This window comes from Streptomyces prunicolor, assembly GCF_045162825.1.
Classification (GTDB): domain Bacteria; phylum Actinomycetota; class Actinomycetes; order Streptomycetales; family Streptomycetaceae; genus Streptomyces; species Streptomyces prunicolor.
Genome location: NZ_CP108676.1, coordinates 5580589 through 5802897 on the forward strand (window position 1 = coordinate 5580589; position 222309 = coordinate 5802897).

Genomic DNA, 222309 nt, shown 5'->3' on the forward strand with positions numbered 1-222309 from the left:
ACCTGATGATGGGCGCGCCGACGGAGCTGGACGAGACGCGGCTGCGCGAGCTGCATCTTTCGGTGCGGAAGCCGCAGCCGAAGTAGTACGCGGCCGGCGGGAGTTGAAGCGTTGGGCTCGGAACCGGCATCGGTTTCGAGCCCTTTCGCTTGTGCACAGGATTCACAGCGCATTCTCATGTTCATGTCATGTCGAGCGCCCCTAGCGTCCAGGGCATGACGGATTCCCCAGTACCCCCCACGGATGCGCAAGGCCCCACGGCTTCTGAAGTCCCGGAAGCCGGAGGGCAGTTGGCCCGCCGAACGGTCCTGGTGGCCGGTGGTGCGGCGGTGACGGCGGTCGGCGTAGGCGGAGTGCTGTCGGCGAACGCCTCCGCGCAGGAGGCCACCCCGGCGACCGCGGCGGCGACCTCGACCGAGGACACCTGCTACACGCTCACCTCGGAACTGGTCGAGGGCCCGTACTACATCGACGCCGACAAGATCCGCCGCGATGTGACCGAGGACCAGCCCGGCATCCCGCTCACCCTCGACCTCAAGGTGATCGACGCGGACACCTGCAGACCGTTGCGCAACGCGGCCGTGGACATCTGGCACTGCAACGCGACGGGCGTCTACTCGGGCTACGAGTCGACCGGCGGCGGCCCCGCCCCTACGGGCCCGCCCCCTTCCGGCACCCCGACCGGAACCCCCACGGGCGGCCCGCCCGGTGGCGGCGGCGGACACCAGGAACCGACCGACGACGACCGCTTCCTGCGCGGCACCTGGCACACGGACCGCCACGGCCAGGTCACCTTCAAGACGGTGTTCCCGGGTTGGTACCAGGGCCGTTGCGTCCACATCCACGTCAAGGTCCACGTCGCCGGCGAGTGGACGGACGCGGGCTACGAGGGCGGCCACACCTGCTTCACGGGCCAGCTGTTCTTCGACGAGAAGTCGGTCATCGCGACGTCGGTCCTGGAGCCGTACGTCTCGAACACCGCGACCCGCACGACGCTCACCGAGGACGGCATCTACCCCCAGAACGGCCACGAGGGTGGCCTGCTCTACCTCAAGTACGACCGGCGGCACATCGGGCGGGGCGTGCGGGCGCGCCTGACGCTGGGTGTGGCACCGGACGAGACGAACGACGGGGAGGGCGGGGGCGGTCCGGGCGGCCCGGGTCCGTCGGCTTCGGCTTCGCCGTCGGCCACGGTGTCGTAGCTCCCGCCGTCGATCGTAGGGCTGTAGCTCCCGCTGTCGCCATGGAGTCGTAGCTCCTGCCGTCGTGGCTCCGGCAGTACACGTCGTCGCTACGGCCGCCAGGCCGCGATCACGTCCTTCGCCCCCCACACCAGGTCGACGGCGTCGTCCGACACCGCGCGGGTGATGCCGGAGAGGGAGACGATCGCGAGGCCGGTGCCGCCGGGGTCGAATCCGGGAACCTCGGCGGCGCCGGTCCGCAGGGCGTTCAGGTCCTGCTGGTCGAAGGGCGAGGCGAGCCACTTGACCGAGCCGGCGAAGTACACGGACCCGGCCACGGGGGCGCGGTCCGCGCCGATCAGGTCGATCTCCGGAGCGAACCGTCGGTTCCACCAGGCGCCGACGACCTCGGTGCCGGGCCAGGGGAAGTCCTCGGAAGCGGCCGCGGCCAGTTCCAGCGCCTCACGGATCAGGGGCTCGACGGCCCGTCCCCGCCAGGCCGTCCACCGCCGCTCCACGATCCGGTACGCGGCTTCGGGGCGTCCGCGTCTGGAGAGTTCCTGCGCGGACCGGGTCGCGGCCAGGTAGAGCCGCAGGTTGCTGTCGGCCACGCGATAGAGGGCGGGTTTGCCGGGGCTGGTGGACAGCGGCGGGTCCACGGCCAGCACGCGCTTCTCGACGGTGAGGCGTCTGAGCAGCGGGGAGAGTACTCCGGAGGGCAGTGCCCCGCTCTGGCTGCCCGCGGTCGCGGCGATGTTCGCATGCGTACGGTCCCCGCTCCCCACGGCCTCCAGGACCCGGCGCGTCTGGTCGGGTGCCGGGAACTCGGCCAGGAGCGCCGCCTCCGGCACCCCGAAGAGCGGCGAGGCGGGGTCCGCGCACTCGTCCTTGACGAAGTCGAGCGCCGGTGTCGCGTGCGGCCAGGCACGCAGGATGCCCGGCAGGCCGCCGGACACGAGATGGGCGTCGATGGCGTCGGCGGCGTCCAGCCCCAGCACGTCTCCGGTCTCGGCGGGATCGAGCGGTCCGAGGACGAGACTGTCGGCGCGTCCGTAGAACGGGCGGTCGTACGCCGTGAACCGCTCCATCATGTGCAGATCGCTGCCGAGCAGCAGCAGAAGCACCGGGCGTCCGGCCAGCAGCCGGTCCCACGCGGTCTGCAGCGCTCCGTCGAACACGGGGTCCTGCTCGGCGAGCCAGGGCAGTTCGTCGAGGACCACGATGCTGGGTGCGGCGGGCAGGACGGCCGCGAGTGTCCGGAAGGCGTCCGGCCAGTTCCTGGGGGCGGTGGCCGGTACCAGTTCGCGGGCGGTGGGCAGGGAGGACTCCCTCAGCTCCGCGGTGAAGTCGGCGATCCCTTCGACGGGGGAGGCGCCCTTGGTGGCGGTGAAGAAGACGTACGGCACCGCCGCGCCGTCGCAGAACTCCTGCACGAGACGCGACTTCCCCACCTGCCGTCGCCCCCGTATGGCCACGGCGACGCCGGTGGCGTCCGCGGAGACGCGGGCGAGGCGCTTGCGGAGGAGGGTCAGCTCGGTGTGACGGCCGACGAAAGGGGTGGGCATGGGGACTCCGAGGACTCGGCGAGGTTGTGGCGAGTGTATGTAGTCAGATTCTACGTAGATTGAGTCTACGTCGGTTCCCGTATGGATTCCGGGGCGATTTTGTATGTATTGCGGTGGTTCATGGATGGCTCATGGCAAGCGCACAGACGGATCGACGGTCTCCCACAGTGGCGGGGAGTGTCATGGGGCATAGGGGTCGGATCGGCTCGTCCCGTGAACCACGTGAGGTCTGGAGGAAACGATGGGATTCGTTGTGCTGGCATTGCTGTTGATCGCGGGGGCGGTGTTCGCGGTCGTCGTGCTGAGGCGCTCGCAGGGTGACCGGGACGGGTCGGACCTGTCCGATCTCGACGCCGAGGTCGAGGCGAGCGGTTCGGTGCTGCGGCTCGGCGCGAGCCTGACCGTCCCCGAGGCGAGGGTGTGGGCGGGCGCCGACGAGGCGGTAACGCGGGCGCTGACGAACGCGGTCGAGTGCCACCGGGCCGCCGCGGCCCAGCTGACCACGGCACGCACGGTGACGGAGTACACCCAGGCGGCCCGCACGGCGCAGGAGGGGCTCGCGTATGTCGCCACGGCGCGGGCGGCGCTGGGGAGTGTGCCGGCGTTGGCGGACTCGGCGGCGTAGGAGCGGCGGCCTTGTCCACGGAGGGCATGTCCCGCCAAAGGGCGAGGGCCTTCAAGTCCGCGCCGGGCGTGCCGAGTTGTCAGACCTGGTCGGTGTTGTTCTGGGTCTGAGGCTGGAGTGCCTCAGGGGTCTCGACGAACAGATCCTCCGCCGTGGACGCGGTCAGGGAACGGTCGAACCAGAGGGTGAGGGTGTCGAGGTCGGCGCAGGAGGTGATGCGTTCACGGATGTCGTGGGGGACTTCGATGCCGTGCTTCTCCAGTACGCGCAGGGTGAACGCGGCGCGGCTCTCTGCTCTGCCCTCGGCGTGGCCTTCGAGGTAGGCCTTCTCCATGCTTCCACTCCGGATTTCTGGCTGATTCGGGGACGTTCGTCGGTTGAAGAAGCGTCCCTTGACCCCATCAGGTCGCGGGACTTCATCCACCGTCTGTCGAAGGAGCTGTAGACGTGATCCAGTGGCAGAAGTCCACATATTCCGGTGGTGCGGCGGGCAACGAGTGTGTGGAACTTGCCCAAAGTGGAGGTGAGTTGCTTCTCAGGGAGAGTGACGACCCCGCCCGAATACTCCCCGTGACCTCGACCGGGCTCGCTGAACTCCTGCGCCATCTCGGAGCCGACCCGCGATAACGGAAGAAGCTGCGAGCCATGGTCCAGTGGCAGAAGTCGACCTACTCCGGTGGCTCGGACGGGTCCTCCTGTGTCGAACTCGCCCGCGCCGAAGCCTCGTTGCTCCATCGCATCGACCCGTCCGCAGGTGCCCGGGACCAATGAGGACGGTGCCGGCGAATCCGGCACCGCCGGGCCACCCATCCGAAAAGTGTGACACTTCTCGCGGAAGTGTCACACTTTCTCAGCTGCATACGGCTGCCCAGGCCGCTGACGGGGACTGTCCTACGACAGTGACTTGTACCCGCCCCACCCGGTCGCGATCTTCACCCGCGCCCCGAACGACCCCTTGCCGTCACCGCTGTTGCGGTACAGGTTGCCGCTGGTGTCGCGGGACACGAGGTCGGCCTTGCCGTCGGCGGTGACGGTCGCGTCGTACTGCTCGGGGACGTACACCGTCGACAGAGTCCGTACGGCCGACCAGGTGCCGGTGTCCGCTTCGCGGGTGGTGGTGCGGGTGCCGAAGCTGATCGTGTTGTAGTCCACCCAGACGAGGGTGATGTCGCCGTCGGGCGCGATCAGCGGCTCCGGGGTCTCGGAGCCGCCGCCCGCGTCGGGCACGGACTGCGGCACGGACCAGGCACCGGCGGCGGAGCGGGTGGTGGTGAGGAGGCCCGCGGATGTGCCGCCGTAGGCGACGGTCACCGATCCGTCGTCGGCCGCCGCGGCCTCGGGGTCGCTGATGGACCGGTACGAGCCGCTCGCCGCCGTCGGCGTGGTCCACGCGGTTGCGCCGGGTGCCCTGGACACCGTACGCACCGAGGCGGACTCGCCGGCGGTCTCCCTGTACACGACGACGGCGGTGCCGTCGGAGGTGACGGCGACACTCGGCGCGTAGGCCCCGTCGGCGCCGTCCGTGGCCGCGGCACTGAGCTGCGCGGGCCTCGACCAGGTGCCGTCCGTGCCGCGGGTGGCGGCGTGGACCTCGGCCTTCGACGCGCTGTCGGACTTGGTGGCCCAGACCGCGGTGAGCGTGCCGTCGGGGCCCTCGGCGAGGTCGATGCCGCCGTCGGCCCAGGCGGCGTCGGTGCCGACGAGTTCGGCGGGCGCGGACCAGCCGGAGCGGTCGGCCGCCAGCACGGAACTGACCAGGCGGATGCCCAACTCACTGGAGCCGGGGGCGGTTTCGTCCGGGAACTCCACCCACAGCGCGGTGACCGTGCCGTCGGCGGAGGCGTGCAGCCTGACGCTGCCGGCCTCGGTCGGGGTCGTGGCGAGCAGCGCAGGCGTATTCCACGTGTCACCAGCGGCCGGACGTACGGCGGCGTACAACTGCCGTCCGTTGCCGCTCGCGAACTGGTTCCACACGGCCACGGCGGAGCCGTCGGACGCGGTGACGACATCCACGACGGAGGCCTTGCCGTCGGCGACCGGAGCGGCGGCCGCGGATCCGGCGGTCAGGACCGGCAGCAGGGTGCCGCCCGTCAGAGCGAGCGTCACCGAGGTGATCGCGAACGCCGTCCGGCGCCGCGAAAGGGCGTATCTGCCCACGTGTTCATCCCTCCCCGCGGAGAGACACCATCTCCGCACAAGTGTGCGGACTTTACCGGCGCTTTTGCTTCTGGAGGCAGGAGGGCCTATCTCTCGTCGACTTCAGAATTCATGGCAACCCACAGCCCACACCCATGCTTCTTACAGACCTCTTACCTACCGTCCGGGCATGACGGGAAACGAAACAACCAACGAGTCGCGGGAACAACCGCGTAACCAATCCCCCGCTCACAAACGGGACTTGACCCGACGCAAGGTCGTCGTCGCGGGCGGAGCCGCCGTCGCCGCGGTGGGTGTGGGGGGAGGGCTCGCCGCGAGTGCGTTCGCGGACGGGGCGACCCCCAGCGCGCCCGGCAAGAGCAAGGCGAGTGCCGGCGAGGCGTGTTACACGCTCACCTCGGAGACCACCGAGGGGCCGTACTACATCGACGCCGACAAGATCCGGCAGGACATCACCGAGGACGAGGAGGGCATTCCGCTGACCCTCACCCTCAAGGTGATCGACGCGGAGAGCTGCAAGCCGGTCAGGGACGCGGCTGTCGACATCTGGCACTGCAGCGCGCTCGGCATCTACTCCGGCTATGAGGCGATGAGCAGCGGCGGGGGCGGCGGCGCTCCCACGGACGCGCCCTCGGGCACCCCGACCGACACGCCGTCCGGCACCCCCACCGGCGAACCCCCGTCCGGCGCCCCCTCCGGCGGAACCGGTGGTGGTCACTCCGAACCGACCGACGACGAGCGGTACTTGCGCGGGACCTGGAAGACCGACAAGCGCGGCTACGTCACCTTCAAGACGGTGTTCCCGGGCTGGTATCAGGGCCGTTGCGTGCACATCCACGTCAAGGTGCATGTCGACGGCGAGTGGACGGACGCCGGGTACGAGGGCGGACACACCTGCCACACGGGCCAGTTGTTCTTCGACGAGAAGTCCGTGCTGGCGTCGGCGACGGTCGAGCCGTACTCCACCAACACCACCACCCGCACCACCCTCACCGAGGACACGATCTACCCGCAGAACGGCCAGGAAGGCGGCCTGCTCTTCCTGGACTACGACAAGAAGCGCATCGCCAAGGGGGTTCGCGCCCACCTGACGATGGGCGTCGCCCCGGACGAGACCCACGACAGCACGGACACCCAGCCGAGCGCGTCGGCGTCGGCATCCGCTTCCTCATAGCTCGTCAACTGTGCTCAGGATCAAGAAAGTTGGCGGGCCGCGGCAACCTTCTTGATCCTGACGGCCACTGAGGAGTCGTAACCCCTGACCCCGCACCGAAGGACTCCCCGTGGCCACCCCCGCTCCCTCCCCCTCCCACCGCCGCTCCCTCCGCAAGCGCCGCACGATCGTCGTCACCGCCGCCGCTGCCGCCGCAGGCATCGGCGCCGGCATCCTCGTGCTCAACGCGAACGCGGCCAGCACCACCGCGACCGCTGACCTGTACCACCAGACGCTCGCGGCGAAGGACGGGTGGGCGGCGTCCGGTACCGGTACCACCGGGGGTGCGAAGGCCGATGCCGCGCACACCTTCACCGTGAGTACCCGCGCCCAGCTCGTGAAGGCGCTCGGGTCCGCCAGTGACACCACGCCGCGGATCGTGAAGGTCAAGGGCACGATCGACGCCAACACCGATGACTCGGGGAAGGGGTTGAGCTGCGCCGATTACGCCTCCGGGACCGGGTATTCGTTGGCCGCGTATCTCAAGGCCTTCGACCCCTCCACCTACGGCACCTCCAAGCTGCCCTCCGGTACGCAGGAGAAGGCGCGGGCGGCGGCGCAGACCAAGCAGGGGAAGAACGTCATCTTCCGGGTGCCCGCCAACACCACGGTCGTGGGCGTGCCCGGTACCAACGCCGGGATCACCGGCGGGATGCTGCAGATCCAGAGCGTGGACAACGTCATCGTGCGGAACCTGACCTTCGCCGCCACCCAGGACTGCTTCCCGCAGTGGGACCCGACGGACGGGGACAGCGGCAACTGGAACTCGCAGTACGACGCCGTGACCCTGCGCGGTGCCACGCATGTCTGGGCGGACCACAACACGTTCACCGACGCGCCGGGGCTCGACACCTCCGACCCGACGTACTACGGGCGCCAGTACCAGATCCACGACGGCGACCTCGACATCACCAAGGGCTCGGACCTGGTGACCGTCGAGCGCAACCAGTTCACCAACCACGACAAGACGATGCTCATCGGCAGCAGCGACACCGACAGCGTCGGCAAGCTGCGCGTCTCCATCCACCACAACGTGTGGAAGGGGATCGTGCAGCGGGCGCCGCTGGCCCGGATCGGGCAGATTCACCTCTACAACAACTTCTACGACACCACGAACCTCAACGGGTACGTGCTGCAGTACAGCGTCAACTCCCGTGCCAAGGCGCAGGTCGTCGCCGAGGACAACTACTGGAAGATTCCCGCCAGTCAGAAGACGAGCAAGCTGTTCAGCGGTGACGGGACCGGGTCCATCGCCGGTGGCGGCAACCTCGTCAACGGGACGGTCACCGATCTCGTCGCCGCCTACAACGCCGCCAACTCCAAGAAGCTGAAGACCACCGTGAACTGGACGCCGACCCTCACGGCCGGGCTGGAGACGTCGGCGAAGAATCTGCCGACGGAGCTCGCGACCACGACCGGGGCCGGCGTCCTCAAGTAGCCGATGGAGAAAGGCCGTTGCCTCAGATCAGCCAGAGGAGCCCGTACCCACCCAGGGCAGTGTCGCTCTTCTGGGTGAGGCCGACCGCAGGTCCGGTGAACAGCTTGGTGCCTGTGGCCGTCGGACGGGAGGTGCCGCCGGGGAAGACCCAGACGGCGCCGGTGGCGTTGTTCTCGTAGGCCGCGCTCACGAACAGCTCGGGCTTTCCGTCCTTGTTGACGTCCCCGACCGAGACCGTCGTACCGAAGAAGTCGTCGGTCTCGGAGGCGCCGGGGACGCCTGCGGTGTCCTGGGAGAAGGAGTACGAGCCGCTGCCGAGGGCGCCCGTGCGCCGGCCCGGGATCACCGTCACGTTTCCGGCCCGGCTCTTGCCGGCGAGGCTTTCGGAGGGGGCGCCCACGACGATGTCGGCGAGCCCGTCCCGGTTGAGGTCGGCCACGGCCAGGGCGCCGCCGAACTCGTCCTCCTTCTCGCTCGCGCCGGGCACCCCGGCGGTGTCCTGGGTGAGCTGCACGGGCTCGGTGGTCGCCGCGATGCCTTTCGCGGTGCCGTAGTAGACCAGGACGCGTCCGCCCAACGCGCCGTCCACACCTGCGACATCGGGCTCCCAGGGGTCGCCGACGACGAGGTCGGCGTACCCGTCGCCGTTGACGTCGCCCGAGGCGGCGATGAGACCGTTGCCCCGCTTCGGCTGCATGACGGTGGTGGCCGGGTCGACGTAGACCTCGCCACCGCTCAGGTCGCTGAGGCCCTGGGTGGCGACGGCCAGGTCGAGCACGGTGTCGCCGTCGAAGTCGCCGAGCGCGACGCTCGCCGGAGAGGCGGTGTTCTGGTCGGGTACGGCCGAACCGTAGGTGCCGGTGCGGCTGAACGGTCCCTTGAAGACCAGGGAGTCCGATCCGGCGACCGCGACCTGCGTCCTGCTGCCCGCGCCGATGCTCAGAGCGGCCAGGTCGGTGCCGTACCGCTCCAGGTAGTCCGACGGCGCCGGCAGGTCGGTGCCCGTCGTCAGCCCGCTCTTGCCGCCCCACAACACGCTGACCAGGCCCGCGTCCTTGCCGCGGGCCGTGTCCTCGTACGGCGCGGAGACCACGAGGTCCGCGTAGCCGTCCCGGTTGAGGTCGGCCGTCGCGGTGGCGGAGCCGAACCCGTCGCCTGCCTCGGCGGTGCCCGGTACTCCGGCGGTGTTCTGGGTGATCGTCTTGCGGTGGGCGGCCGAGATCCCCGACTTCGAGCCGTACAGGATGACGACGGCGCCCGCCCCTTCCCTGCCGGCCACGTTCGCGCCGGGCGCGGGCAGGACGGCGTCGCGGTACCCGTCGCCGTTGAAGTCGCCGGGGACCGCTCCGTGGACCGCGAACGCGGGTGCGGCGGGCAGCAGCGAGCCGCCTGCCAGCACCGCGGCCACCGTCGCCACGGCTCTCCATCTGCGCCTGGCCGTCCGTGACTTGACCATGCGAGTCCCCTCCCACCCCGGGCGCATCCCCTGTGCGCCGACAACTGACGCGCAGTGTAAAGGCCCTGGCTGTGCGGGAGTTGGACGCTCAGAGGCAGATGCGTAGGAGCAGGTAACTCAGGAGCAGGTGCTCAGCCGTCGTACGTGCCGTCCCACGGCGGTCCGAAAGCGTGCCGGTCCGGGTACAGCTCTGCCCAGCTCCCGTCCTCGTCCTCCTCGACCAGCAGGCCGAACAGGACGCCGTCGACGGTGCGTTGGAAGGGGCGGATCGCGATGTCGGTGTAGCTGCGGCGGGGGAGGGCGCGGAGCAGTTTCGCCAGGTGGATGCGGGCCTGCGAGAGGACCGAACCGTCGCCGTGCGGGGCGCGTTGCTGCTCGGCCCAGGTGCCGGCGCACCAGATCTCCGAGTCGCGGTAGCGGCCCGCGGCGTCGAAGGTGTGCAGCACCGTGTAGAGACGTTTCTGCTCTTCCCAGCCGTCGTCGGGACGGAAGCCTTGGGGGAACGCGTAGGTGACCGACGCCAGGAACTGGCCGTCCGCGTAGCGGCCGACGGCGCCGCTGCGTTGATTCGGCTCGTAGGCGATCGGAATGACCTCGGGGACTGCCATGGCGGAACCTTACGGGTTGGCGCGAACACGTCTACGACGGGGTCGGTCAGCGAGACCGTGTGACCTCGCCGAGTTGCCCCTGGGTCAAGGGTGGCACCTCGATCGGGTGGGCGGCGCCGGTCCGCAGTCCGTCGAGGAAGAATCCCAGGCAGCGGCGCCAGGCGTCGGGCGCGGTCTCCATCGACTCCCGGATCACCTGGGACATCGCCCAGCTCAGGGTGACGAGGTCCGCCGGCTCGAAGTCGGGGCGCAACTGCCCGCTGTCCCGGGCCCGTTGGATGAGCAGCTCCGCGTGCCGGAACCCGCGGTTGCAGGCCTGTTCGACCTCCCCCGCCGCCCGGAACCGTTGCGCCACCGCGTCGTTGAGACCCTGGTCCTCGGCCTGGAGCGCGAACAGCCCCTCCAGGTACGCGACGAAACCGTCCCAGGCGTCCGGGGCCGCCAGCGCCTTCTCGGTGATCTGCTCCAACGCCGCCAGCCGCGCCGGGAAGATCGCCTCCCAGAACGCCTCCCGGCTCGGGAAGTGGTTGTACAGCGTGCCGATGCTGACCCCGGCCCGCCGGGCGATCTCCTCCAGCGGCGCGTCCAGACCGCGCGAGCCGAACAACTCCGTTGCGGCGGCCAGGAGTTTCGCCCGGTTGCGCGCGGCGTCGGCCCGCAGGGGTTTGGGGGCGGGCGGGGGATCGGGCTGGTGCATGACGCCATCATACGGAACTTGAGATGGGCCTCAGGTTCCGTGCTACGGTCGGAGAGGTAAGTTGAGGTGTGCCTCACTTTAGCGGCCTGAATGGAACGCCTCAGGTCAGCCGTGTCCGTGAACCCGCCCCGGAAGGCTCCGTCATGCCCGCAGCACAGCAGCCCAAGATCGCCGTCGTCCTCGGGGTCGGCCCCGGCCTCGGCATGTCCGTCGCCCACCGCTTCGGCCGCGAGGGGTACACGGTGGCCGTGGTGTCCCGCAGCGACACCCGGCACGCCGACTACGTCGCGTCACTCGCCGCGGCGGGCGTCGAGGCCGTGTCCTACGTCGCCGACGTACGCGACACCAAGCAGCTCGGCTCGGTACTCGACAGCGTCACCGAGCGGTACGGCCGTATCGACCTCGTCTACTACGGGCCGGGCGCCCTCGACCTCGACGAGAGCCGCCCCCAGTCGATCACCGAGACCGACTCCGCCGGCGTCCAGGAGGCGATGAGCTGGATGTATCCCGCCGTCGAGGTGGTGGGCAGGGTGCTGCCCGGCATGGTCGAGCGCGGTGGCGGCGCGTTCGTGTTCGCGGGCGGGCTCAGTGCCGTGGTGCCGATGCCTACGCTCGGCGCGCTCGCCGTCTCGGCCGCCGCCCTGCGCAACTACGCCCTGACTCTCAACGCCGGGCTGGCAGACACCGGGGTCTACGCCGGCAACCTGGTCATCGGCGGACTCATCGAGCGGGGTGACATCCACCAGCTGATCACGTCGAACCCCGAGCAGTTCGGGAACGTCGGCGACCGGACCCTCGACCCGGACGAAATTGCCGACGGCGCCTGGGAGTTGGTGGCGCGGCGGGACCGGGCGGAGGACACGTTCAGCGTCCTCGGCTAGGAGTCCGTACGGTCGGCTAGGAGTCCGTACGGTCGTCGAGGCGCGGGAAGAGCACCGCGCCCTTCGTCACCGGGGAGCCGGGCGGGAGTCGGCCCCAGTCGGAGGCCTGCCGGATGTGCTGGTCCCGTAGTGGGCCCAGGGACGTCGAGGCGCCGAGGGAGTCCCAGAGGCGTTCCGACGTCTCCGGCATGACCGGTGCGAGGAGGATCGCGATCGCGCGCAGCGAGTCCGCGGCCGTGTAGAGGATCGTCGCCAGTCGGGTGCGGGCCTCGGGGGAGTCGGACTTGGCGACCTTCCAGGGTTCCTGGTCGGTCAGATAGCCGTTGACCTGCCGGACGAAGTCGAAGACGGCCAGGATGCCGCCCTGGAAGTCGAGTTGGTCGCCGATACGCTGGTCCGCCTCCGAAGTCGCCCTGAGAAGGGCTGACTTGAGTGAGCGCTCGGCCTCGGTCTCCTCCCCCGGCGCGGGCAGGCCGCCCCCGAAGTACCTGGCCGTCATCGCGGTCACCCGGGAGGCCAAGTTGCCGTAGCCGTTGGCGAGTTCGCTGGTGTAGCGGGCGGTGAAGTCCTCCCAGGAGAAGGAACCGTCCTGGCCGAAGGCGATCGCACGCAGGAAGTACCAGCGGTAGGCGTCCACGCCGAAGTGCGCGGTGAGGGTCTCGGGGCTGATGCCGGTCAGGTTCGACTTGGACATCTTCTCGCCGCCGACCAACAACCAGCCGTTGGCGGCGATCCGGCCCGGCAGCGGCAGGCCGTTGGCCATGAGCATCGCCGGCCAGATGACGGCATGGAAGCGGAGAATGTCCTTGCCGACCAGGTGGACGTCGGCCGGGAAGGTCGCCTCGAACTTCTCGGGGTTCTCGTTGTAACCCACGGCGGTCGCGTAGTTGAGAAGCGCGTCGACCCAGACGTAGATGACATGCGACTCGTCCCAGGGGACCTTGACGCCCCAGTCGAAGGTCGAGCGGGAGATCGACAGGTCCTGGAGGCCCTGGCGGACGAAGTTCACGACCTCGTTGCGGGCCGAGGCGGGCTGGACGAAGTCCGGGTGGGCGTCGTAGTGGGCGAGGAGACGGTCGCCGTACTCGCTCAGCTTGAAGAAGTAGTTCTCCTCCTTGAGGAGTTCGACCGGGCGTCGGTGGATGGCGCACAGCTTGGTGCCGTCCTCGGCCTCGACCAGCTCGCCCGGGAGTTTGTACTCCTCGCAGTACACGCAGTACGGGCCCTCGTAACCGCCCTTGTAGATCTCGCCCTTGTCGTACAGGTCCTGCACGAACTCCTGGACGCGGTCGGTGTGGCGGCGCTCGGTGGTGCGGAGGAAGTCGTCGTTGGAGATGGCGAGATGGGCCCAGAGGGGTTTCCAGGACTCCTCGACCAGGCGGTCCGCCCACTCCTGCGGGGGCACGCCGTTCGCCTCCGCCGTGCGCAGGATCTTCTGGCCGTGCTCGTCCGTGCCGGTGAGGAACCAGACGTCCTCACCGCGCCGGCGGTGCCAGCGGGCGAGGACGTCTGCGGCGACGGTGGTGTAGGCGTGGCCGAGGTGGGGGGCGTCGTTGACGTAGTAGATGGGGGTGGTGACGTAGTAGTACGTCATCGGGTCATCCCTGGGTCGTACGTCATCGGGTCATCTCCGGTCTGCGCGGCGGCGCCCCTTTTGCCTTCGGGTCAGGCCTGGTCTCCGCCGAAGCGCTCCTTGTACGTCTCCAGGTCCTCGTCCGTGAGCTTCGCGAAGAGGACCGGGGGGACGGTGAAGGGGGTGCCTGCGGGGACGGTGGTGAGGGACTTCGCCTCGTCGGGCGAGACCCACGTCGCCGTGTCGTCCTTGAGGGCGAACGCCGCGCGCATCGCCGCCGAGGAGGACGGGATGAAGGGTTCCGAGACCACCGCGTAGAGGTGGATCAGGTTCATCGCGGTGCGCAGGGTGAGGGCCGCGGCCTCCGGGTCGGTCTTGATCTCCAGCCAGGGGGCCTTCTCCTCCAGGTAGGAGTTGCCGGCCGACCACAGGGCGCGGAGCGCCGCCGCGGCCTTGCGGAACTGGAGGGACTCCATCTGGGTCTCGTACTCGGCGAGGAGACCCGCGATCTCCTCGCCCAGCTTCGTCTCCGGGGCGCCCGCCGTGTTGCCTGCGGGGACCTCGTCGCCGAAGCGCTTCTTCGAGAAGGAGAGGACGCGGTTGACGAAGTTGCCCAGGGTGTCGGCCAGGTCCTTGTTCACCGTGGCCGTGAAGTGCTCCCAGGTGAAGGACGAGTCGTCCGACTCGGGGGCGTTGGCGATCAGGAAGTAGCGCCAGTAGTCCGCCGGGAGGATGTCCAGGGCCTGGTCGGTGAAGACGCCGCGCTTCTGGGACGTGGAGAACTTACCGCCGTAGTACGTCAGCCAGTTGAAGGCCTTGACGTAGTCGACCTTCTTCCAGGGCTCGCGGATGCCGAGCTGCGTGGCCGGGAACATCACCGTGTGGAACGGGACGTTGTCCTTCGCCATGAACTCTGTGTAGCGGACCGGGTTGTCGCCCTGGTCCGACTCGTACCACCAGGATTTCCAGTCGCGCGTCTCACCGGCGGGGGCCGCGTCCGACCATTCCTTCGTCGCGCCGATGTACTCGATCGGGGCGTCGAACCAGACATAGAAGACCTTGCCCTCCGCGGCCAGCTCCGGCCAGGTGTCGGCGGGGACCGGGATGCCCCAGTCCAGGTCGCGGGTGATCGCGCGGTCGTGCAGGCCCTCGGTGAGCCACTTGCGGGCGATGGAGGACGCGAGCTGCGGCCACTCCTCCTCGTGGGCGGCGACCCACTCCTCCACCTCGTGCTGGAGCTTCGACTGGAGGAGGAAGAGGTGCTTGGTCTCCCTTACCTCCAGGTCCGTGGAGCCCGAGATCGCGGACCTGGGGTTGATGAGGTCTGTGGGGTCCAGGACTCGGGTGCAGTTCTCGCACTGGTCGCCGCGGGCCTTGTCGTAGCCGCAGTGGGGGCAGGTGCCCTCCACGTAGCGGTCCGGGAGGAAACGGCCGTCGGTGGGCGAGTACACCTGGCGGATGGCGCGCTCTTCGATGAAGCCGTTCTCGTTCAGGCGGCGGGCGAAGTGCTGGGTGATCTCCCTGTTCTGGGGGGAGGAGCTGCGGCCGAAGTAGTCGAAGGCGAGCGCGAAGCCGTCGTAGACCGCCTTCTGCGCGTCGTGCGCCTGCGCGCAGAACTCCGCTACGGGGAGGCCCCGCTCCTTCGCGGCCAGCTCGGCCGGGGTGCCGTGTTCGTCCGTCGCGCAGATGTAGAGGACGTCGTGGCCGCGCTGGCGGAGGTAGCGGGAGTACACGTCGGCCGGGAGCATGGACCCCACCATGTTGCCCAGGTGCTTGATTCCGTTGATGTACGGAAGGGCGCTGGTGATGAGGTGTCGAGCCATTGGGGGGCTGCTCCCAGGTCGGTGTGTTGCTGTTGCTGCGAACCTTGAAATCGTAGCCGACATGGGTGTGCCGCCCGCCTCCCGTTTTACGGGGTGGAAGCGGGCGGCACGTGGTCCTGCGGGTACTGCTCTGTGGTTACGGGCGCCAGTCGATCAGTACGCCGTCGTAGAGCTCCGCGTCCGTGAGCTCCAGGGGGGTCGGGCCCGCGTGGAAGAAGGCCGTGTTGTCGGTCTTCAGCTTGCGGAGGTAGTCGAAGGCCTTGTTCTCGTGGTCGCCGAACGCGACGAACGAGAAGAACACGGAGGCGTGGGACTTCGCGGCGTCCGTGAGGGACTGGGTGGCCGGGGTCTTCGCGTCCGGGGCGCCGTCCGTCTGGAAGACGACGAGGGCGGGGGTGCCGGGGGTGGCGTTCTTGTCGTAGTGCGTGAGTACGGCTTCTACGGCGGCGTGGTAGCTGGTGCGGCCCATGCGGCCGAGGCCGGCGTGGGCCTCGTCGACCGCGTTCTCGGGGGAGGCGCTGGTGAGGTCGGTGGTGCCGTCGACCTCCGTGGAGAAGAAGACGACGTGGACGGTGGGGGTGGGGTCGGGGTCCAGGTGGGTCGCCAGGGCGAGGGTCTGGTCGGCGAGGGCTTGGGCGGAACCGTCCTTGTAGTACGGGCGCATGCTCGCGGAGCGGTCGAGGACGAGGTAGAGCTTCGCTTGGGTACCGGTGAGGTTGGCCTTGGCGAGGGCGAGGGCGGCGGAGCTGCTGCTCACGGCCTCGGCTACGCCCTCGGCCCCGATCGTTTCCCCACCCGCACCGCCCGTGATGCTTTCGTCGTCGGGTGCGGGTGGCCCCTGTGGGGCGTCCTCGCCGTCGGCGGCCACGGTTGTGGCTGTGCCTGCGGCTGAGCCTGCGGTGGCTGCCGCTGCGGCTGCGAGTACAGGTTCGGGAGTGGGCTCGGGGGCGGTGGCTTCTTCGGCCACCGGCTCAGCTGCCTCGGGAGCCGACGGCTCCGCCGCCTCGGCAGCCACCGGCTGCGACTCGGGCTCGGTTGCGGGCTCGGGCGTGACCTCGGCGACCGGCTCCACCTCGGGCTCGGTCTCCGCGACCGGCTCGGCCTCGGCGACGGGCTCCGCCTCCGGCGTCACCTCGGCCTCAGGCTCAGCTTCCGCGACGGGCTCGGCGACCGGCTCGACGACCGCTTCCGGCTCGGTCTCCGGCGTTGCCTCGGCGACCGGCTCCTCCGCCGGGGCCGCTTCCGTGACCGGCTCCACCTCAGGCTCGGTCTGCGCGACGGGCTCAGCTTCCGCTTCCGGCGCCACCTCAGCGGCAGGCTCGGCTTCTGCCTCAGGCTCGGTGACCGGCTTGGCGTCGGCCTCCGGCGTTACGTCAGCCGCAGGCGCGACTTCCGCCTCCGCCTCGGCGACAGGCTCGGCTTCCGCGACCGGCTCCGCCTCGGTCTCCGGCGTCACCTCGGCCGCAGGCTCAGGCTCTGCCTCCGTCTTCGCCTCGACAACCGGCTCAGCCTCGACGACCGGCTCAGCAACAGCCTCAGTCGTCGGCTCAACGGCGGCCTCGGTCACCGGCTCAGCAGTCACCTCGGCAGTCGGCTCGGCAACTACCTCGGCGGTCGGCTCGGCAGTCACCTCGGCAACTACCTCGGTGGTCACCTCGGCGGCAGCCTCCGTCGTCGCCACCGGCTCCCGCTCGGCCGCAGCCTCCGTACCCTCCGCCCCTTCCACCGACGTCGCCGGCTTCGGGACCGACACGTTGTCGAAGGCCAGGGCCACGAGCTCGTGCTCGTCGTCCTCCAGGGTGGAGGACGGGCGGGGCTCCGGGACCGTGGTCGTTGCCGAGGGTGACGGCTTCGGGGTCGAGGTGAGGTCGGGTTCTGTGGAGGGGGACGGGACCTTCGCGTCCGGTTCCACCGTCACTGCCGTGGTCGGCTGCTCTTGCGAAGGAGTGCGTTCCGCACTCTCTGTCTCGGCGGCACGCTCCTTGCGTGACCTGCCGAACGCATTCCGCAGGAGAGTGAGAATGCCCATGTGCGCAACCCTTCGCGTGAGTTGAAGCCGTCAATCCCTGGCCAGGACGGACACGTAAGGTTAGCGGCCTCGGACGGCGATCTTAGGCATGGGCAAGGCGCATGAGACGCGTCTCGTCAACACCCCCTGTTTCAGCCACCACTTCGCTCACCCGTTCACCTGCCCGTTCGTGGCGGACGCCACGATGTGATCTCAGTGCGGCGACGCGATCGCCCGGGCCGCCGCCACCTCCTGCCGCAGCGGCTCCAGCACACTCTCCGCCGGGCCCGTGAGATCCGTACGGACCTCGACCAGCACCTCCGACTCGCGTACGCCCTTCGACAACTCCCGCAGTTGGAGTGCCACTTGGGTCACCTCGGCCGGTGACGGTGCCGGCGCCCCGTGTTTCACCCGTACCCTTGCCGCCGTCGTCGCGTCGACGATGCGTTCCACGGCCACGACGAGCGGCAGCCAGCCCGCGGCGAGGCGGCCGGTGGGCGGGGGTTCGGTGAGGGCGCGCTGGAACTCCGTACGGATGACGGACAGGTCGCGGTAGAGGCGGCGGCGCATCCGGGCACGGGCCGCCGGGTCCACCTCCGCACCAGCACCAGCACCGACAGCGTCAGTGCCGGCGTCCGACGTGCCGAACGCCGACTCCACATACGTCGCCGTGTCCGCCACCGCCTCCGCCAACCGGTCCCCCACCCTCGTGTGCCAGCTCTCCGGCCAGAGGAGATAACCGGCCACCAGCGCGATCCCGCAGCCGATCAGCGAGTCCACCAGGCGGGGGAGCAGCAGTGCCGTGCCCTGGTGGTTCAGGACGTCGGAGAGGAGCAGGATCACCGGGGTGATCGCCATGGTCTGGTAGCCGTAGCCGCGTGGGGTGAGGGCCGGGATCAGGGGGGCCAGGAGGAGCAGGACCAGGACGTCCCACCAGCCCCGCGGGACCGCCGACAGCACCGCCGCCGCGATCACCAGCCCCGCCACCGTGCCCAGCGCGCGCAGCAGCGCCCGGGAGAAGACCGAGCCGAAGTCGGGCTTCAGGACGAAGGTGATCGTCAGCGCGACCCAGTACGAGCGCGCTACGGGGACCGTCGAGACCAGGATCTGCGCCAGGCCGATGCAGACCGCCAGGCGTAGGCCGTAGCGCCAGGAGCCGGAGGAGAGGAGGACGTTGCGCGCTGCCCTCGCGGTGCGGATGCGGAGCGCGGCCGGGCGGCCCAGGCGGTCGTCGATGCCTCTCGGGTCCACGTCCGGGGCCGTGACCACCTCCGCCGCGTGGCGCAGGGCGTGGTCGATCGCGCGGGTCGTCTCGCCGGTGGGGGCGGGGAGGGCGAGGCCTATCGGGCCTGTGTAGCCGGTTTCCACGGCTTGGGCGAGGTGGCGGACCGTCTCGCGGATCTGGGGCGGTAGCGGTTGGCCGGACTGGTGGACGGCGGGGGCGGCCTCCACCACCGGGGTGATCGCGTTCAACTGGGCCAGCAGGCGGGTGAGTTCGGGGCTGCGGCCGTGGTGGCGGGCTCGGCGGGCCAGGACCAGGTCGTACGACTGGTTGAGGGACTGGGTGACTGCCTGGCGGGCCGCGTCGTAGGCCGACGTCGGGTCGTCGCCGCAGGTCGCGAGGAGGTCGGCGACGGTGCGGTAGGTGTTCGCGACCGCCGATCGTTCCGGGACGCCGGAGCGCAACGGCCAGGCGAGGAGGGCGAGGAGGAGGACCAGGAGGCCGCCGCCCGACATCAGCACGGGGGCCAGCCACCACGCGCCGGGGAGCGGGAGTCCCGCGCCGATCACCGAGTTGAGGAGCAGCAGCAGGCCCGATACGGAGGCCACCGCGCCGATCGTCGAGATCATCCCGGAGACCAGCGCGATGCCGGTGAGCGTGGCGACGGCGTACCAGCCGTGGCCGTAGACCGCCGCGCCGAGCGTGACACCGACGGCGCCGAAGAACTGGGGGATCGCGATGTTCAGGATCCGCATGCGGTAGGCGTCGGCGGTGTCGCCGATGACGCCGGAGAGGGCGCCCATGGAGGCGAGGGCGCCGTAGGCCGTGTGCCCGGTGGCCAGGCCGATGGACAGGGGGAGGGCCATCGCCACGGCGGCGCGGGCGATGGCCGGGCGGTTGAGGGGGGCCTGCTGGGGTTGGAGGTTCCTCACCAGCCAGTCGGGGGGTGTGAGGCCGATGGGGAACTCGCGGGACATGCGCCCATTATGGGCAGCCCCCCGCTTATTCGTGCTGGTGGAGCGTGACGTCGACCAGTAGCGCGCGGTGGTCGGTGTCGGCCAGGTCGAGGAAGCGGGCGCTGTTCGCGGTGAAGTCCGGGGACAGGAGGACGTGGTCGATCTGGGTGCCGAAGGTGGGGGCGAGTCGCTCGGGCCAGCTGGGGGTGCGGGGGTGCCCGGCCATGCGGGCCGCGTCGCGCACGCCGGTGTCCAGGATGCGGCGGAAGGCCGCGTGGTCCTGGGAGGAGTTGAAGTCTCCGGCCAGGATGGTGGGGGTGGTCGCATCAGCGGCGGCGAAGGTTCGGAGCCTGCCCAGTTCGCGGCGCCAGAGACCGACCTGGTTCGGCAACGGGGGCATGGGGTGCGCCAGTTGGAGCCGTACGGGATGACCGTCCACGTCGGCCACCGCGCCCGGCATGCCCATCGTGCCCGTGACGCCCCTCGTGCCCTTGAGCGGGAAGCGGCTCAGGATGATCGACCCGTGCGAACCGGCCGCCGCCACCGCCTGCCGGTACGGGAACTCGGTGCCGAAGTCCCGCCGCAGCGTGGCCTGGCAGGTGTACTCGCACTCCTCCACGAACACCACGTCCGGCCGCTCCCGCCGGATCACCGGCACCAGGGATCCTGTCCCCTGCCCGAACTCCACGTTCGAGGTCAGGACGCGGAACTCGGCGATCGCGGGACCGCTCGGGTCGGCGCTCTTCCCGTACGGCTCGATGAACCACGCCAGCAGGCCCAGCAGCGCGACGCCCCACACCAGGCCCAGCCGCCAGCGGGTGGCGAGGGAGAGGAGCAGGCCGACGCCGGTCGGGGCGAGCAACCAGGGGAGGAACGCGAGGAGTTGGGGGACGGGAGTGATGGCGTCCGTATCGGCCGCGCGGCAGCCGACGACCACGCTCACGCCCGTGAACAGCAGCCCGGCGCACCAGCGCCAGAAGCGGCGGGTGCGATGACGCTCGGGTACGAAGTCGGCGGCGGTCCACTCGGTGGTCGCGGTGCCCAAGGGGTTACCTTCCGCCGGTGGACGCAGATGCCCGAATCATCCCACGTGTGCCAGGAACTCCCCCAGGATCTCGTTGAACTCCTCGGGGCGTTCGAGGTTCGGCAGATGAGCCGCGCCCTCGATCACCCGGAGTGTGGAATCGGGGAGCGCCGCGTGCATCGCCTCCGCGTCGGAGACCGGGGTGTAGGTGTCCTCGGCGCCCACGACGACCAGGGCCGGGACCGTCACCCGGGTCAACAGATCGCGGAAGTCGGGGCGTTGGGCCCGGGCGCGCAGGGCCGCCGCCGCGCCCTCGGGGTGCGTGTCCGTCATCATGCGGTGGACGTGCGCCTTGACCCGAGGGTCCGCGTACGGCGCCACCATCCGCTCCAGGACCTCGTCGGCGTAACCGCGCATGCCCTCCCGCAGCAGCCGGTCGGCCGTCGTGTTCCGGGTCCGGGCGGCCTCCGGGGTGTCCGCCGCCGGGAAGGTGTCGGCGAGGACCAGACCCCGGACGCGGTCGGGGAACCGGGCGTAGCAGTCCATCGCGATCTGGCCGCCCATCGACAGGCCGACCAGCACGAACGTCGCCACCTCCGCCTTGTCCAACAGTGCCTCGATGTCGGTGGCGAAGTCCGAGAAGTCGGTGACACCGGGGGCCCAGGGGGAGCTGCCGTAGCCGCGCAGGTCGGGGGCGAGGACCCGGCGGGCGGCGGAGAACGCCTCGATCTGCGGGGTCCACATCGTGTGGTCGAAAGGGTGGCCGTGGATCAGGACAAGGGGGATATGAGAGGGCGTATGGGGTGGCATGTCTTCGACCCTAGATCCGTCCAACTCCTCGGTGCAATAAGATCTTTGCCCTCGGTGCAATGTGGGAGGGGAGGGTGAATGGGCGACTACCGGCGCATCGCCGACCGCGTCGCGGGCGATATCGCCTCCGGGCGTCTGCGGCCTGGTCAACAACTGCCCCCGCAGCGGGTGTTCGCCCGGCAGCGCGGGATCGCCGGGTCGACCGCCGGGCGGGTCTACGCCGAACTCGTGCGCCGGGGGCTGGTGGTGGGGGAGGTCGGGCGCGGGACCTTCGTGCGGGCCGCGGCGGCGGGGCCGTACGGGCAGGCGATCGTCGAGGCGGCGACCTCGGCGCCGGTGAACCTGGAGCTCAACTACCCTTCCGCGCCAGGTCAGTCGGAGCTGCTCGCTCCCGCCCTTGCGCCGCTGCTCCGTCCCGACGTGCTGACCGAGGCGCTGCGTCCGGCCCCGGCGACGGGTACGCAAGCCGCTCGGGAAGCGGTGGCCGAGCTGCTGGCCACGCCCGCCTGGCGACCCGACCCCGAGCGCATCCTCTTCAGCGGCAACGCCCGGCAGGCCATCGCCGCGACCCTCGCCTCCCTCGTCCGGCCGGGCGGGCGGGTCGGGGTCGAGCCGTTGACGTATCCGCTGGTCAGGGAGATCGCGGGGCGGCTCGGGGTGACGCTGGTCGCGTTGGAGGCGGACGGGGACGGACTGCGTCCGGAGTCGGTACGGGCCGCGCATCGCACCGCTCCCCTCTCCGCGCTCTATCTCCAGCCGACGCTCCACAATCCGACCTCCGTGACGACGAGTGCGGCGCGGAAGCGGGAAATCGCCGATGTGGTCCGGGAGTTGGGGCTGCCTGTCGTCGAGGACCGGATCTGGTCGTTCCTTCATCCGGACTCCCCCGCGCCGCTCGCCGCCTATGCGCCCGGTCTCGTGCATGTCGTCGACGGGCTGTCGAAGCGGGTCGCGCCGGGGCTCACCGTCGGGTTTCTCGTCGTGCCGGAGGGGCGGGTCGAGGCCGTGGGGGCTGCGATCCGGTCGGGCGGGTGGAGTGCGGGGCGGTTCGCGTTGGAGGCGGGGGTGCGGTGGACGGTGGACGGGACCGTGGGGCGGCTGGTCGGTGCCAAGCGGGCGGACGCGGCGGTCCGACAGCGGCTGGTGGGCGAGGAGTTGGGCGGGTTCTCCGTACGTGCGGATCCGCTCACCTACTACGCCTGGTGGGAGTTGCCCGCGCCGTGGCGGGCCGACACCTTCACGGCCGCCGCTGCGGCGCACGGGATCGCCGTCACGCCCGGGACCGCCTTCAGTGTCGATCCGAAGGTGACCCCGGACGCGGTCAGACTTGGGCTTGCGTCGGCTGCTGTGCCCGATCTGCGGCGGGCGTTGCGGACGCTCGCCTCTCTCGCAGGAGGCGCAGGAGCAGGAACTCCCGTACGGGGCGGGCGTATCGGGTGAGCCAGGCCAGCGCGGCCACCGTGAGGCCCACGCCCAGCAGCAGCCAGGCGACCTTGCGTAGGGTCGCGGTCAGGGCGTCGTAGATCGCGCCGCCCGCCGCGCCGGAGAGCTCGGCCGGCAGGTCGGCGACGGTGAAGTGGCGGCCGATCGCTAGCGCGAGGCCGAGCAGCGCGCCGCCGAGGGCCGTGCCGAGCGCGGTCGCGGTGATCGCGCGGCGGCGGCGCACGGCGACGGCGATACCGGTGACGGCGAAGACGGCGGCGGCCACGGGAAGCCAGAAACCGGCGACCTCGAGCACGTGGAACTCCCTCCGGAGCGGGCCCAGTTCACCGGCCGGGAGAAGCTCGACCCGGGTGTGCTGGACGGGGATGTTGTTCGCCAACGAGACGTTCTCGTGGGCGAGTTGGTGTTTGACGCTGGCGGTGACGGGGGCGAGGTCGACGGTGACCGTGCCGGGCTGTCCCTCGTCCTGCAGGGCGTGCAGGACGGCTTCGTGGGTGACCCGGTTGCCCTCGTCCCAGGCCACGCGGAAGGCCTCGGTCTTGGTGAACGAGCGCACCGCGTCGTGCACGAACGGCGCCATCACGCCCTGGGTCGCGCTCATCCGGACCCCGCCGACCCTGGCCCCGCCGATCTGGACCCCGCCCACCTGGATCTCGCGCAGGATGCCCGCGCCGACGGTGTCCGCGATCACGTTCCGTACGTCCGGGTTCGCGGCGAGGGGCGCCATCGTCGTGACGTAGCGGCCGGAGTCGGTCAGGCCGTACGCCGCCCAGGCCGCCAGCGCGCCGAAGGGCGTGACGAAGCAGGAGAGGGCGACGAGTACGGCCGATAGGGCGCTCCGGAGACGTGGGGGCACCTCCTCAGGACACGGCCGGGGGGCGTCGTAGGCGAGCGGGTCGAGGTTTTTTGACTGCATATGGGTTAAATGTCAAACCGGATGGGTGGGGGTGGTCCCGGAACCCTTGGCGGAGCTGGGGAGTCCGCTCTCCGGTGGAGGCTTCACCCGAACGGGTGTTTCCTGGAGCTGGGGAGAAGGAGGCCGAACATGCGCACCACTCCGGCCCTGCGGACTCTGGCCGCGGCCCTGTTCACCGGTGGCACCCTCGCCGTCGCGGCGGCGGGCACCACGGCGGCGGCAGCACCGTCAGCACCGGCCGCACCGTCTACGTACGCCGAAGGACATGGCGGTGGCGGCGGTGGCGGCAGTCCGATCTGGGGCACCATCGTGTCCCGCACGGATCTGAACGTGCGGGAGTCGCCCACCACCCGTTCCCCTGTCGTCGACTCGCTCTCACCGGGCAGTCAGGACCGCGTCCAATGCGTGGTCAGGGGACAGAGCGTCAACGGAAATCCCGACTGGTACTGGCTCGTCGGCGCGCAGGCCTGGGCCAGCGCCGCGTTCGTCGACACCGGCGGCCAGGGCGTGCCGTCCTGCTCGGACCCGTGTCCGGGCTGGCGCGACGGCGGCAACGGCGACTCGGGCAACTCCAACTGGAACAACGACCCGAACTGGAACGACAACAACTCCTCGTGGAGCACCTCGGCCTCCGGGTCGTGGAGCGCCTCGGGCTCGTGGAGCTGGAGCTCCTCCGGTTCGTCGAGCGGCGGCGGCATCTGGAACTGGGCGCCGTAGAAGAACAGGCAGCAACAGGTGGGCCCCGGCACCAACTCGGTGCCGGGGCCCACCTGTTGCTGCCTGTGTCGTGTTGCTGTCGGTGTCGGGTCAGCGGATGCGGTTGCCCTCTCCGTCCTCGCGTGTGTAGTAGCGGTAGAAGAAGACGAGGAAGACGGCCGCCGTGGTCGCGAGACCGAGGGCCGCGGAGCGCAGCACGCTCTCGCCGGTCTGGCTGTAGAGGAAGCCGAGTGCCGCGCCCGCGAAGCCGGACTTGACCAGCGAGTGCAGTTCGCGCTTCAGCAGCGGGGCGAACCGCGCCACCGCCAGGCACAGCACGATGAACGCGAGCGCCGTGACGAAGCCGAACAGCAGGTTCCAGCCGGTGATGGGGCCGCCGCTGCGACGGTTGGCCGCCGCCCAGTAGCCGTAGACGAGTCCCAGGACGACCGGGATGCCGACCTTCGCCACGCGGTGGACGCGGGCGTCGAAGACGTCGGGCAGATTGCTGGTGAATCCGCCCCGGCCGGTGGTGTTGCCCGGGCCGGTCATTCCGCCGGGCGTGGGTGCCGCATGAGCCATGAGAGCACTCCTCTCTCTCCCCGTACTACCAATGCACACCCCGGCGGAGGCGGTGGCAAGTCGGCGTGCGACCTCCGTTGCGGCGTGTTTCGCTGGGGCGCATGAAGCTCGTACTCTTCGGCGCCACCGGCATGGTCGGCAGCCGGATCGCGACGGAGGCGTCGGCCCGCGGCCACCAGGTCCTGGCGGTCAGCCGCTCCGGCCAGTCCCCGGTTCCCGGGGTCACCGCCACGGCGGCCGACGCCTCGGACCCGGAGAAGGTGGCCCGGCTGGCGCGCGGCGCCGACGCGGTGGCCTCGGCCTGCGTACCGCCCCGCGACGGCAGCGACCCGCGCGGACCCTTCCTCGCCCTGAACGAGGCGCTCGTGGCGGGCGTCCGCGCGGCCGGTGTCGGGCGGCTGCTGGTCGTGGGCGGCGCCGGCGGTCTGGAGGTCGCCCCCGGGCAGGCCCTCAGCGACCAGCCCGGCTTCCCCGAGGCCTACCTCCCGGAAGCCCGCGCCCACCGCGACGTCCTCGCCTACTACCGCACCCTCGACCTCCTCGACTGGACCTACGTCTCCCCCGCCGCCGAGATCGCCCCCGGCACCCGTACCGGCCGCTTCCGCGTGGGCGGGGACCAGTTCATGACCGATGACCAGGGCCGCAGCTTCATCAGCGCCGAGGACTACGCGGTCGCCTTCGTCGACGAACTGGAGCAGCACGCCCACCCGCGCGGCCGGATGTCGGTCGCGTACTGATGTCCGGCGCATACTGACGTTCGTGAGCGGCCGCGGACACAGACCGGTGCGCCACGGCGATCTCGGGCGCTCCCCGCTCGGCGACGGGCTGCCCCGCGCCGGGGACCCCGACGCGATCCGCCGTCAGCACCTGCTGCGGGTGCGCGGGCGCAGCGTCGCCTGGATACCGCCGCTGCTGGTGCTCGTCACGATCCTGCTCGTCGACTGGTACACCGGCGGTGAGTTCCGGACCGTCTCGTGGATCGTGCTCGTGCCCGGTATCGCCGCGGCGATCTGCGGGGTGCGCGGTACGGCCGTGTTCGCGGTGCTGGGCCTGGCCACCTACGTCCTCGCCGACCACGCCTGGCCGCGCCAGTACCAGACCGGGCTGCCCGACTTCATCCTCGTCGGCGTCGGCGGTGCGCTCGCCGTGCTGGCCTGCGCGGTCCGGGTGCGCGGCGAGCGCCGCATGCTGCACATGCGGGACGTCGCCGAGACCACCCGGCGCACGCTGCTGCGTCCGCTGCCGCCGGGCTGGGGCGGCCTCGATCACGCGGCCGTCTATCTCGCCGCGGACGCCGTGGCCCGGGTCGGCGGCGACTTCTACGACATCCAGCCCGGCCCGCACGGCACCCGCGCCCTCGTCGGTGACGTCCAGGGCAAGGGGCTCGGCGCGGTGGAGGCGGCGGCCGCGCTGCTCGGTACGTTCCGGGAGGCGGGGTATCACGAGCGGGAGCTCGCGACGGTCGCCGCGCGACTGGAGACCCGGATCCACCGGCACGGGCTGCATCTCGCCGCCCTCGACCCCGAGGACGACGACCGCATCGACCGGTTCGCGACCGCCGTCCTGCTGAGCTTCCCCACCGCCGAGCCGGACACCGTCGAGGTCGTCAACTTCGGTCATGAACCCCCGCTGGTGGTCGGCCCGTTCGGTGTACGGTCGCTGCCGCCCGGGCGCGGACTCCCGCTGGGGCTGGGCGAGTTGGCGCACATGGACGGGCCGCCGCCGACGCTCCGGATCCGCCTCGCGCCCGGTGAGACCCTCCTCGTCGTCACGGACGGGGTGACGGAGGCGCGGGACGGGGCGGGCGTCTTCTACCCGCTCAAGTCCCGTGTGACGGAAGGCGTTTCGGCCGATCCGCGCCTCGCGGAACCGTCCCGCCTCGTCGCCTACGTCCGCGACGGCACGCTGCGGCACAGCGGCGGACATCTCGCCGACGACACCACGATCTTCGCGGTACGGCGGTTGTGACATCACCCTTTGCAGCAGCAGAGGTTGAGCAGAGGTTACGGTGCTGAGGTACGAAGTGAATGACGTGGTTGTTGTGTTCGACGGTTCGGGGGAGGGCGTATGCCTGGAACGGTGCTGCTGCTCGCGGCCTCGCCGGTGGGCAGGGGGCGCCTGGTGGACGCGGCGTCCGTGCTTCCCGTCCTCGCGGCCGTCGCCCCCGGTGTCCTGTCCGGCACCGAGACAGCCAACGTTGTCGAACTCGCCGACCCGTTGGAGCCGCAGGCTGTGTTGACCCGGTTGCGGGCCGCCGCGACAGCGCCGGGTCCGTTGACCGTGTTCGTCACCGGGCAACTCCAACTCGACCGGAAACAGCACCTTCCGCACCTGGCGCTGGCTCGTACGACTCCGGCGACCGTCCGGTACACCGGGTTTCCGTGGGCCTGGGTCCGGGAGGAGTTGCGGTTGCGGGCGCCGGGGACGACGACGTTGCTGCTCGATCTGCACGCCGACGCGGAGACCTGGCAGTGGCTGCGCGTCCATCCACTCGACTCGGGCCGCACGAACGCGGTTTACGGTCGCATCGCACCGCCGCCTGCTCGGCGGGGGGTGGCTGTGCCGTCGTACATGAAGGCGGTCGCGACGATTCTGCGCAGCGGGTGGCGTCCGCCGGTGGAGGAGTTGCATCAGCAGGCGTTGGGGAGGCTTGGGGCGGAGGGGTACGCGGATGTGCTGTTGTCGGCACCGGGGGTTGCCGTGCCCGGTGTTGCCGTGCCCGGTGTTGCCGTGCCGGGTGTTGCCGTGCCGGGTGTTGCCGTGCAGGGTGTTGGTGCGTCGGGTCTTGCCGTACCGGTTGTTGCCGTACCGGCTGGTGGTGCGGGCGTCCCTGGGGGCTCCGCCCCCAGACCCCCATCGGCCCTGAAGGGGCCTCGTCCTCAAACGCCGGACGGGCTGGATTTTGCCGGCCTGAGTGGGAAGAGTGCCGCTCAGGACGAGGTCAGTGAGTTGCGGAGCCAGGGCAGCGCGCCGCGAGGCTCGGAGGGCGCGCTGCCAGGCCAGGAAGGTGCGCGGCAAGACCGGAACGGTGCGCTGCCAGGCCAGGAAGTTGCCTGGCGAAGCCAGGATGACGCCGGCCTGAGTCGAAAGAGTGCGGCTCAGGGCCAGGTCAGCACGTTGCGGGGCCAGGAGGACGCGCCGCCAAGTCACGGAACCGCATGGCGAGGTCAGGAGAGTGCGGGGCGGAGCACTGACGATGCGACGCGGAGCCAGGAGGATGCACGGCCAAGCGAGGAAGGTGCACGGCAAAGCCAGGAAGTTGCATGGCCAAGCCAGGACAGTGCGGCACCAAGCCAGGAAGGTGCGCGCCGAAGCCAATATGGTGCCCCGCCGAGCGCCGACAACGCCCCGACCAGCCAATACGGCGCCCCGTCAAACCCCCACAACGCCCCGCCAAGCCACGACAGTGCCGCACCACACCCCGACAACGACCCGCACATCGCCGTCGCCTCCGCCGCGCAGGCCGGGCGTCATCTCGACGCCGATGCCCTTGCCGCCGAGCACGAGCAGGCCGCCGTACGGGCGCACGGGCGGGGTTCCGAAGAAGCGCTGCACTGGATCGAAGTGCGGGCCGATCTCGCGATGTTGGCCGGGGATCCGGTGCGCAGTTGTCGGGCCTGGCTCGCGGTGGCGGTCGCGCGGCTGGCGGTGGGGCAGGCGCCGGGTACGGCGGCCGTCGAGGCGGCTGTGGACCGGGCACATCATCAGTGGGGGCAGATCCACGACCCCGCACCCGCCCGTGAACTCGGTCTCACGCTAGCCGAGTTGAGGAGTCGGGTGCCGGGGCGTCGTGCGGGTGCGCTGGATCACGTGCGGAAGCAGCTGCTTGAACTCCAGTCGTAGGGCCAGGCCTTTCTATCGCCTGGCCAATGCTCACCGGGGCTCGTTCGGGCCGGCACCCGCCCGTGAACTCGGTCTCACGCTCGCCGAGTTGAGGAGTCGGGTGCCGGGGCGTCGTGCGGGTGCGCTGGATCACGTGCGGAAGCAGCTGCTTGAACTCCAGTCGTAGGGCCAGGCCCATCTACCGCCTGCCGACGCTCACTCGGTGTCCGTTCGGGCCAACTCCACCCGCAGGGCCGTCATTTGCATGTCCAGTGCGAACTCGAAGCGTTCGTCGAAGGTGCCGGCGATGACGTAGGCGGAGGCCTTGCGCAGGGCCGGGAACGCGTCGTCGTCGAAGGCCAGTACGGGGTCGGGTGCGTCGGCGGACTGGGCCTGCTGTTCCTGGGTGATGCCCAGGATCAGGTAGAACACGGTCCAGTTCGCCCAGGCCGCTGTCCGGGGTGGGAAACCCGCGTCCAGCAGGGTCTGGATCATCGTGTCGCCCAAGCGGTACGTGTTGATCTCCGTGGTCGCGATTCCTGAGAGCAGGCGTGCTCCGTCGCGATGGGCCAGGAGGGCTCGCCGGCTCCAGTGGGCTAGGGCGCGGAAGCGGTCGTCCCACTGTGCGGGGAGGGTGGTGACGTCCAGCCCCGCGAGGATGGCGTCCGACATGAGGACGAGCAGTCGCTGCTTGTTCTCCACATGCCATCGGACGCTGTTGTGCTGCACGCCCAGCCTGTCCGCGACGGCCCGCATGGTCACCTTGTCCAGGCCCTGCTCGTCGAGCACGTCGATTGCCGCATCGACGACCTCCGCACGGCTGATGCCCATGGTGCCTTCCTCCATCCTCCGTGACTGCTCTTGTCCGGTGGCCAACAATATCGGCGAACGCTCTTGTCCACTGGACAAGCGGGCGATACCGTTCAGTGCCCGAGAGGTGAGGAGTGGGCTGTGTTCCTGGATCCTGAGTTTCTTCCGATTTATGAGTTGCTGCCGGAGATAGACGTTTTCGCCGATGTGCCGGACGCCCGCGTGGCGCTGCTCGCGGCCAGCGGTGATGGCAAGTCGGACGGCGAGGTGAACGTCGAGGACCGTGAGGTCGCCGTGGAGGGCGGGGAAGGTGGGGAGGGGTACACGCTGGGGCTGCGGGTCTACACCCCCGTCTCCAGGAGCGACGCCCCGCTGCCCGTCGCGGTCTGGATCCACGGGGGCGGATTCGTCCTCGGCGGGCCCAACGCGGAGGACGCCACCTGTCGGCGGCTGACCGCGGAGCTGGGTATCGCCATCGTCGCCCCGGACTACCGGCTCGCCCCGGAGCATCCCTACCCCGCCGCGTTCGACGACTGCTACGCCGCGCTGCGCTGGGTCGTCGACGAAGCGGACGCCCTGGGAGTCGACGTAGCGAGGCTGGCACTGGGTGGGCACTCCGCCGGTGCCGCCCTGGTGGCCGCCGTGGCGCTTGCCGCTCGTGACCGGCAGGGGCCGCGCATCAGGTACCTCCACCTCGGATATCCGGTTCTCGACGACCGTCTGGAGACCGAGTCGGCCCGGGCCGTCACCGATCCGAAGCTCTTCAACCGGCAAGGGGCGGCGGCCGGTTGGGAGTTCTACCTCCAGGGGAGCGATCCGGAGGCCGGTTACGCCGTGCCGGGCCGGGCGAAGGACCTGAGGGACCTGCCGGCCAGCTACATCCTGGTCGACGGGGTCGATCCGGCACGGGACGAGGCGCTGGAGTTCGCCGCCCGGCTGAGCGCGGCCGGCAACTCCGTCGAACTCCACCTCGTACCCGGCGTACCGCACATGTTCGACGTCCTGGCCCCGGGTATCCGCGCGAGCCGCCGGGCCGTAGCGGCCTGGACCTCCGCGTTCGCCCACGGGATCGGAGCCTCATGATGACGATGAATCAGCAGGTCGTCATCGCGGGAGCAGGTCCCGTCGGGCTCTGGCTCGCCGCGGAGCTGCGGCTCGCCGGCATCACGGTCACCGTCCTGGAGCCGCGCCCGGAGCGCGATCCGAACTCCAAGGCGCTCACCGTCCACCCCCGCACCATCGAGCTGCTCGCCTCGCGCGGCCTGGAGCAGCCCTTCCTCGAAGAGGGCCTGCACATTCCCAGCGGGCACTTCGCGGTCCTCGACAGCCGACTCGACTTCGGCCTGCTGGAGACCGACTTCCCCTTCACCCTGGCGCTGCTCCAGAGCCGTACCGAGGAACTGTTCGAGATCCAGGCCCGGGCGGCCGGCGCGGACATCCGCCGCGGCCACCGCGTCACCGGTCTGACCGAGACCCCCGACTCCGTCACCGTGCACATCGAGGGCCCCGACGGCCCGTACGACGAGGAAGCGCTCTACGTCGCCGGCTGCGACGGCACCCGCAGCACCGTCCGTACAAGCGCCCACATCCCTTACCCGGGCGACGACTTCACCGTGCTGGGCTTCCTCGGTGACGTCGTCCTGGACGAGCCCCCGCCCGGTGTGGCGTTCAGCAGGACCGGCATCGACGGCCTCCTGATGATCGTCGCGCTGCCGGGCGGCCTGCACCGCATCGTGGGCACCGTGCCCTCCGACGTCCGCACCGACTGGCCCGGCGACCTCACCCTGGAGGAACTGCGGGCGAACGTCCGGCAGGTCACGGGTACCGACTTCGGTCTGCACTCGCCGGCCTGGCTGTCCCGCTACAGCAACACCAGCCGCCAGGCGGAGCGTTACGTCAAGGGCCGGGTGGTCCTCGCCGGCGACGCCGCCCACCAGCACATGCCCGCGGGCGGGGTGGGGCTCAACGTCGGCGTCCAGGACGCCACCAACCTCGGCTGGAAACTCGCGGCCACCATCCAGGGCCGGGCGCCGGCCGGCCTGCTCGACACGTACCACGACGAGCGCCACCCGGTCGGCGCCGACCTGCTGGAGCACACCGCCGCCCAGACGGCCCTGCTCGCCGCGTTCACCCCCGACGGCCAGCGACTGCGTTCACTGCTCGGCAAACTCGTCGCCGAGCAGCCCGCGTTGAGCCGGACCCTGGGCGAGCGCCTGTCCGGGCTGCATGTCGCCTACGACGCCCCCACCGCCGACGCGCACCCGCTCACCGGCCGGCGGGCGCCCAACCTCACCTTCACCGACGGCGGCGACACCGTGTTCGCCCTGCTCCGGACCGGCCACCACGTCCTGCTCGACCTGCGCGACGACCAGGGAATGTCCCCGGCCACCGCCGAGGACAGCCCCTTGGCCGGCCCCTTCGTCACCCGCACCGGCACGCTCACCGGGGACCACGCTCCCTGGGCGCACGTCACCGCCGCGCTCATCCGCCCCGACGGGCATGTGGCCTGGGCGACCGAGGAGGACGACCCCGGAAAGCTCGCGGCCGTCACCCGCGAGGCCCTCGACCGGGCCGCCCTCACCGGCGCCGTCCGCTAACGGTCCCGTCCGCTAACGATCCCGACCGCCACGACCTACCTCACCCTCTCCACGGCTCAACTCACCCTCTCCACAACGCCCTTGGGAGTACACATGTCCGCGGAAATGATCAACCCCCCGACGCTCGCCCCGCCCGTCATGAACCTCTACACGCAGGTCGTCGCCGCGACCGGCACCCGGTTCGTGGCCATCGCCGGGCAGGTCGCCATCGACACCGAGGGGCAGCTCGTGGGCCCCGGTGACTTCGCGGCCCAGGCCGAACAGGTCTTCCGCAACCTGAAAGCCGCGCTCGAAGCGGCCGGCGCCACCCCGGCGGACCTGATCAAGATGACGATCCACGTCGTGGGCCACCGCCCCGAGATGATCGACACGGTGTTCACGGCCGGCAGCAAGGCCTTCGACGGCGAGTGGCCGGTGCCGGCCAGCACATACCTCGGTGTCGAGGCGCTCGGCCTGCCGGAATGGCTCATAGAGGTCGACGGCTACGCGGTCATCGCCTGACGCGGAGCCAACCCGGCGGACTCTGGACTCCGGCTGGTTCACCACTCCGGCTAGTTCACCGTCAGGATCTCCAGCGCGCCCGACACCAGGGTCCGTACCCCCGGTACGACCGTCACCAGGTCGGGTGCGAAGTTCGGGCTGTGGTTGCTGGGGACCGCGTGGAACTTCTCCATGAGGTCCGTGCCGGGCGCCGCGTCCCACACGTCCGCCGGGGTGCTCGTCACGAACCAGTAGGAGTACGGCACCCCGTCCGGCACGAGGCGGGGGAAGTCCTCGCTGCCCGTCGCCGGGCCGGGGTCGAAGACCGTGCCCGCGCCGAGGACCTCGGTGTGCACGGCGCCGATCCGGCGGTCGGTGTCCGCGTCGTTGACCATCGTGGGCAGGCTGGTGCCGATGGTCACCTCGGGCTCGCGCGGGCAGCCCGCGGCGAGGCATTCGCCGGACGCGATACGGCGGATCGCGCCGATCATCCGCTCCCGCACGTCGTCGGACTGGGTCCGCAGGTTGAGGGAGATCCGGGCCTCGGTCGGGATGATGTTGTGCCGGGTGCCCGCCTCGATACGGCCCACGGTCAGGACCGCCGAGTCGCGGGCCGCGATCTCCCGGGACACGACCGTCTGAAGGCGGGTGACCAGGTACGCGGCGGTGACGACCGGGTCGACCGTCGCCTCGGGGCGGGAGCCGTGGCCGCCGAGGCCGTGGACGACGATGTCGATGTCCGTCGAGGCCGACATGATCAGGCCGGGCACGTGCGGGTAGAACCCGGCGGGACCCGGCGCCGCGTGCTGGGCGAGCAGCACGTCCGGGCGCGGGACGCGCTCGTACAGACCGTCGGCCACCATCGCCGCCGCGCCCGTACCCGTCTCCTCCGCGGGCTGGCCCACCAGCACCAGCGTCCCCGACCAGGTGTCCCGCCCGGCGGCCAGCGCCTCGGCGGCACCCGCCAGCCAGGTCACGTGCAGGTCGTGCCCGCAGGCGTGCATCACACCGGGCGTCCGGGAGGCGTACGGCAGTCCCGTCTCCTCCTGCACCGGCAGCGCGTCCATGTCGGCGCGCAGCAGCACGGTCGGGCCGTCGCCGTTGCGGAGCACTCCGGTGACGCCGGTGCCGCCGATGTCCTCGACGGTGTCGTAGCCCGCCTTGGTGAGGCGTTCGGCGAGCTTCGCGGCCGTGCGGTGTTCGCTACCGGACAGCTCGGGGTGGCGGTGCAGGTCCCGGTAGAAGTCCTCCAGGTCGGGGACCGGGAGGCCGGCGGTGAGGTCAAGTGCGGTGCGCGCGGCGGGGGATGAGGTCACGGGGGCAGCGTATGCGCGGCGGATGTGAAGAGGCCCGGGCGGCCGGGGGCGTGGTGCGGGGACGGGACTGCTCACGATCGGGTTCCAGCCGTCCGGTGTGGGAGATGCCACGAACGGGACGTGAGACCGGAGTACTGCTCGGCACATCCTTCTGACCAGGGCGATCGATCCCGAATGGGGCGGGGGAGCCGTCCGGCGTCACTCACCCTTCACCTCGGGGCAACCCCGCCGTTTCCTGATCATCCGTATGGTCATCGCTCCAGACAGCGCTTTCGTCAGGTGTACGGAGGTACCCCCATGGGTCGTCCCGAGAGACCGCTCGACCCGGGGGCCGGTGCCGTGCAGGGGCTCGCGCACGCCTTGCGGGAGCTGCGCCGGGCGGCGGGCGGACCGTCGTACCGCACGATGGCGAAGGCGGCGGGTTTCTCGGCGACCACGCTCTCCCAGGCCGCGGCCGGCGAACGGCTGCCGACGCTCGCCGTGGTCGAGGGGTACGTGCGGGCCTGCGACGGCGATCCGGGCGAGTGGGGCCCGCGCTGGAAGGAGGCCGAGGCGGAGGCGAACCGGGTCGCCGAGTCGGCGGAGCCGGACGACGACGGCCCGGTGCCGCCGTACCGCGGACTGGCCCGCTTCGAACCCACCGACCGGCACCTCTTCTTCGGCCGGGACCGGGTGATCGCCGACCTCCACGAGCTGGTCCGCGACCACCGTTTCGCGGTGCTGTTCGGCCCGTCCGGCAGCGGCAAGTCGTCGCTGCTGCGGGCCGGGCTGATCGCGCGGCTCCAGGAGGAGATCGCGGACGGTACCTGCCCGGCGAGGCTGCGCATCCTGACACCGGGCGCGACCCCCGCGACGACCTACGGCCACCTCCTCACCCCCGCTCCCTCCGAACCGGAGAGCTGGGTGGTGGTGGACCAGTTCGAGGAGGTCTTCACCCTCTGCCAGGACGCGGGCGAACGGTCCCGTTTCCTCGACCTGCTGCTCGCCGCCCGCGACGGGGACAACCGACTGCGGGTCCTGATCTCCGTCCGCGCCGACTTCTACGCCCGCTGCGCCGAACACCGCGGTTTGGCCGACGCGCTGCGGGGGGCCGCGCTGCTGCTGGGGCCGATGACGGCCCAGGAGCTGCGGGAGGCGGTGGTGGGCCCGGCCCAGGCGGTCGGCTGCATGGTCGAACGGACCCTGACCGCACGCCTGGTCGAGGAGATCCTCGACGAACCCGGCGGTCTCCCGATGCTCTCCCACGTCCTCGCGGAGACCTGGCGCCGCCGCAAGGGCCGCCTGCTGACGCTGTCCGGCTACGAGGCGGCGGGTGGGGTACGGGGCGCGATCGCCGCGACCGCGGAGGAGGTCTACGGCACCCTGTCCCCCGCCGAGGCCGACACCACCCGCCACCTGCTGCTCCGCATGGTCGTCCCGGGCCAGGGCACCCCGGACACCCGCCGCCCCCTGACCCGCGCGGAACTCTCGGAGTGGGCGAACCCGGCGGTACCGGTCGTCCTGGAACGCCTGACCCGGGCCCGCCTCCTCACCGCCGACGAGACCGGCGTTCACCTCGCCCACGAGGCCCTCCTCACCAGCTGGCCCCGCCTCCACGACTGGATCGAGTGCGACCGGGAACGGCTCCGCCATCACCGGATGCTGACGGAGGCGGCGCGTACGTGGCTGGAGCACGACCGGGATCCGGGGGCGTTGTACCGAGGGACGCGGTTGGCTCGCGCGGAGGAGTTGTTCGGGGAAGGGCTGGGGGACGAGGCCGAAGGCCGTACGGCTGGCCAGCCGTACGGCCTCGCGACCAACCCCCTTGGGGCCAACCCCCTCAGGGGCGCGGGGAACTGCGCGACCAGCCCCCACGAACCCGCACTCGACACTGAACCCAAGCCCCCCACCCCCATCGCCCCCCTGACCACCCCCGAACGCGCCTTCCTCACCGCCGCCCTCGCCGCCCGTGACGCCGAGCACCACACAGCCGCCCGAACAAGCAGACGGCACCGCTTCCTCACCGCCTCCCTCGCCACCGTCCTCGCCATAGCCGTGTTGACAGCAATCGCCGTATCCCGCGAACGGGACGACAACGAACGCCAACGCACCCAGAGCGCCGCCCGCCGGGTAGCCGACGTGGCGGACGGGCTGCGGACCACCGACCCCCGTACCGCACTCCAACTAGGCGTCGCCGCCTGGCGGACGGACCACTTGCCGGAGACCCGACGCGCGCTGCTCGGTTCGCTCGCGCAGGCGGAGACGGATGCCTTCACCGACCCCGCACCCGGCGACAACCCCCGGCGGGTCCTCGCCGACGGCGGCCGCACGCTGCTCGGCGCGTCCGGCCGTACCTGGCGCACCTGGGACGTGACCACGCACCGCGCCATCGGCTCGGGCCGGGTGCCCGGTGGCACGGTCACCGACGCCGACCCCTCCGCGCACGTCCTCGAAGTCACCGAGGACGACGGCGCGCTGCGGCTGTGGAACACGGCCACCCGGCGCTGGACCGCCGGCTCCACCCCGCACGACCTCGGTGACCTCCACTTCACCGGCGACGGCCGTTCCCTCCTCACCACCGAGGGCGACCAGGTGCGGCTGCGCTCGGTCGCCGACGGCTCCGTCACGTTCGAGGCGCGGGCGCCCGGCGCGGACCTCACCGCCGTCAGCGCGGACGGCCGTACCGTGGCCGCCTGTTCGGCCGGGACCGTGCAGGTGTGGGACGCGGTCAACTCCAGCCCGCTGCGAGGGACTTGGCAGCGAAACCCCGACCTCTGCGACAACGACTCCCCCCTCCTCACCCTCGCCGGCGACCGGCTCGCCGCCGCCACCGGCACCGGACTGCGCGTGTGGAACACCGCGACGGGCCGCGTGGTCGCCGATCTCCCAGACGCCGGGGTGCAGTACGCGTCCTTCAGCCCGGACGGCGCCTTCATGGCGACGGCGGACGGTTCGGAACTCCGGGTCTGGCGGCTCGCGTCTGCCGCCGCCCCCGTCTTCCGCCACGACCTCGACAACCAGCGCCTCTACGGCGGCCTCGTCTGGGACCGCGACGGCCACACCCTGCGTTACCTGGAGGGCGGCACCGTCCACACCCTCGACCTGGGCGCCTCGGTCACCTCCGCATGGCACCCCACCGCGCTGAACGACGTCCGCTTCAGTCCGGACGGCCGCACCTACGCCACGGCGAAACGCACCGGCGACCACTACCTCTTCCGCCTCCACGCCACCTCCGACGGCCGCGTCCTGCGCACCTTCCCGCCCGTCGCCGTCCCCGTCTCCGCCGACCCCGCCAGCCCGACCGTCCCCTCCGACACCCTCCCCCTGATGGCGTACGGCCCGGACGGCACCCGGTTCACGTACGGCGTCTCGGCACCGGGGCGCAGCGCGGTGGCGCAGCCGTTCGGGGTGTGGGACGTGACGCGCCGGCGCGCCCTGGCCTCGCTCGACCTGCCCGGCGCAGCGGTCGTCGCGGTCACGCTCGGGCCGGACGGCGGACACGCCCTCTACGCCGTCCGCACCACCGCCATCGGCGAACTCGCCGACGAGACCTGGGACTTCGCGCGCAGACGCAGGACCGCGGTCCTCACCGGCGTCACCGGCAACCACCTCGCCGTTCGCCCGGACGGGGGGCTGCTGGTCGCCGACGGGCGGGTGGCCGCGCTGCCCTCGGGCCGGTCCACCGGGCACGAACTGGTGCAGGGCGGCCAGATCGGCGCGCTCGCCTTCGGCGCCGACGGCTCCACGCTGGCGGTCGGTGACCAGACGGGCCGGGTCGACCTGTGGGACGGGCAGCTGCGCCACCGCGAGGGCATCCTGCGCAACGTCTTCCCCGCCCCGATCGGCACCACTCCCCTCGGCACCGAACCGGAAGGTGTCTCGGCCGTCGCCTTCAGCCCCGACGGAGCCACCCTCGCGGTCGGCGGCGCGGGCGGCAGCCTGCAGCTCTGGGACGTGGCCACCCAACAGCCGCTCAGCAGCGCCCCGTTGACGACCCCGGGCGAGGCGATCAGCTCGCTGGCGTTCAGCCCGGACGGCGGCACGGTGTACGCGGGCAGCGCCCATGTCCCGCTCCAGCGCTACGCCGTGGACCCGGAGCGGGCGCTGGTCCGGGTCTGCGCGCGGACGGGCGACGCGGAACTGACCCGGGCGCAGTGGCGGACGTACGTACCGGACGCGCCGTACCGCCGTATCTGCTGAGCCGGATCCTTCTCCTCCGGATGCTTCTCACCCGTACGGCCCAGTCCACGCGGCCACTCCGCCACGGCGCTGATCCACTGATGAACAACAAAGGGGGCCGGTAGACCCACTAGGACCCACCGAAGGAAGTGCCGCTCATGGCTGTCCCTGCATCCAATCTGGCCATCAACTTCACCCAGGGACTGAACGACGCCTGGTCGAAGGTCGCGCAGTTCGTGCCCAAACTCGTCGGTTTCCTGGTCGTCCTGGCCATCGGCTGGTTCGTGTCGAAGATGATCGCCCGCGTCCTGGACCGGGTGCTGCGCAAGGTCGGCTCGGAGAAACTCTCCGAACGGGCCGGTACGGCACGGATGTTGCGGGACTCCAAGTACGACATGACCGGCATCGTCTGCAAGATCGTGTACTACGCGCTGATGCTGATCACCCTCCAGCTCGCGCTCGGCGTCTTCGGCGCCAACCCGGTCAGCACGATGATCAACGGCATCGTCGCCTGGCTCCCGCGCGGCATCGTCGCGGTCGTCCTGGTCGTCGTCGCGATGGCCATCGCCAACGCGGTCCGCGGGATCGTCGGCAGCGCCCTCTCCTCGATGTCGTACGGCAGGATGCTCGCGACCCTCGTGTGGGCCTGCATCGTGGCGCTCGGTGTGATCGCGGCCCTCGGCCAGGCGGGCATCGCGACCTCGGTCACCCAGCCGGTGCTCTACGCGGCCCTCGCGACCGCGGCCGGCATCCTGATCGTCGGCGTCGGCGGCGGCATGATCGGCCCGATGCGCCAGCGCATGGAACGCATGCTGACGGCGGCGGAACGCGAGACCACCAACGCCAAGGGCAGCCTCACGGCCTACCAGTCGGGCCGCGACGACGCGATGGCCAACCAGCCGGTGCGCGAGCGGACGGACATGGGCACGGACATGGGGACCGACGGACGACGGGACATGCCGGGGTCGTCGGGCATGTGACCGGAGCGGGTAGCTCTACCGGGCCACGTGGAGATGCAGCACCCGCGTGGCCTGGTGGGCCGGACGGGTCTCGGCCGCTTTGGCCGGGCTCGCGGCGGCCGCTCCGATCAGGGCGGCGACAGCGATGACGGCGGCGCAGAATCCTCTGACGTAACGCGCGGACATACCAACCTCGCAACGACAGTGACAGCGACAGTGAGAGCAACGGTGACAGCAACGGGTTAAGCACGCTTAATGCGTGCCTAACTTAGAGGGTGGGAGTGCGCAACGGGAAGGGTTTCAAGGGGAGTTGAGCCATCGGAAACCCTTTTTCAGTCACCCCGGCGCTGCTCCGGCAGCAGGCCGTGCCGGTGGATCAGCCAGCTGATGGCGGTCAGTCTGCACACCGCGTAGTCGTGCCCGACCGGCTCCCGCCAGTCCAGCTCCGCGAGCGCGTCCAGGAAGCCGAGCGCGTAGTCCGTGAGGTTGGCGTGGTCCGGGGGCGGCGGTACGAGGTCGGGGCCGGCCGCCGACAGGCGTTCGCGCAGTTCAGCCACGTGCTGGTCCACCGCGGCCGTGAAGGCAGGCTCGAAGGCGAACTCCGCGAAGCGGGGCCCGTACGCGCTGCTGATCTTGGCCAAAGGGGACATTTCTTCACCGTACGGCAGGCGGGTGCGGGTGGGTTACGTGATTCCAGTCACCGGAATACCACGGAGTGATTACGCTCGGCGACAGGCCGTAACTACTCGGAGGTGGCTGTCGCATGGTCCACGTTCGCCAACTCGACCCGAGCGCGTCCCCGTTGGACTACTTCGGCTTCGAGGCGCGCCGCCTGCGCGAGGCGGCGGGGATGACGCTGGAGCAGCTCGGCAAGGTGATCTATTGCACGGGCTCGCTGATCGGACAGGTCGAGACGGCCTCGAAGGTCCCGAGCCGGGTCTTCGCCGAGGCCCTCGACGCGGCGTTCATGACGGACGGCTTCTTCAGCCGCCTGCTCGGCCTGGTCCTGCGCAGCCAGTTGCCGAACTGGTTCCAGCCCTACGCCGAGATGGAGGCGAAGGCCGCCTTCATCTCCACATACCAGTGCCAGGTGGTCTACGGCCTGCTCCAGACCCCGGAGTACGCGGCGGCGCTGGTCGCCGTCGACCACCCGGACAAGGTCGAGGACCTGGTCGCGGCGCGCATGGAACGCCAGCGCATCCTGGAGCGGACCCGGCCGCCCGCGGTGTGGGTGATCCTCGACGAGGCCGTGCTGCTCCGCGAGGTCGGCGGCCGTGAGGTCATGCGCAGTCAGCTCGCCCGGCTGCTGACCTACCGGGACCACCCCTGGGTGAACATCCAGGTGCTGCCGTTCACCGCGGGCGTCCACACCGGGATGGTGGGCTCCTTCAACCTGCTGCGCTTCGACGCCGACCCCGACATCTACTACTCCGAGAGCTACGACCGGGCGCACATGACCGCCGACCCCGAGGTCATCAGGGAGCGTTCGGTCAAATACGCCCGCCTGCAGGCCGACGCCCTCCCGGTGGAGGAGTCGTACGACCTGATCGCGGACCTTCATCAACTCACTTCCCGTGTAACCGAGTTACCGGCCAGTCCGTAACTCGGCTTACTGGCATGATTAATCGCATGGTGAGACGGGACGACCCGGAAGTCATCGGGCGCAGGGTCCAGCAGTTGCGGCACGAACGCGGGCTCACCCAGCGGCAGTTGGCCGAGCCCGCCTACACACCCGCGTACATCTCCACGCTGGAGGCCGGCCGGGTCCGCCCCTCCGACGACGCGCTGCGCCACCTCGCCGACCGACTCGGCGTCGCCTACGACGAGTTGGCCACCGGCCGCCCCGCCCACCTCGCCACCGAACTGCGGCTGCGCCTGACCGAGGCCCAACGCACCCTGGCCACAGGGGAGTCGGAGGAGGCCGCCGAGCAGTACGCCGATCTCCTTGCGGAAGCGGAGTCGCTCGGGCTGGCCGACGAGGAGGCCGTGGCGCTGCTCGGGCTCGGCGAGTGCGGGCTCGACACCGGTGACCTGACCGCCGCCCGCCTGCACTTCGAGCGCGCCGAGCAACGCCTGGCCGACGAGCCACTCCCCTCCCGCGTACCCGCCATCCGCGGCCGTGCCGTGGCCCACTACCTCACCGGTGAACTCCGTTACGCCGTCTACCTGTTGGAGTCCACCCTCGACGAACTGAACCGCGGCGGCCTGCACGACCCCGACGCCCTGCTGCTGCTCTACGCGAGCGCGATAGGGCCGTACATGGACATGGGCGCACACGCGAGGGCGGCCCAGGCAGCCGAGTTGGCACTCGCGCTCGCCCCGCAGGTCGCGGACCCGGCGCTGCTGGCCCGCATGCACCGCTCGGTGGCGCGGACGCTGATCGCCGAGGGCAAGGTCGCGGAGGCGGACGCCTCGCTCGTGAAGGCCGCCGATCTGTACCGCCAGCTCCAGTTCCGCACCGAACTCGCCAACTGCCACTGGATGCGCGGCTACGTCTACGCCCAGGACGGCGAACTGGAGCGCGCCGAGGTCGAGTTGAGACAGGCGCTGGCCATGCTGACGGCGAAGCGCGCGGCCCTCTACAGCAGTCAGGTCGCCGTAGAACTGGCCGACGTACTGCACAAACGCGGCAAGTCCGACGAGGCCGCCGCCCTCCTCCATGACGTCCTCAGCGACCTCAGCTCCGAACGCGGCGCCCTGCACTCCGCCGCCGCGCACCGCCTCCTCGGCATCATCGCCGAGGACGCCCGGGACACGGACGCGGCCGAGGAGCACTACGTCCGCGCCCTGAGCCTGCTGGAACGCGCGGGCGCGGCCGGCGACCTGGCCGACCTGTGCCGCATGCTCGGCGACCTGCTCCGCCGCACCGGCCGGGTGGAGGCGGCCCTGGACGCCTACCGCACCGGCCTCGGCCACCGCACCGCCCCCGGCACGACGACCCTGGGCCCGGCCCCCGCACAGCCTCCTCTTTGACAATTCGGGGATACCGCACAGCGCCGACGGTTACCGTGCGACGGACGAGTCGTAGTCGTAGTGGTGCGAAACGGGATGAGACAGGCGCGTGCGCGTGCAGAACCAACGGACCGTGGTCGACGGCCTGCGCCTGGCCGTACGCGCCATGGTCTACGCGGTCATCGGCGGCGCGGCGCTCATAGCCATCGCGACGGTGGTGTCGGTCCTCGGCCCGATGCTCGCGCTCGACCTCTACACCCCGGCCGTGGCCGCCTGGTGGACGGTCTTCACGGCGGTGGCGGTGCAGGGCGTGCCGTTCCTGCTGCTGGGCACGGTGGTGTCGGCGGCGATCGGCGCGTTCGTCCCCGAGCGGGTGTTCACCAAGCTCCTCCCTCGCAACCAGGCCCTCGCGGTCCCCATCGCGGGCGCGGCGGGAGTGGTCCTCCCCGGCTGTGAATGCGCCTCGGTACCGGTGGCGAGCAGTCTGATGCGGCGGGGGGTCGCTCCGGCGGCGGCCCTCGCCTTCCTCCTGTCGGCCCCGGCGATCAACCCGGTTGTCCTGGTGGCCACTTCGATCGCGTTCCCGGGCCAGCCGAAGATGGTGCTGGGCCGGTTGATCGCGTCGTTGGCGACGGCGGTGGTGATGGGCTGGCTCTGGGCGAGATTCGGCAAGGAGGAGTGGCTACGCCTCCCGAAGCGCAAGCAGGTGGCTACTTCGTCCCCCACAGGTGTGAAGGCCTTCGTCGCCGGGTTGCAGCACGACTTCCTGCACGCGGGCGGGTTCCTGGTGCTGGGCGCGGCAGCGGCGGCGACCTTCAACATCGCCGTACCGCGCTCGATCCTGGACATCTTCACGGGTTCGTCCTGGCTGTCGCTCCTGCTGCTGGCCTTCCTGGCGGTGGTCCTGTGCGTGTGCAGCGAGGCGGACGCGTTCGTCGCGGCTTCGCTGAGCGGCTTCTCGCCGGCGGCGAAACTGGCGTTCATGGTGGTGGGCCCGATGGTCGACCTGAAGCTGATCGCGTTGCAGGCGGGCACGTTCGGCCGCGCCTTCGCGTTCCGCTTCTCTTCGGCGACATGGCTGGTGGCGGTGGTCAGCAGCACGCTGGTGGGGTGGTGGCTGCTGTGAGGCGCTACGGCTCGGCGGTCCTGCTGTTGTTGGTGGGCGGGGCGGTGCTGCGGATCTCGCTCTTCAGCGAGCTGTATCTGCGGTACGTGCAGGCGGCGTTGCGGCCGTATCTGGTGATCTCGGGTTCGCTGTTGATCCTGCTGGGCCTGGTGGCGGCGGTCAGGGGCATGCGGCAGCGGGACCACGAGGAGCACGACGACCACGAGGAGCACAGCGAAGAGGAAGAGGAAGAGGGGGAGGAAGCGGAGCACGACCATGGGCACTCCCACTCCCACGGCGGCCCCCGCATCGCCTGGCTGTTGACCCTTCCCGCCCTCGCCCTGCTCCTCTTCCCGCCCCCGGCACTCGGCTCGTACAGCGCGTCGCGCGAGGAGGCGCAACGGGCGGCGCAGGGCGTGGGCACCTTCTCCGCCCTCCCCGCCGGGAAGGTGCTGGACATCTCGGTGGCCCAGTACAGCTCGCGGGCGATCTACGACACCGGCCACTCCCTCAAGGGCCGCACCCTCCGCATGACCGGCTTCGTGACCCACGGCTCCAACGGCACCTGGTACCTCACCCGCCTCCTGGTCACCTGCTGCGCGGCCGACGCGACGATCAGCAAGGTCGAGATCCGCGGTGACGAGGCCGACGGCGCTCCCCAGACGGACAGTTGGGTCACGGTCACCGGCACCTGGATCCCGAAGGGCAAGCTCGGCACGGACGGAGCGTGGCCCCCGGTGCTCAAGGCGGCTCGGGTCAAGCAGGTCAAGGAACCGGCGGACCCTTACGACAAGCGTTGACGCGTTCTGGACGTTCGGGCAGCGCTAGCCAACTCGGCCAGCAGGCGCGCGTGTTGCTTCATGACGACGGCCCCCGCCGCTGGCGAGGGCCGGTTGCTCCGGGGGCTGTTGCGAGGGCTCAGGCGGGCAACTCCGGACCCTTGACGGCGTCGACGAACGACGACCAGGCGACCGTCTCGAAGATGAGCGCGGGGCCGTGCGGGGCCTTGGAGTCGCGGACGGGAACGCCGGCGGGGTATCCGTCCGACACTTCGACACAACCGCCTGCGTTGTTCTCGCTATAACTGGACTTTCGCCATGCGGGCAGAGCCGATGCGTCAGGAATCGTCTTCAACTTCGTACTCTTTCAAGTATGTGCGGATCAAGTCGCGGGATTCGTCGTCCGTGAGGGCAGCAGAGCGGGCCATGTCAAACTTCTGCGTCAGCTCAAGAACCCTTCGCGGGGACTCTACTGCTTCACCTGAGTCGAAGCTCTCGACTCCGGCAATCGTCGCGCCGTCGGACAGCGTGTGCAAGGTAAGACTCCCTCCGAGCACGGGATGGGTGCCCCTGTCGAAGGGAAATACCTGCACGGTCACATGCGGGCGGGAAGCGAGTTGCAAGAGATGCTTCATTTGTGCGCTCATGCACTGTTGGCCACCGATGGGTCGCCTAAGTGCCGACTCATCCATGATTCCCCAATAATAAGGCGGTTCCTCCCGTTCTAGGATTCGCTGTCGCTTCATGCGGACGGCAACCCGTTCGTTGATCTGTTCCTCGGACTCTCCCAGCAGCGCCTTACGGAATGCCGCTCGGGCGTATTCGGGAGTTTGCAGAAGGCCAGGGACCATATTGCTGTTGAAGACTTGAATTCGCTCAGCCTGGTGCTCCTTGTCGATGGCTTCACGGCTGTAACCCGGGATCAGCATGTCGTGCGCCAGATCCAGCAGTTCGGCCAGCACTCCATCAGTCTCGAAGAACTCGTCCAGCGTGTTGACCAACGCCTCCGACGGCAACTGCTCCCCGAGTTCCACCCGCCCCAGGTAACTGTGCGAGTAACCACCCACCCGCTCGGAGAGCTGACGCAGCGACAGCCCCTTGCGCTCGCGGAGCCGACGCAGTCGCCTGCCGAGCCTGACCCGGGGCGTGAGTTTGCCGTCCTCGCTGGTCAACTCCACTGCACCGCACCTCTCGTCTCATCGACCCGCTGTCACCCAAGGGGTTCGGTGACAGTCCCCCGGTGTGTCCGGCCTGCCCGATCGGCCATGTTGATAGTGACTGGAAACGCAGTGCGTGACTACCCACTTACTCGGGGTGCGCACACGGACGTGCACGGAGCGACGATGACACAGCAGGCAGAGGAACAGCCCCCAGGACAGGGCACGTTGGTCTACGACCTGGTGACCCGCAAGGTCGGGGCGTACCAGGACAAGACGGGGCCGTACGTGATGCTGCGCCCGGTGGGCGGTGGCCGGGAGTGGCAGGCCGACCCGGCCAGGATCCGGCCGGCCACGGCGGCGGAGCGGCTGAGTGCCGAGGTGAGGGCGGCCAACGACCGCGCCGCGCAAGGCGCTGTGATCGCGCCGGGTGCCGACCTGAGCCGTCCGCCCGCTCCGGTCCCGGGTTGCGCGACGTGCGCCGAACTCGCCGGGCAACGTGAGGCCGCTCAGGCGGAGTTCGACCGCAGCAAGGAGACCGACGCCAACGTGTTGATGCGTCAGCACCAGCGACGGGAGCACTGCGGATGACTCGCCGGATCTTCCGCTACGTGCCCTTCACGATCGTGCAGGACGCGACGGCGGAACCGGAGTACGAAGCGCGGTGCGTCTCGGGCGACGATTCCGAGTGCGGCGCCGAGTCCGGCGTATGGCCCCACCCGGCGGAGGTCGAGGAGTGGCAGCGCAAGCACACCCAGGAGACCGGGCACACGCGCTACCGCCGGAACTTCGCGGACTACGCGGTCATGGAACCCCTGGACGGCCTTCCGACCGGCCTCGAACCGGCGCGTGTCACACGCGTACGCGCGTCATGAGGCGCTTGCGCGGCCGGAAGGCTACGACCGACGGCGCCTTCTGGAGCGGGGTGCTCATGGCGAGCAGCGTCGGCAGCCTGTTGGCCGTGATCATCGTGGCCGTTGTTCAGCACCCGTTGCCGTGAAGGCACATGTCCCTCACCCACAGACCCCCGTCCCTGCCGGGCGCAGCCCATCAGGATGTTCCCCCTACGTCACTGAGAAGCCCCGGCAGGGACGGGCCGCAGCCGAACACCAACACCAAGGGAGCGGCAATGAGCACGGTCATGGAGAATCCGGCGGCGTCCTCGACGACCGCGCCGAGGGTCGTCGAGCTGGAGATCACCGGGGCCTGTCAGCTCCAGTGCACGCAGTGTTTCGCCGACTCGGGGCCGAACGGCACACACGGCGCGATGAGGGCCGACGACTGGCGGCGTGTGATCAGTGACGCGGCGGCGCTGGGCGTGCGCGAGGTGCAGCTCATCGGCGGTGAGCCGACCACCCATCCGGCGTGGGCCGAGTTGGTCGACCATGCGCTGAGCTTCGGTCTCGGGGTCGAGGTCTACAGCAACTTGTTCCACATCAAGCCCGGTTGGTGGGGCGTGCTCGCCCGCGCGGGCGTGAAGCTGGCCACCAGCTACTACAGCGACCGTGCCGGGGAACACGACGCGATCACGACCCGTCCGGGCAGCTACGAACGGACCCGGGCGAACATCGCCGAGGCCGTACGGCGCGGTATCCCGCTGCGCGTCGGCATCGTGTCCGTCCTCCCGGGGCAGCGCGTGACCGAGGCACGCCGGGAACTTGAGGCGCTCGGTGTGACGACGATCCGCACGGACCGGACACGGCGCGTCGGCCGCGCCTCCCTGCCCACGGTCGGGGCGGACCCGGCGGAGCTGTGCGGGCGCTGCGGTTACGGTCAGGCGGCCGTGCTGCCCACGGGTGAGGTGACGCCGTGCGTGATGTCGCGCTGGCTGACCACGGGCAACGTCCGGGAACGCGGCCTGGCGGCCATCCTGGGCGGTGAGGCGTGGGCCGAGGCGCTGCGCGTGATTCCGGCCCGCGCGGACGGCAACCCGTGTGACCCTGACTGCAAGCCCGCGTCGGACGGCGGCGACTGCTCGCCCGCAGAGCAGGACGCGTGCGACCCGAAGTACAACGAGTGAGGCCGCTGATGGACTGGAAACCACACGCGGAACGGCTCGCAGCCGAGGTGACTCCATCTGTCTCCCGGTGGCGGGACGCGGTCGCTACCACCCCCCGGCACGTCTTCGTGCCCCGGTGGTGGGAACCGGCGGGCGGCGGTACGTGGGCGCTGCGCGACGGTCCGGCGGACGAGTCGGCGTGGCTGCGCGCGGCCTACTCGGACACGTCCCTTGTCACCAGGGTCGGCCCGCTGCACGCCGACGACGCGCGCTCCGACGACCGGCCGACCGGACTTCCCACCTCATCAAGCACCATGCCCGGTCTGGTGGTGCGGATGCTGCGGCACGGGCAGGTGTACGACGGCGCCGACCTCGGTCTGATCGGCACGGGCACCGGGGCCAGTACCGCCCTCGCGGCGCACCGGCTCGGGGACAAGCACGTCACGGCCATGGACGTGGACACCTACCTGACCGGGGCCGCTACGGCGCGGCTCGCCTCGCTGGGCGTGTCCCCCCGAGTGGTCACCTGTGATGCCACGGGCCCGCTCCCCGGAGACTTCGACCGCATCGTGTCCATGGTGGCGCTGCGCAACCTCGCCGGCGTGCTGGCCGCGCTGCGCCCCGGCGGACGGCTGGTGACCACCCTCGCCCGTATGAACGTGATCGTCACGGCCGACAAGGACACCCGAGACGGGGACGGCGGCGCCCGCGGGGTGGTCGAGTGGGACCGGGCCGGGTTCATGACCACCCGTACCGGGGCCGACTACCCGCCGGGGGCGGGCGAACTGTTCGCGGCCGTACGAGACCATGAGGGCGAGGCCGTGACCGAGGGCCGGTATCCGGTGCTCAACGTGGCGGAGGCGTGGGACGTGCGCGCCATGCTCGAACTCGCCGTGCCCGGAGTCGAGGCCCACTACGAGGAACGCGGCGAGCAGCGCACGGCGTGGCTCGTGCACGCCGACGGCTCATGGGCGCGCGCTTCGGCGACATGGATCGATCCGCCCGCGGTCCACCAGGGCGGCCCGCGGCGACTGTGGACCGCGCTCGAACGCATCCGGCACCGGCTCAACGCAGAGGGCGGCCTGCCGATCTACGGCAGTCGCGTGCACGTCACGCCCGACGGCGTATGCCACTTCACACGCGGCAAGTGGTCGGCCTCCTACGGCTGACCACACTCCGGATGCTCCGGGCTGGGCTTCGTCGTTCCGTCGTGGGAGCGGTCGGGGACGCGGGGGACGCTGTTCCCGCGCTGCTCTCTGCCCGTGTCCCCTGCTCTCCCGTGGTGACAGGGGGAAAAAGGTAGTTCGGAGCGTCCCCGTGTCTCCCGGCGGGGCGCGGGCCCGTTTGGGCAGGCAGGCGCCGGGCGATGCGGGGGACACCGGAACGCCTGCGCCCCGAACCGGCCGACATCCTCCCCAAGAACGGAGCCCAGATCACCGGCTTCCGGCTCTCCCTCTTCAGGGGCATGGGCAACACCCGGGGCACCGCCGAATCGGGCTTCATCCGCAGCGTCGACGAGTCCGTGGACCGTTTCCACGCGAGTGTGGTGGTGCATCTGGAGGGGCGGTCGGCGCGGGCCCGTCGACCTGTCGACGCCTGAGTCACTTTGCGGGAGGGGGCTAGATCTGCACCCGCCCCTGCTTCTGCACATCCGTGAGTCGCTGTGCCCCGATCTCCAGCGCCTGCTGCGTCGCGTCCACGGGCACGTTCCCCAGGCCGCCGTTCGTGACGGTGATGGTGTCGTCGCCGACGCGGACGGCGGCGGTGTCGATGGTGAGGGTGGACTGGTCGCCCTCGGGGGTGGTGCCGGTGAGGGTGAGGTGGAGGCCCTCGCGGGCGTCGCCGACGGTGGGGAGGGTGGCTTCTGTGACCGTGACGGTCTGGGTGCCGGAGCGGGTTGTCGTCGCCGTGAAGGTCGCGCACTTCTGCGGGAGTGTCTTCAGCCAGGTCAGCGTACGGTCCACGTCCGCCGGTTTGAACGCGGCCACCTGGTAACGGAGTTGGGCCTCGTCGTCGGGGTCGTCCAGGGTGGTCACCGCCTGGGTGGTGGCGGGGGTGCCGAGGAGTTCGTCGGCGTAGAGGGCGTCCAGGAGGCGTTGGCAGTCGGGTGCCGTCGTCTTCGCCTTCAGCAGGGTGTCCCGCCAGGTCGCCGTGCCCTGGGTCGGGGTCCAGGGAGCACCCAGGTCGGCCTCCGTGATCAGCGCGGCCTGTGCCTGGGCGGGGGTGAGGACGGGGGCGGCGGCGGGGGAGGCGTGGGCGGCGGGGGGTGTCCGCACGGCCGAGGGGGAGGGGGCGGTCGTCACCTTGTGCAGGATGGCCTCGTTGGCGCAGCCGGCCGTGGTCAGCAGTGTGCCCGCGGTGAGGAGGATCAGGGCCGGGGTGCGGGTCATCGAGGGTCCCTCCGGGGGCGGGGTGCCGTGCACGGGGTGCGTCCCCCAACGGCACCACCGCCCAGGCCTGCTCACCAGCGCGCCGGGCCGTCCGGGTGAGAGGCCCGATTCGGTTGTGGGTCGGGTGCGGGCCGGTGGGGGCTGGTCGCGCAGTTCCCCGCGCCCCTAAAAACGAACCTGGACGCCAACCTCCTAGGGGCGCGGGGCTGTGTTTGATTTGCGGCTACCGCCGCGCGGGCGCGACCAGCCCCCACGGCGCCGCACCCGAAAATCCATGGCCGGAGTCTTCATACGACTGCTAGCGTCCGCCGCATGAAGCGTGCCAAACCGTTCCCGTCCTCCTGGACGACGACGCCGGAGACTGTCCCGGCGCGCTGACTGCTGAACCGAGTCGAAGCCCCGGGGCGAGTGCCCCGGGGCTTTGTCGTCGCCGGATTCCTCGTCCCGCCCCCTACTGCGAGGAGTCCCGCCATGTACGACCACGACCACCGCCGTCTCGGCCGCGAACTCGACCTCTTCGACACCGACCCGCTGATGGGCGCGGGCCTGCCGTACTGGCTCCCCGACGGCGCGACCGTACGGCATGAACTGGAGGAGTATGTACGGGAGTTGGAGTATGCCGCCGGGTACCGGCACGTGTACTCGCCCGTGCTCGGCAAGCGGGAGTTGTACGAGATCTCCGGGCACTGGTCGCACTACAGCGAGGACATGTTCCCGCCGATGGAACTGGGCGCGGAGGAAGTCGTGTTGCGGCCCAGCCTCTGTCCCCACCACGCCCTGATCTACCGTTCCCGCTCCCACAGTTACCGCGAACTCCCCCTCCGTATCGCAGAGTTGGGCGGCATGTACCGCTCCGAACTCTCCGGCGTCCTCGGCGGACTGACCCGCGTCCGTGCCATCCAGCTCAACGACGCCCATATCTTCTGCACCCTGGACCAGGCCGTCGAGGAGGCCCGCACCGCCCTGGACCTCATCGCCCGCGCGTACGCCGACCTCGGCATCCGTGCCTCCCGCTATCGGCTTTCGCTGCCGGGAGAGGGCGGCAAGTACGTTGCGGATCCGGCCCTTTGGCGGCGGGCCACCGCGATGCTGAAGGAGGTTCTCGACACCTCCGGGGTCGACTACGAGTCCGCCGAGGGCGAAGCCGCCTTCTACGGCCCGAAGATCGACGTCCAGATCGTGGACGGAGCCGGTCGCGAGGCCACCCTCTCCACCGTCCAGATCGACTTCCACCAGCCCGAACGCTTCGACCTGCACTACATCGGCGCCGACGGCGCGAAACACCGGCCGGTGATGGTGCACCGCAGCGTCATCGGGAGTGTGGAACGGGCGGTGGCGCAGCTGATGGAGGAGCACGGGGGCGCGTTCCCGGCGTGGCTGGCGCCGGTGCAGCTGGCGGTCCTCCCGGTGTCGGAGGCCCAGGCGGCGCAGGCGTACGACCTCGCGGAGCGGGCCCTCGCCCAAGGGCTGCGCGTCGAGGTGGTCGCCGAGGGCAGCCTCGGTGCCCGCGTCCGGGCGGCGCGACTCGTCCCGTACCAGGCGGTGATCGGCGAACGGGAGGCCGCCGCCGGCCTGGTCGCCGTACGACTGCGGGACGGCCGTCGGGTCGAGCCGCTGGCGCCCGCCGAACTCCTGCACCACATCGGCGTCCGGGTCCGGGCGCGCGGTGCCGAGCTGTGGGCGGATGCGTAAGGTCGGCCTTGATCCGCCGAATCGTTTCTGATCGTTTCTGATCTTTTCCGAGAGGAGCCTGCCGTGACCGGTCAGCCCATCCCCGTGATCATCGACTGCGACACGGGGGTCGACGACGCGCTGGCGCTGCTGTTCGCCGTCCGGCACCCGGGCCTCGACCTGCGCGCGGTCACCTGTGTCGCGGGGAACACGGACGTCGACCAGGTCGTACGGAACACGCTGATCGTCCTGGACCACGCCGGTGCCGGTGACATCCCGGTCGCGCGCGGTGCGGCCCGGCCGCTGATCGAGCCGGCCCGTTCGGCCGCGCACGTCCACGGGCAGGACGGCATGGGCGACATGGGGCTGCCCGACTCCGCACGGACGCCCGTCGACGTGGACGCGGTGACCCTGCTGCGGCGCGAGATCCTCGCCTCGCCGAGCCCGGTCACGCTCATCCCGACCGCGCCGCTGACGAACATCGCGCTGCTGCTGCGTACGTTCCCGGAGGTCACCCGCAACATCGAGCGGATCGTGTTCATGGGCGGCGCGGTGGCGGTCGGGAACGCCACGCCGGTCGCGGAGTTCAACGTGTGGCACGACCCGGAGGCGGCCGCGATCCTGCTCACCGCCGGGGTGCCGATCACGATGTACGGGCTGGATGTGTTCGAACGGGTCCAGGTCCCCGCCGCCGACGTGCAGCGGTTGCGGGAGAGCGCGGAGCCCCGGCTGAAGCTGGCCGGCGACCTGCTGGCCCACCGTGACCCGGCCGCCTCCGGCGATCCCACCCCCACCGGTGGCCTCGGCGACGCGGGCGCGGTCTGCGCGGTCGCCGACCCGGGCGGCCTCACCACCCGCCTCCTGCCGGTCGAGGTCTCCCTCGCCCCGGGGCCGGGGCGCGGCCAGACGATCGTCGACCGCCGCCCGCGCCACGGCGAGTCCGAGATCCATGACGGCGCCCGCGAACAGGCCCTGGTGGACGTGGGGTTGGACGTGGATGTGGAGCGGTTCGTGAAGCTGTGGCTGGAGACGGTCGAGGGAGGTTCCCGCTCCTAGGAATGCGGCACCCCCTCTGGCGCGGCCTTCCTCGGATTCGCCACCCAGGTGACTCTGCTGTCGGCGATGTGTCGCCGGTACCGGTCACGGCAGAGGAGATGGCACGGCATGACGAGGCTGAGCACGTACGTCACGCTCGGACGTACGGGGTTGAGGGTGAGCCCCCTGGCTCTGGGCACGATGACCTTCGACGACGGCAGCTGGGGATCCGCGCCCGAGGAGTCCTTCGCCATCGTCGACCGCTACCTGGATGAGGGCGGCAACTTCGTCGACACGGCCAACCAGTACAACGGCGGGGCGTCGGAGTCGACGCTGGGCGCGTACTTCGCACAGCGCCCCGGCGTGCGCGACCGCATCGTGCTCGCGACCAAGTTCGGCGGCACCTTGAACCCCGGTGACCCGAACGCCGGCGGTGCCGGGCGCAAGGCCGTCCTCACGCAGTTGGACGCGTCGCTGCGGCGCCTGAACACCGAGTACGTCGACGTGTACTGGATGCACATGTGGGACCGGCACACCCCGCTGGAGGAGACGCTCTCGACCCTGAACGACCTGGTACGCACGGGGAAGATCCGCAGCTTCGGCCTGTCCAACACGCCTGCGTGGTGGGTCGGCCAGGCCGCCACGACCGCCCGGCTGCGCGGCTGGGAGTCCGTCGCGGCGCTCCAGGTGGAGTACTCGCTGCTCGCCCGGACCGTGGAGGGGGAGCAGTTCGGCGCCGCCCGTGCGTTCGGCCTGGGTATCACGCCCTGGAGCCCGCTGGCCTCGGGGGTCCTGTCCGGCAAGTACTCCCGCACCGCCACCGACCATCCGGATTCCGGGCGGGCCGGGTACGCCGTTCCGCTGCTGACCGAGCCGACGTTCGTCGTCCTGGATACGCTGGAGCGCATCGCGAAGGACCTCGGTACGACCGTGGCCCGGGTGTCGCTGGCCTGGGTGCGCCAGCAGCAGCCTGTCACCTCTGTCCTCGTCGGGGCCCGCACCCTGGCACAGCTGGAGGACAACCTGGCCTCGGCCGACGTGGTCCTGGAGGCCGCGCACCTCGCCGAACTGGACGCGCTGACGACCCCCGCTCTCGACTATCCGCACCCGTTCGTGGACGAGGTCGGCATCGGCTTCCAGCAGGGCGACACCACCGTCAACGGACTCACGTCCGCCGCCTTCCGGCGGACCTGACGCTCGCTCGACGGGCGCCCGTCATGAACAGCACGAAACCCCGCGAGGAAAGGCAACCCCGATGGTGACAGAGCAGCAGGTAAGCACCTGGGTCGAGGGCTACGAGCGGGCGTGGAGCAGCAACACGAAGAAGGACATCGCCGCGTTGTTCACCCTGCGGGCCGAGTACCACGAACAGCCGTACGAGACCGACTGGATCGGTCGCGAGGCGATCGTCAAAGGCTGGCGCGGTCGGGCACAGTGGCAGGAGGGCGGCTGGGAGTTCGCCTGGTCCCTCCTCGCCATCAACGGGGACACCGCGGCAATCCAGGGAACCGGCAGGTACAAGGAACTCGGTACCTTCGCCAATCTCTGGACCGTGACGTTCGACAAGAACGGAAAATGCAGCATGTTCCGCATGTGGAACAACCAGGTCGCGGACAGTTAGGGATACATCCCCAAGGGGGTGTATCCCTAACTGCTCTCTTTTCCTACGAGTGCGAAGCCCGCCTGCGCCGCGTGGCCACCACGATCGCCGCGCCGCCCGCCAGCAGCACCGCGGCCCCGCCGATCAGTACGCCGCTGCCGCCGCCGCCGGTCTCCGCGAGGTCGCCGCCACCGCCGTTGGGCGAGGGTGCCGTCGCGGGAGTGGTCGACTCGGAGTCGGCCGGGGTCGGGGTGGCGGACTCCGGGGTCGACTCGGAGGCGCTCGGCGTCGGGGTCGAGGACTCGGAGGCGGGCGGGGTGGACTCCGGGACCGACGGCGGGACCGAGGCCGGGGCGGACGGCGACGGGGGCTGGGACTCGGTGGTCGTGCAGTCCTTCGTGCCGCCGTTCCAGGCCGCGATCAGCTTGTCCTTGATGACCGTGTGGTCGGGGCCCTTGGGCAGGTCGCCGTGGACGAGGCCGTCACCGGCGGCGGGGTTGCCGTCGAACTTGACCGCGCCGCGGTAGAGGTCGATCTGCGCGAAGCAGCCCTCGTCCGGCACCGCGATGTCGAGCGAGTCGGTCTGGCCCTTCTTCACGGTCACCGTGTCGAAGTCGACGAAGACCTGCTGCCCGGAGGTGGCGAAGGTCGGGCCGTGGGCGATGTACGAGGCGAGCGAGGCGGTGCAGCTGCCGGCGTCACCGGCGGTGCGGACCTTGATGTGGATCTTGCCGTCGTCGGTGGGCTTCAGGTTCTGGTCGTCGACCTTGACGGAGGGGAAGAAGGCCGTGCCGTCCAGCGAGAACTGGCAGCCCTCGGTCTCGGTGACCGTACCGGCGCCTGAGCCGGGCCGGTAGTGGCCACCGGACTTCCAGCCGTCACCGCCGTCGTGGCCGCTGGTGGCCCAGGCGCCGGAGGCGGCGCCGACGGAGGCCGCGGCGAGGGCGAGGGAGGCGGCGCCCGTCCCCAGCAGGCGACGCACAGTGACACGACTCGCTATGGACATACTGATCCCATCTGGCGGTGCAAAGAGTGGAGGGTGGCGGAGCGAAGAGGCGAAGAGGCGCAGCAAACACCGGGCCCATTGGTCACATGCGCCACAGCGTGTGCACATCGTGGGTCCACCGGAAGATGACTGTCAACTTGCCTTGGTGTAAAGGGAATTCATAAGGAGACCATGTGTCCGACCTGTCCTCCCGTGACCCGAACTGGTGGCGTCAGGCCGTCGTCTACCAGATCTATCCGCGCAGTTTCGCCGACGCCGACGGTGACGGGCTCGGAGACCTCAAGGGCATCACCCAGCGCCTCGGTCACCTCGCCGCCCTGGGCGTCGACGCCCTCTGGCTCAGCCCCTTCTACCCGTCCGAACTCGCCGACGGGGGCTACGACGTCGCCGACTACCGCGACGTGGACCCGCGCCTGGGCACGCTCGACGACTTCGACGCGATGGTCGCCGAGGCCCACCGGCTTGGCCTGAAGGTCATGGTCGACATCGTGCCCAACCACACCTCGCGGCAGCACAGTTGGTTCCGGGAGGCGCTGGCCGCCCCGCCCGGCTCCGCCGCCCGCGACCGGTACGTGTTCAGGGAGGGGCGCGGTGCGGACGGTCAACTCCCGCCCACCGACTGGCCGTCGGTCTTCGGCGGCAGCGCGTGGCGGCAACTCCCCGACGGACAGTGGTACTTGCACCTCTTCACACCCGAACAGCCCGACCTCAACTGGGCGAACGAGGAGGTCCGGGCCGACTTCCGTACCACGCTGCGCTTCTGGTCCGACCGAGGGGTCGACGGCTTCCGCGTCGACGTCGCCCACGCCCTCGCCAAGGACCTCGCCGAGCCGCTCCGCGACGTGGGCCCCATCGCGGCGAACTCCGAGGATGTCCTCGACTCGATCCCGCCCGGCAGCCACCCCTACTACGACCGCGACGAGGTCCACGAGATCTACCGCGACTGGCGGCGCACCGTCCTCGACACCTACACCCCGCCCCGCATGGCGGTCGCCGAGGCCTGGGTACCGGCTGCCCGCCGCGCCCTGTACGCCCGCCCGGAAGAACTCGGCCAGGCCTTCAACTTCGAGTACCTGGAGGCGGGTTGGGACGCGGACGAACTCCGCGAGGTGATCACCGCTTCGCTCGCCACGGCCCACGCGGCAGGCGCCTCGGCCACCTGGGTCCTGTCCAACCACGACGTCGTACGACACGTCTCGCGCCTGATGCTGCCCCCGGGCACCGACCCCAACACCTGGCTCCTGTCCAACGGCCGCACTCCGCCGGTCGACATGGCGGCCGGCCTGCGCAGGGCCCGCGCCGCGACGTTGCTGATGCTGGCGCTGCCCGGTTCGTCGTACGTCTACCAGGGCGAGGAACTCGGTCTGCCCGAGGTCGCCGACCTGCCCGTGGAGGTTCTCCAGGACCCCGTCTGGGAACAACAGGGCCACACCCACAAGGGCCGCGACGGCTGCCGGGTGCCCCTGCCGTGGACCTCGGCCGGTCCGTCGTACGGCTTCGGGCCGGGTCCCGCGTGGCTGCCGCAGCCCGCGAGCTTCGCGTCGTACGCCGTCGAGGCGCAGGACGGGATCGAGGGCTCGACCCTGGAGCTCTACCGCACCGCACTCCGCCTGCGCCGCAAGCTGCTCGACGGGGAGGAGCTGACCTGGGCCGCGGACAGCCCGCCCGGGGTGCTGCACTTCGCGCGCTCCGACGGCTGGCGGTGTGTCACCAACCTGTCGGCCGTGCCGGTCGCCCGCCCGCCGGGGGAGGTGCTGCTGAGCAGCCGACCGGCGGCGGGCGACGGGGAGTCGGTACCATCCGGGCTTTTGGCACCGGACACGACCGTGTGGCTGGGGGCGTAGCGCGCTCATCCCACCGTCGGGGTGCCGGTCGGGTTGGCCGCGCTGCCGCTGGCCGACTCGCCCGGCAGGACCGGCGGTTGGGTGGTGCTGTTCACCGGCGGGGTGAGCACCACCTCCGGCTGGCCCGCGGCCGGGGGTGGCGGGGTCAGGTCCACGGCGGGCAGCTTCGGCGGGGTCGTCTCCTGGAAGAGGACCTGGCTGAAGTTGACCAGGCCGGTGTCCTCCATCACCGTGATGTGGTCCAGAACCGTCGCGTTGGCCTGGTTGGCCAGGACCCGCACCAGGGTGTTCTCGGTCGTTCCGCGGATCTTCGCGATGGTGGCGAAGATCGAACCGTGCGTGACCCGCAGGATGTTGGCGAAGTCCGTGTCGAACTGCTTGCCACTGTCCGCGTTCAGGGTGTTGATGAACCCCTGCTGCTGCGGGCTGGGCTGGTTCGGGATCGTGATGTTGAGCATGGGCGCGATCTTGCGGACGGTGGAGTCCAGCGCCGCGTGCCCGTCGATCAGGTGCTTGCTCGCGGTGATGACCGCCGGGCTCGCCCCCTTCTTCAGTCCCATCTGGCCGACGGGGTACTCCCACAGCCCTGCCGCACGCACCTTGACCACGAAGTCGCGGTCCGCCTCGGTCAGCGGTCCCCACTGCGTGTTGGCGATCACGCGTGCGGGAGCGCTGGAGACCGTGGTCACGCCCAGCATTGCCGGATAGGCCAGTGCGACGAGGGTCAGGCTGAGGGCACCCCCCACAACCATGGTTCCCGTCGCGTTCCGCGAAAAGCGCACCGTACCTCCTGTGTCGTGGACCGCCCGTCGGCGGTACGGACAGTGGGGAATACGGATCGGAGGAGCGCGCGGAGTCTTTTGTTTTGGTAAAGCCGGAGTGGGGCGCGTCACAAGTGACGGGTGGTGGCTCCGGATAGGTTGCGAAGGATGGACTCCCTTTCCCCGGCCGCCCGTTCGCTCGCCGCCCGCTGCGAACCGCGGGTGAACGAGCTGGCCCGGCGGATGACCCGCACCGTCTTCGAGCAGCTGAACGGGTACGCGGAGCTGCCCGCCGAGGTGAAGGACGTCGAGATCACGGCGACGGCACGGCGGGGTCTGCGCCAGTTCCTGCGCGGCGCGGCGGGCGGGGAGGCCGAGGCCCAGCGTGTTCCGGCGGGGGATCTTCGCCACTTCCAGGAACGCGCACTCCAACGCGCGGACGAGGGCAGGCCGCTCCACCTCCTCCTCGGGACCTACGCCTCCGGCGCCCACGTCCTGTGGCAGGCCCTGACGGACGAGGCCCGCCCCGGGGAGGAGGCCGCGCTAACCGAACTCTGCGGCGCGCTCATCACGTCCCAGGGCCGGGTCATCCGCGCGGTGACCGAGAGCTACCTCGACGAACAGGCGGCCATCGCGGCGGAGCGGCGGGAGCAACGCCGGTCGGTGGCAAGGGCGTTGCTGGAGGGTCCGTTCCTGGTCGTACACCTGCGGTTGGAGGCCCGGCAGTCCGGCGGTGTCGCGATACGACGGCTCGTTCGCCGGGTGCAGACGGCCCTGGACCGGGTGTTCGGTACGGAGGTGCCGGCGCTGCTGGACGGTGGTGGCGGTCACGCGCTCGTGCCGGGACGTACGGAGTTGCGGGAGGCGGCGGGGCCCGGACTGCGACTTGCCGCGACGGTCGCCTCGGACATCGGGGGCATCCCGGAGGCGGCGAGGGTGGGCGCGGAGATCGTGCGGGCGGCGACGGCCTGCGGCCACGCGCCGGGCGCGCATCGCCTGGACGACGTACTCCTGGAGTACCACCTCTCCCGTCCCAGCGCGGGCAGCGACCGTATCGCGGCGCTCCTCGCCCCCTCGCCGACCGCCCGGAGCTGACCGCCACCCTCCGCACCCACCTGGAACAACGCCAGGACCGCCGGGCCACGGCCCGCGTCCTGGGTCTGCACCCCAACTCGGTGGACTACCGCCTGGCCCGGATCACCGAGCTGACGGGCCTGGACCTGGGCGCACCCCGGGACGCGGCGCTGGTGCTGGCGGCGCTGCTGCTCGGCTCGGGTCAGGCGAACTGGCCGGGCTGATAGTCGCCGGCGGGCATCGTGAGCATGACGTTCATGCGGTTGAAGCTGTTGATGAGGGCGATCAGCGCGACGAGGGCCATGAGCTGCTCCTCGTCGTAGTGCTTGGCCGCGTTCTGCCACACCTCGTCCGAGACCCCGCCGGCCGCGTCCGCGATACGGGTGCCTTCTTCGGCCAGCTCCAGCGCCGCGCGCTCGGCGTCGGTGAACACGGTCGCCTCACGCCACGCGGCGACGAGGTTGAGCCGTACCGAGGTCTCGCCCGCGGCGGCGGCGTCCTTGCTGTGCATGTCGGTGCAGAACGCGCACCCGTTGATCTGGCTCGCGCGCAGCTTCACCAGTTCCTGTGTGGCGGCGGGCAGCGGCGAGTCGTCGATGACCTTGCCCGCGGCGATGAAGTGCTTCAGGGCCTTGCCGGCGACGGGGCTGGCGAAGGGGTTCAGTCGGGCACCCATGGTTGGCTCCTCGGTTCCGTCGTGTCTGGTCTGTCGTGGCTGATGCGTACACAGCTCCGACGGAATGACCCGGCAGGAATGTGACAGCCCCGGATGTGACCCGGGTCTCGCCGGCCTCGCCGCCCCGACCCGGCCCGCCGACCCCGTCCCCAACACCCCGTCATTGACGGAATGTTGACCGGTGTATGGCACAGCATTGGCGAACCCCCGCTTACGTTCTGCCCCATGCCCCCACTCCCCCCACACCCCCAGCAGCGGGCCCGGCAGCAGGCCCCCCTCCCCGTCCTCCCGTACCGCAAGCCCACCAAGGGGCGCGACTACTGGGTGCTGAACGACGTGCTTCCGGACGTGGATGCCGTACGGGAGCGGTGTCTCGCGAAGGACGACTGGGTCAAGGGGTATCCGTACACGTCGGAGACCTGGCCGGGGCTGCGGACGATGCCGGGGCTTGAGCCGGCCGAGATGGGGCGGATCGAGCGGCTGGTCAAACAGGCCACCGGGGCCAAGGAGTTGTGGGTGCAGAAGGCGCCCGGGGGCGGGACCCTCAACCACAACTGCATCCAGGTGGTGGGGGAGGGGGAAAGTGAACCCCGGCCGCACACCGACTCCCGTGCCCTGTGCCGGTACGCCGCCGTGCTGTATCTCAACCCCTCCGTGCCGAAGGACTGCGGGACCAGTTTCTACCGGCAGCACCTGCCGGGTGGACGGCTCGGCGGCAATGTCGTGCAGGCTCCGCACAACAACCTCGTCGATGCCCTCGGGACGCGCTTCGTCGCGCCGGACGCCTTCGAAGAGGATGTGCGCGTGCCGCACAAGTACAACAGTCTGCTGCTCTACAACGCCAACCTCGTGCACAGCGCGACCGGCTACCACGGCAGCACGCTGGAGGAGAAGCGGATGACCGCCGTCTTCTTCTGGATGGCCTGAGTACTGGCTGGTCTGGTCCCAACACCCTTGTTCCTGCGGCGACTTACGTCCCCTTTCTCCTCTCCGTCAGCGCCGCCCCGAACACCATCCAGTGTCGTCAGGCCGCGCATGCCGAGGGAGCCGACGGTGAGGGTGAAGAAACCGGGGAGGGGCAGGACCAGGCGGGGCGGGCGGTGCTCGGCGCGGGCCAGCAGTGTCGCCGCCGCCGACAGCACCGCCGCCGCCACGAACGTTCCGCCGACCTCCCCCACCAGCTTCGTGAACAGCGACTGCACGCCCACCGTGACGTAGACGAGGACGAGCAACGGCCAGTACAGGCGGCGTGGGACGGCGAAGGCGAGGACCGTGCCCGCGGTGAACACGAACCAGCCCAGGAAGAGGGACCAGTACGCCCAGATACAGCTGCACCAGCAGGAACACGGCGTAGACGAGACGGATCGCGCCGGTGGTGATGAGGCCGGCGGCCAACTCGGCGGTCGCCGTGCTCAGATAGTCGCCGGGGACGAGGAGGAAGAGGGCGGGCAGCATCAGCAACACCGGGCCGCCGTGGGACGGTTCGCGGGCGAAGACCTCAAGGGCCACCACGGAGACCGTCGTTGAGACGACCAGCGGCAACACCTTTGCCAAGCGCGGGAGTCGGTCCGCCGTGATCGCCAACGCCGCCGAGGAGCTTGAGCGGCCAGGGGTAGGGCGCGGTGACCTGGTCCAGGCGGAACACCTCGGGGAAACCGCGCACGGTCACCGTCAGCGCCGCCGCGTCAACCGGGCCAGGAACGCGGTGAGTTCGTCGAGCTCGTCGATCGCCGGCCCGACACCCCTCCCCCAAAAAAGTGTGACACTTCCGGCGAAAGTGTCACACTTTTCAGAACCACCCCCCCAACCTGAACGGTCCCGACCCGTCCGGCATCTCGGCCCCCGCCCCTCACCCGAACGGCTCACCCGACCTGCGCCCACCCTGACCTGGGTCACCCTCGCGCTGATGACGACCTCGCCGTGTGGTGCCAGTTCGCGATGACGATCTTCTACTACCCGAGCCTGCTCGCCTTCGTCGCGAGCACCATCTCGTACGTCACCGACCCGGCCCTCGCCTCCAACGGCCTCTACACCGCGATCGTCATCTTCGCGAAGGTGCGGCGGCGCTGGGGGACTCAGTACCGCAGCGCCGTGCCGACGTCCGCCTTCACGCCGCCGGACAACGTGCGGTTGCTGCGGGCGGTCGCCGTGGCGGACTTGTGGGCCGGGACGTCGGAGACGGTGACGACGACGGTGTCGAGCAGATTGCCGCCCTCGTCCTTGAACTCCACTTGTACGGCAAAGGACTTGGCCGAGCCGTCGGTGTTGTCGACGGTGACCTCGACCGTGCTGCGGCCGCCTGAATCCATGGCGGGGGTGCCGAGGTGGACGGCGTCCTTCGCGTCGACGCCGTTCTTCACGTTGTCGAGCCTGCGGCCGGCCTCGGCCGTTGCCGACGCGATCGCGCCGGTGGCCTGCGCGCCGATGGACGCGACGGCGGAGGCGGCCTTGCCGGCGACGGAGGAGGGGGTGCTGTCGTCGGAACAACCGGTCAACCCGGCCAGACCGGTCAGGGCGAGGGCGACAGCTGCCGCCGCCCGCACCGCACCACGCCTGTTCCAGGGCATGTCGCCTCCATGAGTGTCGAGTCGTCCCTCCAGTGAAGGTCCGATGCCGTACGACCGCATGCCGGCGTCACCCGAACGGCGCGGCACTGCTCGCGGACGCGGGCGACTGGGGATGCCCTGGCATTCACGGCGTCGGCGGAGGAGGAGCGGGTGGCGGAGAGCGGCGCCGAGGAGTTGGAGCGGCTGCGGGCGCGGGTCGCCGTACTGGAGGCGGAGCGGCGGCCGCGGCACCGGGTGCGTTCGCTGGTCGCGATCCTGCTGGTCGTCGTCGGGTGTGTCCTGGCGCCACTCGGCGTCGTGGCCGCGTGGACAGCGGACACGGTGGGGGACACCGACCGCTATGTGAAGACGGTCGCGCCGCTCGCCTCCGACCCGGACATCCGGAACGCCGTCGCGAACCGGGTGACCTCGGCCGTGATGGACCACCTCGACCTCACCGCCCTGCTGTCCGGTGCCGCGCCCGACCAACGCCCGCTGCTGGAAAAGGCGTTGGGAGCGCTGGGCGGTTCGCTGGAGGACTCGGTCCGCGCCTTCGTCCACGACAAGGCGCAGGCGGTCGCCGCCTCGGACGCCTTCGCGACCATCTGGAAGGACGCCAACCGCCGTGTCCACAGCACTGTGGAGAAAGCCCTGACCGGTAGTGGCGGTGGCGCGGTACGGCTCGACGACGGCGCGGTGACACTCGACGTGGGCCCGGTGGTGGACCAGGTGAAACAGCGGCTGGTCGACGAGGGGATGACGGTCGCCGGGAAGATCCCCGAGATCCACACGTCGATCACGCTCCTCAAGAGCGACGACCTCGGCACGTACAAGACGTACTTCCGCCTCCTCCAACTCGCCGGTACCTGGCTGCCGTTGGTGGCCGTCCTGCTGGTCGCGGCGGGCGTCCTGCTGGCGCGGCGGAGGCGCCGGGCACTGGTGACCGGCGCGCTGGGCGTGGCCGCCGCGACCGCCCTGCTCGGCATCGCGCTACGGGTCTTCCGCGCCGTCTACCTCGACGCACTCCCGGCGGGAGTGTCACCGGCCGCCGCGGCCGCGGTGTACGACGCGCTGACCCGGTTCCTCTTCACGACCGTGCGGATGGTCGTGGCGCTGGGCGTGGTGGTCGCGCTGGGCGCCTGGCTGACCGGTCCGGGGCGGCGGGCCGGTTTCGTACGGCGGCTGTGGGCGTCCGGGATCGGGGCGGTGCGGGCGGTGGCCGACGGGGCGGGCTTGCGGACGGGGCCGGTGGGGCCGTTCGTGCGCCGGTTCCGGGTGTGGATCGGCTGGGTGCTGGTGGGCGCGGCGATGCTCGCGTATCTGCTGTGGTCGCGTCCGACGGGGTGGGTGGTGGTCGGACTGGGGCTGGCGGTGCTGTTCGCGCTGGCGGTGGTGGAGTTCCTGGCGGCGGAACCGGAGGAGGGGCCGGGGGCGGGGCCGGGGGCCGCTTCGGGTGTCACCCGTACGGCGTAATCCCCCTGGTGGAGGCGGCGCCTCGGCCGGATGGTCGAAGCACCACACACCACAGAGAGGTGGGGTACGGCCATGACCCAGCAGCCGCACTCGACGCAGCAGCCGCACTCGCCGTCCGCAGGCGGCGAGGAGAAGCCCCCGGCCTGGAACGACTCCGGCGGACGCCCCGGCCAGACCCCCGGCACCCGGGGCTACGGCCCGTCGTCGTCCGGCGCCGGCCTCGCGGCCGGCGGCGCGGTCTTCGCCGGTGTCCTGATGCTGATGAACGGCGTCATCGCCATCCTTCAGGGCATCTCCGCGCTGGCCAAGGACGACGTGTACACCCGCGTCGGCGACTACATCTACAGCATCAACCTCACCGGCTGGGGCGTCATCCTGATCTGCCTCGGCGCCGTGGGCGTGCTCACCGGCTGGGGCATCCTCAGCGGTATGGGCTGGGCCCGCGTCTGCGGCATCGTCCTCGCGAGCCTCAGCGCGATCCTCCAGTTCATGTTCCTCCCGTACGCGCCGATCTGGTCGGTCATCATGATCGCGGTCGACGTGTTCGTGATCTGGGCACTGGCGGTGTACAGCCCGGGGCGGGACGGCGCGCGGCAGTAGGGCGGCGGCGGGACCGAGGTAGGACCGAGGTAGGACCGAGGTAGGACAGCTCGGGCGCCGGGGTTCTTACGAAACAAGGACGTCCGGCGCCCGGAGCCGGTGCGGGGCGGCATCGGCGGGGGGTGGGGTGCGAGGCTGGCCCCATGCAGCAGTCGTACGAGAAGGCCGGGAAGATCGACGGGACGGTCGGTGCCCGGGTACTGGTCGTCGACGACGATCCGACCGTCGCCGAGGTCGTCTCCGGGTATCTCGACCGGGCCGGGTATGTCGTGGAGCGGGCCGCGGACGGGCCGGAGGCGCTCGCCCGGGCCGACGCCCACTGGCCCGACCTGGTGGTGCTCGATCTGATGCTGCCGGGGATGGACGGGCTGGAGGTCTGCCGGCGGATGCGGGGGCGCGGGCCCGTGCCGGTGATCATGCTGACCGCCCGGGGTGACGAGGACGACCGGATCCTGGGCCTGGAGGTCGGGGCCGACGACTACGTCACCAAGCCGTTCAGCCCGCGCGAACTGGTGCTGCGCGTCGAGTCGGTGCTGCGGCGCTCACGATCGCCGGTCGGATCCGCCGCACCGCTGAGCGCCGGGGGACTGGCCGTCGATCCCGCCGCCCGCAGGGCCAGCAAGGACGGCACCGAACTCACCCTCACCCACCGGGAGTTCGACCTGCTCACCTTCTTCCTCCGCCATCCGGGGCGGGTGTACGGGCGCGAGGACCTGATGCGCGAGGTGTGGGGGTGGGACTTCGGCGATCTGTCGACCGTCACCGTGCATGTACGGCGGCTGCGCGGAAAGGTCGAGGACGATCCGGGGCGGCCGCGGTTCATCCAGACGGTGTGGGGGATCGGGTACCGCTTCGATCCCACCGGCACCGAGGAGGCCTGACCGGTCATGCGTGACGCCTTCCTCATCGCTCTTTTCGCCTTTCTCGGAGCCGCTGCCGCCGGAGTGCTCGGTGCCGGTGCCCTGTGGCTGCTGCGGCGGCGGTCGCTCACCGCGTCCGTGTCCGTCGTCGCCGCGGTCGCGGTGACCGCGATGCTCGCCGGGACGCTCGCCGTGGCGCAGGCGATGTTCCTGTCCCGGCACGATCTGTCCGTCGTCACCACCGTGGTCGCGATGGCCGCCGTCGTCTCCCTCCTCACCGCCCTGCTGCTCGGCCGCTGGGTCGTCGCCCGTAGCCGTGAACTCGCCCTCGCCGCCCGGGACTTCGGCGACGGCGGCGACTACTCCGCCCCCGCACGCCCCGCCACCGCCGAACTCGCCGACGTCAGCAGGGAGTTGGCCGCCACCAGCGCCAAGCTCGCCGAATCCCGGGACCGCGAACGCGCGTTGGAGTCCTCCCGCCGTGAACTCGTCGCCTGGATCTCGCACGATCTGCGCACCCCGCTGGCCGGTCTCCGCGCGATGTCCGAGGCCCTGGAGGACGGGGTCGCCGCCGACCCCGGCCGCTACCTCCGGCAGATCCGCACCGAGGTGGAACGCCTCAACGACATGGTCGGCGACCTCTTCGAACTCTCCCGCATCCACGCCGGCTCCCTCGCCCTCACCCGCTCCCGCATGTCCCTCTACGACCTGATCGGCGACGCCCTCGCGGGTGCGGACCCGCTCGCGCGTGAGCACGGCGTACGGCTGGTCGGTGACCGGATCGAACCGGTACCGGTCGAGGTGGACGGCAAGGAGATGAGCAGGGTGCTGGGGAATCTGCTGGTCAACGCGATTCGCCGGACGCCGACCGACGGCACGGTCGCCATCGCCGCCGAGCGGACCGCCGAGGGTGTCGTCCTGTCCGTGACGGACGGCTGCGGTGGCATCCCCGAGGACGATCTGCCGCGTGTCTTCGACACCGGGTGGCGTGGCACGCATGCACGGACCCCGCCCGCCGGGGCCGGGCTGGGGCTCGCGATCGTGCGCGGGATCGTCGAGGCGCATCAGGGACGGGCCGCCGTACGGAATGTGTCGGGCGGCTGCCGGTTCGAGGTGACGCTGCCCGCGGCGGAGGTGTGAGCCGACCGACCCAGGGCGGACCTGAGGGGTGAACCCCTGGGCCAGGTCACAAGGGCACGGGTCGAGAGGTCACAGGCCACCAGGTCACAGGGGCCACGAGGTCACACGTGGCCTATGCCGCCCCCGCCGAAGGAACCGCTTCTCCCGGGCAGCCAGCGCAGCCGGCTCTGGTCCTTGCCCGTTCTGGTCCCGGAGTGATGGAGTTGGTACGGCATCAGCCGCTCCTTCTCCTCCGAGGCGACAGGCATCTCGTCGGGCTCCCGCATCTCGCGCATCTCGTGGACGGCGCCGCCCGCGGGGAGGTGGGGCTGCTCCTCGGGGAGCGGCCGTGGAAGTTCCTGGTCCCGGACCTTCATGCCGAAATGGATGGCCCAGACCAGCGCGCCCGCGATCAGCAGGCCACCGAGAAAGGCGGCGCCCACGTCGAGCGTGTTGTGCGACGCGGCCAGCAGTTCGTACGTTGCCATGCTCATACTCCGAGTATCACTCTTTCGGGGCAAATGTGGTGATCTGGGCTAGATAGTTCGTGACGTCCGCCGGGTCCCTGGTGAGCAGCGCTATGTGGTTGTCGGGGCGGACCAGGACGAGGGCGGGGGCGGAGGCCTCGATGCCGTACGCGCGTCGGGCGTGCCCCTTGTGGTCGTGCAGGTCGCCGCCGCCGTCGCTGTTGCCGTCCACCGTGAACGCCTGGAGCAGGTCCTCGTGCCCGACCGCCAACTTGCCGACCGCGTCCGCGACTTCGGCGCCGAAGCCGAGCAGGGTGAAGCGCGGGTCCGCGTACACCTGGAAGAGCCGGACCGGGTTGCCGGAGGCGTCCAGGCAGGGGGCGTCGGGGGCACGGTCGCCGGGACGCAGGACGGCGGGGTCGCCGATGGTCGCGGGGGCGGCGAGGGAACTCCAGCGGTAGCCCGTGCCCATCGGAGGCGGGGCCGCGGCCTCCACACCGGTGCCGGGTTCCTTGACCGCTTCGCGTACCCGGGCGTACAGGTCGCTGGTGATGCCCAGGGTCCAGGCGGCCACCGGGAGGCGCTCCTCCTCGTAGGTGTCCAGGAGCCCGGGGCTCGCCTGCCCGGCGGTCACGAGGGCCAGTTTCCAGCCCAGGTTGTAGGCGTCCTGGATGCCGGTGTTCATGCCGAGTCCGCCGGCGATCGGGTGGATGTGGGCGGCGTCCCCGGCCAGGAAGACCCGGCCGACGCGCATCCGGTCGACCATGCGGACGTTGACCCGCCAGAGGGAGAGCCAGGTCGGGTCGGTCAGCGTGACGCCGGGCACCTGTGCGTACCGGTCGAAGATCCGCTGGAAGCCCTCCAGTGACGGGGGCAACGGGTCGCCGCCCGCGTCGAGTTCGGGGCCGGCCTGGAACTGGAAGGAGTTCGTGCCCGGCATGGGGCAGAGCATCACCCCGCTGCCGTCCGACGCGAACCACTGATGCCAGACGTCCCGGCTGATCCCCTCGGCCTCGACGTCACCGACGACCATCGACTGGGTCTCGTCCGTCGTACCGTCGAAACGCACCCCCATCGCCTTGCGCACCCGGCTGCGCCCGCCGTCGCAGCCGACGAGATGGCCGGCCCTGATGCGCTCGCCGTCGGCGAGGACGGCGGTGACACCGTCCTCGTCCTGCTCGAACCCGGTGACCTCCGTGCCGCCCTCGACACGGACCCCGAACTCGGCGAGCCGTTCGCGCAGGAGTTCCTCCACCTGCCACTGCCCTATGAGGACCCCCCGTTCGTACGGCGCGTCGGGTGTGGGGCGGGCGTCCGCGAAGGGGTCGGTGTCGTTCACCTGCGCGCCGTCGAAGTACTTGCGGAACGGCAGTCGGGTCGTCCCGGTGGCGAGGGCGCGCTCGGTGACGCCGACGTCCTCCAGGACCTCCAGCGTGCGCGGCTGCAGGCCCTTGCCCCGGGATTCCCGGTGCGGGGCCGGGGCCGCGTCCACGATCCGCACCCCCGCACCGCGCCGGGCCAGCTCGATGGCAAGGGTGAGGCCGGTGGGTCCGGCGCCCACGATCAGTACACCCTCGCTCGGTACAGCGCCGTCGGTCATGGCGGCCCCTCTCGTCGTCGTGCATCCATGGAACATCGCCCGACGAGAAAATGCAACCAGGTCTCAGAAGTTTCTCGGGCTCAAAAGTAATCCGGTCTCATTCGAGTCCGAGCCTCATCTCTCGTGTAGGCTGTGCGGCATGGACGAACCCGCCGGTCTGCGCGAGCGCAAGAAGGAACGCACGCGGAACCTCATCGCTCAGGAAGCCCTGCGTCTCTTCCGCGCCCAGGGCTTCGACGAGGTGTCCGTCGTCGAGGTCGCGGCGGCGGCCGAGGTCTCCAAGGCCACGCTGTTCCGGTACTTCCCGACCAAGGAGGACCTGGTCCTGCACCGCTTCGCCGACCACCTCGGCGAGGCGGCCCGGGTGGTGCGGGAGCGCCCGGCCGGTCTGACCCCGACCGCGGCCCTGCGCGACCACTTCCTGGCCGGACTCGCCGCCCGCGACCCGATCACCGGCCTGAACGACCACCCCGAGGTGCTGTCCTTCCAGGACCTCGTCTACCGCACGCCCAGCCTCCGCATCGGCATGAGACAGCGGTACACCAGCCAGGACATCGACGCGCTCGCGGACGCCCTGCCGGCCGGCGGCAGCTCCGACTCCGGCGGTACGCCACCGATCGTCAGACGTCTGGCCGCGGCCCATCTGATCGCCGTACAGCAGGAGTTGGGGCAGGAGAACTGGCGGACGATCACGTCAGGACGGACCGCCGACGAGGCGTACGACGTCGCGGTCGCGGCCGCGGAGGGGGCGTACGGGCAGCTCATGACGGGGCTGGACGTGGTGTAGCCGACGCACACGCGAACAGCCCCGCCCCGAGGACACATGGTCCTCGAAGCGGGGCTGCCCCGTACCCGGTGAACCCCAACGCCTGGGGAAACAGGTACTAGTTGGAGAAGTACAGGTACTTCCAGTCGCTGTACGTCGTCGAGTTGACGCTGTCACCGGACGAACCGTTGATGTACGCGGCCCGGATGCGGGCCTTGATGCCGGACTCGCCGGGGGCGCCGAGGTTCACGGCGGCCTTGCCGTTCGTGGCCAGGCCGAAGTACTCCGAGTCGGAGGAGTACCACTGGCCCTGGTAGTAGACCTGCAGGTCGATCCGCTCCTGGCGGTTCTTGTAGTAGGTCATCGTCGTCGTGATGATCGGCGCCGAGTTCTTGTGGAACCAGTAGTACGAGGTCGAGCCGATTTTCGCCTTCTTGTAGTGCTTGGTGATCGCGGTGGAGACCTTGACCTTGGCGTACGCCGTGGCCTTCACCGTCTTGGACGCGTTGCGGGCGTCACCGGCGAAGACCGCGGAGACGGCGGTGTCGCGGGTCATGTCGACGGTCACCGTGATGTTGCCGCTGGAGTTGACCTTGCCGGTCTTGACCAGCTTCTTCGGCTTGTCGGCGCCGAAGGGGTCCGAGTAGATCGCGACCGTGCGGTTCTTGTACGTCTTGCCGAGGTGCGCGGTGAACTTCACGTCGGCGCCGTACGCGTACAGCTTGCCGTTGTTGTTCAGGCTCAGGGTCGTCGCCGAGCGGGAGACGGCGACCTTGTCGGAGGCACTGACCGCCGCGTGCCCGGAGTCGCCCGCGTAGCTCACCTTGTACGTGACCGTGCCGCCGGCCGGCGGGGTGTCCGTGAAGGAGTAGGTGCCGTTCGACTTCACCGTGACGGCGGGCAGCGCCTTGCCCTTCGTGGACTCCAGGTCGGTGCGCGTGACCTGGAGCTTGGCTCCGGCCGGCAGCGCGAACGTCGCCGAGAGCTTGCCGGTGACCGTGAGCTTCTTGGCGCGGGCGGCGGAGGAGGGAGCGTTGACCGTGAGGGTCGGGACGTTCTTCTCGGGGTCGGCCAGCGCCTTGAGGGTGTAGCCGCCGGTGGACGTCTGGGCCAGCACGAAGACGCGGGACGCGTCGGGAGCCCAGGTCAGGTCGGCCGTGCCGTAGGAGCCGACGCTGTACGTGTGGACGGGCTTCGTGCCGCTCGGACGGTACGTCGTGACCGTGTTGCCGCTCGCCTGCGCGACGAATCCGTCCCGGGCGACGTCGGCCCGCTCGGCGGCCGGGAAGGGGCTGGTCGCCTGAGCGAATGTGCCGCCCGCGTAGGCGTCCACCACATGGCCGTTGACCAGTACCTGGTCCGCGCCGGCGACGAGGTCGAGGTCGGCGATGCCGCTGTTGAGCGTGTAGTCGCCGAAGTACCAGGCGGTGAGCGCGGGCGTGCCGCTCGACACGTCGACCACGGCCATCGAGTCCGTGGAGTCGCCGCCGGTCTGGCCGATGGCCAGGACACCGGGCCGCAGCGGGTCGGTGTCCAGCAGCGCCGGGCCCCAGAGACCCACCGAGGTGCCCTCGGTCGGGAACTGCGTCAGCGTCACCGGGTCGGTGCCGCTCGCCGGGTCCACCGCGGGATCCACGGAGCCCAGGTCGCCGTCCCACTGGTCGCCGTAGGTGAACCAGAGCCTGCCCGCGGTGAAGGCGAGGTAGCGCGGGCCGGTGGTGGTGGCCACCGGATAGCGGGCCTTGACGTCGAGCGTGGCCGGGTCGAGCGCCACGATCTCGTGCGTGCCCTGGGCCGCCGCGTACAGGGTGCTTTCGTCGTCGGACAGGACCAGGTCGGAGACCCCGCTGAGCCCGCCGGCCGAGGCGAGGACGTTGCCCGAGTAGTCCGTGGCCGCGACCGTCCCGGCCGAACGGTCGCCGACGAACACCCGCTTGAGGGCGCCGTCCGCGACGAGACCGCCGGGCGTGGTCACGTTGGCGGTCGCCGCCGAGGCCGTACCCGTCGCTACGACGCTGAGCGCCGCCGAGCCGAAAAGGACCGCGAGCGCTGTCGCGGTCGAGATGCTGCGCATCCGCACGTGCTGTTCCCCCCACAAGGAAAACCGGTCAGGAGACCGGGAGTTGAGAGCGCCGCGCAACACCCGGACGTGACCGCGGATGAGAGACGCGGTGACGCGCGGGGCGCGGCTGCTGAGAGCAGCGTATGACATGGCTGTGACATGTGGGAAAGGGGTTAAGGGGTTGGGGAGAGGAGTTGAGGGTGTTGGGGAGGGGAGATAAGGGGTTGTCGTGTACGCGCGTTGTTTGGGAGGCTCTCGCTCGCCGTGACGAGGGGGCGTTGATGAGTGCTGTGGCCGGGCGGCGGCGGGTGCCGGTGTGGCTGGGGATCGGTGTGGTCGTGCTCGCGGCGGTGGGCGGCGGGAGTGCCTGGCTGCTGCGGGACGAGCATCCGTTCGGGGACGCCCGGGCGTGCGCCGGGAGCGACCTGAAGCTGCCGGGCGTGATCACCGCCGGGGGCGCGACGATCCCCACCGACGCGTCCGACGTCCACTACTACACACACAACGGCAGCGCTCAAGTCACCTTCACGAGCGGGCTGATACCGGATTACCTGCGCCGCGCGGGCATCGTTCCGGAGGGGAAGGAACTGTTCGACAAGAAGTACGGGGAGCCCGCGGTCGACGACGACGAGCTCGCGCTGCCGGACGGCCTGTGCGGTTCGTCGCTGCGCGAGGCCGCCTGGGCGTATCACTCCACCGCCGCCAACGGCACCGGCGTCGCCGTCACCGTCGAGCAGTCCACGCTCGTCCCCGGCGCGTTCCGCTTCCCGGCCCGAGTCGTGGTCGGCTACACCACGCCCTGAGCCGGTCCGCCGATGTCGGCGCGCGTCAGTTCTGGTGGACGACGTTGCGGCCCGGCCCGCCGGACAGGGTGTCCGTGCCCGTGCCGCCCCACAGCGTGTCGTTGCCGGAGTTGCCGTAGATCGTGTAGGCGCCGGCCTCGCCGTAGAGGACGTCGTTGCCCGTGCCGCCGTAGATGAAGTCGTTCCCGGCGCCGCCGTGGATCCTGTCGTTTCCGGTGCCGCCGGTCAGGCTCTGGGCGCCCGCGCCACCGGTGATGACGTCGTTGCCCGCGCCGCCGTCGGCCGCGTCGCCGGTGGTCGAGATGGTGTCGTTGCCGTTGCCGCCCTGGGCGATGGTGCCGGCGGCGGCTTTGAGGATGTCGTTGCCGTCGTCGCCCCAGCCCACCGAGTACTTGCCCAGGGTGAGGGTGTCGTTGCCGGTGCCGCCCGAGACGTAGTTGCCGTCGACGCTGCCGTCTTCGGTGGCCTTGTCGTTGCCGGCACCCAGGTCGACGGAGGCGAAGTTGTACGTCTGGTTGGTCTTGTTGAGGTAGGCGAGCGTGTCGTTGCCGTTGCCGAGCGTCAACTGCAGGGTGGGGTACGGGTCCTGGCTGTCCAGGGTGGTGACCGTGCAGCTGACCTTGGTGTGGTCCGAGGCGCTGGGGTACGAACAGCCTGTGCCCGCCTTGACGGTGACCACGTCGTCGATGACGTACGTGATCTTCTCGGTGCCGGTCACGTGCGTCGCGGTGACGACCACCTTGTTGGCCTGGCCCGCGGCGGCCGTGTAAATGACCTCCTGGCCACCGGAGTTGAGCCCGGCGGTGGCCGGCGCCGTGGCCGCGCCCGCCGTCCCGGCGAGGAACAGCGGGGCGAGCAGCGCGGTGCCGAGAGCGAGCGTCAGCGCCGAAGCGGAACGCTGCGTACGGCGCCGGGAAGAACGAGAGGACATCGCACAACCTCCGTGGAACATAAGGTCAGTTGGGGGAAATCGAGGTGCCGGAAACCGGTGCATCCGGATTCCGGCACAGCGTCTGACCGTCCCTCCGCGTCCTTGGTTGTGCGTCCTTTCGCACGGGTGCCGTATCCCGGCGAAGTGTCAGCCGCGATTCAGCGCGAATTCATGAACTGGCCCGCAGATTCACTCCAACCCTCACTGAGGGCACTCGCGATCGCCGCGGCCCCGGGGGGTGATGGAGCGAGGTGGTGGGCCGAGCAGGTGAGATTGTCGGCGCAGGAGCAGCCCTGCGGGCCGCCACAGGGCGAAGGTCAGGCCGAGGCCGAGGGGGATCTGCAGGAACCGCTGGATCACCGGAGGCCCGGGCTTGTCCCCCCGCCTGAGCAGGGCACTGCCCTGCGGATCGACGGTCACCGTGTACGTACCGCCCACCACCCAGTTCCAGCCCATGAGCCCGTTCTCCTCGAACGGAGCCAGCGGTGGGCCGTCGAGGACGGTGACCGTGTAGCGGTGGACGCCCGGATCCACGCCGTCACCGGCGGACCACCCGATCTGCCGGACCCTGACGTGTTCGGTACGCCCGTGCTGGTGCAGCGCCTGCTGATCCAGCTCCAGGTTCTGCAGGAACAGCACCCCGAAAAGGCACACCGCACACAGCGGCCACCGCAGGTCCAAGTACCAGCACGTGCAAAGGAACACGCAGCCGAGGAGGATCGCCAGCGCGCACAGCGCGTCGATCCACTGGGCATGCGCGACGAAGGCCGTGCGCACGATCAGACGCACAATCGCCCACAGCGCCAACGCCGCGCCGGTGCTCGCGGCGCCGACCAGCGCCCGCCGACCCACGCCTGTCCGCCGTTTTCCTGCTTCCTCCGCGCTCACCCTCACCCCTGCTCTCGACGAAACCGCCGGCCTGGTGGTGCACGCGCTCCAATGTATGGATCGTTGAACGATCCTTCAATAGGATGGTTCAACATTGATTCGTCTGCTTCGTGGACGCGGAACGGCAACCAACCGGAGGGCCGAAGAAGATGAGCCGGCATCAGTTCGAACAGATCGACGACCGCGGGCGGATCCTGTTCTGCGACGACCCCGCGCTGCAGCTCGAGTGCGTGCTGGGGGGCCTGGAGACCGCGGAAGGCACAATCACCCTCCACCCCGCACAGACACCCCGCATGCCCACCGCCCTCTTCGAGTTCAGGCATGCCCGGGGCGTGGGCTACTTCGGGTACGTCCCGCCGAAGGGAGCCTCGCCCGACGAGATACCCGAGGAACCGCAGATCGAAGGCGCCATCCTGTTCGGCATGAGGCGCCTACCGCCCGACGTCTACTGCGACCTGCCCTGGATCCTCGGATGGGAGCTGCACGAGATACCCGATGAACAGCCCCAACTGGACCCGCACTACGGATACACCTACTCCAGGCTGGAACTGCGGACGCCCGACGGTGAGATCTACTCCCGGACCTGGGTCCCGTACGACCCCGAGTGGGCAGCCGCCGCCCTGCGTCACGGCTACGTCGTGTGCCTGTGCGGCGTGGAACTGGGGATCCGCGGACTGTACGCGATGACCGAAGCCCAGCACACCCCGGGCATGCGCTACGAGTCCTTCCGCCGCGGATGCGCGCTGGGCCTGACCATCGGCGGGCTCGTCACCTACGTCGACCACCGCTGACGCGCACCACCGAGCCGAAGCCCAGCCCCTGGGGCAGAAACTCCCAGTGCACAAGCCGCCTTTGGTCAGGAGTCGTGAGGGGTACGAGCCAGCTCGTCCGCGTCACGACGGAACGCCCACCGCAACTCCGGTTCCATGGCGAAGCGGAAGAGCCGCCGGACCGGCGGGGTGCACAGCGCGGTCACGACGACGGCGGCGACCACGGTCACCGTGACCTCGCCGAGGGGACCCCGCATCCACGAAGGGTCGTACCAGCCCCAGGACTTGGCGCCCTGTGCGACGAACCCGTGCAGCAGATAGCCGTAGAGCGTGCCCGCGCCCAGGACGGTGAACCAGGTGCGGCGGCGCGGCACCCACGCCAGGAAGCAGGCGACCAGGAGCGTCGAGCAGGCGAACAGGGCCAGCGTCATCAGGGGCCCTTCCCAGGCGGGCACGCCGAGTTGCTCCGCGCTCCCGTTGTGGAAGAGCCAGGCGTAGTCGAACCGCGGGACCGACCAGTACGCCACCCCGAGCGCGACCACGAACACCGGCACCGCCAACTGCCGTACCTCCGGCCGCCGTACGAGCTGGAAGTGCTCCGGCTTCAGACACAGGCCGAGCACGAAGTACGGCAGGAACTGCAACACCCGTTGCAGATCGAGGTCGTTGCCGATGGAGGGGGAGAGGGTCGCCAGCATCGCGATGACCAGCGCGAGGGGCAGCGGTTGGCGCACGTGCTTCCAGATCGGCGTGGTCAGCCGCCAGACGAACAGCGCCGCCAGGAACCATGTCAGATACAGCGGGTCCAACAGGCTGATGGCGCGGTCGGGTTGGTGATCCGTCCAGCGGGTGTAGAGCGTGTACGCCGTCTCGAACACGACGTACGGCATGACAACTCCCCCCAGCAGCCGCCTGATCTGCGGCGGGGTCGCCCGGAAACTCCGCGAGAAGTACCCGGAGATCACGATGAACGCCGGCATGTGCACGGCGTAGACAAGCGTGTAGAGCGCTGTGACGCTACGGCTGCTCGACCGCAGCGGCTCCCAGGAGTGGCCGATCGCCACCAGCACGATCGCCAGGTACTTGGCGTTGTCGAAGAAGGGGTCGCGTTGCTTTCCGGGGGCGCGCTCCGCAGCCGGGGCGGTGGCGGTGGGGCTGGGGGACGGTCCGGTGTGACCGTGGGCCCGGGTGGAGCCGGGGGTCTCGGCGGAGGCGGTGGAAGAAGCACGCATCCGGCTCGCCTCACCGCTTCACGGCGGTTCAAACATCTCGCGCGCCACTTTTTTCGCACCCACTTCTCGCCCGCTTCTCCCCTGCTCCTCCCCCACTTCTCGCCCTCCTCGGGCCCCCTTCAGGCCCTCTCCTTGCCTCCTCTGAGCAGCCTGGCCTGCCGGAACACTGCCGGAGATCGGACAAGCGCCCGCCGCGCCGGCCGAGGCAGAGTTCGGACCATGACCGACGTCCCCGAAGTGATCTGCCGTCCCCGCTCGCCCCGCGCCCTGTGGTTCTGCGTCGCGTTCGCGGCGGCGGGGGTGGCCGTCGCGGTGGTGTGGACGGTGTATCGCGGACCGGACGCGCTGTGGCTGCTGGTCCCCGGCGCGGCGCTCGCCTTCGTCGGTCTCGTGGCGCTCCACCTGGTCACCGCCCGGGTGGACGCCGACGCGCACGGTCTGAGGTCCCGGACGCTGCTGCGCCGCTGGAGCCTGCCGTGGCACGAGGTCGCCGATCTGCAGCTATGGCTGAAGAGCCACGCGCGGGGCGCCCAGAGCCGTCACGTCAGCGTGCTGCTGCGTAACGGACGCAGACGGACCCTGCCGCTGCCGACGTGCTCGTCCGCCAAAATCCTGGACTTCCACGACCAGTTGGACGCCCTCCGCGCACTGCACCACCGCTACGGAACCGACGTCCCGGAGTCGGAGTCGGAGTCGGCTTCGGCGACCGTCCGCGTCATCTCGGACCGTACGGCCGGACGCGTCCCGGTCGCGGCGGCGGTCTGGTGCGTGACGCTGCTCATCGGGGCGGCCGTGCTGGCGGTGCCCGTGTCGGGCGTCGCGGCGGACCAGCGGGCGTGGGAGGCGGCCGTCCCGTGCACCGCCGCGACGCCCGACACGGAGCTCGGGGAGTGTCTGACCTACGTGCCGGCCGTGATCGCGCGGACCGATTCCAACGGGTCCAAGAAGATCGGCTGGGTGTACTTCGCCGACGACCGGCCCTTCGAGCGCACCATGGTCTCGCGCGAGGCGGCCGACGGTTTCCACGCCGGGGACAAGGTCCGACTGACCTTCTGGCGCAACGACCTGATGGCGATCACCGGATCGCGGTACGTCTGGCGCGAGCACGTCCAGTCCGCCGGAGACCTGGCCGCCATCGCGGCCCTCGCCGTCCTCGCCGCGGGCTACCCCGGTGCCCAGCTGCTGGTGAGGCTGCGCGGCCGCCGCCTCCCCGGCGACGAAGTCCTGCCCTCCGCCATGCCGTTCACGCTCGTCCTCGCCGGTACGGCCCTGTGGCTGCTGCCGCTCTGCTACTTCCACCCCACGACCCTGTTCGCCTCCGCCACGACGATCACGTGGGCGGCGGCGGGCACGCTCGGCACGGCGGCGCTCGTCGTCTGGGCCTGGCGCGCGACCCGCGTCCGCGCACCGTGACCGGCCGAAGTGCCCGCCGCACTCGCGGAGTTGGACGGGGAGAGGTTCGTGTCCGCCCGCTTCCTGGAGCACACCGACTACAACCCGCACGGCTTCGGCACCCACATCGCCCTGGGCGACGGCCCACCCGCGGTGACCCCGGGCCCGGGCCGGTTCGGGGCGCGCCGGATCCCGGCGGAACGGCTCACCGTCCGGACGGTACGACGGGTGCGCGGCGACGACGGCGACGACGGCGACATTGTGCCCAGCGGCTGGCACATCGCCGAACTCGACGACGGGGGGCGGGTGGTGAGGCTTGCTGCGGCGCCGGACGACTTAGGGGTGGTGCTGCGGGAGTTGAGGGGGGCTGTGCACGAGCAGTCGTAGAGGAGGGCCCTGTGCACGAGCAGTCGTAGAAGAGGACGGCTGTGCACGAGCCGTCATGGAAAAGGACGGTTGTGCACGAGCCGCCGTAGGCGCGGAGACGCCCTGGGCCTCCTAGGCGTCCTAGCCCTCCTTGGGCCCCGCCTGCTGCACCACCTCGAACGTCCACAGCGTCGCGTCCGTCGCGGCGGGCTTCGGGCGCTCGCCCTGCGGGGAACCCGGCGCGCCGCCCTCCTTGGGTGCGCCCCGGTGCGCGGCCTGGCCCATCCCCGACATCCAGTTCTGGAAGTCCTCCTCGGCGCGCCAGCGGGTGTAGACGAGGTAGGTGTCGGTGCCCTCGACGGGGCGGAGGAGCTCGAACCACTCGAAGCCGTCCGAGCCGTCCACCGTCCCGGCGCGGTTCGCGAAGCGCTTCTCCAGCGTCTCGCGCTGCTCCTCGGGGACGGTGAGTACGTTGATCTTGACGATGCTCATGGGTTCATTCTCCCAGTCGGCGCCGGACCGGTTCCGTCGTGGGTCACCCGGCGTACCAGGTCCACCCAGGTGGCCTGGAGGCGGGCGACCGGGATGCCGCAGCCGACGTGCAGAGAGTCCCCCGTCTCGAAGTTCGCGAAGGCGAGCAGCGCGTGCGCGAGCATGTCGGGGTCCGTGTCGACTCCCTTCTCCCGGAGGAGAGTTGAGACGTGGTCGTGGAAGGCGCGGCCGGTGTCGGAGGCGAACCGGCGTTCGTGGACGACCTGTCGGCCCAGCGCGGCGCCCAAGTCGGCGTCGGTGGCGACCCGTTCGATCAGGGCACTGCCGAACGCGGCCAGCCGGTCCCTCGCGGGCGCCCCCGGTCCCAGCGGCGGCGGGCCCGAGGTGTACGCCTCGTGGAAATCCGCCTCGGCCTCCCCGAGGAGGGCCAGGAGCAGCCCGTCGCGGTCGCCGAACCGGCGGAACAGCGTGCCCTTTCCGACCCCGGCCGCCTCCGCGACCTCGTGCATCGTCACGTGCTCCGCGCCCCGCTCGGCCACCAGCCGGGCGGCGGCCTCCAGCAGCCGCACCCGGTTGCGGGCGGCGTCAGCGCGTTCGGTGCGCTCGGCGGGGCTGCCGTCCGGTACGTCGGATACGTCGTCGGGTGTCACGGTCGGGGTCAGACACCGCTGAGCATCGCGAGGACGTTGTCGTACGACCCGTTGGACTCGGCATCGCGCGCGAACCGGGCGCGTTCCACGACGAGTTCCTTCGCGTCGGGGTTCTCCCGCAGCAGGTCGAGGGTCTCGGTGAGGAAGTCGTCCAGGGGCATCGAGTTCTCGTTGTCCTCCTGGTCCAGCATGGTCGTGCGCACGCCCGGCGGCGCCACCTCGATCACCTGGACGCCGGCGTCGGCCTGTGCGAGCTGCACGCGCAGGCTCTCGGAGAAGGAGTGCAGTGCGGCCTTGGTCGCGTTGTAGGTCGGGGTGATCGGCAGCGGGACGAACGCCAGCGCGGAGGTGACGTTCAGGACGGCCGCGTCGGGCTTGCCGGTCAGCAGCGGCAGGAAGGCGTAAGCCATCCGGATCGTGCCAAGCAGGTTGACCTTGACATGGTCCTCGGCGACCGGGAGGGATGCCGGGTCGAGGAGGTTCTCGCGCAGCATGATGCCGGCGTTGTTGACCAGGACGTTCAGCTCGGGGTGCCGGGAAGCCACCTGCTCAGCCGCGCGGGTGATCGACGCCGGGTCCGTGACGTCGAGGGCGAGGGCCTCGATGCCCGGGTGCTCGCTCGTGATCCGGTCCAGCAGTTCCTTACGGCGGCCCGCGACGATCACCTTGTTGCCGGCCTCGTGCAGGCGCAGGGCCAGACCGAGACCGATGCCCGAGGTGCCGCCGGTGATCAGGGCGGTGTTGCCGGTCAATCTCATGGGGTTTTCTCCTTGCGGGGTCGTCGCTGGGACGACCGTAGGAGCGGCTGAGTGGGGGCGGGAGAGGAAGGTTTATCCATGGATCGGGGATCCCTGGCTGGGGTGACCGAAAGCGGCGACGATGGAGGTCACGGACCGGAAAGACGAACCGGAAAGACGGACCGAGAAGACGGACCGGAAAGGGCGACGGCGGGCATGGAGAAGAAGGAGCTGGCGGAGTTCCTGCGGCGGCGGCGCGAGGCGTTGCGGCCCCATGACGTCGGGCTCGTCGAGGGGCCGCGTCGGCGTACGCGGGGGCTGCGCCGGGAGGAGGTCGCGCAGCTCGCCGGTATGTCCACCGACTACTACGCCCGCTTGGAGCAGCAGCGCGCCCCGCAGCCGTCCGTGCAGATCACCGCCGCCCTCGCCCGGGCGCTACGGCTCACCCCGGACGAGCGCGATCACCTCTTCACGCTGATCGGCCACAACGCCCCGGTCCGCTTCCAGCGCTCCGAGCACGTCAGCCCGGCGCTGCTGCGGGTGCTGGAGCGGCTGAACGACGACACCCCGGCGATCGTGCTCACCGACATGGCCGACACCCTCGCCATGAACCCCATCGCCACCGCGCTCCTCGGCGACCAGACGCGCCACACGGGCCTCGCCCGCAGCGCCTACTACCGCTGGTTCACCGACCCCACCGACCGGCTGGTGTACCCGGAGGAGGACCACCCCCGGCACAGCCGTACCCAGGCCGCCCGCCTCCGCGCCGCACTCACGGCGGCCACCGGCAGCGACCCCCGGGCGGCCCGGATCGTCGCCGAACTCCAGGAACGCAGCCCGGAGTTCGCCCGCGTGTGGGAACTCCAGGAGGTCGCGCAGCGCTACGGCGAGAGCAAGACGATCCTCCATCCCGCCCTCGGCCGTATCGACGTGGACGCACAGGTCCTGTTCACCGAGAACCGCGCGCAGACCCTGGTGGTCATGACCGCCCGCCCCGGCACGGAGAGCCAGGGCAAGCTCGAACTCCTCTCCGTCATAGGGCAGCAGCAGCTCACGCCCTGAACTCACTCCGCAGCACGCCGGGTTCGCCCGTCTTCCCCGAACTGACATGACACCGTGGGCGGTTGTGCGTCGAACGGCCGCCTCCAACCGCCCTCTTTCGGGTGATCTAGGAGCGACATAACAGACGTAACGTTTCCTCAATCCGCTCCCTGAGCTGCGCTTTTGTCGAAAACCGGCCCGAACTGGTCACGTGTTCGAATCACGTCACGCTCCCGCCCCGATCTTGATCCGATCTACAGTCGTGCACGCTCGTCCAAGATCACTTCCCCATCGAGGCGTGTGTGACCTTCCGACTGCCCAGCGCAGCCCCGCTCTTGAGAACGCCGCAGACGGCCGTCCTTGAGGGCATCGCCGGTTTCGTCCCCCCGGACGCGGTGCCGAACCACGCCCTGCCCGCCGCGTGGGACGTCGACGACGCCTGGGTCCGCAGGCGTACCGGCATCGGTGAGCGCCGCCGCGCGGCACCGGGTGTGACCACCGGCGACCTCGCACTGGAGGCGGCCGGCCGGGCACTCGCGGTCGCCGGCGGACCCCTGGTCGACGCCGTCATCGTCGCCACCTCGACCCCCGACCGGCCGATGCCCGCCATGGCCCCCCGCCTGACCACCCGCCTCGGCCTCGGCGAGATCGCCGCGTGGGACGTCTCCGCCGCGTGCAGCGGTTTCGTCTACGGCCTCGCCGCCGCCGTCGGCGCCCTGACCTCGGGGTGTGCCGACCGGGTCCTGCTGGTCGCGGCCGAGGTGTACTCGACGCTGCTCGACCCGCAGGATCGTTCCGCCGGAATCGTGTTCGGGGACGGCGCCGCCGCGGTGGTTCTACGGCGCGGTGAGCGGGAGGAGCTGGGCGGAGTGCTGGCGCTGGATCTTGGCAGTGATGGCTCGGGTGACCAGCTGATCCAGGTGGCCGGTGGTGGTGCGCAGGAGCGTTCCCGGCCCGGTGAATTCGGCCCGGGCGACCGTTACTTCCGTATGCGGGGGCGTGAGGTGTTCCAGCATGCGGTGACCCGTATGACCCAGTCCGCCCACGCCGTGCTCAAGCGCGCTGACTGGGCGGCCGAGGATGTGGACCGGTTCTGCGCCCATCAGGCGAACGCCCGCATCCTGTCCGCCGTCGGCGACCGCATCCCGGTACCCGGCGAACGGCATGTCACCAACATCGCGCGCGTCGGCAACACCGGCGCCGCGTCCATCCCGTTGGCCCTGGCCGACGCCGCCGCTCGGGGTGAACTCCGGGCGGGGGAGCGGGTGTTGCTGACCGCCTTCGGTGCCGGACTCACCTGGGGCTCGGCGGCCCTGGTGTGGCCGGAGCTGCCGACCGTGCCGCACGTCGACACGATCGACACAGATGCCGTGGCGCATCACGAACCCGCTGCCGACCCGGCCCTGCGGACCCAGATCGCCTGAGACCAGCCTCGCCTGAGACCGACCTCGTCTGACACCAAGCTCGCCCAAGACCGACCTCGCCCGTCCCCGGGTGTGCCCGTCGCTTGTCCTCCCCCGGCGTTTGCCCTGCAAAAAACAGGTCGGACGACTCGGTTCCGGAACCCCGCCTGCCCCTGAGCCCCCCCGAAGTCCCCCCAAGTTCCCCTCGCCCCGAAGCCCGCTCCCCCCGTCGAAAGGAACCCCATGTCCCCCGCCCAGACCGCTCTGACCGCCGTACTCACCGAGAAGTTCGAGGTCAGTGCCGAGAGGATTCGGCCGGAGGCCACCCTGGAGAGCCTCGATCTGGACTCCCTCGCGCTGGCCGAACTCGCCCTGGCGCTCCAGGAGCAGCTGGGGGTTCCGGTGGCCGAGGAAGAGACCGCCAAGCACAGCACCGTGGGTGGACTCGTCGCCGCGCTGAACGCCAAGCGGCCGTGATGCGGGCACCCTGTACGTCCGTCTCCGTCACCGGCCTGGGGCTCATCACCCCGGCCGGGGTCGGCCGCGAGGCGACCTGGGAGGGGATGCTGAGCGGGCGGTCCGCCGCCGTCACGGACCCCGAACTCAAGGGCTGCGCCGTCGACTTGTCGTGCCGTATCCCGCTCATGACCCCGGAGCAGGCCCGGATCGGCGGCGGCAAGGCCTGGCGCATGGGCCGGTTCAGTCAGCTCGCCGTGCTCGCGGCGCGCGAGGCCGTCGCCGACGCCGGGCTCGATCCGGCCGGGTGGGACGGTGCGCGGGTCGCCGTGGTGATCGGTTCGGGGCTGGCCGGAGCCGTGCACCTGGAGGACCAGACGATCCGCCATCACCAGGGCGGTCCCGAGCTGGTGTCGCCCGCACTCGTGCCCATGCTGATCTCCAACATGGCTGCCGGGGAAGTGTCGTTGGACCTCGGCGCCCATGGCCCGTCCCTCGCGACCGAGACCGCGTGCGCCTCCGGGGCCAGTGCCCTGGCCGTCGCACGGGGGCTGTTGTCGGCCGGGCTGTGCGACATCGCGGTGGCGGGCGGCGCGGAGGCGGCCGTCACCCCGGTGATCGCGTCCGGCTTCCAGCGGATGGGCGCGCTGTCGTCCCGGGTCGACGAACCCGGCGCCGCCTCACGGCCGTTCGCGGTGGACCGGGACGGGTTCGTGATCTCCGAGGGGGCCGCGATCCTGGTCCTGGAACGGGAGGCGGACGCCCGTGCCCGTGGACAGCGGCGGTACGCCCGACTCGCGGGGGCCGGTCAGACCTCCGACGCGTATCACCCGACCGCCCCTGCTCCGGGGGGAGTTCATGCCGAGGCCGCGCTGCGGTCGGCGCTCGCGGAGGCGGGGCTCGGCCCGGCCGACGTCGATCACGTCAACGCGCACGGGACCTCGACGCCGCTCAACGACCTGACCGAGGCGGAGTTGATCGCGCGGGTGCTGCCGCACCGGCCAAGTGTCACCGCCGCCAAGGGAGTTCTCGGGCACAGCCTCGGCGCGGCCGGTGCGATCGAGGCGGCGCTCACCGCCCTCACCATCCACCGCTCCACCGTCCCGCCGATCGCCAACCTCACCCCGGACAACCTCCCCTTCGACCTGGACTGCGTCACGGGCGCACCCCGCGAGCAGCGCGTCCGGGCCGCCGTCAGCCACTCCTTCGGGTTCGGCGGACACAACGTGGTGCTGCTCTTCACCACCGAGGACTGACGACCGAGGACTGACCGCCGAGGACTGACGACCGAGCGCACCGACCGACCGCACCGACCGACCGCACCGACCCAGCTCCGACCGAGGAGGGACCGATGACCGTTCACAGCACCATCGTTCACGCCACCGTCCACATCCCCGAGGGACGCCAGAGCGTGGCCGCCGTGGAGGACCGGTTCCGGGCGGGCAGCCCCGCCGTGCCGCTGTCGCGCGGGGTGCTCCAGCGCATGTACGGGCTGGCCGAACGCACCGTGGCCGACGACCTGGAGCAGCCCTCCGACCTGGCCGCGCACGCGGCCCGGCGCCTGTTCGAGGACACCGGTACCGATCCGGGAGACGTGGACCTGCTCCTCTACGCCGGGATCCTCGCCGACATGGAGGAGCCGGCCACCGCCCATGTCGTCGCCGACAAACTCGGCCTGGGCTGCCCGGTGTTCGACCTGAAGAACGCCTGCAACGGCGTTCTCAACGCGCTGGAGGTCGCCGACGCGTTCATCCGCAGCGGGCAGTACCGGCGGGTGCTGGTGACCACCGCCGAGGTCAGCACCCGGGAGAGCCGCTGGCAACTGGACGACCCGGCCGACCTGTTGACCGCGCTGCCCAGCCTCAGCACCGGTGACATGGGCTCGGCGCTGCTGGTGGCGGCGGGTGACCGCCCTGGCATCCTCGGCTCCCGGTTCTTCGCCAACTCCTGGGGCTGGCAGGCGGCGACCCTGCCCAACCCGTACGCGCAGCACCGCACACTCGGCCATCTCCGCATCGACTCCGCCCAGTTGGTCGGGTCCTTCGAGGGGCTTCCGGGCAAAGTGCGGGGCGCGATGAGGGAGTTGGGCGTCGAGGGTGACGACCTCGACCTCGTCTGTGTGCACCAGCCGTCGGTGCCGTTCACCAAGGTCGTCTGCGACTGGGTGGGCGTGGACCCGGACCGCATCCTGGCCACCTTCCCCACCCACGGCAACGTGGCGACCAACACCATCCCGCTCCAACTCGCCGCCGCCCTCGACAGCGGACGTCTCCAACGCGGGGACCTGGTCGGCATGTTCGGCTTCGCGAGCGGGGCGAGTGCGGGGGTGGTCGTGTGCCGCTGGTGAACGCCACCGGCCCAGCACGACAACTCCCCAGCCCCCGACACCGATACCGACGCCGTACGAACGTGAAGGCGCAAGGCACCATGACCCCGACCCGCACCCCTCACCCCACCCGCACCCCTCGTATTCCACCCCTCCCACCCGCCCAATGGCCCCCGGTACTGCGGTCGTTGCTCGCCGACTCCCGGCAGGACGGTCCCGGCCGGGAGAACCTGTTCGGCACCCTCGCCCACCACCCCGTCCTCGCTCACGCCTGGCTCTCCCTCGCCCGGGTCCTCACCCACGAGGGCACCCTCGGCCACCGCAGACGGGAGTTGATCGTCCTGCGCGTCGCTCACCGGCTCGACGCGCCCTACGTCCACGGTCGGCACCGCATCCCGGCCGAGGACGCCGGACTGACGGCCGTGGAGATCGACGCGACGGCGGCCGACCCGGCCACCGCCACCCACCCCTGGCAGCCGGAGGACCGCGCCCTCCTGGAGGCCGCCGACCTGCTGGCGGTCAACTCCTCCATCCTCGAGGAACTTTGGGACCGCCTGGCCCACGCCCTCAACCCCGAGCAACTCGTCGAACTCCTGGTCCTGGCCGGCCAGACCGCCACCATGTGCACCACGCTCAACACCCTCCGCACCCCCTCCGACGGCACGGCCCGGCAGCCCTCGCTCACCGTGCTGCTGGACCGGGACCGCTGTTGCGGCGCCGGTCAGTGCGTCGGTGCCGCGCCCGAAGTCTTCGAGCAGGACGAGTCGGACGGTAGGGTCGCCCTGCTCGACCCGCACCCGGACGCGCGGTACGCCGACGAGGTGCGCTTCGCCGCCGACCTGTGCCCCGGCGGAGCCATCACGCTCCTCGACCCCGAGGAGACAGCCCACTCATGACCGTCACCACCAACACCATCAACCTCCCCTCTCCTTACGGCAGTTGCCCCTTCACCCCGCCGCCCGTCTACACCGTCGCCGCCCGCGAGGCCGCCGTCACCCGGGCCGTGCTGCCGGACGGCACCGCGTGCTGGCTGGTCACCGGGTACGACGAGGTGCGGGCCGTGCTGGCCGACGCCCGCTTCAGCGCGGACGCGCGCACGCCGGGGTTCCCGTTCCTCTCCGCCGGGCAGCGCGAACTGGCCACCGCCAAGCCGAGTTTCATCCGCATGGACGACCCCGAGCACGCCCGGCTGCGCCGGATGGTCACCAAGGACTTCCTGGTCAAGCGGATCGAGGAACTGCGCCCCGGCATCCAGGACATCGTGGACCGGGCCGTGGACCGCATGACCGAGGGCCGCAGCTCGGCCGACCTGGTGGCGGACTTCGCGCTGCCGATCCCCTCGCTGGTCATCTGCCTGATGCTCGGGGTGCCGTACGAGGACCACGAGCTGTTCCAGTCACTCAGCCGCACTCTCCTCGACAACCGCACCACCCGACCGGAGGCGGAGCGGGCGCACGCCCAACTCATGGGCTACCTCGCGGAGTTGGCGGAGCGCAAGCGTCGCGAGCCCGGTGACGACATCCTCAGCCGGCTCGCCGCCCGCGAGGACCTGACCGACCAGGAGACCGCGTCGCTCGGCTTCCTGTTGCTGGTCACCGGGCACGAGTCCACCGCGAACATGACGGCCATCAGCGTGCTCGCCCTGCTTAACCGCCCCGACCAGGCCGAACTCCTCCGCCAAGACCCGGCGTTGGCGCGCGGTGCCGTGGACGAGCTCCTGCGCCACCTCACGATCATCCACCTGGGCCTCGGCCGCGTGGCGACCGAGGCCGTGCGGGTGGGCGAGGTGACGGTCGAGGCCGGTGAGGGCGTGATCTGCATGCTGTCCACGGCCAACCGCGACGAGCAACTCTTCGGTACCGAGCCCGACTTGGACCTCACCCGCGACGCCCGCCGTCATGTCGCCTTCGGCTACGGCGTCCACCAGTGCCTGGGCCAGACCCTGGCCCGCGTGGAACTCCAGATCGTCCTCACCACGCTGCTGCGCCGCCTGCCCGGCCTGCGCCTCGCGGTCCCCGCAGACCAACTCACCTACAACCAGGACAACATCGTGTACGGCCTGCGGGAACTTCCGGTGACCTGGTAGCGGCGGGCCCGGTTCACTCCCCGGACAGACCGGGATCGGCGTGCCCTTCGACCACCTCGCGTGCCACGACGCTCACCAGCCGCTGACGTGAGCGCGCATGGGTGCGCAGGAGGTCGAAGGCGTCGTCCACGGTCATCTCCAGCCGGGCCGCGAGCACTCCCTTGGCCTGTTCGATGACGATGCGGTTGCTCAGGGCGAGTTCCAGCTGGGCCGCGAGGGTCCGGCTGCGGTCGGCCTCGCGGGCGCGTTCCAGGGTGACGGCGGTGAAGTCCGCCATCGACTGGCCGAGCGTCAGTGTTCCCGGAGTGAGGACGCTCTGCCGGGCGTGGGAGAGCAGCACGAGCGCACCGCTGATTCCGGTGTGTCCGCGCAGGGGGAGGGCCACCACGCGGGCGTAGCCGAGACCGAGGGCTCTGGGGGCGTAGTGCGGCCAGCGCTGCCTGGCCGGTCGGCCGTCGAGCGCCGCCTGGGTCGGGGGCGTGTGGGTACGGTGACAGTCGTTGCCGGGACCTTCGCGCCAGCCGACGGCGTCGTGTTCCAGCCGGGACACCGAGGGGTCGGAGCCCGCCACGTGCGCCGCCTCGAGCTCGTCGGGGGCGAACACCACGGCCGCGGCGCCGACGCCGAGCAGGGACGGGCTGCCGTGCGCGAGGACCGCCAGGGTTCCGGCAACGTCCGGGGGACCGTCCGTCGTACAGCCGGCCAGGGCCACGAAGACGTCGGCCAGCCGCTGTTCGGGCGTCATGGTGCCTCTTCCTCAGTTGAGTTCCGGGTCGCCGCGCAGGATCCGCCGGGAGACCGCGTCGAGAGACAGCTCCCCGGCGAACGCCCGGGCCTTGATGAGTGCCAGAGCGTCGGCGACGGGACAGCCGAGCCGTGCGGAGAGCATGCCGGCCGCCTGCTGCACGGTCGCCCGGTGGTCTGTGCCGCCGTAGAGGTCCGGGTCGGCGTCGGGGCCGAGCAGCACGATACGGGTGAGGGCTTCGGCGACCGCCGCGAGATCGGCCGGTCCGGCGAGGACGGGCCGCGGGTCGAACACCGCCAGTGCGCCGATGCAACCGGCCGCCGTCCCCAGCGGAACGGCGGCCACGGAGGTGATGCCCAGGGACGCGAGGGCGCGTCCGTAACCGGGCCAGCGTGTCCCGATCGCCGGGCCGGACGCGTGGACCGGGCGGTGTGCCGACGCTGCGTCCCGGGACGGGCCTTCGCCCAGGACGTACTCCAACTCCTGGGCGGCCCGGGACTGTTCGTCGGACACGGCGACCGCGAGCTGGTTCTGGCCGGAGTCGACCAGGATGAGTGCCGCGCTGTCCGTGCCGCACGCCTCCGCGACACCGGTCATGAACCGGGGCTGGTCCCCCTGTCCCGGAGTCCATTCCGCCGTACGGCGGGCGAAGGCCTCCTGGAGGCTTGCAGAGGAACGATGGCACGCGGCCGATCGCCGGTGCGTGTCCGCGATCCGCGCGTGGAACTCGCGTCCGGGCCTCGCCGCCAGCAGTTCGTGATGGGCGGCGGCCGCTTCGGCCCGCTCCGCGCGCTCGAGCGCCCGGGCGGCACGGCCCAGTGCCACCGCTGCCAGACCGAGGGCTTCTTCGTGCCCCTGCGGGTTCATGTCCGAAGCGTACGCCGCAGAGTCAGTCGGAGCCGGGACTTCGGCCTTCCTCCATCAGCAGGACGACGCCTCCGTTGTGGCTGTCGAACGGCGAGCAGTACACATCGCAGACAATGGACCTGCCGATACGGCTCAGGGCCTCCAGCGTGATCGGTCCGGTGCGTTCACGGGTCTCCATGCAGGTGCGCACTATGGGCAGCAGCACATCGGTGGGCAGTCCGAAGTCCAGCGCGAAGAACTCCTTGTCGAGGACCTCGTCCATCCGCAGCCCCCACAGGTCGACCGCGCCCCGGTTCCAGCTCTTGACCTTCAGGTCGTGGTCCAGGACCACCAATCCGGCCTCGATGCTGGTCAGGACGGCCGTCAGGAAGGCCCTGGCCTCGTTCAGGTCCTCGGTGCGGATGCGCATCTCGTCGTTCATGGTCTCCAGTTCCTCGTTGCCGGACTGGAGTTCCTCGTTGGTGGTTTCCAACTCCTCGTTGGTCGACTGGAGTTCTTCGTTGGTGGTCTCCAGTTCCTCGACGCTGGACTGGAGTTCCTCGTTGGTGGTTTCCAACTCCTCGTTGGTCGACTGGAGTTCCTCGTAGGCGGTCTCCAGATCCTCGCGCACCCGCTTGACCTCGGCCTTCAACTGCGAGGCCACGGTGACGTCGATGAAGGAGACGCTGGTGGCGACATGCAGGCTGTTGGGCCCGGTCAGGGGCTGGACGAGGATGTCGAAGTACTGGAGGTCCTCGCCGACCCTGCGCTCGACCCTGTTGACCCGGAGGGTGCGGCGCTCATGCGTGGACTGGTCGATCAGGGAGCGGAGTTCGACCGGCCGGTAGGAGATCTCCAGGTCCTGGAGGGGGCGGCCGATGTCGGTGGGGGTCAGGGAGAACTGGACCCTCGCCTGACTGTTGATCACCACGACCACTCCGTCGTCGTCGACGGCGATCGACGGGGTCGGGCCCGCGTCGAGGACGAGGTCGCGCAGTTGGCGGCTGCGCGCGACCGAGTGCGGTGCGGTGCCCGCGCCGGTTCTGATCTTCGCCGGAGCCGGGTGGTACGGCAGCCCGGCGTCGCCCGGACGGCGCCGGAAGACCCGCTGCCGCATGTTGACCACGTCGAACCGGTCGGCGTCGTTCAGCAGCATCTCCGCCTTGCCGAGGAACAGGAAGGCGTTCTTGCGCAGCGCGAAGTGGAACCTGTCGATGATCTGGGTCTGGGCCTCGACGTTGAAGTACATCAGCGTGTTGCGGCAGATCAGCAGGTCGAGCCGGGAGATCGGGGCGTCACGGGTGATGTCGTGCCGCCCGAAGATCACCCGGCGCCGCAGGTCGGGACGGAAACCGAACAGCGCGCCGTTCTGCTCGAAGTACTTCTCGCGCAGCTCGGCGGGGATGGCCTCCAGGGACTTCTCCGGGTACTGGCCCGACCGGGCCTGGCGCAACGCCTCCTCGTCGATGTCCGTGGCGTAGATCTTGACGCGGCGCAGACACTCCTCCAGGCCGAGCGCCTCCGCGAACATGATGGCCAGGGAGTACGCCTCCTCGCCGCTGGAACAGCCCGCGCTCCAGACCCTGATCTCCTGGTCGGGTGCGATGTCCGCGAGCATTTCGGGGACCACCTCCCGCTGGAGGAAGGTCCAGGCGTCCGGATCGCGGAAGAACGACGTGACGTTGATCAGGATCGTGTTGAAGAGGGCGTCGAACTCGCCCGCGCTGGTTTCGAGGAGATCCTGGTATTCGGTGTAGGTGGGGACGCCCACGTCGTTCATCCGCTTGTTGATGCGCCGGCCCAGGGTGGAGCGTTTGTAGCCCGTGAAGTCGAAGCCGCGGGCGTCCCTGATGAAGACGAGCAGCTCTTCCAGCGCCTCGTCGGTGGCGGCGTTCTGGGATTCGCTCATCACTGCCTCGTGACCTCGACGAGCCCGCGGACGACCGTGGCGATCTCCGCGAGGGGAAGGACGTAGTCCGCCGCTCCCGTGTCCACCGCGGCCTGCGGCATCCCCTTGAACTCCGCCGACAGCGGATCCTCGACGATCACCGTGCCCCCGCGCGACTTGACGAGGCCGACCCCCGTCGCGCCGTCGCTGCCGGTCCCGGTGAGTACGCAGGCGATCGCCCGCGGTCCGTAGGCCCCGGCGACCGATTCGAAGAGGAGGTCGGCGGAGGGCCGTACGAAGTGGACGAGCTTGGTGTCGGACAGGGTCATCACGCCGTCGGAGTCGATGAGGAGATGCCGGTCGGGCGGGGCGATGTACACCGTGCCGGGCAGCGCGCGCTCCCCGGCCTCCGCGAGCTTGACCAGTATGTCGGTGCGGCGGGAGAGGACATCGGCGATCACCGTCCGGTGCTTCGGGTCGAGGTGCTGGACCACCAGCACCGGTACCGGGAGGTCGGGGTCCAGCATCCCGAGCAGCACGATCAGCCCGTGGATGCCGCCCGCGGAAGACGCGACAGCGACGATCGCGTAGGGGTCCTCGTGGGACTGGTCGGCTGTCACACGGCGAGCCTAGCGGAGGCACGACCAGGTGGCGGGGCCGTGAGGGGGCCGGCGGACGGACGGAAGAAGGGGTCCCGTCCCCTTTCTTTCAGCCGCGTCAGAGGCGTGTGCATATATGCGAGAAAGGCGCACGCATTCAACGTCAAGACCTCATCCCGAATATCACTCCAAAGGGGTGTCCTGCCTTATGAATAAGGGCATTCATCCTTATTTGTGATCTGCCCTCGATCTAGGATTCCCTTGTCTCGTCACCCCTGCTCCCGGTGGCCGTGAACCCCTGTCGTCATCCGCCCCGGGACCGGTGCGGACAGCCCGCTGAATTCACGGTGATGCCTCCATGCCCCGGGAAACCCCTCCGCCCATTCGATACGTCCGCGTCTACCGGACACCAGGGCGCACCGTCGTCGAACTCCACGGTGCGATCGACATCGCCGCCGCCCTTCACCTCACTCCGGAACTCGACGCGGCGACGGACGGCCCGAATCCCTCGGTGGTGATCGACCTGACCCCCGTCGAGTTCATGGACTGCTCCGGGCTGAGGCTGCTGTGCCGTGCTCGACTGCGCGTCGAGGAACGGGAGGGGCAACTGACGCTCGTCTGCCCCCAGCCCATGATCCGCAAGATGCTTCGGATCACGGACCTCAGCCGGCTCTTCACCCTGGCGGCCGGCCTGGACGAGGCGCTCGGCCGGCATGCGTCCGCGAGCTGACGCACCTTTCCTGCCGGTCGGAACACCCGCCCGAGGTCCTGCCGCACGATCGTCCGCACGCTGTGTTCCGCCAGTGCGGCGATCGTCATGGACGGATTGCACGCGCCGGTGGCGCCCGGGATGCGGGCGCCGTCCAGGACGAAGAGGCCCTTCTGGCCGAGGGCGCGGCCGGTGAGGTTGACGGCACCTCCGAACGGAACGCCGCCCGTCGAGTGCCGGGTGGACTCCGCCTGCGCGAGACAGGTGACGTCGACGAAGTGCTTGCCGTCGCGCCGAGTGCGGTCGCTGCGAGTGGTCTGCGGCGGCTGAGGCCGGGCGTGGAGATGCGGCGGGGTGTGGCGGTTCGGGGTGAGTCCGCCTGATGTCCGGTGAATCCGATCACCCCCAAGTGCCGGATCTGTACACTCCGTTACCCGTCAGAACCGTGATCGAGGGGTGGGACGGTGCCGGTGACACCAGCGGCCGGGGACAGAGTCGACGGCCGGTATCTCCTGCACGAGCCCATCGGCACCGGCGGCATGGGCGTTGTGTGGCGGGCGTGGGACGAGCGGTTGCAGCGCTGGGTCGCGGTCAAGTGCGCGCGCCTGGACGACGATCGGGCCACCCGACGGCTGATGGGCGAGGCGCGCAACGCGGGGCGGCTGCACCACCCGAACATCGTCGCCGTCTTCGACTTCGTCGACGAGGGCGCCATCTGCTGGATCGTCATGGAGTACGTCCCCTCCCGCAGTCTCGCCCAACTCATGGCGGAGCGCGGCCCGTTGGCGCCCGAGGAGGCCGGGTCGATCGGCTGCCAGATCGCGGACGCGCTGGTGAAGTCGCATCGCGCGGGCGTGGTGCACGGCGATGTGACCCCGGAGAACATCCTCGTCACCGACGAAGGCGTCGCCCGGCTCACCGACTTCGGGATCTCCCGGGCGCTGTGGAACGACGTCACGCAGAGTGCGACGGGCAGCGTGCGCGGCAAACCCCGGTATCTGGCCCCCGAGGTGGCCAAGGGGCAGCCGCTCGGCCAGAAGGCGGACGTGTTCTCCCTGGGCGCCTCGCTGTTCGCGGCGGTCGAGGGGCAGTCGCCGTACGGCGAGGCCGAGCATCTGATGACGTATCTGACCCGGGCCGTCCAGGGCCACCTGGAGACCGCGCACCGGGCCGGGCAACTGACCGAGCCGCTGGCCGCGTTGCTGGAGGTGGAACCCCGGAACAGACCGGAGGCCACGCGGGCGCTCGAACTGCTGCGGCAGGCCACCCCGCCGCCCGCGCACGTCCAGGACCGGCTCGACCGCAGCACGCTCGAACTCACCTCCCGGACCATGCGGTTGGGAGGCGTCGTACGCGCCGCCAAGGACGGCCTCACGGTCCCGGTGCGCCGCCGTCGCGCCCTGGCGATCGCGGCCGTGGCGGTGGTCACAGGCGGTGCGCTCGCGGCCGGGCTCGTCCTCCTCGCTCCCTGGGACTCGCGAGGCGCGGACGGCAAGGACACCGTCGGCTCCGACGCGAAGCCCTCGGCATCGGCATCGGCGCGGGCCGGAACCATCGGCGACGAACGCACCGCCGACCCCTGCGGGTTGATCGACGCCGCCTCGCTGAGCCGCTTCGGCACCACCGTGCTGGACCCGGACTACGGCGACATCGACCGGTGCGACGTCATCCTGCTCAACAACGGCGGCGACGACAACGCCGGCGTGCAGGTCAACCTCGACTCCGACAGGGACGAGTTCGACAACATCGAATCCACCCAGCTGGTCCCCGACACCGACCTCACGCGGGTGGCGATCAAGCGGGACGGGAAGTTCTGCGAACGGGCCGTCCTGACCCCCGACGGCAAGCAGATCCGCGTCATCGGGCAGCAGTTCGACGCGAAGACGGCACCCGACCCGTGCCAGCTGGCCGACACCGCCACCGATCACGTGGTCAGCGTGCTGGCCCACGGCCCGGTGCCCCGGCGCACGGCCGCATGGCCCAAGTGGTCCCTGGCCAACCTGAATGCCTGCTCGCTGCTCGACGCCGCCGCACTCAAGCGGCTGCCCGGCGTCCAATTCGACAACGAGGACAGCGGGTTCGGCTCCTGGAACTGCGACTGGTCCAGCGACGGCGACGGCGACCGCGAGGTGGAGATCCGGTTCACCCGGGACAGCTCGCTGGACAGCGACGACGGAACGCCGGTGAACGTCGCCGGCACCAAGAGCTACTACAGACCGAACGACGAAGAGGACGACAGCTGCACCGTACGGACCCCGCACCGCGTCTACACGGACTCCGTCGGCGAGCGCACCGTCGAGATCCTCCAGCTGATCGTCTACGCGCCGGAGTCGAGCAAGCAACTGTGCGACAGCGCGGCGGAGTTCGCGGCCGTTGTCGTGAAGAACATCGCGAAGGAACAGGCGGACCGGTGACATGACACCACCGTCAACCCCCGACACCCCGCCGGGAACCCCCGATCCCCTGGCGGGCGGCCGACGCCTGCCCGCCTCGCACGGCAGCCTCGCCCGGGGCGCGTCCGCGCCGCTGCCCGGCACGCTCTTCGCGCTCGCGCTGACCGGCGGCATGACGCTGGGTCCCGGCGCCGGCCGCGAGGTCCTGTTCGGCCGCAACCGGCCCGAGGTGCATGTCTGCGTCGGCGAGGACGACCCCCAAGTCAGCCGCCACCAGGGCACGTTGACCCACCGGGACGGTCGCTGGTGGGTGACCAACGTCGGGCGGCTGCCGCTCCGCAGCGCCGCCGGCCGACTGCTGTTCCGGAACGAGGACCCTCTGCCGCTGGACACGGGCTACACCCCGCTGTTCGCCGGTGGTTCCCGTGGCCGCGAACACCTGCTGGAGGTTTTCGTCACCGGCCCCGAGGCTCTACGGCCGCAGCCCCGGCACGAGGACGTCACCCGGCCGCCCCGGGTGTGGGTGCTCACCGAGCAGGAGAAGCTCGCCCTCGTCGTACTGGGCCGGCGCTATCTGCTGCACGAACCCCGGCCGCAGCCGCTCACCTGGCGGCAGACCGCCGCCGAACTCGGCGAGGTGCAGCCCGGCGCCGGCTGGACCGACAAACGCGTCGAACACCTGGTCAACGGCGTGCGCACCCGCCTGTCCCGCGACGGCGTGCCCTGGCTGACCCGCGAGGAACTCGGCGAACCGGTCGGCAACGCCCTCAACGACCATCTGATCCGGGCCCTGTTGGCGTCGACGACGCTCGTCCCGATGGACCTGGCGCTGGTCGACGCGGCCTGACGTACGGTCCGGGCGGGGGTGGCGGCCGGTCCCCCGATCCGGCCGCCCGCTCTCTTCTCGCCCGTCCCTGCCACCGGCTGCTCCTCCCCGTCGTACCGGTTGCCGTCAGCTTGGTACGACCGGCCCGGGACCCCTCCCGAGAGCAGGGGGCAGGGGCGGAGGGCTGGAGGTTCGGGGGTGGAGGGTCAGGGTTGTACGGGCATGGTCCAGCAGTTGGAGTGGGTCGGCTCGCCCGCGAGGCGGTCGGTGAGCCAGGAGATGGCGGCGCCCTGGTCGGTGAGCAGCGGCGCGAAGTGGTTGAGGAGCGCGCTGCCGACACTGGGCAGGACGACAGCCTTGTACGTGACGTCGGCACCCTTCGCGCACCAGTCCAGGGCGAGTTGGCGGGCCTGCGCGTGCGGGACGAGGTTGTCGCTGACGCCGGTGGCGAGGCGGACGGGGCCGGACGGTTTCAGGGTGCCGATGCGCTGGCTGTCAAGGAAGCTCTTCAGCGCGGGAGTTGAGGCGATGATGTCGCTGATGGACTCCCCGTCGGTGGTCCAACTGCTGCTCCGCGTATAGCCGTAGCCGAACAGCGCGTCCCCGACGCACATCGTCGACAGGTCGGTGAGCGCGGCCTTCCCGGCGTCGTTGAGATGCGCCTCGGCGAGTGGCTTCAACGCCGGGTCGGACTGGAGGAACCCGTTGAGCGACCAGCCCAGCGCGCCCGCGAGTTCGCTGCCGTCGATGGCCTTGGTGACGGAGGTGAGATCGGCGGGCGGGGCTCCGGCGTAGGTACCGGCGAGGGTGACGTCGGGGGCGTAGGAGGCCTGGAGTTCGGCGGCAGCGGCGGTGGCTCCGCCGCCCTGGCTGTACCCGTAGAGCCCGACGGGTGAGCCGGCGGTGACCGAGGCGCCGGTCACCGAACGGGCCGCGCGCACGGAGTCCAGCACCGCGTGCGCCTCGTCGATGCGGTTGACGTAGGTGTGCAGCCGGTCCGTCGCGCCGAGTCCGACGTAGTCCGTGACGACGACGGCGACGCCCTCGGCGAGGAGACGGTAGATCGCCAGATCCTCGTAACCGACGGAAACCGTCTGGCTGTTGAGGGACAGGGGGTGTTCCAGCCCCATGGACGCCGAGCACTGGTCGCCCTGTCCCAGGGTGCCGGGGGCGAGGGCGACGAGGGCGCGCGGGCCGTCGCCGGACCAGTCGGCGGCCGGTTCGATGTAGGCACCGGTGACGGCGACGGGCTGCCCGTTCGAGTCGGTGGACTTGTACATCAGCCGGGTCGCGGTACCGGGCAGGGTGCTGCCGTCGAGTCCTGGCAGGCTCAGGGCGAGGGGGAGGGGCTCGCTGCGGATGAGGGAGCCGTCGGAGGTGGGGAGGGTGGTGGGCGGGTTGTAGAACTCGGGGATGGTGACGCCTCTGGAGACGATCTCGTCCGAGGCGGTTGCGGCGGCGGCGGTCGTGAGGGCGAGGCACTGGGCGCCGAGACACGCGGTGGCGGTGAGTGCGGCGGCGAGCAGGCTTCGTTTGCGTGCGGGCATGGCGAACCTCCTGTGGAGCGGCCGTCCGGAGAATGGTTCGCCTGGAACTTACCTGCGGGTAAGTTACTCGTGATACCTGTCGGTAGGTTACGTTTCGGTAATGTGACGGACTGTCGGCTGATTCTGTGAGTCGGCTACAGGTCGGCCATCAGTCCGCCGCCGTTGTCACCGTCACCGCCACCAGCTCCAGGAAACCCGGCTACGGCCTGCGGTTCGCTCACCATCAGGTCGTGGCTGGTGTCGATGTCCCACAACCGCCCGGCCGCGCGCGCCGGTTCGAGGTCCGCCGGATCGCGGTACGGCAGCGTCGAGGTGCAGACGATCTGGGACTGCGGAAGCGCCCGCACCGCCGCCTCGTCGTGGAGCCGCAGCGGCTGGTCGAAGCACTTCCCCGGACCAGAAGGACGCGGGCGACTGGACGAGATCATCCATCCGGTGACCCGGCTGTCGATCTGCGGACTGCTCGCCGCGGGCCCGCAGTGGGTGGAGTTCTCCGTCGTGCGGGACACCGTGGGGGTGAGCGATTCGGTGCTGTCCAAGCAGTCCCGGATCCTGGAGGACGCCGGCTACCTCGAAGTGCGCAAGGGCGCGGTCGGACGACGTCCACGAACCTGGTTCCGGCTCACCCCCGAGGGCCGCACCGCGTTCGCCGAACACCTCACCTGGCTGCAGAACGCCGCGCAACTCGCCGCCGACCGGGCACCGGCCGACGGCGGCGGCGACCTGGAGCGCTGAGGAAGGGGGCGAGGCCCTTGTGGTTCGGGACGGGCCCGGCCGAGCCGTGCCGGCCCCCTTGGTGAAAGCGACGGGCTCACAGTGGCTATACATCGAGAGTATACGTCATGTGTATAGTGCTGGGGCATGGCTACCGTAACCGCGTCCCGTTGCGACACCCCTGTCGCCGTCCTCACCGCGACCGCGGCCTTCGGGCTGCTGCTCGGCTGGGCGACGTACGGCCTGCACGGGACGACGCCCCTGTTGGAGAGGGCGACCAACTCGGTGTCCACCTGGATCATCTGGACTGCCGCGGCCGGTGCGCTGATCCGTGCCCGGCGGCTCGCCGTCTGGGGTGGGGCGGTGATGATGCTCGCGACCTGCGGCGGCTACTACGCGGCGTCCACGCTCGGGGACACGTTCGGGGCCGGGGGGCTCGGAACCGCCGCCGTGTGGTCGGTTGCGGGGATGGCCGGCGGGCCGCTGCTGGGGTGGGCCGGGTGGACGCTACGGCGCGGGCGGGGGGACGTGCGGGCAGTGGCCGGGGCGGTCGTCGCGACGGTGGTGCTGGGGGAGGCCCTCTGGCTGGCTCTGGCGCTCCACTATTGGGGAGAGGCGGTCGTCTTCCTGGCCGCCGGCGCGCTGCTCACCGCTCTCCTGACCCGCTACCTGGCGCGCGCGGGGGTGCACCGCTACTGGCTGTGCGCCGTGCTCGCTCCCGTGGGCGGCCTCGCCTTCTACCTCGCCGAGCAGGGCATCCTCGGCGCCCTGCTCGGATCGGTGTGACTCCGTCCAACTCCGCACTCGGTCACATGTGTTGGTCTTGCGGGAGGCGTGCGCCTTCGCGCCGTCCCGCGTCACCCGACGACAACCGCAGGGTGATCCGGTCGAACAGTTCCGACAGCGGCTCTCCGACCTCCCGGCCGAACTCGGTCAGTCCGTACGTGACTTGAGGCGGTGACGTCGGCTCGACCTCGCGCCAGAGCAGGCCGTCCTGGACAAGGGCGCGGAGGGTCTGGGCGAGCATCTTCTCGCTGATGCCCCGGATGCTCTCGCGGAGTTCGTAGAAGCGGAGGCTGTTGCCGCGCAGGGAGATCAGCACCCAGACGCCCCACTTGCTGGTCACGTGGTCGACCATGTCGCGGGCCAGGCAGTCGGTGTGAAACACCTCATACCGCGGACCCGGCTCGCCCCTTCTCTCCTGCACGCCTTCCGTCACGTTATGAGCTTACCTCGGGGTATGTCCTTACCAAAAGTTAGCCCGGCTCCTAGCGTGACGGCCGTAGAAGTACAGGCGACAAGGGAGCTGAACATGATCGTGGTGACCGGGGCTACCGGGAACATCGGCCGGCCGTTGGTGCGGGCGTTGGTCGGGGCGGGGCAGCAGGTGACGACGGTGTCGCGGCACGCGCCGACGGGGGCGGGGACGGAAGCGGCGATCGCGACGTCGACGTCGACGTCGACGGTGAAGGCGCCGTTGCCGGACGGCGTCCGCCATGTGGTCGCCGATCTCGCCGAACCGGCAGGCCTCAAGCCCGCGTTGGCCGGAGCGAAGGCGCTGTTCCTGCTCCTCTCCGGCGATCTGCATGCCACCGGGGCCAACCCGGCCGACATCATCGGCGTGGCCGAGGCCGCCGGGGTCCGGCGGGTCGTCCTGCTCTCCACCCAGGGCGTGTCGACCAGGCCGTTCGGCGCGACGCGGGTCGCGATGCGTGCGCTGGAGGACGTACTGCGGGGGTCCGGCCCGGAGTGGGCGATCCTGCGGCCGGGCGGCTTCGCCTCCAACTCCCTCTGGTGGGCCGAGTCCATCCGCGCGCAAGGGGTCGTAGCCGCGCCCTTCGGTGACATCGGGGTGCCGATCGTCGACCCGGCGGACATCGCCGAGGTCGCGGCGGCCTGCCTGCTGGACGACCAACACACCGGCGGTGTCTACGAGTTGACCGGCCCGCAGGTGATCACCCCGCGTGGGCAGGCGGAGGCCATCGCCGCCGCGCTGGGTTCGCCGGTACGGTTCCACGACCTCACCCGCGAGGAGGCCAAGGCTGCGATGTCCCAGAGCATGCCGGCGGAACTCGCCGAGGACACCCTGACCATCCTCGGTTCCCCCAGCCCGGCCGAACTGCGCATCAGCCCGGACGTCGAACGGGTCCTCGGCCGCGCCCCGCGCCCGTTCGCGGACTGGGCCGCGCGCCATGTGGACGCGTTCCGCTGAGGCCGGGCGCCGGACGCGGCCTGAGCGCGCGCTCTAACCCCGGCCGTGCAACGCCTGCGCGAGCGCGTCCATGCTGATGTCGACGATCGCGCCGAGCTGCTTCCCGCTCGCCCCCGCCCTGCTCATCACGGCCAGCGACTGATTGACCGCCGTGATGTGCGTGGCGTGGTCCTCGGCGTCACCCTCGGTCAACTCGGCCCTGCACAGGACGGTTTGGAGCCGCGCGCGCTGCAGCCCCACGGCTTCGATCGCGCGCGCGGCGATGGCGGGGCTGAGGACGGGTATCGCCATCGCGGTCTGGGCGACCAGGCAGCCGTCCGGTACGGCGGGGTCGGCGATGCGGTGGAGGGTGACGTCGAAGAACGCCCGGATCGCGCGCAACGCTTCACCGGACGCACCGGAGTCGAGCGCTTGCTGGTACCTCTCTCCGTACCGGACGGCATAGCGGTCCAGGCACCGCAGATAGAGCGACTCCTTGTCGCCGAACGAGGAGTAGAGCGAACTCCGGTTCAACCGCGTCGCGTTGGAGAGATCGTCGAGCGAGGTGTCGGCGTACCCGTCCCGCCAGAACTGGACCATCGCCGCGTCGAGCGCGACCTCCACGTCGAACTGCTTCTTCCCGGCCATCCCACACACCCCGTTCTCGACCCGGCCCATCCTATCCTGAACCAAGCGGTCCAAGATGAGCTAGCCTGGATGCATGACCGAAGCCGACATCACCCCGAACGGCTCACCCGACCGGAATCCGGCCCCCACCTCCGTCGCCGTAGCCGCTCTCCCGCTGCGCGACCTCCCCGGCTTCACCCACCGCTGGGTCGACGCGGACGGAATCCGCCTGCACGCCGTGGAAGGCGGCAGCCCGAGCGCCCCTACGGTCGTGCTGCTCGCCGGATTCCCGCAGAACTGGTGGGCCTGGCACAAGGTGATGCCCCGCCTCGCCGAGCGCTTCCACGTGATCGCGGTCGACCTCCCGGGCCAGGGCCACTCCGACCGCCCCGAAGCGGGCTACGACAGCCACACCCTCGCCGCGCGCGTCCAGGCCGCGCTGACCGCGCTCGACGTACCGAAGTACTGGCTCGCCGCCCACGACATCGGCGCCTGCGTCGCCTTCTCGCTCGCCCTGAAATACCAGGACCACCTGCACGGCGTAGCCCTCCTCGACGCCGGCATCCCCGGAATCACCCTCCCGGACAGCATCCCCACGGACCCCGAACGGGCCTGGAAAACCTGGCACTTGGCCTTCCACCTGGTGCCCGACCTGCCCGAGACGCTGATCACCGGCCGCGAACAGGCCTACGTGGCCTGGTTCTTGAGAACCAAAACCCTCTCCCCAACGACCTTCAACACCGCCGAGATCACCTACTACGCAGCCTCCATCGCAGCCGAGGGTGGCCTCCGAGCGGCTCTCGCCTACTTCCGCGACGCGTCGGAATCAGCCCGCGAGAACCGAGCCGCTCTCGCCTCCCTGGGCGGCCACTTGAACCTCCCCGTCCTCGGAATCTCCAGCTCCCACGGCTCGATCCCCGACATGGCCGCGTCCCTCGCCCCCTGGGCGAAGAACGTCACCGGCGCCGTCATCCCGGACGCCGGTCACTTCATTCCGGAGGAGCAACCGGGCGCGGTCGCGGGGGCGTTGAGCGCGTTTATCGAACACGCGGGTGTCGAGTAACGGGCATGCCAGAAGGCGGAGGCGACAGGGCCGATGACCTGGGCGCCTGCGGCAAGTCTCAACGACACCGCTGACCGGGCCAGTTGGACGGCCTCGGCGTGGGTCGCCGTCGCCGTGGACACCTGAAGACAGTCGGTCATGGGTGCGAGGGTTTCCCTGTGCGTCGGCGGTGCCGTAGCCCTTCGCACGCCCACCCCGCCGAACCGCACCGCTCAGACCACCAACGCACACACCACCGAAGCCACCTCCACCACCACCCCTGCCGCCACCAACGACCCGTCCCCCGAAACCCCCAACGCCGCGACCGTCCCGCTGTGTTGGTTGGCCACCAGCAGACACCCCGGCGCCGGAGTCAGCCCGCGAGGCCAGGTCCCCCCGCCCGGAACCTCACCGAGCGGTTCAAGCTCCGTGCCCGCGATCCGGAACGCCGCCACCGTGTCCGCACCCCGGTTGGTGACCCAGACATAGCGTCCGCACTCCGAAGTCACGATCCCGCCCGGCTGGTTGGGGATGTCCGCCACGGCCGTCGCCGGCACCCGGGACAGTTCGTGCAGGGTGCCGGTCTCCGCGTCGTAGCGGTGGCAGGTCACCGTCGAGGAGAGTTCGTCGGCACTGAGCACCAGCTCGCCGGACGGGGTGAAGGCGAGGTGCCGGGGGCCGGAGCCCGGGCGGAGCTGGGAGGCGCCCACCGGCTTCAACCTGCCCGCATCAGCATCGAGTTGGTACGTGAACACCGTGTCCGCGCCCAGGTCGGTGGCCAGGACGTAACGGCCGGCCGGGTCGGTGATGACCTGGTGGGCGTGGGTGCCCTCCTGGCGGCCGACCACCGGCCCCGAACCCTTGTGCTCGACCACGTCCGTCAGGTCCACGAGCCTGCCGTCGCCGTCCAGACGGTGCACCGCCACCGTGCCGGGCAACGTGTCCGTGCCGTAGTTGGCGGTGAGGAGGAAGTCGCCGCTCGGGTGGACGGACAGGTGGCACGGGTTCGCGCCGCCGCTGGTCAGAGGTGCCCCCAGCGGCTCGGGCGCCGCGTCCTCCCGCAGGGCGAACGCGCCCACCGCGCCCGGCGTCGACTCGTGCGTCGTGTAGACGATGGGCAGTGTCGGATGCGCCGCGAGATACGAGGCGCCGCTCGCCGCCACCGCGTCCACCACCCGCAGCCCGTCCCCCGGCGTGAAACGCAGCGCCGTCACCCCGACGCCCTCACCACCGGTGTCCGACGTGTAGGAACCGGTCAGGACAGTAACTCGCCCAGTTCCAAGGGCGTTTGACTGGTCATCAACTGTCTGTTCTGCCATGTGAGTTCAGTTCCTCAGCGAAGTACGGTGCGAGCGGCGGGAGTTGTCAGCGGAGCACGTCGTCGTGGTGGTCCAGCAGGGCGAGTTCGGCCCGGCGCGGGAGGCCCTCCCAGTCACCCTCCGTGCCGACCGCGAACGCGCCCAGCCGGGCCGCCGTGTCCAGCCGGACTTCAGGAGCGGCGCCCGCCAGCAGCTCGGCCAAGTAGCCCGCCACGAAGGCATCTCCGGCCCCCACCGAGTCGTGAACGCGGGCGGGCAGGGCGGGTTGGCGGTACGGGCGGCCGTCGACGAGCGCGAAGGCTCCCTCCGCGCCCAGCTTGATCACCGCACCGGACGGACCCAACTCGCAGATCCCCTTGGCCAGTTCCTCGGGCTCGTGGCGGTCCGGTACCGCCAGCCGCGCCTCGTGCGGGCCCGCGAACACCAGGTCGCTGTCCCGCAGGAGAGGCAGGACCGCCTCCCTCGCCTCGTCCTCGTTCCACAGCAGGGAACGGAAGTTGATGTCGAGCGAGACCAACACCCCAGCGCCGCGCGCGATGTCCACCGCCCGGCGGACCGCTCGCGCCGGGCCTTCCCCCAACGCCGGTGTGATGCCGGTGATGTGGAGGATCGTCGCCCCCGCCACCACCTCCTCCGGAATGTCCTCCGGGACCAGGCGGACCCCCGCCGTCGCCGTCCGGTAGTAGCGCATCCGGTGATGCGTACTGGTGCGCTTCTCCTTGAGGAGCAAGGAAGTTGGGGCCGGGTCACGAACCGCGAGGGCGGTGACCCCCTCCGCCCGCAGCTCGCGCAGCACCAGCTCACCCAGCTCGTCGTCGCTCACCCGCCCGATCCAGGTCGCCCTGCCGCCCAGGCGGCTGACGCCCACGGCCACGTTCGACTCGGCGCCGGCGATGCCGAGGCGCAGGGTGGTGCCCAGGGTGAGCGGGCCGGGGCCGGCGGCGGACAGGACGCCGAGGGTCTCGCCCACGGTGACGAGGTAGGGCTCGTCGCTCTCGACCGGCTTGCGGCTGTTCACAGGTGTCGCTCCTTGGCCCCGGTGTCGGGCCTGACCGTCTTCAGCAGTGCGCGTGCCCGTGTCGTGAGGGCGTCCAGCGCCTCCGGGGCGGGATCCCGGTCGGCGCCGCGCAGCAACGGCGAGCCGACGCCCACCGCGAGTGCCCCCGCGGCCAGGTACAGCCCGGCCGCTTCGAGGTCCACGCCGCCGACCGCCATGAGGGGTATCTCCGGTAGCGGGGCGCGGAGTTGGGCCAGGTGTGTCGGTCCTCCGGTGCAGGCGGGGAAGAGTTTCACGGCCGCCGCGCCCGCCCGCCAGGCGGTGATCACCTCGGTCGCCGTCCACGCTCCCGGGTAGAAGGGGATGCCCTGGTCGGCCGCGGCGCGGATGACGTCCGGTTCGACGTTCGGGGCGACCAGGAACGCGGCGCCCGCCGCCAGCGCGTCCCGGGTGTCGGCCGCGGTGAGGACCGTACCGGCGCCGACCGAGACGGCGGCGCCGAGTTCGTCCTTGATACGGGCGATCGCGTCCAGCGCGCCGCCGGTGGTGAGGGTGACCTCCAAGCAGGTGACCCCGCCGGCCGCGAGGGCACGGGCCGCGGCGGGCAGCCCGGAGGCGTCGGCCGACCTGAGGATGGCCATGACCCGGGTGCCGGTCAACTGGGCAGTGACCGGGGGCCGTTGAAACTCTCGTACCTCTCGTACGTCGTCCTGCATCTGCTGACGTTCCGTCACTTGACCGCCCCCGCAGACATTCCGGCGACCATCTGGCGCTGGAAAAAGATGAAGATGACGAAGAGGGGCAGCACGCCGAGCAGCGCGGCCGGGAAGAGGGTGGTGGGCTGCACGGTGTGCGGGTCGATGAAGGAGTACGCGTTCACCATGACCGTGCGCTTGCCCGGGTCCTGGAGGAACACGAGGGGGACGAGGAGGTCGTTCCAGATCTGGAGCGAGATGAACGTCAACAGGGTGCTGGTGACCGGCCGTAGCAGCGGCAGGATGATGACGAAGAAGGTGCGCAGCGCGCCGCAGCCGTCGAGGGCCGCCGCCTCCTCCAGGTCGGTCGGGATCTGGCGGATGAAGCTGGTGTAGAAGAACACGGCCAACGGCAGGTTGAGCGCGGTGTAGATGAAGACGACGCCCGCGTAGGTGTCCAGCAGGTTCAGGTCGCGCATCAGCAGGTACAGCGGTGCCACGACGACGAACACCGGGATCGACGTGCCGAGGATGAAGAGCCGGTACACCGCCGTCGACCAGCCCGCGGTGATCCGGGCCAGCGGGTAGCCCGCGAGCGCGCCGAGCACCGTGATCAGCGCGCACGAAAGCCCGGTGATCAGAAGGGTGTTGAGGGTGCTGGTGCCGTAGTGGATCTGGCTGAAGGCGTGCGTGAAGTTCTTCAGCGTGAAGGAGTGCGGCACGCCCAGCGGGGAGCGCGCCACGTCCGCCGCCGTGCGCAGCGAGGTCACGATCGTGAAGACGAACGGCAGCACGAACAGGACGGTGCCGAGGCAGAGCACCGTCGTGCCGAGCCCGGCCGCGAGCCTGCGCGGGGTCCATGGCTCGGCGGTGGCGGGCCGGGGCGCGTCACGCTTCCCGGCGGGGCGGCCGACTTCCGGTGCGGGGACCGGAGTTGTGAGGGGTGAGGTCATGGGGTGATCCGTCCGATTCCAACGGTGCCGACGGGGTGCGTACGTCCTGGGAGGCGTCCGTACGGCGTCATACGCGCCGTTCGCGCAGCCTGAGCAGGGAGTTGGTCGCGCTGGACAGGACGACCACGGTCACCAGGAGCAGCACCGCGACGGCGACACCGTAGGCGAACTTCCCGCCGCCGAAGATGTTCCGGTACACGAGCAGGGTCAGGGTGTCGGTCGCGCCGGCCGGGCCGCCGTTGGTCAGGACGAGCGGGAACTCGAAGACCTTGAGCGAACCGATCAGGCTGAGCGTCACGTTGACGGTCAACGCCGGTGCCAGCAGCGGCCATTCGATGCTGCGGAAGCGCCGCCAGCCGCTCGCGCCGTCCAGGGCGGCGGCCTCCAGCAGCTCGGTCGGCATACTCAGGTAGCTGGCGAGGAAGATCGCGCACGAGTAGCCGGTGAACATCCAGATGTTGACGGTCGCCACCGAGTACAGCGCGGTGGACGGGTCGCCGAGCCAGACGTGCTTGAGCGCGCCGAGGCCGACCCCGTCGAGCAGCGCGTTGAGGCCGCCGTTCGGTGCGAAGAGGTACGACCAGATGAACGCGGCCATCAGCGGCGAGATGAGCGTCGGGGTCAACAGGACGACGTTCAGGGCCTTTCGGACCCTCGGGCGGCGGAACAGCAGCGACGCGAAGAGCAGCCCGAGGCCGTTCTGCACGACGACGACCACGACGGCGTAGAGGACTGTGTGCCACAGCGCCGCGGAGACCGCCGGGTCGTCCGCCATCGCCTTGTACTCGTCCGTGCCGACGAAGTGGGAGATCGGGCCGCCGACGCTGTCGGTGAAGCTCAAGTACACGCCCTGGAACAGCGGATACAGGATGAAGAGCGCGTACACGGCGATCGCGGGGAGCAGAAAGGCGGCCATGGTGGCACGCCGTCGGTGGAACACGGGGGATCAACCTCCTTGGCCGACAGGCCCCTTGGGGGAGGGGGCGGGGTGGGATGAGGGTGGTGGGCCGGCCGGCTCGGTCACCCGGCCGGTGTTCGACCGACCGGACAGCCCAACTACCCCACCGATGCGGCTACTTGGCGGACGCCGCCGTCTGGATGTCCTTCAGCGTCTTCGCCGCGTCGGACTGGCCCAGCAGGAACGACTGGATCTTGGAGCCGGTGTCGGTCTCCGCCTGGGCGCCGTACCAGGTGTTGGAGGGCAGGACCCGGTAACGGCCTTCGCTGAAGGCGGTGTTGAAGATCGTCGTCTCCGTCGAGTCGGGCGTGGTGCCACCGGTGAACGGGGACTCGGCGTGCTCGGCGTCCAGGTACTTCGCCAGATTCGCGCTCTGCGACCAGAACTTCACGTACTCCTTCGCCGCATCCGCGTGCTGCGACTGGGAGTTGACACCCCACGCCGTACCGGAGAACAGCATCGCGTTCGGCTTGGTGCCCGCGGCGCCGCCCGGCCAGGGGGCGAACGAGACCGGGAAACCGGCCTTCTTGATGTTGGAGACCTGCCAGGCACCCTGGTACCAGAACGCGCTCTTGCCCGCGCTGAAGTCCTGCGGGCCCTGCGACCACTCGTCGACGCCGAGCTCGTTCTTCCAGTTCACATAGCCCTTGTCACCAAGGGTCTTGAGCTGGTCGAGCGGCTCCTTCCAGTCCGAGCCGAAGGAGGCCTTGCCGGCCAGGAAGTCCGCGTCCCACTGCTTGTTCTTCTGGTAGACGGTCGTCGAACCGCTCGCCTGGAAGATGGAGCTACCGGTCCAACCCGCCTTGTCCGGCAGCGAGATGGGCGTGATCCCGGCCTTCTTGATCTTCGCGAGGTCGGCGAGGAACGTCGGCCAGTCGGCGGGGACCTCGGTGATCCCGGCCTTCTTCAGCAGGTCCATGTTGGCGTACAGACCGATGCCGATCAGCTCCATCGGCATGGCCAGCGTCTTGCCGTCGCTCTGCGTGAACGGCTTCGCGGCCGAGGATATGGAGCTGACCCACGACTCGTTCGACAGGTCCGCGAGGTAGCCGGAGGCGCCCCACTTCTTCATCTTGTCCGCGTCGACCATGATGACGTCGCCGGCCTTGCCGCCGAGCAGCTCGGGCTGGAGCTTCTGGGTGTAGGTCGGGTCCGCGGTGGTGTACTTGAAGTCGATCTTGATCTTCGGATGCGCCTTCTCGAAGGCCTTGTTGATCTCGGCGATGTTCGCCGGCTCCGCGCCGCCGCCCTTCCATGCCTCGACGTGGAGCGTGACCGTCCCGTCCGCGGAGGTCGAGTCGGACCCGCCGCCACAGGCGGCGAGCGACGTCGCCAGGGCGGCGACCGTGGTGGCGACCGCGAGCAGTCTCCCGGAGCGCTTCATTGCACACCTCACCCATCATCGGCGCATGCCGATTTCGTCGTGCTTGCAGGGGTTCGTGAAGAAAGTTGAAGGTCCGCGCTGTTCGCCGAGTCCCGTCGGCTGTGCGTGGACCGTCATGTCGGCTGTGTATGGACCGTCATGGTTTGCCGGGCCTGAATGGATATATCACTGAAATCCATCGAAGGAAACCGGTTGACCAACGACTTCGGCGAACGCTAGGTTGCGGCGCCAGAAGGTGTCAAGAGGTCAAACGCAACACGGCATGCCGAACGCCACACCCCGGGCGAACACGGCATCCATGGACGATTCGCGCAGCTGGCAGAGTGGTCGACAACGTCGTTGACAGGGAGGATTCGCGTGGCTGAACAGCCCGTACGGGCAAGGCTGGTGGACGTCGCACGGGAGGCGGGAGTCTCCAAGGCGACGGTGTCCAAGGTGCTCAACGGACGGCAGGACCTGTCCGTCCGCCCCGAGACCAGACAGCGCGTCCACGAGGTCGCCGCCGCCCTGGGCTACCGCCCGCACTCCGGGGCCCGCGCCCTGGCCGGGGCCAGCACCCACGCCCTGGCCCTGCTGGTGCCGGCCCTCAACAACCCTACGTACGTGACCATTTCGCGCGGCGCCTACCAACGCGCCCGTGAACTGGGCTATCTCTCCCTGCTCGCCGAGGACTTCGACGGCCAGGAAGCCGACGACACCTTCAACGACCTGGTCAAGGAGGGCCGGGTGGACGGCCTGCTGATCGCCTCCGCCCGCCCGAACCACCCCCTACTGGAGACCCTGAGCCGCAACCCGGTTCCGCACGTCTTCCTCAACCGCGCCGTCAAGGACTCGGGCCGCAACGTCACGATGGACGTGGCCCGCTCCAGCGTCACCGCGCTCGACCATCTCCACGCACTCGGTCACCGGGTGATCGGCCACATCGCCGGCCCCTCGGGAATCACCCCCAGCGAGGACCGCCGGGACGCGTTCCTTCGGCACGCCGCCGTACTGGGACTCGTCGCGGCACCGGTCGCCTCCGGCGACTTCACCGAGGAGGGCGGCGCCGGTGCCGCCCGCGAACTCCTCACCCCGGTCGAGGGCCGACCGCAGGTCACCGCGCTGTACACCAGCTCGCTGGCCCAGGCCATCGGGGCGATGCGGGCCATCCACGAGCGCGGCCTGCGCATCCCCGAGGACATCTCCCTGGTCGGCAACGACGACCTTCCGGTAGCCGGTTACCTGACCCCACCGCTGACGACGGTCGCGATGCCGCTGCACGAACTGGGCACGGCGGCGGTCGATGCCCTGGTCGCGGAGATCCAGGGGAAGCCGCCGGGGGATGTGGTGGTGCCGACCGAGCCGAGGTTGGTGTTGCGGGGGTCTACGGCGGGGCCGGGGGCCGGCGGGTCTGCTGGGTCTGCTGGGTCTGCTGGGTCGAGCTGACCCGTAGGACCCGTAGGACCCGGATATGCGAGTACGTCTGTCTGACCTTGTTGGACCCGTACGACCCGTACGACCCGCACAACCCGCACAACCCGCACAACCCCTAGTACCTGCACGACCTGACCGGACGGGTCGGCCCGAGCCGTAGGCCGACCCGGAAGGGCACTCCCGTAGGACGGATGTAGGACGGATGACCGGACGGGCCGGTCACGCCGAGAGGAACGCCATGAGCCGCACCACCCCCGAGAGCCACCCCGACAGTCACCCCGGCCACCGGCCCGCCCGCTTCACCGGCCGTACCGCCCTCCTCACCGCCGCCGCGTCCGGCATCGGCGCCGCCACCGCCCGGCGTCTCGCCGACGAGGGTGCGTCCGTGCTGGTCACGGACGTGGATGCGGCCGGGGCGGAGAAGGTGGCCGACGAGGTCCGCGCCAAGGGCGGCCGAGCCCGTCACCTGGGGCTCGACGTCACGAACCCCGAGGCGTGGCCGGAGGCGGTGCGGACGGCCGAGGAGTGGACCGGCCGCCTCGACCTCCTCCATCTCAACGCCGGCCGCAATCTCCCCGGCGCGATCCACGAACTCGACGACACCTCCTGGCACGACCACCTCCGCCTCGCCCTCGACTCCGTCTTCTACGGCGTCCGGGCGGCCGTCCCGCTGCTCACGGCATCCGGCGGCGCGGTCGTCGTCACGGGCTCCGTGCACGCGGTGCTCGGCTTCAGCGGCTTCCCGGCGTACGCGGCGGCGAAGGGCGGAGTCAGCGCGCTGGTACGGCAGTTGGCGGTCGAGTACGCGGGCCGGATCAGGTTCAACGCGGTGGTGCCCGGCGCGGTGGAGACCGGCCTGTGGACCGACGCACCGGACGAGTACCGGGCCCAGACGGCGGCCCGGACCCCGGTCGGGCGGCTCGGCGAACCCGAGGACATCGCCGCGGCCGTCGCCTTCCTCGGCTCCGACGACGCGTCGTTCATCACCGGCCAGAACCTGGTCGTGGACGGCGGGCGCAGCATCAGCTCGCAGGAGTAGGACCCCTCTCCGAACCCGTAGTACCTGCACCACCACACGCACACACGGCCGGCTCTCCGTGCCCGTGCCCGTGCCCGTGCCCGTGCCCGTGCCCGTGCCCGTACCCATACCCGTAGGACCCGGAGGTCCGCAGCATGAAAATCACCGGATACGAGCTGTTCCTCGTCGAGCCGCGCTGGCTCTTCCTGCGCGTCGACACCGACGAGGGCATATCCGGCTGGGGCGAGCCCATCGTGGAGGGCAAGGCCCACACCACGGCCCGGGCGGTCGAGGAGATGTTCGACTACCTGATCGGCCAGGACCCCGCCCGCATCGAGGAACACTGGCAGATGCTCGCCAAGGGCGGCTTCTACCGCGGCGGCCCGGTCCTCAGCAGCGCACTCGCCGGCATCGACCAGGCCCTGTGGGACATCGCCGGCAAGACCCACGGCGTCCCCGTGCACCAACTCCTCGGCGGCCACGTCCGCGACCGCGTCCGTATCTACGGCTGGCTCTACGGCGAGACCCCCGAGGAACTCGCCGAGTCCGCCGCGGGCCAGGTCGCCAAGGGCCTGACCGCCGTAAAGATGAACCCCTGCGCGCAACTTGAACCGCTCGCCACCCCCGCCGCGATCGACGCGATCGTGGCCAGGGTCAGCGCCGTACGCGAAGCCATCGGCCCGGACCGCGACGTGGCGCTGGACTTCCACGGCCGCTTCAGCGGAGCGATGTCGAGGCGCGTACTGCCGTACCTGGAACCGCTGTTGCCGATGTTCGTGGAGGAACCGGTCCTCCCGGAGTTCACCCGCGACCTCGGCGACGTGGTCCGCGCCACCTCCATCCCCATCGCGACCGGCGAACGCCTTTTCTCCCGCTGGGACTTCAGGGAGGTCCTCGGCGCCGGCATCGCGGTGGCCCAGCCCGACATCAGCCACGCGGGCGGCATCTCGGAGACCCGCCGCATCGCCGCGATGGCCGAGGCCTACGACGTGCTCGTGGCCCCGCACTGTCCACTGGGCCCCATCGCACTCGCCGCGAGCCTCCAACTCGACTTCGCCGTACCGAACTTCCTCATCCAGGAACAGTCCCTGGGCATCGGCTACGGCGACAGCAGCGGCCTGCTCGGCTACCTCGCGGACTCCTCGCCGTTCGAGGTCCAGGACGGCTACATCCACCGCCTCACGGCCCCCGGCCTCGGCATCACGGTCGACGAGGACAAGGTCCGCGCCGCCGCCGAACGCGGCCACCGCTGGCGCAACCCGGTCTGGCGCAACGCGGACGGCTCACTGGCGAGTTGGTAGTCCGCGGCTCGGTAGTCCGCGGCTCGGCAGTCCGCGACCGCAACGGCCCGTAGGCAGCGGGTCGTTGGCTCCACGCTGCCCCGACGCCGTCGAATCCGGCGTCGGGACAGCGCCACACGCTCCAGGCGCACCGGCGGCAACCGGTCATCGCGCCTGGTGAAGAGGGGAATCTCGCCGCACGCAGCGGCAAGGGACACATCCACCCATCCAAGGAGCGCGCAATGAAGCGTCGCAGATTCGGTTCTCCCGGCAGGGCAGTTCCCGCCAACCCCCGGACAAGGCAGCGGACTTCAAAGGTCCTGGCCCTGCTGGCAGCGGTGACGGGCGCGTTGCTCGTCCCCGTCACGGCCACCAACGCCTCGGCGGCCGGCACGAGTTACTACGTGGACTGCTCGGCTTCCTCCAACGGCACCGGCACCAGCGCCAGCCCCTGGAACTCGGTGGCCGGCGTCAACGGCACCACCTTCACCGCGGGCGACAGCATCCTCTTCAAGGCCGGCACCACCTGCACCGGCCAACTCACCCCCGGCGGTTCGGGCGCCTCGGGCAGCAACATCTCGATGGCGTCGTACGGTTCGGGCGCGAAGCCGATCATCGACGCGGCGGGCGCGACGGGCGCGGTCATCCACCTCCTGAACCAGCAGTACTGGGACATAGGCGGCCTGGAACTGATCGACAACGCCTCCTCGCCCGCCTACCGTTCGGGCGTCCTGGCCGAGAACAGCTCCGGCGGCGTCCTGAACCACATCCGCGTGCACGACATGTACATCCACAACATCGCGGGCTACGGCGGCGGTTGGTACTCGACGAACGCGGGCGTCGGCGTCCAGACCGACCACACGACCCCCGTCTCCACGTGGAACGACGTGGTGGTGGAGAACAACACGTTCGACCACGTGGACCGGATCGCGGTCGCCGTAACCCCGGACGCGGACGGCCAAGGCACCGGCCTCACCACCGGCACGGTCATCCGCAACAACACGATGACGTACGACGGCGCGGACGACGTCCTGGTCGTCAAGAACGACGGCGCCCTGATCGACGGCAACAAGGCGGGCTACGGCGGCGCCAAGTCGACCTGCCCGCCCTCCGGTCAGTACTGCAACGGCGCCTCCGCCGGCATCTGGATGTCCGGCAGCAGCAACACCGTCGTCCAGAACAACGAGGTCTACTGCCACATCAACGGCGCCGACGGCACCGGCTTCGACGTGGACTGGGGCAACCACAACACGACGTTCCAGTACAACTACAGCCACCAGAACCTCGGCGGCTTCCTGCTGGTGATGCCCCCCTTCACCATCGCCAACGAGCCCACGTCGACGGTCCCCAGCGACGGCACGGTGGTCCGCTACAACATCAGCGAGAACGACGGCAGCAACTCCGGCTGCCCCACGTCAGGCACCCAAACGCACGGCGGCGGAGTCCTCCACTTCGTAGGCGGAGTCCCGAACCAGAGCGGCAGCACGTCAGCAATCCCTCAGTTCTACAACAACACGTTCTCGGTGCGGGACGGCCTGAGCACCCCGATCCTGTACTCCCGCTCGGGCACGTCGATCAGCGGCGCGTTGTCCTTCAAGAACAACGCGATCTTCAACTACGGCTCCGGCAACTACTTCACCACCACCGGCAGTTCGACCTACTCCAACAACCTCTTCTACGGCAACCACCCGTCCCGCGAACCCGCGGACGCGGCCAAGGTGACGTCGGACCCGGAGTTCCGCAACGCGGGCAACACCAACACGTCCTCGTCGTACACCGGCAAGAACGCGTACCAGGTCCACCCGTCGTCCCCGGTGATCAGGGCGGGCGCGGTCATCGCGTCCAACGGCGGCTACGACGCGTACGGCAACGCGGTGTCGGCTACGGCGGCCCCCAACATCGGGGCGTACAACGGCACCGGCGGCAACCTGCTGTCCAACGCGGGCTTCGAGACGGGGAGTTTGTCTCCCTGGACGCAGGCGAGCGGCACCGCGTCCTCGGTGACGGCGTCCAACTCCCGTACGGGAGCTGACGCGTTGACGACAGCGGCGAGCGGCAGCGGAGCGAACCAGTCCCTGACCGGCCTGACTCCGTCGACGACCTACCTGCTCACGGGCTGGGGCAAGGTGGCCACGGCAGGCGAAACGCTGGCGATCGGCGTGAAGGGCTTCGGCGGCACGGAGACGTACACGAACGTCGCGTCGACGTCGTACTCGCAAGCGGCGATCCTCTTCACCACGGGTTCGTCGAGCACGTCGGCCACGGTCTACTGCTGGAAGAACGCCGGTGGAACGGGGGCGGGTTACTGCGACGACCTGGCGGTGGAGCCCTTGTCCTCCGCCACGAACACGGTCACGAACCCGGGCTTCGAGACGGGCGCGCTGACTCCGTGGACCCAGAGCACGGGCACGGCGTCGAGCGTCGCTGCCTCCAACTCCCGTACCGGCACGTACGCGTTGCAGACGGCTGCGAGTGCGAGCGGCGCCATCCAGACGGTCACCGGCCTTACCTCCGGCGGCAGTTACCTGCTGGCGGCATGGGCGAAGGTCGGCACCGCCGGTGAGGAGGTGGCCGTAGGCGTGAAGAGCTTCGGCGGTACGGAGACGTACCTGCGGGGCTCGACGACGACGTACACGCAGCAGCCGATCTTCTTCACGACGGGCGTCTCCAACACCGCGGCGTCGGTGTACTGCTACAAGAACTCCGGTTCGGCGGCGGGGTATTGCGACGACTTCACGGTGGTGAAGCTGCCCTGATCCCTGCGCTTCGGCACGGTTCCCCCCGGGTCATGAACCCGGGGGGAACCGTGCTCGGCCCGGCTTGTACTGTTCCGCCTGCGCAACGCCCAGACGGGCCACAGAACCTGAACCTCTCCGGAGAAACCGTGCAGACGCAGATATCGACCAGACGCTCCCCTTCTTCCTGGCGCAGACCGTCCGCCATCGCGACGACGGCCGCCATGACGATGCTCGGGCTCGGTATGGCGGCCGCACCGGCCTCGGCCTCGACGTACGACTGGTCGGTGTCGTGTTCGCAGGTGACTGTCGATATCACGGGCTACAACCCCCAGGTCGTGCAGATCGTGGAGGTGACGGCGGACGGCAAGGAGCTGGGAACGGAGCTGAGTTTCCGCGACGACTTCCACCACACGTACACCATCCCGACCCACAGCAAGCCGCTCTCGATCCGCTTCGTGGTGACGCCGGGCAGCGAGGACGGCCAGGCTGTCGACGAGACGAAGACGGCCCCGGTGTGCGGGGAGGAGAGCGCGTCGCCGACCGCGTCGCAGACCCCGTCCTCCAGCGCGCCGGCCACTGCCGAGTCGACTCCTGCCGCGTCGAGTGGAACCCCGTCGGACACGCCCTCCGCGTCCACCCTGTCGTCACCGAGCCCGTCGTCCTACATCTCCGCGCCTCCGCTCGCCGAGACGGGTGCCTCCAGCTCGACCCCGCTGATCGCCGGGACGGCGGGTGCGGTTGTTCTGGCCGGCGCCGCCCTGCTGGTCGTTACACGGCGACGCCGGACCACTCAGCACTGACCTGCCTGTATGGGCTGCCCACGTGACGAGCGACGAGGACGGCCGCCACGGGGGCCGTCCCGGCGCGGGGATCCGGTGTGTCTGAGCGTCGGCCGACGACAGTGAGCCACGCTCCCGAGTCAGCCGTAACGCAGTCGGACATCGCTTCTTTTCGTGGTCCCAAGACCTCAGACTGCTGAGGTGGATCCTGACCTCTATCCCGATCTTGCCGCTGCGGGCGGCTTGGCCGCCGCGCTGGAGCTCGTGGCAGCCGAGCTGGCCGTAGATGTGAGTGTGGTGCCCGGTGACTGGGAGACGTCTGTCTCGGCGGTCAGCCCGCCTCCGGTGCCGTTTCGCCGACCGCTCTTCGTTCTGCCGGCCGCGGCCACGCGCCAGTTCATGGTGGGTGGAAGGAGCCGAGGAGTCGAACTTGTCGGGGGATCGACGTCAGACCTCAGGGACGTCGTTCTGGCGGCAGTGGCTTGGGGGGAAGGCAGGAGCCTGGGCGAACTGCACGAGCTCTTCCCTTTTCTGTCCTCGGACGAACGGGCGATGGCGCATGAGATCGGTCCCGCCGCAGTCGTCGGCCTTCAGTGGCGGCTGTTGCGGGAGCAAGCTGCCAGTGAGCCCGGTTTCCCCGAGTTCGGCCTGCTCGTGGAAGCGGCGTACGCGGAGCCGATGCTGCGGCAGCTGTCCGCGTTCTCCAGCCACTGGACGCTGGGTTTCAGTGCCTGCACCAGCCATTCGTCCCCGGTCGAGGTCGCTGTGAGCCCCGCGTACGAGGGCCGTCCCTATCAGGTTCGGAAGTTCCTCCACGACGGGGTGATCGGTGAAGCCGAGACCGCGGAACAAGCTGTCGCCCTCGCGATCGCCCACCTTCCCGTGGGTCTCGGTCCAGCCGTCGCCGGCTCCGATGACCTGTGAGGGGAACGAGCACCTCAGCCTGGCTGTCGGCGGAAACTGCCGCCATGCGGGCGCTTGACCTCCGGTGGAGGCGCCACCCGACGGAACAGTGGGATGGGCCGGCAGTAGGGCGTCCGGAGGGGAAACGGGATGACGGGACGGCGAGGAGGGCGAGGAGGGCGTTCACTCGTACCAAGGCCCTGGAAGGGGACCGCGCCTGGTCGCCGCCGGGACTCCGGGTATGACGCTGCCCTTGTCGAGGTCGCCCCGAATATGCAGGTACAGACTGGGAGTTGGCAGGCCGATGGTCTGGATCCACCCTTTCCCGTGCACATGTCCCGCTGCGGTCAGCTCGGCTGCCTGGCCGTGCGGTGCCTCTGCCTCCGCGTAGCTTTGGCAGAGCGTTTCACCACTGTCGGCGAAGGCGTAGCGCGCCGCGTAGGCATAGCCCTCGTGGAGCCAGACGTACAGCACGATCGGCTTGTCGAGGACGGTGCGGAACCAGTCGGCGGCAACCTGGGCGAGTTGGTCCGTCGGTCCGGTGGCGTCAAGTGCCCATGCGTGGAGCCGATCCGGCAGCGTGTACAGCTGGCTGTGCAGCCGATCGCCCCGGACACGGTCACCGACCAGGTGCACACCCAGATCGATCAGGTGTCGCGGCCGGGGGTCCGCCCGGTCGGACAGACTGACGTAGGCGAGCAGCGCCTCCCAGTCGTCGGGTCGCCCGACCTCCCCGGCGACATCGGCCGGTGCCCAGGCCATGCAGTGCCCGCTCAGCGCCGAGGCGAAGGCTCTCTCGTCGTCGGTGAACTCGCAGTCGTCGTCCGGGTCGTCGACGTCGAACCATGGGTGCTTCCTCATGGTTGGACCCTATGGCGGCGACCGCGGGAGTACTCAACGAGTTTCGGGCGGTGGTGAGTTGCCGTCGCACCTCTCCAGAACCAGGCTCGCCGACCCCGCTTCGAGCCCGTTGTTCTCCTCCAGGTGGAGATGCGCGCCGTCCGGTGTGCCGTCCTGGGCGAGCGAAAGGAGGTGGCCGGCCAGGGTCTTCAGGCCTGCGGAGTTGGCCTCGACGACGATCTCCCGGCCCAGGTTGCGGACTTCGATGCGTGCGCCCTCTTCCCAGGTGAAGACCGTGGCGACTCCATCGGTGACCGTACTGACGTGCGTGTTGGCCGGCGGAGCAGCGCTGGGTTCGGTGGACATGCTCAAGCATCGCTCACTCAAGGGCTCAATCGCTCACTCAAGGGTTCATGGGATGGTCGCCGATGTCGCCCATGGCCCTAGAGCCGGCCTCGCCACCATGGCACGTCCAGGCTGTCGGCCGGGATGACCTTGGCCCTCGCGAGAATCTTCTTGTCGAGGGCCCGCACCAGGGCGCGCAACTCACGCGCGCTCTTCCTGGGCAGCGCGTGCAGCACGGCTTCGAGGTGGTCGCGGAAGCCGGCGCCACAACACCCGCACTCAGGGATGCGGCAATCGGGACCTGCGAGTGGATCCACAAGTTGTCTGAGGGGGCCATGAGCGTAGGCCTGCCAGTGCCAGAACGCTTCTTCCGTGGCTTCGGGCCAGAAGCGTGTCCGCTCCAGCCGACGCAGGTCAGCGGTGCAGGTTCCTGAAAGGCCATCGATGAACGGGTACCGTCGCCGCCTCGGGGAACGGACTGGGAGGTCATCCCGCAGGGCTGATGGGCGCCTACGCGGCATTGCCCCTTCGGTTGTCGGTCATGGCAGCAAGGTACAGAGCCAGGTGCCAGGTGGCCACCGCGTATCCGAGACCGAAGTAAGTCATGAGCTTGGGAAGCTCAGTTCTTCACCCCTGACCTACCGGGGATCTGTGCCCCTTCCTCAACTGGCCTTCCACGGACGGAACTTCCACACGGCATCCACGCCCTATCGCGGCTCAGTAAGATCCACCGCATGCCCTGGATACGACGCCGTGCGCGCGAGGCCCAGCCGCCTGAAGAGCGTCTGCCCGATCTTGAGTTCCTCGCCCTGGTGAAAGCGAGCCTTGAGGAATACGCGCCGGGTATGACGCGGGGTATCGAACTCAAGGGCAACTCGCTGAGCAGTCCGGGCGGTTGGGCGGTCGGTGTGGCGCCGCCCCACCACGGGGGCGGCCACCACTACGACCTCGTCGCGCTGCCGGACGTGAGCGTCCAGCCGGATGTTCCTTGCTTCATGGACTGTGTCGTGGCGATGTCCGGCGATCCCCGCAAGGCGGCCGACGCGTGGGTGCAGACGGCGGGCGCGTGCATGCTCGAACTCCTCGATCCGCGCGGACGCTTCGCGGACCACGTGGGCCCTGATGACGAGCGCGGCGTTTCCGGCTGGCACTCGATCATCTCCGGGGCGATCGGCTTCGGACTCGACGTCGCCGAGAACCGGCGCCTGCAGAGCGCGCTGCTCGACACCAACGTTCTGCCCCGCATCGCGGACACGTTCACCGCGGACCTGGAATCGCCTTTTTTCAACGGGGTCAAGGTCTTCTACGGCGGGCGACCTGGCGCGATGGAGTGTGAGATCCGGGTCAACGGGGAGCGCCACGAGACCGCCTCGGCGGCGATGAAGGCCCTGAACCTGCCTGAGCCGAAGGTGTTCACGGCTGTTCGTTACTACGCGCTGTTGCTGCCGGAGCCGGCTGACGGCGGGGAGTAGAGCTGTTCGTCGGTCGGTCTCGACGTCGAGATGACCGGGGCCTCGACTCGACCAGGGCCGGACAGGTCGAAGGCCGTGTCCGATGCGTGTACCTCGCCGCCCACCCGCCACCGGCGTCAGTCACGCTGCCGGGGGTGGCGTCACCCAGAGGAGCCGCGATGGCTCACCCGTGGCTACGACGGAGGCCTCGGTTTGGGGTAACTTGCGGGCAATTGCGGCTAGTTGGAGCGTTGACCTGTGTATGCAGCGCTGTGCATGGGGTTCTCCGTGCACAGCGCTGCGCGCGCTGGAGCGTGCGGGTCAAGGACAAGGGTGGCGAGAGCTGGTGGGCTGTCTGCGAGGAGCACCGCGCTTCGTCGGCGGTCCTGAACACCGGCTCTCGGTGACCGACTGTCCGCACGGTCACAACTGACCATCGGCAGCTGTGAGTTGCGGCCGCACCCGGCCGCGCGTACGAGTGTCATCCGCAGCTGTTCGATGCCGCGGCCGCCCAACGCCGCAGCGGTCCATGGGCGTTGATGTCAACGATGGATGTCAGGCGCTGCTTCGATGACTGTGGCCTGGACGACGCGTGCTCGCCGGCCGCCTCGGAACCCCGCTACGGCCCCGATGCCCCGGTCTGCGAGAGTGGTCCCGTGCTGCTGGATCCTGAGAACACGCTGTTCGTCCGTGGTGCCACGCCCGTGCTCCTGCTGGCCGAGGCGCCTCTCCACGACGCCTTGCCGCTCCTGACCGTGTCGGATGCGGCGGTGCCCTTGTGCGAGGGCTGGAGCATCGTTCCCCGACTCACCCTGTGCGTGGTGGACGGACCTGGGGACCACGGGCTCGTCGTCCCCGCTCTCGCTGCGCCGGTGGTCGGCGGGGCCGACGATGGCACGGCATCGGCATCTGGCGGCATGGGCGACTGGTGCGCGGATGCCGAGCAGGCCGGCGGAGCAGTCGTTCTGTCTTTGGACCGGCTGCCCGACGCACTCGACTGGTCCGTCCTGCTGTCGTCGGGTACTGCGCGCGGCGGCTTCATGCCGGCGCTGGCCTGACGGTAGGAGCGCCCGACTCGCGAAGCGAGGGGCATTGCGCCTGCTGGCTTTGGGGGCCTTGAACTCTGGACCTCTTGGTCCCGAGGCGACTTGGGTGGGGGAGCTGCCTTGGGCCGGCGTGCTTCTCAACTGGGCTGACGGTCCGCAGGCGTTCGTGCTCGTTCGCCGTTGTTCGTCGGCGTTGTCACGCAGTTGGACACTCATGGCTGCCGTGCGTCGCGTTTCGCTGCCGCGTTCCGGGCGTGAGCTTCGCGCCGCAATCGGCGCTCGTAGTCGGCGAGTTGACGGGCTATGGGAACGCCGGTGGCAGTTCGGATCAACCGCCCGTTTTCGCGATCCACCAGGAAGGGGCCGTTGCCTCCCAGCCGAGGGCGCCGACCGCTCTGGTCATCCCGGACTGCTCCCCAGTAGAAGAGCCACCCGAATGACAGGACTTCTACGCGCAGGATCTGCAGGTCGTACTCGACGTTGCCTCGCACGTCGTCGATCTCGACCAGCACCAGTCGGCGCGCTTCCTCCTCGGTCAGCATCGTCCGATGATGCCATGGCGTCTCAACTCGCCTAGGGCTCCGCGCGCGCTCGCGTACACCCGCTTTGGGAGTTCGCTCTACACCCGCCCCTGGGGTCGCGTCACGACTGGTCCGACGGTTGTCCGGGGTGCTGCTGTGTGCCGCCGTCCGGCCCGTTGATGCCGGCCCGTTGATGCCAGCCGTTGATGTCAGACGGCTCTGACATCCTGCGCCAGTGAGAATGACATGGGCCGCCTTCTGGGCGCTGATAGCCACCCTGAACGGCGAAGCCACGCAGGCGAGTTGCCAGCGCCTGGCCGAGGAGCTGAGCCGCCGCTCCGTCCCCGACATCATCGGCTTCGCGGAACGACATGCCGAGGCTCTGTACCGCCTGGACCAAGAGAAGTTCGGGATGCTTCCCGTTGCCGACATGACGGACCGGAACGGCGGGCCCTTCCCGCAGTCTGCCGACGTGTTCCTGTACGCCCGTTGCGCTGTCGTCGCCGCAGGACAAGCCGTATGGGAAGGCGTCTTCTACGACGCCGACAAGTTCGTCCCTTACACCGCCTCCGAGTGGGACGGGGAGTGGCTGCTGTATGTACCGGATCGGGCATACGAACTCGCTACCGGGAAGGAGTGGGACCGCTCAACCCGGTACTGCTTCGAGAGCTACTCCAACAAGGATGGATGGCCGAACCTGGGGAGTTGAGGTGGACTGCCGCTTGATGGGGATCTCGTAGATCGGTCCTCCTGGTGCCGGGCCGTTGTCAGTGCTGCTTGCTAGGTTGTCCGGCGGAGTGAGACCGGTCAGAGAACCTTCGAGGTCCGCGGTCAAGGGGGGTGGGCACAAAGGTCCCCGGGAGCCACCTCGGGACTATGTTTACAGGCCGTGGATCCCCGCCCCCCTCTTCTCCGGGAGGGACGCGGGCGGCATCGGTTGAGGTCCCGACACGCTCTCCAACTGGGGTGGGGTGTTGGTGTGTGTGGGTGTTCACCTGAATTCATGGGCGGTCGGTCGTTGGTGCCGGGAGGGTTGTGGGTCTCGCCTGAACGGTCGTGAACGGGGCTGAATGAGACGGAAACTGAGACGGGCTGCGGGCGCCGGCACCGTAGGATCCTGTGTAATCACCATCAAGTTCGGGCTGGGCTACGCCATCAGGGAGTGACCATGTCGAGTGGCCTGGAGCTTTGAGCCGTAGCTGTAGCTCCGCCTGCTGGCGGAACTCTCGCCCCGGCCTGCACGTCCCTCTCTGGTGTGACGTCCCCTCCCGACTCCACAACTCACCCCTCCGAGGCTGCGCCGCCCTGGCCGCATTGCGGACGCGGCGCCAACTCAGTCGACTCCCCGACGGGTTGCCTCGGCCGCCGTGTGGACTCCCATGCCGAATGTCTTGCCCACCTCAGCGACGGCCACCGCGCTGCCTACCTGACGCGTCTGGAGCCCGGCAGCGATCTCGACCACCGTGGCACCTCGCTCACCAAAGACCTCCTGAACCGACTCCTCGATGCCGTCCGGGATCCCGACACCCGGCGCCCCCTCCTCGGGACGGCTCGGTTCGATGCAGCGCGATTCCTCGGTGACGCCGACTTCGATGGCACTCACTTCAGGCACGAAGCTGCCTTCGAGCAGGCGGTGTTCTCCGGCATCGCCCGCTTCGCGGCCACGAAGTTCAGCGGCAACGCTCAGTTCGAACGCGCACGGTTCCGCGGTGCCCAATTCCGTGACGCGCGCTTCGACGGCGACGCGTGGTTCGGCGAGGCCCGGTTCGGCGACGAGGCGCGTTTCGACCGAGCACGATTCTCCGGCTACGCCAGGTTCGGTCTGGTCGGCTTCCTGAACAACGCCGCGTTCGACGGTGCGCAGTTCTTGGGGAACATCGGCCTTCAGGGAGCCAGCTTCGGTGGCCATGCCTGGTTCGACGGAGCGAGGTTCGAAAACGACGCGCGGCTGGGACCCTTGGTGTGCGCAGGGTCCCTGGACCTGTCGGCGGTGGTCTTTGCCGCTCCCGTCATCATCGAGGCAGCGGCGGGGAAGGTGTGGTGCACCCGCACGCGATGGGAGGCGAAGGCGGTCCTGCGGCTGCGGTACGCCACCGTCGACCTCAGCGAATCAGTTCTGGCGCATCCCTTGAGCATCACTGCCCAGGCCGCTCCCTTCAGAGACCGGACCGGAACCGAATGGACCGAAGACGCCCTGGAAGAAAGCGACTTGGGCAGCCGAGACGCGCGCGTGCACATGGCATCCCTGCGTGGTGTGGATGCCGCTCATCTGGTCCTGCACAACGTTGACCTCACCCACTGACTGCTCTCCGGCGCCGTGCACCTCGATCAACTGCGCCTGGAGGGCGACTGCCCCCTCGCGCTTCCGCCCGCGGGCGTGCTCCGACAGGGGCGCATACCGATGCGCTGGACCGTACGGCGAACCCTGGTCGAGGAGCAGAATTGGCGCGCCGCGCGGGGCTACGACGCATGGATGGCAGCGCCCGCCGGAGTGGAGGTGCTGGAGCCGTCGACGCTGGCTCCGCTGTACCGGCAGCTCCGTAAATCCTTCGAGGACAGCAGGAACGAGCCCGATGCCGCGGACTTCTACTACGGCGAGATGGAGATGCGCCGCCATGACCTGAAGCGGCCCCGCGCCGAGCGCGCGCTTCTCTCCCTCTACTGGGCGGTGTCGGGCTACGGCTTGCGCGCGTCCCGGGCGCTGGTCTGGCTGCTGGGGGCCATGGTCGCCACCGTGCTCGTGATGATGCTGTGGGGCCTGCCGAAGGACGTCCCGACGACCGGCACCGGTGGCCGTTCGACCGGCCAGAGCGTGTCGCAGGCGAGCAGTACGACCGATCCGGTCAACCCCGACGGGCCGCTCACCCGGCGCATGACGTCCGAGCGGTTCGAGAAATCCGTGCGCGTAGTGATTAATTCAGTCGTGTTCCGCTCAGCACCTCAATCGTTGACCACTTCCGGCACCTACACCGAAATGCTCTCCCGACTCGTCGAACCCGCCCTGCTGGGCCTCGCCGCCCTTGCACTCCGTGGCCGGGTAAAGCGCTAGCAAGTGACTTGGCCGGCTTGGAACGGCTGACCAGCCCAACAATCGGTTCTCGGGCGAACATCCAGGTCATTGCGGACGCAGATACGCGGCTGGTACCGGGCACCACCGCGGACGCGCATGCCTGGCCCGCGTCCGGTCTGAGCTGGCACGGCCAGGGTGTGACGGTACTTGGGGCTCACATTCCGGGGCCTTCAGCTTGGGAAGCTGCGGTCATTTGAGGCCGATACGGGTGGTGAACTGGGCGAACGGCCGAACAGCGGTCTCGCCGGGGTCTGTTGCTTTTACCGTGGTTCCCCGCTGGATCTGGTGCGGTTGTGGTTCGGTCGCGTCGTGCGCGTCAGAACCTTGACCATTCTTCGCCGGGGATGCAGTCCCAACTGTTCTCTGCCCACTCGCGGATGAGGAAGAGGGGCTGGCTGAGAACGATGTCTCCCGCTCGTTGAGCGCGCAGGATGAGTCCAAGATCCTCCGAGCCTGGATCGGCCGCGTGGGTGTAGATCAGGTCCAACTCATGAACTTCCGTGTGCTTGCACAGCCAGTCTTCGGCCTCGGACGGTACGCGGGCGACGAGAGCTGTGCCGTCCAGCGTGACCTGTGGGCCGGAAAGGGCATCAACGGCTATGCAAGCCAAGGCCTGCCGTGTCCCGTAGTAGGCGGTTACCCCCAGCTTGGTGAATTGCGCCTCGACGAGTTAGTAGTTGCCCGACGAACATTGGACGAGGCGGCTGACCGGGGCGTTGCTGCCGAGAGCCGCACTCACCTCGTCGGGAGCCATCCCGAAGCGAAGCGGTCCCACACTGACATGCGGTACGAAGAGCCACTGCGCACGCTCGCTGTCCGTCTTCACGTCCCAGATACTCACCGGTGCGCCCCCGGAGCCAGCTAACCACCACTCGGACCTGAGCCGGTCTCAGGAGCCGGTGGCAGCGTAGCTGGCATTCCGTGCACGCTTTCCAACTGTGGTGGTGGGGTCGCGGGGTGCGTGCGGGGGCGTTCACCTGGGTTCATGGGCGGTCGGTCGTCGGTGCCGGGAGGGTTGTGGGTCTCGCCTGAACGGTCGTGAACGGGGCTGAATGAGACGGAAATTGAGACGGGCCGCCCCTGCTCGCGCTGATCGGGCGGCTAGAGCTCCTGGCTGACTGATGTGGCCCATTCGCGGAACAGGCGGAGTACTTCGCTGAGGTTGAGGGGGCCACAGGATGCGTGAAAGACGTCGTCCGACACCTTCGCCATCACCCAGTCGGAGTGGCTGCGTTGGATGTCCGCTCTCACATAGGGCCGGCCGGAGAGCGTCGTCTTCTCAAGGTCGATGTGCACTGTCCAGCCCGGGTTGTCGAGCGTCGCGATGCGAACGCCCCATTCGTGCTCCCAATCGCCGTCGCACTGAGCTTGGTACCACTGCTCCAGCCAACCGAGTTCTCCGCCTGTGTCTGCCATGACGGCTGATCGTACGAGGTCGTGATCTGGCCGTACGCGGCAGTCGCTGCTAACCCTAATCCTCGGAAGCTGCGGGCATTTGCGGCAGGTTGGGGCGCTGAACTGGGCGAACAGCGGGAGCGTGGTTTCTCCGGGGCGGGTTGCCTGCACCGTGACTCCCCGGTGTTCCCCGCTCTATCCGATGAAGTTGTGGTGCAGGGCTGTGGCTTGGCCCCTTGGGCCACCTGCACGGCTCATTGGACGTCAGAGGGCTGCCAACCTGGAGGTGTCTTCGGAAGGCCGATCAGGACGTCCATGTTCAAGTACTCCTTGAGTAGAGCCTTCAGGTTGCGTCCGTTAATGAGTTGCATCCTGCCCGTTCGGTGAGCGAAGTCATCGCTTGCCTTGCCGAACCATGAGGTCGTCACCAGGACTCCACGGCTTGCAGCCTTGTCGTGCATTACTCCCGCCAACGCACGGACTGTCTCAACTGGCACTGCGTTCTTCGACCGCTTCGCCTGTATAGCGAAAACCGTGGTCCCCACTGGGTCACGCTGTATAGCGACGGCGTCCACACCATCATCCCGAGACCCTTGAGTCCGCCAGGTCTCGAAGCCCATCGCTTCGAACAGTTCGCGTACGAGCCGCTCGAAAGCGTAGGGGTCCATCTGTAGGAGGTCAGGTCGGCTGTCGAGCCCTGCCACGGCGCCGGCATCCGCTGTGATGCGGTACCTCGACAGGTCGATCTCCACGACTGGGGGCACCGGCTCCAGATCGTGCGGATGGCGGGAGACGACAGCGCCCAGGTATTTGAGGCACTCCTGCGGATCTAGCTGAGGTTCGTCCAGTACCAGTTCGTCGAAGTCTTCACGCCGGGCGACCACGCTTACAAGGCAGGGGTGCACTGGACGGCCGGTCGCGCGGTCCTTGGCACTCACATGCCCGTTGAACACCACAGTCGTGACGAGATCGGGTGGGGTAGTTGCGAACGCTTCGTCCAGTGCCCGCAGGGCGAGGCGCGCAACCAGAGTGCGGTAAGCCTCCCTGGTCTCGGCCTCCTTACGCGGCTGAGCGACGATTTCGGTCCGCTGGGCCACAACCCGGTACGCCGTCACGGTCGGCACTACCTCATGCTGAGGTAGTTCGACCTCAATGAGGAGTTGTTGAGCCTCCGGAACATAGGCCGCTCCCGCACCTGCTCGGCACCCCTCGGGTACGGGCGAGCCACTAAGCACCTCCTCCACAGCGTCTGCCACGCCCTGCGGGCCCCGCTCAGTGAGTGCCTGCTCGACATACGGGTGCCAACTCGTCAGTCTTCTGGGCCGGTCCGTCAGCACCGCCCGGAGCTGCGCCAGGCGTTCTTGGGTTTGGAGCGTGCGTTGCTCTGCCTCATCCTTCAACTGCGCTAATCGGGTCTCGCGCGCCTGCTTCTGCCGCTCCTTCTCCGCGGTAGCCTGCTCCCGTTCCCGCTGCTCTGCAGTGCGCTGCCGCTCAGCCTGGCGCTTAGCCAACTCCCGCTCGATACGGGCAACCTCGCGTGCCTGTGCGGCCTGTTCCCGGTTGAGGTGCTTCTCCCCTGCGGCTAACAGACGGGCATGCTCGGTCTCGGCCTTGGCGGCCTCTCGTTTCTGACGGCGTCGACGCTCCTCAGCAGCCTTCGCTGCCTGCTGTTCCTTCTGCTGGGCACGCTTTAACTCAGCAGCTTTGGCCTGCTGCTTCGCCTTGTACGCCTCGGCGAGCACTTGCATTACTGTCTTGCGGCGCGCCACGAGTCCCCCACCTGCACCTGTACTCACGCAACCTTGGGAAGCTGCACTCACACAACGGCTTGCCCCGCCGGGGCACCCCTCAGCGATACCCAGATCTGTTGAACAGGAATCGTCGCTCATCAACCGTGGTCTGGCCACCGCAAGGCTATGAGCTTGGGAAGCTCGGGTTTCTTGGCGGCGGTTGCTGCGCTGACCTGCGGCGGAGTGGCGTTGGAGTCTTGGTTGCACCCGGGATAGGTACCCGCTGTTCCCCGTGGCTCCCCGCAGAATCTGACACGCGAATGGCACGGTCGCTTCGCCTAGAACGTCTCTTGGCGGAGCTGGGCCCCGGAGTGTCTAAGTCTCAGCCGACGACAGTCAGCCACGTTGGTGGGGCAGCTGACTGTGGAGGCGCGCGTGTGCCTCGCTGTACCCCCGTCGGCACCAGCCACGTTATTTGGTGTGTGCTGGCGACCTGAGCGGTGTGTGGGGCTGGTCTGTGACAAAAGCTCGCAGACATGCTCCACTCCCTGAACTCCTACCTCGGGGAGGCAACAGTCGTTGCTCTTGTGTCCGCTCGGTGGTCTTGTCGTGGTCGTGGCCTGAACCTTCCTGTCAGCCTCTGATCGATGGACTTTCAGAGCGTCACACAGGGCCAGCAGTGGGTACGCTAAGGGTGTGCAGCTAGTGTGCAGGTCCGTTCGAGACCAGGGAGGCGAGGCAGGTGACTTCAGTCCGCGGTTCAGACCCCGATGTGCCACTGGCCGGCTTGCCGTCTGCGGGTCGCGCTCTACTGCGTGATGCACCCGTTGAACTTGCAATTGCCGAGATTCGCTTCGCGAGTGTGGGTGAATCAGTTTCTACTGATGAAGCGCTTGCCATCAAAGAGTTTGCTGAAGGGTGTGGAATCGAGTTCACTTCCCTTGAGCCTGCTCAGAAGAATGAACTCCTTGTTGAAATTAGTGCTTCAGGGGCTAATCCTCAGGTTCAGGTGCGTGCACGAGGTTGGCAACTTGGGTGTGATGGCGGCCAATTGGTGGCGACGATTATGCCAGACTCGATCGTGGTCCAGACTTCACAGTATGAACGATGGAGCGTCAGTCTGCGGCCAGTTCTTGAGGCGTTGCTGGCCGGGGTAGAGGAAAATCTCAAGCCGAAGCTTTTGCATCGCCTTGGGGTCCGCTACGTGAATCGACTGGTAGATCTTGACGCTAAGTCTCCAGGCGCATGGAAGGGACGTATCTCCGACGCCTTCCTTGGAGCGATCCTCGACCCTGTTATTGGTGAAAAGGTCGCTTCCGCCCAGCAGCAGATTGAACTCTCGTTGGGCGTAGGTCAGGGTGCATTGATTAGGCATGGAGCGTTTCGCGACGCGGCTGCGCAAAATTCCGTCAGCTACCTGATGGATATCGATGTTTTCGATGCTTCGACCCGTCGATTTTCCAGCTCCGACATCATCAATACATGTCAGCGTCTCAACCGTACGGCCCTTTCGCTTTTCAAGCAGGCTATCCAGCCAGATTCATGGAAGGTAGTAGCGGAGGAACATCTAGACAGCGAGCGCGAGACTAGGGGGGAATCGTGAATGCAGCGATGGTGGCAAGGCAGTCTGGAGAGCAGCACACGGGTCAGGTAGTCGAACTCTCCAGCTTGGATGAGAGAGCTAGAGATTCTCAGGGAGTCGAAAGTACTTCTGTTCAACTTCCAGGGCTTGCTAACTCAGTCCTGCGAGACGTGATGGCAAAGTGGGATACGACGCTCACGCCAGCTGTTCCGCTCCTACTGATGCCTCATCTCAGAGTGACTGCGCATCCGTGTGAGCTGCATGTTGAAATCGAGCGGTGGGCTGGACGAAAATTTGCCTGGATCAGCCCAATTCTCGGTCAGGAGATCCCAGAGGGTGACCCGGAAGCGGGAGGTGAGCAGGCTGATACTTCGGCCGGTGAAACTGCGGTTGAAGCCGTAATCGAAGCAGCAAAACTGCTGGGACTTCCTGTTCGTGATGTTCTCGTTGCCGCCAGCATTGCGCATCGAACCTTTTATTCATGGCGAGGAAGCAGTGTATCGCCAAGGCTGGCTAGTCAGGGGCAACTCTGGGCGCTGGTCCAGGCCGTCAGTGACCTTCGCGAGATTATGGAAGACGATCTTCCACTATGGATCGCTGCCGACCCTCACAGGCGCGAAGCTCTCCTAGCTGGAGACTTTGACGCCCTGATGGGTGAGATTCTGGAACGCAAGGCTCAGAGTGGCGAGTACAGTCGGTCCCTGGTCGGCATCGATATGATGGATGCAGTTGGCCCCGAGTACCCTGATGTTCCCGATGTGAAGCCGCAGCGATTGAGTGGGAAAGTCGCTAAGGCGAAGTCGGGTACTCGTGTTCGAGGGAAGGATCGTCCGCGTTAAAGCGGCTATACCGGAGACGAAATGTCAGATTCGGCCGAAATTCCAAAGTTTGAGGACGAGGCGGGCGATGATTTTGAGACCCTGGACTCGTTGATTCCTGAGGATTGGTCTGACGACTGCGTTGTCTCTTTGGATGCCTGGAAGCAGGGTGACCTGCTTCCAGGTTGTACCTTGCCATGGGCGGCCCCATCTGGTTTGGACCCGGTTACTGGGGTTGACTCAGGTACGGATTCCGATGGGGAATCCGCCCCTGTTAATTGGGTGCATATTTCAGTCGAAGATTTCCGTTGTGCTTGGGCGATCGTTACTAGCCAGACGTGTGATGTCGCTGCCGTAGGACCTGGTGCAAGGCATCCTTTGGTTCAGGTTAGCCCGGTGGTCCGTATACCCAATATTTCCGATAATCGTCGTGCGGCTATTGAGGGGCACGAGGTGACGCACCTCGTTGCACTCACTAGACCGCCAGGCGAAGGGTTTTGGGTGGCCGACCTCCGGATCAACTTTCCTGTAAGTAAGCAACTTCTTGTAGTCAACGATCCCGTTGCGGCTTTCGCGAGCGAGCGGGATGCGCTTGACTTTGCCGAACATGTGGCCTCTCGCCTTCGGCGGCCCTCCCTGCACGACATGGTGAGCGACGTCATGGTCAGGTCCATTAGTCAATATATTAAGAATGTCCAAAAGGGGGAGCCTGATTGGTGGGAGTGGGTCGAACAGTTGCGTGTATTGATCACGGGTGAAAGGCTTAATCCGGAGTCCGTGCAGCTAGTTGTAGTGCAGCAGGAGAAACTCGAAGCGTCGCAGCGAAAGATCTGGCGAGATTGGGCGACTTCGTTTCGTAAGGAGTTGCGTGCGGCCGGGATCATTCTTACTCCGGTGCATTTCACAACGCTCGACGCTATGAGTGCTCGGCTCTACCGCAACTCAATTCCGCTGCGTGTGCTTGAGTTGCGGCGACCTCATACCTGGTAGATCGGTCGTCGCGTCGCAAGGTGAAGGGCATGGCATTGCTCAACGGAGGACCCACTACTGGCCGCCCAAGCCACTGTGTATCTTCGGTCTTCGGGCGGCTGGATGACTGAGGGCGTGGCCCGGCCCCCGGCCGGGCTGGAGCGGGGCGGAGACAGGAGCGCAGGCCCGGCCGGGGGCCGGGCCACGCGCGGGGAGCGGAGCGAGCCGCCTTGAACCAGTAGAGAAAGTTGTAACTCAGTCGGTCGTTCGGGGCGTGTGGGGCTTGAAGTCGTATGCGCATGTGGGGAGTTCTGCGGTCTGACGGTGCGCCAGCGGTAGGAAGGTCACTGGGCTTACGGTCCAGGTGATGAGTGTGCGGGCGTGGATGACGGACACCGTCCAGGGCACGCGGCGCAACAGGGCCTGTCGGGTGTTGACGCGGTGGTCGTAGAGCCGTTCCCATGCCTCCTGGGAAGCGTCGGAGTCGAGTGCCGGTGAGATGGTGCGCAGGATCTCGGAGACCCAGTTGTTCGCCTCGGTCTCTGTGTAGGCGTCGTAGGAGCCGAAGAGCGTTGGCGGCTGGCCGTCGTCCAGGTGTCGGGTCCAGCACTCGCACCAAAAACCTGGGTCGATCGTCGTGCTCAGCACGGGTGCCCTCCTCGTCGTACGTCCGTGAAGAGTTCCGCGGTGACGGTGTGACCGCCGTCGCTGTCGTGGACCACGACCCGGTGTGCGATGGCGTTGACCATGCCCAATCCCCGGCCGTGCTCGGCCTCCTGGTCCTGGTGCTCGGCCTTCGGAGCCGTCCCGGCGCCCCCGCCGTCCGTCACCGACAAGGCGACCACCTGCGAGGACACCGCTAGCGCCAGATGGAAGCTGCCGGCCTCTCGCCCACTCGCCGTGTGGAGGATCGCGTTCGCGCTCAGTTCGCTCACGATCAGTTCTGCGTCTTCGGCCAGGGGTGAGCCACGCAGGATGTCGCGGGTCCAGCGCCGCGCCCGGCTGACCTCTTCGGGGAAACCTGGGCAAGTGAGTCCCCAGACCCGCGCAGTGCTCGTATACTCGTGCATACAAGTTCCTTCGTGCTGGTAGGCCGCCATGTGCAGCGGGTTCGGGCTAGACGAGTTTCACGCCGTCGTGGGCGCGGATGGCCGGCGGGGACGCCGCGTCGAGTGCGTCCAGGACGCGGATCGCGTATGCCTCGTCGGCGAGTTCGGATACTTCTTCGCGGGTGGCCCAGCGCAGTGCGCGGGTCTCGTCCCCGGTGGTGGGTGTGCCGTCGGCGGCCTGGCAGCGGAAGACCAGGGAGACGATCAGGCCGGTCATGTTCTTGTAGACGCCGGTCAGGGTGGCACCATCCGCGATCTTGATGCCGGTTTCTTCGAGGACTTCGCGTTGGAGGGCCTCGGGGATGGTTTCCTCGCGTTCGAGGACGCCACCGGGGGGTTCCCACTTGCCGTTGTCGCGGCGCTTGATCAGGAGGGCGCGGCCGTGGTCGTCGACGATGACTCCGGCGACGCTCACGGAGTGCGGACGGTCAGTGCTCACGTTTCTCGGCCCTCTCGACTGGCTGCGTTTCCCACCGTAGCAACTACGCTTGGCCACTTGTCTAGATATCTAAAGGAGTACTCGAAGTGACCTCTGTGCCGTCCGGGATTCTTGGCGATCTCGATCCCACGAGTGATCGTGCGGTATTCCGGCAGATTGCCGACCAGCTGCGCGAGGCCATCGACCGTGGCCGGTTCGGGGAGGGGGACAAGCTGCCTTCCGAGGCTGACCTCGTCGAGCATTACGGAGTGTCGCGGATGACCGTCCGTAACTCCTTCTCCGTCCTCCAGGGCGAAGGGCTCGTGCATGCCGAGCATGGGAAGGGTGTCTTCGTGCGGCCCCGGCCGCCTGTGCGGCGGCTTGCCTCCGACCGGTTTGCTCGGCGGCATCGCGAGCAGGGCAAGTCCGCGTTCATCGTCGAGGCCGACGCCGCCGGCGGTCATCCCCAGGTCGACAGTCTGGAGGTCAAGGAGGAGAAGGCCAGCCAGGACATCTCCACCCGGCTCGGTTCCGTACGGCGCGTGCTCGCCCGCCGGCGTCGGTATCTGCTGGACGGGAAGCCAGTCGAGTTCGCCACCTCCTATCTGCCTCTCGACATTGCTCGCGGGACGCAGATCGCCGAACTCAACCCCGGGCCCGGCGGCATCTATGCCCGCCTCGAAGAACTCGGCCACCATCTCGACCACTTCGACGAGGAGATCCGCGCGCGGATGCCCTCGCCCACCGAGGTCAAGACGCTCCGGCTCGCCGCTGGCGTACCCGTCATTCACCTCATCCGGACCGCGTACGACAGCGAAGGGCGCGCCGTGGAGGTTTGCGACACGATCATGGCCGCCGACGTGTACGTCCTCTCCTATCAACTCCCCGCGACCTGAGCACGGTTCGCGTCATGGCTGGCAGTGCGTGGACGGGTGATGATCGCGAACACGACGATGCGTGTCACGAGCGCTGGTTGCAGGTGCAGCACAGGCCTACTCGCCAGCCTGGATATCGGGATGAGTGGTACGACGCGCAGTGCGGCGGGTGTCGGTTCTGGATCGCGTTGAGTGGGGAGTTGGGGCGGGACTGGGGGGTCTGCACGCAGGCCGGGTCGGCGTTCGACGGGCGAGTTCGTTTCGAGCATGACGGTTGTGGTCTGTTCACCGCCCGGGAGGACGGTTCCTTCGGCTGAGTGCCGTTGATCGTCATCTGCAGCAGGAAGGCCCAGGTCATCGACCTGGGCCTTCCTTGTACAGCTGAACCAACCTCAGTCCATCTCCCCAGGCTTCACCACCGTGCTCACGAAGTCCCCGATCGCCCCCAACGTCGCCCCCAGCGCCTCGATCTGCGGGAAGTGGGCCGCGTTCGCGATCGGGGCGAAGTGGCCGTTGGGGAAGGAGTCGGCGTAGCCGCGGCCGTACTTGAGGGGGGCTATGCCGTCCTCCTCGCCCCAGACGACCAGGACCGGGATCGTGACCCGGTGGAGGCGGGCGCGGAGTTTCGGGTCGTAGGTGAAGTGGGCGCCGCCGTAGATCGCGAGGGTCTGCTGGTTGGCGGCTCCCGCAGCTCGCTGTTCGTCGGTGAAGGACGCGAAGTCGGGGCGGAACTCGGCGTTGGCGAAGGAGAGTTGGCTGATGTCGGAGGGGGCCATCGTGCGCGGGTCGACGACGCGGTTCTCGACCATGTGGGCGTGGATGCCGACGGCGTTCAGGAGGGTGAGCGTGCCGATGCGGTTCTGGTTGTCGCGGAGCGCCATTTCTGCCGCGATCCAGCCGCCTATCGAGTTGCCGATCACCATGACGCCCTTGAGGTCCAGCGTGTCGAGCAGGTCCAGGTAGGCGACGGCCAGGTCGGCGACGGTGTCGAAGTGTTCCGGGCGGGGCGTGCCGTCGAAGCCGGGGTGGGTCGGCGTGACGATGTACGCGTGCTCGGACAGGGCGGAGGAGATGCCTGCGACCGTGCGCGGGCCGGCGCCGCCGTGCAGGACCAGGACGCCGGTGCCTTCGGTGTTCTCGCCGAACTCCTGGATGGTGACGGAGAGTCCGCCGGGGAGGGCGACGGTGCGAGCGGGGGTGGGGGTGGGGGTGGGGGTGGAGGCAGGGGTGGTCATGGTGAGGAGTCCTTGTCGCTTGTTCTCGCTTGCTGAGAGCTGGCTCTCATTAAGGTAGGGGGTGGACTCTCTTTATGCAAGTTCACTCTCATGATGGGGGTTGTGTAGTGGTGAGGGTGGGTGCGCGAACGCTCTTGGGGGTCGATGACAAGTACAGGGCGAGACCGTCGTCCGGCGGTCGGAAACGGAGACTCGGTGAAACCGGATGAACCAGCTGAACCGGGTGACCGGCGACGTGGCGGCCTCCGCCGTCGCCACCGCCGCGACAACGACCAGCGCGGCACCACTGCCGAACGCGGTCACGACACCGAACGCGGTCACGACGCCGAATACGGCCACGATGTCCAACACGGCGACAGCGACGCCCAGTTGGCCCGGTCTGCGCACGGCGACTCGGCAGCCTTCACCCACCTCGTGAAGGCCCACTCCTCCGCCCTGCACGGCTACTTCGCCCGGCGTATGCCCGCCGCGTCGGAGGATCTGCTCGCCGAGACCTGGTTGCAGGCGTTCGCCGCGCGGCGCACGTTCGACCCGGCGCGGGGTTCGGCCCGGGGCTGGCTGTTCGGGGTCGCCCACAACGTGCTCGCCCAGCATCTGCGGCGGGCGGGGCGGACGGAGCCCGCGCCGGGGCCGGATGTCACCGACCCCTGGCAGGTGGTGGACCAGCGGTTGGATGCCGCCGCGATGGCTCCCGCGCTGCGCCGGGCACTTGCCGAACTGCCCCCTGAGGAGCGGGAGTTGCTGCTCCTCATCAGCTGGGAGCAGCTCACCCCGACCGAGGCCGCCGCCGTCGTGGGCATCCCGGCGGGCACCGCCCGTTCGCGGCTGCACCGGGCCCGCGGCCGACTGCGTGACCGGCTCACGCTGCCCCGCCCGGCGGGGCGGAACCTGACCGCGATGGGAGACCTCGCATGACCATGTACGACGACACGGAGGCGAACGGTATGAACGAGCGAGGCGCACTGCTGGACTTCCCCGGTGCCGATGAACTGGCGACGGCGGGGCACGTCGACCCGCTGTCCGAGCGGGCGTTGGCCAGGGTGCTGGCGGAGGTCGAGGCGGCCGTAGCGACGGAAGGGGTGGCCGGAGCGAAGGTCGGCGTTGCCACCGTGACGCCGATCCGGCGGCTGACCGGGCGCCGCCGGGCGCTGATCGGGCTGCTGACCACAGCCGCGGTGGCGACCGGTGTGGTGACGTACGCCAACAGCGGTGCGACCTCGGCGGGTACGGGCACGCACGGCGAGGCGCGTGTGAACACCGCGTCCGTCTTCCTCGACGACATCTCCACGGTGGCCGCCAGCCAGTCGGTCTCCTCGGGGAAGTACTGGAGGGACCGGACGACGGTCGGAGACTCGTATATCTCGCAGTCCATGGACCAGTACTTCGTGATCAACGGCAAGACCTCCAAGAAGGGGCAGCACCCCGACTGGCAGCTCGGGCCGAAGGACCTCGACTGGAACGGGCTGAGCCAACTCACCACCGACCCGGCGAAGTTGCTCGCGCTGCTGCAGACTCCGCCGCGGCCCAAGAGCATCTCGCCCTTCGACCAGGCGGCCAGCCTGCTCACCGAGTCCCCGGCCGGCCCGAAACTGCGGGCCGGACTCTTCAAGGCGATGGCCGGGCTGAAGGGCGTCAAGCTGGTCGGCCAGGTCAAGGACAGTACTGGGCGTGGTGGTACGGCAGTTGAGTTCGCCGAGGCCAAGAGCGTCGGCCGGGTGATCGTCGACCCGAAGACCAGCGCGATCCTGGAGTACACCTTCACGTGGACCGCGGGGCCCAGCAAGGGCAAGGTCACCCACCACACGGTCCTGTCGGCGGGCTTCACCGACAAGATCGGCTGATCCGGAACGGGTGGGCGAGGCGAACGGGTGGGCGGGGGCGTCCTCTCCTCGCCCACCCGTGTCGGCCGGATGCGGATACCGGATGGCCGTGTCGGCCGCCGAGGCCGAGAATCCGCGGGAAAACGGCTCAGCCGGTGAATTCGTCGACGCCGAGGGCGAAGTCCCAGTGGCCGACCCCGTTGTTGGCGAGGCTCACCGTGACCAGGCCCATTCCTTCCAGCCAGTGCGCCATCTTCAGGCCGCCGGCGTCCCGCGGGCGGAGCCCGAGGCTCTCGATGAATGCCCCCACGTCCGCTTTGGCCTGTGCGTTGTCGCCGGCGATGAAGACGTTGGGCCGGCCCTTCTCCAGGACGTTGCGGAAGATGGTGTTGAACCCCTTCACCACGCTGGCGCCGGCCGGGGCCACCTTGGCGACCTCCTGCGCGACCGAGGTTTCCTCGCTGTGTGCCAGTCCGTCGAACGTGGCGTTGAAGGGGTTGCTGATGTCGACGATGACCTTGCCCGCGAGGGCGTCCCCGTACTCGGTGACGACCGGGACGACGCCGGCGTACGGCAGGGCGGTGATGACGATATCCCCGGCCGGGACGGCGCCCCACTGGCCCGTCGTCGCGCCGTCGCCGAGAGCCTTGGCCAGGTCGGCGGCCTTGGACTGATCGCGTCCCATGACCTCGACGGTGTTGCCGCCCGCCACCGCGAGCGTGCCGATGGTGCGGGCCATGTTTCCCGTACCGATGAGGGTGATGCTGCTCATGAGGGGTGCTCTCTTCCTGTGAATTGGCAGATATCCGAATCGGGTATCTGAATGAATTGACGGGTATCCGAAACGGTGAACCCTTGCCATTTCCCGACTCGTTGTGATTCTGGTCCCAGCCGTCAGCCGGCGGGGAAATAATGGCCGTTGTCCAAATCGGCGAGCAGGCCGGCCTGAGCGGGTTCCCAGCCGAGAGTCCGGCGGGTGATGAGATTCGACGCCGGGTAGCTCTGCGTGACTATGTTCGCGAGGAATCCGAAATATCCCGGAACCATCAGGATGTCCGCGGGAACGCTGACGACGGGCAGGCCCAGACGGCTGCCGATGGCCTCGGCGATCTCGCGGAACGGGATGCCCCCGTCCCCGACCGCGTGCCAGTACTTGCCGGCCGGCCCCTTCTCCAGCGCCAAGCGGAACAAGGAGGCGACATCGCTGATGTGCACGGCGTTCCACAGGGTCGCGCCGTCGCCGGGGTAGCCGACGAAACCCTTCTCCTTCGCGAGCGCGATCAGCACGGGGAGGAAGCCGGCGCGATCGGTCGTGCTGTGCGCGATGTTGGCGATCCGCACGATCGAGGACCGCACCCCCTGCTCGGCGAGGCCGACCACGGTGGTTTCCACGACGTTGCGAACCCGCAGGGTGCCCTTGTACTCGTCGCCGCTGGGAAGGGCCGGGTCCTCCTCGGTGACCGGTCGGCCCAGGTCACCGCCCGAGCCTATGCTCCCCGCCGCGACCAGCGGCTTTCCGGTTCCCGCGAGTGCCTCGCCGTACGCGAGCATGATCGGGAGTTCCGCGGCGGCCACGGCGTCGAGCCCCCCGGAGGGGAGCAGGTCCTGCCGATGCGCGACGTGGATGACGCCGTCGGAGTCCGCGGCCGCTTCCTTGAGCCCGTCGAGATCCTGGAGGCTGCCGCGACGTACCTTCGCGCCGAGCGCGGACAGCGCCGCCGCGGCGGTGTTCGACCGGGCCAGGCCGGTGACCTCGTGCCCGGCGGCGATGAGCTCGGGGACGATGTACGAACCGGAATGGCCGGTCCCGCCAGTGACGAAAACGCGCATGATGCTGCTCCTTGTGGGTGCGGTCAGTTGAGGCGAGTGCGGCCAGTTGAGGCGAGTGCGGTCAGCTGAGAATGCTGACGCCGAGGGAGAAGTCGGTGTGCTTGACGGAGTGGGCGACGAGGCCCAGTTGCAACAGGGCGACGTTCTCCAGCGCCCGCGCCATGGGCAGCTTCCCGGTGTCCATCGGGCGTAGCCCCAGGCTCTCGATGAACGCCGAGACGCGTGCCTTTGCCTGCTCGTCGTCGCCGGCGATGAACACGTCCAAGGTGCGACCCTCGGCCGGGCCGGCCGCCAGAACATGGGAGAACAGGGTGTTGAACGCCTTGACGATCTGCGCGCCGGCGGGGGCCGCCTTGGCGATCTCCTGCGCGCCGGAACTGCCGTTGGGGGTGACGAAGCTCTGGAAATCGGGGGTGATGGGGTTGGTGATGTCGATGATGACCTTGCCGCGCAGGGCGTCCCCGTACTCGCTCACCACCGCCGCCGCGGCGCCGTACGGCACGGCGAGGACCACGATGTCCCCGGCCGGGGCGGCGCCGGCCGTCCCGACCGTGGCGCCGTCGAGCGCGGCGGCCAGTTCCTTGGCCTTGGCCGGGTCGCGGCCGATGATCTCGACGGCGTTGCCGCCGGCCAGCGCCCGGCCGGCCAGGGCGCCGGCCATGTTCCCCAGGCCGATGATGCTGATGCTGCTCATTGGTGTGCCTGCTTTCCGCAGCTGGGCCCTGCTGGCAAGTTCCGCTGCCGAATTCTCGTGCCGAATTCTTGTGCAGAATTGTCGTGCCGAATTCGCTTCGGTCCCATGAGGTACTTATTCGGTCCCATGAGGTACCTATTCAGGCTGCCATTTTCCTGAGCCGGCGTCCAAGACTTCTTTTGGTGGTGGTGATACCCTGAATGCATCACCAGGCCGGGAGGCGCCATGGATCTGGATCTGGACCTGCGCAAACTGCGTTACTTCGTCGCGGTGGCCGACCGATTGCACTTCGGCCGCGCCGCCGATGAGCTGCACATCGCGCAGCCGGTGCTCAGCCGGCAGATCCGCGCGCTGGAGCAGGATCTCGGCGCCTCGCTGTTCATCAGAGATCGCCACGGAGTGGCGCTGACCGACGCGGGTCGGCAGTTGCTGGCCGACGCCGGTCCGCTGCTCGCCTCCACGCACGCGGTCCGCCGCCGGGTGTCCGTGGCCGCTCGCGGCAGTCGGCGGCTGATGGTCGGTTTCCGGGCCGGCATCCCGGTCACCCCGGCGACGCGAGCGTTCGAGGCCCGGCACCCGGACGTGATCGTGGACGTGCAGCGGATCGAAGAGGACGACCAGGCCCCGATGCTGCTCGACGGCCGCATCGACGTCGCCTATGTGCGGCTGCCCATCGACGAGACCGGCCTGCGCGTCACCCCGCTGTACACCGAGCCGCGGGTGGCGGTACTGCCCGCCGGGCACCGGCTGGCCGGCAAGGAGGAGCTCACCGAGGCCGACCTGGCCGGCGAACCGCTGGTCTGGCACGCCGACCCGAACACGCAGCCCACCAGGCGCCCGCACCCCAACGCCGGGTACCTGGTGCGCGGGGTGGACGAGACGCTTGAGCATGTCGCGGCCGGCCGGGGCATCTCGTTCCTGGCCCGTTCGGCGTCCGTGTTCTCCTCACATCCGGACGTCGTCTATGTGCCCATCCCGGATCTGGCGCCCGACCAGGTGTGCCTCGCGGTGGCGGCCTCGCGCACCTCGCCGATGGTCGATGACTTCTACAGCGCGGCTCAGGCGGCGGCCGAGATCACGGCAGAATGCGGGAACTATGAAATGTGGCAGCTCGGAGGCGATGCCATTTCCTAGTGCCAGGCGTCTTTCCTAGTGCTAGCCGACAGTGAGCGAAGCCGTCAGATCCTCGCGCTAGCCGTCAGATCCTCGCGCTAGCCGTCAGATCCTCGCGCTAGGCGTCAGGGAGCGAAGCCGCCAGATCCTCCCACGCCGCGTGCACGTCCTCCCCGACCATCCCGAACTGCGTGATGACAGCGACGCATTGACCGTCCGCGTCGTCGAGTTCGAGCGCCGAGGTCGGACCGTGCGCCGCCGCGGAACGCACGAGATGGCACGCCCGGACACCCGCCAGGTCGATCTCCACCGAGCTCTCCGCGAGTGCCGCGAACACCCGCCCGCCCACGGTTCGATCGGTGACGTGGACGCGACCCGCGCACGCCTGCATGGCCGCCGGCGCGAACACCGCGACCCCGATGGGCAGTCCGACGGAGCAGACGTGGTCGAGCACCGATGCCACCACGTCGATCTCGATCGGCCGGTGTTCACCACCGCGATAGCGGTGGAACGTGGCGCGCCGGGACACCCCGCCATCCGTCAACACCGCGTCCAGCTGGGCGAGTTGATCGCCGTCCTCCCAGGTCGGAACCTCGGGAGCCGTCGACGCTACGGCCGCCCGCGCGCCGGCGTGGACCGTGGGCGCCAGGCCGACCAGCAGTCGGTCACCCTCGGACAGCAGCCGCCCCTGATGCACGGTCCGGCCCGCCGCGTCGAGCAGGCGCAGCGTGACCGAGTCCGTGTCGCCGTCCCGCGCGACCACCGCCGTGTCGATCCCGGCGCCGTCGATCCGCAGCGCGATCGAACCCGGCCGGACGGCGAACGCCTCGCCGCGCAGGCTCGGTTGGGCGTAGCTGCCCGCCTGGTCGATCCGGGCGACCGGCCCGCCGGTGACCGCCTGGACGTACTGGAACAGCGTCAGACAGCGCGCCAACTCCGGCATCCGCGCGTCTATCAACCGCGAACTGCCGCTACGGCCAACGCTGTTGTTGCCGCCCCGTCGCCCGCAGCATCCCTCGAACCCACAACCCTGCTGGTCGGTCATCCTCAGTACACGTCCCGTACGTAGCGCTTGGCCCGCCGCAAATCCGCGAGATACTCCGCCGCGTCGTCGTCCCCGCGTCCGCGCTGCTCGGCCACGACACCCAGCAGCGCCGTCTCCACGTCCTTCGCCATCCGCGAGGCGTCGCCGCAGACGTACACATGCGCGCCGTCCTCCAGCCAGCCGTACAACTCCCTTGAGCGTTCCCGCATTCGGGTCTGTACGTACACCTTCTCGGCCTGGTCGCGGGAGAACGCGAGGTCGAGTTCGGTGAGCACGCCGCGCGTCCGGAGTTCGCTCAGCTCGTCCTCGTAGACGAAGTCGGTCTCGCGGTTGCGGTCGCCGAAGAACAGCCAGTTGCGGCCGGAGGCGCCCCGCGCGGCGCGCTCGTGCAGGAAGCCGCGGAACGGTGCGATGCCCGTGCCGGGGCCGATCATCACCATCGGGGCGTCGTCGTCCGCCGGGACGCCGAACGAGGCGTTGGGCTGCACGTATATGCCTACGGTCGCGTCCTCGCCGCCGACCCGATCCGCGAGGTACGTCGACGCGACGCCCTCGTACCGGCGTTGCCCGGCGCCGTAGCGCACCGACGCGACCGTGAGGTGGATGCGGTCCGGGTGGGCGAGCGGGCTCGACGAGATCGAGTACTGGCGGGCCTGCAACGGCCTTAGGAGAGGGAGCAGTTCGGGCAGGGTGGGTGCGGTGGCGCGGTCGGTGGTGCGGAGGAGGTCGAGGACGTCTCGGCCCCACAGCCAGGAGTCCAGGTCGGAGCGGGTGCCTTGCGCCACCACCGCCGCCAGTTCGCCGGACGGGGCGCGTTCGGCCAGCTCGGCTATCAACTCCTTTGAGGGGGTGCGGATTTCGCGTTCCGTGCGCAAAAGCCGCGCAGCCTCCTCGTCGCCGGTCGCGCCCAGGTGCTCCAGCAGGGCGCCGACCAACTCCTCGTCATTCAGCGGTACGACGGCCAGCGCGTCCCCCGCCGCGTAGGTGATGCCGCTGTCGCCGAGGTCGAACTCGTAGTGGCGGATCTCCTTCGCGCTGTGCGGGGCGGAGAGGAGCCGGTTCACCGCGAGGCGGGAGCGGTACGGGTTGCGCTTGTTCCAGGTGGAGTGGGGGCGGGGAACAGCGGCCCCTTCGCTACTGCTGCGCGGCTCGCCCGGCTCGCCCGTCGCGCCTGTCTCCGCCACCAGTCGGTCCAGGACCGTCGTCGTCCACTCCGCCGCCGGGTCCTCGAAGTCGACGTCGCAGTCGACGCGTTCGTGGAGTCGGCCCGCCCCGAGTTGTTCGAGGCGGGTGTCGATGAGTTTCGCGGCCTGGCAGAAGTCGTCGTAGCCGCGGTCGCCCAGGCCGAGGACGGCGTAGCGCACTCCTTCGAGGCGCGGTGCCGTGTCGGACTGGAGGGATTCCCAGAACAGGGCCGCGTTGTCGGGGAGTTCGCCCTCGCCGTAGGTCGAGGTGATCACCAACACGTGCGACATGGCGGCCAGTTGGTCGGGGGTGACCTCGTCGAGCGCGGTGGCGGTGCCGCCGAGACCGCGGGTGCGGGCCGCGGCGACCAACTCACCTGCCAGGAACTCCGCGTTGCCGGTCTGGGTGCCGAACAGGACGTCGATCGTGGCCGTGGGCGCGGTGGCCGACGCGCTCTCCCGGCGTCCGGCGGCCGCGATGCCGGCGATGAACCCGGCCAGCCACGACTCCTGTTGGGCGGAGAACGGTGCGTCGGCCGGGATGAGGGCACCGGTCGGGGGCATGAGGGTCACGCGGTCACCGTCTCGGTCGGGGCCTGCGGGATGCGGGTGTGGCGGGCGGCGAGGTCGTCGAGCGCCGCCGTGGCGAGCAACTCGTCGAAGCGGGCGGCGCGTACGCGCTCCGCGTTCTTCGTGTGCTGGTGGATGATCCAGCCGTAGGTGCCGGGGGCGTCGACGCTCAGGTTGTTGCGCTGGCGGAGGGCGCGCTTGTAGTCGTCGAGGCGCTTGCTCGCGATCAGGGTCGCCAACTCGCCGTCGTCGAACCGCTCCAGCGTGCCGCGCAGGTACTTCACCACCCGCTGCTTGACGAAGAAGTCCTCGGTGAGGACGAGGTTACGGACGGCCTCCGTGACCCGTGGATCGTCCGGTCCGCTCGCGCCCGGCACCCGCTGGAGCGCCAGGTCCTGTGCGACGCCGAGCACCGTGTACGACGACAGGAGGGAGAACATGTCGTCGCTGCCCTGGTCGCCGAAGGCCGGTGCACGGCCGCCGAGTACGGTCCGGTGGTCGCGGTAATCGACCTTGAACGCACGGAGTTTGTCGGTGGCGATCGAGGTCGCCAGTTCGTCGAGCAGCTCGTTGCGGGTCGCCGCGGCGAGGATCTCACCGGCGTCCTGGTAGAGGAGCAGTGACCGGGGCATCCCGCAGTACACGTACTGCCGTTGAGCCTCCCAGTCCGCCAACAGGCGTGCCGCGAGCGGGGAGTTGGTCGCCTCGACATGCCAGGCCAGCAACAGTCGTACGGCCTCCTCGTGGAAGGCGCCGTGCGCGGTGCCGGTCACCGGGAACACGAGCAGGGAGTCGGCGCTGACGCGGTCGGCCAGTTCGCCCGACGGGTCGTACTGGTAAAGGAATCCGCCGCTCATGCCGTTGCCGAGGCCCTTGCCGAAGCCGCCGAGGTTGAGGACCGTACCGCCGGTCATGTACTCGCAGCCGAAGTCGCCGAGGCCCTCAACCACCGCCGTGGCACCGGAGTTTCGTACGGCGAACCGGTCACCGGCCTCTCCCTGTACGAAGGTTCGCCCGCCCGTCGCGCCGAACAGCGCGAAGTTCCCGACGAGGACGTTCCCGCCGCGCTCGGTGCTGCCGCCACCCGGGGCGCGGACCACGATCCGGCCGCCGCTCTGGCTCTTGCCGACGCCGTCGTTCGCGGTGCCGGTGTGTTCGAGGGTGATGCCGTCGTTGCAGAAGACGCCGTACGACTGTCCGGCGGAGCCGGTGGTGCGGATGCGGACCGCGTCGTCGACGAGGCGGCGGCGGCCCCGGTCGTCGGTGGTGAACGCGGGGGAATCGGGGGCCTGTTGGTGGTTGAGCAGGCGTTCGATGTCGATGGAGAGCTGGCCGCCCACCGACTTGTCGCTGTTGCGGAGGTGGATGCCGTCGACGAGGAGGGTCGGTTCGCGTCGGTCGACGAGTGCGGTGCGGACGCGTTCGATGAGGGCGTCGTCGGTGGTGAAGTCCTTTTCCAGGTACTCCGGTTCGGCTATGACCTTCTCGGGCACGCGGGCGAGCAGGTGCCGTACGTCGAGGCGGCCCACGCTCGCCGGGTGGTCGAGGAGTTGGAGCAGGTCCGTACGGCCGCGCGCCTCGCGCAGTGACCGGAGCCCGAGGCGGGCGAGGATCTGGCGGACGTCGTGCGCGATGTTGAGCAGGTACTGGGCCAGCGCGCGCGGATCGCCTTCGAACGCCTCGGAGTTGGTGGTGAGACCGGCCGGGCACTTCACGTTGCAGTTCTTCGCCATGACGCAGCCGAGCATCATGAGCGCCGTCGTACCGAACTCGAAACTGTCGCCGCCGAGCAGGGCCGAGGTCACCACGTCGCTGCCCGTCTGGTGGGCGCCGGAGCAGCGCAGGACGACCTTCTGCCGCAACCCGTTCGCTACGAGGGCCTGGTGGACCTCGGCGACGCCGATCTCGGCCGAACGGCCCGCGTACTTGAGGCTGGTGACGGCCGCCGCGCCCGTACCGCCGGTGTTTCCGGCGACGTTGATGACATCCGCGCCCGCCTTCGCGACACCGACCGCGATCGTGCCGATGCCCTCCGAGGACACCAGCTTCACGATGACCCGGACGCGCGCGGCCTTGCAGTCGTGGATGAGCTGGGCCAAGTCCTCGATGGAGTACGTGTCGTGGTGCGGGGGAGGGGAGATGAGCTCGATGCCGGGGGTGCCGCCGCGGGCCGCCGCGATATCGACGGTGACCTTCGGCGCGGGCAACTGGCCGCCCTCGCCCGGCTTCGCGCCCTGCCCGATCTTGATCTCCAGCTCCTGGAGCATCGGGTCGGCGAGATAGCCCGCCCAGATCCCGAACCGTCCCGACGCGAACTGCTTGATCCGGGAGCCGCGGATGGTGCCGTAGCGGGACCGATGTTCGCCACCCTCACCGCTGTTGGACATCGCGCCGACCATGTTGGTGCCGTGCGCGACGGCCTCGTGCGCGGTGGCGACGAGTGCGCCGTGGCTCATCGCGCCGGAGGCGAGGGCGCGGGTGATCTCGTGCGCCGGTTGCACGTCGGGGAGTTGGCGGCTGGCGGGGGCGCCGTGGAGGAGGGTGAGGAGGCGGGCGGCGGTGCCGGTGGCCGTGACCTCGATGCCTTCGGTACCTACGGCGACCGTCTCGACCTCGCCCAGGTGCGCGAGCCCCTCGGCGAGGGCGGCATGACGCGCGGCGGCGTCGGGACCCGGTGTGGTGAGGCGCAGCCGGAAGGTCGAGTCGGTCACGGTCTCCGCGGTGACCCCGCGAACTGTGATGCCGGCGTTGCCTGTTGTGGAGAACCGGCCCAGCTCGCGCGCGAACTCCTCCGCCGTGCGCAGCCCCGTGACATCGGCCGGCAGCGCGAGCACGTCACGCAGTGCGGAGGGGCGGCGCGAGCGCTCCTCGTGCGTGGTCCGCAGGAAGGCGCGGTACCCGGGCGTGATCCGGAATGCGTCGATCTCGGCGTCGCTGAGCGCGTCGTAGCCGGTGTTGCGGTAGGCGGCGTCGGTGATGCCGAACGCGTCGTCGAGCTGCCCGAGGGTGAGGAGGCGGAGGCCCTCCGGGTCGCTCTCGCGCCCGAACTCCGGGCGCTCTTCGGCCATGTCGCCGAAGCCGCGCACCGCCGAGACGCCGAAGGAGTGCCCGGCGCCGTCCGACCGTTCCTTGAACAGGCCCAGCAGCGGCACCTGTTGCTCGGTCTCTACGGCGCGGGCCCGCTCGTGCCACTCGGTCGCGGCCTGCGCGATCCGCGCGAACCCGACCCCGCCGACCGGGGCGTCCATGTGCGGGAAGGCCCGCGCGAAGACGTCGTCGCGGGTGTCGAGGTAGTTCGGTTCGAAGAACGCGCCGCCGATGTAACTCTCGGCCGTGCACAGCCCGACCCGCCCCATGGTCTTGGCGAGGGCCTTCTCGGCGGCCTTGCGGAACCGTGCCAACGCCCGGTCGGTCTCGGTGACTTCGCCCGCGGGCGCCGGTGCGCTCGGGTGCTTCTCCTCGGCGCGCAGTCGCGCGCTGAGGCTGTAGACGGCGGAGGCGCCGAAGCCGAGCGCGGTGGCGACATGGTGCGAGGACGGCAACTGCCCGCTCTCCGCGACGATCGAGACGCGCAGCCGCAGCCCGGTCTCGATAAGCCGCTGGTTCACGGCGGCGACGGCGAGGATGACGGGGAGCGGCGCGCGGGTGGAGGAGATCGCGCGGTCGGTGAGGACGGCGATGCCGCCCTGCCGGGTCGCGAACTGCTCGACGTCGTCGCAGAGTTGGGTGAGCGCGGTGCGCAAGGCATCGGCGTTGGCGGTCTCGTCGCCGACGACCGGGTCGTAGAGCATGTCGAAGCGTTCCAGCGGGACGATGCGCTGGTCCCGTAGCCGGACCATGTCGAGGTGCCCCAACACGGGGGAGGAAACGACGAGTTGGCGTCCGTCGACGCTGCCCGCACTCCCCGTGCCGTCGGGCTTGGGGCCGAGGGCGACGCGCATGCTCATGCCGTCGGCCTCGCGGATGCTGTCGAGCGGTGGGTTGGTGACCTGGGCGAAGCGCTGCGAGAAGTACTTCGCCATGCCGCCCTCGGTGTCGCTGAGCGCGTTGATGGCGTTGCCGTAGCCCATCGCGGAGATGCGTTCCGAGCCGTTGGCGAGCATCGGGTCGAGCAGGAAGCGGAAGCTCTCCTGGTTCAGCGAGTACGCCACGTACCGTCCGGCGAGGGCGAGATCGCCGTCGTAGCCGAGGGTGGTCGTGCCGCGGTAGTAGTCGGGGGCGGGGAGGTCGTCGAGGTTCACCCGTGCGGCGTCGAGGAGTTGGGAGTACGGGCGGCGGGTGGCGAGGGCGTCGAGGACCTCGCGGGTGCGGAGTCGGCGCCCGGTGCGGTGGTCGACGACGAGCATGCCGCCGGCCTCGATCCGCCCGCGATGCACAACTTCCCCGTCCGGGAAGGCGACTTGACCAGCCTCCGAGGCCACCATCAGGTACTCGGCGGTCTCGACGGTACGGAGTGGGCGCAGCCCGAGCCGGTCGAGGCGGGCGCCGATGACGTCGCCGTCGCTGAAGATGACGGCGGCGGGTCCGTCGTTCTTCTCCTCGTAGAGCGAGAAGTATTCGAGCATGTCCCGTACGGCGTCGGGCAGGGTGCGGTCGTTCTCCCAGGCGGGCGGCATGAGCGACACGACGGCCTCGACGAGGTCCAGGCCGTCGTCGAACACCCGGCTCTGAAGCGTCTGATCGAGCCGACTGGAGTCCGATTGCCCGGGTGGGCGAACAATGCTCCGGGTCCGGGCGCGGGCGAGGGCCTCGTCGCTCAGCCGGTTCTTGCGGTCGGTGTTGAGCTCGCCGTTGTGTGCCATGAGGCGGAAGGGCTGCGCCATGGTGGGGTGCGGCTCGGTGTTGGTGGAGAACCGGGTGTGGAAATAGAGGGAGCGGACGGAGTGCCGGGGGTCGAGGAGATCGCGGAAGTACCCAACGATCTCACCGGAGTTGAGGCGCCCCTTGAGCACCTGGGTCCGGGCGCTCAGCGACAGCGGGTACAGCCCGGCGTAGGTGTCGTCGGCGTAGGCGACGGCCTCGATCGCGAGCAGGGCGCGGTGGGCGGCGGCATCGGCATCGGCGCGCGTCCAGTCGGCCGGGGCGCGGAACACCCACTGCACGATGGGCAGTTGGTGCGGCTCGGCGGCGGGGCGGGCGACGCTGTGATCCACGGGGACGTCGCGGACGAGCAGTACGTCGAAGCCCTGGTCGGCGATGCTGCGGCCGACGAGGTGCAGGGCGGCTTCGGGACGGTCGGAGTCGGTCGGCACGAAGCAGTTGGCGACGCCGAAGTGCCCGGCGCGCAGCTCCTCGCCGGTGAGCGCGCTGAAGAACTCCACCGACAGGTCGACGCTCACTCCCGCGCCGTCGCCGACGCCCTCGGCGGATTTCCCGCCCCGGTGCGGGATGGCGCGGAGTGCCTCGTCGCCCTTGACGATGACGTCGTGGCTCGGCACACCGTCGAGACGGGTGAGGAAGCCGACGCCGCAGGCGCTGTGGTCGCGGGCAGGGTCGTACAGACCGAAGGTGGAGTGATTCACGGGCCCGTCCTGTGAGCGGTTTTGGCGGAGGACGGCCAGGCTGCGTCGGTGGAGCGCTTGCCGCGGGCGGACCGGTGGGTGGTCGGGGCCCTGAGTGGTACGAATGGGAACGGTAAGGCTTACCTAACTTTTCTCGCAAGTGGGTGAGGCTGTCGGGGTGATGTCCTGACCTGGGTGAATCCCCTTCTGGCGTGATGTTCGACACATTTTACGCGGTGTCGCTCTAGTGGTCGATTAGACATGTGGCTTTTAGGGAACATTCATATCGACGGCCTCTATCGGCCTGCACCCATTTGAGTGGAACCTATTCGAAAACAGCTATCCGGCTGTGGCTAGGTGCTACTTGCCTCGCGAGCTCGTATGCTGAGGCTGGGCCGGCGCTGCGGCGCTGTGCTCGACCATGCCCGAATGCGCTGGTCGCGCGGCAGGCAGATCTGAGGCGCGGTCAGTGCGTCCCAGAAGGAGCCCAATGCCCACTGCCACGGACCCCAGTCTGAACCGCCGCAAGCTGCGGCTCGCGCTGAAGGCTGCGCGAGACAAACAGGGGCTGACTCAACGCGATGCCGCAGACGGTCTTGAGTGGTCACTGTCAAAAGTGATCCGTATCGAGGCGGGCACGGTGAGCCTGTCCGTCACTGATCTCCAGGCGATGCTCCGCCTGTACGAAGTGACGGACGGCGGGGTCGTCAAGGAGCTTGAACAGGCGGCACGCGGCAGCAAAGGCCAGTCGTGGTGGTCGGACTACAACGACGTCATCGCCCCTCCGTTCGCCCAGTACCTGGGCTACGAGAACGCGGCGGACAGCATTCGCACGTACCACCCCACGCTCATCCCCGGCCTGTTGCAGACCACGGACTACATGACCGCGTTCTTCCGCGCCTCCCCTCCGTCCACGCCCCGCGCACGCAACGTAGACCTCCGCACGGCCCGACAGGAACGCGTCTTCTCGGAGGACGGCCCGGCTGTGAACGTGATCGTCGACGAGTCCGCACTGCGGCGCCTGGTGGGTGGCACCGGCACCATGCGCGGGCAGCTGACACACATCAAACAGCTTGCCGCCGAAGGGAAGATCGGGTTGCGGGTGCTGCCCCTGAGCGCGGGCGCCCACGCGAGCCTGGAGGACAGCTTCCTGCTCCTCGGTTTCCACGACGACGAGGACGTGCTGTACGTGGCCGGACCGGGCGGTGTGCTCACCAACCGGGACAACCGCGAGATGGTCGCGCACTACCAGGAGTGCTTCGAGGATCTGACCGACAAGGCATTGAACCCCGAAGCCTCAGCCGCGTTCATCGACGATCTACTCGACCAAATGAACCGTTCCTGAGCATTGCGGACCAAGCACCGACGGGGGCACAGGCCATGGCGAACGTGAAACGGAGGCGCAAGGACCGGCAGTCCGGTCCGAGCAACGGCCGACCACCCACCACGACGGCCGGTCGGGAACGTCCAAGTCCCCCGCACGACCCGTCGGTGCTCGGCTCTCTCACGGCCCAGGGCATCACCAGTGACGACGCCTGTTCACGGCTGCGACGTCTGCGCGAGGGTGACGCGGACAACGCCATACGGCGCAGAAGGGCACACACGAATGACCTGATAAGGGTGCTGCGCAACCTGACAGCGCTGGCCGTGTTCTCCTCGGCGACGCTGACCCTGGTGGCTTACGCGGGCATCCGGATGGGCATTCCGCCCGAGGCGTGCGTGGGCGGCAGTTTCAGTGCGGCCATCCTTCTCGTCAGGACTTTCGCGAAGGCGTTTGAATCGGTACGGCCCTCCCTGCCGGACGCGCCAAGAGACCCACCGTCCACCGATGAGCAGTAGCCGGTGCCCGTGCCCACCACCAGCCGGCCCCCGCGGCCGTCAGCACGAGGACCAGCGCCCACACCGCAAGACGTACCACCGCGGTCCCGCCGACCAACGACGCTCCCGCCCCCGCCGCCGCGGCGATCAGGCCGGTCACCACGCAGTATCTCGCCAGTTCTCCACGGCCGGTCTTCGGATGCCCGGCGGTATCGGCTGGATCACAACTGTTCATCGCTGCCTCCGGCAGGCTCTCCCCTGCCGAAATACGCTAGCGCGACTCTCCATGTCGGCAAGGAGAACCGCAGCACATCGCGTTCTGGGCGCTTGGAGTCACGAACCCGGATCTCGGCCGGGAGGTTCGCGACTTCGCAGCATTCAGTGTTCGCACCGCTGTAACTGCTCTTCTGCCACGCAATCTGGCCATTCCTCGCAGCCAACACCGCCTCCTCCTGAGGGCCTGCCACCTGCACGTACTCGCGAACGGCCCACAGGCCAGAGGTAGGCCACAGTCCGGGCAGGAGAAATCCCCCGAGGGCCCGCCGCGCGCACTGAGGTTCTACCCATCGCTCCCGCCGCTCAACAGGTTCATGTAACGCGCCCAGGACTTTTCGCCACTTGCCAGTTCGAACAGCCGTGGTGCACAGGGGACTTGAATCAACCCCGGTCGTCATCTGCGAGACCGGCACACCGTGGTCGCCTTCGCCGGTGGCAGACCGGCCCGCGACTCCGTGCCCGATGCTCAACTCATGGACGAACAGCCGAAGTTGGACGAGTTCCTGAAGACGCGCCGTTCGGACCTGTACGACGCAGACTGGGCGAGGAAGGCCCGGGACGTGGTGGGAAGCCGCGGCTCGCCGCCGGGCGGCATCCGGATGATCCCCTGCTGGCCGCACTCATCGGCGAACTGGCCATGAAGAGCGCGGAGTTCACCGCGATGTGGTCCGAGCACCGGGTGCGGGAGTGGGACCTCGCCACCTACCGCATGCACCATCCGATCGTCGGCCGCGTGCGGCTCAACCTCCAGACCCTCAACGTTCCGCAGGAGGAGGGGCAGCGCATCGTCGTGGCGACCGCCGACTCCGGTACGGCGTCGGAGGCGGCGCTGCGACTTCTCGCACAGGTGGCCGCCGAGACCGAACACCGAAGAACGGAACCCATCGACGTCGCCGAACTCACGCGGTGCTGATCGCCGCGAAGAACCGTTCCAGGCGCGGTTCCCCCGAGTTGTCGAAGACCGTCGCGGGCGGACCCTGGACGACGACGCGGCCCTGGTCCATGAAGACCACCCAGTCCGCGACCTCCCGTGCGAAGCGCATCTCGTGGGTGACGACGACCATCGTCGTGCCGTCGGCGGCGAGTTCGCTCATCACCGAGAGGACCTCGCCGACGAGTTCGGGGTCGAGGGCCGAGGTCGGTTCGTCGAAGAGGAGGACGCTGGGGTCCATCGCCAACGCCCGGGCGATGGCGACCCGTTGCTGCTGACCCCCGGAGAGCTGGTGCGGGTACTTGTGCGCGTGGGCGTCCATGCCGACCTTGCGGAGCAGCTCCCGCGCCCGGCCTTCGGCGGCCGACCGGCCCTCGTACAGCCGCTGTTGGAGTGGGGCGAGGGTGATGTTCTGGAGGGCTGTCCGGTGCGGGAAGAGGTTGAAGCGCTGGAAGACCATGCCCACGCGGCGGCGCTGGGCGGCGAGTTCGCGGTCCCGGCCGCCCATTGGGCGGCCGTCGATCTCCACGTTGCCGGCGTCGGGCTGTTCGAGGTGGTTGAGGGTGCGGACGAGGGTCGTCTTGCCCGAGCCGGAAGGGCCGATGACGGCCACCACCTCGCCGCGGTGCACATCGAGGTCCACGCCGTTCAGGACGGACACCGCGCCGAACGACTTCCGCAGGCCCCGGGCGCGCACGACCGCCTCGCCCTCGTGCGGGGTGCGGGGGCGGGTCCGCCTCGGTGCGGCCAGGACCTCGCTGCCCTCGGGGACGTGGCCAACTGCCGCTTTCGTACGGCGTTTTCGCACGTCGAGGCGGCGTTCGAGCAGGGCCCTGAGGCGGTCGAAGAGGGTGACCAGGAGGACGTAGTAGACCGCTACGGCCAGCAGGGTCTCCAGGACCAGGAAGTTCTGGGTGTAGAGGCGTTGGCCGACCAGCAGGAGTTCGGCGAGCGAGATGGAGCTGACGAGGGAGGTGAGTTTGAGGATGCTGATGAACTCGTTGCCCAGCGCGGGGAGCGCGACGCGGAACGCCTGCGGTACCACCACATGGCGTTGGACTCCCGCGTAGGGGATGCCCAGTGCCTGTGCCGCCTCGCCCTGGTCCTTGCCCACGGCGAGCAGGCCGCCGCGGTGGATCTCCGCGATGTACGCGGTCTCGCTGAGCACGAGTGCGACCAGGCCGGCGGCGAAGGGGCTGGAGAGCAGGGGCCTCAAGTCGGGGAAGAGTTGCGGGGAGTTGTAGACGAAGATCAGCAGGACCAGCAGCGGCAGGCTGCGGAAGAACCAGACGTATCCGGCGGCGAGCAGGCGTAGCGGACGTAGGCGGGACTGCTGGGCGAGGGCCACCAGGAGGCCCAGTGCCGTGGAGATCACCCAGGCGGAGACGGCCAGTTCGACGACGAGCAGGGCCGCCCGCCACAGGTCGGCGTCCGCGAACAGACCGAACGTGTAACTCCAGTCGAAGCTGCCCATCGTCCGTCAACTCCCCTGAGCCTGGCCGAGGTTGTACTTCTTCAGCAGCTCGGCGTAGGTGCCGTTCTTCTTGAGTTCGGCCAGTGCTGTGGTGAGGGTCTTCTTCAGGGCGGTGTCGCCGCGCTTGACCGCCAGTCCGGACTGGACCGGGTAGATCAGGGACTTGGAGGAGATGGTGAGCCGGCCGTTCGTCTTGTCGGCGGCCGCCTTCGCCACGGCACCGTCGGTGACCTGGGCGTCGACCTGGCCGGACAGCAGCGCCTGAGTGCCTTCGGGATCGGTGCCGAACTCCCTTACGTCCACGGCCTTTTCACCCTTGGCCTTGCACTGGGTGCTCGCCTCGCCGCGCAGCTTCTCGACGATCTGGCCGCCCTTGATCACCGCGACGGACTTCCCGCACAGGTCGGTGACCACGGTCGGCCGGTAGCCGCCCGAGCTCTGCACCACGATCGAGTTGCCGGTGGTGAAGTACGGGATGAAGTCGACCTGCTTCTTGCGCGCGTCCGTGATGTACAGGTCGGACGCGATCACGTCGAAGTGACCGGTCCCGAGCCCGGCGATGAGCTGCTCGAAGCGGGTGTCGACGAACGTGGACTTCAGCCCCGACGCCTTCGCCAGGGCGCGCGAGATGTCCGGGTCGAAGCCCGCCGGGGTCTTGCCGTCGAGATAGGCGTACGGCGGATAGGTCAGGTCCGATCCCACGGTCAGGGTGCCGGCGGTCATCGTGCCCGAACCGGCCGAGGAAGAGCCGCTCGAACAGCCGCACAGGGCGAGGAGCAAGCCGGCGGTGATGGAGCGGAGGAGGGTCACGCGCATGAGGGGGCCTCTCGACCGGGAGACTGAGACTGACAGCGAAACTGTTGAACAATCTGGCTGCTGATGATGGTGACGGGTGGGTGTTTCAGTCAAGTAAAAGGTCGGAATTTCCTGGATGCCGCACATGCGGCACGCTCCTGTTTTGTTCAACAGATCGTGCGCTAGGGTGGGGGCATGTCGACTCTGAACGGCGCGGCGGCAGCCGCCGGACGGCCTGTCCTGGTGACCGATGTGCTGCGTGAACGCATCGTCGAGGGTGAGCTGCCGCCCGGCACCCCGCTGCGGGACGTGGCGCTCTCCGCCGAGCTGGGGGTGTCCCGCAACACCCTGCGGGAGGCCCTGCGCACCCTGCACGACGAGGGCCTTGTGGTGCAGCAGCTGCACAAGGGCACGGCGGTGAAGACCCTGGCCGCCGAGGACGTCACGGACATCTACCTCGCCCGCCGCACGCTCGAACTCAGCGCCGTCGACGCGAGCCCGCTCGCCCCGGAACCGCTGCTCGACGCGATGGAGGCCAAGGTCGCCGCGGCCGAACTCGCCGTGGACGCCGAGGCGTGGGACAAGGTCGGCACCGCGTCCCTGCGTTTCCACCAGTCGCTGGTGGCCCTACTGGGCAGCGCCCGCCTCGACGGCTTCTTCCGGGTGACGATCGCCCAACTCCGTCTGGCCTTCGCGGTGATGGCGGACCAGGGCGCCTTCCAGGCACCGTGGGTCGCCCGTGACCGCGAGATCTGCGACCTGATCCGCGGCGGCCGGCGCATGGACGCCACGGCCGCGCTGCGGCTCTACCTCGACGAATCCGAGCGGATGGTGCTGGATGCCGTACGCGCCAGCTCCCGTACGACCCCTACGACCCGTACTCGGACGGCCCGTACGCCTTCTACGACCCGTACGACCCCTACGACCACGGCAGCGAAAGGCAAGCGATGACCTCCCGCACAGCGCCCCCCGCGCCCCCCGCGCCCGCCCCGTCCAAGGCGGCGGCCGCCTACCAGGCCACCCAGGGCGGCGCCCTCGACGTCGACCGTGCCTTCTACGACCGTTTCGCCGGGGTGCGCCACGAACTCGTGGACTCCTTCGAGATACCGATCCGCTCCGGCCGCGCCTGGACCGTCCCCGAGGGGCACCTGTGCCGGATCGTCACCGTCGAGGGCCCCCAGGTCGGCGACCTCAACGTGTGGAACCTGCACGACCCGCGCGAGCGCATGTGGGCCGCCCGCACCCGCCAGTTGCAGCGCGCGCACATCTCCACGTACGACCGGATCTGGTCCACCCTGCCGTTCCTGCGCCCCCTGCTGACAGTCACCGACGACACCCTCGCGGACTACGGCGTGGACGGCGACGGCGGACGCGTGCACGATCTGCTGGGCACCCGTTGCGACCCGTACGTCAACCGTATGCTCACCGGCGAGGACTTCGACTTCCACTGTCACTCGAACCTGGTCCGGGCCGTACTGCCGTACGGGCTCACGGAGTTCGACGTGCACGACGTGCTCAACGTCTTCCAGTGCACCGGCCTCAACGACGACGACCAGTACTTCATGAAGGACTGCCCGGCGCGCGTGGGCGACCACTTCGAGTTCTTCGCCGAGACCGATCTGCTGTGCGCGCTGTCCACCTGCCCCGGCGGCGATCTCTCCGTCCCGCTCTGGGGTCCGGACGCCCGCGATCCGTTGGACGTCTGCCGTCCGCTGGGTGTCGAGGTGTACCGGCCCGATCCCGCGCTGCTGGAGGGCTGGAGCTCGCCGGGGAGGGCCGCGTACCGCAATCTCCATGGCATGCGGCGGCCCGATTTCGTCGAAGCCGCCGGCTGAGGCCGGGCGCTACTTCCGTGCTGTGGCGCAGAGTTCCGTGTCGATCAGCGCGTTCTGCGCCATCTCCGTGGACAGATCGGGCGCGCCGTCGCCCGTCGCCTCCAGGACCACGGTCCGGCGGCCGTCCGCGCTGACTCCGTCGCGGGTGGTGTAGCCCATCAGGTCGCCGGCGTGGCTGTAGTAGACGCCGCCGCAGGTCAGGGGGATCTCCATCAGGCCGAGGCCGTAACGGGCGCCGGGCCAGACGGGGTCGAGGGAGGCGGCTCGTACCGTCGTCTTCATCTCGGCGAGTTGGGCCGGGTGCAGGAGCTTGCCGCCCAGGAGGGCCGAGAAGAAGCGGGTGAGGTCGCCGGTCGTGCTGATCATCGCGCCGGCCGAACCGGCGGCCGTCGGGTTGAGTTCGGTGACGTCGATGGTCGGGCCGCTGTCGCCGAAGTCCGAGTAGCCGTGCAGGTGTTGGCCGGGGATACGGGCCGAGGTGCCGGGCGCGGAGGTGTCGCGCAGGCCCAGCGGGCGGATGACGCGCCGGGTCACCTCCTGCTGCCAGGTGTGGCCGGTGGCCTTCTGGATGATCATTCCGGCGAGGATGTAGTTGGTGTTGGAGTACTCCCACTGGGTGCCCGGCGCGAAGTCCGGGGCGTGCCGCATCGCGATGCCGACCAGCTGCTGTGGGGTCCAGGTGGTGTAGCGGTCCGCCTCGAAGTCCGCCACCGAGCTGATCGCGGGGAAGTCGGCGGTGTAGTTGAACAGTCCGCTGGTGTGGTTCAGCAACTGCCTTACGGTGATGGCGTTTCCGTCGTTCCCGTTCCCGGACACCGTGCCGGGCAGCCAGTGTTCGACCGTGTCGTCCAGCGACACCCGTCCCTCGCCGACCAGTTGGAGCATCACCGTCGACACGAATGCTTTGGTGCTGCTCGCGATCCGGAACTTGTCGGTGACGCGGGCCGCCCGGCCCGTGGTCGTGTCCGACACCCCGGTGGTGGCGTAGCGCCGTCCGTCCGGGCCCGTCGACTGGGCCACGACGGCGACGGTTCCCGTCTTCTCGATCGCGTCCACACTCTGCTGGAGCGTGCTGCGGCGGGACTCCGTGGCGCTCGCCATGGGCGTCGCGAGGCCGAGTCCCACGGCGGCCAGTGCGGCTGCGACGGTGAGCTGACGGAACGTCATCATGGGTTGTCTCCCTGGGAGTTGGTGGTCGCTCGCACCGGCTTGCGGTGTGTTCACCAACCTAGGGAGACGGCACTCAGTGATCGATCCAGCCCGCTGGCCGGTCCGCCGTACAGCCAGCTGTACCAAGGGCCGGGGGACAACCTCAGCCCAGCCGCCGTAGATCCTCCAGGTAGCGCAGGACCGCCGCGACCCGGCGGTCCACCTGGTCGGTCGGGGACAGGTCGAGCTTGGCGAAGATGCTGCGGATGTGTTTGTGGACGGCGCCGTCGGTGACGACGAGTTTCTCGGCGATGGCGGAGTTGCCCAAGCCCTCGGCCATCAGGGCGAGTACGTCGCGTTCGCGGGGGCTGAGCCGTTCCAGGCGGGTGTCCTGGCGGGAGCGGGTGAAGAGTTGGGCGACGACCTCCGGGTCGATGGCGGTGCCGCCCGCCGCCACCCGGTGCAGGGCGTCGAGGAACTCCTCGACCCGGCCCACCCGTTCCTTGAGCAGATAGCCGAGACCGCTCACCCCGCCCCCGAGCAGCTCGGTCGCGAAGCTCTGCTCCACGTATGCCGACAGCACCAGCACCGCCAGGTCGGGGCGCCGGCGTCGGGCCTCGACCGCGGCGACGATCCCCTCGTCGGTGTGGGTCGGCGGCATCCGTACGTCGAGGATGGCGACGTCCGGCTTGTGGACGTCGATGGCGTCCAGGGCCTCGTCGGGGTTGCCGGCGGTGGCCACCACGTCCAGCCCCTCGGCGCGCAGCAGCAGGGCGAGGCCCTCGCGCAGCAACGCGTCGTCCTCGGCGATCACGATCCGCATGTCAGGCCTCACGTCGTCTCACGTCCCACGCTCACAGTTCAGGCTCCACAGCTCAAGTTCCACTGCTCAAGTCCCGCATCGCGGGCTCTCTTTGCTCGTCACGATCCCCAACTCACCGGCCACAGGGGAGATCCACGGTCAGGACGGTCGGTCCGCCGGGCGGGCTGGTCAGGGTGAGGTCGCCGTCGTGGGCCGCGATCCGGCGGCGGATGCCGGTGAGCCCGGAGCCGCCGTCCGCGTCGGCACCACCCTGGCCGTCGTCCTCCACGGACAGCACCAGCCGCCCGCCGCTGCCGCGTGCCGTGATCGTGGCGTGCCGGGCCCCGCTGTGCTTGGCGATGTTGGTCAGGGCCTCGGCGACGACGAAGTAGGCGGTCGCCTCGACGGAGGCCGCGCAGCGCTCGGGGACGTCCACGTCGATCCGGCACGGCACCGCGCAGTCCGCCGCGAGACCGGAGAGCGCGCCCGCGAGCCCCCGGTCGGCCAGCACCGGCGGCAGGATGCCGCGCGCGACCGTCCGCAGCTCGGCCAACGCCGTCTCGGCGGCGGACTGGGCGCGTTCGAGGAGTTCGTCGGCACCGGCCGGGTCGCGGGCCACCATGCGGCGGGCCGCGCCGAGCAACACGGCGACGGAGACGAGCCGGTTCTGCGCGCCGTCGTGCAACGAGCGCTCGATACGCCGGAGTTCGGTGGCGTGGGCGTCGAGCGCGGCGGCTCGGGTGGCGGTCAACTCCGCGACGCGCAGGGAGAGATCGACGTCTGGACCGGCCGCGAGGAGCCGTCGTCCGGGGCCCGACTGGAGCCGGGCCATGCCGGGTGTCAGTCCCAGGATGATGGCGATCCAGCCCACGCCCAGCAGCGCCACGGCGAGGGCGTCCGGCCAGGTCTGCGCGTTGCCGATGCCCAGGGACGTGGCCGTCGTGTTCTCCGGCATGAACGTCCAGTACAGCGGGAACGCGGTGTCCCGTACGGCGGTGATCGGCAGCAGGACGCCGAGCAGCCCGAGCAGCAGCCCCAGGGTGGAGTGCCGTACCAGCCACCGGAGTTCGCGGTGGGTGGTGGCGTCGACGAGGGCGAGCCGCAGCCGGGTGGGCGGGGGCTGCGGGGCGACCACCTCGGGGCCCCGGCGGGCGAGCCGGGCGCGTTCCCGGCCGGCCAGGGCGTGCAGAGCGCGCAGCGGAGTCGGTGCCATCAGCAGCCCCACCCCGACGACGCTCGTCACGGCGGTGACCGCCAGCCAGAGCAGCAACAGCGCTGCGAGGACAGCCGTGTTGAGGCCGGAGGCGAGCTGGGCGACGGCTCGGCCCGCGGCGCTCAGGGTCCGTAGCGCGATGTCCTTGAAGCTCTCGCGTTGGACGGCCGCCGCACCGCCCGCCTCGCTCGCGCTCGTTGTCATGCGAACGACCCTATGCCGTACGGGAGTTCTCCGTGAGCGGAGAAAGAGGGGAGTACAGCCTGCTGTACCCCGAACCGGGCGGGCTGCGGGATCGGCCGCGAGGGGTGCCGATCCATAGCGTCGGTGACGACAGCAGGAACGGCACCAGACCCACCTGACCTCGGGAGACACCCCATGCCGCAGCCGACGACCCATCCGACGACCCATCCGATGACCGAGCCGACGGCCACCGATCCCGACCGCCTCAGCCCCGGGGACATCGCCCGCACCCTGCTCTGGATCGTGGTGGTGGCCAGCGCGCTCACCAACATGGCGGCCTCCTTCGGCGGCGCCGACACCTGGGTGCACCTGGTGTGCGGCGCGGTCACCGTCCTGTGCGCGGGCACCCTCGTCGTACGCAACCTGCGGGGCCGGCGATGAACACCACGGCCACCACAGCCACGGCCACGACCACCGCCGCTATCTCCCTGGAGGGCGTCAGCAAGGCCTATCCCGGAGGCGTACGCGCCCTGGACGACGTGTCGTTGACCGTGGAACGCGGCACCTTCCTCGCCGTGATGGGCCCCTCGGGCTCCGGCAAGAGCACGCTGATGCACTGTGCCGCCGGGCTCGACTCCCCGACGTCGGGCAGTGTCCGTATCGACGGGCACGAGATCGCCGGGCTGAACGAGACCAAGCGCACCCAACTGCGGCGCGAGCGCGTCGGGTTCGTGTTCCAGGCGTACAACCTGATCCCCTCCCTCTCCATCGAGGACAACATCACCCTGCCGCTCCGACTGGCGGGCCGTAAGGCGGACCGCGACTGGCTGCGCACGCTGGTGGAGCGCGTCGGCCTGGCCGACCGGCTGTCCCACCGCCCGGCCGAGCTCTCCGGCGGACAGCAGCAACGGGCCGCCGTCGTAAGGGCGTTGGTGGCCCGCCCGGCGGTCGTGTTCGCCGACGAACCGACCGGCGCGCTCGACCTGCGCAGCGCCCACGAGGTCCTGGACCTCCTCCGCGACCTCGTGAACGACCTGCGCCAGACCGTCGTGATGGTCACCCACGACCCGGCCGCCGCCGCCCGCGCGCACCACGTGCTGGTGATGGCCGACGGCCGCGTGGTCGACGCCCTCAAGGCCCCGACCGCCGAAGAACTCGCCGCCCGTCTCGTCGAGTTGGGGAGGGCCTGAGCCATGTTCCGACTCGCGATACAGATGGTCGGTCACCGCGTCACCGCGCTGATCGCCGTTGCCTGCGCGGTCCTCGGTGGCGCGGCCCTCATCACCGCCACCGGCGTTCTCGCCGAGTCCGGCCTCCGTTCTCACCTTCCCGCCGGGCGCCTCGCCGGAGCCTCCGTCGTGGTCGCGGCCGACCAGGAGTTCCACCCGGCCGGTGACCTCGCGCTCGCCCTCCCGGAACGGCGTCGCATTCCGGCCCAACTGGTCGGTGAACTGGGCCAGTTGCCGGGCGTTACCGCGTCGGTCGGCGACATCAGCTTCCCGGCCGCTCTCGTCGACGCGCGCGGTCGGGTCGTAGCGTCGTCGTCCGGAGATCCTCAGGTGTCGGGGCACGGTTGGTCCTCGACGAAGCTGCTGGCCGACACGCATGTCGAGGGCAGCGCGCCGACCGGTTCCGGTGAGGTCGCCGTGGACAGTGCGACCGCCGCCGCTGCCGGTATCAAGCCGGGTGACCGCGTCCAGGTCGTCGTCAACTCCCGTCCCGCGAGCGGCTATCGCGTATCAGCGGTCGTCAATACCCCGGGCGCCGGTGTCTACTTCGCCGACAAGACGGCCGTAGGAATGTCAGGTCTGGCCGGTCGTGCGGACCGTGTTGATCTGGTCGGTCTGCGCACCACGCCCGGTGCCGAGGCACGGGTCGCCGCCGAGGTCCGTACGAAGCTGAAGGGCACCGGGCTGCTGACCCTCACCGGCGCCGAGCGGGGCGACACGGCCGCGCCCGGGGCCGGGGCTTCGCGTTCGCTGCTGGTGCTGCTCGCCGGGTCGCTCTCCGGGATCGTTCTGCTGATCACCGGGTTTGTGATGGCGAGTGCGCTGGCCGTGGCGATCGGGGGGCAGCGGCGGGACCTGGCGTTGATGCGGGCCGTCGGCGCAACTCCGCAGCAGATTCGGCGGTTGGCCGCCGCGCAGTCCACCGTCGTGGCCGCCGTCGCCGTGGCGCCCGGGGTGGGGCTCGGCTATCTGCTGGCCGGACAGTTCCGCGGACTGCTCGCGGACCGGGGCGTCATACCGGCCGAACTGCCCCTGACCTTGGGCCCGTTGCCCGCGCTCGCGGCCGTCGTGCTGATGCTCCTCGCCGTTCAGGTGTCGGCCCGCTGCTCGGCGTGGCGCACCTCGCGGATGCCGGCCACCGAGGCGGTCGCCGAGTCGCGCAGCGAGCCGCGTGATCCGTCGCGGGCCCGGACCCGTATCGGCGTGGCCGTGATGGTCGTAGCGACTGCCATGTCGGCCCTGCCGCTCTTCTCCCGCACGGTCATCGGCGCTACGGCCACCTCCCTCGCCGGCATCATCGGGGCGATCGGCCTGGCCTTGACGGGCCCTGCGCTGGTGCGGGGCATCGGCGGTGCGGCGGCACGAGCGACGAGGTCGGGGGCTTCCGCGCCTACCTGGCTGGCGATGGCCAACCTGCGTGCCTACGCCCTGCGCAACGCGGGGATCGTGTCCACGCTGGCCATGGCGGTCGTGTTCGTGCTGACGTACACCTTCACCCAGACGACCGTACTGGCCGCCACCGCCCAGGACACCAGCACCGGGACGCTGGCCCAACTACGGCTGAGCGCACCCGCGTTGGGCGGGCTTCCTGCCGACACCCTCGCCGCCGTACGGAAGACGGCCGGAGTGAAGGCCGCCGCGTCCGTCGGGACGACCACCGTGGTGTGGGAGTACCAGCAGTTCGGTGACCCGGTGGCCGAGTCGGGTTCGGCGACGATCCTCACGCCGGACGCGGCGGGCGTTCTCGACCTCGACGTGCGGGACGGCAGTCCAAGTCGGTTGTCCGGTGCGACAGTTGCTGTCAGCAGTGATGTCGCGCGGACGCGTTCCGCGACGGTGGGGCACACGGTGGATCTGGTCCTCGGGGACGGAACTCGCGTCGCCGCCAAGGTCGTTGCCGTGTACGGGCGGGGGCTCGGCTTCGGCACGGTGGTGCTGTCGCACGATCTGGCCGCCGGGCACACGACCACGGCCCTCGACCAGTCCCTCCTGATCCGTACGGACGGTTCGGCGAAGGCGCGGCAGAACCTCACGGCTCTCGCCGCAGCCCGTCCCGGACTGACCCTCGGGCCTGCCAACTCCCCTTCCACCGGCGGACTTGAGGACGCACCGCCCGAGGTCTGGATCAACCTCGCCACCATCATCGTGCTGCTCGTCTATCTGCTGCTCAGCATCGCCAACAAGCTGGTCGCGGCGACCGCTCAGCGCAGGGTGGAGTTGGGTGCGCTGCGGCTCAACGGCACAACTCCCCGCCAGATCCGGGCGATGATGCGCCGCGAGGCCGCGGTGACCGCCGCCACCGCACTCACCACGGCACTGCTGCTCTCCGCGATCCCGCTGGCGTTGTTGGGGCAGGGCTTCCTCGGTCGTCCCTGGCCGGCGGGGCCGGTGTGGCTGCTGCCCGGGCTTGCGCTGATGGTCACCGTCACGGCGTTCCTGACCATCGAGCTGCCGACGCGGCAGGCGCTGCGGACTCCGCCCGCCGACGCGATTCGCGCTCAGTGAGCGGGAGTTGGGGCTATCGCAGGGCGCTGGCCCGCCGGTGGGCCGGGATGTCCAGCCACCAGGCCGCGGCCGTGCGGGCCACCGGGAGGAAGTCGGGGCCCGTCAGGATCGAGGTGAGCAGGTCGTCGCGCGAGGCCATGCCGAGCGCGTAGACCAGGCTCTCCAGCGTGGCCGCGGTCACCGGGTCCCGGTCGGTCAGCCACGCGGCGTGGTGGTGGGCGACGGCACCCCGCAGGAAGTCGCCCGTGGAGCGGTCGGCGGCGACATGGCCGAGGCCCCGCACCGCGGCGTACGCGGTGGGTCGCGGCACGCTCGACAGGACCGCCAGCCGCTGGAGCAGCCCCCGGTGACGGTGGTCGCCGAGGACGCGCAGCGCCTCCAGCAGCACCACCGCGAGTTCCTCGTGCCGGACGGCCAGGGGGCGGACCAGTTCCGCGGCGAGCGCGTCGGCCAGCACCGGGCGGTACGGGGTGGCCGCGAGCAGGAACGCGGCGTAGAGCCGGATGTCGAAGAGCGGACTGGCCAGCGCCTCGGCGACCAGCACGGCCGGTACGGCGGGGTCGCCCACCCGGTCGGGTTCGACCGTGCCCAGCCGCGCGGTCACCCGGTGGACCGCCGCCGCCACGAGGGCACGGGCATCCGGGTCGGCCCTGTCTCCCTCCCCGTGCCGCCGTGTCGTACCGCGGCGGCCCAGCACGGCGCGGGCGTACTCGGGGTGCACCGCGGACAGATGGCCGCGCAGCGGCTCGATCTGATCGCCGAACGGGCCGGTACCGGCGGAGTCCCGCACCGCCCGGACCAGCGTCCTCAGCTGGCCCTCGTCGAAGTGCCGGTAGCGCACCTTGCGGAAGCACGCCATGACCGCGCCGCGATGTGCCAACGGCCCGCTGGGCGCGGTGAGTTCGCTCAGCACCAGGTCGGCCGCGTCGGGGTGAGCACAGTTGTCCAGGGCGCACACGATCTCCGTGGCCGTGAGCCGGGCCCGTCCGGCGGCCATCCCGCCGCACACGGCGATGACCGTACGGCCGCCCCGCCGGTGGTTGAGCAGCCGGTTGAGCGACTCGAAGCGGAGCATCCACGGCAGGTCGTCGGCGATCACCATCTCCTCGACGAGCCGTTCGGCGAGCACGGACCAGGTGCCCGACGGCATCAGCACCGCGTCGGGACACGCGCACAGGCCGTCCGTCAGCTGGTCCCAGTCGTCACCGGTCATCACATCGCCGGACACCGCCTGCTCCAGCAGATCCTCCAGCGGCCTCGTGGCGGGGCCCGCCGGGTCGACGTCCAGGACGGGACCCGGTGCCCAGTATCGCCACACCGTGCGCGCGGTGGCGGTGAGCGTGTTGCGGGGAAGGGCGAGCAACTCCTCGTAGCGGCGAACCGCCCGCCAGGGAACGGGAGTTCGGCCCGTCTCCCAGCGCGAGACGGTACTGGTGCTCACCTCGCGGTCGTACATCCCGCCGTGGAAAGCCGCCGCGAAGGCCGGTAACGACCTCAGCGGTCTCTCCTCCGCCAGCAGGCGGTTGACCCGTAACAGCCAGGCGACGCGGGCCCGTCGTCCCAGTGCGGCACCCGCGTCGACCGCCGCATGTGCGTCCATGCGGCCAGTCTGGCAGGAGCCGGACAGTACCGGGGCAAGGTCGGCAAATGTCACCGCCATACCCCAATTCCGGTATCCCGAAGGCCTCTCTTGCACCGCCCTGCGAGCTGTGCAACGCACCGGGGCACGGCACCGCCCGCGCGGTACCAACTAGGAACCGGCCCGTGTGGACGGGTACTTGGGCAAGCAGCAGGGGGAGAACGATGGCGATGGTGCTGGCGCTCGGGCATGTGCTCGGGCTGGCGATCGCGCTGTGGACCTTCAACGCGCGGGCGGGGGGCTCGTTCTGGTACGGCGTCTCGCCGGGGCTGATGCTCATCAGCCCGGAGTGGTTCCTGACCAGCATGGTCAAGGCGATCGGCTGGGAGATCACGCTCGCCGTATGGCTGTTCAGAGGGCAGCCCTCCTCGCCGTGGGGCGTACGGCCCGGCAGCCGTTCGGGCCGGATCAGCCGGCTCACCGTCACCGAACGCGCCGCCCGCGACCGGGAGATGAGGGCCGCCTAGCGCGGCCGGGTCCTCGGGGCGTGAGGCGGCGGCCTGCACACAGGCGGCCACTTCGGCAGGACATCCACAAAGACATCCATCCAGTACGGGAACGGAGGCCGGCGTGCGCTACACCGGCGACAAGGACACCTACTGCGCCGACCGCGGCTGCGGCAAGAAGGTACGGGCGATCCGCTGCCCCCAGTGCAAGGGAAAGGTCGGTTCCTGGACGACGTGCCGGCGGTGCGGCAACTCCGGCTACGTCTGCCAGAACTCCACGAACGAGCACCACGCCAAGGTCGGCTGAGACGAGGCCCCGGCCGCGGCCGGGGTGCGAACGGAAGGAGGGGGAGCCGATGGAGATCCTGCGCGGACTCCTGGCGCCCAGGCGGCTGCCACCCAGCAAGGACGGTTACCAGGCGCCCCCGGGCGCCCTGGCCGGCGGCTGGGAGTGCGACGACCCGGACTGCGGGGGGAGCGGGTACTTCACCGATCCCCGCCCGAGCATCCCGCGCCGCTGCGGCGAGTGCGGGAGCGGTACGTATCCCCGGCACGCCTGGCCGTGGCAGCACGGTGAGGAGCGGGCGCGACTCGATGCCCTGCTGGCCGGGGCGGAGCGGGAGAACGACGTGTATCTCGCCCTCCTCGCCCGCTTCCACCTGCTGGAGTGGACGTTCGAGGACCACTTGATGAAGGGCCGTCGGCGGGACGCCCTCGTGACCCTGGAGGAGACCGACGCCAAGCTGCGTGCGGCGATGCGCGAGGACCCGTACTTCACCGAGGGCTCCCACCGCTTCGGCCTCGTCCTCGGCGCGCTGCGCAGCGGCGGCCCGGACATCGCGCTGCGGGTCCTTGAACCCTGGGTGGCGCTGGCCCACGAACAGGGCCCGGGGTACGGCACGGACCTGGAATCGGACAACGCGAGCCGCACCAACTACCGGTCCGTGGTGGGCGCTTGCCTCGACTGGCTGGCGGACGGGCGCACGCGGGGCCATCCGCGCCGGGGCACGGTCGTGTCCTGGACCCTGGACACCGCACGGCTGCCGCATGTGCGGAACTTCCTGACCGCCGACCAGGACAGGAGACTGACCCGCCTCGATCCCGGGTGGCAGTCCGGCCCCTGACGACACGGACGACCGCACGCCGCCGGGGCAACCGGGGCGTGCGGCCACCGGCCCGGGCGACCGCCGGGGTATGCGCGCCGCCCCGCGCACCCCACGTGCGGCCGAACATCGGTCCGAACGAGTGGACTCGCAGGTGTGCGCACCGCAGGCAGACCCCTCACCCGACTCCGGATGGTGCCGTGGCAGCCCCACTCCCGATCCGGAAGAAGCGCCCCCACATGCGACGTACCCCCACCCGACGCCTCCTGGCAGCCGCGCTGCTGGTCGCGTCCGTCCTGGCCGCCCCGGTGATGGCGACCTCCGCCAGCGCCACCGCGGTGGTCCACCCCGCCCCGCACGACCACGACCACTGCTCCTCCGACGGCCTCGGCCGCGGCGTCACCGCCCGCCTCGACAAGGCCATCGCGGACGTCCGGAAGCAGGCCGCCATCCCCGGTGTCGCCGTCGGGCTGTGGATGCCGGGCAAGGGGTGTTACGTCCGGGCGACCGGCGTCGCCGACAAGGTCACGCGGCAGCCGATGAGCACCGACTTCTACTCGCGGATCGGCAGCGAGACCAAGACCTTCACGGTCACCGCGCTGCTCCAGCTCGTCGACGAGCGGCGGATCGGGCTCGACGACCCGATCTCGCGCTACGTCCACGGCGTGCCGAACGGCCGTCACATCACCCTGCGCCACCTGGCCGAGATGCGCAGCGGGCTGTTCCCGTACAGCGCCGACGCCGATTTCGCGCACGACCTGCTGAGCGACCCGACCCGCTCGTTCACCCCGCAGGAGCTGCTCGCGTACGGCTACAAGCACCGCAACACCGCAGCGCCGGGCAAGGTGTTCGTCTACAACAACAGCAACCTGGTCCTCCTCGGCCTGGTGATCGAGAAGGTCACCGGCCACCACGTCGCCGACGTCATCAACCGGCGGGTGCTGCGCCCGGCCCACCTGGACCAGACGCTGTTCCCCGACGGCCCGAACGTCCGTGAGTTCCCCGAGCCGCACGCGCACGGCTACACCAACCAGACGCTGACCGGCGCGGTCGCCGACTCCACCGACTGGAACCCGAGCTGGGCCTGGTCGGCCGGCGCGATGATCTCGACCCTGCACGATCTGCGCAGCTGGGCGAAGACCGTCGCCACCGGGGAACTGCTCAGCCCCGAGACCCAGAAGCAGCGCCTGAAGACGCTGCCGACCGGATTCCCCGGCCTCACCTACGGCCTCGGCATCTTCGAGACCGGCGGCTGGATCGGGCACAACGGCTCCATCCCGGGCTACGAGTCCGTGACCGTGTACCTCCCCGCCCTCAAGGCGACCCTGGTCGTGCTGATCAACACCGACATCACCACCGGCGGCCAGGAGCCGTCCACCCTCCTCGCCCGCGCGATCACCCAGATCGCCACGCCCGGTCACGTCTACGACGGCTCGGCCCCCACCCGCTAGAGACGTCCCACCACCCGTTTCGCCCTTCGGCCAATCCGCCGCCCGACCTGATCCGGATTACGCGTGAACCCCTGACCGGCGGGAGGACACGTGACGGAGATGACGATGGAGCGGACAGCGCGGTACGGGCGCCGGACCGCCGTGATCGGTTCCGGGGTGGCGGGGCTGACCGCCGCGTACATCCTGGGCCGGTCCGGTCACGTCACCCTGTACGAGGCCGACGACCGGCTCGGCGGCCACGCGCACACCCATGAACTGACGTCGGCGCACGACGGGCGGGTGCACCGCGTCGATTCCGGTTTCATCGTGCACAACCGGCGCACCTACCCCCGCCTGCTGCGGCTCTTCGACGAACTCGGCGTCCCCACGCAGGAGTCGGAGATGAGCATGTCCGTCCGGTGCGAGGGCTGCGGGCTGGAGTACGCCGGTGCCCGCGGCCCCGCCGGACTCTTCGCCCAGCCCCGCAACCTCCTGCGCCCCCGCTATCTGCGGCTGCTCGCCGAGGTGCCCCTCTTCCACCGCGCGGCCCGGCGCCTGCTGGCACAGGGTGGTCAAGAGGCCCTCACCCTGGGGGAGTTCCTCGACCGGGAGGGCTACTCCGCCTATTTCCGCGCCCACTTCGTCACGCCGATGGTGTCGGCCGTGTGGTCCTGCGATGCGCTCACGGCTCAGCGCTACCCGGCCGCCTATCTGTTCCGCTTCCTGGAGCACCACGGCCTGCTGTCGGTGAGCGGATCACCGGTGTGGCGCACGGTCAGTGGTGGCTCGGGAACGTACGTCGACCGGATCGCCAAGCACATCGGCGAGATCCGGACGTCCACCCCTGTCCGTTCCGTACGACGTCACGCCGACCGCGCGGACATCACCGCCGAGGACGGCAGCACCGAGTCCTACGACGCCGTCGTGATCGCCGTCCACCCGGACCAGGCGCTCCGGCTGCTCGCCGAACCGACCGCGCTGGAGCGGGAGTTGCTGGGCGCGTTCCCGTACTCCCGCAACACCACCCTCCTGCACACCGACACCCGGCTGCTGCCCCGCGCCCCGGGCGCCCGCGCCTCCTGGAACCACCTGATGCCGTCCTGCACGGCCGACTCCGGCCAGGTGCAGGTCACTTACGACATGAACCGGCTCCAACGCCTCGACGCCACCGAGACGTTCGTGGTCACCCTCGGCGCCGAGGACCGCGTCGACCCGGGCCGGGTGCTGGCCCGCATGGTCTACGAACACCCCGTCTACACCCCCGAGTCGGTGGCCGCGCAGCAGCGGCTGCCCGAACTCGCCGGTGACGTCTGCGTGTTCGCGGGCGCGTACCACGGCTGGGGTTTCCATGAGGACGGCTGCCGGTCGGGTGTGGAGGCCGCGGCGGCGCTGGGGGTGCGGTGGTGAACGCCGCGCCCGCGACCGCACCCACCGCCGCCCCGGATCTCGCCGTACCGGCGCTGTACTCCTGCACGATCGCGCACGTGCGGACCGCGCCCCGGCGTTACGCGCTACGGCACCGCACGTACATGTGGCTCATCGACCCCGACAGCCCGCCCCAACTCCCGCCCCCGCTGCGCCCCTTGGCCCGCTTCGACCCCCGCGACCACTTCACCGGCGGCGACCTGCCCTCGATCCGCGCCGGACTGGACGCCTTCCTCGCCGAGCACGGCGTACACCTGGACGGCGGCCGGGTGCTGATGCTCACCCATGCCCGGGTGTTCGGGTACGTCTTCAACCCCCTGACCCTGTACTGGTGTTACGGCCCCGACGGGGAACCTGAACCGGGACCGGAACCGCGCTGCGTGGTCGCCGAGGTGCACAACACCTACGGCGGACGGCACTGCTATCTGCTGCACCCGGACGCCTCCGCCACCGCCCGCGCCGAGAAGAAGCTCTACGTCTCCCCGTTCTTCCCGGTCGACGGCGGCTACCGCATGCGGCTGCCGGCGCCCGGTCCCCAACTCGCCCTGACCGTCCACCTGGAGCGCGAGGGCGGCCGGGCTTTCACCGCGACGGTACGCGGCACCCGGCGCGAGGCGAGCACCGCGCGGCTGCTGCGGCTGGCGCTGCGCCACCCCTGGTCCACCCTCGCCGTGTCGGCCGCGATCCGCTTCCACGGCATCCGCCTCTACCTGCGGGGACTGCCCGTTCAGCCCCGAACCGACGACCACCGCGCCCCGGAGAACGTGACATGACGACAGCAGAACCCCGCACCACCCCCCGCGTGCGTACCGCCGCCGTCGACCCCGCCCACTGGCCCGACATCGCCGCCGTACCGCCCGCCTCCCGCGTCCGTACGGCGCTCACCGCGACCCTCGTCCGACGGGCCCTCGCCCAACTCCCGCTCCGGGCACGGTTCTCCGGTGCCCCGGACGTCGGCAAGGGCGGACCGCTGATCGACGTCCGCGACCCGGCCGCGTTCCACGCCCGCGTCGGCACCCACGGCCTGGTCGGGTTCGGCGAGTCGTACATGGCCGGTGAGTGGGACGCCCCCGACCTGGTGGCCGCCCTGACCGTACTGGCCGGGCACGCGGGCGAGTTGATCCCGGCGCCGTTGCAACGGCTGCGCGCTCTGTGGGCCCTGAGCCACCCGCACGCCGAGCGCAACACACCCGACGGTTCCCGAGCCAACATCAGCCGCCACTACGACCTGTCCAACGACCTCTTCGCCCTCTTCCTCGACGACACCCTCACCTACTCCTCCGCCGTCTTCCGGGGCTTCCCCGCGAGCCAGGATCTCCTCGCGGCGGCCCAACACCGCAAGATCGACCGGCTGTTGGACCTCGCCGACGTGGGCGAGGGCACCCGGCTCCTGGAGATCGGCACCGGCTGGGGCGAACTCGCCCTGCGGGCCGCAGCCCGAGGCGCCCGCGTCACCTCGCTCACCCTCTCCCGCGAACAACGCGACCTGGCGCTGGAGCGGGTGCGCGCGGCCGGTCTCGAAGACCGCGTCTCCATCGAACTGCGCGACTACCGCGAGGCAGTCGGCACGTACGACGCCGTCGTCAGCGTGGAGATGATCGAGGCGGTCGGTGCCGAGTTCTGGCCGGTGTACTTCCGCGCCCTGGACCAACGGCTCGCGCCGGGCGGCCGGTTGGCGCTCCAGGCCATCACCATGCCGCACGAGCGGATGCTCGCCTCCCGGGACACCTTCACCTGGATCCACAAGTACGTCTTCCCCGGCGGCCGCATCCCGTCCACCGAGGCGATCGAGGAGACCGCCCGCGACCACACCGGCCTGCGCCTCGCCCGCCGCGACGCCTTCGGCGCCCACTACGCCGAGACGCTGCGCCTGTGGCGCGAACGGTTCACGGAGCGGGCCGGGGAGGTCGGGGCCCTCGGCTTCGATGAAGTCTTCCACAGGCTGTGGACGTTCTATCTCGCCTACTCCGAGGCGGGGTTCAGGTCCGGCTACCTCGACGTCCAGCAGTACCTGTTCACCAAGCCGAACGCCGCCGAGGGCGTGACCCGGCCGTGAACGGCTTCCCCTGGAGCGCGTTCGCGCTCAACCTCGCCTGGTCCGCCGCCGCGGCCCTCGCGGTCATGCTCGTCACGTTCGCCGTAGCGGTGCGGTTGGGTGTGCACCGGATCGTCGACATCGCGTGGGGTATCGGCTTCACGGCGGTGGCCGGTGTGACCTTCACCGTCTCCGCCGGTGAGGGCGATCCCGTACGACGGCTGCTGGTGACGGCGTTGACGGCGGTCTGGGGGCTGCGGCTGGCGGTGCACATCGCCCGCCGGGGCCGGGGCCATGGCGAAGACCCGCGCTACGAACGGCTGTTGGCCAAGGCTCCCGGCAACCGGAACGCGTACGCCCTGCGCATGGTCTATCTCCTCCAGGGCGCGCTGGTCTGGCTGGTGTCCCTGCCCGTGCAGGCCGCGCAGTACGTGCCGGGTCGGCCTTCGGTGCTCAACTACGTTGCCGGCACGGCGCTGTGGGCGGTCGGCATCGGCTTCGAGGCGGTGGGGGACGCCCAACTGGCCCGTTTCCGCGCCGACTTCGCGAACCGGGGCCGGATCATGGACCGCGGCCTGTGGTCCTGGACCCGGCACCCGAACTACTTCGGCGACTTCTGCGTGTGGTGGGGCCTGTTCCTGCTCACCTGCGACTCCCCGGCGGCGGCCGCCGTGTCCGTCGTATCGCCCCTGGTGATGAGCCTGTTGCTGACCCGGGGCAGCGGAAAACGCCTGCTGGAACGGCACATGGCCGACCGTCCCGGATACGCCGAGTACCGTGCCCGCACCAGCGGTTTCCTCCCGCGCCCGCCGGGACGCGAGTGAGCTAGGAGCACCTCATCGAGCCACAGCACGACAGCATCCGACACGCCGATCAGCACGCTCCGTTGAAGGTGCGCCGACGTCCCGCGCACCCCCGAGCCGCCGTCCTCGTCCTGCACGGCGGCCAGGAGACGAGCGAACGCCCCGCCAGGCCTTGGCAGTTGGCCGCGCTGCGCATGGGCCCGGTCGCACGCGCGGTGATCGCCCAACTCCCGTACCAGGAAGTCCTGGTGGCTCAGGTCCGCTACCGCGTCCGCGGCTGGAACGGCGACCGCGCGGACGCGGCCCACGACACCCTCCGCGCGCTGGACGCCCTCGCCGAACTCACCGGCCCAGTACCGACCGTGCTGCTCGGCCACTCGATGGGCGGCCGGGCAGCCCTCCGCGCCGCCGGTCACCCGCTGGTGACGGGCGTGGTCGCCCTCGCCCCGTGGTGGCCGGCGGGGGAACCCGTCGAGCAGGCGGCGGGGCGTCACATCGTCGCCCTGCACGGCGCACGCGACCACGTCACCTCGCCCACGGAGACGGCGGACTGCGTACGCCGGGCACGGGAGGCGGGGGCGACACGGGCCGGCCTGGCGTTCATCGCCGACGGCGACCACGGGATGCTGCGCCGCCATGGCCTCTGGCATCACACGGCGGGTGCGCTGGTCGCCCATGTGCTTGAGCCGGGGGGTGTGCCGGAGCCGTTGCCTGTGGGGGGTTATGGGGTGGGGGAGGTTCCGGTGCTGTGAGCGGTGTCCTGAGCGATGCCCTGAGCGGTGTTTTGAGCCTCGGCGGAGGGGATCGTTCAGCGCGCTTCGGCTATCGCGCGCCCATGGACGTGTGCCAGTTGCCCCGGGACAGGTGGCAGACACCGTCGGGTGTGATGCGAACCTGCGCGCCGAGCAACGGCAGCGAGCCGTCCGCGTTGAGCTGGTGGCGGATGCGTTCCAGCGCGGTCCACAGACGTTGTGGTCCGCCCTGGTGGACTTCCGGTGGGTTCGTTCCGTCGGCGGATGCCCGGGCCCATGAACCGTCCGGATGGACCAGGTAGGCGGTACGGGTCCCGTCGCGCCGCTCGTAGTCCAACTCCACACCTGGTGTGGTGACTTGGAGCATGGAACTCAACTCCCACGCGTTCGGCAGGTCCACCACGGGATGGACGCCCGTGGTGATCTCCTCGCCTCTCCCCTCACGGGCGAGCGTGAACAGTTCGGTGAGAGCGGGTGGGTAGTCGTCTCCGGATCGGGTGAGCATGAAACCGGCGGTATCGCGTTCCACCTGCCCCATCACGGCACCGCTGGCGCGCTTCCACCCCGTGATGATCAGACAGGTACGGGCGATGGTGGTGGCGATCCGTCCGCCGGGTGCGAGAGCGGCGACGACGGGGGCGAGCCCCGGACCGGCGGGCAGCCCGACCGTGGAGACGATCCGGTCGTACGAGCCCGGGACGTGTTCGGTGGCGTCCGCCGTGACCATCGTCGGGTGGTGGCCCAGGGAGGCGAGCCGTTGACCTGCGGCGCTGACCAGGTACGGGTCGATGTCCAGACTCGTCACGTGTCCGCCCCCGAGCCGGTGACAGGCGTACGCGGTGAGCCCGCCGGCTCCGGTGCCCAGGTCCAGCAACGACAGCCCGTCCGCGAGCCGCCCGTGTCGCAGCATTCGCACCACCAGGCTCGGGAGCGTGGCGGATGACGTGGGCAACCCCTGCAGACGGTCGGTGAGTTGGGCCTTGTCGGCGTGCAGCGTGCCGACTCTGGTGATCAACGAACGATCTGCGTACGTCGCTGCTGTCCACGCCGAGGGGTCGGCAGCCCCGTCCCTCAGACGCCATCCGCCGACACCGTCCCGCTCCCACCAGCGGGGTACGAGTTCATGGCGAGGAGTTTCCGCTACGGGCTCGCGCCAGCGAGAGACAGGGTCGGTCACCTGAGTCGAGAGGTGTACCGCGTGCTGTTGCCAATCCATCGGGCGACCTTTCTGTTGGTGCGACCAGTCACGCCGGACCCCCCTCCCACATCACCCACGGCCGCTCGATCACCTCGGCGTAACTGGTGTGCCCGGGATGCTCGCGCAGGTGGGCGAAGGCCCAAGTCTGGGGTTCTGTCGGGTCGTTGCTCGGGGACGAGCGTGCGGCGCACTCCGTTTCGTCGGCGTTGAGGGCCAGGCAGCGGAACGCGTACGTCAGCGGTGGGGCGTCGGGGTCGTGGTCGGGCCGTAGCGTCCAGTCGACGAAGCGGAACGTGCGGCGGATCGGGACGGTCACAGCACCTCACCCCGGCTTCGGGCGTTGGCGCGGGCGGTTTCGGCACGCAATCGCTGTTGGGGGTTCGCCGGCTGTACGTCCTCGGGGTTCACGGTCCACTCGGTTCCGCCCGTTACCGGTCGCAGGGACCAGAGCCCGCACCACTCGCCGCGAAACTCGCCGATCCGGTCCTGTGCGTCCACCAAGAGTGTGCCGGGGGCGGGGAGTTGAGGGGGTTCCTGACTCTCCACGGGCCATTCCTCTCCGTAGTCGTTCCACTACCGACGCGGCTCAGAGTGACCTAGAGTCGAGAGGTCATCAACTGGCATGGTTTGGCAGGCAAGTTAGGTGGATCATGGTCAACCGCAAGGAGCTCGACCCGGATCAGTCACCGCAGGCGGCGTACGGGGTGTATCTGCGCAGGATGCGAGATGAACGCGGCTGGACGCAGGACGACCTGAGTATGCGTACGGGATATTCCAGTGCGCATATTTCAGCCGTCGAAATTGGTCGGCGCCCGCCAACACCCCGCTTCTCGGCAAGTACGGACAAGGCATTCGGGACCGGGGACAAGTTCGAACGGCAGGCGCGAGCCGTGCGGAACACCGCGATCCTTGAAGGCTTCCCGGAGTACGTCGGGTACGAGGGCCGGGCCGTGGAAATCCGGCTGTACGAAATCGGCATCATCCCCGGGCTGTTGCAAACGCCGGAGTACGCACGGGTGTTGGCGGACAGCAGCGTGCGGCGGGGCTCCATCACCCCTGAACAAGCCGATGAGCGCGTCGAGTTGCTGATGGAACGGCAGTCGGCGCTGGAGAGGATCAATCCCCCCACGGTGTTCCTGACCATGGACGAGAGCTGTATCCGTCGGACTGTCGGCGGAGCCGCTGTCATGGAAGCCCAGCTGGCGCGGCTGGTGGAGTTCGCCGCACTGCCGAACACCATGTTGCAGGTGGCGCCGTTCGACATAGGGGAACGGCGACCGTTCAACCTGCCTGTTTACCTGCTGACACTGCCGGATCGGTCCGTGACCTGCTACGCCGAGTCGCAGTCTCAAGGGCATCTGGATCGCGAAAGCGTGTCGGTGCTGCCCATGTTGACGGCCTACCATCAGCTACAGGCCGAATCGCTGTCACAGGCGGCGTCTGTGGCCATGATCGAACAGGTACGAAAGGGCATCTCGTGACGACCGAAACCCCTCGCTGGTTCACGTCCTCGTACAGCGACAACGGCGGCGCTTGCATCGAGGTCGCTGCCAACCTCGTCGCCCCGCGCGGCACCGTTCCCGTCCGTGACTCCAAGAACCCAACCGGCCCCGTGCTCGGCTTCCGGGCCGGTGTCTTCACTTCCTTCATAGCGGGCGTCAAGGCGGGCAAGTTCGGCACCGTCTGAGTCACGCCTCGCGCGTCTTCGCCAGCTCCGCCGCGAACTGCGCCCCGCTCAGCAGCGCGAGGTTGGACAGCCACAGCCACACCAGAAAGACGACGCTGCCCGACAGCGACCCGTACAGCCTGCTGTAGGCGCCCAGTGTCGTCGCGTACGTCGAGAAGCCCGCGGAGACGATCAGCCACAACGCGGCGGCCAGCACACCCCCGGGCAGGCTGTGCCCGCGTCGGCTCGCCCCGGCCGGGCCGGTGTGGAAGACGACCACGACCAGGAGCGCGACCAGACACAGCAGGACCGGCCAGCGCAGCAGGTCCCATGCCCAGGCGGCGGTCTCGTCCACGCCCGCCATCCGGCCGACGGCCTGTGCGAGCGGGCCGGTCAGCAGGAGCGTGAGCGAGCCGACCAGGAGCAGGCCGAGCAGGGCCAGTGCGGTCAGTACGATGCGCGGGGCCTTGCGCCAGGGGGAACGGCGGTCCTGGGTGCCGTGCATGCGGTGCAGGGCGCGGCGGAACACGGCGAGGTAGCTCGTCGACGACCACAGCGCGCTGACGCTGCCCGCCACCAGCAGGGGCCATGCCGTGCGGTCGGTGCGCAGGACGTGGGTCAGGGCCGCGTGCAGTTCCGTACCGGAGTCGGCGGGGGCGTACGCCGTGACGTGGCTGACGAACTCCTCGGCCGTCTCCGGGCTGATCATGCCGAACGCGATGACCGTCGCCAGCATCGCGGGGAGTACCGCGAGGATCGCGTAGTACGTCAGCGCCGCCGCGTAGTCCGAGATGTCGTCGTTCCACAGCGACACGGGTGTACGGCGCAGCGCCGGCCACCAGGCCGCCGGTAGCCGGAACCCGGCGATCCGGCGGACCCGGCCGACGTACGGCTCAGCGGACATGGGGCCCCCGGCGCGGGGTGGCGGCGCTCAGCCGGAGTCGGGTGTGGGTCGTGTACGGCGCCGCCGCGCTCTCCGCTTCCGCCGTTACCGCGCGCAGGGCGGGGAGTACGGCGTCCGGGGACGTGTCCGGGGCCAGCCACACTCGCAGCTCCATCTCCAGGCGGCGTCCGCGTCGGGGCAGTACCCGGGCGTGCCCGCGTGCGACTCCGGGTACGGCCGTCGCCCGTGCCGTCACTGCCTCGGCCAACGCCCGCGGTCGTACCGTGCAGCCGGGGGAGGGCAGTGCCATCCGCCGCCCCGAACCCGAACGCAGCTGCCCGAAAGCCCAGGACGCGAACAGCACGGTCAGCCCGATCGACGCGGTCATGACCGTGGGCGTCCACCAGCCCTCGCTCCGCAACTGCGCCAGCCGGTCTGGCTCCAACAGCACAGCGTTTGTGCGGGAGTTGGGCCACCAGGTCGGCAACCGGTGCGCGACCGCCCGGTCCGTGGTGGCGAGCCAGGAACCGGTGAGGAGGAGGGCAAGTCCGCCTGCGCCGAGGGCGGTTCGGTTGACGGCCGTGTGGGCGGTGCGGATCACTGGTCAACTTCCTTGGCCGCGAGGGGGGTTGTGGGTACGGGGAGTACGGGAGGTGTGGAGGGTGCGGAAGGTGTGTTGGGTACGGAAGGTGCGTCGGGTGCCGTCGGCGGTTGCCATACCGGCTCCGGGGTGACCGTGATCCGTACCCGGGGTTCGCGGCGCAGCCGACAGGAGGATACGGCGGCGCGGGCCGCTGTCGTCACCGCTGCGGACGCCTCGGCCCGGTCGCCGAAGGCGAGTCGCGCCCGTACGGTGATCCGTCGGCGGCGTACCCGCACCCGTACCGCCGTGATGCCGGGCACGTCGCCCACAGTGTCGCGGACCAGGGACCGCACCGCCGAGCGGTCCACGGCGGCGTCGACGCGTCCGGCCGCCGTACGGACGGTGGAACGGTGACGTAGACCCGGAGTGACGGCGAGCACGATCATCCAGACGCCCAGCAGGGCCGTCAGGCCGCCCGCGATCACGACGGCCGGGTCTCCGGGGCCGTGTCCGGACAGCCAGTGCACCGCCGAGACGCGCCAGGCCGCCGCCGCGCTGTGGGCGGTGTGCACCTGGATCAGGTCGAGGGCGAGCGCACCGCAGGCCAGGGCCGCCGACGTAGTCAGGAGGGCGGTCGGGGTTCGGCGACCGGACCACCAACGCCGGGGTGTGCTGGGGGAGTTGGCCTCATCGGTCGGGGACACCGGAGCGCGGGAGTACCTCGGGGGTGCGAGCGAGGTGACGTTGACGCGCGCGGTCGGTACGTCCAGGCCCGTCAACTCCCGGGTGCGGTCCATCACATGGCGCTGGATGTTCAGTACGGCGTCGGCCAGCGGGGACGGATAGGGGAGCGTCACGCCCAGGGACACCTCCGCCCTCCGGCCCCGTACGGCCGCCGTCGCTCGCGCAGCGCGCCCGGGCAGCGCCTCGGCGGTCGCCTGCTCGGCGATCCTGCGGACCGCGCGCTGCGAGACGGTGGTGGTACCCCGCTGTGAGGCGGCCGCGGGTACGGGTGCGGGTGCTGCGGTGGTCATCGGCGGCTCCGTTCGAACGCGGCCCGTACGTCCTGGACGGTGCCGCCGCGGTCGAACCACCGGCCCACCGCCCAGCCCAGGCCGCCGAGCGCCGCCACCAGCAGGAAGGCGCCGAAGCCGCCGAACCAGCCGGCGAACGCCAGGGCCATGCCCGCGATCATCCCGACGAACGGTGTGCTCATGCCCGTCCACCTCCACCTCTCCACCGGATCCACCCCTCCTGCCCGTGCCCTCGACCGGCCGCTCTACTCCACGCGGGCCTCGCCGGTGTGCGCGGGCTCGTCGTCGTCGGGCAGATGGACGTCGTTGACGGTGACGTTCACCTCGACCACCTCAAGGCCGGTGATGCGCTCCACGGCGGTGATGACGTTCTCCCGTACGTCCTGGGCGACATCCATCACGGACACCCCGTACTCGACGACCAGGTCCAGATCGATCGCCGTCTGCCGCTCGCCCACCTCGACCTTCACCCCGCGCCCCACGTTGGGCCGGCCACCGGGCACGCGGTCGCGCACGGCGCCGATGCTGCGCGAGAGGCCGCCGCCCATGTCGTGCACGCCGGGGATCTCTCGGGCCGCGATACCGGCCACCTTCACTACGACGACATCGGCGATCGACGTACGGCCCCGGTCGGCGGCGGGCTGGTCGGCGCCGGTGGCTCCGCCGGAGACGTCGGTGGTGGCCGGGTCCTTGGTCGGGCGGACCTGGGCGGGTCGGACCTGGGTGGCGACCGGTGCGGTCTGCGTGGTCATGGCATACCTCTTTCTGTCTCGTGTGCTGCCTCGTGGGCTGTCTGGTTCGCTGCCTCGTGGCCGATGTGCTCTCACTTCTTCAGACCCGTGCCCGCCGCGTCTGTGACGCGGCGGGCACGGGAAATCCTTCGAGGCGTCAGCCGACCGGCATCAAGCCGACGTCAGCTGGTGGGCATCAGCACCGTGTCGATGATGTAGACGTTGGCGTTGGCGGTCTTGACGTTGCCGCAGACCACCTTGGCGGAGTCGTTGACGGTGGTCGGCGTTGGCGGTGAGGAAGGGGCTGACGTCGGGGATCCGTAGGCCTGCCTCCTTGGGTACGGGACGGGCCCGGGAGCCAGGCGTCGGCAGGACCAGGTTCCGGCGGGAGGCGACCGCGTTCCGGCCGCCGGCACCGCTCAGCGAACGGCCGAGCAACCCGGCACCGGCGGACCCGACGGCGGCGGCACTCGCCGCGATCACGAAACCGCGCCGGTCCCATCCCGCAGCGGACGGGGAGGTGCGGGGCTGGGGCTGGGGTTGGGGCTGGACCCGGGGCCGGAGGCGAGCCACGAGCACGTACAGCACCACCGCCCCGACGACGGCGCCGGCCACGGAGGGCAGCGCGTCCGTGATCCCGGTGGAGTCCGGGCGGCCGGTCGCCGCGAGGGCGCCGACGACTCCGAACAGCAGTACACCGGCCGCCCCCGTGCGCCGGAATCGCAGCGCGACAATTCCCAGGGCCAGTGCGAAAAGCGCCAGTACCGCGAGAATTCTCAGCTGGAGAAAGAGTTTGTCGTCGGTGCCGAAATGGCGGATCGCCCAGTCCTTCACGGCGGCGGGCGTACGGTCGATCGCCGCGCCCCCGACCGCGACGACCGGCCCGGCCTGCGGACGCGTCCCGCCCGCCACGGCCTCGGCGACCGCGAGCGCGGCGAAACCCGCCAGCGCGCCGCTGAGCGCGGCGAGCGGCAGCAGTGCTTTGGTGGGTTTCTTCTCGGGCGCGGTCTCGGGCTTGGTCACGTGGGGAATCCGGCCCCGAAAGGCGCGCGGATTGGTCGGCCCCACGATGGGATGAATATCCCTTTCCGGCCAATCCGTGCACGCTTCGGCTCCGGAGGAAAAACAAGAGGGCGTACGCGCGTCACAGCCACCGAGCGGCCGTGTCCAACCCTCGGACAGACCGGACGAGAGGAGTCGCCCAGTGGTGGCGGATACGGACGACGCCCTGTTCGCGGTCCGGGCCGCGGAGGGGGACGAGGACGCCTTCGCCGTGCTCGTGCAACGGCACGCACCCGCGCTGATCCGGCTCGCCACGAGCCTGCTCGGCACGGCAGTGGAGGCGGAGGACGCCGTACAGGACGCCTTCCTCAGCGCCTGGCGACGGCTCCCGGAGTTCCAGGGCCGCTCCGCCTTCGGCACCTGGATGTACCGGATCGTCACCAACCGCTGTCTGAACGTGCTGCGTTCGCGCAGACCCGTGGCCTCCCTCGAGGCGGCGGACGACGTCCCGGCGGCCGAACACACCACCTCCCCGGCCCGGATCGCCGAGGGCCGCGGCGCGGTCCGCGAGCTGCGGGACGCCCTTGACCTGCTGTCGGCCGAACAGCGCGCGTGCTGGGTGCTGCGCGAACTGGACGGCCGTTCCTACGAGTTCATCGCGGACGCGGTCGGCATCAGCCAGGAGGCCGTCCGCGCCCGTGTCTTCCGCGCCCGCCGATCTCTGACTCAAGCACTGGGGGCCTGGCGATGACCGACCGCACCGACCGCACCGATCCGTCGAACCACGCGTCCGCCCAGGCCGACGACGAACTCCTGCCCTGCGGACGGCTGTTGTCGCGGACCTGGGACGACTGGGAGCAGCAGACCGACGATCCCCACCTCCGGTCCTGCCCGCACTGCCGACAGGCCGTGCACGGACTCGACGACCTGGAGTCCGTGGTGCGCGGCCTGCGGGAGGAGACGGACAGCTCCGCCGCCGACTACGACACCGAGCCGCTGACCCGGCGGATCATGGACGTCGTACGCCTCGAACTGCGTCCGGGCCGTCCCCTGCCCCTCGGTGAACCCGCTGAGGATCTCTGGATCATGGAGGCGGTCGCGGCCCGCGCGCTGCGTGCGGCGGCCGAGTCGGTCCCGGGCGTCAGGGCCGGTTCCTGCCGTCTCCTCGACGGCGGTGACGGTGGTGGTGACGACGGCACGGTGGAGGTCCGCCTCGACATCCACGCCCCGGCCGACGCCCCGCTGCCCGAACTCGCCGCCCGGGTGCGCGAACGGGTGTGGGAGGCGGCGGACCGTGAACTGGGTATGGGAGTCACGGCAGTTGATATCCGTGTCACGGACCTCGTGCCCAGCTCGATGTCCCACGACGATGACGATGACGATGACGATGACGATGACGATGACGATGACGATCAGGAAGGCGGTACGGCATGACCGCGCAGCACTCCGAGAATTCCGCGCCGTACGGCCGGCCCGCGCACGCGACGCTGGCCGCGGAGGTCGCCAAGGCCGTCGAGGCTGTCTCGGGGGTCGCCTTTCTCCGGCCGGGGCTGACCGACCGGCTGCGGTCGGTGGTGTCGCGGCCGGGGGCGGCGCCCGCCGGGGTGCGGATGACTCCGCCGGACGGCGACGGTCCTTGGCACGTCGAGATCCACGTCGTCGCGCTGCGCCGGGCCAGGACCGTGGACGTGGCGCGCGGTGTCCGGGACACGGTCGAGCGCCGCCTGGACGCCGTGGCCCCGACGCGGCCCGCGCCGAGGGTCACGGTGACGGTCACCGGGCTCGTCTGACGGGTCGTGCCGGTGCTCCGAGGTGGGCCTGGCTCGGCTGGGGTGGGGCATCAGGGCGGGTGACGTCTGGACGCCCTGGTTACCGGTGCGGTCCGCGCCTCGGGTCACCGTGGCGGCCACGGGGCTTGTCTGACGGGTCGCGTCGGTGCTCCGGGGCGGGCCTGGCTCGTCCGGGCCGGCCCGTCTCAGCTCGGGAAGGTCATCAGGGCGACCGGGGCGGAGGTGGGGTGCGGGGAGCCGCCGTCGGGTTCGACGGTGATGCCCATGCCCGACGCGCTGTCGACGGCGCCCCGCAGCAGGACGGCCTGGTCGGCGCGGGCGGGGTTCATCAGGCCGGCCGGGCGCATGGTCCCGGCGTCGTCGAACCACAGCTGGTAGACCTTGCCGCCCGGCGGCCGGGCCATCCCGGAGACGACGAACACGGCCCGGTCCCGGTCGCGCGAGACGACGACGGTCCCCGTGGCACCCCCGGCCAGCCCGGCGGCGCGCGTCCTGGCGTCCGGCGCGGCCAGTACGGCGGCGATCTCGTCCGCGGCCTGTGTGGCGCGCTGCGCCTGGCCGCGGGCGTCCTCGGCCTGCTGGTGCTGCCAGATCGCCGTACCACCGAGGGCGGTGGCCGCCGCGAGACAGGCGGCGAGCGCCCAGCGGGACAGGGCGCGGGTGCGCGGGCCGACCCGTGCGGTGCGGCTCCGGACTTGCCCGCCGGGAGTCTCCTGGCGGACGGCGGTGATCCGGCGCAGCACCTGCTCGCGCAGTGCGGTCGGGGGTGTCGAGGCGACGGCGAGTCCCAGGCGGGCGGCGGTCGCGCTCAGCTCGGCGGTCTCCTCCGCGCAGGGTTCACAGCCCGCCAGATGCCGCTCGAAGGCGGTGTTCTCCTCGTCGGGCAGCGCGTGCAGGGCGTAGGCACCCGTCAGCCGGTGCAGATCGATGGTCGTCACGCGGTCACCCCCGGGCGGTTGGGCAGCGTGTGTGCGGTGTTCGGGCTGGTCTGCCGGTGGGGGCCGGTGGTCGTCACGCGGTCACCCCCAGGCAGTCGCGCAGGCGGATCAGTCCGTCGCGGAGGCGGGTCTTGACGGTGCCCAGCGGGATCGCCAGCGCCACCGCCACCTCGCGATAGGTCAGGCCCCGGTAGTACGCCAACGTGACGGACTGGCGCTGGAGTTCGGTCAGCGTGCGCAGGCAGCGCCGTACCTGTTCGCGCTCCAGCCGGGCCTCGACGCGCTCGGCCACCTCGTCGTACTCGGGGAGCCGGTCCAGCAGTGCGGCCTTGTGGTCGCGGGCCGCCGCGGCGTCCACCGAGCGCACCCGGTCCACCGCCCGGCGGTGCGCCAGGGTGAGGATCCAGTTGACGGCGGTGCCACGGTCGCGCCGGTAGCGGGGAGCGGTCCGCCACACCTCCACCAGTACCTCCTGCGTCACCTCCTCCGACTGCGCCTGGTCGCGCAGTACGGCCCGCACGACCCCCAGCACCGGGGCCGCCACGGCGTCGTAGACACCGGCGAAGGCGTCCTCGTCCCCGAGTGCCACCCGGCCGACCAGTTCCTCCAGGTCGGGCCCTGGGGCCGGGTTCCTGCCGATATGCACTGCTTCTTTCACCGAGGGCCTCCGCGGTCGGGACATGTCCGGACGTCATCCGTTCCCGCCGGGACCTTGGATTGGATGCGGTGCCGACGAAAAAACGGGGAGAGGCGAGGAGAGGCGGGAAGAGGGGGCACGGGTCCGGGGCCCCCGGCCGCTGTGCGGGGGCCCCGGTGCTTGTCCTGCCGTGGTCGGTGTCGGTGCTGGCGCCGGTGCCGGTGTCGGTCAGCCCGCGGCGATGCCCTCGCCGCCGACCCCGCCCGGCACCTCGACCGAGCCGATCGCGGTGAGCGAGCCGTTCGCGCCGACCCGGAACTCGTCCACCAGGCCCTTGATGCCGGTCTGGACGTACAGGTACCGCCCGTCCGACGAGGCGGCCGCGTCGACCGTGCCGGCGTCGGTGGCCGTGTTGCCCAGTGCGGTCAACTGGCCCTGGGCGCCTACCCGGTAGCCGGACAGGGTGCCGCTGGCGGCGTTGGAGACGTAGAGGTGGTTGCCGGCGGTCACTGCCCAGCAGGTGGCGGTCTGGCCCGTCGGGACGGTGCCCTTGGCGGTCAGTCTGCCGTCGCGGCCGACTGTGAAGGTGCCGACGGAGTTGGTGCCGACCTCCGTCACCCGGAGCCGTCCGGCGGAGTCGAAGGCGAAACCGAACGGTACGGCGCCGGGGGTGGACGTCACCACGGGTCGGGCGGACGGTCCGCTGTGCGTGCCGACCGGGAAGACGTCGATGCTCTGCCCCGAGGCCTTGGTGGTGACGACGAGCTTCGAACCGTCGGGGGTGAAGGAGATCTGTCCGATGGCCGAAGTCGCCTTGTCCAGACCGAGGTTGCGGTTCCAGGAGGGGACCTTCACCAGTCGTTCGCCGGTCCGCACGAAGCCCTGTACGGAACCGCCGCCGAGTGTGTTGGCGACGTAGACCCGGTCGCCGTGGAACGTGACGCTGACCGGGAAACTCCCGCCGCTGGAGATCTCCTGGACCCGCCGCAGGTGCGTGCCGCGCACGGCGAAGACGGTCACGGTGTCGCTGCCCGCGTTCACGGCGTAGAGGAGATGGTGGTGGCGGTCGTAGGCGAGCGAGCCCTGCGAAGCGAGGTGGTCGGCGACGGTGCCGGGCAGTATGCCGCCTTTGCCGCCGGTGGCGTGGACGCCCTTCTGGGTGAGGGTGCCGTCGGCGGCGCGCTCGTAGGCGACGACAGTGTTCGCGGTCGTGTCGTCGCTCTGTACGAACACCACCGAACTTCCCTTCGGCTGAGGGGAGTTGGCGGCATCGGCCGCGGGCGCGGCGAAGAGTGCTGCTGCGGCGACGACGGCACCGGTGGTGAGGGTGCGGGAGATGCGGGCCCTGGCGAGAGACATGCGTGCGAACTCCTCTTGTGGAAAGGGGAATGGGGGCCGGCGGGGCGCTCACGCTCGGCGCCGGACGATTCGCAACGCTAGACCGAGATCGAGGGGATGAAACGAACATAAGGTGCGGTTCGGGTCGACGTCCCGGGTTCGTAAGAATCACGACCAACTCGGCGTCGGGGGCCGTGGATGCTGTCGGCGAATCCGGTGCGGCCGGGACACCCTCTCCAGAAAAGTGTGACACTTTTCGCGAAAGTGACACACTTTCTCAACTGGGTAGGGCTGCCCCGACCAGCCGACGGGATCGGCCGACGGCGTCCACGGGGTCCGGGGGTCAGTGGGCGCCGAACTGTCGTGCCTGGCGGGCGGCGGCCGCGACGCCTCCGGCGAAGGGCTCGCCGTGACCGGGCAGCAGCAGGTCCGCGTCCAGTTCGGTCAGTTCGGTGAGGCGGTCGAGGGCGGAGAGCGCGGCCCCGCTGTCGTGGGTGAAACAGCGGCTCACGATCGTCGGCCCGGTGCGGTCGGTGAAGCCGTCGGCGGTGACCAGGGCGTCGCCGGTGAAGAGCAGCCCGCGGTCGGCGAAGGCGTACGCGGCGCTGCCGGGCGTGTGGCCGGGCAGGGCGACGGCCCGCGGGGCGCCGGGGACGTCCTTCAGCACCTGGTCGGCGTCGAACACCCGCGCGCCCGGCACCCCGGGCGCGGTGAAGGCGCCGTCGCGGGCCAGTCGTAGCGGAACGGCGAGGGCGGACGGCCGACGCAGCAGGTAAGGAACCATCGAACGCTCGGGCTTGGCATGGCGGTTCGCGCTGCGCGGACCGTCGCGCAGGATGGCCTCGTCCCGCTCGTGGATCCAGAGCTCGGCGCCGGCTTCCCGCAGCGGGCGGGCCAGCCCGGTGTGGTCGGCGTGGCCATGGGTCAGGAGTACGGCACGGACGTCGGTCAGGGAACGGTCGAGCTCGGCCAGCAGCGTGCGCAACTGCTCCAGGTGCGCGGGCGTTCCCGCGTCGACCAGGACGAGACCGTCCGGGTCCTCGATCAGGTAGAAGGTGACGACATGGTCGCCGAGGCGATGGACGCCGGGTGCGACCTGCGTGGATGCGGGACGGGACATACGGGCCTCCGGCAGCCGGGTAGTATTGGATGCAGCAGCTTGCATCCAATACAGTCGACTGTAACAGAATTGGAGGGTGTGCTCATGCCGGACGGAACGCCTCGTCGGTCCTACAACTCCGAGGGCCGCCGCGAGGCCGCGCGCCGCAACCGGACCGCGGTCCTCGCGGCCTGCCGTGAGCTGCTCTTCCAGGACGGCTACCACGCCACGACCGTGCGGGCCGTGGCCGAGCGCGCGGGTGTCTCCCCCGAGACGGTCTACAAGTCGTTCGGCGGCAAGCCGGGCCTGGTCAAGGCCCTGTGGGACAGCACGCTGGCCGGGGACGACGAACCGGTCCCCATGGGAGACCGCCCGCAGATCCAACAGATCCTGGGGACAAGGGAGTTGAGCACCAAACTCCGGCTCTACGGCGCGTTCGTGCGCGGCATCCATGAACGGGTCGCCCCGCTGTTCGCCCTGCTGACCCAGGCCGGGCCGGATGTCGGCGAGGTCCTGGAGACCGCCGAGCGCGAACGGCTGACCGGCGTGACCGCCTTCGTCACCCACCTCGACGAGACCGGCGCGCTGGCCCCGGAGGTCGATCCGGCCCAGGTCGCGGACGTCGTCTGGGCGCTGGCGGGACCGCAGTTGTACACCCAGCTCACGGCGGGCCGGGGCTGGTCCGACGACACGTACGAGAAGTGGCTGGCGGACACCCTCACCGCCACGCTCAAACCGTAGGACGAGGAGCCGGGGTCGGGGCGGGGGCCGCGTCGGTGGTGTGCTCATGCTCGGGGGCGTCCTCGGCGCCACCGCGGCAGTCCTTGCCGAAGAGGAAGCTCAGTACGACCGTGACGGTGGCGGTGACGGCGAGCCGCAGGGCCCACGCGGCGGCGGAACCGTCCTCGATGGCGGAGGTGAAGTCGGGTCCGTGGAGCAGCGCGCTGCTCAGCGGGAACGAGCCCACGCAGCTCAACCCGTAGACCCACAGCGGAGGTTCGTTGAAGGCGATGAGGACCGAGGCCGAGACGACGACGATCACACTGAGTACGACGGTGAGCGAAGTGATGTCCATGGCGGTAAGCATTCCGTCGCCCGGACGAGCAGTCGTCGACGCAACGGAGGACCGGAGCCTCTACCTCAGGGTAGAGACGCGCACCCGTGATGCCGCCGGCGCCGCCGCCCTACGCTCGTGCGAGCCCTGTTCTATCCCGTCCCCCCGGTAGTCAGCCGCCAGATCTGTGCCGCTGTCTCCTCCGCGGACTCGACCGGCGACGGATCGTTCGGGAGTTGGGCGGGCACCGTCGTGTTCTTCTTCTCGCCGGGGCGGTCGGCGAACAGGGCTACTGTCAGGGTGAGTTGGGGGTCCTGGGTGGTGGACCAGAGGGTTCGGCGGGTGATTCCGCCGCCTGCTCCGGCGGTGAAGAAGGTCTGGGGAGCCTTCTGGGCGGTGGGGGTCGAGGGGATCGCCTCTTTGTCCGGCGTCCTGTCCGTCGCCTTGTCCGGCGTCCCGGTCTTGGACATGTACGCGTTCACCATGAACGCTTCCTTCTCGTCCAGCGCGCGCTGCGTGTCAGGGTGCGCGGTGTACACCTGGCGTCCGTCCCGGGTGATCTTCGTGATCGTGTACGGGGTCGCGTACAGGCCGTTCGCTGCCGCGGTCGCGTAGGCCGAGGCCAGTTTCAGGGGGGTGGGGGCGGCGGTTTTCCGCAGTTCGGTCAGGGGGCCGTCGAGCCGGACCGTGCCGAAGGGGTCCAGGGCCGTTCCCGCCTCGACCGCGCCGCCCACCGCGTCGTTGAACGGCTGCCGGGCGTAGTCCGACCCTCCGTACAGCAGCCGGACCGCTCCGTCGCCGGGTTTGATCGCCACGACGGCCGTGTGCAACGTGGTGCCCTTGCCGTCCTTGTTCTGCTTGCCGCTCTTACCGGCCTTGAGGTTCTTCACCGCCTCCGTGGTGGCGTCCTGCAGGGCCAGGTCGAACGTGGTGTGCACGGTGTAGCCGCCGCGGGCCAACTGGTCCTCGGTGATGCCGAGTCGGTCCGCGGCCTCCTTCGCCGCCACGTCGATCATGTACTGCCGCTGCCCCTCGGTCGTGCCCGGCGGATAGAAACGGAAGGCCGGGAAGGTGGCGTCGGCGCGCTGCTTCGCCGTGATGGCGCCGCTTGTCGCCATCGCGTCGAGCACCCATGCCCAGCGGGACTTGAGCGTCGCGGTCACCTTCGGATCTGAGCCCGCCTTCTCGTAGTACGACGGGATGTTGACGATCGATGCGAGCGCCGCGCCCTGGGAGACGGTCAGGTTCCGGGTGTCCACGCCGAAGTAGTTGCGCGAGGCCGCCTGGATACCGGCCGAACCCCGGCCGAAGTAGACCGTGTTGAGATAGCCCGCCAGGATGTCGTCCTTGGACCGGGTGCGGTCGAGTTTGATCGCGATCAGGGCCTCGCGGGCCTTGCGGGACAGGGACTGTTCCGGGGTCAGCAGGGCGTTCTTCACGTACTGCTGGGTGATGGTGGAGCCGCCCTGGCGTTCGCCGCCGGTCAGGGAGGCCAGTACCGCGCGGGCGATGGCCCGTGGCGAGACGCCGTCGTCCGTACGGAAGGTGCGGTTCTCGGCCGCGATCACCGCGTCCTGGACGTAGCGCGGGACCTGCGAGAGCGGTATCTCCTGGCGGTCGACCGGGCCACGTCGGCCCAGGTAGGAGCCCTTGTCGTCGACGAACACCGTGCTCTGCGTGACGGTCTCGGGGTGCGGGTCGGGGATGTCCGTCAGGCGGTACGCGACGACCGCTGCCGTGCAGAGTGTCGCGATCAGTGCGAGAAGGGTCAGGAGCAGTCGGCGCAGCAGGCGGCCCCGGGTGCGGCGGAGGCGCAGGCGGAGCGGGACGCGCCGCAGGTGGGCTCGGGCGCGGGTGCGGAGGTGGACACGGGGGCGGACACGGGTGCGGGGTGAGCCGGACGGGGGCTTCACTCGTCCGCTCCGCCCCGTGCGACGACCTTGCCGGCCGCGTCGTACACCGTGACGGTCGGGCCGCCGTCGACGGAGCTCGACTTCAACTCCTCCGGTGTCAGCGGTGTGCGCGCGTACCAGACGCCCCAGCCGGGGCTGCCCGCCAGCGTGAGGACCGTACCGGTGATCCTTCGGTCGTCGACGGTGACCTCGACACGAGCCGGGTCGGCGGACAGGCCGCGGTACAGGCCCGACAGGAAATACCCGCTCTTCATGGGATCGAGTTGAGCCGAGACGCCCGGCTTCGGCTGCTCCTCCTGCCTGCCGCTGTCACCGGTCAGGGCGCGGAACTGGTTGGGCCGTTCCGGAGTCGACCAGTGCTTGCCGTCGGTGGTCAGCCAGACCTGTACTCCCGTTACGGCGTCCACCCGTTCGCCGGGTGCGACGATCCGGGTCGGGCTCTGCGCCACGTCGCTCGCCCCGCCGCCCGACCCGTCGTCCGCCGAACCGGCACCCATGAACCCGCCCGCGCCGAACACGACCGCCGGCACGAGCAGCAGCGCACAGCCGGCCACGACCACGCCTCTACGACGGCGCCGTAGCGCCCGTCCCCGTTGCTCGACGGCATCGAGCGGAACGTCGAACGGGACCCCTCCGGAGGCGGACTCGGCGGACTTGGCGGCCTCCGTGAAGAGTCCCCGCAGCCGCTCGGCATCACCCCCGTAGACCGCCAGCCCGCGCCGGGCCCGGCTCCTGACCGCACCGGTCGAGCAGCCGAGCAACTGGGCGGTCTCCTTCTCGGGCAGGCGTTCCCAGTGCAGCAACACGAGCACGGCCCGTTGCCGCGCGGACCGGGTCCTTCTGCGGCGCGCCCGGCGCAGATACTCCTTGACCAGGGACCGTCGTACATAGAAGTCCACGTCGTCCCGAGGTATTCGGCGCCACCGAGCGCACACCTTCACCAGGGTTCTCCGCACCAACTCGGTCGCCTCTCGGGGGTCGCCCGGGTCGCCCGGACCGCCGGAGAGCAGGTGGGCGGTGGTGACCAGTTCGGGCAGGCGCGCGTGTGCGTACGTGGCGAACTCATCGGGGGAGTGCGGCACTTCGGGGGTCCTCCGGTACGACTGTGGGGGAAGTGGATCCAGGGACGCGTGTTTGTCGTCTCTCCTCTGGGGCGGGTGTCGACGGACGCGGCCTTCGGGATCTGTACGCACAGCGAGGGCGGCAGGTTGCACGGGAATTCCAAGACTCCGGTGAGGTCATGACCGAGGACGAGTTCGACGCTTTCTACGCGGCCGCGTTTCCCCGACTGACCGGCCAGCTCGCGGCGTTCACCGGAGACAGGGAGGAGGCGCAGGACGTGGTCCAGGAGGCGTTCGTACGAGCCTGGGACCGGCGCCGGGACTTCCTCGCGGACGAGGCTCCCGAGGCGTGGATCCGGACCGTCGCCATGCGACTCGCGGTCAGCCGGTGGCGCCGGGCCAGGCGCTGGCTGGAGCTGGTCCGGCGTACTCCACCGCCCGATTCCACGCCCGGACCGGGCCCTGATCACACGGCACTTGTCGCCGCGCTGCGCCAACTGCCCAACGCCCAGCGGATGGTGATCGTCCTGCACCATCTGTGTGATGTGAGTGTCGAGCGGATAGCCTCCGAGACGGGTGTGCCCGTGGGGACGGTCAAGGCCAGGCTGTACCGGGGAAGAGCGGCGTTGGCGAAGCATCTGGTGCTGGACGAGGCGGACGGCGGACCGGGCCCGGTGCGGAAGGAGAGCGGCCGTGTCGGATGAACCCTCCACAGAGCTCTCGTCGGAATCCTCGTCAGAACTCCCCACCGAACTCCCCACCGAACTCTCCGCGGAACTGCGTGAGTTGGCCGCGCGACAGGAAAGCCGTCCGGTGCTCACCGGCGCCGAGATCCGCGGCCGTGCCGTGCGCCGGGGGCGCCGCCGCGTGGTGGGCACCCTGGGCGCGGGTGCGGTGGCCGTCGCGCTCGTGGCCTCCGCGCTGACCTTGGGTTTCACGGGTTTCACCGGCTCCGAGGGCTCCTCCGGGGACGGGAACGAGGGTCAGCTTCCGGCCGCCACGCACGCTCTCCCCTCACCTCGTGTCACCTCCGGCGCGGCGTCGACTCCGGCCCCGCGCGCGGTCGCCGTCGGCACGGTCGCCCTCGGCAAGCGCGCGCTGATCGTCGGGGACCGGGTCATGCCGCTGACCTCCGGACTTCCCGACAGCCGCAAGCTCGTAGGGCCGTTGACGGTGTACAAGAAGCACGAAACCAAGGTCGTGACCATCACCGAACTGACCGACGGAACCGCCTACACCACAGAGGTGTCCATCGCGGTCGAACTGCGCGACGCCCGCAACGAACCGGTCTACGTCGGCGTCGCCTACTCCTCCAAGGAGAAGAGCACCGGCGCGCACGGCACCGGCGGCAGCTGGATGGGTCTGGACCCGACCGACGCCAAGTGGTTCTACGAGGACGCGAAGATCGGCAGCGTCCTCTCGGTCACCGGCAGCATGTCCTGAATCCGGGTTGAGCCACGTCAATCCGAGTTGAGTCGCGTCGCCGTAGAACTGCCTTTGTGGCAGGGCACTTTGAACCTGGGGCGGTCGTCAACCGGCATGGCGCCGACCGCCGCCGTCGCCCAGGGCCTGGACGGTCTGGCCGCCACGGTCGAGGGCTGCTGGTAGCCAAGCCCGGACGGGCCGTGCCGTCCACCCATGCCGTCCACCGGTCGAGGAGGCGTCCCCCCGCCGGAGTCAGCCGCCGTCCCCCACGTGCAGCACGATCTTGCCGCGCCGGTGTTCCTTGGCGAGCGCCTCGTACGCGGCCCGGGTCTCCGACAGGGGGACGATCCGGTCCACCACCGGGGTGAGACGGCCGTCGTCGATCAGTTCGGTGAGGGACTCCAGGCCGGCGCGGTCGGGCTCGACGACGAAGAAGACGCCCCGGCCCTCGGCGGCCGAGGCCGCTTCCGGGTCCGGGGGCTGCACGATGCTGACGAGGGTGCCGCCCGGGCGCAGTACGGCCCAGGAGCGGGCCTGGGTCTCGCCGCCGACCGCGTCGAACACGACGTCCACATCGGCGACTTGGTCCTCGAAGCGCTCGGTGCTGTAGTCGACGACCCGGTCGGCGCCGAGCCGGGTGACGAAGTCCCGGTCCTGCGGCAGGGCGGTGGTCGTCACCCGGGCGCCCTGGGCGCCGGCGATCTGGACGGCGTAGGAACCGACGCCTCCGGCGCCGCCCTGGACCAGCACATGCTGCCCGGACGTCAGCCCCGCGTGCCCGATGAGCCCCTGCCAGGCCGTGAGCGCCGCGAGGGGTACGGCCGCCGCGGTGTCGTGGTCCAGCCGGGCGGGCTTCGCGGCGAGGACGTCCGCGGGGACGGTGACGTACTCGGCGGCGGCTCCGTCGCGGGTGAAGGGGATCAGACCGTAGACCTCGTCCCCTACGGCGAGGCCGGTGACGCCGGTACCGAGCGCGGCCACGACCCCCGAGACCTCGTGGGAGGGGACGACCGGAGTACGGTCGCGTCCCGTCCCGTCGAGGCTGTCGGTCCAGCTGGCGTCCCAGTCGAGCTCGCCGGAGGTGATGGACGCGGCGCGCACCGCGACCAGGACCTCGCCGGGGGCCGGTTCGGGACGCGGGGCCGACTCGTACGTCAACTGCTCGGGTCCGCCGCGCTCGTGGGCTCGTACGGCACGCATGGTGTTCGTGGTGCTCATGTTCCGTCCCTCCTCGGATGGGGCGCCCGGAGATGTGCTCACCAGGTGGGGATGAAGCCTCCGTCGACGGTGATGTCGGCGCCGGTGACGTTCGCCGTACGGTCCGCGGCCAGCAGCAGGACCACGTCGGCGATCTCGGCGGGCCGGGAGAAACGGCCGGTGACCGTGGTCCGCGTGGCGTTGTCGATGACGTCCTGGGGTTTCATGCCGGTCGCCTCGGAGACCGTCGCGGCGACGCCTCCGTCCCCGAGCCAGAGATCGGTCTCGACCGGCCCCGGGCTGACGGTGTTGACCCGGATCCCCCTCGGGCCGACCTCCTTGGACAGGGCCTTGGAGAAGCCCGCGAGAGCCGCCTTCGACGCGCTGTAGTCGATGACCGCCGGGTCGGGGAGCGCCGCGTTGACCGAGCAGATACTCACGATCGAGCCGCGTCCCCGGGCGAGCATCACCGGGAGCGCGCTGCGGGTCGTACGGACGGCCGCCAAGAGGTTCAGATTGAGGGTGGTGAGCCACTCCTCGTCGGTGACCGAGAGGAATCCTCCGGTACGGGCCGGAGCCGATCCCACGTTGTTGACGAGGATGTCGATCCGGTCACCTGCGGCCTCGACGAGCCGCGCGGGTCCCGACGCCTCACCCAGATCGACCGGTACGACCCGCACGCTCCCCTTCGCGGCCAGTTCCTCCAGGCCGGCCGAGGAGTTCCGGGCCCCGGCAAACACCGTGACCCCCTCCGCGACCAGCGCCCGCACGATCGCCAGCCCGATCCCCCTGCTGGCGCCGGTGACCACGGCCACCTGCCCGTTCAGTCCGAGATCCACGGTGTGTCCTCTCATCGATTCGGTAGCTCACACATGCCGGTCGGCGGGAGTGCCTGACGGCACCGAACACGACCCGGACCACCGATCCGGGGCGCGACACCGGCACGGCGTGCGGCGAGCCGACGGTCTCGACACGAGCATGCGCCACCGCGCCATGAACCGCTGGCCTACGGGTGGAATGGCCGTGCCGCCGAGCGGGATCAGGTCCCAGCCCGGAATCGTCCTCGGCGACTCGGACGCGCCGTGCTGGACGCCGTGGATCCGGGAGGGGTCCCGCGCGGCCTCCCCGAGACTTCCCGGCATGCGGAAGAGCACCCGGACAGAAGTCCGCCAGATAGCAGAAGCCATGGCGAGCGAGACCGTCATGCGCTGTGCCGACGCGCTCGCCAGATCGCCCTATGCCGAGCGGACCATGGAGACCACGTCGCGGCGCGTCGCCGCCGAGGTCGCCCGGACGATCGCCGATGAACGTGTCGCGCACGCCGACGAGATCGTCCGGGCCGCCGCAGCGGCGGCGAAGGACACGGCCGCCGAAACCGCGCAACAGGTCGCCGAGAAGACGTCCGCGAGCCTCGCGGCCGAGGCGGCGGCCAGGACGCTGAAGGAGTCCCGCGAGGCCGTGGAGGAGGCGCTCGGGGAGTCTCGCGAGGCGGTGCGGGAGACGCTCGGAACGGAGCGGCGAAAGGTGGAGGAGGAGCTGGCCCGGACTCGGGCCGAACTGGACGAAGCGCAGGGGCAGTTGACCGAGGCGCTGGCCCGGACTCGGGCCGAACTGGATGACGCGCAGGAGAAGTTGACCGAGGCGCTGGGCAGGGCCCGGCGGGAGCCGAAGCGGTTGGCGAAATAGACCCGCTTGTACGTTGCCGACAGTGCGGGCGCGGACAGACTCTCCACGTCCGTCGCGTTCTGCCAGAGCTGTCTGCCGCTGTCCGCCGACACCGCGGTGACCGTCCCGTCGGACCGGACGAAGTAGACGACGCCGTCCACGAGGGTGGCCGCGCCGGTCAGCGCGTGCGCCAGCGGTATCCGTGTGACCTGCCGGGTTGCGGGGGACACCCGCAGCAGCGCGTTGTACGGCCGTTCGTACCCGGTTTCGTACACGTCCTTCGCGGTCTGGGGGGCGAGGAACAGGGGCTGCCCGTCGACGGCGCCGAGCGCTTCCGCCTTCTGGGGAAGCGTGGCCGTTTCGGCCAGGCTGTCGGGGCCGAGTCTCATCAGCTCGACCGGGGCCTGGCCGGGTTCGTTGCCCTTCGAGCACAGGGCGTAGGGGGCGCCTCCCAGTGCCGCCGGAGTGCAGTACTCGTCGAGCGAGGGCGCCCGCCACAGTTCCTTGCCGGACGGCCCGTAGGCCACGAACGACGCGTAGTCGGGAGACATGGTCAGCAGTCCGCCGTCGTACAGGACCGCGTCCTCGGACTTGTTGATGTCGCGTTGCCACCGCCGCTGCCCGGTCGTGGCGTCGACGGCCACCACGCGCCGGGTGCTGTCGTCCGGATCCTCGTACACATAGACCAGCCCGTCGCGGACGCCGATCGGCTGCGCCCCCTGAGGGCGGGTGCCGGTCCGCCACTGAGTACGGCCGGAGGCCGCGTCGACCCTGGCGGCCGTGAAACCCGTACCGCCGCAGAACAGGGCGCTTCCCTCCGCCACGCATCCAGGGCCGTTGTAGTCGAGAGGGATGCCTTTCACGTCGTACCGCAACGGCGTCTGCCACGGCCGCCAGCCGGCGGGCAGTGACGCGGCCTGGGTGGTGGCCTGGGTGGTGGCCGTGGCGGTGGTGGTGGCGGTGTCCGAACGGGACACGAAGACGCCCACTCCGATACACAGCCCCGCGACGGCCAACACCGCACCGAGGCCGGTGAGCAGCGTCCGGGCCCGGCGTCGCCCGCCGGTGCCGGTGCCGATGCCGATGCCGGTCGTGGCGGCCGCGGGGGTGGGGGCCGCGGGGGTGGGGGCCGCGCTCGGAGAAGCGGGGCCGCGCGGGGGTCTCGCGGACTGTGCGGACTGTCCGGTCCGCGGGGATCCGGTGGCGTCGGATTCCGGCAGCGCCTGGAGCATGTGGTGGATGTCCGTCAGTTCCGGCCGTGCGGCGGGGTCCTTGTCCAGGCAGCGCTCGACGATGCCGAGGAGCGCTTCGGGTACGCCGCCGAGGTCCGGGGTCCCGAACACCACCTGATAGCCGGTTATGTACGGGCTGTCGGCGTCGAACGGTCCCGTGCCGACGGCCGCGAACACCAGCAGCGACCCCAGCGAGAACACGTCCGAGGCCGGGGTGACGTCCCGGGGAGAGGCCACCTGCTCCGGTGACATGAAGGGCGGGGTGCCGATCATCCGTCCGGTCGTGGTGAGGCTCTGGTGGTCGGAAGCCCGCGATATGCCGAAGTCGATGACGCGCGGCCCGTCCTCGGTCATCAGGACGTTGCCCGGTTTGAGGTCGCGGTGCACCAGGCCCGCCCGCCGGATGTCGCGCAGCGCCTCGGTGAGCCCCAGCCCCAGCGCGCGCAGTTCCCGCAGGCTCAACGGGCCGTCCTTCTGCACGACTTCGGCAAGGTTGAGCCCCGGCACGTAGAGCGTCGCCATCCACGGCTGCTCGGCGTCCGGGTCGGCGTCCACGACAGGCGCGGTGAAGGCGCCGCTCACTCTGCGCGCCGCCTCGATCTCCTGCCGGAAGCGCGTCCGGAACTCCTCCTCCTGGGCGTACGGCCCGCGCACGACCTTGACCGCGACCCGCCGCCCCGAGGGGGAGACTCCCAGGTAGACGACCCCCATGCCGCCCGCCCCGAGCCGACCGAGAAGGGCATAGCCGCCTACGGTCTCCGGGTCCCCGGTGCTCAGGGGCGTCATCGCCGATCATCCTTCCCAGCGCCTGCCTGCCTCACGGGGATCAGAGTATGGCCTGGAGACTGACGGACATTCTGTTTGTGTCTCCCCGTCTCCCCACAAGCAGAACAGGGATTCTTTTTGTGAGGGGGGTGTGGTGCCGCGACTCACCGACGCGCGCAAGGAACTTCGGCGCCCCCAGATCGCCGACATCATCGCCGAGTCCGGCCTCTCGGCCGGGTCGATCTACGCGCACTACCGCAAGAAGGCCGACTTGGTCCGTCCCGCCGGACCCCGACGAACTGCTCGCCCGGCTCGTCGCGGCGATCGACCCCGTCAAGGCCCGGCTCGGCGTACGGATCAGGGTGTCCTGGGCCTGCCGGGCGACCTCCTGGTCCGGGTCGCCGAGCAGGGGCGGCAGGACGGCGGCGGACCGGCCTGCCTCCCCGCAGTGCTCGATCCCACGGACGGCCTGACGGCGCACGAGCGGCACGGGGTGGGTGAGGACCACGGTGTAACGGTCCAGGACGGCCACGCCGAGCCGGGAGAACGCGAAGCCGACGCGCTCGCGGGACTCCTCGGTGGGCGCGGAGACGAGCCCCTGGAGCAGACCGTCGAACCCCGCGTCCCCGATCCGGCCGAGTACGGCGGTGATCGGCCGCCAGTCCACCAGGGACCCCGTGTCCATCACCTCCCGCACCTCCCGCACCGACTGCTCCACCCCTCCGGCGCCGAGCGTGACCAACGCGTCCGCTGCCGCCCCGTGCCGTTCGTCCAGGAATGCCGCCCCATGACGCGGTCGTGGTGCGCCACCTACCGGACCGGCATGCGCATGGGGAGGTCACGGCGGGTCGTCGGACGGCAGTTCCAGGCGGAGTTCGTAGCCGCCGTCGGTCGTCGGGCCGGAGGTGATGGTGCCGCCGAGGAGTTCGGCGCGCTGGCGCAGGCCGACGAGGCCGTGGTGGGCGCCGGGGAGGGGGAGTGCGGGGCGGGTGGCGGTGGTGTTGGCGACGGTGGTCCGGAGGGTGCCGTCCCGGTGGTGGATGCGGACGGTCGCGGTGGCGCCGGGGGCGTGTTTGCGGACGTTGGTGAGTGCCTCCTGGACCGTGCGGTAGACGGCGCGTTGGAGGGTGGGCGGGAGTCCGTCGGGCAGGTCGGTCTCCAGTTCCGTCTCGATGCCGCTGACCGCGATCAGCTGGTGCAGGTCGGCGAGGGAGGGCTGGGGTGTGAGTTCGGTGGGGCGGATGCCCGAGGCGCGCAGGACGCCGACCATGTGGCGCAGTTCCTCCAGGGTCTGCACGCTGAGCCGGCGGATCGTGGCCCCGGCCGCTCTGGCCTCGGCGTCCGGGCTGCCGACCTGGAGTGCGCCGGCGGTCACGGCGATGAGGCTGACCTGATGGGAGACCACATCGTGCATCTCGCGGGCGAGTTGGGCACGTTCCTTCGCCAACACGGCCTGGGCGCTGAGCAGTTGCTCCTGCTCGCGGGCCTCCGAGATCTCCGCGAGCCGAAGCGTCAACTCCCGTCGGGCCTGGACGAGTTGGCCGAGGAAGACCGGGGCGGCGGCCGTGGCGAGGGTGTAGGTGAGGTGGACCAGGCTGTAGGTCTCGTCGAGTTCGTCGACATCGAGGGACGTCCACGGCCAGGGCATGAAGTCGACGGTGGCGAAGGCCAGGGCGCAGCCGATGAGCAGCGTGCGGTGGCGGCAGAGCGAGGAGAGGGTGTACAGCGCGGCCATCGTGGCGAACGCCGCGTCGCCGATCAGCGCGGAGGGGAGTGTGAGGGCGAAGGCCAGCAGCGGCCGTTGGCGGCGCAGGGTGAGAGCCAGGGCGGCAAGCAGGCCGTAGGCGGTGGCCGGGTGGTTGTCGCTGTCGAGGTTCACCCACAGGTCCAGCAGCGCGACGCAGACCAGCAGCGCGTCCAGCAACAGGGCAGACGGGCGACGGGAGTTCGGCCGGGGACTCGGACGCGGGTTCATCGGGCGGCTCCGTCTCCGGGCGGCCTGAGCAGGCCCGCCCGTTCGGCGACCAGCGCGGCCTGTACGCGGTTGTCGACCTTCAACTTCTCGAATACGGCGCTGACATGGCCTTTGACGGTGCCGGTACTCAGATGCAGCCGCTCGCCGATGTCGGTGTTGGACAGGCCCTCGGCCATCAGCGCGAGGACGGCACGCTCGCGCCCGCTCAGCCGGGCGACGAGCTGGACGGCGTACGGATCCCGCCCGCCCTGGTCGAGAAAACCGTCCACCACCGTGCGTACGACCTGCGACGAGAGCACGGTTCTGCCCTCGGCCAATGCGCGTATCAGAGCGGGCAGTTGCTCGGGGTCGGTGTCCTTGAGGAGGAAACCGGCGGCACCGGAGCGCAGCGCCGCCTCGACGTATTCGTCGGTGTCGAACGTCGTCAGTATCGCCACCACGGGCGGGTCCGGCAGTCGGCGGAGTTCGGCCAGGACGGTCAGTCCGTCCACGTCGGGCATCCGGATGTCGAGCAGGACGACGTCGGGCCCCAACTCCTGTACGGCCAGGACGGCTTGACCGCCGGGAACCGCCGCCACGGCTCCGATGCCGTCCGCGGCGTTGAGGATGTGGGTGAAGCCGGTGCGGACGAGAGCCTCGTCGTCGACCACCAGTACCCGGATCATGCGCGCTCCGCTCCTCAACTGCCCGTAATACGAGAACTGCCTGTAAGTACGGGAACTGCCTGCAATACGGGAACTTGCCTGTAATACGAGGGGTAGCACGCAGACCCGCGCCCGTCCGCAGGAACCGGTTCGGCTCCGGCCTTTCGTCGGCAGGGACCGGCCGGTCGGCCGGTGCGGTTCCGGCCGGTCGGCGGGCCGGCTCCGGACGGTTGCCGGGTGTGCTGTTCCCCGCCGCCCGCGAACCCTGAGGGCATGACACACGACGCACCGCCCACCGCGCCGCCGGCCGCGTTACCCGAGCGGCACCCGGTCCCCACCGACGCTCCAACGACCGTGCGGCTGATCGGTATCGACCTGGCGCGCGGGCTCGCCGTCCTCGGTATGTACTCCGCCCACGTCGGCCCCGACGTCACGGTCGGCGGACCCGTCGGCTTCCTGCTGGAGACCGCACGAGGCCGCTCCTCCGCCCTGTTCGCGGTACTCGCCGGGTTCTCGCTGATCATCATCACGGGCCGCCCCCACCCCCGGCCCGGCCGCGCCGGACGCCAGGCGGTGACGAGGGTCGCGATCCGCGCCGTGGCCCTGCTGGCGCTCGGCTACGCCCTGACCGCCCTGGGCACCGAGGTCGAGGTGATCCTCAGCTGCTACGGCCTGCTCTTCCTGACCGTCCTCCCACTGCACCGGCTACGCGCCGCGAGCCTCGCGCAGATCGCCGCCGCCGGCGCGCTGATCCTGCCCCAAGTCCTCTACGCCATAAGGAAGTCCATCGAGGACGGCGGCTGGGCGGACACCGTCATCCAGGCGGACCCGCTGGCCCGGATCAGCGGTACGGACGGCGTCGTAGAGCTGCTGTTCACCGGCGACTACCCGGCCCTGGCCTGGGCGCCGTTCCTGATCGCGGGCATGGCGGTGGCCCGCCTCGACCTCACCCGGCCCGGGATCCGATCCCGGCTCGCGCTGACCGGCGGTGTCCTCACGGTTCTCGGCTACGGCGGCTCCTGGCTCGCCCTGCACCTCGTCCCGCACGCGCTGAGCGTCATCTCGTCGGCCACGGGCGGCGGTTCGGCGTCGTCGGCCTGGTGGTCCGACACGGTCGGCGAACCCGAGAACGGCACACCGCTCACCTGGCTCCTGGTGGCCGCACCGCACAGCCAGACGACCCTCTCCGTCCTCGGCAACACGGGCGTCGCGTTCGTGGTGATCGCCGGGTGCCTGACGGTCGCCGACCGGATGCCGCGCCTGACCCGGCTGGCCACACCCGTGTCCGCGGTCGGCGCGATGGCGCTGACCGCCTACGTCCTGCACATCGTCGCCCTCTGGCTCCTGACCGACGTCTGGCCTGTGGCCGCCGTGGAGGACGAGACGATGTCCGGACTGCCGGCGCTGCTCGCCTTCATCGCGGCCACCATGCTGCTGGCCACCGCGTGGAGCAGTCACTTCAGGCGCGGTCCCCTGGAACACCTGCTGCACACGGCCACCCGGCCCGCGCGGTACGTCAGGTAGCTTCCGGGAGCAGCGCCCGCAGCGCCCGCAGCCGTGTGCTGTCGGGTCGGCCGGGCCCAGCGCGGGGGCTACGCGGGGGCTACGCGGAAGCGGCGCCCCGGCGGCGAACGAGATAGACGGCGCCGCCCGCCACGACAACCACCGTGAGACCGATACCGACCCAGGCGCCGGTCGACAACCCGTCGTCGTCCTTCGCCACGGCTTGGGCGGCAGGGGAGGCGGACGGCTCGGTCTCCTCGGGGGTGGGCGACGGCGAGGCCGCTGTCCCGGTCCCGGTTCCGGTCCCGGTCTCGGTCGGGGAGGGGCTGACCGGCTTCGCTCCCGGCGCGGCGGCCTTCAACTTCAGGACGGGCGCCGGGTTCTCACCGCTCTCGTCGAGTTCGATCCAGCGGTCGGTACGGCCGTCGCTGTACGTCTGCAACGTCTTGAACGCCAACTCCTCGGTGTCCGGGAGCTGTTTGACGACGACGGAGTACTCGGCGTTGGCACCGGCCTTCACGGCGGGGCCCTCGACGGTGTAGCCGTCGGCGGCGGCCGTGAACTTCCAGCCCTTGGGGCCCTCGCCGTAGGCCACGTCGGCGGGCGCGATGCCCGCGGGCAGGACCACCCGGATCTTGGTGACTCCGGCGGTGGAGGACTCCGACTCGGCGTCGAAGGCGATCTCGACGTTCTCGGCGAGGGCCTGGGCCTTGTCCGACTCGACCTCCACGTGGGCGGAGGCCGGGCCCGCGGTGAGGAGGACGGCGGTGGCGGTCGCGGCGGTCACCAGGATCAGGCGGCGGGCGGTGCGGTGCGTGCTTGCGGCACGGAACATGGGTGTCTCCAGGCATGGGGGAGCGCGGGGAGCCTCAACGGCGTTCCCGGCAAGGTCAGTTGGCGTGAGCGAGCCCCGCCTGGGGAGGGCCCCGCCGTACCACCACGTCTGCGAGTACCGCCCCTTGGAGAGGCGGACGTTCCAGCCAGGCGTGGACAAGGGCGGGCAGCCTGGTGTCCGGCGCCGCCGTCCGCTCGCTGAGCAGGGTCCATGCCAGGTCGATGCGTGCGCGGGCCGCCTCGACGGCGGTGGCCAGCCCGCGTGCCAGAGACCAGCAGACGGTGTCCGCGCGGTGCAGGAGCACGGCGACGAGCACGGCGGCCGCCGTGTGCACGGCGGTCATCGCCGGCGAGCCGTGCGCCTGGTCGTGCCAGGCCGTGTGGGCGTCCATGCCGTGAGCCATGTGCGTGGGCATGGCCATGGCCGCCGAACCGTCCGGATGTTCCGCCATGAGCCACAGGTGCAGCCCCGCCTGCGCGGCACCGCACACCGCCACCACCGTGGCGAGCGAACGGGGACGCCGCGTACCGACCAGTCCGATCACGAAAAGCACCGCCGCCGCCCATCCGGACTGCCGCCACGGCATCGGCCCTTCGGCGACCAGATGGTGCGCGCTCACCCCGAACACCGTCCCGACGAGCGCGAACACGGCAGCCCGCAGAACGGGCAGCGGCGCGTGGCGCGTCGTCGTACGGAGCTTGGTCATGGCCCGCCCATCATCGGGCATCGCCAGGTCCGCACGGACCCGGATCCCTAAAGAGGCGGCTCGTCCGGAAACCTCCTGGCGGTCGCCGCTCACTTTGGCGGACCGCGTAGAGAGACGGACAACGAACAACCCCCAGGCCGCTGACCTGGGTGAACGGTGCGGGTGCGGCCTCGACAAGCTTGGCCCTCTTCACCGTGATTCCCCGCTGTTCCCCGCCCTGTCCGGTGCGCTTGTGGTGTGGTCGCCACGCTCCATGGTTGCCCGGTTCGGTTTGTAGCGCTCGGGAAAGTCGGGGTGTTCCTGGTAGGGCAGGGCGAGATCGAGTAAGTCGTCGCAGGGCCAGAGGTCGCCGTCGAACTGGCAGTCGTCACGGTCGTCCCAAGGTCGCTCGGGGTCGTCTTCGGCGGGACTGAGCGTGTGTCGGTTCAGCACGCGTTGCTTGGCCTCGACTTCGCGCAGCACGCGGGCAGGGTCGTGGAGGGCCGCGTGCCGCGCGATCGCGGTGTGGAAGCTGGTGGGATCACCTCGGCCGAAGTCGACTGCGGCCCCGTGTGCGGTCCGTTCTGCGGAGAATCCGGCCCTGTCACGGCGCCGGGCCAGGTCGGCGTCCTCGTCCAGGCGCGCCCTGAGGAACGCCACCAGGTCGTTGGGCATGGCGGCATTCTCAACCATGGGGCGTGCGCCGGCACTTGCTTTGCGCCCGTCGCTCATCTCCGAATGTTGGACCAAGACCATTTCCAACTGTGGCGGTGGGGTGGTGGAGTGCGTGGGGCGCGTTCGTCTGCGTTCATCCGCCGATGGTCGGTGTACAGGAGTGGGCTTGTGGTCTCGCCTGAACGGCGGCGAACGAGACACGGCTTCCGACGTCTGTGTATCCGCTGGGAACGGCGAGCCGACATCCACGAAGCGTTCCTCAAACTCGCCCGCTGTCTCATCACCCACCGACAACTCAGCTCATTGCGTTAGCCGTTGTTGGACGGTGTCCTACGTGGTGAGGCGGAGGAGGCCCGACCCCCAGTCTCATCCTGCACATCTGAAGCGTGCCTACCGCTGACCATGAAATCCCAACGCGGTTCGATCGCTGCACCGTTGATGCCAACGGGGTCATACTCCTCGGTACTCCCATAGGGTGAGCCGGTGATCTGGACGGTGGGCGGGTCGGTGACGTTGCCGATCGGCAGGGTGAGTTCGCTGAGGTGGTAGAAGATCATGCGCCCGGTGGGGCGGACGCGGCGGTTGTCGGGGTAGAGGCCGCTCATGGTCTCCTCGGGGCCGAGCGCCCGTCTGACCTGCCGCTCGATCAGGCGGAAGACCAGCAGGGCCAGGCAGATGACCTGGATCAGGGCGGCGACGCGGACCGGTCACGCCATATAAATCAGCGACCCGCGAGATACGGGACTAGCAGCGCCCTTATGGTGCGGTTGTGGTGCGCACCTCGCCCACTGGTCCGGACAACAAAGAACCCCCGGGTCATCGACCTGGGGGTTTCATATGGAGCGGGTGACGAGAATCGAACTCGCACTCTCAGCTTGGGAAGCGACGGCGCTCGCCGGGCTGGGTAGGTTCTGACCTGGGCGTATGTGCTCTGGTGCGGCGCACGACTACGTGGGATCACACCTCTATTGACCGTGGTTTACCGGTTTTTAGGGCACGCTGTGGGCACGCCGTCGACTCGGGTGTGTGCGGGCCCGCCCTTGAGGGCTGACGACTGGCAAAGCGCTGGAGGTGAGCGTCGGCCGGAGGTGCGTTGTTGCAGGAGTACACGGAGAAGGGTTTAGCGGCGGCCGACCAACTCCGGGAGAAGGCAGTTCGGAGGGGACCAGTGCACCGTGGTTCTGTCCGGTGCGGACATCGCCGGCACGGCAGAGCGGGCCAACTTCAGGGAGAGGGTCTGCGAGGAGGTGTTGGTCATCTGACGGCAGCAGGGTGTTTGAAGACCGGAAAGCTCAGGTGAAGTTCGTAGCCGCCGTCGGTCGTCCCGCGCTCACGTCGGGCCGGGGGAGGGTTCAGCGGGTCCCGGCCGCTGTGGTCGGCACCTCCGCCGGGGCGTCGCGCAGGCCGAGGCGCAGGTGTTCGACGTGGTAGAGGGCCTGCTCCAGCAGTTCGGCGACGTGGTTGTCGTAGAGCGCGTAGATGACCGAGCGGCCGCGGCGTTCTCCGGTGACCAGGCCGAGGTTGCGCAGCAGCCGCAGTTGGTGGGAGCAGGCGGACTGTTCCATGCTGAAACGAGTCCGGTCCGTCAGTGGGTGAGATCGACGACGATCTTCCGTTCGGCCTGGTCAACAGTGCGTACGGTACCGGCGTGTGCTTCAGCGGATGCGTCGGCCGTGGTGTGAGCGGGCGCTGAGGCGGACCTGTGTGCGGACGGTGTGGGGAGCGAGGGCGCTCTCGGTCCGGTCGGCAAGGGTGGTGAGGGCGGGCAGGACGTCGGCGGGGGTGGTGTCCGGGTGGAGCCACACGCGCATCCTCACCTGCAGGTGGTTGTGTCGTCCCAGCAGACGGGTACGGCAGCCGGCGACTCCTGCGATGGCGACTGCCTGGTGGGTGACGGCGTCTTCCAGGGCTCGGGTCCGCAGGGCGCTGTCCGGTGCGGACAGGGGCACGACCGGGCGGGCGCCGCTGCGCAGTTGCCGGGCACACCACAGGGCGAACACGGCGGTCGCGGCGATCGAGCCCGCCAGGACCGTGGGTGTCCACCAGCCGTGGGTCCGGAGGCGGGGGAGCCGGTCCGCGTTCAGGAGCACGGCGTGCGGGCCGGGCCGGGGCCAGGGTGTCGGAAGGTGCGGCGCCCAGGGCGCGCGGGAGAGGACGAGTCCTGCGAGGGCGAGGAGGAGCAGTCCGACCAGGGCGAGGACGGTCCGGTTGAGGACCGTGCGCAGTCGTGGCATCAGGGGTTCGCTCCTTCGAGGACGGTTCCGGTGGGCTGTACGCCCGGCGCTGCTCCCCCGTCCGGCGCAGGTGTTGTTGCCGGGTCCCAGGACGGTTGCGGTCGGACGGTGACGCGCAGCCGGGGTACGTGGCGCAGGCTGCAGTTCTCCAGCGTTCGGCGCGCCGCTTCACGGGCCGCGTCGCGTGCGGTCGTGCGGTCGCCGAAGGCGAGGTGGGCGCGGACGGCGACGCGGCGGCGCCGGACGCCTACCGTGACCGCGTCGATACCTGCCGTCGCGGCCACGGCGTCCCGCACGAGGGCCGCGACCGCGCGGCGGTCGACCGCCGCCCCCAACCGCGGATCGCAGGCGACGGTGAGCAGCCCGCGGTGTCCAGGTGTCAGAGCCAGGACGACCAACAGCAGGCCGAGTACGGCGACCGCGCCGGAGCCGACGACGACAGCGGGTTCGCCGGGACCGAGCTCCGCCAGCCGGTGGAGGATCCCGGTGCGCCAGGCGGCGGCCGGTCGCTGCGCGGTGTGGACCATGACCATGTCGAAGGCCAGGGCGCCGGCGGCCACGGCCGCCGCCAGCGTGACCAGGGCCATCGGCAGCCGCCGTTGCGACCACCGGCGCCAGGGAGTGCGGGTGCCGCTTGTCGCCGCCGTGGGTACGTGGGCCGGCGTCCCCTTCTGTGCTGTGGCCGTGCTGTCGGCCGACAGCGGGGTCAGGGCGGTGACGCCCACCCGCGGCCGGGCGACATCGAGGCCGGTCAACTGCCGGGTGCGGGAGCCGACATGCTCCTGGAGCCGACGTACCGACTCAGCCAGCGGAGCCGGATAGGGCAGGGCCACATCGACGGCCACGTCCGCCCGCCGCCCGCGCACACCGGCACTGCCTTTCGCGATGCCGTGCACGACCGTGGCTCTACGGTCGTGCAGCGCTTCGACGGCCGCCCGTTCGGCGATCTTGCGAACGGCCTTGTCCGAGACGGTCGTTGTGCCGCGCTGTGCTGCCGTGGTCATCGACGGCTCCGCTCGAAGGCGTCCCGAAGATCCTGCATCCGTCCGCCACCGTCGAACCAGTGGCCCACCGCCCACCCCAGCGCACCCAGAGCGGCCACGAGGAGGAACGCCCCGAAGCCCCCGAAGAATCCGGCGAAGGCCAACGCCATCCCGGCGGCCATCCCCACGACCGGTCTGCTCACCACGTGTTCCCTTCTCTACGGCTGTCGGGCCTGCTGCCAGTGGGAACGATCACTCCACCCGGGAGTCCGTGGTCTGGCTCTCGGCGTCGTCCTCGGGCAGGTGCACGTCGTTGACGGTGACGTTGACCTCCACCACCTCCAGGCCGGTGACGCGCTCCACGGCGGAGACGACGTTCTCCCGCACGTCACGGGCGACGTCCGTGATCGGGACGCCGTACTCCACGACGAGGTCCAGGTCGATGGCCGTCTGGCGCTCGCCGACCTCGACCTTCACCCCGCGTCCCACGTTCGGCCGGCCGCCGGGTACCCGGTCACGGACGGCGCCGATGGTCCGCGACAGGCCGCCGCCCATGTCGTACACGCCCGGGATCTCCCGGGCCGCGATGCCCGCGACCTTCACCACGACGACATCGGCGATCGAGGTGCGGCCGCGGTTCGCGGCCGGCTGGTCCACCCCGGCGACACCGCCGGACACGTCCGTCGTGCTCTGCGCGGGCTTGCGCGTCTGCGGGGCGGACACGTTCTGGGAAGTCGGTGCGGTCTGCGTGGTCATGGCACGTCCCCTCTGCTTCGTTCAACAGTTGCTCTCGTACCGTCAGACCCGATCCGGCCACGTCTGTGACGCGGGTATCCGGCAAATCTCGGCCCGGCCGCGCCCGTCCGGGGCCGCACGCCCGGGCGCAACGGATCCCCGTGGCGGTGTGCGCGCTTTCAGCGCCTGTGACTGCCCGGTCCCGATCGGAGTCCGGGGTGGGTGCATCCCGTCAGGTGGGGCGGAGGTGGAGGCTCCTGCCGCGGCCAAGGGCAGGACTCGGCGACGGGCGCTCACTTCGCCGGATTCGACGTGCGACAGAGCAGCTCCGCAGGGACAGGGAGAGCTGCCTGGGGCAGGAGTGGTTACTCCGGAGCGCCGCTCGTGTCTGCCGACGTGCTCTCGCCCTGGCGGTGAGGAGAGCCGGGCAGGGGGAGCGAGAACCACACGGCTTTGCCTTCCTCGGCGAGCAAGGTGCCCCAGGTTGAGGCCAGTTGGTCGAGCAGGGCCAGTCCGCGGCCCGACTCCTCGTCGGGGCCCGCGGTCCTGGCTCGGGGCAGGACCGGGCTGCCGTCGCAGACTTCGATGTGGAGTTCGTCCCGGGTGCGGCGCAGTCGCAGCCGCAGGGGGTCGCAGGCGTGGCGCACCGAGTTGGACAGCAGCTCCGAGGCCAGCAGGCAGGCCGTGTCGGTGAGGGTCTCGCAGTTCCAATCCTGCAGGGTGCGGCGCAGGAATTGGCGTCCTTCCCGCACGCTGATGGGCTGTGCCGGAAGGAGCGCGGACACGGCGGTCACCGGAGCGGGCGGGATGCGGGCCAGGAGCAGGGTCACGTCGTCGCTGTAGTCCTGGGGGTCGGGCAGCAGGGCGGTGAGTACGGAGTCGGCGGCCCCCTCCAGGCACGACATATCGGCAACGGCTTTTTCCAGAGCGATGGCCAGAGCGTCGATCTGCAACTCGATGTCGCTGGTGGGAGTTTCCACCAGGCCGTCGGTGTAGAGGGCCAGCACCGAGCTCGGCGGGACGGTGATGCGGGTCTCCTGGTGGGGTACGTCGCCGACGCCCAGCGGCACACTGACATCGACCGGGAGCCTGCGGACCTGTCCGGTGGGATCCACCACCAGCACCGGCAGGTGGCCGGCCGAGCACACGGTCAGGGCGCTCTCGTCGGGGTCCAGGACCAGGTAGCAGCAGGTGACGAGTTGGTCGGGCAGTTCGCTGACGACCGCGTCCAGGGCCCGCATCAGCTGCCAGGGCGGCATGCCGGTCTTGGCCAGGGCATGGGAGGCAGAGCGGAGCTGGCCCATGACGGCGGCGGCCTCCAGTCCGCGGCCCATGACGTCGCCGATCAGGACGCCCATGCGACCGCCGCCCAGGGCGATCAGGTCGAACCAGTCCCCGCCCACGCCGGCTCCCTGGCGTGCGGGGAAGTAGCGGCTGGAGGTGTCCATGCCGGGCAGGGGGGCAGGCGAGCCCATCAGGCTGCGCTGCAGGGTCAGGGCGACATGGCGCTGCTGTTCGTAGAGTTCGGCGAGCTGCGCTTCGGCCTTTTTGCGTTCGGTGACGTCGCGGATGGCGGCGGAGACCAGCGTGCCGTCCGGGGTCTCCAGGGGGCTGAGGCTGATCTCGACCGGGAACTCGACGCCGTTGCGGCGCAGCCCGTAGAGCTCCAGCCCGGCGCCCATGGGACGCACTCGCCGGTTGTCGACATAGCCGTGCCGGTGGGCGGGGTGGTGAGGGTGGAACCGCTGGGGGACGAGGATTTCCACCTGCTGCCCCAGGAGTTCTTCCCGCCGGTAGCCGAACAGGGCCTCGGTCTGCGCGTTGACCAGCTGGATGGTGCCGGTGTCGTCCACGATGACGATGGCGTCGGGGGCGGCTTCCAGCAGGGCGCGGAAGCGTGCTTCGGCGGCCTTGCGTTCGCTGACGTCCCGCACGGCGGCGGAGATCAACAGCCCGTCGGGGGTCTGCAGCGGGCTGATGCTGATCTCGACCGGGAACTCGGCCCCGTCCCGGCGCAGCCCGTACAGGTCCAGGTTGGCGCCCATCGGACGGACCTGCTGGTTGGCGGAGTAGCCCAGACGGTGACCGGGGTGCTGAGCGCGGAAACGCTCCGGGACCAGCATCTCGATGGGACGGCCGAGCAGTTCGTTCCGGGGATGACCGAACAGGGCTTCGGTCTGGGCATTGACCAGGCGGATGACGCCGGCGTCGTCCACGATCACCATCGCGTCGGGAGCCGCCTCCAGCAATGCGCGAAACGGCTCCTCAGTCACAGGGATCATGTTGGGGTGCCTCTCACGCCTGCCTGGTTCCATGGCATATCTCAGCATTGACTGAAGCGAGGGCGGACGCCTTGTGACGAAGTGTCCTTTCGTGACATTTCCTGGCCGGAATGGAGGCGCGGTTTCCTGGGCGCGGAAGCGGCGAGCCGAGGAGGCTGTTGACGGTCGGCCGGACCGCCCTCGCACTCTGCTGTGCTTGTTCCCCTGCGACTTGTAGGTCAAGGGGCCTTGTGCCTTGGTGTCTCGCGATGGGCGTCGTGTTGTCAGCGGTCGAGGCGGAAGCCGGTCACGATCTCGGACGCGATGGAGATGATGTGGTCCATTTCCTTGTCGATCCAGGGGGTGAGCAGCTTCTGATATCGGGATACCTCGAGGGGTGCCGTGATGCGGCTGGCGCGCCCGGTCACCATGACGCTCCACCCGGTATGGGCGAGGAGATCCAGGTGGTCGGCTTCGTGCACGACCACCTCGGCGACGGTGGAGCTGCCGATCAGGGCTGAGTCCGTGTGGGTGCGGATGATGATCGTGTCGCCGTCGACGATGTGGTTGACCGGCCGGATCACGGGGAGTGCCTGGCGGATGAAGCCGACGCGGCCCAAGGGGATGCTTGCCGGCAGTGACAGGGACTCATCCCGGCTCAGTTCGGTCATCCGGGCGGTGGATGCCCCTGGAGACCGGCTGGTCATGACGACTCCCGGCAGGGCGCCGGGTGGCGCGGGGTTCCCGGCGGCTGGAGGACATCCACGTGCAAGCCGTGGCTTCGGGCGAAGGCGACCAAGTGGGCGGTGGCATCCCGTCCGTTGGTGGGTGAGCCGTCCCAGACGGCCAGTACCCGGGTGCAGGTACCGAGCAGGTGTTCCTCCGCGCGTGTGCAGTAGTCGCGTCGGGTGGGGTCGTAGTCGAGCAGGCGCACTTGCTCGGACAGCAGCAGCAGTTCGTCGGCCGCCAGGCGGTCGGACTCCCGCAACTGGGCGGGGACACCGTTCTTCGAGGGCAGCACGGTCACAAGGCGCAGGCCTGCCCTGCGTGCCGCACGTCCGGCGGCCAGCGGCAGTCCGTGCCCGGCGCGCACGTGTACGGCGCTGCCGGTCCGGGCGAATTCGGCCAGTGGGGAGACGAGGTGTTCCTCCAGGGCCGTGAGCACCGGTGCGGCGAGGCCGACGGGCCCGACGACAGTGATCATCCGCGGCAGTCCTTCCTTCGCATTCGTACGTCGGGGCGGGGCGCCGGCCGCTGCGGGGGCAGGGGAGCGCGCCGTCGATGTCGATCTTCTTTGGCTTCCCAGGGTGAGCGTTCGCCACGGTGGCGCACAGGGCCGGTCGACCCCTGGGGAAGGTCCGAACAGCCCGCCTCGGGCAAGGGGTCCATGAGGGACCGGACATGGCAGTTTCCGGGCAGATGGCCACCAGACGCGCCGTCTCCTCCCGGTCACTTGCCGATGGGCCCTGCTGCGCGAGCCGTCTCCTCGCTCACGCAGTTCACCCGATCGAGTTGGAGACGCGGGCAAGCAGACACGGCCGCGGCGACGGATTCCCCAGGGAGCAGGATCCGCGTCTGCCGAGGAGAGAGGCGTCATGCCGGTGGGGTGGGAGCAGATGCCGGACTCGGCGCTGTGGGTGCGCCACTTGCCGCACCGGACACGCGCAGCCGTGATCGTCCTGCATGGCGGACCGGTTGTCGGACATCGCCCCGCGCGCCCTTGGCAGTTGGCGGCTTTGCGGATGCGGCCCGTGCTGCGGTCTGCGGCGTCTGCCGTGTCGTTGGACGAGACGCTGCTGGGGCAGGTGCGCTATCGGTGCCGGGGGTGGAACGACGGGGACGCCGAGCAGGACGCGCTGCGGGCGCTGAGCGAGTTGGGCCGGTTGGCCGGTGACGTCCCGGTGGTTTTGCTGGGGCATGCGATAGGTGGCCGTGCGGCGTTGCGGGCCGCCGTGCATCCTCATGTGCGGGGAGTGGTGGCGCTGGCGCCGTGGCTGCCGGTTGGGGAGCCGGTGGCGCAGCTGGCCGGCCGGAGTGTTCTCCTGGTCGATGAGGACGACGGCACGGCTGCCTGGACGCGTACGGCGGGCTATGTGGAGCGCGCGCGCTCGGTGGGCGCCCGGGCCGGGACGGTGGTCGTCCGGCGCGGTGGTCTGTGGATGATGCGACGGGCCGGTACATGGCACCGCACCGCGGCGGCGGCCATACGTCAGGTGCCGCAGCCGCAGGCGCAGGGACCGCACCAGGCGTGGGTCAGTCCGGTTCCCGTCGTTGTGTAGAGCGGCTGACGGTGTGGGAGCAGGAGGGAGTGCCGGGCCGGTGGGCAGCCGTCAGGGCGTCAGGGCGGACCATGCCTGCCAGGCGGTGTGCAGATCTGCATGCCACTGCACGCGTTGGTCGTCGGCGGTGCGGGAGCGCAGCAGGTCCGGTGCCAGCAGGTGAATCGTGTCCGGGCCGTCCGGCCAGGGCGCGCTGGGCAGGAACGCCTGGGTGGGCAGGCGGAGTTCGCGCATGTCGAGTCCGACCACGGACATTCCGGCGCACCGTTCGGTCAGTTCGTCGTGCAGGGCACGGCTGGTGCCCGCGGTCACCGGCCCCGTCCCAGCGCACCACAGTCGGGTGCCGCAGACGGCGAGCACACGTATACGGAAGAGCACGGGCATGATCCTCTACCTTCGGCCGGCAGGTGCGGTCATGTCGGCAGGACCAGCAGCGTGAGGAGACCGGAGGTGGGGTGGTGCGTGGATCCCCCGGCAGGTTCGAGAGTGAGGCCGACGGCCGAGGTGGCGCTGGCGGAACCGACCAGAACGAGGGCTTGGCCGGTGTGGTGAGGGTCCAGTAGAGCAGCCGGCCGCATCGTCCCGCCGACGACGTACCAGAGTTCGTAGACCTTGCCCCCGGACGGGGCCGGCAGATCGGCCGCGGCCAGGACGGCCTGTTCACGGTCGCGGGTGAGGGTGACCGTCAGGTGGGCTCCGTCGGGCAGTTCCGTCTTGCGTACATTGGCGTCGGGCGCCCCCAGGATGGCGCTGAGCCGGTCTGTCTGCCGCTGGACCTGCCGGATGGCGGCGGTGGCTTCCTGGGCCCGATGGTGTTCCCGCACGGTATCGGCGCCGAACACGGCTGCGGCGATCAGACAGGCGGCCACGGCGACGCTCGGCAGCCCCGTGCCCCCGGCCCGCCCGGTGAGCCGGCGCAGGGAGGGGGAGACCTGCCTGATCATGGCCGCGTACATCAGGACATGACGCCTCATGGCGGGAGGCGGCGTGATGGCTGTCGCGGCGGCGAGCTCGGCGGTGGTCGCCGTGAGTTCCTCCACCTCCTCGGCGCGGGCCCGGCAGCCCCGTAGACGTGCTTCGAAGAGGGCGCGTTCGTCGTCGGGCAGAGCGTGCAGTGCGTAGGCGCCGACAAGAGTGCGCAGATCGGCGTGGAGGCTCATGAGCTCACTCACTCCTGGGCGGTCGCGCTGGAAAGTCCGGAACGGTCGTGGTGAGACCGCGGCTGCGGAGTGGGACCCGACCGCGGCCCGGGCTGTGATGCTCGTGTGCCGGCTCGCCGGACGGGGGTGCGGGGGGTGTGCCAGGGGGCCGGGGCGCTTGCCCCGGCCCCCTGTTTTTCTCCCCGTCACAGGAGTCGGGCTGCAGGGCGCCTCTACGGCACCCTGCACGTGAGGGCGTCAGCTGGTCGGCATGAGGACGGTGTCGATGATGTAGACGTTGGCGTTGGCTGTCTTGACGTTGCCGCAGACGACCTTGGCGGAGTCGTTGACGGTGTAGGACTCGCCGGAGCCGGAGGTGGTGAGCTTCGACTTCTCCAGGGTGTCGAAGGAGCCGTTCTCCAGGTTCGTGGGCGTCAGCTTCTGGCCGACGACGTGGTAGGTGAGGATCTTCGTCAGCTGGGCCTTGTCGGCCAGGACCTTGTCCAGGGTGGCCTTCGGGATCTTGGCGAAGGCGTCGTTGGTCGGCGCGAACACGGTGATGTTCTGGGCGTTGTTGAGGGTGTCGACGAGGCCCGCCTTCTTCACCGCCGCCACGAGCGTGGACAGCGCCGGGTTGTTGGACGCGGCGGTGGCGACCGGGTCCTGGGCCATGCCGTCGAAGGAGCCGGAGCCGCTCTTCGGGACGGCCGCGCAGCCGGTGCCGAAGGGCTGGTCGGCCGTGGTGGCGTCGGAGCCGCTCATGCTGTTGTCGGTGGCGGTGGCGGACGCCTTGGTGGAGGTGTCGGACTTCGCGGAGTCGCTGCCGCTGCTGCCGCAGGCGCTGAGGGCCAGCGGGAGTACGGCGGTGGCGGCGAGGACGACCGCGGTACGGCGGATACGAGTACTCATGGTGTTTCTCCTGCGGGTCGGTGCAGCCTGAGCTGCGGTGATACGGGGAAGGGGAGAGGTGGCTTGTGGGGTCAGTCGACGGTGACGACCACGGAGTGCCAGCCGCTGGCACCGTCCGGGATGGTCTTGGTCCGTCTGTCGGTCTGCAGCGCGCCGGTGCGGTCGGTGGCGCGGGCGGTGAGGGTGTGGCCGCCTTTGGTGGCCTGCCAGGGGAAGGACCACTGGCGCCAGGTGTCGCGGGTGTCCTCGGCGGCCAGCCGGGCCTCCTGCCAGGGGCCGTCGTCGACGCGGATCTCGACCTTGTCGATGCCGCGGTGCTGGGCCCAGGCGACCCCGGCCACCATGACCGTGCCGGTCTTGGGCCGGGCGAACGGCTTGGGAGTGTCGATGCGCGACTCGGTCTTGATCGGCGCTTTGCGGGCCCAGCCGCGTTTGACCCAGTAGGGGTCGTAGGCGTCGAACGTCGTCAGCTCTATGTCCTTGATCCATTTGCAGGCCGAGACGAAGCCGTACAGGCCGGGCACGACCATGCGGACGGGGAAGCCGTGGGCGAAGGGCAGCGGTTCGCCGTTCATGCCGAGGGCGAGCAGCGCGTCGCGGCCGTCCATCACGTCCTCGACGGGGCTGCCGATCGTCATGCCGTCCACGGAACGCGCCACCAACTGGTCGGCCGAGCCGCCCTTCGACGGCGGCTTCACCCCGCACTCGGCCAGCAGATCGGCCAGTCGTACGCCGATCCAGCGGGCGTTGCCGACGTAGGGGCCGCCGACCTCGTTCGAGACACAGGTGAGCGTGATGTCGCGCTCGACCAGTTCGCGCCGCAGCAGGTCGTCGAAGGTGAGGGTGACAGGCCGGGTGACGCCCTTGCCGTGGATGCGCAGTGCCCAGGTCGTGGCGTTGACCTTGGGCACCACAAGGGCGGTGTCCACGCGGTAGAAGTCACCGTTCGGCGTGGTGAAGGCGCTGATCCCGGGAATCCGCAGCTGGGCACCCTTGGGAACGGCGGCGGCTGCGGAGGCGGGACGGGGCAGGACGACCTTGTTGCGTGAAGCGACCGCGTTCTGGCCGCTCGCCCCGTTCAGTGTCCGGCCTATCACGCCGGCCCCGGCGGACGCGGCGGCAGCGGCCGTCGCGGCGATCACGAAGCCGCGGCGGTCCCAGCCGGCGCCGGAAGGCGGGCCTTCCTGCTCGCCCTGAACGGATTCCGCGGACGGGACCCGCCGGGCGAGGCGGCCCACCAGGACGTAGAGCACCGCGGCTCCCGCGATAGCGCCCACCACGGAGGGCAGCGCGTCGGAGAGGCTCGTCGAATCCGGCCGACTGGTGGCCGATACCGCCCCGACAATTCCGAAGAGCAGAACACCGGCAGCGCCGCTGCGCCGAAAACGCAGTGCGGCAATTCCCAGCGCCAGCGCGAAAAGCGCCAGCATCGCGAGAATTCCGAGCTGAAGAACCAGTTTGTCATTGGTTCCGAAGTGCCGGATCGCCCAGTCCTTCACAGCGGCCGGGGTGCGGTCGATCGCCGCCCCGCCGACCGCCACGACCGGACTGGCCTGCGGACGCACCGCAGCCGACACCAGCTCAGCGACGCCGAGCGAGGCGAGGCCGGCCAGCACACCGCTGCACGCGCCCAGGGTCAGGCGCGCCCAGCTGAGGCGCTGTCGCGTTTGCTTCTCGTCGTCGGTCACGTGGGGAATCCGGCTCCGAAAGCCCGGCGGATTGGTCGCCTACCCGATCGGATGAACTTTTTTTCCGGACCAATCCGCATCTGATCCGGCTACGGATATAAGGAACGTCGGATTTCGCTCTCTGCTGCCGGGCGAGATTTCATGGCCGCCCGCTGATTTCGGCGTCGCGGCGGTACCGAGTACCGCTTTCCGACGCGGAACTTGGGCCCTGCGGCCATCCGGCGTCGTGTCTGTCACGGATCACCTGTGAGAACAAAAGGGGTTGATCCATCATGGAACGCTCAATTGTGGGCCTCGCGCTCGTGCCGGACTGTGGTCTCGGCCCGGTGCGCAGCGACGTACGCGAACAGCTGGCGCGGTGGGGGCGGAGCGCTCTCGCCGACGACTGTCTGCTCGTGGTCAGCGAACTGCTGGCCAACGCATACGGCCACGGCACGGCGCCGGTGCGGCTGTCGCTCGCCCTGCGCGGGCAGGCGGGCGGTCGGGTGGTGCGGGTCCAGGTCTCCGACATGGGTCCGGGTTTCGACATCGAGCTGGTCAGTGCGCGGTGGAGACATCCGTCCTTCGTCCTGAGCCAGGGTGGCCGTGGGCTGTTGCTGGTCGACGCGCTCTGCCGGGCGTGGGGCGAGCGGCATGGCCGCCGCGGTCACACCGTGTGGGCCGACCTGCCGCGCGGCATCGGCTGATCTCGACTCGGGGCATCCGTAGAGCGCCCGTTCCCGGAAGTCATGCGTAACGGGGGCGGCGCAGCAGTGTCCAACCGTGAGAAGACCGGACGAGAGGAGCCGCCCAGTGGTGGGGGCCCGCACACAGAGCGCACCACCCGACAGCCGGGGCGACACGGACGACGCCCTGTTGGCGGTCCGGGCGGCGGAGGGTGACGAGGATGCCTTCGCCGTCCTCGTCCAGCGCCACGCACCGGCGCTGATCCGGCTGGCCACCCGCCTGCTCGGTACCCGGGTCGAGGCGGAGGACGCCGTCCAGGACGCTTTCCTCAGTGCCTGGCGGAGACTGCCGGAGTTCCACGGCCACGCCTCTTTCGGCACGTGGATGTACCGAATCGTCACCAACCGCTGTCTGAACGTGCTGCGCTCGCGCAGGCCCGTGGCCTCGCTGGAGGCGGCCGGTGACGTACCCGCGGCCGAGCACGCCACGTCGCCGGCCCGGATCGCGGAGGGGCGCGACGCGGTCCGCGAGGTGCGGGAGGCCCTCGACCTGCTGTCGGCCGAGCAGCGGGCCTGCTGGGTGCTGAGAGAATTGGACGGCCGTTCCTACGAGTTCATCGCGGACGCGGTCGGCATCAGCCAGGAGGCCGTCCGCGCCCGGGTGTTCCGCGCACGCCGTTGTCTGACACAAGCACTGGGGGCCTGGCGATGACCGCCCACAACGACCCGCTCGACGACGCCCCCGGCAGCGAGGACGAACACCTCGCGTGCGGACGGTTGATCTCCTCCGCGTGGGAGGCATGGGAGCAGCAGGCGCAGGACCCGCATCTGCTCTCCTGCCCGCACTGCCGACGGGCCGTGAGCGAGCTCGAAGCACTCGAGACCGCCGTGCGCGGCCTGCGCGACGATGCGGCGGACCCGTCGGGGGACGACGTGGAGACGCTGACGCAACGGGTCATGGATGTCGTCCGTCTCGAACTTCGCCCAGGCCGGCCGATGCCCTTGGGGGAATCGGGTGAGGATCTGTGGATCATGGAAGCGGTCGCTGCCCGGTCCCTGCGCGCCGCCGCCGAGAGGGTGCCCGGCGTACGGGCCGGTTCCTGCCGCCTCGGTCCCGGCCCGGACGCCGACGAGGCAGGCGCCGTGGAGGTCCGTCTCGACGTCCACGCGCCGTCCGGTGCTGTCCTGCCGGATCTCGCGGAACAGGTTCGCCAACAGGTGTGGGCCGCCGCGGACCGTGAGCTGGGCATGGCCATAGCGTCGGTGGACATCCGTATCACCGATCTCGTCGACGTCCCGGCCGACAGCCAGGAAGGCTCCACCTCATGACCCGGACCGCCGTTCACGCCACGCTCACCGAGGAGATCGCCCGCGCCGTGGAGGACCTGCCGGGTGTGGCGTTCCTCAAACCGGGGCTCACCGGCCTGCTGCGCTCCGCCCTGCCCCGGTCCGACCGGAGTACGGCTGCCACTGCGTCGGCAGGGGTGCGGGTGAGCAGGCCCAGCGGGGCTGAGCCCTGGCGCGTCGAGATCAGCCTCGTCGCGCTCCGCCACGTGCGCGGCGTGGATGTCGCGCGCGCCGCCCGGCGCACCGTCGAGGAGCGCGTGGCCGCGCTGTTTCCCGCCGAGACGATGCCGGCGCAGGTCAGCGTGACCGTCACCGGCCTGGTCTGACCTGCTGCCCGCGTCCCGTCCGCGGGGTGGCCTACATGTGCGGCGGCGGCGAAGTGATCATGAGGTGCAGGAAGACGGTCCAGGCGCAGGCAGCGGCTGCCATGACACGAAGTCTGCGACGGCGCGCGGGTGCGACCGGATCAGCACCCGCTCCCACGGGAAGGGCGACCGCGACCTGAGTTCGCCCGGGCACGACCTCGGGTGTCATGCGTACCGGCGGGGCGCACGGCTGGGGTGCCGGACGGGCCTGCGGCCGCTCGACCGGCCGCACCGGGCGGCGCCTCGCGGCCCTGCGAGGCGGGTGTACGGCTGGCGGCAGGGCTGCGGTCCCGGCCGGAGCGGGGGCCAGTCCCTGGGCCAGGCCGCTGAGGAACGCGGCGTAGGCGGCCCGCCGAAGGCCGGTCGGGGTGGTGCGGCCGCTTTCCCAGGAGCGCACCGTCGCGGTGGTCACGCCGAACGCCGCGGCGACCTGTTCGTCGCTGAGCTGCCACGCACGGCGCAACCGGGCGCGCTCCTCGGGTGCGGGCAGAGGCGCCTTTCCGTCCCGGCGGCGCGGGTGGGACGGCATCGGATGCTGGGGCAGAAGGTTGATCGTCACGACCGTATGACAACCGGCAACCATGTCATGTGATCACGGCGGATTCCGATTGCACCCGTATGCCGTAACGCGTGACGCGGCTCGGGTCGCGTCGGGTGTTCCTCACCGGTTCGACGGAAGATCGGCCATTTGGCCAATCCGCTCCCGCGGCGGCTTCGGATTACGCGCGAGACCACTGTCCGCGGCCGACCGGGAGGAGAAGCGATGTCAGGCGTGTCAGGGAGCGGACCGGGGGAGCGGCGGGAGGCGCTCGGCGACGGTGTACGCGGGCGGCGGAGCGTCGCCGTCGTAGGCAGTGGTGTGGCGGGGCTGACCGCCGCGTACGTCCTGAGCCGCGACTGCCACGTCACTCTGTACGAGGCCGACGACCGGCTCGGCGGGCGCGCCCACACCCACGAACCGACCGCCGGCGACGGGGTGACCCGTCGCGTCGACTCCGGGTTCATCGTGCACAACCGGCGCACCTACCCGCATCTGCTGCGCCTCTTCGACGAACTCGGCGTCGCCACGCAGGAGTCGGAGATGAGCATGTCGGTGCGGTGCGAGGGATGCGGGCTGGAGTACGCGGGTGCCCGTGGCCTCGCGGGGCTGTTCGCCCGGCCGCGCAACGCGCTGCGCGGCTCCTATCTGCGCATGCTCGCCGAGGTGCCCGCCTTCCACCGCGCCGCGCTCCGCCTGCTCGCGCGGGAACCCTCCAGCCCCCGCACCCTGGGCGCGTTCCTCGACCGGGAGGGCTTCTCCGCCTACTTCCGCGCCCACTTCATGACCCCGCTCGTATCGGCGGTGTGGTCCTGCGACGCCGCCACCGCCCAGCGCTACCCGGCCGCCTACCTGTTCCGCTTCCTGGAGCACCACGGGATGCTCTCCGTGACCGGAGCACCGACCTGGCGCACCGTCACGGGCGGTTCGCGCACCTACGTCGACCGGGTCGCCGCACGTCTCGACGCGGTGCGCCTCGCGGCTCCGGTGCGCGCCGTGCGCCGGCATCCGGACGGCGTCGACATCACCACGCACGACGGCACCACGCAGTCGTACGGCGGTGTCGTCGTCGCCACCCATCCGGACCAGGCGGTCCGTCTGCTGGCCGACGCCACGCCGCGGGAGAAGGAGGTCCTCGGAGCGTTCCGCTACTCCCGCAACACCACGCTCCTGCACACCGATACCAGCCTGCTTCCTCGCGCGCGGGGGGCACGCGCCTCCTGGAACTACCTGATGCCGGCCTGTTCGACCGGCTCCGACCAGGTCCGCGTCAGCTACGACATGAACCGGCTCCAGCGCCTCGAGGCGCCCGAGACCTACGTGGTCACCCTGGGCGGCCAGGACCGGGTGGACCCGGAGCGGGTGCTCGCCCGGATGGTGTACGAACACCCCGTCTACACCCCGGAGTCGGTCGCCGCGCAGGCACGCCTGCCCGGGTTGAACACCGCCGTGACCGCCTACGCCGGGGCCTACCACGGCTGGGGTTTCCACGAGGACGGGTGCCGCTCCGGCGCCCTGGCCGCCGCGGCACTGGGAGTGCGCTGGTGAGTGCCCCGCCGGCCCTCTACCGGTGTGCGATCAGCCACGTACGGACCGCACCGGTCCGCTACGGGCTGCGCCACCGCACGTACATGTGGCTGATCGACCCCGACAACCCACCCCAACTCCCGTGTTTGCTGCGGCCGTTGGCGCGCTTTGACGCGCGCGACCACTTTGGCGGGGACCAGCCGTCCGTGCGTGCCGGGCTCGACGCCTTCCTCGCCGCGCACGGCGTGGACCTGGCCGGCGGGCAGGTTGTCATGCTGACGCACGCCCGCGTATTCGGCCACGTGTTCAACCCGCTGACCGTGTACTGGTGCCACGACCGCGACGGCACCCCGCGGTGCGTGGTCGCCGAGGTCCACAACACCTACGGCGAACGCCACAGCTACCTGCTGTTTCCCGACGGGACGGGCACGGCACGCGCCGACAAGAAGTTCTACGTCTCGCCGTTCTTCCCCGTCGACGGCCGCTACCGCATGCGCCTGCCCCGCCCCGGCGAACGGCTCGACCTGACCGTGCACCTGGAACGCGCCGGCGGCAGGCCCTTCACCGCGACCGTCCGAGGGAACCGCCACGGCGTCACCCCGTGGGCGCTGCTGCGGCTCGCCGTGCGCCACCCGTTCTCGACCCTCGCCGTGTCCGCCGCCATCCGCCTGCACGGCATCCGCCTGTACCTGCGACGGCTGCCCGTCCAGCCCCGCCCCCATCACCGCACCCCGGAGAACGCGTCATGACGACCGCCGCACACCGTCCCGCCGTACGGCCGTCGGCCCCGCCGTCCACACCCGTAGCCGTCGACCCGGCCCGCTGGCCCGACGTGGCCGCACCGCCGCCGACATCCCTCGCCCGCAGGGCCGTCACAGCGGCGGTACTGCGCCGCACCTTCGAACGCCTGCCGCTGCGTGTGCAGCTCGCCGACGGCACCACCTGCGGGCAGGGCGGCCCCCTGCTGGAGATCCACGACCCGGCGGCGTTCCACGGCCGCATCGGCGGCCAGGGGCTGATCGGCTTCGGCGAGTCGTACATGGCCGGCGAGTGGGATGCCCCCGACCTGGTCGCCGTCCTCGCGGTGCTGGCCCACAACGCGGCCACCCTGATCCCGGCCCCGCTGCAGCGGCTGCGCGGGCTGTGGGCGTTGCGTCAGCCGCACGCCCAGCGCAACACCCCCGACGGCGCGCGTACCAACATCAGCCGCCATTACGACCTGTCCAACGACCTGTTCGCCCTCTTCCTCGACGACACCCTCACCTACTCCTCGGCCCTGTTCCGTGCCCTTCCCGCCGGCTGGGAGCTGCTGGCGGCGGCCCAGCACCGCAAGATCGACCGGTTGCTGGACCTCGCCGAGGTCGGGGCGGGCAGCAGGGTGCTGGAGATCGGCACCGGCTGGGGTCAACTCGCGATCCGCGCCGCCGCGCGCGGCGCCCGGGTCACCTCGCTCACCCTCTCCGGCGAACAGCGCGACCTCGCCCTTGAACGGGTCGCCGCGGCGGGCCTGTCCGACCGGGTCCGTATCGACCTGTGCGACTACCGCGAGGCCCGCGGCACGTACGACGCGGTCGTGAGCGTGGAGATGATCGAGGCCGTCGGCGCCGAGTTCTGGCCCGAGTACTTCCGCACCCTCGACGACCGGCTGGTCCCCGGAGGACGTGCCGCCGTGCAGGCCATCACCATGCCGCACGAACGGATGCTGGCCAGCCGGGCCACCTTCACCTGGATCCAGAAGTACATCTTCCCCGGCGGCCTGCTGCCCTCCGTCGAGGCGGTGGCCGACGCCGTCAACGACCACACCCGGCTGCGGACCGCGCGCCGGGACGGCTACGGAGCGCACTACGCCGAGACGCTGCGGCTGTGGCGCGAACGCTTCACCGAGCGCGCCGACGAGGTCGCCGCGCTCGGCTTCGACGACACCTTCCGCCGCATGTGGACCCTCTACCTCGCCTACTCCGAGGCCGGGTTCCGCTCCGGGTACCTCGACGTGCAGCAGTACCTGTTCACCAAGGAGAGCCTCGCCCGATGAACACCACCGCAACTGTCCGGACCGGTGCCGCCCAGCGATTGGCCGCGCTCGCCGAGACCGCGCTGGGCGGACCTCTGCCGGTGAGGCTGCGCGCCTGGGACGGCAGCGAAGCAGGCCCCGCCGAGGGACCTGTCGTCGTGGTCCGCTCCCGGCGCGCCCTGCGCCGCCTGCTGTGGCAGCCCGGAGAGCTGGGCCTGGCGCAGGCGTACGTCACCGGCGAGATCGAAGTGGAGGGAGATCTGGCGCAGGGGCTGCGCGCCATGTGGGCAGCCGCACGGGAACGCCGTCTGCACCCGCCACGGCTCGGCCTCGCCGACCTGGCCCGCGCCACCACAACCGCCGCGCTGCTGGGCGCGGCCGGACCACGGCCGCCCGCCCCCGCCTCCCAGGCACGGCTGCGCGGCGGTCTGCACAGCAAGGCCCGGGACCGGGCCGCCATCAGCCACCACTACGACCTCTCCAACGACTTCTACCGCCTCCTCCTCGACGAGACCATGGCGTACTCGTGCGGCTACTGGACCAGCGACGAGCCGGACCTCACCCCGGCCGACTCCCAGCGCGCCAAACTGGAGTTGATCTGCCGCAAGCTCGCTCTGACGCCCGGGTCCCGGCTGTTGGACATCGGCTGCGGCTGGGGTTCGCTCACCCTGTACGCGGCACAGCGGCACAAGGCGCAGGTCACCGCCGTCACCCTGGCCAAGGAGCAGGCGGCCCACGTCCGCGAACAGGTCGCCGAGCGCGGCCTGGAGAACCTGGTCGAGGTGGTGTGCCAGGACTACCGCGACATCACGGGCGGCACCTACGACGCCGTCTCCACCGTCGAGATGGGCGAGCACGTCGGGGACGCCGAGTACCCGGCGTTCGCCGCCGCCCTGCACCGCCTGGTCCGGCCGCGGGGACGCGTGCTGGTGCAGCAGATGTCCCGCGGGACGAAGGCGCCCGGCGGCGGTGCGTTCATCGAGGCGTACATCGCCCCCGACATGCACATGCGCCCGCTGGGGGAGACGGTCGCCCTGCTGGAGGAGGCCGGGCTGGAGGTCCGCTCGACGGAATCGCTGCGCGAACACTACGTCCGTACGGTCGCCGCCTGGCATCGCATTCTTGAGGAGCGGTGGGACGACTTCGTGCGGCTCGTCGGCGAGGAGACAGCCCGGGTGTGGCGGCTGTATCTGGTCGGCGGGGCCCTGGCGTTCGAGGAACGGCGGATGGGAGTGGACCAGATCCTGAGCGTGCGGCCGGCACCCGGCGGTGATGCCGGCATGCCCACGACGCCTCGGGACTGGTACGCGGGACTGGCCCAGTTGTGAGCGGCTTCGCATGGGGCGCCTTCGCGGTGAATCTGGGATGGGCCGCCGCGGCCTCGCTCGCCGTCATGCTGGTGACGTTCGCGATCGCCGTACGGCGTGGTCTGCACCGGATCGTCGACATCGCCTGGGGAATCGCCTTCACCGTGGTCGCCGTCGTGAGCTGCGCGGCCTCGGCAGGCGAGGGAGATCCGGGCCGCCGCTACCTGGTCACCGCGCTCACGGCGCTGTGGGGCCTGCGGCTGGCCGGGCACATCGCCCGGCGCGGCCGTGGCCACGGCGAGGACCTGCGCTACGAACAACTCCTCGGTAAGGCCCCCGGCAGCCGGAACCTGTACGCCCTGCGCATGGTCTACCTCCTCCAGGGCGCTCTCGTGTGGCTGGTGTCGCTGCCGGTCCAGGCCGCGCAGTACGTGCCCGGTCCGATGACCGCGTTCGCCGCCGCCGGCACGGCACTCGTCGTACTCGGTGTGTGCTTCGAGGCGGTCGGGGACGCCCAACTCGCCCGCTTCACAGCAGATCCGGCCCACAAAGGCCGGATCATGGACCAGGGACTGTGGCGCTACACCCGTCACCCCAACTATTTCGGCGACTTCTGCGTCTGGTGGGGGCTGTGGCTGATCGCCTGTGACTCCGCCGGGGCCGCCGCCCTGACGGTCGTGTCGCCGCTGGTCATGAGTTACCTGCTGATCTGGGGCAGCGGGAAGCGTCTGCTGGAGCGGCACATGGCCCGGCGGCCCGGATACGCCCAGTACGCGGCCCGCACCAGCGGCTTCTTCCCGCGCCCGCCCCGCTGAGGTGTGGCCCCGCCCTTCGCGGCAGGGCCACACCTTCTCAGGCGGGGAGGTTCATCAAGGCGAGCGGGCTGGTGGTGGGCTGCTTCGAGCCGCCCGCGGGTTCGACGGTGACGCCCATGCCCGACGCCCCGTCCACGGCCCCCCGCAGCAGGACGGCCTGGTCGCCGAGTCCGGGGTCCATCAGACCGGCGGAGCGCATGGTGCCCCCGTCGTCGAACCACAGCTGGTAGACCTTCCCCGCCGGCGGATGCGCCATCCCGGCGGCGAGGAACACCGCCTGGTCCCGCTCGTGCGAGACGACCACGGTGCCGGTGGCACCGCCGGCCAGCTTCGCGACCCTGGTCCTGGCGTCCGGTGCGGCGAGCACCGCGCTGATCTGCGCTGTTCCCTGCTCGGCCTGGCGCGCCCGGCCGAGCGCGTCCTCGGCCCGCTGGTGCTGCCACACCGTGGTGCCGCCGAGCGCGGCAGCAGCCGCGAGGCAGGCGGCCAGCGTCCACCGCGACAGCAGTCCGGCTCGCAGTCGGGCACGGCCCGAACGCATCGGCGTCGACTCGCCGGGGGAGTCCTGACGGACGGTCGTGACGCGGCGCAGCACCTGCTCGCGCATCTCCCGCCGGGGTGTCACAGAGACGGCGAGTCCCAGGCGGGCCGCGGTGGCGCACAGCTCGGCGGCCTCCTGAGTACACGGTTCACAGTCGGCGAGATGCCGCTCGAACGCGTCGCGTTCCTCGTCGGACAGGGCGTGCAGGGCGTAGGCACCGGTCATGCGGTGCAGTTCGGCGGTGGTCATGCGGTCACCCCCAGGCAGTCGCGCAGCCGGATGAGTCCGTCGCGCAGGCGGGTCTTGACGGTGCCCAGCGGAAGGGCGAGTGCCTCTGAGACCTGGCGATAGGTCAGTCCGCGGTAGTAGGCCAGGGTGACCGCCTGGCGCTGGATCTCGGTCAGCGTGCGCAGACAGCGCCGCACCTGTTCCCGTTCCAGCCGTGCCTCGACCTGCTCGGTCACCTCGTCGTACTCGGGCGTACGGTCCAGCAGGGCGGCCTTGTGGTCCCGGGCGGCCACGGCTTCCACGTGCCGGACACGGTCCACCGCCCGACGGTGGGCGAGGGTGAGGATCCAGTTGATCGCCGTTCCGCGATCGGCACGGTAGCGCGGAGCGGTACGCCACACCTCCACCAGAACCTCCTGGGCCACTTCCTCGGACTGTGCCTGATCGCGCAGCACGGCACGCACGACACCCAGAACCGGGCTCACGACGGCGTCGTAGACAGAAGCGAACGCGGGCTCGTCCCCCAGGGCCACGCGGCCCACCAGCTCTTCCAGGTCCGGCTCCATCGATGGGTTTCTGCCGATGTGTACGGCTTCTTTCACAACGCCCTCCGCGGTTGGGACATCTCCGGACGTAATCCGATCCTGCGCGGGCCGGGGATTGGTCCTGACAGCGATGAAAACGCAGGTGAATTCGGACGGTGTGACGGCGGGAGGGCGGGCGACGAACGACCCTCTCGCCGTCAGGAGACCAAGCCGTCGGGCGCGCAGCGACGGATCACCCCTGAACCGGAAGTCCGCGCGGTCGGCGCGCGGGCCGAGGTCACGCTGGTGGCGGGCGGTGGGCATGCAATGCTCCGCCACTGTGACCACTGGCACCGCACCGTGGGTTCGACGTCGCTGATCTCCTCGTCACTCGACTGCGCGACGGGCACGCCTGGGGCCGTCGGTGTCCTTGGTGGCGGTCCGGGTGATGTTGCGGGCCATGCCGCCGAAGACGGCTGCGTGGAAGGGGGAGACGGACCACCAGTAGACGTGGCCGAGCAGACCGCGGGGGTGGAACAGGGCGCGCTGACGGTAACGGGTGCGGCCGTCGGCGTCTGTCTCCGCGTACATCTCCAGCCAGGCCAGGCCCGGCAGCCGCATCTCCGCCCGCAGTCGCAGCAGCCGTCCGCGCTCGATCTCCTCGACCCGCCAGAAGTCCAGCGAGTCGCCGACCCGCAGGTGCTCGGCGTCACGCCGTCCGCGGCGCAGGCCGACTCCGCCGACGAACCGGTCCATCCAGCCCCGGACCGCCCAGGCCAGCGGGAAGGAGTACCAGCCGTTGTCGCCGCCGATGCCCTCGATCACCTTCCACAGCGCCTGCTTCGACGCGTCGACCGACGCCTGCCGTTCGTCCTCGTAGAGGCTGCCGCCCGCCCAGTCCGGGTCCGTGGGCAGCGGGTCGCTGGGCGCGCCCGGCACGGAGGCCGACGACCAGCGGGTGACTACCTGTGCCTCCCGTACGCGCT

The 222309-nt window shown here is 70.2% G+C and carries 224 protein-coding genes and 10 pseudogenes (2 of these 234 cut by a window edge); 116 read left to right on the forward strand and 118 right to left on the reverse strand.

Annotated features, from left to right (window positions below; translation table 11 throughout):
- Together aspS and OG588_RS25630 are read left to right on the forward strand one after the other, a co-directional pair.
- Positions 1 to 86: the 3' portion of an aspartate--tRNA ligase gene (gene aspS, locus OG588_RS25625; protein WP_327402698.1), read on the forward strand. It extends 1678 nt beyond the left edge of the window; 86 of the gene's 1764 nt are visible here — the last part of the coding sequence; the start codon falls outside the window, past its left edge; the stop codon is at positions 84 to 86.
- Between the two features lie 129 nt (positions 87 to 215).
- Positions 216 to 1202, forward strand: coding sequence for an intradiol ring-cleavage dioxygenase (locus OG588_RS25630; protein WP_405949325.1), 987 nt, complete (start codon positions 216 to 218; stop codon positions 1200 to 1202).
- Between the two features lie 89 nt (positions 1203 to 1291).
- Here OG588_RS25630 and OG588_RS25635 read toward each other — a convergent pair whose 3' ends face one another.
- Positions 1292 to 2746, reverse strand: a complete 1455-nt coding sequence (locus OG588_RS25635) for an ATP-binding protein (RefSeq protein ID WP_405949326.1) — start codon at positions 2744 to 2746, stop codon at positions 1292 to 1294.
- Positions 2747 to 2987: 241 nt separating this feature from the next.
- Between OG588_RS25635 and OG588_RS25640 the strand changes: the two genes are divergently transcribed.
- Complete coding sequence (locus OG588_RS25640) at positions 2988 to 3371, forward strand: hypothetical protein (protein WP_405949327.1); 384 nt, start codon at positions 2988 to 2990, stop codon at positions 3369 to 3371.
- A gap of 79 nt (positions 3372 to 3450) precedes the next feature.
- Here OG588_RS25640 and OG588_RS25645 read toward each other — a convergent pair whose 3' ends face one another.
- Positions 3451 to 3705 carry a hypothetical protein gene (locus OG588_RS25645; RefSeq protein WP_405949328.1) on the reverse strand — a complete coding sequence of 85 codons (255 nt, stop codon included), beginning with the start codon at positions 3703 to 3705 and terminating at the stop codon, positions 3451 to 3453.
- Positions 3706 to 3818: 113 nt separating this feature from the next.
- Between OG588_RS25645 and OG588_RS25650 the strand changes: the two genes are divergently transcribed.
- A complete protein-coding gene (locus OG588_RS25650) occupies positions 3819 to 3998 on the forward strand; it encodes a DUF397 domain-containing protein (protein ID WP_405949329.1) in 180 nt (59 codons plus the stop codon).
- A gap of 18 nt (positions 3999 to 4016) precedes the next feature.
- Positions 4017 to 4142: a DUF397 domain-containing protein gene (locus tag OG588_RS25655; protein ID WP_405949330.1), complete on the forward strand. Its 126-nt coding sequence runs from the start codon at positions 4017 to 4019 to the stop codon at positions 4140 to 4142.
- A gap of 120 nt (positions 4143 to 4262) precedes the next feature.
- Here OG588_RS25655 and OG588_RS25660 read toward each other — a convergent pair whose 3' ends face one another.
- On the reverse strand, positions 4263 to 5528 hold the full coding sequence (locus tag OG588_RS25660; protein ID WP_405949331.1) for an FG-GAP repeat domain-containing protein: 1266 nt from the start codon (positions 5526 to 5528) through the stop codon (positions 4263 to 4265).
- Between the two features lie 169 nt (positions 5529 to 5697).
- Between OG588_RS25660 and OG588_RS25665 the strand changes: the two genes are divergently transcribed.
- Complete coding sequence (locus tag OG588_RS25665) at positions 5698 to 6702, forward strand: intradiol ring-cleavage dioxygenase (RefSeq protein WP_405949332.1); 1005 nt, start codon at positions 5698 to 5700, stop codon at positions 6700 to 6702.
- 109 nt (positions 6703 to 6811) lie between these two features.
- Positions 6812 to 8179, forward strand: coding sequence for a polysaccharide lyase family 1 protein (locus OG588_RS25670; RefSeq protein WP_405949333.1), 1368 nt, complete (start codon positions 6812 to 6814; stop codon positions 8177 to 8179).
- A 22-nt stretch (positions 8180 to 8201) separates the two neighbouring features.
- Here the strand turns inward: OG588_RS25670 and OG588_RS25675 are convergent, their stop codons facing one another.
- The 3 genes from OG588_RS25675 to OG588_RS25685 form a co-directional block, all read right to left on the reverse strand.
- Entirely contained in the window at positions 8202 to 9596 is a 1395-nt protein-coding gene (locus OG588_RS25675; protein WP_405949334.1) for a VCBS repeat-containing protein, read from the reverse strand.
- Positions 9597 to 9766: 170 nt separating this feature from the next.
- Complete coding sequence (locus tag OG588_RS25680; protein WP_405949335.1) at positions 9767 to 10243, reverse strand: hypothetical protein; 477 nt, start codon at positions 10241 to 10243, stop codon at positions 9767 to 9769.
- Positions 10244 to 10289: 46 nt separating this feature from the next.
- Entirely contained in the window at positions 10290 to 10940 is a 651-nt protein-coding gene (locus OG588_RS25685) for a TetR/AcrR family transcriptional regulator (RefSeq protein WP_405949336.1), read from the reverse strand.
- 143 nt (positions 10941 to 11083) lie between these two features.
- Between OG588_RS25685 and OG588_RS25690 the strand changes: the two genes are divergently transcribed.
- Positions 11084 to 11821 carry an SDR family NAD(P)-dependent oxidoreductase gene (locus OG588_RS25690; protein WP_405949337.1) on the forward strand — a complete coding sequence of 246 codons (738 nt, stop codon included), beginning with the start codon at positions 11084 to 11086 and terminating at the stop codon, positions 11819 to 11821.
- 16 nt (positions 11822 to 11837) lie between these two features.
- On the opposite strand, the gene metG (OG588_RS25695) is transcribed toward OG588_RS25690, so the two are convergent.
- From metG (OG588_RS25695) to OG588_RS25720, 6 genes are all read right to left on the reverse strand, one after another.
- A complete protein-coding gene (gene metG / locus OG588_RS25695) occupies positions 11838 to 13415 on the reverse strand; it encodes a methionine--tRNA ligase (protein WP_405949338.1) in 1578 nt (525 codons plus the stop codon).
- 71 nt (positions 13416 to 13486) lie between these two features.
- Positions 13487 to 15217, reverse strand: a complete 1731-nt coding sequence (gene metG, locus OG588_RS25700) for a methionine--tRNA ligase (protein ID WP_405949339.1) — start codon at positions 15215 to 15217, stop codon at positions 13487 to 13489.
- A gap of 136 nt (positions 15218 to 15353) precedes the next feature.
- Entirely contained in the window at positions 15354 to 17246 is a 1893-nt protein-coding gene (locus tag OG588_RS25705; protein ID WP_405949340.1) for a VWA domain-containing protein, read from the reverse strand.
- 192 nt (positions 17247 to 17438) lie between these two features.
- On the reverse strand, positions 17439 to 19424 hold the full coding sequence (locus tag OG588_RS25710; RefSeq protein WP_405949341.1) for an FUSC family protein: 1986 nt from the start codon (positions 19422 to 19424) through the stop codon (positions 17439 to 17441).
- Between the two features lie 25 nt (positions 19425 to 19449).
- Positions 19450 to 20448: an endonuclease/exonuclease/phosphatase family protein gene (locus OG588_RS25715; RefSeq protein WP_405949342.1), complete on the reverse strand. Its 999-nt coding sequence runs from the start codon at positions 20446 to 20448 to the stop codon at positions 19450 to 19452.
- A gap of 36 nt (positions 20449 to 20484) precedes the next feature.
- Positions 20485 to 21237 (reverse strand): alpha/beta fold hydrolase, encoded by a 753-nt coding sequence (locus OG588_RS25720; RefSeq protein WP_405949343.1) that lies wholly within the window; start codon positions 21235 to 21237, stop codon positions 20485 to 20487.
- 78 nt (positions 21238 to 21315) lie between these two features.
- On the opposite strand from OG588_RS25720, the gene OG588_RS25725 reads away from it, so the two are divergent.
- Complete coding sequence (locus tag OG588_RS25725) at positions 21316 to 22677, forward strand: PLP-dependent aminotransferase family protein (protein ID WP_405949344.1); 1362 nt, start codon at positions 21316 to 21318, stop codon at positions 22675 to 22677.
- Here OG588_RS25725 and OG588_RS25730 read toward each other — a convergent pair.
- Entirely contained in the window at positions 22559 to 23536 is a 978-nt protein-coding gene (locus OG588_RS25730; protein ID WP_405953210.1) for a hypothetical protein, read from the reverse strand. The two genes, OG588_RS25725 and OG588_RS25730, sit on opposite strands and share 119 nt — an antisense overlap.
- A 189-nt stretch (positions 23537 to 23725) precedes the next feature.
- Here OG588_RS25730 and OG588_RS25735 point away from each other — a divergent pair, with 189 nt between their 5' ends.
- Positions 23726 to 24313, forward strand: coding sequence for an SH3 domain-containing protein (locus tag OG588_RS25735; RefSeq protein WP_405949345.1), 588 nt, complete (start codon positions 23726 to 23728; stop codon positions 24311 to 24313).
- Positions 24314 to 24403: 90 nt separating this feature from the next.
- Here OG588_RS25735 and OG588_RS25740 read toward each other — a convergent pair whose 3' ends face one another.
- Positions 24404 to 24874: a hypothetical protein gene (locus OG588_RS25740; protein ID WP_405949346.1), complete on the reverse strand. Its 471-nt coding sequence runs from the start codon at positions 24872 to 24874 to the stop codon at positions 24404 to 24406.
- A gap of 101 nt (positions 24875 to 24975) precedes the next feature.
- On the opposite strand from OG588_RS25740, the gene OG588_RS25745 reads away from it, so the two are divergent.
- From OG588_RS25745 to OG588_RS25755, 3 genes and pseudogenes are all read left to right on the forward strand, one after another.
- Positions 24976 to 25611 carry an NAD(P)-dependent oxidoreductase gene (locus OG588_RS25745; RefSeq protein ID WP_405949347.1) on the forward strand — a complete coding sequence of 212 codons (636 nt, stop codon included), beginning with the start codon at positions 24976 to 24978 and terminating at the stop codon, positions 25609 to 25611.
- Positions 25612 to 25633: 22 nt separating this feature from the next.
- Positions 25634 to 26842 carry a PP2C family protein-serine/threonine phosphatase gene (locus tag OG588_RS25750; protein WP_405949348.1) on the forward strand — a complete coding sequence of 403 codons (1209 nt, stop codon included), beginning with the start codon at positions 25634 to 25636 and terminating at the stop codon, positions 26840 to 26842.
- Positions 26843 to 26941: 99 nt separating this feature from the next.
- Positions 26942 to 27568 (forward strand): annotated as a pseudogene (locus OG588_RS25755) (hypothetical protein); the annotation flags it as partial.
- 1344 nt (positions 27569 to 28912) lie between these two features.
- Here OG588_RS25755 and OG588_RS25760 read toward each other — a convergent pair.
- Positions 28913 to 29527, reverse strand: a complete 615-nt coding sequence (locus tag OG588_RS25760) for a TetR/AcrR family transcriptional regulator C-terminal domain-containing protein (protein WP_405949349.1) — start codon at positions 29525 to 29527, stop codon at positions 28913 to 28915.
- A 120-nt stretch (positions 29528 to 29647) separates the two neighbouring features.
- Between OG588_RS25760 and OG588_RS25765 the strand changes: the two genes are divergently transcribed.
- The 3 genes from OG588_RS25765 (at position 29648) to OG588_RS25775 (ending at position 32604) form a co-directional block, all read left to right on the forward strand.
- Positions 29648 to 30589, forward strand: coding sequence for an alpha/beta hydrolase (locus OG588_RS25765; RefSeq protein WP_405949350.1), 942 nt, complete (start codon positions 29648 to 29650; stop codon positions 30587 to 30589).
- Positions 30589 to 32103 carry an FAD-dependent monooxygenase gene (locus tag OG588_RS25770; RefSeq protein WP_405953211.1) on the forward strand — a complete coding sequence of 505 codons (1515 nt, stop codon included), beginning with the start codon at positions 30589 to 30591 and terminating at the stop codon, positions 32101 to 32103. The genes OG588_RS25765 and OG588_RS25770 overlap by 1 nt, the downstream gene beginning before the upstream one ends.
- A 93-nt stretch (positions 32104 to 32196) precedes the next feature.
- On the forward strand, positions 32197 to 32604 hold the full coding sequence (locus OG588_RS25775) for a RidA family protein (RefSeq protein WP_366095986.1): 408 nt from the start codon (positions 32197 to 32199) through the stop codon (positions 32602 to 32604).
- A gap of 50 nt (positions 32605 to 32654) precedes the next feature.
- Here OG588_RS25775 and OG588_RS25780 read toward each other — a convergent pair whose 3' ends face one another.
- Positions 32655 to 33899 carry an amidohydrolase gene (locus OG588_RS25780; RefSeq protein ID WP_405949351.1) on the reverse strand — a complete coding sequence of 415 codons (1245 nt, stop codon included), beginning with the start codon at positions 33897 to 33899 and terminating at the stop codon, positions 32655 to 32657.
- A 297-nt stretch (positions 33900 to 34196) separates the two neighbouring features.
- Between OG588_RS25780 and OG588_RS25785 the strand changes: the two genes are divergently transcribed.
- Both OG588_RS25785 and OG588_RS25790 read left to right on the forward strand, forming a co-directional pair.
- A complete protein-coding gene (locus tag OG588_RS25785; protein WP_405949352.1) occupies positions 34197 to 38078 on the forward strand; it encodes a helix-turn-helix domain-containing protein in 3882 nt (1293 codons plus the stop codon).
- Positions 38079 to 38215: 137 nt separating this feature from the next.
- On the forward strand, positions 38216 to 39037 hold the full coding sequence (locus OG588_RS25790) for a mechanosensitive ion channel family protein (RefSeq protein WP_405949353.1): 822 nt from the start codon (positions 38216 to 38218) through the stop codon (positions 39035 to 39037).
- 15 nt (positions 39038 to 39052) lie between these two features.
- On the opposite strand, the gene OG588_RS25795 is transcribed toward OG588_RS25790, so the two are convergent.
- Entirely contained in the window at positions 39053 to 39202 is a 150-nt protein-coding gene (locus tag OG588_RS25795) for a hypothetical protein (RefSeq protein ID WP_019055286.1), read from the reverse strand.
- 146 nt (positions 39203 to 39348) lie between these two features.
- Positions 39349 to 39666, reverse strand: coding sequence for a DUF6401 family natural product biosynthesis protein (locus OG588_RS25800; protein ID WP_405949354.1), 318 nt, complete (start codon positions 39664 to 39666; stop codon positions 39349 to 39351).
- 113 nt (positions 39667 to 39779) lie between these two features.
- Between OG588_RS25800 and OG588_RS25805 the strand changes: the two genes are divergently transcribed.
- The 4 genes from OG588_RS25805 (at position 39780) to OG588_RS25820 (ending at position 43873) form a co-directional block, all read left to right on the forward strand.
- Entirely contained in the window at positions 39780 to 40619 is an 840-nt protein-coding gene (locus OG588_RS25805) for a helix-turn-helix transcriptional regulator (RefSeq protein ID WP_266859566.1), read from the forward strand.
- Positions 40620 to 40645: 26 nt separating this feature from the next.
- Positions 40646 to 41989, forward strand: a complete 1344-nt coding sequence (locus OG588_RS25810) for a helix-turn-helix domain-containing protein (protein WP_019055289.1) — start codon at positions 40646 to 40648, stop codon at positions 41987 to 41989.
- A gap of 145 nt (positions 41990 to 42134) precedes the next feature.
- Entirely contained in the window at positions 42135 to 43094 is a 960-nt protein-coding gene (locus OG588_RS25815) for a permease (RefSeq protein WP_405953212.1), read from the forward strand.
- The gene (locus OG588_RS25820) at positions 43091 to 43873 is read left to right on the forward strand and encodes a TIGR03943 family putative permease subunit (RefSeq protein ID WP_405953213.1); all 783 of its coding nucleotides are present in this window, start codon (positions 43091 to 43093) and stop codon (positions 43871 to 43873) included. Before OG588_RS25815 ends, OG588_RS25820 begins: the two co-directional genes overlap by 4 nt.
- A gap of 118 nt (positions 43874 to 43991) precedes the next feature.
- Here the strand turns inward: OG588_RS25820 and OG588_RS25825 are convergent, their stop codons facing one another.
- Both OG588_RS25825 and OG588_RS25830 read right to left on the reverse strand, forming a co-directional pair.
- Positions 43992 to 44207 (reverse strand): DUF397 domain-containing protein, encoded by a 216-nt coding sequence (locus OG588_RS25825; RefSeq protein ID WP_405949355.1) that lies wholly within the window; start codon positions 44205 to 44207, stop codon positions 43992 to 43994.
- Positions 44191 to 45030: a DUF5753 domain-containing protein gene (locus tag OG588_RS25830; RefSeq protein ID WP_405949356.1), complete on the reverse strand. Its 840-nt coding sequence runs from the start codon at positions 45028 to 45030 to the stop codon at positions 44191 to 44193. Before OG588_RS25830 ends, OG588_RS25825 begins: the two co-directional genes overlap by 17 nt.
- 165 nt (positions 45031 to 45195) lie before the next feature.
- Here OG588_RS25830 and OG588_RS25835 point away from each other — a divergent pair, with 165 nt between their 5' ends.
- From OG588_RS25835 to OG588_RS25855, 5 genes and pseudogenes are all read left to right on the forward strand, one after another.
- Positions 45196 to 45600, forward strand: a complete 405-nt coding sequence (locus tag OG588_RS25835) for a hypothetical protein (RefSeq protein WP_405949357.1) — start codon at positions 45196 to 45198, stop codon at positions 45598 to 45600.
- Entirely contained in the window at positions 45597 to 45884 is a 288-nt protein-coding gene (locus tag OG588_RS25840; RefSeq protein ID WP_405949358.1) for a hypothetical protein, read from the forward strand. Before OG588_RS25835 ends, OG588_RS25840 begins: the two co-directional genes overlap by 4 nt.
- A 254-nt stretch (positions 45885 to 46138) precedes the next feature.
- Complete coding sequence (locus tag OG588_RS25845; protein ID WP_405949359.1) at positions 46139 to 47029, forward strand: radical SAM protein; 891 nt, start codon at positions 46139 to 46141, stop codon at positions 47027 to 47029.
- Between the two features lie 8 nt (positions 47030 to 47037).
- Entirely contained in the window at positions 47038 to 48177 is a 1140-nt protein-coding gene (locus OG588_RS25850; RefSeq protein ID WP_405949360.1) for a methyltransferase domain-containing protein, read from the forward strand.
- A gap of 197 nt (positions 48178 to 48374) precedes the next feature.
- A pseudogene (locus OG588_RS25855) lies at positions 48375 to 48608 on the forward strand (TerD family protein); the annotation flags it as partial.
- A gap of 19 nt (positions 48609 to 48627) precedes the next feature.
- On the opposite strand, the gene OG588_RS25860 reads toward OG588_RS25855, so the two are convergent.
- Positions 48628 to 49398, reverse strand: a complete 771-nt coding sequence (locus OG588_RS25860) for a hypothetical protein (RefSeq protein WP_405949361.1) — start codon at positions 49396 to 49398, stop codon at positions 48628 to 48630.
- Between the two features lie 471 nt (positions 49399 to 49869).
- Between OG588_RS25860 and thrS the strand changes: the two genes are divergently transcribed.
- The 4 genes from thrS to OG588_RS25880 all read left to right on the forward strand — a co-directional run bounded on the left by thrS (position 49870) and on the right by OG588_RS25880 (position 53725).
- Complete coding sequence (thrS, locus tag OG588_RS25865) at positions 49870 to 51090, forward strand: threonine--tRNA ligase (RefSeq protein WP_405949362.1); 1221 nt, start codon at positions 49870 to 49872, stop codon at positions 51088 to 51090.
- A 63-nt stretch (positions 51091 to 51153) separates the two neighbouring features.
- A complete protein-coding gene (locus tag OG588_RS25870; RefSeq protein ID WP_405949363.1) occupies positions 51154 to 52125 on the forward strand; it encodes a nucleoside hydrolase in 972 nt (323 codons plus the stop codon).
- 108 nt (positions 52126 to 52233) lie between these two features.
- The gene (locus tag OG588_RS25875) at positions 52234 to 53298 is read left to right on the forward strand and encodes an aldo/keto reductase (RefSeq protein WP_405949364.1); all 1065 of its coding nucleotides are present in this window, start codon (positions 52234 to 52236) and stop codon (positions 53296 to 53298) included.
- Between the two features lie 61 nt (positions 53299 to 53359).
- Positions 53360 to 53725 carry a nuclear transport factor 2 family protein gene (locus tag OG588_RS25880; protein ID WP_266859583.1) on the forward strand — a complete coding sequence of 122 codons (366 nt, stop codon included), beginning with the start codon at positions 53360 to 53362 and terminating at the stop codon, positions 53723 to 53725.
- A 43-nt stretch (positions 53726 to 53768) separates the two neighbouring features.
- On the opposite strand, the gene OG588_RS25885 is transcribed toward OG588_RS25880, so the two are convergent.
- A complete protein-coding gene (locus OG588_RS25885; protein WP_405949365.1) occupies positions 53769 to 54710 on the reverse strand; it encodes a hypothetical protein in 942 nt (313 codons plus the stop codon).
- Positions 54711 to 54883: 173 nt separating this feature from the next.
- On the opposite strand from OG588_RS25885, the gene OG588_RS25890 reads away from it, so the two are divergent.
- Positions 54884 to 56554: a glycoside hydrolase family 13 protein gene (locus tag OG588_RS25890; RefSeq protein ID WP_405949366.1), complete on the forward strand. Its 1671-nt coding sequence runs from the start codon at positions 54884 to 54886 to the stop codon at positions 56552 to 56554.
- 5 nt (positions 56555 to 56559) lie between these two features.
- Here OG588_RS25890 and OG588_RS25895 read toward each other — a convergent pair whose 3' ends face one another.
- Entirely contained in the window at positions 56560 to 57306 is a 747-nt protein-coding gene (locus tag OG588_RS25895; RefSeq protein WP_405953214.1) for a DUF4142 domain-containing protein, read from the reverse strand.
- 177 nt (positions 57307 to 57483) lie between these two features.
- Between OG588_RS25895 and OG588_RS25900 the strand changes: the two genes are divergently transcribed.
- Together OG588_RS25900 and OG588_RS25905 are read left to right on the forward strand one after the other, a co-directional pair.
- On the forward strand, positions 57484 to 58410 hold the full coding sequence (locus OG588_RS25900; RefSeq protein ID WP_405949367.1) for a PucR family transcriptional regulator: 927 nt from the start codon (positions 57484 to 57486) through the stop codon (positions 58408 to 58410).
- A 20-nt stretch (positions 58411 to 58430) separates the two neighbouring features.
- A complete protein-coding gene (locus tag OG588_RS25905) occupies positions 58431 to 58613 on the forward strand; it encodes a helix-turn-helix domain-containing protein (protein WP_405953215.1) in 183 nt (60 codons plus the stop codon).
- Here the strand turns inward: OG588_RS25905 and OG588_RS25910 are convergent.
- On the reverse strand, positions 58592 to 59065 hold the full coding sequence (locus OG588_RS25910) for a carboxymuconolactone decarboxylase family protein (RefSeq protein ID WP_405949368.1): 474 nt from the start codon (positions 59063 to 59065) through the stop codon (positions 58592 to 58594). The two genes, OG588_RS25905 and OG588_RS25910, sit on opposite strands and share 22 nt — an antisense overlap.
- A 225-nt stretch (positions 59066 to 59290) precedes the next feature.
- Here OG588_RS25910 and OG588_RS25915 point away from each other — a divergent pair, with 225 nt between their 5' ends.
- Positions 59291 to 59992 (forward strand): DUF6445 family protein, encoded by a 702-nt coding sequence (locus OG588_RS25915; RefSeq protein WP_019055308.1) that lies wholly within the window; start codon positions 59291 to 59293, stop codon positions 59990 to 59992.
- On the opposite strand, the gene OG588_RS25920 is transcribed toward OG588_RS25915, so the two are convergent.
- From OG588_RS25920 to OG588_RS25930, 3 genes and pseudogenes are all read right to left on the reverse strand, one after another.
- Entirely contained in the window at positions 59932 to 60354 is a 423-nt protein-coding gene (locus OG588_RS25920) for a hypothetical protein (RefSeq protein WP_405953419.1), read from the reverse strand. The two genes, OG588_RS25915 and OG588_RS25920, sit on opposite strands and share 61 nt — an antisense overlap.
- Positions 60355 to 60433: 79 nt before the next feature.
- Positions 60434 to 60610 (reverse strand): annotated as a pseudogene (locus tag OG588_RS25925) (threonine/serine exporter family protein); the annotation flags it as partial.
- A gap of 530 nt (positions 60611 to 61140) precedes the next feature.
- A complete protein-coding gene (locus OG588_RS25930; protein ID WP_405949369.1) occupies positions 61141 to 61632 on the reverse strand; it encodes a hypothetical protein in 492 nt (163 codons plus the stop codon).
- Between the two features lie 150 nt (positions 61633 to 61782).
- Here OG588_RS25930 and OG588_RS25935 point away from each other — a divergent pair, with 150 nt between their 5' ends.
- The 4 genes from OG588_RS25935 (at position 61783) to OG588_RS25950 (ending at position 65684) form a co-directional block, all read left to right on the forward strand.
- On the forward strand, positions 61783 to 63084 hold the full coding sequence (locus OG588_RS25935) for a hypothetical protein (protein ID WP_405949370.1): 1302 nt from the start codon (positions 61783 to 61785) through the stop codon (positions 63082 to 63084).
- Between the two features lie 72 nt (positions 63085 to 63156).
- Positions 63157 to 63684 carry a hypothetical protein gene (locus OG588_RS25940; RefSeq protein ID WP_405949371.1) on the forward strand — a complete coding sequence of 176 codons (528 nt, stop codon included), beginning with the start codon at positions 63157 to 63159 and terminating at the stop codon, positions 63682 to 63684.
- Positions 63685 to 63827: 143 nt separating this feature from the next.
- Positions 63828 to 64565: a response regulator transcription factor gene (locus tag OG588_RS25945; protein WP_405949372.1), complete on the forward strand. Its 738-nt coding sequence runs from the start codon at positions 63828 to 63830 to the stop codon at positions 64563 to 64565.
- 6 nt (positions 64566 to 64571) lie between these two features.
- Positions 64572 to 65684, forward strand: a complete 1113-nt coding sequence (locus OG588_RS25950; RefSeq protein ID WP_405949373.1) for a sensor histidine kinase — start codon at positions 64572 to 64574, stop codon at positions 65682 to 65684.
- A gap of 101 nt (positions 65685 to 65785) precedes the next feature.
- On the opposite strand, the gene OG588_RS25955 is transcribed toward OG588_RS25950, so the two are convergent.
- Together OG588_RS25955 and OG588_RS25960 are read right to left on the reverse strand one after the other, a co-directional pair.
- Positions 65786 to 66157: a DUF6479 family protein gene (locus OG588_RS25955; protein WP_266859612.1), complete on the reverse strand. Its 372-nt coding sequence runs from the start codon at positions 66155 to 66157 to the stop codon at positions 65786 to 65788.
- A 10-nt stretch (positions 66158 to 66167) separates the two neighbouring features.
- Positions 66168 to 67730, reverse strand: coding sequence for an FAD-dependent monooxygenase (locus OG588_RS25960; RefSeq protein WP_405949374.1), 1563 nt, complete (start codon positions 67728 to 67730; stop codon positions 66168 to 66170).
- 139 nt (positions 67731 to 67869) lie between these two features.
- Here OG588_RS25960 and OG588_RS25965 point away from each other — a divergent pair, with 139 nt between their 5' ends.
- On the forward strand, positions 67870 to 68517 hold the full coding sequence (locus OG588_RS25965; protein ID WP_405949375.1) for a TetR/AcrR family transcriptional regulator: 648 nt from the start codon (positions 67870 to 67872) through the stop codon (positions 68515 to 68517).
- A 97-nt stretch (positions 68518 to 68614) separates the two neighbouring features.
- Here the strand turns inward: OG588_RS25965 and OG588_RS25970 are convergent, their stop codons facing one another.
- Positions 68615 to 70570, reverse strand: coding sequence for a YncE family protein (locus tag OG588_RS25970; protein ID WP_405949376.1), 1956 nt, complete (start codon positions 70568 to 70570; stop codon positions 68615 to 68617).
- A gap of 269 nt (positions 70571 to 70839) precedes the next feature.
- On the opposite strand from OG588_RS25970, the gene OG588_RS25975 reads away from it, so the two are divergent.
- Positions 70840 to 71361: a hypothetical protein gene (locus OG588_RS25975; RefSeq protein ID WP_405949377.1), complete on the forward strand. Its 522-nt coding sequence runs from the start codon at positions 70840 to 70842 to the stop codon at positions 71359 to 71361.
- A gap of 25 nt (positions 71362 to 71386) precedes the next feature.
- On the opposite strand, the gene OG588_RS25980 is transcribed toward OG588_RS25975, so the two are convergent.
- Complete coding sequence (locus OG588_RS25980) at positions 71387 to 72292, reverse strand: calcium-binding protein (protein ID WP_405949378.1); 906 nt, start codon at positions 72290 to 72292, stop codon at positions 71387 to 71389.
- A 201-nt stretch (positions 72293 to 72493) separates the two neighbouring features.
- Complete coding sequence (locus tag OG588_RS25985; protein WP_405949379.1) at positions 72494 to 73180, reverse strand: hypothetical protein; 687 nt, start codon at positions 73178 to 73180, stop codon at positions 72494 to 72496.
- Positions 73181 to 73329: 149 nt separating this feature from the next.
- Here OG588_RS25985 and OG588_RS25990 point away from each other — a divergent pair, with 149 nt between their 5' ends.
- On the forward strand, positions 73330 to 73971 hold the full coding sequence (locus OG588_RS25990) for a hypothetical protein (protein ID WP_405949380.1): 642 nt from the start codon (positions 73330 to 73332) through the stop codon (positions 73969 to 73971).
- Between the two features lie 65 nt (positions 73972 to 74036).
- On the opposite strand, the gene OG588_RS25995 is transcribed toward OG588_RS25990, so the two are convergent.
- Positions 74037 to 75182: an acyltransferase family protein gene (locus OG588_RS25995; RefSeq protein ID WP_405949381.1), complete on the reverse strand. Its 1146-nt coding sequence runs from the start codon at positions 75180 to 75182 to the stop codon at positions 74037 to 74039.
- A 219-nt stretch (positions 75183 to 75401) separates the two neighbouring features.
- On the opposite strand from OG588_RS25995, the gene OG588_RS26000 reads away from it, so the two are divergent.
- Entirely contained in the window at positions 75402 to 76595 is a 1194-nt protein-coding gene (locus tag OG588_RS26000) for a PH domain-containing protein (RefSeq protein WP_405949382.1), read from the forward strand.
- Between the two features lie 9 nt (positions 76596 to 76604).
- Entirely contained in the window at positions 76605 to 76961 is a 357-nt protein-coding gene (locus OG588_RS26005; RefSeq protein ID WP_405949383.1) for a hypothetical protein, read from the forward strand.
- 120 nt (positions 76962 to 77081) lie between these two features.
- Here OG588_RS26005 and OG588_RS26010 read toward each other — a convergent pair whose 3' ends face one another.
- Genes OG588_RS26010 through OG588_RS26020 form a run of 3 tightly spaced genes read right to left on the reverse strand, consistent with a single transcriptional unit; the run spans position 77082 to position 78840 of the window.
- Positions 77082 to 77432 (reverse strand): antibiotic biosynthesis monooxygenase, encoded by a 351-nt coding sequence (locus OG588_RS26010; RefSeq protein ID WP_266859630.1) that lies wholly within the window; start codon positions 77430 to 77432, stop codon positions 77082 to 77084.
- The gene (locus OG588_RS26015) at positions 77429 to 78082 is read right to left on the reverse strand and encodes a TetR/AcrR family transcriptional regulator (RefSeq protein WP_405949384.1); all 654 of its coding nucleotides are present in this window, start codon (positions 78080 to 78082) and stop codon (positions 77429 to 77431) included. Before OG588_RS26015 ends, OG588_RS26010 begins: the two co-directional genes overlap by 4 nt.
- A gap of 8 nt (positions 78083 to 78090) precedes the next feature.
- A complete protein-coding gene (locus tag OG588_RS26020) occupies positions 78091 to 78840 on the reverse strand; it encodes an SDR family oxidoreductase (RefSeq protein ID WP_405949385.1) in 750 nt (249 codons plus the stop codon).
- Between the two features lie 195 nt (positions 78841 to 79035).
- Here OG588_RS26020 and OG588_RS26025 point away from each other — a divergent pair, with 195 nt between their 5' ends.
- From OG588_RS26025 to OG588_RS26055, 7 genes are all read left to right on the forward strand, one after another.
- Positions 79036 to 79881, forward strand: a complete 846-nt coding sequence (locus OG588_RS26025; protein ID WP_405949386.1) for a helix-turn-helix transcriptional regulator — start codon at positions 79036 to 79038, stop codon at positions 79879 to 79881.
- Between the two features lie 281 nt (positions 79882 to 80162).
- Complete coding sequence (locus OG588_RS26030; RefSeq protein ID WP_405949387.1) at positions 80163 to 81284, forward strand: beta-ketoacyl-ACP synthase III; 1122 nt, start codon at positions 80163 to 80165, stop codon at positions 81282 to 81284.
- 222 nt (positions 81285 to 81506) lie between these two features.
- Positions 81507 to 81740, forward strand: coding sequence for a phosphopantetheine-binding protein (locus OG588_RS26035; RefSeq protein ID WP_405949388.1), 234 nt, complete (start codon positions 81507 to 81509; stop codon positions 81738 to 81740).
- Entirely contained in the window at positions 81740 to 82975 is a 1236-nt protein-coding gene (locus tag OG588_RS26040; protein ID WP_405949389.1) for a beta-ketoacyl-[acyl-carrier-protein] synthase family protein, read from the forward strand. The genes OG588_RS26035 and OG588_RS26040 overlap by 1 nt, the downstream gene beginning before the upstream one ends.
- 95 nt (positions 82976 to 83070) lie before the next feature.
- The gene (locus OG588_RS26045) at positions 83071 to 84066 is read left to right on the forward strand and encodes a 3-oxoacyl-ACP synthase III family protein (protein WP_405949390.1); all 996 of its coding nucleotides are present in this window, start codon (positions 83071 to 83073) and stop codon (positions 84064 to 84066) included.
- Between the two features lie 80 nt (positions 84067 to 84146).
- A complete protein-coding gene (locus OG588_RS26050) occupies positions 84147 to 84941 on the forward strand; it encodes a ferredoxin (protein ID WP_405949391.1) in 795 nt (264 codons plus the stop codon).
- On the forward strand, positions 84938 to 86131 hold the full coding sequence (locus OG588_RS26055; RefSeq protein WP_405949392.1) for a cytochrome P450: 1194 nt from the start codon (positions 84938 to 84940) through the stop codon (positions 86129 to 86131). The genes OG588_RS26050 and OG588_RS26055 overlap by 4 nt, the downstream gene beginning before the upstream one ends.
- Positions 86132 to 86144: 13 nt before the next feature.
- Here OG588_RS26055 and OG588_RS26060 read toward each other — a convergent pair whose 3' ends face one another.
- The 4 genes from OG588_RS26060 to OG588_RS26075 are packed head-to-tail and all read right to left on the reverse strand — an operon-like array spanning position 86145 to position 90230.
- A complete protein-coding gene (locus tag OG588_RS26060; protein WP_405949393.1) occupies positions 86145 to 86876 on the reverse strand; it encodes an ANTAR domain-containing protein in 732 nt (243 codons plus the stop codon).
- A 12-nt stretch (positions 86877 to 86888) separates the two neighbouring features.
- Positions 86889 to 87743 (reverse strand): GAF domain-containing protein, encoded by an 855-nt coding sequence (locus tag OG588_RS26065; RefSeq protein ID WP_405949394.1) that lies wholly within the window; start codon positions 87741 to 87743, stop codon positions 86889 to 86891.
- Positions 87744 to 87765: 22 nt separating this feature from the next.
- Complete coding sequence (locus OG588_RS26070) at positions 87766 to 89631, reverse strand: CheR family methyltransferase (protein WP_405949395.1); 1866 nt, start codon at positions 89629 to 89631, stop codon at positions 87766 to 87768.
- Entirely contained in the window at positions 89631 to 90230 is a 600-nt protein-coding gene (locus tag OG588_RS26075) for a chemotaxis protein CheB (RefSeq protein WP_405949396.1), read from the reverse strand. The genes OG588_RS26070 and OG588_RS26075 overlap by 1 nt, the downstream gene beginning before the upstream one ends.
- A 337-nt stretch (positions 90231 to 90567) precedes the next feature.
- Here OG588_RS26075 and OG588_RS26080 point away from each other — a divergent pair, with 337 nt between their 5' ends.
- Entirely contained in the window at positions 90568 to 90939 is a 372-nt protein-coding gene (locus OG588_RS26080) for an STAS domain-containing protein (protein WP_019055340.1), read from the forward strand.
- A gap of 80 nt (positions 90940 to 91019) precedes the next feature.
- Here the strand turns inward: OG588_RS26080 and OG588_RS26085 are convergent.
- Positions 91020 to 91313 (reverse strand): annotated as a pseudogene (locus OG588_RS26085) (GMC oxidoreductase); the annotation flags it as partial.
- Positions 91314 to 91382: 69 nt separating this feature from the next.
- On the opposite strand from OG588_RS26085, the gene OG588_RS26090 reads away from it, so the two are divergent.
- Together OG588_RS26090 and OG588_RS26095 are read left to right on the forward strand one after the other, a co-directional pair.
- Positions 91383 to 93332, forward strand: coding sequence for a serine/threonine-protein kinase (locus OG588_RS26090; protein WP_405949397.1), 1950 nt, complete (start codon positions 91383 to 91385; stop codon positions 93330 to 93332).
- Position 93333: 1 nt separating this feature from the next.
- A complete protein-coding gene (locus tag OG588_RS26095) occupies positions 93334 to 94158 on the forward strand; it encodes an FHA domain-containing protein (RefSeq protein WP_405949398.1) in 825 nt (274 codons plus the stop codon).
- Positions 94159 to 94343: 185 nt separating this feature from the next.
- Here the strand turns inward: OG588_RS26095 and OG588_RS26100 are convergent, their stop codons facing one another.
- Together OG588_RS26100 and OG588_RS26105 are read right to left on the reverse strand one after the other, a co-directional pair.
- Positions 94344 to 95684, reverse strand: a complete 1341-nt coding sequence (locus OG588_RS26100) for an alpha/beta fold hydrolase (RefSeq protein WP_405949399.1) — start codon at positions 95682 to 95684, stop codon at positions 94344 to 94346.
- A gap of 134 nt (positions 95685 to 95818) precedes the next feature.
- A complete protein-coding gene (locus OG588_RS26105; RefSeq protein ID WP_405949400.1) occupies positions 95819 to 96112 on the reverse strand; it encodes a hypothetical protein in 294 nt (97 codons plus the stop codon).
- Positions 96113 to 96119: 7 nt separating this feature from the next.
- Here OG588_RS26105 and OG588_RS26110 point away from each other — a divergent pair, with 7 nt between their 5' ends.
- Entirely contained in the window at positions 96120 to 96419 is a 300-nt protein-coding gene (locus OG588_RS26110) for a winged helix-turn-helix domain-containing protein (protein ID WP_405949401.1), read from the forward strand.
- Between the two features lie 126 nt (positions 96420 to 96545).
- The gene (locus OG588_RS26115; protein WP_405949402.1) at positions 96546 to 97184 is read left to right on the forward strand and encodes a DUF6518 family protein; all 639 of its coding nucleotides are present in this window, start codon (positions 96546 to 96548) and stop codon (positions 97182 to 97184) included.
- A 22-nt stretch (positions 97185 to 97206) separates the two neighbouring features.
- On the opposite strand, the gene OG588_RS26120 is transcribed toward OG588_RS26115, so the two are convergent.
- Positions 97207 to 97617 (reverse strand): winged helix-turn-helix transcriptional regulator, encoded by a 411-nt coding sequence (locus tag OG588_RS26120; RefSeq protein ID WP_405949403.1) that lies wholly within the window; start codon positions 97615 to 97617, stop codon positions 97207 to 97209.
- 93 nt (positions 97618 to 97710) lie between these two features.
- Between OG588_RS26120 and OG588_RS26125 the strand changes: the two genes are divergently transcribed.
- A complete protein-coding gene (locus tag OG588_RS26125) occupies positions 97711 to 98610 on the forward strand; it encodes an SDR family oxidoreductase (RefSeq protein WP_405949404.1) in 900 nt (299 codons plus the stop codon).
- 33 nt (positions 98611 to 98643) lie between these two features.
- On the opposite strand, the gene OG588_RS26130 is transcribed toward OG588_RS26125, so the two are convergent.
- Positions 98644 to 99237 carry a TetR/AcrR family transcriptional regulator gene (locus OG588_RS26130; protein WP_405949405.1) on the reverse strand — a complete coding sequence of 198 codons (594 nt, stop codon included), beginning with the start codon at positions 99235 to 99237 and terminating at the stop codon, positions 98644 to 98646.
- Between the two features lie 73 nt (positions 99238 to 99310).
- Here OG588_RS26130 and OG588_RS26135 point away from each other — a divergent pair, with 73 nt between their 5' ends.
- Positions 99311 to 100279: an alpha/beta fold hydrolase gene (locus OG588_RS26135; RefSeq protein ID WP_405949406.1), complete on the forward strand. Its 969-nt coding sequence runs from the start codon at positions 99311 to 99313 to the stop codon at positions 100277 to 100279.
- Positions 100280 to 100491: 212 nt separating this feature from the next.
- Here OG588_RS26135 and OG588_RS26140 read toward each other — a convergent pair whose 3' ends face one another.
- The 6 genes from OG588_RS26140 to OG588_RS26165 all read right to left on the reverse strand — a co-directional run bounded on the left by OG588_RS26140 (position 100492) and on the right by OG588_RS26165 (position 106564).
- Positions 100492 to 101577: a lactonase family protein gene (locus OG588_RS26140; protein WP_405949407.1), complete on the reverse strand. Its 1086-nt coding sequence runs from the start codon at positions 101575 to 101577 to the stop codon at positions 100492 to 100494.
- Between the two features lie 46 nt (positions 101578 to 101623).
- Entirely contained in the window at positions 101624 to 102595 is a 972-nt protein-coding gene (locus OG588_RS26145; protein ID WP_405949408.1) for a sugar kinase, read from the reverse strand.
- Positions 102592 to 103308: a bifunctional 4-hydroxy-2-oxoglutarate aldolase/2-dehydro-3-deoxy-phosphogluconate aldolase gene (locus OG588_RS26150; RefSeq protein WP_405949409.1), complete on the reverse strand. Its 717-nt coding sequence runs from the start codon at positions 103306 to 103308 to the stop codon at positions 102592 to 102594. The genes OG588_RS26145 and OG588_RS26150 overlap by 4 nt, the downstream gene beginning before the upstream one ends.
- Positions 103305 to 104222 carry a carbohydrate ABC transporter permease gene (locus OG588_RS26155; RefSeq protein ID WP_405949410.1) on the reverse strand — a complete coding sequence of 306 codons (918 nt, stop codon included), beginning with the start codon at positions 104220 to 104222 and terminating at the stop codon, positions 103305 to 103307. Before OG588_RS26155 ends, OG588_RS26150 begins: the two co-directional genes overlap by 4 nt.
- 67 nt (positions 104223 to 104289) lie before the next feature.
- Complete coding sequence (locus tag OG588_RS26160) at positions 104290 to 105162, reverse strand: carbohydrate ABC transporter permease (RefSeq protein ID WP_405949411.1); 873 nt, start codon at positions 105160 to 105162, stop codon at positions 104290 to 104292.
- 133 nt (positions 105163 to 105295) lie between these two features.
- Positions 105296 to 106564 (reverse strand): ABC transporter substrate-binding protein, encoded by a 1269-nt coding sequence (locus OG588_RS26165; RefSeq protein ID WP_405949412.1) that lies wholly within the window; start codon positions 106562 to 106564, stop codon positions 105296 to 105298.
- Positions 106565 to 106921: 357 nt separating this feature from the next.
- Between OG588_RS26165 and OG588_RS26170 the strand changes: the two genes are divergently transcribed.
- The 6 genes from OG588_RS26170 to OG588_RS26195 all read left to right on the forward strand — a co-directional run bounded on the left by OG588_RS26170 (position 106922) and on the right by OG588_RS26195 (position 114716).
- Positions 106922 to 107989 carry a LacI family DNA-binding transcriptional regulator gene (locus OG588_RS26170; RefSeq protein ID WP_405949413.1) on the forward strand — a complete coding sequence of 356 codons (1068 nt, stop codon included), beginning with the start codon at positions 106922 to 106924 and terminating at the stop codon, positions 107987 to 107989.
- Between the two features lie 226 nt (positions 107990 to 108215).
- Positions 108216 to 109016, forward strand: a complete 801-nt coding sequence (locus OG588_RS26175) for an SDR family NAD(P)-dependent oxidoreductase (protein ID WP_405949414.1) — start codon at positions 108216 to 108218, stop codon at positions 109014 to 109016.
- 134 nt (positions 109017 to 109150) lie between these two features.
- A complete protein-coding gene (gene dgoD, locus OG588_RS26180) occupies positions 109151 to 110296 on the forward strand; it encodes a galactonate dehydratase (RefSeq protein WP_405949415.1) in 1146 nt (381 codons plus the stop codon).
- A gap of 221 nt (positions 110297 to 110517) precedes the next feature.
- Entirely contained in the window at positions 110518 to 113031 is a 2514-nt protein-coding gene (locus tag OG588_RS26185; RefSeq protein ID WP_405949416.1) for a carbohydrate-binding protein, read from the forward strand.
- A 128-nt stretch (positions 113032 to 113159) separates the two neighbouring features.
- A complete protein-coding gene (locus OG588_RS26190) occupies positions 113160 to 113813 on the forward strand; it encodes an LAETG motif-containing sortase-dependent surface protein (protein WP_405949417.1) in 654 nt (217 codons plus the stop codon).
- 180 nt (positions 113814 to 113993) lie between these two features.
- Positions 113994 to 114716 (forward strand): DUF6193 family natural product biosynthesis protein, encoded by a 723-nt coding sequence (locus OG588_RS26195; RefSeq protein WP_405949418.1) that lies wholly within the window; start codon positions 113994 to 113996, stop codon positions 114714 to 114716.
- 162 nt (positions 114717 to 114878) lie between these two features.
- Here the strand turns inward: OG588_RS26195 and OG588_RS26200 are convergent, their stop codons facing one another.
- The 3 genes from OG588_RS26200 to OG588_RS26210 all read right to left on the reverse strand — a co-directional run bounded on the left by OG588_RS26200 (position 114879) and on the right by OG588_RS26210 (position 116197).
- A complete protein-coding gene (locus OG588_RS26200) occupies positions 114879 to 115556 on the reverse strand; it encodes a hypothetical protein (protein WP_405949419.1) in 678 nt (225 codons plus the stop codon).
- 33 nt (positions 115557 to 115589) lie between these two features.
- Complete coding sequence (locus OG588_RS26205; protein ID WP_405949420.1) at positions 115590 to 115901, reverse strand: hypothetical protein; 312 nt, start codon at positions 115899 to 115901, stop codon at positions 115590 to 115592.
- A gap of 77 nt (positions 115902 to 115978) precedes the next feature.
- Entirely contained in the window at positions 115979 to 116197 is a 219-nt protein-coding gene (locus OG588_RS26210; RefSeq protein ID WP_405949421.1) for a hypothetical protein, read from the reverse strand.
- Positions 116198 to 116614: 417 nt separating this feature from the next.
- On the opposite strand from OG588_RS26210, the gene OG588_RS26215 reads away from it, so the two are divergent.
- The gene (locus OG588_RS26215; protein WP_405949422.1) at positions 116615 to 117352 is read left to right on the forward strand and encodes a DUF6348 family protein; all 738 of its coding nucleotides are present in this window, start codon (positions 116615 to 116617) and stop codon (positions 117350 to 117352) included.
- 635 nt (positions 117353 to 117987) lie between these two features.
- Complete coding sequence (locus OG588_RS26220) at positions 117988 to 118389, forward strand: hypothetical protein (protein ID WP_405949423.1); 402 nt, start codon at positions 117988 to 117990, stop codon at positions 118387 to 118389.
- 200 nt (positions 118390 to 118589) lie between these two features.
- On the opposite strand, the gene OG588_RS26225 is transcribed toward OG588_RS26220, so the two are convergent.
- Complete coding sequence (locus OG588_RS26225) at positions 118590 to 118919, reverse strand: hypothetical protein (protein ID WP_405949424.1); 330 nt, start codon at positions 118917 to 118919, stop codon at positions 118590 to 118592.
- 220 nt (positions 118920 to 119139) lie between these two features.
- On the opposite strand from OG588_RS26225, the gene OG588_RS26230 reads away from it, so the two are divergent.
- The 4 genes and pseudogenes from OG588_RS26230 to OG588_RS26245 form a co-directional block, all read left to right on the forward strand.
- Complete coding sequence (locus tag OG588_RS26230) at positions 119140 to 119607, forward strand: DUF4240 domain-containing protein (RefSeq protein WP_405953216.1); 468 nt, start codon at positions 119140 to 119142, stop codon at positions 119605 to 119607.
- A gap of 660 nt (positions 119608 to 120267) precedes the next feature.
- Complete coding sequence (locus tag OG588_RS26235; RefSeq protein WP_405949425.1) at positions 120268 to 121200, forward strand: pentapeptide repeat-containing protein; 933 nt, start codon at positions 120268 to 120270, stop codon at positions 121198 to 121200.
- A 15-nt stretch (positions 121201 to 121215) separates the two neighbouring features.
- Entirely contained in the window at positions 121216 to 121947 is a 732-nt protein-coding gene (locus OG588_RS26240) for a hypothetical protein (RefSeq protein ID WP_405949426.1), read from the forward strand.
- A gap of 53 nt (positions 121948 to 122000) precedes the next feature.
- Positions 122001 to 122129: pseudogene (locus OG588_RS26245) on the forward strand (IS5/IS1182 family transposase); the annotation flags it as partial.
- A gap of 940 nt (positions 122130 to 123069) precedes the next feature.
- Here OG588_RS26245 and OG588_RS26250 read toward each other — a convergent pair.
- Together OG588_RS26250 and OG588_RS26255 are read right to left on the reverse strand one after the other, a co-directional pair.
- On the reverse strand, positions 123070 to 123384 hold the full coding sequence (locus OG588_RS26250) for an immunity 53 family protein (RefSeq protein ID WP_405949427.1): 315 nt from the start codon (positions 123382 to 123384) through the stop codon (positions 123070 to 123072).
- Positions 123385 to 123617: 233 nt separating this feature from the next.
- Positions 123618 to 125132, reverse strand: coding sequence for a restriction endonuclease (locus OG588_RS26255; protein WP_405949428.1), 1515 nt, complete (start codon positions 125130 to 125132; stop codon positions 123618 to 123620).
- 703 nt (positions 125133 to 125835) lie between these two features.
- Between OG588_RS26255 and OG588_RS26260 the strand changes: the two genes are divergently transcribed.
- The 3 genes from OG588_RS26260 to OG588_RS26270 are packed head-to-tail and all read left to right on the forward strand — an operon-like array spanning position 125836 to position 128483.
- Positions 125836 to 126696, forward strand: coding sequence for a TIGR04255 family protein (locus tag OG588_RS26260; protein WP_405949429.1), 861 nt, complete (start codon positions 125836 to 125838; stop codon positions 126694 to 126696).
- On the forward strand, positions 126693 to 127514 hold the full coding sequence (locus OG588_RS26265) for a hypothetical protein (RefSeq protein WP_405949430.1): 822 nt from the start codon (positions 126693 to 126695) through the stop codon (positions 127512 to 127514). The genes OG588_RS26260 and OG588_RS26265 overlap by 4 nt, the downstream gene beginning before the upstream one ends.
- Before the next feature lie 21 nt (positions 127515 to 127535).
- Positions 127536 to 128483: a hypothetical protein gene (locus OG588_RS26270; protein WP_405949431.1), complete on the forward strand. Its 948-nt coding sequence runs from the start codon at positions 127536 to 127538 to the stop codon at positions 128481 to 128483.
- Positions 128484 to 128717: 234 nt separating this feature from the next.
- Here OG588_RS26270 and OG588_RS26275 read toward each other — a convergent pair whose 3' ends face one another.
- The 3 genes from OG588_RS26275 to OG588_RS26285 are packed head-to-tail and all read right to left on the reverse strand — an operon-like array spanning position 128718 to position 129986.
- Positions 128718 to 129110, reverse strand: coding sequence for a hypothetical protein (locus tag OG588_RS26275; RefSeq protein WP_405949432.1), 393 nt, complete (start codon positions 129108 to 129110; stop codon positions 128718 to 128720).
- Positions 129104 to 129532, reverse strand: coding sequence for an ATP-binding protein (locus OG588_RS26280; protein WP_405949433.1), 429 nt, complete (start codon positions 129530 to 129532; stop codon positions 129104 to 129106). Before OG588_RS26280 ends, OG588_RS26275 begins: the two co-directional genes overlap by 7 nt.
- Positions 129533 to 129578: 46 nt before the next feature.
- A complete protein-coding gene (locus OG588_RS26285; protein WP_405953217.1) occupies positions 129579 to 129986 on the reverse strand; it encodes an NUDIX hydrolase in 408 nt (135 codons plus the stop codon).
- A gap of 110 nt (positions 129987 to 130096) precedes the next feature.
- Between OG588_RS26285 and OG588_RS26290 the strand changes: the two genes are divergently transcribed.
- Together OG588_RS26290 and OG588_RS26295 are read left to right on the forward strand one after the other, a co-directional pair.
- Positions 130097 to 130885 carry a GntR family transcriptional regulator gene (locus tag OG588_RS26290; protein WP_405949434.1) on the forward strand — a complete coding sequence of 263 codons (789 nt, stop codon included), beginning with the start codon at positions 130097 to 130099 and terminating at the stop codon, positions 130883 to 130885.
- Positions 130886 to 130899: 14 nt separating this feature from the next.
- Positions 130900 to 131181 carry a DUF3027 domain-containing protein gene (locus OG588_RS26295; protein ID WP_366096068.1) on the forward strand — a complete coding sequence of 94 codons (282 nt, stop codon included), beginning with the start codon at positions 130900 to 130902 and terminating at the stop codon, positions 131179 to 131181.
- 75 nt (positions 131182 to 131256) lie between these two features.
- On the opposite strand, the gene OG588_RS26300 is transcribed toward OG588_RS26295, so the two are convergent.
- A complete protein-coding gene (locus tag OG588_RS26300) occupies positions 131257 to 132099 on the reverse strand; it encodes an alpha/beta fold hydrolase (protein WP_405949435.1) in 843 nt (280 codons plus the stop codon).
- 195 nt (positions 132100 to 132294) lie between these two features.
- Here OG588_RS26300 and OG588_RS26305 point away from each other — a divergent pair, with 195 nt between their 5' ends.
- Both OG588_RS26305 and OG588_RS26310 read left to right on the forward strand, forming a co-directional pair.
- Positions 132295 to 133014, forward strand: coding sequence for an RNA polymerase sigma factor (locus tag OG588_RS26305; protein ID WP_405949436.1), 720 nt, complete (start codon positions 132295 to 132297; stop codon positions 133012 to 133014).
- Complete coding sequence (locus OG588_RS26310) at positions 133011 to 133940, forward strand: hypothetical protein (RefSeq protein WP_405949437.1); 930 nt, start codon at positions 133011 to 133013, stop codon at positions 133938 to 133940. The genes OG588_RS26305 and OG588_RS26310 overlap by 4 nt, the downstream gene beginning before the upstream one ends.
- Positions 133941 to 134067: 127 nt before the next feature.
- Here the strand turns inward: OG588_RS26310 and OG588_RS26315 are convergent, their stop codons facing one another.
- The 3 genes from OG588_RS26315 to OG588_RS26325 form a co-directional block, all read right to left on the reverse strand.
- Positions 134068 to 134691, reverse strand: coding sequence for an NADPH-dependent F420 reductase (locus OG588_RS26315; RefSeq protein WP_405949438.1), 624 nt, complete (start codon positions 134689 to 134691; stop codon positions 134068 to 134070).
- A 122-nt stretch (positions 134692 to 134813) separates the two neighbouring features.
- Positions 134814 to 135749, reverse strand: a complete 936-nt coding sequence (locus OG588_RS26320) for an SDR family oxidoreductase (RefSeq protein WP_405949439.1) — start codon at positions 135747 to 135749, stop codon at positions 134814 to 134816.
- Positions 135750 to 135810: 61 nt separating this feature from the next.
- The gene (locus tag OG588_RS26325; protein ID WP_405949440.1) at positions 135811 to 136443 is read right to left on the reverse strand and encodes an NADPH-dependent F420 reductase; all 633 of its coding nucleotides are present in this window, start codon (positions 136441 to 136443) and stop codon (positions 135811 to 135813) included.
- Positions 136444 to 136674: 231 nt separating this feature from the next.
- On the opposite strand from OG588_RS26325, the gene OG588_RS26330 reads away from it, so the two are divergent.
- Positions 136675 to 137577 (forward strand): LysR family transcriptional regulator, encoded by a 903-nt coding sequence (locus OG588_RS26330; RefSeq protein ID WP_405953218.1) that lies wholly within the window; start codon positions 136675 to 136677, stop codon positions 137575 to 137577.
- 97 nt (positions 137578 to 137674) lie between these two features.
- Here OG588_RS26330 and OG588_RS26335 read toward each other — a convergent pair whose 3' ends face one another.
- From OG588_RS26335 to OG588_RS26345, 3 genes are read right to left on the reverse strand one after another with little or no spacing between them, the layout of a single operon-like run.
- Entirely contained in the window at positions 137675 to 138601 is a 927-nt protein-coding gene (locus OG588_RS26335) for a hypothetical protein (protein ID WP_405949441.1), read from the reverse strand.
- 2 nt (positions 138602 to 138603) lie between these two features.
- Entirely contained in the window at positions 138604 to 140349 is a 1746-nt protein-coding gene (locus OG588_RS26340) for a sulfite reductase flavoprotein subunit alpha (protein ID WP_405953219.1), read from the reverse strand.
- A 5-nt stretch (positions 140350 to 140354) separates the two neighbouring features.
- Positions 140355 to 145877: a glutamate synthase-related protein gene (locus OG588_RS26345; protein WP_405949442.1), complete on the reverse strand. Its 5523-nt coding sequence runs from the start codon at positions 145875 to 145877 to the stop codon at positions 140355 to 140357.
- A gap of 469 nt (positions 145878 to 146346) precedes the next feature.
- On the opposite strand from OG588_RS26345, the gene OG588_RS26350 reads away from it, so the two are divergent.
- Both OG588_RS26350 and OG588_RS26355 read left to right on the forward strand, forming a co-directional pair.
- Positions 146347 to 147201: a helix-turn-helix transcriptional regulator gene (locus OG588_RS26350; RefSeq protein WP_405949443.1), complete on the forward strand. Its 855-nt coding sequence runs from the start codon at positions 146347 to 146349 to the stop codon at positions 147199 to 147201.
- Between the two features lie 35 nt (positions 147202 to 147236).
- A complete protein-coding gene (locus OG588_RS26355) occupies positions 147237 to 147695 on the forward strand; it encodes a hypothetical protein (protein ID WP_405949444.1) in 459 nt (152 codons plus the stop codon).
- 200 nt (positions 147696 to 147895) lie between these two features.
- Here the strand turns inward: OG588_RS26355 and OG588_RS26360 are convergent, their stop codons facing one another.
- Positions 147896 to 148348: a DUF397 domain-containing protein gene (locus OG588_RS26360; protein ID WP_405949445.1), complete on the reverse strand. Its 453-nt coding sequence runs from the start codon at positions 148346 to 148348 to the stop codon at positions 147896 to 147898.
- Between the two features lie 75 nt (positions 148349 to 148423).
- Between OG588_RS26360 and OG588_RS26365 the strand changes: the two genes are divergently transcribed.
- Both OG588_RS26365 and OG588_RS26370 read left to right on the forward strand, forming a co-directional pair.
- Positions 148424 to 148591 (forward strand): hypothetical protein, encoded by a 168-nt coding sequence (locus OG588_RS26365; RefSeq protein WP_405953420.1) that lies wholly within the window; start codon positions 148424 to 148426, stop codon positions 148589 to 148591.
- Positions 148582 to 148863 (forward strand): hypothetical protein, encoded by a 282-nt coding sequence (locus tag OG588_RS26370; RefSeq protein WP_405953220.1) that lies wholly within the window; start codon positions 148582 to 148584, stop codon positions 148861 to 148863. The genes OG588_RS26365 and OG588_RS26370 overlap by 10 nt, the downstream gene beginning before the upstream one ends.
- Here OG588_RS26370 and OG588_RS26375 read toward each other — a convergent pair.
- From OG588_RS26375 to OG588_RS26385, 3 genes and pseudogenes are all read right to left on the reverse strand, one after another.
- Positions 148850 to 149632 carry an amino acid ABC transporter ATP-binding protein gene (locus OG588_RS26375; protein WP_405953221.1) on the reverse strand — a complete coding sequence of 261 codons (783 nt, stop codon included), beginning with the start codon at positions 149630 to 149632 and terminating at the stop codon, positions 148850 to 148852. The two genes, OG588_RS26370 and OG588_RS26375, sit on opposite strands and share 14 nt — an antisense overlap.
- A gap of 69 nt (positions 149633 to 149701) precedes the next feature.
- A pseudogene (locus OG588_RS26380) lies at positions 149702 to 150355 on the reverse strand (amino acid ABC transporter permease); the annotation flags it as partial.
- A 6-nt stretch (positions 150356 to 150361) separates the two neighbouring features.
- Positions 150362 to 151171: an ABC transporter substrate-binding protein gene (locus OG588_RS26385; protein WP_405949446.1), complete on the reverse strand. Its 810-nt coding sequence runs from the start codon at positions 151169 to 151171 to the stop codon at positions 150362 to 150364.
- 174 nt (positions 151172 to 151345) lie between these two features.
- On the opposite strand from OG588_RS26385, the gene OG588_RS26390 reads away from it, so the two are divergent.
- Together OG588_RS26390 and OG588_RS26395 are read left to right on the forward strand one after the other, a co-directional pair.
- Complete coding sequence (locus OG588_RS26390; protein ID WP_405949447.1) at positions 151346 to 152101, forward strand: GntR family transcriptional regulator; 756 nt, start codon at positions 151346 to 151348, stop codon at positions 152099 to 152101.
- Positions 152098 to 152985, forward strand: a complete 888-nt coding sequence (locus OG588_RS26395) for an urea carboxylase-associated family protein (RefSeq protein WP_405949448.1) — start codon at positions 152098 to 152100, stop codon at positions 152983 to 152985. The genes OG588_RS26390 and OG588_RS26395 overlap by 4 nt, the downstream gene beginning before the upstream one ends.
- A gap of 9 nt (positions 152986 to 152994) precedes the next feature.
- On the opposite strand, the gene OG588_RS26400 is transcribed toward OG588_RS26395, so the two are convergent.
- From OG588_RS26400 to OG588_RS26410, 3 genes are all read right to left on the reverse strand, one after another.
- The gene (locus OG588_RS26400) at positions 152995 to 154155 is read right to left on the reverse strand and encodes a serine hydrolase domain-containing protein (protein WP_405949449.1); all 1161 of its coding nucleotides are present in this window, start codon (positions 154153 to 154155) and stop codon (positions 152995 to 152997) included.
- A 142-nt stretch (positions 154156 to 154297) separates the two neighbouring features.
- The gene (locus tag OG588_RS26405) at positions 154298 to 154957 is read right to left on the reverse strand and encodes a response regulator transcription factor (protein ID WP_405949450.1); all 660 of its coding nucleotides are present in this window, start codon (positions 154955 to 154957) and stop codon (positions 154298 to 154300) included.
- Between the two features lie 112 nt (positions 154958 to 155069).
- The gene (locus OG588_RS26410; protein WP_405949451.1) at positions 155070 to 156353 is read right to left on the reverse strand and encodes a sensor histidine kinase; all 1284 of its coding nucleotides are present in this window, start codon (positions 156351 to 156353) and stop codon (positions 155070 to 155072) included.
- A 174-nt stretch (positions 156354 to 156527) separates the two neighbouring features.
- On the opposite strand from OG588_RS26410, the gene OG588_RS26415 reads away from it, so the two are divergent.
- The 3 genes from OG588_RS26415 to OG588_RS26425 are packed head-to-tail and all read left to right on the forward strand — an operon-like array spanning position 156528 to position 160066.
- On the forward strand, positions 156528 to 156773 hold the full coding sequence (locus OG588_RS26415) for a hypothetical protein (protein ID WP_405949452.1): 246 nt from the start codon (positions 156528 to 156530) through the stop codon (positions 156771 to 156773).
- On the forward strand, positions 156770 to 157522 hold the full coding sequence (locus tag OG588_RS26420) for an ABC transporter ATP-binding protein (RefSeq protein WP_405949453.1): 753 nt from the start codon (positions 156770 to 156772) through the stop codon (positions 157520 to 157522). The genes OG588_RS26415 and OG588_RS26420 overlap by 4 nt, the downstream gene beginning before the upstream one ends.
- A 3-nt stretch (positions 157523 to 157525) precedes the next feature.
- A complete protein-coding gene (locus OG588_RS26425) occupies positions 157526 to 160066 on the forward strand; it encodes an FtsX-like permease family protein (RefSeq protein WP_405949454.1) in 2541 nt (846 codons plus the stop codon).
- A gap of 13 nt (positions 160067 to 160079) precedes the next feature.
- Here OG588_RS26425 and OG588_RS26430 read toward each other — a convergent pair whose 3' ends face one another.
- Complete coding sequence (locus OG588_RS26430) at positions 160080 to 161666, reverse strand: XRE family transcriptional regulator (RefSeq protein WP_405949455.1); 1587 nt, start codon at positions 161664 to 161666, stop codon at positions 160080 to 160082.
- Between the two features lie 203 nt (positions 161667 to 161869).
- Here OG588_RS26430 and OG588_RS26435 point away from each other — a divergent pair, with 203 nt between their 5' ends.
- The 9 genes from OG588_RS26435 (at position 161870) to OG588_RS26475 (ending at position 169699) form a co-directional block, all read left to right on the forward strand.
- On the forward strand, positions 161870 to 162172 hold the full coding sequence (locus OG588_RS26435) for a hypothetical protein (protein WP_405949456.1): 303 nt from the start codon (positions 161870 to 161872) through the stop codon (positions 162170 to 162172).
- Positions 162173 to 162275: 103 nt separating this feature from the next.
- Entirely contained in the window at positions 162276 to 162458 is a 183-nt protein-coding gene (locus tag OG588_RS26440; RefSeq protein ID WP_405949457.1) for a hypothetical protein, read from the forward strand.
- A 49-nt stretch (positions 162459 to 162507) separates the two neighbouring features.
- Positions 162508 to 163275: a hypothetical protein gene (locus tag OG588_RS26445; protein ID WP_405949458.1), complete on the forward strand. Its 768-nt coding sequence runs from the start codon at positions 162508 to 162510 to the stop codon at positions 163273 to 163275.
- 218 nt (positions 163276 to 163493) lie between these two features.
- Positions 163494 to 164705, forward strand: coding sequence for a serine hydrolase domain-containing protein (locus OG588_RS26450; protein WP_405949459.1), 1212 nt, complete (start codon positions 163494 to 163496; stop codon positions 164703 to 164705).
- Between the two features lie 99 nt (positions 164706 to 164804).
- Complete coding sequence (locus OG588_RS26455; RefSeq protein ID WP_405953222.1) at positions 164805 to 166091, forward strand: NAD(P)/FAD-dependent oxidoreductase; 1287 nt, start codon at positions 164805 to 164807, stop codon at positions 166089 to 166091.
- A complete protein-coding gene (locus OG588_RS26460; RefSeq protein WP_405949460.1) occupies positions 166088 to 166882 on the forward strand; it encodes a DUF1365 domain-containing protein in 795 nt (264 codons plus the stop codon). The genes OG588_RS26455 and OG588_RS26460 overlap by 4 nt, the downstream gene beginning before the upstream one ends.
- Positions 166879 to 168165 (forward strand): class I SAM-dependent methyltransferase, encoded by a 1287-nt coding sequence (locus OG588_RS26465; protein ID WP_405949461.1) that lies wholly within the window; start codon positions 166879 to 166881, stop codon positions 168163 to 168165. Before OG588_RS26460 ends, OG588_RS26465 begins: the two co-directional genes overlap by 4 nt.
- Complete coding sequence (locus tag OG588_RS26470; RefSeq protein ID WP_405949462.1) at positions 168162 to 168968, forward strand: DUF1295 domain-containing protein; 807 nt, start codon at positions 168162 to 168164, stop codon at positions 168966 to 168968. Before OG588_RS26465 ends, OG588_RS26470 begins: the two co-directional genes overlap by 4 nt.
- 68 nt (positions 168969 to 169036) lie before the next feature.
- Positions 169037 to 169699 carry an alpha/beta fold hydrolase gene (locus OG588_RS26475; protein WP_405949463.1) on the forward strand — a complete coding sequence of 221 codons (663 nt, stop codon included), beginning with the start codon at positions 169037 to 169039 and terminating at the stop codon, positions 169697 to 169699.
- A 70-nt stretch (positions 169700 to 169769) separates the two neighbouring features.
- Here the strand turns inward: OG588_RS26475 and OG588_RS26480 are convergent, their stop codons facing one another.
- The 3 genes from OG588_RS26480 to OG588_RS26490 are packed head-to-tail and all read right to left on the reverse strand — an operon-like array spanning position 169770 to position 171443.
- Positions 169770 to 170915, reverse strand: a complete 1146-nt coding sequence (locus OG588_RS26480) for a methyltransferase domain-containing protein (RefSeq protein WP_405949464.1) — start codon at positions 170913 to 170915, stop codon at positions 169770 to 169772.
- Between the two features lie 28 nt (positions 170916 to 170943).
- The gene (locus OG588_RS26485; RefSeq protein ID WP_405949465.1) at positions 170944 to 171213 is read right to left on the reverse strand and encodes a hypothetical protein; all 270 of its coding nucleotides are present in this window, start codon (positions 171211 to 171213) and stop codon (positions 170944 to 170946) included.
- Positions 171210 to 171443, reverse strand: a complete 234-nt coding sequence (locus OG588_RS26490) for a hypothetical protein (protein WP_405949466.1) — start codon at positions 171441 to 171443, stop codon at positions 171210 to 171212. The genes OG588_RS26485 and OG588_RS26490 overlap by 4 nt, the downstream gene beginning before the upstream one ends.
- Before the next feature lie 104 nt (positions 171444 to 171547).
- Between OG588_RS26490 and OG588_RS26495 the strand changes: the two genes are divergently transcribed.
- Both OG588_RS26495 and OG588_RS26500 read left to right on the forward strand, forming a co-directional pair.
- Positions 171548 to 172378, forward strand: a complete 831-nt coding sequence (locus OG588_RS26495) for a helix-turn-helix domain-containing protein (RefSeq protein ID WP_405949467.1) — start codon at positions 171548 to 171550, stop codon at positions 172376 to 172378.
- Positions 172375 to 172584 carry a DUF397 domain-containing protein gene (locus tag OG588_RS26500; RefSeq protein ID WP_405949468.1) on the forward strand — a complete coding sequence of 70 codons (210 nt, stop codon included), beginning with the start codon at positions 172375 to 172377 and terminating at the stop codon, positions 172582 to 172584. Before OG588_RS26495 ends, OG588_RS26500 begins: the two co-directional genes overlap by 4 nt.
- Position 172585: 1 nt before the next feature.
- On the opposite strand, the gene OG588_RS26505 is transcribed toward OG588_RS26500, so the two are convergent.
- The 7 genes and pseudogenes from OG588_RS26505 to OG588_RS26535 all read right to left on the reverse strand — a co-directional run.
- A complete protein-coding gene (locus tag OG588_RS26505) occupies positions 172586 to 173467 on the reverse strand; it encodes a YihY/virulence factor BrkB family protein (protein ID WP_405949469.1) in 882 nt (293 codons plus the stop codon).
- Positions 173457 to 174047 carry a hypothetical protein gene (locus OG588_RS26510; RefSeq protein ID WP_405949470.1) on the reverse strand — a complete coding sequence of 197 codons (591 nt, stop codon included), beginning with the start codon at positions 174045 to 174047 and terminating at the stop codon, positions 173457 to 173459. Before OG588_RS26510 ends, OG588_RS26505 begins: the two co-directional genes overlap by 11 nt.
- On the reverse strand, positions 174044 to 175063 hold the full coding sequence (locus tag OG588_RS26515; RefSeq protein ID WP_405949471.1) for a DUF6286 domain-containing protein: 1020 nt from the start codon (positions 175061 to 175063) through the stop codon (positions 174044 to 174046). The genes OG588_RS26510 and OG588_RS26515 overlap by 4 nt, the downstream gene beginning before the upstream one ends.
- Positions 175060 to 175245 (reverse strand): hypothetical protein, encoded by a 186-nt coding sequence (locus OG588_RS26520; RefSeq protein ID WP_366096107.1) that lies wholly within the window; start codon positions 175243 to 175245, stop codon positions 175060 to 175062. Before OG588_RS26520 ends, OG588_RS26515 begins: the two co-directional genes overlap by 4 nt.
- 63 nt (positions 175246 to 175308) lie before the next feature.
- Positions 175309 to 175815: an Asp23/Gls24 family envelope stress response protein gene (locus OG588_RS26525; RefSeq protein ID WP_405949472.1), complete on the reverse strand. Its 507-nt coding sequence runs from the start codon at positions 175813 to 175815 to the stop codon at positions 175309 to 175311.
- 161 nt (positions 175816 to 175976) lie between these two features.
- Positions 175977 to 176072, reverse strand: a pseudogene (locus OG588_RS26530) (fasciclin domain-containing protein); the annotation flags it as partial.
- Between the two features lies 1 nt (position 176073).
- A pseudogene (locus tag OG588_RS26535) lies at positions 176074 to 176817 on the reverse strand (molybdopterin-binding oxidoreductase); the annotation flags it as partial.
- 184 nt (positions 176818 to 177001) lie between these two features.
- Here OG588_RS26535 and OG588_RS26540 point away from each other — a divergent pair.
- Genes OG588_RS26540 through OG588_RS26550 form a run of 3 tightly spaced genes read left to right on the forward strand, consistent with a single transcriptional unit; the run spans position 177002 to position 178586 of the window.
- Complete coding sequence (locus OG588_RS26540; RefSeq protein WP_405949473.1) at positions 177002 to 177547, forward strand: RNA polymerase sigma factor; 546 nt, start codon at positions 177002 to 177004, stop codon at positions 177545 to 177547.
- Complete coding sequence (locus OG588_RS26545) at positions 177544 to 178230, forward strand: Asp23/Gls24 family envelope stress response protein (RefSeq protein WP_405949474.1); 687 nt, start codon at positions 177544 to 177546, stop codon at positions 178228 to 178230. The genes OG588_RS26540 and OG588_RS26545 overlap by 4 nt, the downstream gene beginning before the upstream one ends.
- On the forward strand, positions 178227 to 178586 hold the full coding sequence (locus OG588_RS26550; RefSeq protein WP_405949475.1) for a hypothetical protein: 360 nt from the start codon (positions 178227 to 178229) through the stop codon (positions 178584 to 178586). Before OG588_RS26545 ends, OG588_RS26550 begins: the two co-directional genes overlap by 4 nt.
- Positions 178587 to 178771: 185 nt before the next feature.
- Here the strand turns inward: OG588_RS26550 and OG588_RS26555 are convergent, their stop codons facing one another.
- The 4 genes from OG588_RS26555 to OG588_RS26570 all read right to left on the reverse strand — a co-directional run bounded on the left by OG588_RS26555 (position 178772) and on the right by OG588_RS26570 (position 182619).
- Complete coding sequence (locus OG588_RS26555) at positions 178772 to 179524, reverse strand: anti-sigma factor domain-containing protein (protein ID WP_405949476.1); 753 nt, start codon at positions 179522 to 179524, stop codon at positions 178772 to 178774.
- A gap of 73 nt (positions 179525 to 179597) precedes the next feature.
- Positions 179598 to 180182 carry a sigma-70 family RNA polymerase sigma factor gene (locus tag OG588_RS26560; protein ID WP_405949477.1) on the reverse strand — a complete coding sequence of 195 codons (585 nt, stop codon included), beginning with the start codon at positions 180180 to 180182 and terminating at the stop codon, positions 179598 to 179600.
- Positions 180183 to 180389: 207 nt separating this feature from the next.
- Complete coding sequence (locus tag OG588_RS26565) at positions 180390 to 181520, reverse strand: lactonase family protein (RefSeq protein WP_405949478.1); 1131 nt, start codon at positions 181518 to 181520, stop codon at positions 180390 to 180392.
- A gap of 322 nt (positions 181521 to 181842) precedes the next feature.
- Complete coding sequence (locus OG588_RS26570) at positions 181843 to 182619, reverse strand: MBL fold metallo-hydrolase (RefSeq protein WP_405949479.1); 777 nt, start codon at positions 182617 to 182619, stop codon at positions 181843 to 181845.
- Between the two features lie 84 nt (positions 182620 to 182703).
- Between OG588_RS26570 and OG588_RS26575 the strand changes: the two genes are divergently transcribed.
- Positions 182704 to 183339: a TetR/AcrR family transcriptional regulator gene (locus tag OG588_RS26575; RefSeq protein ID WP_405949480.1), complete on the forward strand. Its 636-nt coding sequence runs from the start codon at positions 182704 to 182706 to the stop codon at positions 183337 to 183339.
- On the opposite strand, the gene OG588_RS26580 is transcribed toward OG588_RS26575, so the two are convergent.
- The 3 genes from OG588_RS26580 to OG588_RS26590 form a co-directional block, all read right to left on the reverse strand.
- Positions 183329 to 183673, reverse strand: coding sequence for a hypothetical protein (locus tag OG588_RS26580; RefSeq protein ID WP_405949481.1), 345 nt, complete (start codon positions 183671 to 183673; stop codon positions 183329 to 183331). The two genes, OG588_RS26575 and OG588_RS26580, sit on opposite strands and share 11 nt — an antisense overlap.
- A 131-nt stretch (positions 183674 to 183804) precedes the next feature.
- Positions 183805 to 185565 (reverse strand): transglycosylase domain-containing protein, encoded by a 1761-nt coding sequence (locus OG588_RS26585; protein ID WP_405949482.1) that lies wholly within the window; start codon positions 185563 to 185565, stop codon positions 183805 to 183807.
- The gene (locus tag OG588_RS26590; RefSeq protein ID WP_405949483.1) at positions 185562 to 186647 is read right to left on the reverse strand and encodes a sigma factor-like helix-turn-helix DNA-binding protein; all 1086 of its coding nucleotides are present in this window, start codon (positions 186645 to 186647) and stop codon (positions 185562 to 185564) included. The genes OG588_RS26585 and OG588_RS26590 overlap by 4 nt, the downstream gene beginning before the upstream one ends.
- Before the next feature lie 158 nt (positions 186648 to 186805).
- Between OG588_RS26590 and OG588_RS26595 the strand changes: the two genes are divergently transcribed.
- Both OG588_RS26595 and OG588_RS26600 read left to right on the forward strand, forming a co-directional pair.
- On the forward strand, positions 186806 to 187330 hold the full coding sequence (locus OG588_RS26595; RefSeq protein ID WP_405949484.1) for a SigE family RNA polymerase sigma factor: 525 nt from the start codon (positions 186806 to 186808) through the stop codon (positions 187328 to 187330).
- A complete protein-coding gene (locus OG588_RS26600) occupies positions 187320 to 188069 on the forward strand; it encodes a hypothetical protein (RefSeq protein ID WP_405949485.1) in 750 nt (249 codons plus the stop codon). The genes OG588_RS26595 and OG588_RS26600 overlap by 11 nt, the downstream gene beginning before the upstream one ends.
- A 234-nt stretch (positions 188070 to 188303) precedes the next feature.
- Here the strand turns inward: OG588_RS26600 and OG588_RS26605 are convergent, their stop codons facing one another.
- The 6 genes from OG588_RS26605 to OG588_RS26630 all read right to left on the reverse strand — a co-directional run bounded on the left by OG588_RS26605 (position 188304) and on the right by OG588_RS26630 (position 195550).
- Positions 188304 to 189269 carry an NADP-dependent oxidoreductase gene (locus OG588_RS26605; protein ID WP_405949486.1) on the reverse strand — a complete coding sequence of 322 codons (966 nt, stop codon included), beginning with the start codon at positions 189267 to 189269 and terminating at the stop codon, positions 188304 to 188306.
- 38 nt (positions 189270 to 189307) lie between these two features.
- Positions 189308 to 190087 (reverse strand): SDR family NAD(P)-dependent oxidoreductase, encoded by a 780-nt coding sequence (locus OG588_RS26610; protein WP_405949487.1) that lies wholly within the window; start codon positions 190085 to 190087, stop codon positions 189308 to 189310.
- A gap of 396 nt (positions 190088 to 190483) precedes the next feature.
- Positions 190484 to 192931 carry a protein kinase domain-containing protein gene (locus OG588_RS26615; protein WP_405949488.1) on the reverse strand — a complete coding sequence of 816 codons (2448 nt, stop codon included), beginning with the start codon at positions 192929 to 192931 and terminating at the stop codon, positions 190484 to 190486.
- 40 nt (positions 192932 to 192971) lie between these two features.
- Positions 192972 to 193595: a hypothetical protein gene (locus tag OG588_RS26620; protein WP_405949489.1), complete on the reverse strand. Its 624-nt coding sequence runs from the start codon at positions 193593 to 193595 to the stop codon at positions 192972 to 192974.
- Positions 193596 to 193748: 153 nt separating this feature from the next.
- The gene (locus OG588_RS26625; RefSeq protein ID WP_405949490.1) at positions 193749 to 194885 is read right to left on the reverse strand and encodes a sensor histidine kinase; all 1137 of its coding nucleotides are present in this window, start codon (positions 194883 to 194885) and stop codon (positions 193749 to 193751) included.
- Positions 194882 to 195550 carry a response regulator gene (locus OG588_RS26630; RefSeq protein ID WP_405949491.1) on the reverse strand — a complete coding sequence of 223 codons (669 nt, stop codon included), beginning with the start codon at positions 195548 to 195550 and terminating at the stop codon, positions 194882 to 194884. Before OG588_RS26630 ends, OG588_RS26625 begins: the two co-directional genes overlap by 4 nt.
- Before the next feature lie 252 nt (positions 195551 to 195802).
- On the opposite strand from OG588_RS26630, the gene OG588_RS26635 reads away from it, so the two are divergent.
- On the forward strand, positions 195803 to 197053 hold the full coding sequence (locus OG588_RS26635; protein ID WP_405949492.1) for a DUF418 domain-containing protein: 1251 nt from the start codon (positions 195803 to 195805) through the stop codon (positions 197051 to 197053).
- 79 nt (positions 197054 to 197132) lie between these two features.
- On the opposite strand, the gene OG588_RS26640 is transcribed toward OG588_RS26635, so the two are convergent.
- The 3 genes from OG588_RS26640 to OG588_RS26650 form a co-directional block, all read right to left on the reverse strand.
- A complete protein-coding gene (locus tag OG588_RS26640) occupies positions 197133 to 197867 on the reverse strand; it encodes a DUF1775 domain-containing protein (RefSeq protein ID WP_405949493.1) in 735 nt (244 codons plus the stop codon).
- Positions 197868 to 197922: 55 nt separating this feature from the next.
- Complete coding sequence (locus tag OG588_RS26645) at positions 197923 to 198573, reverse strand: hypothetical protein (protein ID WP_405949494.1); 651 nt, start codon at positions 198571 to 198573, stop codon at positions 197923 to 197925.
- A gap of 189 nt (positions 198574 to 198762) precedes the next feature.
- Positions 198763 to 199227, reverse strand: a complete 465-nt coding sequence (locus OG588_RS26650) for a DUF6221 family protein (protein ID WP_405949495.1) — start codon at positions 199225 to 199227, stop codon at positions 198763 to 198765.
- A gap of 198 nt (positions 199228 to 199425) precedes the next feature.
- Here OG588_RS26650 and OG588_RS26655 point away from each other — a divergent pair.
- Positions 199426 to 199539 (forward strand): annotated as a pseudogene (locus OG588_RS26655) (IS5/IS1182 family transposase); the annotation flags it as partial.
- On the opposite strand, the gene OG588_RS26660 reads toward OG588_RS26655, so the two are convergent.
- The 9 genes and pseudogenes from OG588_RS26660 to OG588_RS26700 all read right to left on the reverse strand — a co-directional run bounded on the left by OG588_RS26660 (position 199536) and on the right by OG588_RS26700 (position 206644).
- Positions 199536 to 199832, reverse strand: a complete 297-nt coding sequence (locus OG588_RS26660) for a hypothetical protein (RefSeq protein WP_405949496.1) — start codon at positions 199830 to 199832, stop codon at positions 199536 to 199538. The pseudogene OG588_RS26655 and the gene OG588_RS26660 sit on opposite strands and share 4 nt — an antisense overlap.
- Positions 199833 to 200579: 747 nt before the next feature.
- Positions 200580 to 200792: pseudogene (locus OG588_RS26665) on the reverse strand (transcriptional regulator); the annotation flags it as partial.
- Between the two features lie 90 nt (positions 200793 to 200882).
- Positions 200883 to 201461, reverse strand: coding sequence for a hypothetical protein (locus OG588_RS26670; protein ID WP_405949497.1), 579 nt, complete (start codon positions 201459 to 201461; stop codon positions 200883 to 200885).
- Positions 201461 to 202465, reverse strand: coding sequence for a DUF6286 domain-containing protein (locus tag OG588_RS26675; protein ID WP_405949498.1), 1005 nt, complete (start codon positions 202463 to 202465; stop codon positions 201461 to 201463). Before OG588_RS26675 ends, OG588_RS26670 begins: the two co-directional genes overlap by 1 nt.
- On the reverse strand, positions 202462 to 202647 hold the full coding sequence (locus OG588_RS26680; protein ID WP_405953421.1) for a hypothetical protein: 186 nt from the start codon (positions 202645 to 202647) through the stop codon (positions 202462 to 202464). Before OG588_RS26680 ends, OG588_RS26675 begins: the two co-directional genes overlap by 4 nt.
- A 49-nt stretch (positions 202648 to 202696) precedes the next feature.
- Positions 202697 to 203200 (reverse strand): Asp23/Gls24 family envelope stress response protein, encoded by a 504-nt coding sequence (locus tag OG588_RS26685; RefSeq protein ID WP_405949499.1) that lies wholly within the window; start codon positions 203198 to 203200, stop codon positions 202697 to 202699.
- A 344-nt stretch (positions 203201 to 203544) separates the two neighbouring features.
- Entirely contained in the window at positions 203545 to 205461 is a 1917-nt protein-coding gene (locus OG588_RS26690; RefSeq protein ID WP_405949500.1) for a PAS domain S-box protein, read from the reverse strand.
- Positions 205462 to 205724: 263 nt separating this feature from the next.
- Positions 205725 to 206147: a pyridoxamine 5'-phosphate oxidase family protein gene (locus OG588_RS26695; protein ID WP_405949501.1), complete on the reverse strand. Its 423-nt coding sequence runs from the start codon at positions 206145 to 206147 to the stop codon at positions 205725 to 205727.
- Positions 206144 to 206644 (reverse strand): hypothetical protein, encoded by a 501-nt coding sequence (locus tag OG588_RS26700; RefSeq protein ID WP_405949502.1) that lies wholly within the window; start codon positions 206642 to 206644, stop codon positions 206144 to 206146. The genes OG588_RS26695 and OG588_RS26700 overlap by 4 nt, the downstream gene beginning before the upstream one ends.
- 391 nt (positions 206645 to 207035) lie before the next feature.
- Here OG588_RS26700 and OG588_RS26705 point away from each other — a divergent pair, with 391 nt between their 5' ends.
- The gene (locus tag OG588_RS26705; RefSeq protein ID WP_405949503.1) at positions 207036 to 207719 is read left to right on the forward strand and encodes an alpha/beta hydrolase; all 684 of its coding nucleotides are present in this window, start codon (positions 207036 to 207038) and stop codon (positions 207717 to 207719) included.
- 51 nt (positions 207720 to 207770) lie between these two features.
- Here the strand turns inward: OG588_RS26705 and OG588_RS26710 are convergent, their stop codons facing one another.
- The 4 genes from OG588_RS26710 to OG588_RS26725 all read right to left on the reverse strand — a co-directional run bounded on the left by OG588_RS26710 (position 207771) and on the right by OG588_RS26725 (position 211455).
- Entirely contained in the window at positions 207771 to 208103 is a 333-nt protein-coding gene (locus tag OG588_RS26710) for a hypothetical protein (protein ID WP_405949504.1), read from the reverse strand.
- A gap of 29 nt (positions 208104 to 208132) precedes the next feature.
- Complete coding sequence (locus OG588_RS26715; RefSeq protein WP_405949505.1) at positions 208133 to 208879, reverse strand: anti-sigma factor domain-containing protein; 747 nt, start codon at positions 208877 to 208879, stop codon at positions 208133 to 208135.
- Between the two features lie 237 nt (positions 208880 to 209116).
- Positions 209117 to 209767 carry a fasciclin domain-containing protein gene (locus OG588_RS26720; RefSeq protein WP_405949506.1) on the reverse strand — a complete coding sequence of 217 codons (651 nt, stop codon included), beginning with the start codon at positions 209765 to 209767 and terminating at the stop codon, positions 209117 to 209119.
- Positions 209768 to 209838: 71 nt separating this feature from the next.
- Positions 209839 to 211455, reverse strand: a complete 1617-nt coding sequence (locus OG588_RS26725) for a molybdopterin-dependent oxidoreductase (RefSeq protein ID WP_405949507.1) — start codon at positions 211453 to 211455, stop codon at positions 209839 to 209841.
- A 272-nt stretch (positions 211456 to 211727) separates the two neighbouring features.
- Between OG588_RS26725 and OG588_RS26730 the strand changes: the two genes are divergently transcribed.
- From OG588_RS26730 to OG588_RS26745, 4 genes are all read left to right on the forward strand, one after another.
- Positions 211728 to 212141, forward strand: coding sequence for an ATP-binding protein (locus tag OG588_RS26730; RefSeq protein ID WP_405949508.1), 414 nt, complete (start codon positions 211728 to 211730; stop codon positions 212139 to 212141).
- A 106-nt stretch (positions 212142 to 212247) separates the two neighbouring features.
- Positions 212248 to 212832, forward strand: coding sequence for an RNA polymerase sigma factor (locus OG588_RS26735; RefSeq protein ID WP_405949509.1), 585 nt, complete (start codon positions 212248 to 212250; stop codon positions 212830 to 212832).
- On the forward strand, positions 212829 to 213449 hold the full coding sequence (locus OG588_RS26740) for an Asp23/Gls24 family envelope stress response protein (RefSeq protein WP_405949510.1): 621 nt from the start codon (positions 212829 to 212831) through the stop codon (positions 213447 to 213449). The genes OG588_RS26735 and OG588_RS26740 overlap by 4 nt, the downstream gene beginning before the upstream one ends.
- Positions 213446 to 213793, forward strand: coding sequence for a hypothetical protein (locus OG588_RS26745; RefSeq protein WP_405949511.1), 348 nt, complete (start codon positions 213446 to 213448; stop codon positions 213791 to 213793). Before OG588_RS26740 ends, OG588_RS26745 begins: the two co-directional genes overlap by 4 nt.
- Before the next feature lie 31 nt (positions 213794 to 213824).
- On the opposite strand, the gene OG588_RS26750 is transcribed toward OG588_RS26745, so the two are convergent.
- A complete protein-coding gene (locus OG588_RS26750) occupies positions 213825 to 214391 on the reverse strand; it encodes a helix-turn-helix domain-containing protein (RefSeq protein WP_405949512.1) in 567 nt (188 codons plus the stop codon).
- A 204-nt stretch (positions 214392 to 214595) separates the two neighbouring features.
- On the opposite strand from OG588_RS26750, the gene OG588_RS26755 reads away from it, so the two are divergent.
- Genes OG588_RS26755 through OG588_RS26775 form a run of 5 tightly spaced genes read left to right on the forward strand, consistent with a single transcriptional unit; the run spans position 214596 to position 220030 of the window.
- The gene (locus OG588_RS26755; protein ID WP_405949513.1) at positions 214596 to 215918 is read left to right on the forward strand and encodes an NAD(P)/FAD-dependent oxidoreductase; all 1323 of its coding nucleotides are present in this window, start codon (positions 214596 to 214598) and stop codon (positions 215916 to 215918) included.
- Entirely contained in the window at positions 215915 to 216646 is a 732-nt protein-coding gene (locus OG588_RS26760) for a DUF1365 domain-containing protein (protein WP_405949514.1), read from the forward strand. The genes OG588_RS26755 and OG588_RS26760 overlap by 4 nt, the downstream gene beginning before the upstream one ends.
- A complete protein-coding gene (locus tag OG588_RS26765; protein WP_405949515.1) occupies positions 216643 to 217929 on the forward strand; it encodes a class I SAM-dependent methyltransferase in 1287 nt (428 codons plus the stop codon). Before OG588_RS26760 ends, OG588_RS26765 begins: the two co-directional genes overlap by 4 nt.
- Positions 217926 to 219236 carry a class I SAM-dependent methyltransferase gene (locus OG588_RS26770; protein WP_405949516.1) on the forward strand — a complete coding sequence of 437 codons (1311 nt, stop codon included), beginning with the start codon at positions 217926 to 217928 and terminating at the stop codon, positions 219234 to 219236. Before OG588_RS26765 ends, OG588_RS26770 begins: the two co-directional genes overlap by 4 nt.
- Positions 219233 to 220030: a DUF1295 domain-containing protein gene (locus OG588_RS26775; RefSeq protein WP_405949517.1), complete on the forward strand. Its 798-nt coding sequence runs from the start codon at positions 219233 to 219235 to the stop codon at positions 220028 to 220030. Before OG588_RS26770 ends, OG588_RS26775 begins: the two co-directional genes overlap by 4 nt.
- Before the next feature lie 37 nt (positions 220031 to 220067).
- On the opposite strand, the gene OG588_RS26780 is transcribed toward OG588_RS26775, so the two are convergent.
- From OG588_RS26780 to OG588_RS26790, 3 genes are all read right to left on the reverse strand, one after another.
- Positions 220068 to 220820, reverse strand: a complete 753-nt coding sequence (locus OG588_RS26780) for an anti-sigma factor domain-containing protein (RefSeq protein WP_405949518.1) — start codon at positions 220818 to 220820, stop codon at positions 220068 to 220070.
- Positions 220817 to 221401, reverse strand: a complete 585-nt coding sequence (locus OG588_RS26785) for a sigma-70 family RNA polymerase sigma factor (RefSeq protein ID WP_405949519.1) — start codon at positions 221399 to 221401, stop codon at positions 220817 to 220819. The genes OG588_RS26780 and OG588_RS26785 overlap by 4 nt, the downstream gene beginning before the upstream one ends.
- Before the next feature lie 309 nt (positions 221402 to 221710).
- Positions 221711 to 222309, reverse strand: partial view of an SDR family oxidoreductase gene (locus OG588_RS26790; protein WP_405949520.1) — the 3' portion only. It continues 973 nt past the right edge of the window; 599 of the gene's 1572 nt are visible here — the last part of the coding sequence; its start codon lies off the right edge, out of view; the stop codon is at positions 221711 to 221713.

Coding starts and splice junctions, on each gene's coding strand:
- OG588_RS25630 (WP_405949325.1), top strand. CDS start 216: ATGACGGATTCCCCAGTACCCCCCACGGATGCGCAAGGCCCCACGGCT.
- OG588_RS25635 (WP_405949326.1), bottom strand. CDS start 2,746: ATGCCCACCCCTTTCGTCGGCCGTCACACCGAGCTGACCCTCCTCCGC.
- OG588_RS25640 (WP_405949327.1), top strand. CDS start 2,988: ATGGGATTCGTTGTGCTGGCATTGCTGTTGATCGCGGGGGCGGTGTTC.
- OG588_RS25645 (WP_405949328.1), bottom strand. CDS start 3,705: ATGGAGAAGGCCTACCTCGAAGGCCACGCCGAGGGCAGAGCAGAGAGC.
- OG588_RS25655 (WP_405949330.1), top strand. CDS start 4,017: ATGGTCCAGTGGCAGAAGTCGACCTACTCCGGTGGCTCGGACGGGTCC.
- OG588_RS25665 (WP_405949332.1), top strand. CDS start 5,698: ATGACGGGAAACGAAACAACCAACGAGTCGCGGGAACAACCGCGTAAC.
- OG588_RS25680 (WP_405949335.1), bottom strand. CDS start 10,243: ATGGCAGTCCCCGAGGTCATTCCGATCGCCTACGAGCCGAATCAACGC.
- OG588_RS25685 (WP_405949336.1), bottom strand. CDS start 10,940: ATGCACCAGCCCGATCCCCCGCCCGCCCCCAAACCCCTGCGGGCCGAC.
- OG588_RS25690 (WP_405949337.1), top strand. CDS start 11,084: ATGCCCGCAGCACAGCAGCCCAAGATCGCCGTCGTCCTCGGGGTCGGC.
- metG (WP_405949338.1), bottom strand. CDS start 13,415: ATGACGTACTACTACGTCACCACCCCCATCTACTACGTCAACGACGCC.
- metG (WP_405949339.1), bottom strand. CDS start 15,217: ATGGCTCGACACCTCATCACCAGCGCCCTTCCGTACATCAACGGAATC.
- OG588_RS25705 (WP_405949340.1), bottom strand. CDS start 17,246: ATGGGCATTCTCACTCTCCTGCGGAATGCGTTCGGCAGGTCACGCAAG.
- OG588_RS25710 (WP_405949341.1), bottom strand. CDS start 19,424: ATGTCCCGCGAGTTCCCCATCGGCCTCACACCCCCCGACTGGCTGGTG.
- OG588_RS25720 (WP_405949343.1), bottom strand. CDS start 21,237: ATGCCACCCCATACGCCCTCTCATATCCCCCTTGTCCTGATCCACGGC.
- OG588_RS25725 (WP_405949344.1), top strand. CDS start 21,316: ATGGGCGACTACCGGCGCATCGCCGACCGCGTCGCGGGCGATATCGCC.
- OG588_RS25735 (WP_405949345.1), top strand. CDS start 23,726: ATGCGCACCACTCCGGCCCTGCGGACTCTGGCCGCGGCCCTGTTCACC.
- OG588_RS25740 (WP_405949346.1), bottom strand. CDS start 24,874: ATGGCTCATGCGGCACCCACGCCCGGCGGAATGACCGGCCCGGGCAAC.
- OG588_RS25745 (WP_405949347.1), top strand. CDS start 24,976: ATGAAGCTCGTACTCTTCGGCGCCACCGGCATGGTCGGCAGCCGGATC.
- OG588_RS25760 (WP_405949349.1), bottom strand. CDS start 29,527: ATGGGCATCAGCCGTGCGGAGGTCGTCGATGCGGCAATCGACGTGCTC.
- OG588_RS25770 (WP_405953211.1), top strand. CDS start 30,589: ATGACGATGAATCAGCAGGTCGTCATCGCGGGAGCAGGTCCCGTCGGG.
- OG588_RS25775 (WP_366095986.1), top strand. CDS start 32,197: ATGTCCGCGGAAATGATCAACCCCCCGACGCTCGCCCCGCCCGTCATG.
- OG588_RS25785 (WP_405949352.1), top strand. CDS start 34,197: ATGGGTCGTCCCGAGAGACCGCTCGACCCGGGGGCCGGTGCCGTGCAG.
- OG588_RS25790 (WP_405949353.1), top strand. CDS start 38,216: ATGGCTGTCCCTGCATCCAATCTGGCCATCAACTTCACCCAGGGACTG.
- OG588_RS25795 (WP_019055286.1), bottom strand. CDS start 39,202: ATGTCCGCGCGTTACGTCAGAGGATTCTGCGCCGCCGTCATCGCTGTC.
- OG588_RS25800 (WP_405949354.1), bottom strand. CDS start 39,666: ATGTCCCCTTTGGCCAAGATCAGCAGCGCGTACGGGCCCCGCTTCGCG.
- OG588_RS25805 (WP_266859566.1), top strand. CDS start 39,780: ATGGTCCACGTTCGCCAACTCGACCCGAGCGCGTCCCCGTTGGACTAC.
- OG588_RS25810 (WP_019055289.1), top strand. CDS start 40,646: ATGGTGAGACGGGACGACCCGGAAGTCATCGGGCGCAGGGTCCAGCAG.
- OG588_RS25815 (WP_405953212.1), top strand. CDS start 42,135: ATGGTCTACGCGGTCATCGGCGGCGCGGCGCTCATAGCCATCGCGACG.
- OG588_RS25835 (WP_405949357.1), top strand. CDS start 45,196: ATGACACAGCAGGCAGAGGAACAGCCCCCAGGACAGGGCACGTTGGTC.
- OG588_RS25840 (WP_405949358.1), top strand. CDS start 45,597: ATGACTCGCCGGATCTTCCGCTACGTGCCCTTCACGATCGTGCAGGAC.
- OG588_RS25845 (WP_405949359.1), top strand. CDS start 46,139: ATGAGCACGGTCATGGAGAATCCGGCGGCGTCCTCGACGACCGCGCCG.
- OG588_RS25850 (WP_405949360.1), top strand. CDS start 47,038: ATGGACTGGAAACCACACGCGGAACGGCTCGCAGCCGAGGTGACTCCA.
- OG588_RS25860 (WP_405949361.1), bottom strand. CDS start 49,398: ATGACCCGCACCCCGGCCCTGATCCTCCTCACCGCGGGCACACTGCTG.
- thrS (WP_405949362.1), top strand. CDS start 49,870: ATGTACGACCACGACCACCGCCGTCTCGGCCGCGAACTCGACCTCTTC.
- OG588_RS25875 (WP_405949364.1), top strand. CDS start 52,234: ATGACGAGGCTGAGCACGTACGTCACGCTCGGACGTACGGGGTTGAGG.
- OG588_RS25880 (WP_266859583.1), top strand. CDS start 53,360: ATGGTGACAGAGCAGCAGGTAAGCACCTGGGTCGAGGGCTACGAGCGG.
- OG588_RS25885 (WP_405949365.1), bottom strand. CDS start 54,710: ATGTCCATAGCGAGTCGTGTCACTGTGCGTCGCCTGCTGGGGACGGGC.
- OG588_RS25895 (WP_405953214.1), bottom strand. CDS start 57,306: ATGGTTGTGGGGGGTGCCCTCAGCCTGACCCTCGTCGCACTGGCCTAT.
- OG588_RS25900 (WP_405949367.1), top strand. CDS start 57,484: ATGGACTCCCTTTCCCCGGCCGCCCGTTCGCTCGCCGCCCGCTGCGAA.
- OG588_RS25910 (WP_405949368.1), bottom strand. CDS start 59,065: ATGGGTGCCCGACTGAACCCCTTCGCCAGCCCCGTCGCCGGCAAGGCC.
- OG588_RS25915 (WP_019055308.1), top strand. CDS start 59,291: ATGCCCCCACTCCCCCCACACCCCCAGCAGCGGGCCCGGCAGCAGGCC.
- OG588_RS25930 (WP_405949369.1), bottom strand. CDS start 61,632: ATGCCCTGGAACAGGCGTGGTGCGGTGCGGGCGGCGGCAGCTGTCGCC.
- OG588_RS25940 (WP_405949371.1), top strand. CDS start 63,157: ATGACCCAGCAGCCGCACTCGACGCAGCAGCCGCACTCGCCGTCCGCA.
- OG588_RS25945 (WP_405949372.1), top strand. CDS start 63,828: ATGCAGCAGTCGTACGAGAAGGCCGGGAAGATCGACGGGACGGTCGGT.
- OG588_RS25950 (WP_405949373.1), top strand. CDS start 64,572: ATGCGTGACGCCTTCCTCATCGCTCTTTTCGCCTTTCTCGGAGCCGCT.
- OG588_RS25955 (WP_266859612.1), bottom strand. CDS start 66,157: ATGAGCATGGCAACGTACGAACTGCTGGCCGCGTCGCACAACACGCTC.
- OG588_RS25960 (WP_405949374.1), bottom strand. CDS start 67,730: ATGACCGACGGCGCTGTACCGAGCGAGGGTGTACTGATCGTGGGCGCC.
- OG588_RS25965 (WP_405949375.1), top strand. CDS start 67,870: ATGGACGAACCCGCCGGTCTGCGCGAGCGCAAGAAGGAACGCACGCGG.
- OG588_RS25970 (WP_405949376.1), bottom strand. CDS start 70,570: ATGCGCAGCATCTCGACCGCGACAGCGCTCGCGGTCCTTTTCGGCTCG.
- OG588_RS25975 (WP_405949377.1), top strand. CDS start 70,840: ATGAGTGCTGTGGCCGGGCGGCGGCGGGTGCCGGTGTGGCTGGGGATC.
- OG588_RS25980 (WP_405949378.1), bottom strand. CDS start 72,292: ATGTCCTCTCGTTCTTCCCGGCGCCGTACGCAGCGTTCCGCTTCGGCG.
- OG588_RS25990 (WP_405949380.1), top strand. CDS start 73,330: ATGAGCCGGCATCAGTTCGAACAGATCGACGACCGCGGGCGGATCCTG.
- OG588_RS25995 (WP_405949381.1), bottom strand. CDS start 75,182: ATGCGTGCTTCTTCCACCGCCTCCGCCGAGACCCCCGGCTCCACCCGG.
- OG588_RS26000 (WP_405949382.1), top strand. CDS start 75,402: ATGACCGACGTCCCCGAAGTGATCTGCCGTCCCCGCTCGCCCCGCGCC.
- OG588_RS26010 (WP_266859630.1), bottom strand. CDS start 77,432: ATGAGCATCGTCAAGATCAACGTACTCACCGTCCCCGAGGAGCAGCGC.
- OG588_RS26020 (WP_405949385.1), bottom strand. CDS start 78,840: ATGAGATTGACCGGCAACACCGCCCTGATCACCGGCGGCACCTCGGGC.
- OG588_RS26025 (WP_405949386.1), top strand. CDS start 79,036: ATGGAGAAGAAGGAGCTGGCGGAGTTCCTGCGGCGGCGGCGCGAGGCG.
- OG588_RS26035 (WP_405949388.1), top strand. CDS start 81,507: ATGTCCCCCGCCCAGACCGCTCTGACCGCCGTACTCACCGAGAAGTTC.
- OG588_RS26040 (WP_405949389.1), top strand. CDS start 81,740: ATGCGGGCACCCTGTACGTCCGTCTCCGTCACCGGCCTGGGGCTCATC.
- OG588_RS26045 (WP_405949390.1), top strand. CDS start 83,071: ATGACCGTTCACAGCACCATCGTTCACGCCACCGTCCACATCCCCGAG.
- OG588_RS26050 (WP_405949391.1), top strand. CDS start 84,147: ATGACCCCGACCCGCACCCCTCACCCCACCCGCACCCCTCGTATTCCA.
- OG588_RS26055 (WP_405949392.1), top strand. CDS start 84,938: ATGACCGTCACCACCAACACCATCAACCTCCCCTCTCCTTACGGCAGT.
- OG588_RS26060 (WP_405949393.1), bottom strand. CDS start 86,876: ATGACGCCCGAACAGCGGCTGGCCGACGTCTTCGTGGCCCTGGCCGGC.
- OG588_RS26065 (WP_405949394.1), bottom strand. CDS start 87,743: ATGAACCCGCAGGGGCACGAAGAAGCCCTCGGTCTGGCAGCGGTGGCA.
- OG588_RS26070 (WP_405949395.1), bottom strand. CDS start 89,631: ATGAGCGAATCCCAGAACGCCGCCACCGACGAGGCGCTGGAAGAGCTG.
- OG588_RS26080 (WP_019055340.1), top strand. CDS start 90,568: ATGCCCCGGGAAACCCCTCCGCCCATTCGATACGTCCGCGTCTACCGG.
- OG588_RS26095 (WP_405949398.1), top strand. CDS start 93,334: ATGACACCACCGTCAACCCCCGACACCCCGCCGGGAACCCCCGATCCC.
- OG588_RS26100 (WP_405949399.1), bottom strand. CDS start 95,684: ATGCCCGCACGCAAACGAAGCCTGCTCGCCGCCGCACTCACCGCCACC.
- OG588_RS26105 (WP_405949400.1), bottom strand. CDS start 96,112: ATGATCTCGTCCAGTCGCCCGCGTCCTTCTGGTCCGGGGAAGTGCTTC.
- OG588_RS26115 (WP_405949402.1), top strand. CDS start 96,546: ATGGCTACCGTAACCGCGTCCCGTTGCGACACCCCTGTCGCCGTCCTC.
- OG588_RS26125 (WP_405949404.1), top strand. CDS start 97,711: ATGATCGTGGTGACCGGGGCTACCGGGAACATCGGCCGGCCGTTGGTG.
- OG588_RS26130 (WP_405949405.1), bottom strand. CDS start 99,237: ATGGCCGGGAAGAAGCAGTTCGACGTGGAGGTCGCGCTCGACGCGGCG.
- OG588_RS26135 (WP_405949406.1), top strand. CDS start 99,311: ATGACCGAAGCCGACATCACCCCGAACGGCTCACCCGACCGGAATCCG.
- OG588_RS26140 (WP_405949407.1), bottom strand. CDS start 101,577: ATGGCAGAACAGACAGTTGATGACCAGTCAAACGCCCTTGGAACTGGG.
- OG588_RS26155 (WP_405949410.1), bottom strand. CDS start 104,222: ATGACCTCACCCCTCACAACTCCGGTCCCCGCACCGGAAGTCGGCCGC.
- OG588_RS26165 (WP_405949412.1), bottom strand. CDS start 106,564: ATGAAGCGCTCCGGGAGACTGCTCGCGGTCGCCACCACGGTCGCCGCC.
- OG588_RS26175 (WP_405949414.1), top strand. CDS start 108,216: ATGAGCCGCACCACCCCCGAGAGCCACCCCGACAGTCACCCCGGCCAC.
- dgoD (WP_405949415.1), top strand. CDS start 109,151: ATGAAAATCACCGGATACGAGCTGTTCCTCGTCGAGCCGCGCTGGCTC.
- OG588_RS26185 (WP_405949416.1), top strand. CDS start 110,518: ATGAAGCGTCGCAGATTCGGTTCTCCCGGCAGGGCAGTTCCCGCCAAC.
- OG588_RS26200 (WP_405949419.1), bottom strand. CDS start 115,556: ATGAGGAAGCACCCATGGTTCGACGTCGACGACCCGGACGACGACTGC.
- OG588_RS26205 (WP_405949420.1), bottom strand. CDS start 115,901: ATGTCCACCGAACCCAGCGCTGCTCCGCCGGCCAACACGCACGTCAGT.
- OG588_RS26215 (WP_405949422.1), top strand. CDS start 116,615: ATGCCCTGGATACGACGCCGTGCGCGCGAGGCCCAGCCGCCTGAAGAG.
- OG588_RS26225 (WP_405949424.1), bottom strand. CDS start 118,919: ATGCTGACCGAGGAGGAAGCGCGCCGACTGGTGCTGGTCGAGATCGAC.
- OG588_RS26230 (WP_405953216.1), top strand. CDS start 119,140: ATGACATGGGCCGCCTTCTGGGCGCTGATAGCCACCCTGAACGGCGAA.
- OG588_RS26250 (WP_405949427.1), bottom strand. CDS start 123,384: ATGGCAGACACAGGCGGAGAACTCGGTTGGCTGGAGCAGTGGTACCAA.
- OG588_RS26270 (WP_405949431.1), top strand. CDS start 127,536: ATGTCAGATTCGGCCGAAATTCCAAAGTTTGAGGACGAGGCGGGCGAT.
- OG588_RS26280 (WP_405949433.1), bottom strand. CDS start 129,532: ATGCACGAGTATACGAGCACTGCGCGGGTCTGGGGACTCACTTGCCCA.
- OG588_RS26295 (WP_366096068.1), top strand. CDS start 130,900: ATGGCTGGCAGTGCGTGGACGGGTGATGATCGCGAACACGACGATGCG.
- OG588_RS26300 (WP_405949435.1), bottom strand. CDS start 132,099: ATGACCACCCCTGCCTCCACCCCCACCCCCACCCCCACCCCCGCTCGC.
- OG588_RS26310 (WP_405949437.1), top strand. CDS start 133,011: ATGACCATGTACGACGACACGGAGGCGAACGGTATGAACGAGCGAGGC.
- OG588_RS26315 (WP_405949438.1), bottom strand. CDS start 134,691: ATGAGCAGCATCACCCTCATCGGTACGGGAAACATGGCCCGCACCATC.
- OG588_RS26320 (WP_405949439.1), bottom strand. CDS start 135,749: ATGCGCGTTTTCGTCACTGGCGGGACCGGCCATTCCGGTTCGTACATC.
- OG588_RS26325 (WP_405949440.1), bottom strand. CDS start 136,443: ATGAGCAGCATCAGCATCATCGGCCTGGGGAACATGGCCGGCGCCCTG.
- OG588_RS26335 (WP_405949441.1), bottom strand. CDS start 138,601: ATGACCGACCAGCAGGGTTGTGGGTTCGAGGGATGCTGCGGGCGACGG.
- OG588_RS26340 (WP_405953219.1), bottom strand. CDS start 140,349: ATGCCCCCGACCGGTGCCCTCATCCCGGCCGACGCACCGTTCTCCGCC.
- OG588_RS26350 (WP_405949443.1), top strand. CDS start 146,347: ATGCCCACTGCCACGGACCCCAGTCTGAACCGCCGCAAGCTGCGGCTC.
- OG588_RS26355 (WP_405949444.1), top strand. CDS start 147,237: ATGGCGAACGTGAAACGGAGGCGCAAGGACCGGCAGTCCGGTCCGAGC.
- OG588_RS26360 (WP_405949445.1), bottom strand. CDS start 148,348: ATGACGACCGGGGTTGATTCAAGTCCCCTGTGCACCACGGCTGTTCGA.
- OG588_RS26365 (WP_405953420.1), top strand. CDS start 148,424: ATGGACGAACAGCCGAAGTTGGACGAGTTCCTGAAGACGCGCCGTTCG.
- OG588_RS26385 (WP_405949446.1), bottom strand. CDS start 151,171: ATGCGCGTGACCCTCCTCCGCTCCATCACCGCCGGCTTGCTCCTCGCC.
- OG588_RS26390 (WP_405949447.1), top strand. CDS start 151,346: ATGTCGACTCTGAACGGCGCGGCGGCAGCCGCCGGACGGCCTGTCCTG.
- OG588_RS26395 (WP_405949448.1), top strand. CDS start 152,098: ATGACCTCCCGCACAGCGCCCCCCGCGCCCCCCGCGCCCGCCCCGTCC.
- OG588_RS26400 (WP_405949449.1), bottom strand. CDS start 154,155: ATGATGACGTTCCGTCAGCTCACCGTCGCAGCCGCACTGGCCGCCGTG.
- OG588_RS26405 (WP_405949450.1), bottom strand. CDS start 154,957: ATGCGGATCGTGATCGCCGAGGACGACGCGTTGCTGCGCGAGGGCCTC.
- OG588_RS26410 (WP_405949451.1), bottom strand. CDS start 156,353: ATGACAACGAGCGCGAGCGAGGCGGGCGGTGCGGCGGCCGTCCAACGC.
- OG588_RS26415 (WP_405949452.1), top strand. CDS start 156,528: ATGCCGCAGCCGACGACCCATCCGACGACCCATCCGATGACCGAGCCG.
- OG588_RS26420 (WP_405949453.1), top strand. CDS start 156,770: ATGAACACCACGGCCACCACAGCCACGGCCACGACCACCGCCGCTATC.
- OG588_RS26425 (WP_405949454.1), top strand. CDS start 157,526: ATGTTCCGACTCGCGATACAGATGGTCGGTCACCGCGTCACCGCGCTG.
- OG588_RS26430 (WP_405949455.1), bottom strand. CDS start 161,666: ATGGACGCACATGCGGCGGTCGACGCGGGTGCCGCACTGGGACGACGG.
- OG588_RS26435 (WP_405949456.1), top strand. CDS start 161,870: ATGGCGATGGTGCTGGCGCTCGGGCATGTGCTCGGGCTGGCGATCGCG.
- OG588_RS26445 (WP_405949458.1), top strand. CDS start 162,508: ATGGAGATCCTGCGCGGACTCCTGGCGCCCAGGCGGCTGCCACCCAGC.
- OG588_RS26450 (WP_405949459.1), top strand. CDS start 163,494: ATGCGACGTACCCCCACCCGACGCCTCCTGGCAGCCGCGCTGCTGGTC.
- OG588_RS26455 (WP_405953222.1), top strand. CDS start 164,805: ATGACGATGGAGCGGACAGCGCGGTACGGGCGCCGGACCGCCGTGATC.
- OG588_RS26465 (WP_405949461.1), top strand. CDS start 166,879: ATGACGACAGCAGAACCCCGCACCACCCCCCGCGTGCGTACCGCCGCC.
- OG588_RS26480 (WP_405949464.1), bottom strand. CDS start 170,915: ATGGATTGGCAACAGCACGCGGTACACCTCTCGACTCAGGTGACCGAC.
- OG588_RS26495 (WP_405949467.1), top strand. CDS start 171,548: ATGGTCAACCGCAAGGAGCTCGACCCGGATCAGTCACCGCAGGCGGCG.
- OG588_RS26505 (WP_405949469.1), bottom strand. CDS start 173,467: ATGTCCGCTGAGCCGTACGTCGGCCGGGTCCGCCGGATCGCCGGGTTC.
- OG588_RS26515 (WP_405949471.1), bottom strand. CDS start 175,063: ATGACCACCGCAGCACCCGCACCCGTACCCGCGGCCGCCTCACAGCGG.
- OG588_RS26520 (WP_366096107.1), bottom strand. CDS start 175,245: ATGAGCACACCGTTCGTCGGGATGATCGCGGGCATGGCCCTGGCGTTC.
- OG588_RS26525 (WP_405949472.1), bottom strand. CDS start 175,815: ATGACCACGCAGACCGCACCGGTCGCCACCCAGGTCCGACCCGCCCAG.
- OG588_RS26545 (WP_405949474.1), top strand. CDS start 177,544: ATGACCGACCGCACCGACCGCACCGATCCGTCGAACCACGCGTCCGCC.
- OG588_RS26550 (WP_405949475.1), top strand. CDS start 178,227: ATGACCGCGCAGCACTCCGAGAATTCCGCGCCGTACGGCCGGCCCGCG.
- OG588_RS26565 (WP_405949478.1), bottom strand. CDS start 181,520: ATGTCTCTCGCCAGGGCCCGCATCTCCCGCACCCTCACCACCGGTGCC.
- OG588_RS26570 (WP_405949479.1), bottom strand. CDS start 182,619: ATGTCCCGTCCCGCATCCACGCAGGTCGCACCCGGCGTCCATCGCCTC.
- OG588_RS26575 (WP_405949480.1), top strand. CDS start 182,704: ATGCCGGACGGAACGCCTCGTCGGTCCTACAACTCCGAGGGCCGCCGC.
- OG588_RS26580 (WP_405949481.1), bottom strand. CDS start 183,673: ATGGACATCACTTCGCTCACCGTCGTACTCAGTGTGATCGTCGTCGTC.
- OG588_RS26595 (WP_405949484.1), top strand. CDS start 186,806: ATGACCGAGGACGAGTTCGACGCTTTCTACGCGGCCGCGTTTCCCCGA.
- OG588_RS26605 (WP_405949486.1), bottom strand. CDS start 189,269: ATGAGCACCACGAACACCATGCGTGCCGTACGAGCCCACGAGCGCGGC.
- OG588_RS26615 (WP_405949488.1), bottom strand. CDS start 192,931: ATGACGCCCCTGAGCACCGGGGACCCGGAGACCGTAGGCGGCTATGCC.
- OG588_RS26620 (WP_405949489.1), bottom strand. CDS start 193,595: ATGGACACGGGGTCCCTGGTGGACTGGCGGCCGATCACCGCCGTACTC.
- OG588_RS26625 (WP_405949490.1), bottom strand. CDS start 194,885: ATGAACCCGCGTCCGAGTCCCCGGCCGAACTCCCGTCGCCCGTCTGCC.
- OG588_RS26630 (WP_405949491.1), bottom strand. CDS start 195,550: ATGATCCGGGTACTGGTGGTCGACGACGAGGCTCTCGTCCGCACCGGC.
- OG588_RS26635 (WP_405949492.1), top strand. CDS start 195,803: ATGACACACGACGCACCGCCCACCGCGCCGCCGGCCGCGTTACCCGAG.
- OG588_RS26640 (WP_405949493.1), bottom strand. CDS start 197,867: ATGTTCCGTGCCGCAAGCACGCACCGCACCGCCCGCCGCCTGATCCTG.
- OG588_RS26645 (WP_405949494.1), bottom strand. CDS start 198,573: ATGACCAAGCTCCGTACGACGACGCGCCACGCGCCGCTGCCCGTTCTG.
- OG588_RS26650 (WP_405949495.1), bottom strand. CDS start 199,227: ATGCCCAACGACCTGGTGGCGTTCCTCAGGGCGCGCCTGGACGAGGAC.
- OG588_RS26660 (WP_405949496.1), bottom strand. CDS start 199,832: ATGAGCGGCCTCTACCCCGACAACCGCCGCGTCCGCCCCACCGGGCGC.
- OG588_RS26670 (WP_405949497.1), bottom strand. CDS start 201,461: ATGCCACGACTGCGCACGGTCCTCAACCGGACCGTCCTCGCCCTGGTC.
- OG588_RS26675 (WP_405949498.1), bottom strand. CDS start 202,465: ATGACCACGGCAGCACAGCGCGGCACAACGACCGTCTCGGACAAGGCC.
- OG588_RS26685 (WP_405949499.1), bottom strand. CDS start 203,200: ATGACCACGCAGACCGCACCGACTTCCCAGAACGTGTCCGCCCCGCAG.
- OG588_RS26690 (WP_405949500.1), bottom strand. CDS start 205,461: ATGATCCCTGTGACTGAGGAGCCGTTTCGCGCATTGCTGGAGGCGGCT.
- OG588_RS26695 (WP_405949501.1), bottom strand. CDS start 206,147: ATGACCAGCCGGTCTCCAGGGGCATCCACCGCCCGGATGACCGAACTG.
- OG588_RS26700 (WP_405949502.1), bottom strand. CDS start 206,644: ATGATCACTGTCGTCGGGCCCGTCGGCCTCGCCGCACCGGTGCTCACG.
- OG588_RS26705 (WP_405949503.1), top strand. CDS start 207,036: ATGCCGGTGGGGTGGGAGCAGATGCCGGACTCGGCGCTGTGGGTGCGC.
- OG588_RS26710 (WP_405949504.1), bottom strand. CDS start 208,103: ATGCCCGTGCTCTTCCGTATACGTGTGCTCGCCGTCTGCGGCACCCGA.
- OG588_RS26715 (WP_405949505.1), bottom strand. CDS start 208,879: ATGAGCCTCCACGCCGATCTGCGCACTCTTGTCGGCGCCTACGCACTG.
- OG588_RS26720 (WP_405949506.1), bottom strand. CDS start 209,767: ATGAGTACTCGTATCCGCCGTACCGCGGTCGTCCTCGCCGCCACCGCC.
- OG588_RS26730 (WP_405949508.1), top strand. CDS start 211,728: ATGGAACGCTCAATTGTGGGCCTCGCGCTCGTGCCGGACTGTGGTCTC.
- OG588_RS26740 (WP_405949510.1), top strand. CDS start 212,829: ATGACCGCCCACAACGACCCGCTCGACGACGCCCCCGGCAGCGAGGAC.
- OG588_RS26745 (WP_405949511.1), top strand. CDS start 213,446: ATGACCCGGACCGCCGTTCACGCCACGCTCACCGAGGAGATCGCCCGC.
- OG588_RS26755 (WP_405949513.1), top strand. CDS start 214,596: ATGTCAGGCGTGTCAGGGAGCGGACCGGGGGAGCGGCGGGAGGCGCTC.
- OG588_RS26765 (WP_405949515.1), top strand. CDS start 216,643: ATGACGACCGCCGCACACCGTCCCGCCGTACGGCCGTCGGCCCCGCCG.
- OG588_RS26770 (WP_405949516.1), top strand. CDS start 217,926: ATGAACACCACCGCAACTGTCCGGACCGGTGCCGCCCAGCGATTGGCC.
- OG588_RS26780 (WP_405949518.1), bottom strand. CDS start 220,820: ATGACCACCGCCGAACTGCACCGCATGACCGGTGCCTACGCCCTGCAC.